The sequence below is a fragment of the Microbacterium sp. LWH12-1.2 genome, assembly GCF_040675825.1.
Taxonomy (GTDB): Bacteria; Actinomycetota; Actinomycetes; order Actinomycetales; family Microbacteriaceae; genus Microbacterium.
In genome coordinates this window covers 1,691,249-1,915,858 of the sequence record NZ_JBEGIJ010000001.1, presented here as the reverse complement: position 1 = coordinate 1,915,858, position 224,610 = coordinate 1,691,249, and the positions used below count along the sequence as shown (strand labels likewise).

At 67.5% G+C, this 224,610-nt stretch carries 215 protein-coding genes, 6 tRNA genes, 3 rRNA genes, 1 other RNA gene, 1 pseudogene and 1 riboswitch (2 of these 227 only partly in view); of the genes and pseudogenes, 130 read left to right on the top strand and 96 right to left on the bottom strand.

Annotation, left to right across the window (positions count from 1 at the left end; genetic code table 11):
• The 3 genes in view from MRBLWH12_RS09285 to MRBLWH12_RS09275 are tightly spaced (at most 31 nt apart) and all read left to right on the top strand, a layout consistent with a single transcriptional unit that may run on beyond the window.
• Positions 1-146: the final stretch of a multidrug effflux MFS transporter gene (locus tag MRBLWH12_RS09285; protein WP_407357861.1), read on the top strand. Its footprint begins 1,207 nt before the window's first position; the window shows 146 of its 1,353 coding nt (coding positions 1,208-1,353); its start codon lies beyond the left edge, outside the window; its stop codon occupies positions 144-146.
• A 31-nt stretch (positions 147-177) separates the two neighbouring features.
• Positions 178-825, top strand: coding sequence for a phosphatase PAP2 family protein (locus tag MRBLWH12_RS09280; RefSeq protein WP_363548404.1), 648 nt, complete (start codon positions 178-180; stop codon positions 823-825).
• Between the two features lie 9 nt (positions 826-834).
• Positions 835-1,437, top strand: coding sequence for a GNAT family N-acetyltransferase (locus MRBLWH12_RS09275; protein WP_363548402.1), 603 nt, complete (start codon positions 835-837; stop codon positions 1,435-1,437).
• A gap of 14 nt (positions 1,438-1,451) precedes the next feature.
• Here MRBLWH12_RS09275 and MRBLWH12_RS09270 read toward each other — a convergent pair whose 3' ends face one another.
• The 3 genes from MRBLWH12_RS09270 to MRBLWH12_RS09260 form a co-directional block, all read right to left on the bottom strand.
• Positions 1,452-1,913: a DUF1772 domain-containing protein gene (locus tag MRBLWH12_RS09270; RefSeq protein WP_363548400.1), complete on the bottom strand. Its 462-nt coding sequence runs from the start codon at positions 1,911-1,913 to the stop codon at positions 1,452-1,454.
• Positions 1,914-1,997: 84 nt separating this feature from the next.
• A tRNA-Ser gene (locus MRBLWH12_RS09265) sits at positions 1,998-2,085 on the bottom strand.
• A gap of 51 nt (positions 2,086-2,136) precedes the next feature.
• Positions 2,137-2,493 (bottom strand): DUF4406 domain-containing protein, encoded by a 357-nt coding sequence (locus MRBLWH12_RS09260; protein WP_363548398.1) that lies wholly within the window; start codon positions 2,491-2,493, stop codon positions 2,137-2,139.
• Positions 2,494-2,549: 56 nt separating this feature from the next.
• Here MRBLWH12_RS09260 and MRBLWH12_RS09255 point away from each other — a divergent pair, with 56 nt between their 5' ends.
• Together MRBLWH12_RS09255 and MRBLWH12_RS09250 are read left to right on the top strand one after the other, a co-directional pair.
• Positions 2,550-3,278: a DeoR/GlpR family DNA-binding transcription regulator gene (locus MRBLWH12_RS09255; protein WP_363548396.1), complete on the top strand. Its 729-nt coding sequence runs from the start codon at positions 2,550-2,552 to the stop codon at positions 3,276-3,278.
• 9 nt (positions 3,279-3,287) lie between these two features.
• A complete protein-coding gene (locus tag MRBLWH12_RS09250; protein ID WP_363548394.1) occupies positions 3,288-4,181 on the top strand; it encodes a rhodanese-related sulfurtransferase in 894 nt (297 codons plus the stop codon).
• A gap of 3 nt (positions 4,182-4,184) precedes the next feature.
• On the opposite strand, the gene MRBLWH12_RS09245 is transcribed toward MRBLWH12_RS09250, so the two are convergent.
• Genes MRBLWH12_RS09245 through MRBLWH12_RS09235 form a run of 3 tightly spaced genes read right to left on the bottom strand, consistent with a single transcriptional unit; the run spans position 4,185 to position 8,612 of the window.
• A complete protein-coding gene (locus MRBLWH12_RS09245) occupies positions 4,185-6,434 on the bottom strand; it encodes a DUF3488 and transglutaminase-like domain-containing protein (protein WP_363548392.1) in 2,250 nt (749 codons plus the stop codon).
• A complete protein-coding gene (locus tag MRBLWH12_RS09240; RefSeq protein WP_363548390.1) occupies positions 6,421-7,611 on the bottom strand; it encodes a DUF58 domain-containing protein in 1,191 nt (396 codons plus the stop codon). The genes MRBLWH12_RS09245 and MRBLWH12_RS09240 overlap by 14 nt, the downstream gene beginning before the upstream one ends.
• An 11-nt stretch (positions 7,612-7,622) precedes the next feature.
• On the bottom strand, positions 7,623-8,612 hold the full coding sequence (locus MRBLWH12_RS09235) for an AAA family ATPase (protein ID WP_341973848.1): 990 nt from the start codon (positions 8,610-8,612) through the stop codon (positions 7,623-7,625).
• A 113-nt stretch (positions 8,613-8,725) separates the two neighbouring features.
• On the opposite strand from MRBLWH12_RS09235, the gene ffs reads away from it, so the two are divergent.
• The 17 genes from ffs to MRBLWH12_RS09150 all read left to right on the top strand — a co-directional run bounded on the left by ffs (position 8,726) and on the right by MRBLWH12_RS09150 (position 28,065).
• An RNA gene (gene ffs / locus MRBLWH12_RS09230) (signal recognition particle sRNA small type) lies at positions 8,726-8,822 on the top strand.
• A 41-nt stretch (positions 8,823-8,863) separates the two neighbouring features.
• A complete protein-coding gene (locus tag MRBLWH12_RS09225) occupies positions 8,864-9,460 on the top strand; it encodes a rhomboid family intramembrane serine protease (RefSeq protein ID WP_341973849.1) in 597 nt (198 codons plus the stop codon).
• Positions 9,457-10,113 (top strand): hypothetical protein, encoded by a 657-nt coding sequence (locus MRBLWH12_RS09220; protein WP_363548387.1) that lies wholly within the window; start codon positions 9,457-9,459, stop codon positions 10,111-10,113. The genes MRBLWH12_RS09225 and MRBLWH12_RS09220 overlap by 4 nt, the downstream gene beginning before the upstream one ends.
• A gap of 9 nt (positions 10,114-10,122) precedes the next feature.
• Positions 10,123-12,243: a phosphate acetyltransferase gene (gene pta / locus MRBLWH12_RS09215; protein ID WP_363548385.1), complete on the top strand. Its 2,121-nt coding sequence runs from the start codon at positions 10,123-10,125 to the stop codon at positions 12,241-12,243.
• Positions 12,240-13,463 carry an acetate/propionate family kinase gene (locus tag MRBLWH12_RS09210; RefSeq protein WP_363548383.1) on the top strand — a complete coding sequence of 408 codons (1,224 nt, stop codon included), beginning with the start codon at positions 12,240-12,242 and terminating at the stop codon, positions 13,461-13,463. The genes pta and MRBLWH12_RS09210 overlap by 4 nt, the downstream gene beginning before the upstream one ends.
• 98 nt (positions 13,464-13,561) lie before the next feature.
• Positions 13,562-14,308 carry an HAD family hydrolase gene (locus tag MRBLWH12_RS09205; RefSeq protein WP_414684958.1) on the top strand — a complete coding sequence of 249 codons (747 nt, stop codon included), beginning with the start codon at positions 13,562-13,564 and terminating at the stop codon, positions 14,306-14,308.
• Positions 14,305-16,785 carry a glycoside hydrolase family 65 protein gene (locus MRBLWH12_RS09200; protein ID WP_363548381.1) on the top strand — a complete coding sequence of 827 codons (2,481 nt, stop codon included), beginning with the start codon at positions 14,305-14,307 and terminating at the stop codon, positions 16,783-16,785. Before MRBLWH12_RS09205 ends, MRBLWH12_RS09200 begins: the two co-directional genes overlap by 4 nt.
• Before the next feature lie 69 nt (positions 16,786-16,854).
• Positions 16,855-19,134 (top strand): DNA polymerase III subunit gamma and tau, encoded by a 2,280-nt coding sequence (locus MRBLWH12_RS09195; RefSeq protein WP_363548379.1) that lies wholly within the window; start codon positions 16,855-16,857, stop codon positions 19,132-19,134.
• Positions 19,134-19,727 carry a recombination mediator RecR gene (recR, locus tag MRBLWH12_RS09190; protein WP_102191756.1) on the top strand — a complete coding sequence of 198 codons (594 nt, stop codon included), beginning with the start codon at positions 19,134-19,136 and terminating at the stop codon, positions 19,725-19,727. The genes MRBLWH12_RS09195 and recR overlap by 1 nt, the downstream gene beginning before the upstream one ends.
• 46 nt (positions 19,728-19,773) lie before the next feature.
• Complete coding sequence (locus MRBLWH12_RS09185; protein ID WP_363548377.1) at positions 19,774-20,703, top strand: DMT family transporter; 930 nt, start codon at positions 19,774-19,776, stop codon at positions 20,701-20,703.
• A gap of 116 nt (positions 20,704-20,819) precedes the next feature.
• Positions 20,820-22,109: an aspartate kinase gene (locus MRBLWH12_RS09180; RefSeq protein ID WP_341973857.1), complete on the top strand. Its 1,290-nt coding sequence runs from the start codon at positions 20,820-20,822 to the stop codon at positions 22,107-22,109.
• A gap of 157 nt (positions 22,110-22,266) precedes the next feature.
• Positions 22,267-23,343 carry an aspartate-semialdehyde dehydrogenase gene (locus MRBLWH12_RS09175; RefSeq protein ID WP_363548374.1) on the top strand — a complete coding sequence of 359 codons (1,077 nt, stop codon included), beginning with the start codon at positions 22,267-22,269 and terminating at the stop codon, positions 23,341-23,343.
• Positions 23,344-23,405: 62 nt separating this feature from the next.
• On the top strand, positions 23,406-24,878 hold the full coding sequence (locus MRBLWH12_RS09170) for a malate:quinone oxidoreductase (RefSeq protein WP_363548372.1): 1,473 nt from the start codon (positions 23,406-23,408) through the stop codon (positions 24,876-24,878).
• Between the two features lie 7 nt (positions 24,879-24,885).
• Positions 24,886-25,527 carry a thymidine kinase gene (locus MRBLWH12_RS09165; protein ID WP_363548370.1) on the top strand — a complete coding sequence of 214 codons (642 nt, stop codon included), beginning with the start codon at positions 24,886-24,888 and terminating at the stop codon, positions 25,525-25,527.
• A gap of 186 nt (positions 25,528-25,713) precedes the next feature.
• Positions 25,714-26,466, top strand: a complete 753-nt coding sequence (locus MRBLWH12_RS09160; protein ID WP_363548368.1) for a FadR/GntR family transcriptional regulator — start codon at positions 25,714-25,716, stop codon at positions 26,464-26,466.
• 10 nt (positions 26,467-26,476) lie between these two features.
• A complete protein-coding gene (locus MRBLWH12_RS09155) occupies positions 26,477-27,751 on the top strand; it encodes an alpha-hydroxy acid oxidase (RefSeq protein ID WP_363548366.1) in 1,275 nt (424 codons plus the stop codon).
• On the top strand, positions 27,748-28,065 hold the full coding sequence (locus tag MRBLWH12_RS09150; protein WP_363548364.1) for a hypothetical protein: 318 nt from the start codon (positions 27,748-27,750) through the stop codon (positions 28,063-28,065). The genes MRBLWH12_RS09155 and MRBLWH12_RS09150 overlap by 4 nt, the downstream gene beginning before the upstream one ends.
• Positions 28,066-28,071: 6 nt before the next feature.
• Here the strand turns inward: MRBLWH12_RS09150 and MRBLWH12_RS09145 are convergent, their stop codons facing one another.
• From MRBLWH12_RS09145 to MRBLWH12_RS09125, 5 genes are all read right to left on the bottom strand, one after another.
• Complete coding sequence (locus MRBLWH12_RS09145; protein ID WP_363548362.1) at positions 28,072-28,848, bottom strand: HAD-IIB family hydrolase; 777 nt, start codon at positions 28,846-28,848, stop codon at positions 28,072-28,074.
• Positions 28,845-29,321 (bottom strand): VanZ family protein, encoded by a 477-nt coding sequence (locus MRBLWH12_RS09140; RefSeq protein WP_363548360.1) that lies wholly within the window; start codon positions 29,319-29,321, stop codon positions 28,845-28,847. The genes MRBLWH12_RS09145 and MRBLWH12_RS09140 overlap by 4 nt, the downstream gene beginning before the upstream one ends.
• Before the next feature lie 64 nt (positions 29,322-29,385).
• A tRNA-Pro gene (locus MRBLWH12_RS09135) sits at positions 29,386-29,462 on the bottom strand.
• A gap of 18 nt (positions 29,463-29,480) precedes the next feature.
• Positions 29,481-30,440, bottom strand: coding sequence for a metallophosphoesterase (locus tag MRBLWH12_RS09130; RefSeq protein WP_363548358.1), 960 nt, complete (start codon positions 30,438-30,440; stop codon positions 29,481-29,483).
• Positions 30,431-32,977, bottom strand: coding sequence for a transglycosylase domain-containing protein (locus MRBLWH12_RS09125; RefSeq protein ID WP_363548356.1), 2,547 nt, complete (start codon positions 32,975-32,977; stop codon positions 30,431-30,433). Before MRBLWH12_RS09125 ends, MRBLWH12_RS09130 begins: the two co-directional genes overlap by 10 nt.
• A 111-nt stretch (positions 32,978-33,088) precedes the next feature.
• Here MRBLWH12_RS09125 and MRBLWH12_RS09120 point away from each other — a divergent pair, with 111 nt between their 5' ends.
• Together MRBLWH12_RS09120 and MRBLWH12_RS09115 are read left to right on the top strand one after the other, a co-directional pair.
• A complete protein-coding gene (locus MRBLWH12_RS09120; protein ID WP_363548354.1) occupies positions 33,089-33,313 on the top strand; it encodes a hypothetical protein in 225 nt (74 codons plus the stop codon).
• On the top strand, positions 33,310-33,768 hold the full coding sequence (locus tag MRBLWH12_RS09115) for a RidA family protein (RefSeq protein ID WP_363548352.1): 459 nt from the start codon (positions 33,310-33,312) through the stop codon (positions 33,766-33,768). The genes MRBLWH12_RS09120 and MRBLWH12_RS09115 overlap by 4 nt, the downstream gene beginning before the upstream one ends.
• An 86-nt stretch (positions 33,769-33,854) precedes the next feature.
• On the opposite strand, the gene acs is transcribed toward MRBLWH12_RS09115, so the two are convergent.
• On the bottom strand, positions 33,855-35,822 hold the full coding sequence (gene acs / locus MRBLWH12_RS09110) for an acetate--CoA ligase (protein ID WP_363548350.1): 1,968 nt from the start codon (positions 35,820-35,822) through the stop codon (positions 33,855-33,857).
• A 401-nt stretch (positions 35,823-36,223) separates the two neighbouring features.
• Between acs and MRBLWH12_RS09105 the strand changes: the two genes are divergently transcribed.
• The 12 genes from MRBLWH12_RS09105 to MRBLWH12_RS09050 all read left to right on the top strand — a co-directional run bounded on the left by MRBLWH12_RS09105 (position 36,224) and on the right by MRBLWH12_RS09050 (position 46,718).
• Positions 36,224-37,240, top strand: a complete 1,017-nt coding sequence (locus MRBLWH12_RS09105) for a TadA family conjugal transfer-associated ATPase (RefSeq protein ID WP_363548348.1) — start codon at positions 36,224-36,226, stop codon at positions 37,238-37,240.
• Positions 37,234-38,127: a type II secretion system F family protein gene (locus tag MRBLWH12_RS09100; RefSeq protein WP_363548346.1), complete on the top strand. Its 894-nt coding sequence runs from the start codon at positions 37,234-37,236 to the stop codon at positions 38,125-38,127. The genes MRBLWH12_RS09105 and MRBLWH12_RS09100 overlap by 7 nt, the downstream gene beginning before the upstream one ends.
• Before the next feature lie 54 nt (positions 38,128-38,181).
• Positions 38,182-38,379, top strand: a complete 198-nt coding sequence (locus MRBLWH12_RS09095) for a DUF4244 domain-containing protein (protein WP_341973873.1) — start codon at positions 38,182-38,184, stop codon at positions 38,377-38,379.
• Positions 38,376-38,756, top strand: coding sequence for a TadE family type IV pilus minor pilin (locus tag MRBLWH12_RS09090; protein ID WP_363548344.1), 381 nt, complete (start codon positions 38,376-38,378; stop codon positions 38,754-38,756). The genes MRBLWH12_RS09095 and MRBLWH12_RS09090 overlap by 4 nt, the downstream gene beginning before the upstream one ends.
• Entirely contained in the window at positions 38,756-39,085 is a 330-nt protein-coding gene (locus MRBLWH12_RS09085; protein ID WP_363548342.1) for an Rv3654c family TadE-like protein, read from the top strand. The genes MRBLWH12_RS09090 and MRBLWH12_RS09085 overlap by 1 nt, the downstream gene beginning before the upstream one ends.
• Before the next feature lie 78 nt (positions 39,086-39,163).
• Complete coding sequence (gene topA / locus MRBLWH12_RS09080) at positions 39,164-42,007, top strand: type I DNA topoisomerase (RefSeq protein ID WP_363548340.1); 2,844 nt, start codon at positions 39,164-39,166, stop codon at positions 42,005-42,007.
• Positions 42,004-42,633, top strand: coding sequence for a dTMP kinase (gene tmk, locus MRBLWH12_RS09075; protein WP_341973877.1), 630 nt, complete (start codon positions 42,004-42,006; stop codon positions 42,631-42,633). Before topA ends, tmk begins: the two co-directional genes overlap by 4 nt.
• Positions 42,634-42,687: 54 nt before the next feature.
• Entirely contained in the window at positions 42,688-43,845 is a 1,158-nt protein-coding gene (locus tag MRBLWH12_RS09070) for a DNA polymerase III subunit delta' (RefSeq protein WP_363548337.1), read from the top strand.
• Positions 43,842-45,398 carry an alpha/beta hydrolase gene (locus tag MRBLWH12_RS09065; protein ID WP_363548335.1) on the top strand — a complete coding sequence of 519 codons (1,557 nt, stop codon included), beginning with the start codon at positions 43,842-43,844 and terminating at the stop codon, positions 45,396-45,398. Before MRBLWH12_RS09070 ends, MRBLWH12_RS09065 begins: the two co-directional genes overlap by 4 nt.
• 69 nt (positions 45,399-45,467) lie before the next feature.
• Positions 45,468-45,540: transfer RNA gene (locus MRBLWH12_RS09060), tRNA-Thr, on the top strand.
• Between the two features lie 66 nt (positions 45,541-45,606).
• Positions 45,607-46,188, top strand: a complete 582-nt coding sequence (locus tag MRBLWH12_RS09055) for an isochorismatase family protein (protein ID WP_363548333.1) — start codon at positions 45,607-45,609, stop codon at positions 46,186-46,188.
• Positions 46,185-46,718, top strand: coding sequence for a DUF1697 domain-containing protein (locus tag MRBLWH12_RS09050; protein WP_363548331.1), 534 nt, complete (start codon positions 46,185-46,187; stop codon positions 46,716-46,718). The genes MRBLWH12_RS09055 and MRBLWH12_RS09050 overlap by 4 nt, the downstream gene beginning before the upstream one ends.
• Here MRBLWH12_RS09050 and MRBLWH12_RS09045 read toward each other — a convergent pair.
• Positions 46,715-46,924, bottom strand: coding sequence for a hypothetical protein (locus MRBLWH12_RS09045; RefSeq protein WP_363548329.1), 210 nt, complete (start codon positions 46,922-46,924; stop codon positions 46,715-46,717). The two genes, MRBLWH12_RS09050 and MRBLWH12_RS09045, sit on opposite strands and share 4 nt — an antisense overlap.
• A gap of 25 nt (positions 46,925-46,949) precedes the next feature.
• Here MRBLWH12_RS09045 and MRBLWH12_RS09040 point away from each other — a divergent pair, with 25 nt between their 5' ends.
• Positions 46,950-47,465, top strand: coding sequence for a CGNR zinc finger domain-containing protein (locus tag MRBLWH12_RS09040; protein ID WP_341973883.1), 516 nt, complete (start codon positions 46,950-46,952; stop codon positions 47,463-47,465).
• A 63-nt stretch (positions 47,466-47,528) separates the two neighbouring features.
• Here the strand turns inward: MRBLWH12_RS09040 and MRBLWH12_RS09035 are convergent, their stop codons facing one another.
• Positions 47,529-48,029 (bottom strand): hypothetical protein, encoded by a 501-nt coding sequence (locus MRBLWH12_RS09035; protein ID WP_363548327.1) that lies wholly within the window; start codon positions 48,027-48,029, stop codon positions 47,529-47,531.
• Between the two features lie 596 nt (positions 48,030-48,625).
• Complete coding sequence (locus MRBLWH12_RS09030; RefSeq protein ID WP_341973885.1) at positions 48,626-49,288, bottom strand: fasciclin domain-containing protein; 663 nt, start codon at positions 49,286-49,288, stop codon at positions 48,626-48,628.
• A 251-nt stretch (positions 49,289-49,539) separates the two neighbouring features.
• Here MRBLWH12_RS09030 and sigK point away from each other — a divergent pair, with 251 nt between their 5' ends.
• The 4 genes from sigK (at position 49,540) to MRBLWH12_RS09010 (ending at position 52,608) form a co-directional block, all read left to right on the top strand.
• Positions 49,540-50,139: an ECF RNA polymerase sigma factor SigK gene (sigK, locus tag MRBLWH12_RS09025; protein WP_363548324.1), complete on the top strand. Its 600-nt coding sequence runs from the start codon at positions 49,540-49,542 to the stop codon at positions 50,137-50,139.
• Positions 50,136-50,909 carry an anti-sigma factor gene (locus MRBLWH12_RS09020; protein WP_363548322.1) on the top strand — a complete coding sequence of 258 codons (774 nt, stop codon included), beginning with the start codon at positions 50,136-50,138 and terminating at the stop codon, positions 50,907-50,909. The genes sigK and MRBLWH12_RS09020 overlap by 4 nt, the downstream gene beginning before the upstream one ends.
• 27 nt (positions 50,910-50,936) lie before the next feature.
• Positions 50,937-51,566, top strand: coding sequence for a DNA-directed RNA polymerase subunit beta (locus MRBLWH12_RS09015; protein WP_363548320.1), 630 nt, complete (start codon positions 50,937-50,939; stop codon positions 51,564-51,566).
• A gap of 157 nt (positions 51,567-51,723) precedes the next feature.
• Positions 51,724-52,608: an aminodeoxychorismate lyase gene (locus tag MRBLWH12_RS09010; protein ID WP_363548318.1), complete on the top strand. Its 885-nt coding sequence runs from the start codon at positions 51,724-51,726 to the stop codon at positions 52,606-52,608.
• 81 nt (positions 52,609-52,689) lie between these two features.
• Here the strand turns inward: MRBLWH12_RS09010 and pstB are convergent, their stop codons facing one another.
• The 7 genes from pstB to MRBLWH12_RS08975 all read right to left on the bottom strand — a co-directional run bounded on the left by pstB (position 52,690) and on the right by MRBLWH12_RS08975 (position 60,830).
• Positions 52,690-53,469: a phosphate ABC transporter ATP-binding protein PstB gene (gene pstB / locus MRBLWH12_RS09005; protein ID WP_363548317.1), complete on the bottom strand. Its 780-nt coding sequence runs from the start codon at positions 53,467-53,469 to the stop codon at positions 52,690-52,692.
• Between the two features lie 31 nt (positions 53,470-53,500).
• Entirely contained in the window at positions 53,501-54,589 is a 1,089-nt protein-coding gene (pstA, locus tag MRBLWH12_RS09000; protein ID WP_363548315.1) for a phosphate ABC transporter permease PstA, read from the bottom strand.
• 1 nt (position 54,590) lies between these two features.
• On the bottom strand, positions 54,591-55,568 hold the full coding sequence (pstC, locus tag MRBLWH12_RS08995) for a phosphate ABC transporter permease subunit PstC (RefSeq protein ID WP_363548314.1): 978 nt from the start codon (positions 55,566-55,568) through the stop codon (positions 54,591-54,593).
• 112 nt (positions 55,569-55,680) lie between these two features.
• Positions 55,681-56,781: a phosphate ABC transporter substrate-binding protein PstS gene (locus MRBLWH12_RS08990; protein ID WP_363548312.1), complete on the bottom strand. Its 1,101-nt coding sequence runs from the start codon at positions 56,779-56,781 to the stop codon at positions 55,681-55,683.
• 155 nt (positions 56,782-56,936) lie between these two features.
• Positions 56,937-57,932 carry an NUDIX hydrolase gene (locus MRBLWH12_RS08985; protein WP_363548310.1) on the bottom strand — a complete coding sequence of 332 codons (996 nt, stop codon included), beginning with the start codon at positions 57,930-57,932 and terminating at the stop codon, positions 56,937-56,939.
• Complete coding sequence (locus tag MRBLWH12_RS08980) at positions 57,929-60,094, bottom strand: RNA degradosome polyphosphate kinase (RefSeq protein ID WP_363548308.1); 2,166 nt, start codon at positions 60,092-60,094, stop codon at positions 57,929-57,931. The genes MRBLWH12_RS08985 and MRBLWH12_RS08980 overlap by 4 nt, the downstream gene beginning before the upstream one ends.
• A 52-nt stretch (positions 60,095-60,146) precedes the next feature.
• Complete coding sequence (locus tag MRBLWH12_RS08975) at positions 60,147-60,830, bottom strand: response regulator transcription factor (protein WP_341973896.1); 684 nt, start codon at positions 60,828-60,830, stop codon at positions 60,147-60,149.
• 73 nt (positions 60,831-60,903) lie between these two features.
• Between MRBLWH12_RS08975 and MRBLWH12_RS08970 the strand changes: the two genes are divergently transcribed.
• The 3 genes from MRBLWH12_RS08970 to MRBLWH12_RS08960 all read left to right on the top strand — a co-directional run bounded on the left by MRBLWH12_RS08970 (position 60,904) and on the right by MRBLWH12_RS08960 (position 63,062).
• A complete protein-coding gene (locus MRBLWH12_RS08970) occupies positions 60,904-61,194 on the top strand; it encodes a hypothetical protein (protein WP_341973897.1) in 291 nt (96 codons plus the stop codon).
• Between the two features lie 145 nt (positions 61,195-61,339).
• On the top strand, positions 61,340-61,942 hold the full coding sequence (locus tag MRBLWH12_RS08965; RefSeq protein ID WP_363548305.1) for an FABP family protein: 603 nt from the start codon (positions 61,340-61,342) through the stop codon (positions 61,940-61,942).
• Positions 61,914-63,062: a YgfZ/GcvT domain-containing protein gene (locus MRBLWH12_RS08960; protein WP_414684954.1), complete on the top strand. Its 1,149-nt coding sequence runs from the start codon at positions 61,914-61,916 to the stop codon at positions 63,060-63,062. Before MRBLWH12_RS08965 ends, MRBLWH12_RS08960 begins: the two co-directional genes overlap by 29 nt.
• 5 nt (positions 63,063-63,067) lie before the next feature.
• Here MRBLWH12_RS08960 and MRBLWH12_RS08955 read toward each other — a convergent pair whose 3' ends face one another.
• The gene (locus tag MRBLWH12_RS08955) at positions 63,068-63,889 is read right to left on the bottom strand and encodes a class I SAM-dependent methyltransferase (protein ID WP_363548301.1); all 822 of its coding nucleotides are present in this window, start codon (positions 63,887-63,889) and stop codon (positions 63,068-63,070) included.
• Between the two features lie 57 nt (positions 63,890-63,946).
• On the opposite strand from MRBLWH12_RS08955, the gene MRBLWH12_RS08950 reads away from it, so the two are divergent.
• On the top strand, positions 63,947-64,696 hold the full coding sequence (locus MRBLWH12_RS08950) for a phosphoglyceromutase (protein ID WP_341973901.1): 750 nt from the start codon (positions 63,947-63,949) through the stop codon (positions 64,694-64,696).
• A 3-nt stretch (positions 64,697-64,699) separates the two neighbouring features.
• Here the strand turns inward: MRBLWH12_RS08950 and MRBLWH12_RS08945 are convergent, their stop codons facing one another.
• A complete protein-coding gene (locus MRBLWH12_RS08945) occupies positions 64,700-65,569 on the bottom strand; it encodes an NAD(P)H-binding protein (protein ID WP_363548299.1) in 870 nt (289 codons plus the stop codon).
• Positions 65,570-65,653: 84 nt separating this feature from the next.
• Between MRBLWH12_RS08945 and MRBLWH12_RS08940 the strand changes: the two genes are divergently transcribed.
• A complete protein-coding gene (locus MRBLWH12_RS08940) occupies positions 65,654-66,124 on the top strand; it encodes a helix-turn-helix transcriptional regulator (protein WP_363548297.1) in 471 nt (156 codons plus the stop codon).
• Positions 66,125-66,145: 21 nt separating this feature from the next.
• A pseudogene (locus MRBLWH12_RS08935) lies at positions 66,146-66,412 on the top strand (WYL domain-containing protein); the annotation flags it as partial.
• Between the two features lie 28 nt (positions 66,413-66,440).
• On the opposite strand, the gene phoU reads toward MRBLWH12_RS08935, so the two are convergent.
• Entirely contained in the window at positions 66,441-67,136 is a 696-nt protein-coding gene (phoU, locus tag MRBLWH12_RS08930) for a phosphate signaling complex protein PhoU (RefSeq protein WP_363548295.1), read from the bottom strand.
• A gap of 198 nt (positions 67,137-67,334) precedes the next feature.
• Here phoU and MRBLWH12_RS08925 point away from each other — a divergent pair, with 198 nt between their 5' ends.
• Together MRBLWH12_RS08925 and MRBLWH12_RS08920 are read left to right on the top strand one after the other, a co-directional pair.
• Entirely contained in the window at positions 67,335-68,576 is a 1,242-nt protein-coding gene (locus tag MRBLWH12_RS08925) for a sensor histidine kinase (RefSeq protein WP_363548293.1), read from the top strand.
• Positions 68,573-69,256 (top strand): response regulator transcription factor, encoded by a 684-nt coding sequence (locus MRBLWH12_RS08920; protein ID WP_341973906.1) that lies wholly within the window; start codon positions 68,573-68,575, stop codon positions 69,254-69,256. Before MRBLWH12_RS08925 ends, MRBLWH12_RS08920 begins: the two co-directional genes overlap by 4 nt.
• Before the next feature lie 93 nt (positions 69,257-69,349).
• Here MRBLWH12_RS08920 and MRBLWH12_RS08915 read toward each other — a convergent pair whose 3' ends face one another.
• Positions 69,350-69,895: a DNA modification methylase gene (locus MRBLWH12_RS08915; protein ID WP_363548291.1), complete on the bottom strand. Its 546-nt coding sequence runs from the start codon at positions 69,893-69,895 to the stop codon at positions 69,350-69,352.
• 136 nt (positions 69,896-70,031) lie between these two features.
• Here MRBLWH12_RS08915 and MRBLWH12_RS08910 point away from each other — a divergent pair, with 136 nt between their 5' ends.
• The 6 genes from MRBLWH12_RS08910 (at position 70,032) to MRBLWH12_RS08885 (ending at position 75,448) form a co-directional block, all read left to right on the top strand.
• Positions 70,032-70,514 (top strand): CarD family transcriptional regulator, encoded by a 483-nt coding sequence (locus MRBLWH12_RS08910; RefSeq protein ID WP_341973908.1) that lies wholly within the window; start codon positions 70,032-70,034, stop codon positions 70,512-70,514.
• Positions 70,515-70,598: 84 nt separating this feature from the next.
• Entirely contained in the window at positions 70,599-71,798 is a 1,200-nt protein-coding gene (gene ispD, locus MRBLWH12_RS08905) for a 2-C-methyl-D-erythritol 4-phosphate cytidylyltransferase (RefSeq protein WP_341973909.1), read from the top strand.
• Positions 71,795-72,319 carry a hypothetical protein gene (locus MRBLWH12_RS08900; RefSeq protein ID WP_341973910.1) on the top strand — a complete coding sequence of 175 codons (525 nt, stop codon included), beginning with the start codon at positions 71,795-71,797 and terminating at the stop codon, positions 72,317-72,319. Before ispD ends, MRBLWH12_RS08900 begins: the two co-directional genes overlap by 4 nt.
• A 53-nt stretch (positions 72,320-72,372) precedes the next feature.
• On the top strand, positions 72,373-73,782 hold the full coding sequence (cysS, locus tag MRBLWH12_RS08895; RefSeq protein WP_363548288.1) for a cysteine--tRNA ligase: 1,410 nt from the start codon (positions 72,373-72,375) through the stop codon (positions 73,780-73,782).
• Positions 73,775-74,779: a 23S rRNA (guanosine(2251)-2'-O)-methyltransferase RlmB gene (rlmB, locus tag MRBLWH12_RS08890; RefSeq protein ID WP_341973912.1), complete on the top strand. Its 1,005-nt coding sequence runs from the start codon at positions 73,775-73,777 to the stop codon at positions 74,777-74,779. The genes cysS and rlmB overlap by 8 nt, the downstream gene beginning before the upstream one ends.
• A gap of 27 nt (positions 74,780-74,806) precedes the next feature.
• Positions 74,807-75,448 carry an NAD(P)-dependent oxidoreductase gene (locus tag MRBLWH12_RS08885; RefSeq protein WP_363548286.1) on the top strand — a complete coding sequence of 214 codons (642 nt, stop codon included), beginning with the start codon at positions 74,807-74,809 and terminating at the stop codon, positions 75,446-75,448.
• Here the strand turns inward: MRBLWH12_RS08885 and MRBLWH12_RS08880 are convergent.
• Positions 75,445-76,752: a DUF4032 domain-containing protein gene (locus tag MRBLWH12_RS08880; RefSeq protein WP_363548284.1), complete on the bottom strand. Its 1,308-nt coding sequence runs from the start codon at positions 76,750-76,752 to the stop codon at positions 75,445-75,447. The genes MRBLWH12_RS08885 and MRBLWH12_RS08880 overlap by 4 nt on opposite strands.
• Positions 76,753-76,822: 70 nt before the next feature.
• Positions 76,823-77,938 (bottom strand): ABC transporter ATP-binding protein, encoded by a 1,116-nt coding sequence (locus MRBLWH12_RS08875; protein WP_341973915.1) that lies wholly within the window; start codon positions 77,936-77,938, stop codon positions 76,823-76,825.
• A 228-nt stretch (positions 77,939-78,166) separates the two neighbouring features.
• Between MRBLWH12_RS08875 and MRBLWH12_RS08870 the strand changes: the two genes are divergently transcribed.
• The 3 genes from MRBLWH12_RS08870 (at position 78,167) to MRBLWH12_RS08860 (ending at position 80,151) form a co-directional block, all read left to right on the top strand.
• Positions 78,167-79,126, top strand: coding sequence for a DsbA family protein (locus MRBLWH12_RS08870; protein ID WP_363548282.1), 960 nt, complete (start codon positions 78,167-78,169; stop codon positions 79,124-79,126).
• 73 nt (positions 79,127-79,199) lie between these two features.
• Positions 79,200-79,272 (top strand) — tRNA-Thr (locus tag MRBLWH12_RS08865).
• A 27-nt stretch (positions 79,273-79,299) separates the two neighbouring features.
• On the top strand, positions 79,300-80,151 hold the full coding sequence (locus MRBLWH12_RS08860; protein ID WP_363548280.1) for a transposase: 852 nt from the start codon (positions 79,300-79,302) through the stop codon (positions 80,149-80,151).
• 23 nt (positions 80,152-80,174) lie between these two features.
• Here the strand turns inward: MRBLWH12_RS08860 and MRBLWH12_RS08855 are convergent, their stop codons facing one another.
• The 6 genes from MRBLWH12_RS08855 to MRBLWH12_RS08830 form a co-directional block, all read right to left on the bottom strand.
• Positions 80,175-80,870, bottom strand: a complete 696-nt coding sequence (locus MRBLWH12_RS08855; RefSeq protein ID WP_363548278.1) for a response regulator transcription factor — start codon at positions 80,868-80,870, stop codon at positions 80,175-80,177.
• Complete coding sequence (locus MRBLWH12_RS08850) at positions 80,863-82,143, bottom strand: sensor histidine kinase (protein ID WP_363548276.1); 1,281 nt, start codon at positions 82,141-82,143, stop codon at positions 80,863-80,865. Before MRBLWH12_RS08850 ends, MRBLWH12_RS08855 begins: the two co-directional genes overlap by 8 nt.
• 9 nt (positions 82,144-82,152) lie before the next feature.
• Positions 82,153-82,968: an ABC transporter permease gene (locus MRBLWH12_RS08845; protein WP_363548274.1), complete on the bottom strand. Its 816-nt coding sequence runs from the start codon at positions 82,966-82,968 to the stop codon at positions 82,153-82,155.
• Positions 82,965-83,909, bottom strand: coding sequence for an ABC transporter ATP-binding protein (locus tag MRBLWH12_RS08840; protein ID WP_341973922.1), 945 nt, complete (start codon positions 83,907-83,909; stop codon positions 82,965-82,967). Before MRBLWH12_RS08840 ends, MRBLWH12_RS08845 begins: the two co-directional genes overlap by 4 nt.
• 88 nt (positions 83,910-83,997) lie before the next feature.
• Positions 83,998-84,381 (bottom strand): MmcQ/YjbR family DNA-binding protein, encoded by a 384-nt coding sequence (locus MRBLWH12_RS08835; RefSeq protein WP_363548272.1) that lies wholly within the window; start codon positions 84,379-84,381, stop codon positions 83,998-84,000.
• A 5-nt stretch (positions 84,382-84,386) separates the two neighbouring features.
• Entirely contained in the window at positions 84,387-85,040 is a 654-nt protein-coding gene (locus tag MRBLWH12_RS08830; protein WP_363548270.1) for an SOS response-associated peptidase family protein, read from the bottom strand.
• 80 nt (positions 85,041-85,120) lie between these two features.
• Between MRBLWH12_RS08830 and MRBLWH12_RS08825 the strand changes: the two genes are divergently transcribed.
• Positions 85,121-86,035, top strand: a complete 915-nt coding sequence (locus MRBLWH12_RS08825; protein ID WP_363551333.1) for a DMT family transporter — start codon at positions 85,121-85,123, stop codon at positions 86,033-86,035.
• Positions 86,036-86,060: 25 nt separating this feature from the next.
• Here MRBLWH12_RS08825 and MRBLWH12_RS08820 read toward each other — a convergent pair whose 3' ends face one another.
• Together MRBLWH12_RS08820 and msrB are read right to left on the bottom strand one after the other, a co-directional pair.
• Positions 86,061-86,612, bottom strand: coding sequence for a nitroreductase family protein (locus MRBLWH12_RS08820; RefSeq protein ID WP_363548268.1), 552 nt, complete (start codon positions 86,610-86,612; stop codon positions 86,061-86,063).
• Positions 86,609-87,013, bottom strand: a complete 405-nt coding sequence (gene msrB / locus MRBLWH12_RS08815) for a peptide-methionine (R)-S-oxide reductase MsrB (RefSeq protein WP_341973927.1) — start codon at positions 87,011-87,013, stop codon at positions 86,609-86,611. Before msrB ends, MRBLWH12_RS08820 begins: the two co-directional genes overlap by 4 nt.
• A gap of 71 nt (positions 87,014-87,084) precedes the next feature.
• On the opposite strand from msrB, the gene MRBLWH12_RS08810 reads away from it, so the two are divergent.
• The 4 genes from MRBLWH12_RS08810 (at position 87,085) to groL (ending at position 90,716) form a co-directional block, all read left to right on the top strand.
• Entirely contained in the window at positions 87,085-88,077 is a 993-nt protein-coding gene (locus tag MRBLWH12_RS08810) for a DUF2332 domain-containing protein (RefSeq protein ID WP_363548266.1), read from the top strand.
• Between the two features lie 9 nt (positions 88,078-88,086).
• Positions 88,087-88,344, top strand: a complete 258-nt coding sequence (locus MRBLWH12_RS08805) for a DUF3263 domain-containing protein (RefSeq protein ID WP_341973929.1) — start codon at positions 88,087-88,089, stop codon at positions 88,342-88,344.
• Positions 88,345-88,418: 74 nt separating this feature from the next.
• Complete coding sequence (locus MRBLWH12_RS08800; RefSeq protein WP_363548263.1) at positions 88,419-88,985, top strand: LytR C-terminal domain-containing protein; 567 nt, start codon at positions 88,419-88,421, stop codon at positions 88,983-88,985.
• Positions 88,986-89,096: 111 nt separating this feature from the next.
• Positions 89,097-90,716: a chaperonin GroEL gene (gene groL, locus MRBLWH12_RS08795; RefSeq protein ID WP_341973932.1), complete on the top strand. Its 1,620-nt coding sequence runs from the start codon at positions 89,097-89,099 to the stop codon at positions 90,714-90,716.
• Between the two features lie 69 nt (positions 90,717-90,785).
• Here groL and MRBLWH12_RS08790 read toward each other — a convergent pair whose 3' ends face one another.
• The 4 genes from MRBLWH12_RS08790 to MRBLWH12_RS08775 all read right to left on the bottom strand — a co-directional run bounded on the left by MRBLWH12_RS08790 (position 90,786) and on the right by MRBLWH12_RS08775 (position 94,250).
• Positions 90,786-91,073, bottom strand: coding sequence for a WXG100 family type VII secretion target (locus tag MRBLWH12_RS08790; protein WP_341973933.1), 288 nt, complete (start codon positions 91,071-91,073; stop codon positions 90,786-90,788).
• Between the two features lie 125 nt (positions 91,074-91,198).
• Positions 91,199-92,881 (bottom strand): sensor histidine kinase, encoded by a 1,683-nt coding sequence (locus MRBLWH12_RS08785; protein WP_341973934.1) that lies wholly within the window; start codon positions 92,879-92,881, stop codon positions 91,199-91,201.
• An 82-nt stretch (positions 92,882-92,963) separates the two neighbouring features.
• On the bottom strand, positions 92,964-93,656 hold the full coding sequence (locus MRBLWH12_RS08780; RefSeq protein WP_341973935.1) for a response regulator transcription factor: 693 nt from the start codon (positions 93,654-93,656) through the stop codon (positions 92,964-92,966).
• A 57-nt stretch (positions 93,657-93,713) separates the two neighbouring features.
• On the bottom strand, positions 93,714-94,250 hold the full coding sequence (locus tag MRBLWH12_RS08775; RefSeq protein ID WP_363548260.1) for a TetR/AcrR family transcriptional regulator: 537 nt from the start codon (positions 94,248-94,250) through the stop codon (positions 93,714-93,716).
• A 107-nt stretch (positions 94,251-94,357) separates the two neighbouring features.
• Between MRBLWH12_RS08775 and MRBLWH12_RS08770 the strand changes: the two genes are divergently transcribed.
• Positions 94,358-95,269: an alpha/beta fold hydrolase gene (locus tag MRBLWH12_RS08770; RefSeq protein ID WP_363548258.1), complete on the top strand. Its 912-nt coding sequence runs from the start codon at positions 94,358-94,360 to the stop codon at positions 95,267-95,269.
• On the opposite strand, the gene MRBLWH12_RS08765 is transcribed toward MRBLWH12_RS08770, so the two are convergent.
• Genes MRBLWH12_RS08765 through MRBLWH12_RS08755 form a run of 3 tightly spaced genes read right to left on the bottom strand, consistent with a single transcriptional unit; the run spans position 95,270 to position 98,959 of the window.
• The gene (locus tag MRBLWH12_RS08765; RefSeq protein WP_341973938.1) at positions 95,270-96,910 is read right to left on the bottom strand and encodes a DNA repair helicase XPB; all 1,641 of its coding nucleotides are present in this window, start codon (positions 96,908-96,910) and stop codon (positions 95,270-95,272) included.
• A gap of 59 nt (positions 96,911-96,969) precedes the next feature.
• Complete coding sequence (locus MRBLWH12_RS08760) at positions 96,970-98,673, bottom strand: helicase-associated domain-containing protein (protein ID WP_363548256.1); 1,704 nt, start codon at positions 98,671-98,673, stop codon at positions 96,970-96,972.
• A 10-nt stretch (positions 98,674-98,683) separates the two neighbouring features.
• Positions 98,684-98,959, bottom strand: a complete 276-nt coding sequence (locus MRBLWH12_RS08755) for a multidrug ABC transporter ATPase (protein WP_341973941.1) — start codon at positions 98,957-98,959, stop codon at positions 98,684-98,686.
• A gap of 109 nt (positions 98,960-99,068) precedes the next feature.
• Here MRBLWH12_RS08755 and MRBLWH12_RS08750 point away from each other — a divergent pair, with 109 nt between their 5' ends.
• Positions 99,069-99,449: a cold-shock protein gene (locus MRBLWH12_RS08750; protein WP_341973942.1), complete on the top strand. Its 381-nt coding sequence runs from the start codon at positions 99,069-99,071 to the stop codon at positions 99,447-99,449.
• A complete protein-coding gene (locus MRBLWH12_RS08745; protein ID WP_363548254.1) occupies positions 99,433-100,014 on the top strand; it encodes a DUF3027 domain-containing protein in 582 nt (193 codons plus the stop codon). Before MRBLWH12_RS08750 ends, MRBLWH12_RS08745 begins: the two co-directional genes overlap by 17 nt.
• 67 nt (positions 100,015-100,081) lie before the next feature.
• Here the strand turns inward: MRBLWH12_RS08745 and serC are convergent, their stop codons facing one another.
• The gene (gene serC / locus MRBLWH12_RS08740; protein ID WP_341973944.1) at positions 100,082-101,194 is read right to left on the bottom strand and encodes a phosphoserine transaminase; all 1,113 of its coding nucleotides are present in this window, start codon (positions 101,192-101,194) and stop codon (positions 100,082-100,084) included.
• A gap of 101 nt (positions 101,195-101,295) precedes the next feature.
• Here serC and MRBLWH12_RS08735 point away from each other — a divergent pair, with 101 nt between their 5' ends.
• From MRBLWH12_RS08735 to MRBLWH12_RS08725, 3 genes are all read left to right on the top strand, one after another.
• The gene (locus MRBLWH12_RS08735; protein WP_341973946.1) at positions 101,296-101,997 is read left to right on the top strand and encodes a metal-dependent transcriptional regulator; all 702 of its coding nucleotides are present in this window, start codon (positions 101,296-101,298) and stop codon (positions 101,995-101,997) included.
• Positions 101,998-102,263: 266 nt separating this feature from the next.
• Positions 102,264-103,082 carry a M23 family metallopeptidase gene (locus tag MRBLWH12_RS08730; RefSeq protein ID WP_363548251.1) on the top strand — a complete coding sequence of 273 codons (819 nt, stop codon included), beginning with the start codon at positions 102,264-102,266 and terminating at the stop codon, positions 103,080-103,082.
• 334 nt (positions 103,083-103,416) lie between these two features.
• A complete protein-coding gene (locus MRBLWH12_RS08725) occupies positions 103,417-103,914 on the top strand; it encodes an HNH endonuclease (protein ID WP_341973949.1) in 498 nt (165 codons plus the stop codon).
• A gap of 18 nt (positions 103,915-103,932) precedes the next feature.
• Here the strand turns inward: MRBLWH12_RS08725 and MRBLWH12_RS08720 are convergent.
• The 9 genes from MRBLWH12_RS08720 to idi all read right to left on the bottom strand — a co-directional run bounded on the left by MRBLWH12_RS08720 (position 103,933) and on the right by idi (position 111,943).
• A tRNA-Arg gene (locus MRBLWH12_RS08720) sits at positions 103,933-104,005 on the bottom strand.
• Positions 104,006-104,016: 11 nt separating this feature from the next.
• Positions 104,017-106,200, bottom strand: a complete 2,184-nt coding sequence (locus tag MRBLWH12_RS08715; protein WP_363548249.1) for an MMPL family transporter — start codon at positions 106,198-106,200, stop codon at positions 104,017-104,019.
• Positions 106,201-106,234: 34 nt separating this feature from the next.
• A complete protein-coding gene (locus MRBLWH12_RS08710; protein ID WP_363548247.1) occupies positions 106,235-107,113 on the bottom strand; it encodes a prenyltransferase in 879 nt (292 codons plus the stop codon).
• A gap of 14 nt (positions 107,114-107,127) precedes the next feature.
• Entirely contained in the window at positions 107,128-107,454 is a 327-nt protein-coding gene (locus tag MRBLWH12_RS08705; protein ID WP_363548245.1) for a lycopene cyclase domain-containing protein, read from the bottom strand.
• Positions 107,451-107,810, bottom strand: a complete 360-nt coding sequence (locus MRBLWH12_RS08700; protein WP_363548243.1) for a lycopene cyclase domain-containing protein — start codon at positions 107,808-107,810, stop codon at positions 107,451-107,453. The genes MRBLWH12_RS08705 and MRBLWH12_RS08700 overlap by 4 nt, the downstream gene beginning before the upstream one ends.
• Positions 107,801-109,420, bottom strand: a complete 1,620-nt coding sequence (gene crtI / locus MRBLWH12_RS08695; RefSeq protein WP_363548241.1) for a phytoene desaturase family protein — start codon at positions 109,418-109,420, stop codon at positions 107,801-107,803. Before crtI ends, MRBLWH12_RS08700 begins: the two co-directional genes overlap by 10 nt.
• On the bottom strand, positions 109,417-110,340 hold the full coding sequence (locus MRBLWH12_RS08690; RefSeq protein WP_363548239.1) for a phytoene/squalene synthase family protein: 924 nt from the start codon (positions 110,338-110,340) through the stop codon (positions 109,417-109,419). Before MRBLWH12_RS08690 ends, crtI begins: the two co-directional genes overlap by 4 nt.
• Positions 110,337-111,425: a polyprenyl synthetase family protein gene (locus MRBLWH12_RS08685; RefSeq protein WP_363548237.1), complete on the bottom strand. Its 1,089-nt coding sequence runs from the start codon at positions 111,423-111,425 to the stop codon at positions 110,337-110,339. Before MRBLWH12_RS08685 ends, MRBLWH12_RS08690 begins: the two co-directional genes overlap by 4 nt.
• Positions 111,422-111,943 carry an isopentenyl-diphosphate Delta-isomerase gene (idi, locus tag MRBLWH12_RS08680; RefSeq protein WP_363548235.1) on the bottom strand — a complete coding sequence of 174 codons (522 nt, stop codon included), beginning with the start codon at positions 111,941-111,943 and terminating at the stop codon, positions 111,422-111,424. The genes MRBLWH12_RS08685 and idi overlap by 4 nt, the downstream gene beginning before the upstream one ends.
• Before the next feature lie 82 nt (positions 111,944-112,025).
• On the opposite strand from idi, the gene MRBLWH12_RS08675 reads away from it, so the two are divergent.
• Positions 112,026-112,664: a MarR family winged helix-turn-helix transcriptional regulator gene (locus MRBLWH12_RS08675; RefSeq protein WP_363548233.1), complete on the top strand. Its 639-nt coding sequence runs from the start codon at positions 112,026-112,028 to the stop codon at positions 112,662-112,664.
• A gap of 81 nt (positions 112,665-112,745) precedes the next feature.
• On the opposite strand, the gene MRBLWH12_RS08670 is transcribed toward MRBLWH12_RS08675, so the two are convergent.
• The 3 genes from MRBLWH12_RS08670 to MRBLWH12_RS08660 form a co-directional block, all read right to left on the bottom strand.
• Positions 112,746-113,090 carry a histone-like nucleoid-structuring protein Lsr2 gene (locus MRBLWH12_RS08670; RefSeq protein ID WP_341973961.1) on the bottom strand — a complete coding sequence of 115 codons (345 nt, stop codon included), beginning with the start codon at positions 113,088-113,090 and terminating at the stop codon, positions 112,746-112,748.
• Between the two features lie 41 nt (positions 113,091-113,131).
• Positions 113,132-113,458: a DMT family transporter gene (locus MRBLWH12_RS08665; protein ID WP_341973962.1), complete on the bottom strand. Its 327-nt coding sequence runs from the start codon at positions 113,456-113,458 to the stop codon at positions 113,132-113,134.
• Between the two features lie 9 nt (positions 113,459-113,467).
• A riboswitch (guanidine-III (ykkC-III) riboswitch) is annotated at positions 113,468-113,534 on the bottom strand.
• A gap of 61 nt (positions 113,535-113,595) precedes the next feature.
• Positions 113,596-114,450: a LuxR C-terminal-related transcriptional regulator gene (locus tag MRBLWH12_RS08660; RefSeq protein WP_341973963.1), complete on the bottom strand. Its 855-nt coding sequence runs from the start codon at positions 114,448-114,450 to the stop codon at positions 113,596-113,598.
• Positions 114,451-114,560: 110 nt separating this feature from the next.
• Here MRBLWH12_RS08660 and MRBLWH12_RS08655 point away from each other — a divergent pair, with 110 nt between their 5' ends.
• Positions 114,561-114,908 carry a DUF485 domain-containing protein gene (locus tag MRBLWH12_RS08655; RefSeq protein WP_363548230.1) on the top strand — a complete coding sequence of 116 codons (348 nt, stop codon included), beginning with the start codon at positions 114,561-114,563 and terminating at the stop codon, positions 114,906-114,908.
• Entirely contained in the window at positions 114,905-116,539 is a 1,635-nt protein-coding gene (locus tag MRBLWH12_RS08650) for a solute symporter family protein (RefSeq protein WP_363548228.1), read from the top strand. Before MRBLWH12_RS08655 ends, MRBLWH12_RS08650 begins: the two co-directional genes overlap by 4 nt.
• A gap of 72 nt (positions 116,540-116,611) precedes the next feature.
• Here the strand turns inward: MRBLWH12_RS08650 and MRBLWH12_RS08645 are convergent, their stop codons facing one another.
• The gene (locus MRBLWH12_RS08645; protein WP_363548225.1) at positions 116,612-117,139 is read right to left on the bottom strand and encodes a methylated-DNA--[protein]-cysteine S-methyltransferase; all 528 of its coding nucleotides are present in this window, start codon (positions 117,137-117,139) and stop codon (positions 116,612-116,614) included.
• 231 nt (positions 117,140-117,370) lie between these two features.
• Here MRBLWH12_RS08645 and MRBLWH12_RS08640 point away from each other — a divergent pair, with 231 nt between their 5' ends.
• Positions 117,371-121,036, top strand: a complete 3,666-nt coding sequence (locus MRBLWH12_RS08640; protein WP_363548222.1) for an AAA family ATPase — start codon at positions 117,371-117,373, stop codon at positions 121,034-121,036.
• Positions 121,029-121,226 carry a hypothetical protein gene (locus MRBLWH12_RS08635; RefSeq protein WP_363548220.1) on the top strand — a complete coding sequence of 66 codons (198 nt, stop codon included), beginning with the start codon at positions 121,029-121,031 and terminating at the stop codon, positions 121,224-121,226. The genes MRBLWH12_RS08640 and MRBLWH12_RS08635 overlap by 8 nt, the downstream gene beginning before the upstream one ends.
• Positions 121,227-121,292: 66 nt before the next feature.
• On the opposite strand, the gene mscL is transcribed toward MRBLWH12_RS08635, so the two are convergent.
• From mscL to MRBLWH12_RS08620, 3 genes are read right to left on the bottom strand one after another with little or no spacing between them, the layout of a single operon-like run.
• Positions 121,293-121,703 (bottom strand): large conductance mechanosensitive channel protein MscL, encoded by a 411-nt coding sequence (gene mscL / locus MRBLWH12_RS08630; protein ID WP_363551331.1) that lies wholly within the window; start codon positions 121,701-121,703, stop codon positions 121,293-121,295.
• A gap of 25 nt (positions 121,704-121,728) precedes the next feature.
• Complete coding sequence (locus tag MRBLWH12_RS08625) at positions 121,729-122,001, bottom strand: FmdB family zinc ribbon protein (protein WP_341973969.1); 273 nt, start codon at positions 121,999-122,001, stop codon at positions 121,729-121,731.
• A 14-nt stretch (positions 122,002-122,015) separates the two neighbouring features.
• Positions 122,016-122,612 (bottom strand): 5-formyltetrahydrofolate cyclo-ligase, encoded by a 597-nt coding sequence (locus tag MRBLWH12_RS08620; protein ID WP_363548217.1) that lies wholly within the window; start codon positions 122,610-122,612, stop codon positions 122,016-122,018.
• Between the two features lie 39 nt (positions 122,613-122,651).
• Between MRBLWH12_RS08620 and galU the strand changes: the two genes are divergently transcribed.
• The 7 genes from galU to rrf all read left to right on the top strand — a co-directional run bounded on the left by galU (position 122,652) and on the right by rrf (position 131,422).
• Positions 122,652-123,539 (top strand): UTP--glucose-1-phosphate uridylyltransferase GalU, encoded by an 888-nt coding sequence (gene galU / locus MRBLWH12_RS08615; RefSeq protein ID WP_341973971.1) that lies wholly within the window; start codon positions 122,652-122,654, stop codon positions 123,537-123,539.
• 40 nt (positions 123,540-123,579) lie between these two features.
• Positions 123,580-124,191, top strand: coding sequence for a GNAT family N-acetyltransferase (locus MRBLWH12_RS08610; RefSeq protein ID WP_407359273.1), 612 nt, complete (start codon positions 123,580-123,582; stop codon positions 124,189-124,191).
• A 113-nt stretch (positions 124,192-124,304) separates the two neighbouring features.
• Positions 124,305-125,150, top strand: coding sequence for a hypothetical protein (locus tag MRBLWH12_RS08605; RefSeq protein WP_363548215.1), 846 nt, complete (start codon positions 124,305-124,307; stop codon positions 125,148-125,150).
• A 49-nt stretch (positions 125,151-125,199) separates the two neighbouring features.
• Positions 125,200-125,272, top strand: a tRNA-Ala gene (locus MRBLWH12_RS08600).
• An 869-nt stretch (positions 125,273-126,141) separates the two neighbouring features.
• Positions 126,142-127,664: ribosomal RNA gene (locus tag MRBLWH12_RS08595) — 16S ribosomal RNA — on the top strand.
• 430 nt (positions 127,665-128,094) lie between these two features.
• Positions 128,095-131,198: ribosomal RNA gene (locus MRBLWH12_RS08590) — 23S ribosomal RNA — on the top strand.
• A 107-nt stretch (positions 131,199-131,305) separates the two neighbouring features.
• Positions 131,306-131,422, top strand: a 5S ribosomal RNA gene (gene rrf / locus MRBLWH12_RS08585).
• The 16S, 23S and 5S rRNA genes sit together here, the layout of an rRNA operon.
• A gap of 113 nt (positions 131,423-131,535) precedes the next feature.
• Here the strand turns inward: rrf and MRBLWH12_RS08580 are convergent.
• Positions 131,536-132,309: an IclR family transcriptional regulator gene (locus MRBLWH12_RS08580; RefSeq protein WP_414684952.1), complete on the bottom strand. Its 774-nt coding sequence runs from the start codon at positions 132,307-132,309 to the stop codon at positions 131,536-131,538.
• A gap of 52 nt (positions 132,310-132,361) precedes the next feature.
• Here MRBLWH12_RS08580 and hutH point away from each other — a divergent pair, with 52 nt between their 5' ends.
• The 3 genes from hutH to hutI are packed head-to-tail and all read left to right on the top strand — an operon-like array spanning position 132,362 to position 136,708.
• Positions 132,362-133,903, top strand: coding sequence for a histidine ammonia-lyase (gene hutH / locus MRBLWH12_RS08575; protein WP_363548210.1), 1,542 nt, complete (start codon positions 132,362-132,364; stop codon positions 133,901-133,903).
• Positions 133,896-135,545 carry a urocanate hydratase gene (gene hutU, locus MRBLWH12_RS08570; protein WP_363548208.1) on the top strand — a complete coding sequence of 550 codons (1,650 nt, stop codon included), beginning with the start codon at positions 133,896-133,898 and terminating at the stop codon, positions 135,543-135,545. Before hutH ends, hutU begins: the two co-directional genes overlap by 8 nt.
• On the top strand, positions 135,545-136,708 hold the full coding sequence (gene hutI / locus MRBLWH12_RS08565) for an imidazolonepropionase (protein WP_363548206.1): 1,164 nt from the start codon (positions 135,545-135,547) through the stop codon (positions 136,706-136,708). Before hutU ends, hutI begins: the two co-directional genes overlap by 1 nt.
• Here hutI and MRBLWH12_RS08560 read toward each other — a convergent pair.
• Entirely contained in the window at positions 136,705-137,094 is a 390-nt protein-coding gene (locus tag MRBLWH12_RS08560; protein ID WP_363548203.1) for a YrdB family protein, read from the bottom strand. The genes hutI and MRBLWH12_RS08560 overlap by 4 nt on opposite strands.
• A gap of 1 nt (position 137,095) precedes the next feature.
• A complete protein-coding gene (locus MRBLWH12_RS08555; protein WP_363548200.1) occupies positions 137,096-138,373 on the bottom strand; it encodes a DUF445 domain-containing protein in 1,278 nt (425 codons plus the stop codon).
• Positions 138,374-138,407: 34 nt separating this feature from the next.
• Here MRBLWH12_RS08555 and MRBLWH12_RS08550 point away from each other — a divergent pair, with 34 nt between their 5' ends.
• Positions 138,408-138,680: a metal-sensitive transcriptional regulator gene (locus tag MRBLWH12_RS08550; protein WP_102191548.1), complete on the top strand. Its 273-nt coding sequence runs from the start codon at positions 138,408-138,410 to the stop codon at positions 138,678-138,680.
• A gap of 45 nt (positions 138,681-138,725) precedes the next feature.
• Here the strand turns inward: MRBLWH12_RS08550 and MRBLWH12_RS08545 are convergent, their stop codons facing one another.
• Positions 138,726-140,270: an amino acid permease gene (locus MRBLWH12_RS08545; RefSeq protein WP_363548197.1), complete on the bottom strand. Its 1,545-nt coding sequence runs from the start codon at positions 140,268-140,270 to the stop codon at positions 138,726-138,728.
• 159 nt (positions 140,271-140,429) lie between these two features.
• Between MRBLWH12_RS08545 and MRBLWH12_RS08540 the strand changes: the two genes are divergently transcribed.
• The 10 genes from MRBLWH12_RS08540 to MRBLWH12_RS08495 all read left to right on the top strand — a co-directional run bounded on the left by MRBLWH12_RS08540 (position 140,430) and on the right by MRBLWH12_RS08495 (position 151,387).
• Positions 140,430-141,785, top strand: coding sequence for a glutamine synthetase family protein (locus MRBLWH12_RS08540; RefSeq protein WP_363548194.1), 1,356 nt, complete (start codon positions 140,430-140,432; stop codon positions 141,783-141,785).
• Positions 141,766-142,524, top strand: a complete 759-nt coding sequence (locus MRBLWH12_RS08535; RefSeq protein ID WP_407357911.1) for a gamma-glutamyl-gamma-aminobutyrate hydrolase family protein — start codon at positions 141,766-141,768, stop codon at positions 142,522-142,524. The genes MRBLWH12_RS08540 and MRBLWH12_RS08535 overlap by 20 nt, the downstream gene beginning before the upstream one ends.
• Positions 142,521-143,882 (top strand): aldehyde dehydrogenase family protein, encoded by a 1,362-nt coding sequence (locus MRBLWH12_RS08530; RefSeq protein WP_363548188.1) that lies wholly within the window; start codon positions 142,521-142,523, stop codon positions 143,880-143,882. Before MRBLWH12_RS08535 ends, MRBLWH12_RS08530 begins: the two co-directional genes overlap by 4 nt.
• A gap of 60 nt (positions 143,883-143,942) precedes the next feature.
• The gene (locus MRBLWH12_RS08525) at positions 143,943-144,722 is read left to right on the top strand and encodes a 3-oxoacyl-ACP reductase (protein ID WP_363548185.1); all 780 of its coding nucleotides are present in this window, start codon (positions 143,943-143,945) and stop codon (positions 144,720-144,722) included.
• A complete protein-coding gene (locus MRBLWH12_RS08520; protein ID WP_363548182.1) occupies positions 144,719-145,456 on the top strand; it encodes a FadR/GntR family transcriptional regulator in 738 nt (245 codons plus the stop codon). Before MRBLWH12_RS08525 ends, MRBLWH12_RS08520 begins: the two co-directional genes overlap by 4 nt.
• A 164-nt stretch (positions 145,457-145,620) precedes the next feature.
• Positions 145,621-146,781, top strand: a complete 1,161-nt coding sequence (locus MRBLWH12_RS08515; protein ID WP_363548179.1) for an ABC transporter ATP-binding protein — start codon at positions 145,621-145,623, stop codon at positions 146,779-146,781.
• Positions 146,782-146,831: 50 nt separating this feature from the next.
• Complete coding sequence (locus MRBLWH12_RS08510) at positions 146,832-148,013, top strand: polyamine ABC transporter substrate-binding protein (protein ID WP_341973993.1); 1,182 nt, start codon at positions 146,832-146,834, stop codon at positions 148,011-148,013.
• Entirely contained in the window at positions 148,006-148,890 is an 885-nt protein-coding gene (locus MRBLWH12_RS08505; protein ID WP_363548176.1) for an ABC transporter permease, read from the top strand. Before MRBLWH12_RS08510 ends, MRBLWH12_RS08505 begins: the two co-directional genes overlap by 8 nt.
• Complete coding sequence (locus MRBLWH12_RS08500) at positions 148,887-149,741, top strand: ABC transporter permease (protein ID WP_363548174.1); 855 nt, start codon at positions 148,887-148,889, stop codon at positions 149,739-149,741. The genes MRBLWH12_RS08505 and MRBLWH12_RS08500 overlap by 4 nt, the downstream gene beginning before the upstream one ends.
• A gap of 2 nt (positions 149,742-149,743) precedes the next feature.
• Entirely contained in the window at positions 149,744-151,387 is a 1,644-nt protein-coding gene (locus tag MRBLWH12_RS08495) for an amidohydrolase (protein WP_363548172.1), read from the top strand.
• A gap of 39 nt (positions 151,388-151,426) precedes the next feature.
• On the opposite strand, the gene MRBLWH12_RS08490 is transcribed toward MRBLWH12_RS08495, so the two are convergent.
• The 6 genes from MRBLWH12_RS08490 to MRBLWH12_RS08465 all read right to left on the bottom strand — a co-directional run bounded on the left by MRBLWH12_RS08490 (position 151,427) and on the right by MRBLWH12_RS08465 (position 157,409).
• Positions 151,427-152,821 carry an aspartate aminotransferase family protein gene (locus MRBLWH12_RS08490; protein ID WP_363548169.1) on the bottom strand — a complete coding sequence of 465 codons (1,395 nt, stop codon included), beginning with the start codon at positions 152,819-152,821 and terminating at the stop codon, positions 151,427-151,429.
• The gene (locus MRBLWH12_RS08485) at positions 152,818-153,285 is read right to left on the bottom strand and encodes an Lrp/AsnC family transcriptional regulator (protein ID WP_341974000.1); all 468 of its coding nucleotides are present in this window, start codon (positions 153,283-153,285) and stop codon (positions 152,818-152,820) included. Before MRBLWH12_RS08485 ends, MRBLWH12_RS08490 begins: the two co-directional genes overlap by 4 nt.
• Before the next feature lie 86 nt (positions 153,286-153,371).
• Positions 153,372-154,532 (bottom strand): acyl-CoA dehydrogenase family protein, encoded by a 1,161-nt coding sequence (locus tag MRBLWH12_RS08480; protein ID WP_363548166.1) that lies wholly within the window; start codon positions 154,530-154,532, stop codon positions 153,372-153,374.
• A complete protein-coding gene (locus MRBLWH12_RS08475; protein ID WP_363548164.1) occupies positions 154,529-155,287 on the bottom strand; it encodes an alpha/beta fold hydrolase in 759 nt (252 codons plus the stop codon). Before MRBLWH12_RS08475 ends, MRBLWH12_RS08480 begins: the two co-directional genes overlap by 4 nt.
• A gap of 50 nt (positions 155,288-155,337) precedes the next feature.
• The gene (locus tag MRBLWH12_RS08470) at positions 155,338-156,246 is read right to left on the bottom strand and encodes a sugar kinase (RefSeq protein ID WP_363548161.1); all 909 of its coding nucleotides are present in this window, start codon (positions 156,244-156,246) and stop codon (positions 155,338-155,340) included.
• Positions 156,243-157,409 (bottom strand): MFS transporter, encoded by a 1,167-nt coding sequence (locus MRBLWH12_RS08465; RefSeq protein ID WP_407357923.1) that lies wholly within the window; start codon positions 157,407-157,409, stop codon positions 156,243-156,245. Before MRBLWH12_RS08465 ends, MRBLWH12_RS08470 begins: the two co-directional genes overlap by 4 nt.
• 412 nt (positions 157,410-157,821) lie before the next feature.
• On the opposite strand from MRBLWH12_RS08465, the gene nrdH reads away from it, so the two are divergent.
• The 5 genes from nrdH to MRBLWH12_RS08440 all read left to right on the top strand — a co-directional run bounded on the left by nrdH (position 157,822) and on the right by MRBLWH12_RS08440 (position 162,599).
• Positions 157,822-158,055, top strand: a complete 234-nt coding sequence (gene nrdH / locus MRBLWH12_RS08460) for a glutaredoxin-like protein NrdH (protein WP_102191535.1) — start codon at positions 157,822-157,824, stop codon at positions 158,053-158,055.
• 6 nt (positions 158,056-158,061) lie between these two features.
• Entirely contained in the window at positions 158,062-158,502 is a 441-nt protein-coding gene (nrdI, locus tag MRBLWH12_RS08455) for a class Ib ribonucleoside-diphosphate reductase assembly flavoprotein NrdI (RefSeq protein WP_363548157.1), read from the top strand.
• Between the two features lie 41 nt (positions 158,503-158,543).
• The gene (nrdE, locus tag MRBLWH12_RS08450) at positions 158,544-160,643 is read left to right on the top strand and encodes a class 1b ribonucleoside-diphosphate reductase subunit alpha (protein WP_341978354.1); all 2,100 of its coding nucleotides are present in this window, start codon (positions 158,544-158,546) and stop codon (positions 160,641-160,643) included.
• Positions 160,644-160,678: 35 nt separating this feature from the next.
• Positions 160,679-161,659: a class 1b ribonucleoside-diphosphate reductase subunit beta gene (nrdF, locus tag MRBLWH12_RS08445; RefSeq protein WP_363548154.1), complete on the top strand. Its 981-nt coding sequence runs from the start codon at positions 160,679-160,681 to the stop codon at positions 161,657-161,659.
• A gap of 145 nt (positions 161,660-161,804) precedes the next feature.
• Positions 161,805-162,599, top strand: coding sequence for a Pr6Pr family membrane protein (locus tag MRBLWH12_RS08440; protein WP_363548151.1), 795 nt, complete (start codon positions 161,805-161,807; stop codon positions 162,597-162,599).
• A 59-nt stretch (positions 162,600-162,658) separates the two neighbouring features.
• Here MRBLWH12_RS08440 and MRBLWH12_RS08435 read toward each other — a convergent pair whose 3' ends face one another.
• The 3 genes from MRBLWH12_RS08435 to MRBLWH12_RS08425 form a co-directional block, all read right to left on the bottom strand.
• Positions 162,659-163,306: a LysE family translocator gene (locus MRBLWH12_RS08435; RefSeq protein WP_363548148.1), complete on the bottom strand. Its 648-nt coding sequence runs from the start codon at positions 163,304-163,306 to the stop codon at positions 162,659-162,661.
• A gap of 30 nt (positions 163,307-163,336) precedes the next feature.
• Positions 163,337-165,016: a glucose-6-phosphate isomerase gene (gene pgi / locus MRBLWH12_RS08430; protein WP_363548145.1), complete on the bottom strand. Its 1,680-nt coding sequence runs from the start codon at positions 165,014-165,016 to the stop codon at positions 163,337-163,339.
• A gap of 130 nt (positions 165,017-165,146) precedes the next feature.
• Positions 165,147-166,970 (bottom strand): S8 family serine peptidase, encoded by a 1,824-nt coding sequence (locus MRBLWH12_RS08425; RefSeq protein ID WP_363548142.1) that lies wholly within the window; start codon positions 166,968-166,970, stop codon positions 165,147-165,149.
• Between the two features lie 422 nt (positions 166,971-167,392).
• On the opposite strand from MRBLWH12_RS08425, the gene MRBLWH12_RS08420 reads away from it, so the two are divergent.
• Together MRBLWH12_RS08420 and MRBLWH12_RS08415 are read left to right on the top strand one after the other, a co-directional pair.
• A complete protein-coding gene (locus MRBLWH12_RS08420) occupies positions 167,393-168,454 on the top strand; it encodes a hypothetical protein (RefSeq protein ID WP_363548139.1) in 1,062 nt (353 codons plus the stop codon).
• On the top strand, positions 168,451-168,654 hold the full coding sequence (locus tag MRBLWH12_RS08415; protein WP_363548136.1) for a hypothetical protein: 204 nt from the start codon (positions 168,451-168,453) through the stop codon (positions 168,652-168,654). Before MRBLWH12_RS08420 ends, MRBLWH12_RS08415 begins: the two co-directional genes overlap by 4 nt.
• A 13-nt stretch (positions 168,655-168,667) precedes the next feature.
• Here the strand turns inward: MRBLWH12_RS08415 and MRBLWH12_RS08410 are convergent, their stop codons facing one another.
• Positions 168,668-169,270, bottom strand: a complete 603-nt coding sequence (locus MRBLWH12_RS08410; protein ID WP_363548133.1) for a GNAT family N-acetyltransferase — start codon at positions 169,268-169,270, stop codon at positions 168,668-168,670.
• A gap of 52 nt (positions 169,271-169,322) precedes the next feature.
• Here MRBLWH12_RS08410 and MRBLWH12_RS08405 point away from each other — a divergent pair, with 52 nt between their 5' ends.
• Positions 169,323-170,252, top strand: a complete 930-nt coding sequence (locus MRBLWH12_RS08405) for an aldo/keto reductase (protein ID WP_363548130.1) — start codon at positions 169,323-169,325, stop codon at positions 170,250-170,252.
• 52 nt (positions 170,253-170,304) lie between these two features.
• Entirely contained in the window at positions 170,305-170,700 is a 396-nt protein-coding gene (locus tag MRBLWH12_RS08400; protein ID WP_363548127.1) for a PLDc N-terminal domain-containing protein, read from the top strand.
• On the opposite strand, the gene MRBLWH12_RS08395 is transcribed toward MRBLWH12_RS08400, so the two are convergent.
• From MRBLWH12_RS08395 to MRBLWH12_RS08385, 3 genes are read right to left on the bottom strand one after another with little or no spacing between them, the layout of a single operon-like run.
• The gene (locus tag MRBLWH12_RS08395; protein ID WP_363548124.1) at positions 170,697-171,665 is read right to left on the bottom strand and encodes an epimerase; all 969 of its coding nucleotides are present in this window, start codon (positions 171,663-171,665) and stop codon (positions 170,697-170,699) included. The two genes, MRBLWH12_RS08400 and MRBLWH12_RS08395, sit on opposite strands and share 4 nt — an antisense overlap.
• Positions 171,662-172,279, bottom strand: coding sequence for a DUF4166 domain-containing protein (locus tag MRBLWH12_RS08390; protein ID WP_363548121.1), 618 nt, complete (start codon positions 172,277-172,279; stop codon positions 171,662-171,664). Before MRBLWH12_RS08390 ends, MRBLWH12_RS08395 begins: the two co-directional genes overlap by 4 nt.
• Before the next feature lie 9 nt (positions 172,280-172,288).
• Entirely contained in the window at positions 172,289-172,897 is a 609-nt protein-coding gene (locus tag MRBLWH12_RS08385; RefSeq protein ID WP_363548119.1) for a TetR/AcrR family transcriptional regulator, read from the bottom strand.
• 119 nt (positions 172,898-173,016) lie between these two features.
• Between MRBLWH12_RS08385 and MRBLWH12_RS08380 the strand changes: the two genes are divergently transcribed.
• Together MRBLWH12_RS08380 and MRBLWH12_RS08375 are read left to right on the top strand one after the other, a co-directional pair.
• Positions 173,017-173,823 (top strand): sugar phosphate isomerase/epimerase family protein, encoded by an 807-nt coding sequence (locus tag MRBLWH12_RS08380; RefSeq protein ID WP_363548116.1) that lies wholly within the window; start codon positions 173,017-173,019, stop codon positions 173,821-173,823.
• A complete protein-coding gene (locus tag MRBLWH12_RS08375; RefSeq protein WP_363548114.1) occupies positions 173,823-174,929 on the top strand; it encodes a Gfo/Idh/MocA family protein in 1,107 nt (368 codons plus the stop codon). Before MRBLWH12_RS08380 ends, MRBLWH12_RS08375 begins: the two co-directional genes overlap by 1 nt.
• A gap of 38 nt (positions 174,930-174,967) precedes the next feature.
• On the opposite strand, the gene MRBLWH12_RS08370 is transcribed toward MRBLWH12_RS08375, so the two are convergent.
• From MRBLWH12_RS08370 to MRBLWH12_RS08355, 4 genes are read right to left on the bottom strand one after another with little or no spacing between them, the layout of a single operon-like run.
• Positions 174,968-175,444, bottom strand: coding sequence for a heme-degrading domain-containing protein (locus tag MRBLWH12_RS08370; protein WP_341974032.1), 477 nt, complete (start codon positions 175,442-175,444; stop codon positions 174,968-174,970).
• Positions 175,441-176,433, bottom strand: a complete 993-nt coding sequence (locus MRBLWH12_RS08365; protein ID WP_363548111.1) for an NYN domain-containing protein — start codon at positions 176,431-176,433, stop codon at positions 175,441-175,443. The genes MRBLWH12_RS08370 and MRBLWH12_RS08365 overlap by 4 nt, the downstream gene beginning before the upstream one ends.
• Positions 176,426-177,421, bottom strand: a complete 996-nt coding sequence (locus MRBLWH12_RS08360; protein ID WP_363548108.1) for a Gfo/Idh/MocA family protein — start codon at positions 177,419-177,421, stop codon at positions 176,426-176,428. The genes MRBLWH12_RS08365 and MRBLWH12_RS08360 overlap by 8 nt, the downstream gene beginning before the upstream one ends.
• A gap of 37 nt (positions 177,422-177,458) precedes the next feature.
• A complete protein-coding gene (locus MRBLWH12_RS08355; RefSeq protein ID WP_363548105.1) occupies positions 177,459-178,751 on the bottom strand; it encodes an O-acetylhomoserine aminocarboxypropyltransferase/cysteine synthase family protein in 1,293 nt (430 codons plus the stop codon).
• An 85-nt stretch (positions 178,752-178,836) separates the two neighbouring features.
• Here MRBLWH12_RS08355 and MRBLWH12_RS08350 point away from each other — a divergent pair, with 85 nt between their 5' ends.
• The gene (locus MRBLWH12_RS08350; RefSeq protein ID WP_363548102.1) at positions 178,837-179,304 is read left to right on the top strand and encodes a hypothetical protein; all 468 of its coding nucleotides are present in this window, start codon (positions 178,837-178,839) and stop codon (positions 179,302-179,304) included.
• A 3-nt stretch (positions 179,305-179,307) separates the two neighbouring features.
• Here the strand turns inward: MRBLWH12_RS08350 and MRBLWH12_RS08345 are convergent, their stop codons facing one another.
• Genes MRBLWH12_RS08345 through hrpA form a run of 3 tightly spaced genes read right to left on the bottom strand, consistent with a single transcriptional unit; the run spans position 179,308 to position 185,088 of the window.
• Complete coding sequence (locus MRBLWH12_RS08345; protein WP_363548099.1) at positions 179,308-180,135, bottom strand: alpha/beta fold hydrolase; 828 nt, start codon at positions 180,133-180,135, stop codon at positions 179,308-179,310.
• On the bottom strand, positions 180,132-181,076 hold the full coding sequence (locus MRBLWH12_RS08340; RefSeq protein WP_363548096.1) for a quinone oxidoreductase family protein: 945 nt from the start codon (positions 181,074-181,076) through the stop codon (positions 180,132-180,134). The genes MRBLWH12_RS08345 and MRBLWH12_RS08340 overlap by 4 nt, the downstream gene beginning before the upstream one ends.
• Positions 181,077-181,098: 22 nt before the next feature.
• On the bottom strand, positions 181,099-185,088 hold the full coding sequence (gene hrpA, locus MRBLWH12_RS08335) for an ATP-dependent RNA helicase HrpA (RefSeq protein WP_363548093.1): 3,990 nt from the start codon (positions 185,086-185,088) through the stop codon (positions 181,099-181,101).
• A 51-nt stretch (positions 185,089-185,139) separates the two neighbouring features.
• Between hrpA and MRBLWH12_RS08330 the strand changes: the two genes are divergently transcribed.
• Genes MRBLWH12_RS08330 through MRBLWH12_RS08320 form a run of 3 tightly spaced genes read left to right on the top strand, consistent with a single transcriptional unit; the run spans position 185,140 to position 189,003 of the window.
• Positions 185,140-186,315 (top strand): heparan-alpha-glucosaminide N-acetyltransferase domain-containing protein, encoded by a 1,176-nt coding sequence (locus tag MRBLWH12_RS08330; protein WP_363548090.1) that lies wholly within the window; start codon positions 185,140-185,142, stop codon positions 186,313-186,315.
• Positions 186,316-186,325: 10 nt separating this feature from the next.
• Positions 186,326-187,162 carry an aldo/keto reductase gene (locus MRBLWH12_RS08325; RefSeq protein WP_363548087.1) on the top strand — a complete coding sequence of 279 codons (837 nt, stop codon included), beginning with the start codon at positions 186,326-186,328 and terminating at the stop codon, positions 187,160-187,162.
• 38 nt (positions 187,163-187,200) lie between these two features.
• Complete coding sequence (locus tag MRBLWH12_RS08320; RefSeq protein WP_363548084.1) at positions 187,201-189,003, top strand: thioredoxin domain-containing protein; 1,803 nt, start codon at positions 187,201-187,203, stop codon at positions 189,001-189,003.
• A 9-nt stretch (positions 189,004-189,012) separates the two neighbouring features.
• Here the strand turns inward: MRBLWH12_RS08320 and MRBLWH12_RS08315 are convergent, their stop codons facing one another.
• On the bottom strand, positions 189,013-189,231 hold the full coding sequence (locus MRBLWH12_RS08315; protein ID WP_363548081.1) for a hypothetical protein: 219 nt from the start codon (positions 189,229-189,231) through the stop codon (positions 189,013-189,015).
• A gap of 204 nt (positions 189,232-189,435) precedes the next feature.
• Between MRBLWH12_RS08315 and hisC the strand changes: the two genes are divergently transcribed.
• The 3 genes from hisC to MRBLWH12_RS08300 are packed head-to-tail and all read left to right on the top strand — an operon-like array spanning position 189,436 to position 192,440.
• Positions 189,436-190,560: a histidinol-phosphate transaminase gene (gene hisC, locus MRBLWH12_RS08310; protein WP_363548078.1), complete on the top strand. Its 1,125-nt coding sequence runs from the start codon at positions 189,436-189,438 to the stop codon at positions 190,558-190,560.
• Positions 190,557-191,945: an amino acid permease gene (locus tag MRBLWH12_RS08305; protein ID WP_341974054.1), complete on the top strand. Its 1,389-nt coding sequence runs from the start codon at positions 190,557-190,559 to the stop codon at positions 191,943-191,945. Before hisC ends, MRBLWH12_RS08305 begins: the two co-directional genes overlap by 4 nt.
• 9 nt (positions 191,946-191,954) lie before the next feature.
• The gene (locus tag MRBLWH12_RS08300) at positions 191,955-192,440 is read left to right on the top strand and encodes an Lrp/AsnC family transcriptional regulator (RefSeq protein ID WP_341974055.1); all 486 of its coding nucleotides are present in this window, start codon (positions 191,955-191,957) and stop codon (positions 192,438-192,440) included.
• A 7-nt stretch (positions 192,441-192,447) separates the two neighbouring features.
• Here the strand turns inward: MRBLWH12_RS08300 and MRBLWH12_RS08295 are convergent, their stop codons facing one another.
• Complete coding sequence (locus MRBLWH12_RS08295; protein WP_363548073.1) at positions 192,448-194,001, bottom strand: dolichyl-phosphate-mannose--protein mannosyltransferase; 1,554 nt, start codon at positions 193,999-194,001, stop codon at positions 192,448-192,450.
• A 35-nt stretch (positions 194,002-194,036) separates the two neighbouring features.
• Between MRBLWH12_RS08295 and rsmI the strand changes: the two genes are divergently transcribed.
• The 13 genes from rsmI to MRBLWH12_RS08230 all read left to right on the top strand — a co-directional run bounded on the left by rsmI (position 194,037) and on the right by MRBLWH12_RS08230 (position 208,917).
• Positions 194,037-194,858, top strand: a complete 822-nt coding sequence (gene rsmI / locus MRBLWH12_RS08290; protein ID WP_363548070.1) for a 16S rRNA (cytidine(1402)-2'-O)-methyltransferase — start codon at positions 194,037-194,039, stop codon at positions 194,856-194,858.
• Positions 194,855-195,484, top strand: a complete 630-nt coding sequence (locus tag MRBLWH12_RS08285) for a class I SAM-dependent methyltransferase (protein ID WP_363548067.1) — start codon at positions 194,855-194,857, stop codon at positions 195,482-195,484. Before rsmI ends, MRBLWH12_RS08285 begins: the two co-directional genes overlap by 4 nt.
• Before the next feature lie 68 nt (positions 195,485-195,552).
• Positions 195,553-196,659 (top strand): LacI family DNA-binding transcriptional regulator, encoded by a 1,107-nt coding sequence (locus MRBLWH12_RS08280; protein ID WP_363548064.1) that lies wholly within the window; start codon positions 195,553-195,555, stop codon positions 196,657-196,659.
• Positions 196,660-196,802: 143 nt separating this feature from the next.
• Complete coding sequence (locus tag MRBLWH12_RS08275) at positions 196,803-198,467, top strand: ABC transporter substrate-binding protein (RefSeq protein ID WP_363548062.1); 1,665 nt, start codon at positions 196,803-196,805, stop codon at positions 198,465-198,467.
• The gene (locus tag MRBLWH12_RS08270) at positions 198,464-199,444 is read left to right on the top strand and encodes an ABC transporter permease (RefSeq protein ID WP_341974062.1); all 981 of its coding nucleotides are present in this window, start codon (positions 198,464-198,466) and stop codon (positions 199,442-199,444) included. Before MRBLWH12_RS08275 ends, MRBLWH12_RS08270 begins: the two co-directional genes overlap by 4 nt.
• Positions 199,441-200,355 (top strand): ABC transporter permease, encoded by a 915-nt coding sequence (locus MRBLWH12_RS08265; RefSeq protein ID WP_363548060.1) that lies wholly within the window; start codon positions 199,441-199,443, stop codon positions 200,353-200,355. Before MRBLWH12_RS08270 ends, MRBLWH12_RS08265 begins: the two co-directional genes overlap by 4 nt.
• A complete protein-coding gene (locus tag MRBLWH12_RS08260; protein WP_363548057.1) occupies positions 200,352-202,100 on the top strand; it encodes an ABC transporter ATP-binding protein in 1,749 nt (582 codons plus the stop codon). Before MRBLWH12_RS08265 ends, MRBLWH12_RS08260 begins: the two co-directional genes overlap by 4 nt.
• 45 nt (positions 202,101-202,145) lie before the next feature.
• The gene (locus MRBLWH12_RS08255) at positions 202,146-203,315 is read left to right on the top strand and encodes a glycoside hydrolase family 1 protein (RefSeq protein WP_363548054.1); all 1,170 of its coding nucleotides are present in this window, start codon (positions 202,146-202,148) and stop codon (positions 203,313-203,315) included.
• Positions 203,316-203,378: 63 nt separating this feature from the next.
• Entirely contained in the window at positions 203,379-204,932 is a 1,554-nt protein-coding gene (locus tag MRBLWH12_RS08250) for a molybdopterin-dependent oxidoreductase (protein ID WP_363548051.1), read from the top strand.
• Positions 204,933-204,999: 67 nt separating this feature from the next.
• Positions 205,000-206,577, top strand: coding sequence for a methionine--tRNA ligase (gene metG, locus MRBLWH12_RS08245; protein ID WP_341974067.1), 1,578 nt, complete (start codon positions 205,000-205,002; stop codon positions 206,575-206,577).
• A gap of 3 nt (positions 206,578-206,580) precedes the next feature.
• Entirely contained in the window at positions 206,581-207,453 is an 873-nt protein-coding gene (locus MRBLWH12_RS08240) for a TatD family hydrolase (RefSeq protein ID WP_363548047.1), read from the top strand.
• Between the two features lie 146 nt (positions 207,454-207,599).
• Positions 207,600-207,941, top strand: a complete 342-nt coding sequence (locus MRBLWH12_RS08235) for a PadR family transcriptional regulator (RefSeq protein WP_363548044.1) — start codon at positions 207,600-207,602, stop codon at positions 207,939-207,941.
• A 1-nt stretch (position 207,942) separates the two neighbouring features.
• Entirely contained in the window at positions 207,943-208,917 is a 975-nt protein-coding gene (locus MRBLWH12_RS08230; protein WP_363548041.1) for an HAAS signaling domain-containing protein, read from the top strand.
• Positions 208,918-208,990: 73 nt separating this feature from the next.
• Here the strand turns inward: MRBLWH12_RS08230 and MRBLWH12_RS08225 are convergent, their stop codons facing one another.
• From MRBLWH12_RS08225 to MRBLWH12_RS08215, 3 genes are read right to left on the bottom strand one after another with little or no spacing between them, the layout of a single operon-like run.
• On the bottom strand, positions 208,991-209,713 hold the full coding sequence (locus tag MRBLWH12_RS08225; RefSeq protein ID WP_363548038.1) for an SRPBCC family protein: 723 nt from the start codon (positions 209,711-209,713) through the stop codon (positions 208,991-208,993).
• Positions 209,706-210,302 carry a helix-turn-helix domain-containing protein gene (locus tag MRBLWH12_RS08220; RefSeq protein ID WP_341974070.1) on the bottom strand — a complete coding sequence of 199 codons (597 nt, stop codon included), beginning with the start codon at positions 210,300-210,302 and terminating at the stop codon, positions 209,706-209,708. The genes MRBLWH12_RS08225 and MRBLWH12_RS08220 overlap by 8 nt, the downstream gene beginning before the upstream one ends.
• Positions 210,303-210,344: 42 nt before the next feature.
• On the bottom strand, positions 210,345-210,728 hold the full coding sequence (locus MRBLWH12_RS08215; RefSeq protein WP_363548035.1) for a DUF4267 domain-containing protein: 384 nt from the start codon (positions 210,726-210,728) through the stop codon (positions 210,345-210,347).
• A 65-nt stretch (positions 210,729-210,793) separates the two neighbouring features.
• Here MRBLWH12_RS08215 and MRBLWH12_RS08210 point away from each other — a divergent pair, with 65 nt between their 5' ends.
• A complete protein-coding gene (locus tag MRBLWH12_RS08210) occupies positions 210,794-211,360 on the top strand; it encodes a TetR/AcrR family transcriptional regulator (protein WP_341974072.1) in 567 nt (188 codons plus the stop codon).
• Between the two features lie 31 nt (positions 211,361-211,391).
• Here the strand turns inward: MRBLWH12_RS08210 and MRBLWH12_RS08205 are convergent, their stop codons facing one another.
• Positions 211,392-212,645, bottom strand: a complete 1,254-nt coding sequence (locus tag MRBLWH12_RS08205; protein ID WP_363548032.1) for an MFS transporter — start codon at positions 212,643-212,645, stop codon at positions 211,392-211,394.
• A gap of 36 nt (positions 212,646-212,681) precedes the next feature.
• Between MRBLWH12_RS08205 and rsmA the strand changes: the two genes are divergently transcribed.
• The 3 genes from rsmA to MRBLWH12_RS08190 are packed head-to-tail and all read left to right on the top strand — an operon-like array spanning position 212,682 to position 215,591.
• Positions 212,682-213,557 (top strand): 16S rRNA (adenine(1518)-N(6)/adenine(1519)-N(6))-dimethyltransferase RsmA, encoded by an 876-nt coding sequence (gene rsmA / locus MRBLWH12_RS08200; RefSeq protein WP_363548029.1) that lies wholly within the window; start codon positions 212,682-212,684, stop codon positions 213,555-213,557.
• Between the two features lie 23 nt (positions 213,558-213,580).
• The gene (gene mgrA / locus MRBLWH12_RS08195) at positions 213,581-214,648 is read left to right on the top strand and encodes an L-glyceraldehyde 3-phosphate reductase (RefSeq protein ID WP_341974076.1); all 1,068 of its coding nucleotides are present in this window, start codon (positions 213,581-213,583) and stop codon (positions 214,646-214,648) included.
• A 10-nt stretch (positions 214,649-214,658) separates the two neighbouring features.
• Positions 214,659-215,591: a 4-(cytidine 5'-diphospho)-2-C-methyl-D-erythritol kinase gene (locus tag MRBLWH12_RS08190; RefSeq protein WP_341974077.1), complete on the top strand. Its 933-nt coding sequence runs from the start codon at positions 214,659-214,661 to the stop codon at positions 215,589-215,591.
• Here the strand turns inward: MRBLWH12_RS08190 and MRBLWH12_RS08185 are convergent.
• The 6 genes from MRBLWH12_RS08185 to MRBLWH12_RS08160 all read right to left on the bottom strand — a co-directional run.
• Positions 215,581-217,194 carry a PucR family transcriptional regulator gene (locus MRBLWH12_RS08185; protein WP_363548025.1) on the bottom strand — a complete coding sequence of 538 codons (1,614 nt, stop codon included), beginning with the start codon at positions 217,192-217,194 and terminating at the stop codon, positions 215,581-215,583. The genes MRBLWH12_RS08190 and MRBLWH12_RS08185 overlap by 11 nt on opposite strands.
• A 163-nt stretch (positions 217,195-217,357) precedes the next feature.
• Positions 217,358-218,464, bottom strand: a complete 1,107-nt coding sequence (gene menC, locus MRBLWH12_RS08180) for an o-succinylbenzoate synthase (protein WP_341974079.1) — start codon at positions 218,462-218,464, stop codon at positions 217,358-217,360.
• Complete coding sequence (locus MRBLWH12_RS08175; protein ID WP_341974080.1) at positions 218,461-219,327, bottom strand: GNAT family N-acetyltransferase; 867 nt, start codon at positions 219,325-219,327, stop codon at positions 218,461-218,463. The genes menC and MRBLWH12_RS08175 overlap by 4 nt, the downstream gene beginning before the upstream one ends.
• Positions 219,324-220,439, bottom strand: coding sequence for a M20 family metallopeptidase (locus MRBLWH12_RS08170; protein ID WP_363548020.1), 1,116 nt, complete (start codon positions 220,437-220,439; stop codon positions 219,324-219,326). Before MRBLWH12_RS08170 ends, MRBLWH12_RS08175 begins: the two co-directional genes overlap by 4 nt.
• Positions 220,439-223,774 carry a serine hydrolase gene (locus tag MRBLWH12_RS08165; protein WP_363548017.1) on the bottom strand — a complete coding sequence of 1,112 codons (3,336 nt, stop codon included), beginning with the start codon at positions 223,772-223,774 and terminating at the stop codon, positions 220,439-220,441. The genes MRBLWH12_RS08170 and MRBLWH12_RS08165 overlap by 1 nt, the downstream gene beginning before the upstream one ends.
• Positions 223,775-223,793: 19 nt before the next feature.
• Positions 223,794-224,610 carry the 3' portion of an ABC transporter ATP-binding protein gene (locus tag MRBLWH12_RS08160; protein WP_363548015.1) on the bottom strand. Its footprint extends 227 nt past the window's final position, so only the last 817 of its 1,044 coding nucleotides appear in the window; the start codon falls outside the window, past its right edge; it ends in the stop codon at positions 223,794-223,796.

The following is a 224,610-nucleotide window of genomic DNA, read 5'->3' as shown; positions in this document are numbered from 1 at the left end:
TCTCACCGGTCGTCGGCTGGATCTCGCACGATGCCGGCATCACCGCGACCACCATGGCCTCGGTGATGGTCGGGTGCGCAGTGATCGCGATCCTCGCGCTGTGGCTGATCGTGCGTCCGCGCACGGTGGGGATGCTCACGCCCTGACCTTCCAGGTGACGTCGGCCAGAATGGGACGATGAACAGGCGAATGCTGTGGTGGGGGGTCGGTTGTCTCGTAGCGGCGACGGTGCTGGGGGCGATCGTCGTACTGGGTTTCGCGGATACTCCGGCGATCGATCGCTGGTGGAACTCCGTGGTCGCCGATCAGAGAGCGCCCTGGCTGCTGGGTTTCGCCCACCTGACGAACCGGATCGGCGGCGGTTGGATCGCGATCCTGCTGGTGCCGCTGCTGGTGATCGCGGTGCTTCTGCTGACGCGTCGCTGGCGATCGGCGGTTTTCGCGGCTCTCGCCTTCCTGCTCAGTGCTGGGGCGGTGCAGGGGCTCAAGCAGTTGTTCGGGCGGGCCCGACCCGATGACATGCTCGTGGCCTCCGATTACGGTTCATTCCCTTCGGGGCACGTCGCGAACGCGGCGACCATCGCTGTCGTGATCTGCGTGATCTTCCCTCGGGTCTGGACGATCGTCCTCGGCGCACTCTGGGTCCTCGGGATGGCGTACTCGCGCACCCTGCTCTCCGTGCACTGGGCGACGGACACGCTCGGCGGGGCGCTGGCCGGGGCCGGGGTCGTGCTGATGCTCGCCGCCCTGCTCGGCGACTGGGTGCAGGGCCGGAGGCCGCAGTCCGATCCGCCGATAGGCTGGAAGGCCGCCCGCTCTTCCTGAGGAGTCCTCTTGTCTCGCATCCGTCCGTATCGACCCGCAGATCGCGCCGCGATGTACGACATCTGCGTGCGGACGGCGGACGCCGGCGCGGATGCGACGGGCATCCTCTCGAACGATGAGCTGTGGGGCGACGTCTACGCTGTTCCCTACGTCGAGCGTCACCCTGATCTCGCCTGGGTCGTCGAGGCCGAAGACGGGCGCGCGATCGGCTACATCGTCGCGACGGACGACACGGATGCTTTCGCGCGATGGTTCCGCGATGAGTGGTGGCCGCAGCGGGCGCAGCGGTATCCGCGCCCCGGGGAGGTCATCACCCGCGAGGACCGGATGGTCGAGTCCGCCTACAGTCGTGCTCCGGGCGACGACGTGCATGCCGGGGACTACCCGGCGCATCTGCATATCGACCTGCTTCCCGAGACCCAGGGTCAGGGACTGGGGCGCCTGCTCGTCGAAACACTCTTCGCCGAGCTGCGACGTCGGGGAGTGACGGGCCTGCACCTCGGCATGGATCCGAACAACACCGGCGCTGCCGCGTTCTACGAGCGCCTCGGGATGGAGCGTCTGCCCGAGGGCCCGGGCGCGCAGAGTTACGGCGTGCGTTTCGGCGGCTGAGTCATTCGGAGGGCTCAGCCCCGCCAGAGGAATAGCGCCACTCCCAGGAGGGCGACCACCGCCAGCGAAGCGAGGGTCCGGAACGTGTTCCACGCTGTCCAGCGCGGCGCGTAGTCGGACCACGAGAGCGTGCCCGCCTCGAGCGCGTTGTTCATGGGGACGTTGACCGCCGCGGTGACGAGGAACGAGCCGACGAAGCTGACACCGGCAGCGAGGTAGAGCCAGAAGCCGTCCCTGCCCGCGATGGTCGTCATGATCCCGGCCGCGAGTGCGCTCAGAGGGGTGCCGAGGAACGTCAGGAACAGCCAGGGGTTCAGGATGCGGCGGTTGATGCTGCGCATCGCTGCGGATGCGGCATCCGCCCCCAACTCGTTCAAGCCGCCGATCACCGACATGGAGAACGCGAAGAAGAGGCCGGCGAGCGATGCGGCGAGCGCGAGCGAGACGAACGTCAGGACGAGGGCGATGCTGATCACGGGAATCAGCATAGGGGGAGCACCGGGATGCGGCCATGCATGAGAAAACCCCCGGAAGCTCTCGCTTACCGGGGGTTCAGTCATTGGCGGTGACGGCGGGATTCGAACCCGCGGTTGCTTGCACAACACACGCTTTCCAAGCGTGCTCCTTCGGCCGCTCGGACACGTCACCAGGAACAACCTGTCCATCCTATCCGATCGGCCGGGTGCCGCGTGACAGGTGCTATCCGGCCGGAACCTCGTCGATCGAGAAGTAGACGGGCAGGCCGCGCTCGCGGGCGATGGCGACGTCGTTGTCGGCGCCCGTCGAATCGCCGGGGAGGCGCAGCACCGCGTCGCAGTGCTGCAGCAGGCGCGCGGCCACGTCGTACATGACATCGCTGTCCGCGGCTTCGGCGGAGTCCAGCCCGCGGAGCACCGGGAGGGCGACCCATTCGCCGATCATCGGGACATGTCCGAGCCGGTGGAGGGGGGCTGCGGCGGCCTCGAGGCGCTCGAGGTTGCGGGCGATCGCTTCGGGATCGCCATCGGTGCCGGAGCGGTAGGGCCCGGCGATGAGGATGAGGAGTGGTTTCGTCATAGCGAAGACTGTAACGTTAACCGTGCAGAAACGTAAATAAACGTGAAGGAGTCGGAATGCTGAGTGTGCAGCGCAAGGAACATCTGCTCGGTCTGCTCGCTCGCGACGGTCGGGTCGTCGCGAAGGATGCGGCGCACGAGCTCGGCGTCTCGGAAGACTCCATCCGTCGCGACCTTCGCGAACTCGCGGCGATCGGGGCGTGCGTCCGCGTCTACGGCGGTGCCGTCCCGATTGCGGAGCGCCCAGTGGCGCAGCGCCAGGACATCGCGACGGAGAGCAAGGAGCGGGTGGCGAGGGCGGCGGTCGCCCATATCCGCCCCGCTTCCACGATCATCCTCGACGCCGGCACGACGACCCTCGCCATGGCGCGGATGCTCCCGAACGACGCGGCGCTGACGGTGATCACGCCGAGTCCCGCCGTGGCACTCGCAGTGGCGGAGTATTCGGACGCCAGGATCATCCTGGTCGGTGGGGAGCTCACCCGCCACTCGATGGCGTCGGGCGGAGCCCTCGCGCTCGAGGCGATTGCGCGCCTCGGCGCCGACATCTTCTTCATGGGGGTGTCCGGGATCGACCCCCTGCACGGATTGACGACCGGCAGCATCGACGATGCAGCGACGAAGCGAGCTCTCGCCGCACGGAGCACAGAGGTGTTCGTCCTGGCCAGCGAGGAGAAGATCGGTGCGGCATCGCGGTTCCCGGTTCTCGGTTTCGGCGAGATCGCCGGGATCATCGTCGACCCGGAGGATGACGATCCGCTCATCGCGCAGTTGATCCCCGCGTAAAATCTCAGGGTGGCCACCCCGAAGATCGTGCTTTTCTATGCCTTCACGCCGCTCGCCGACCCCGAGGCGATCCGTCTCTGGCAGCGCGATCTCGGCGAGGCGCTCGGGCTGCGCGGTCGCCTCATCATCTCGAAGGACGGCGTCAACGGCACCCTCGGCGGTGACCTGCTCGCGTTGAAGAAGTGGGTGCGGTCGTTCCGTGCCTATGCGCCGTTCAAGGACGCCGACATCAAATGGAGCGAGGGCACGGGACTCGACGCGGCCGGTCTCAGCCTCGACTTCCCGAAGCTCAGCGTGAAGGTCCGCGACGAGATCGTCTCCTTCGGGGCGCCCGGTGAGCTGCTGGTGGACGCACACGGCGTCGTCGGCGGCGGAACGCGGCTGACCCCCGACTCACTCCACGACCTCGTGGCGGAGCGCGGCGACGACGTCGTGTTCTTCGACGGCCGCAACGCGCTCGAGGCGCAGATCGGGCGCTTCAAGAACGCGATCGTCCCGGACACCGACACGACCCGCGACTTCGTCAGCCTGCTCGATTCCGGGGCGTACGACGATCTCAAGGGCAAGCCGGTCGTCACGTACTGCACCGGCGGCATCCGCTGCGAGGTGCTGTCCAGCTTGATGGCGTCCCGCGGCTTCGGCGAGATCTACCAGCTTGAGGGCGGCATCGTCCGCTACGGGGAGCGATTCGGAGACGACGGGCTGTGGGAGGGCTCGCTCTACGTGTTCGACAAGCGCGGTTCCGTCGATTTCTCGGACCACGCCGCGGTCATCGGGGAGTGCGTCGGCTGCTCGACGCCCACCAAACGCACGGCGAACTGCCCTGATCTCTCGTGCCGCGTGCAGTTCGTCGTGTGCGAGACGTGCGCAGCGGTGCCCTGCCACGAGCACGCCGCGGCGTGAGGGCTACGCGAGCAGGGGAGCATCCGCACTGCGCCCCGCGAACAATGACCGCGGGATCATCACGGCGGTCAGCCGGGTTCGATGATCCACGCTCCGCTGCAGGTCGCCGAGGATCGTGGTGAGCGGCACCGAGAGGTCACCGACCTCCGCTCCGCCGCGGGCATAGCTCGTCTGCTCGACGGCATCCGTGAGCCGCTTCACGGCGTCGGGGTCCGCGCCGCGCTCGCGCACGAGGGCCGCTCCGCGCACCCGTGGAGTGTCGGCATCCGACACCGCGACCCGCAGGTCCAGCAAGGTGTCTCGCAGTTCGGACCAGGCCGCCATCGCGTCGCCGTCGCGCGCGCGGCGTCGGCGGATGGCGCGACGTGTGCGCCGGATCAGCGCCGGAAGCAGCAGGATCAGCACGATCGCGACGACGCCGAGCACGATCGGCGTCGGGTCGAGCTGTCGCAGAGGGCCGGTCGCCCCCGCGTTGTCGCCGGCATCGTTGCGCTCGAGCTCCGGGCCGTTCGTCGCCGTCGCGCCGGGGGAGGTGGTCGGCGCCGGCGAGGCGGGCCCCCCGGTCCCCGTTCCCGTGGTCGTCGCCGGTTCGAACCGGGTCGGCACGCCCAGGGATGCGGTCGGCTCGAACGGCACCCAGCCGATGCCCTCGAAGTACACCTCCGGCCAGGAGTGCAACTGGTCGCTCGTCACGGAGAACACCGACTCCTCGCCGCGCTCCTGATCCGTGAGCAGCCCGGGAAGGTAGCCGACGACGATGCGCACCTGCATCCCCAGCTCTTCAGCCATCAGGGCGAAGGCGCCCGCGAAGTGGATGCAGTACCCGGAACGCACCTCCAGGAACCGCGCGACGGCGTCGGCGCCGGTTCCGTCGAACTCCTCCTCGACGGGCGTCTCCAGGGAGTAGCTGAAGGTGCTGCGGAACCACGTCTGCAGGGCGATGAGTCGGTCGTAGTCGGAGCCGGCGCCGGCCGTCACCTCTGCCGCCAGGTCGCCGATCGACGCGGGCAGCTCCACCGGCGTCTCCTCCGTCTCAAGGGGCGGTGCCGCGGACGCCGCCTGGATCTGCTCGAGGGTCGGGGTGACGGAAACCGAGGTCACGGTGTAGTCGTTGCCGACGGCGTCGCCTCGATCGGAGACGACGGTGCGATTCCCCGGCATCACCATCCACGATGAGGGCGCGCCCTGGATTCTGGTCGCGGCGTACGGAACCGGAAGCCACGCACTCGACATCCGCAGAATCCGGATCGACGTGCGCCGGCTCTCGCTCTCGATCTCCTCGGTCCAGTCGGGCTCCCCGAAGCCGTCCGACTGCTCCTGCAGCTCGGATTCATCAGGGTTCCAGACGCGGCCGTCGAATTGCGAGAGGGTGGCGAGCCGCAGGTAGGGGGCGACCTCGCCCTCGGCTGCGACGGTCAGCACCTCGACCGGCGTCGGGCGGCGCAGATCGTCGCCGAGATTCAATGATGCGTTGACGGTGATGCCGACGCCCGACCCGGCCCAGCTCGCCGATACGGGCAGCCCCGGCGCGATCATGATGGTCGCAGTCAACGCGATGACGCCGATCCCGGCGGTGATCGCGGGTGCGGACCGGGCGGGCGCGTCCGGATCCTGCCGCGCGGTGTAGCCGAAAAGGACGAGCATCAGCACGCCGAGCATCACGAACCAGACGACGTTGGCGCCGCTGACGGTGACGATCATCGGCAGCGCGCCGACGACGGCCGCGAGGAGGCCGGCGAGCAGGGCGTTCTGATGCGCGACGAGCTGGTCGAGCAGGATCGCGAGCACCGCGAAGCCGCCGGCCAGCACCAGCTCCAACCCGGGCGTGGCGTTCAGCGGCGCCGATCCGTAGGCGATCTCCTCCCACGCGCCGGCCGCGAGTGAGCCGAACACGGACCAGGTGCTCGGGGTCGGTACGACGCCGAAGACTGCGGTGTCCCCGGCGACCAGCAGAGTCACGGTGCCGATCGCGGCGACGATCTGGGCGAAGAGCGGCACGAGCTCCCGCACCCATTCGGGTCGGCGCTGCAGCAGTGTCCGCATGCCGATTCCGGTGAGCGCCGTCACGAAGACCACCGCTGTGACGGCGAAAGACCACGCGCCCGGTTCGATCACCGAGGTGAACGGCCACAGCGCGACGAATCCGGCCGCAGCGGCGAGTGCACCGGGCGCCAGTCGCCGCGGCGGGGTCTCCTCGTCCCGACGCCACGTCGCCGCGCCGACGGCCGGGTCCACCCGCTCAGACCGGCGCATCGCCGACTCCGGGTCGCTGGGGCAGTGCGTCCTCCCAGGCGTCGGCGATGTCCTCGCCGAGTTCTGCCGTCGACCAGCCGTGTGCGGTGGCGGCCGCCATCGCACCGGGCTGCGCTTCGGTGGCGAACAGCATGGCCGCCGCCGCCCCTGAGGGCCGCAGCAGCGCGGCGTCCTCTTCATCGATCCGCCCGGTGATGTACACGAGCGGGCCGGGAGGGGTGCCGCCGATGAGCGTCGGGAGGTCGCGGGAATCCCCGCGCGGCGTGACCATCGCGAGCGCCACGAGGAGCCCATCGCGATCGTCCTCGTGCCTGCGCAGCTCGCCCAGCACGTTCCCCGCGCTGTCGATCACGTCGACGCTGTAGCCCTCCTGAACCAGGTGGATCGCCGCGGAGGCGCAGAGCGAGACCGCGGTCTCGAATCGGGCGTCGGCGCTGTGTCCTGGCCGATCCCAGCGGGCGGCGCTGCGATCGAGCACGACGAGCGCGTCCGGACTGGACTCCTCCTCTTCCTGACGCACCATCAACTGGCCTCGGTGCGCGGTGGCACGCCAGTGGATGCGGCGCATCGAGTCGCCGGAGATGTAATGGCGCGGCGAGAGATTGTCGCTGCCCTGTCCGAGCCTGCTCGACGAGGTGTGCGCGGTGCCGCCGGCGGCGCCGACGCGGACTGTGAGCGGTGCCAGCGTGAAGACCTCCGGCACCACGGTGACCGTCCGGGTCTCGCCGAACTCCTGCTCCCGCTGAGCGAGGCCGAAGGGGTCGACGGTGCGCAGCATGAGGGGCCCGATCTGCCAGATGCCGCGCCGCACTCCGGTGATGACGTAGCTCAGCTGGCCGCTGCGCGGCGGGTACTCGCCGCCGGACTCACCGGCGACGGCATCCGGTAGCACGTCACGCCAGAGCCCGTGCGGAATGCGGATGGCGCGCAGGTTGAAACGCACGGTCACCCGGGAAAGCTCGGAGACGGTGATCAGGTCGGTGGAGATCTGCCGTGCCACGGTGCCGGTGCGCCGGGGAATCCGCACCACGAGGAAAGAGAGTGCGGGGAGCAGGAAGAGCAGGAGCCCGACGTAGAGGAGGATCGGAGCCGCGACGGCGTTCGCGAGGACCACGCAGGCGACGCCGGCGAGGAGAGCTCCCGCTCCTCGCCCGGTGAGAGTTCGCCGTCGTCGCATCTCTCCGTTCCTCAGGAGCGGGCCGCGATCGGGACTCGCACCCGATCGACGATCTGCGCGAGCGCCGCCTCGACCGGCTGGGCGCCGGCGCGGTGCGCGCCGCGGGCCGGCAGCAGGCGGTGCGCGAACACCGGGACGAGGAGTGCGGTGAGGTCGTCGGGGATCACGTATTCGCGTCCGTCCAGAGCAGCCCAGACCTTGGCAGCCCGCACGAGCTGCAGCGTCGCACGCGGGCTCGCCCCCAGATGCAGGCTCGGGTCGACCCTGGTGGCCTGGGCGAGAGCGACCGCGTACTCCTCGAGCGCCGGGGCGATGTGCACGGATCGTGCCCACGCGACGAGCAGGCTGATGGATGCCGCATCCGCCACCGGGGTCACGGCGGCGAGCGGGTTCACGACGTCGCGCTGGCGCAGCATCAGCGCCTCGGCAGCGGCATCCGGATACCCCATCGAGATCCGCATCATGAAGCGGTCCCGCTGCGCTTCCGGCAGGGCGTACGTTCCCTCCATCTCGAGCGGGTTCTGCGTGGCGACGACGAGGAACGGCCGCGGCAGCGGATGGGTATCGCCATCGACCGTGACCTGGCCCTCCTCCATCGCCTCGAGCAGGGCCGACTGGGTCTTGGGGGAGGAACGGTTGATCTCGTCGGCGATGACGATGTGCGCGAAGATCGCACCGCGCTTGAACTCGAACTCGCGGTCGACCGGGTTGTAGACGGAGACACCGGTGACATCGCCGGGCAGCAGGTCGGGGGTGAACTGGATGCGGCGCACCGTCGCATCCACGCTGGCGGCCAGCGCCCGCGCGAGCATGGTCTTGCCGACCCCCGGGACGTCCTCGATGAGGAGGTGCCCCTCGGCCAGCAGGCAGATGAGGGCGCTGCGCACGGCATCCGGTTTTCCATCGATCACCGCTCCGACGGAGCCGAGGATCGCGGAGGTCTGCGCGGCGAACTGCTCGGCGCTGATTTCAGCCGGGATCTGGGGGGCGGTGTCTGGCATGCGTTCCCTCTCGCGTGAGCGCTGCGATGCGCGTGAATCGATCGTAACCCGCGCGAGCGGTCGTCGTCCGGTCTCCTGGGCGCTCGCAGCGCAGAGGTTCCGGTAAGATGATTGACGGCTCTCCGCGTGGCGGCATCCAGGCCAATTCCCCCAGGGCGGAAACGCAGCAAGGGTAACCGGGCTCTGCTGGGTGCGCGGAGGGTCACTTTCTTTTTCAGCGTCCTCCGGGGCGGCACTGCCAGGATCGTGACGTGACCAGCCCCGCCGTCTCCCCGCGCTCGAACCCGATCGGTCGGTTCGCATCGCCGGTCGTGCTCCTCGCCGCCATGTGGCTCATCCAGTTCGCTGATGCTGTGCTGCCCGGTTCGTTCACCGGGTTCGGCGTGCGCTCATGGGATGTCTCCGGTCTCGCCGGTATCGCGCTGGGTCCGCTGCTCCACGTCGATTGGGCGCACCTGATCGCCAACTCCGTGCCGCTGCTCGTGCTCGGCTGTCTGGTCGCGGTGGACGGCGCTGGGCGCTTCTGGGCGGTGACCGCGACCGTGGCGATCGTCGGCGGTATCGGCACCTGGCTGCTCAACGCGCCCGGCGCGCTGACGGTCGGTGCGTCCGGACTCGTCTTCGGCTACTTCGGCTACGTCGTGATGAGGGTGTTCGCCCCCGGTCGCATTCCGCACCGGTTGCTGTACGCCGTGATCGCGTTGATCGTGATCGCGCTCTACGGCGGTTCGATGCTGGCCGGCGTCGTCGGCGTGCGCGATGGCGTCTCCTGGCAGGCGCACCTGTTCGGGGCGATCGGTGGCGGGCTGGCTGCGCTCGCTCGCAGACGCGGAGACCGATCCGGATGAGCACACGGCGTCCGAGATCGCGCAGCAGCGCGCGCACGCGCAAGCCCGGCGCCCGGCGGCGGGCCGCTCTTCGGATCCGGCGACGGCGGATGCTGCGGCGCATCCTCATCTCCGCGGCGATCGTCGTGGCGGTCGTCGGGTTCGCGGTGCTCGTGCCGTTCGGCCTCGCGCGGGATCCGGCACCCGTCTGCGCGGCGGATTCGGGGACGTTCCCCGACGCCGGCGTCGAGGGATGGCGGGGTGAGCAGCTCGAGAACGCCGCCACGATCATGCAGACGGCGTCGGGTCTCGGATTCGGCCGCGACGGGCAGATCATCGGGGTGATGACCGCCATGGGTGAGAGCGGTCTGCGCAACATCGACTACGGCGACTGGGAGACCATCGGCTTCCGCAACCCGGACGGAACGCGAACCTCGAGCATCGGGCTCTTCCAGCAGCAGGACTGGTGGGGCAGCGTCGAGACCCGGATGGACCCGGCCGCATCCGCCACCCTCTTCTACACGCGCCTCGGCGGGTTGGAAGGGTGGCAGCAGATGGCGCCGTCGCACGCGATCCACCGTGTGCAGATCAACACCGACCCCGACTACTACGCCCAGTACGCGGCGGATGCGACGGCCGTCGTCGTCGCGTTGTCCGGCCCGTGCGCGGCATAAGCTGAAGTCGTGGCTCGGAGCATCTACATCACCTCGGCCGAAGGACACAGCGGCAAGTCGACCGTCGCGCTCGGCGTGCTCGACGCGGTGATGCGCGTGACCCCCAGAGTGGGGGTGTTCCGCCCGATCGCCCGGTCCGCCGAGGAACGCGACTATGTGCTGGAACTCCTGCTCGCACACGACGGCGTGCAGCTCGACTATGAGGAATGCGTCGGCGTCACCTACGACGATGTGCGCGAGGACCCGGATCGCGCCCTGTCCACGATCGTGTCGCGGTTCAAGGCGGTCGAGGCGCAGTGCGACGCCGTCGTCATCGTCGGCAGCGATTACACCGATGTCGCCAGTCCCGCGGAGCTCGGATACAACGCCCGGATCGCTGCGAACCTCGGTGCCCCGGTACTGCTCGTGCTCAGCGGTCGCGATCAGCAGCGCCAGGGAGAACAGCTCGGCACCACCACCGCGCGCACCCCGGAGGCGATCGGTCAGATCGCGGGGCTCGCGATCGCCGAACTCGGCGAGGAGCGTGCCGAACTGTTCGCACTCGTCGTCAACCGCGCCGACCCCGACGCGATGGACCGGACGATCGAGACCGTGCGATCCGCATCGACCGCAGCGACTCCCGTCTGGGCGATCCCGGAGGATCGCACCCTCATCGCTCCGTCGATGAGCGGCATCCTCACGGCCGTCGACGGCCGGCTTCTCAAGGGCGACCCCGAGCTGCTCGGTCGCGAGGTGCTCAGTGTCGTCGTCGCCGGGATGTCGATGGTCAACGTGCTCCCTCGTCTCACCGAGGATGCCGTCGTGGTGATCCCGGCCGACCGCACCGAGGTGCTCCTCGCGACGCTGCTGGCGCACGCATCCGGCACCTTCCCGCGCGTGTCCGGAATCATCCTGAACGGGCCGTTCCCGCTTCCGGAGCCCATCGATCGGCTCATCGACGGCTTCGCCTCCGCGGTCGCGATCATCGCGACCGATCTCGGCACGTACGAGACGACCCTGCGGGTCATGGGCACGAGAGGGCGCGTCAGCGTCGACTCCCGCCGCCGCTACGACACCGCGCTGGGGCTCTTCCAGACGCACGTCGACATCACCGAGCTCACAACCCAGCTCGGCCTCGCGGAATCCCGCGTCGTCACTCCGCTGATGTTCGAGTACGGCCTCATCGAGCGCGCCCGCGCAGAGCGCAAGCGCATCGTCCTGCCCGAGGGCGACGACGATCGCATCCTCAAGGCGGCAGCCACCCTGCTGGCCAGGGAGGTCGCCGATCTCACGATCCTGGGCGACGAGTCCGAGATCCGCGCACGCGCCACCGCGCTGGGCCTCGACCTCACCGCCGCCCAGATCCTCAGCCCGTTCGACGTCGAACTCGTCGAGCGCTTCGCCACGGAGTATGCGCGGCTGCGGGCTCACAAGGGCATCACGCTCGCGCAGGCGGCGGACACGGTCACCGACGTCTCGTACTTCGGAACGATGATGGTGCATCTCGGCCTCGCCGACGGCATGGTCTCCGGAGCCGCGCACACCACGGCCCACACGATCCGCCCGTCGTTCGAGATCATCAAGACGAAGCCGGGGGTGAACGTCGTCTCCAGCGTGTTCCTGATGGCCCTCGCCGACCGGGTGCTCGTCTACGGCGACTGCGCCGTGATCCCGGACCCGACCAGCGCGCAACTCGCGGACATCGCGATCTCCTCGGCGGCGACCGCCCGCCAGTTCGGCATCGAGCCGCGCGTCGCCATGCTGTCCTACTCGACGGGGGAGTCGGGCTCCGGCGCGGACGTCGACAAGGTTCGCGAAGCGACGGCCCTGGTGCGGGAGCGGGATCCGGAGCTCCCGGTCGAAGGGCCGATCCAGTACGACGCGGCGGCGGATGCGGCGGTGGCCGCGGCCAAGCTGCCGGGGTCGGCCGTGGCCGGACGAGCGACCGTGTTCGTGTTCCCCGATCTCAACACCGGCAACAACACCTACAAGGCGGTGCAGCGCTCCGCCGGCGCGGTGGCGATCGGTCCGGTCCTGCAGGGGCTGAACAAGCCGATCAACGACCTCTCACGCGGTGCCTTGGTCGACGACATCGTGAACACGGTCGCGATCACCGCGATCCAGGCTCAGGGAGTGGATGCCGGCGCATGAGTGCGATCCTCGTCATCAACAGCGGGTCCTCGTCGCTGAAATACAGTCTCATCGACGTCGCGCGCGAGCGTGAACTGGCCGGCGGTCTCATCGAGCGGATCGGCCAGGACATCAGCGCGGTGACGCACACGGCGCGGCAGTTCGCAGCACCCGGCGAGCCCGCTCCCACGATGCTCGACGCCACGTACAAGAGCGAGCTGCCGATCGGCGATCACGATCGCGCGTTCGCGGTGATGCTGGAGCAGTTCGCCGCGCATGGACCGTCTCTCACCGAGCATCCGCCCGTCGCCGTCGGCCACCGCGTCGTGCACGGAGGATCGCGCTTCGTCGCGCCGACACTGATCACGCAGGACGTCGAGAACGAGATCGAGGCGCTGTCGGTCCTCGCGCCGCTGCACAACCCGGCCAACCTCGCCGGGATCGTCGCCGCACGAGCAGTGTTCGACACCGTGCCGCACGTGGCCGTGTTCGACACCGCGTTCCATCAGACGCTGGCGCCGGCGGCCTACACCTACGCGATCGATGCCGCGCTCGCCGCAGACCACCAGGTGCGCCGCTACGGGTTCCACGGCACGAGTCATCAGTACGTGAGCGAGGCGGCCGCGGCGTTCCTCGGTCGCGATCTCGGATCGTTGAGGCAGATCGTGTTCCACCTCGGCAACGGCGCCTCGGTCACCGCGATCGATCGCGGGCGGTCGGTGGAGACATCGATGGGACTGACGCCGCTGGAGGGTCTGGTCATGGGGACCCGCTCCGGCGACATCGATGCGGCTGCACTGATGCACATCGCCAGGACGGCCGGCTACACGATCGACGATCTCGACACCCTGCTCAACAAGCGCAGCGGCCTGCTCGGGCTCGCCGGACGCAGCGACATGCGGGACATCCTCGCCGGGGTCGACGCAGGCGAGGCGGCATCGACCCTCGCGTTCGATGTCTACATCCACCGACTGCGCGCCTACGCCGGGGCGTACATCGCGCAACTCGGCGGCGTGGATGTCATCTCCTTCACGGCAGGGGTCGGCGAGAACGCCGCGCGTGTGCGCGCGGAATCGATATCGACGCTGGGCTTCGCCGGCATCGAGATCGATACCGCCCGGAACGAGGCGCGCGAGCGGGGCATCCGGCGCATCTCCACCGACGCCTCCTCCGTCGTCGTCCTCGTCGTACCGACGAACGAAGAGCTGCAGATCGCCCGCCAGACCGCTGAACTGCTCTGAGCCCCGGCGCGGGGGTTACCTGGATGCCGAGCCCGCACTACGCTGGCACGGAGGCACGCCGAGGTGCCGTACCCCTCGCCCTTCTCCCGGAGGTTCTCGTGCCCGAAACCCTGCCTGACTTGCTGACCGCGTCCGGCGTGCTCTTCGATCTCGACGGCGTGCTGACGCCCACCGCCGAGGTCCACATGAGCGCGTGGAAGACCGTCTTCGACGATGTCTTCGCGCGTTGGAACATCGAGCCGCCCTACACCGACGCCGACTACTTCGACTTCGTCGACGGCAAGAAGCGCTATGACGGCGTCGCGAGCCTGCTGCACAGTCGCAACATCGAGGTGCCCTGGGGCGAGATCGAGGATCCGCCTGAGGCCGAGACCGTCTGCGGTATCGGCAATCGCAAGAACGCCGCCTTCGCGGCATCCCTCCGCAGCACCGGTATCGCACCGTTCCCCGGCTCTCTCGCCCTGATCGAGTCTCTGCGCGCCGCCGGGCTGCCCCTCGGCGTCGTGTCGAGCTCGAAGAACGCCGAAGAGGTGCTCGCCGCCGCCGGCATCCGCGACTTCTTCACCGTCGTGGTCGACGGAGTCGTCGCCGAGCGGGACGGCCTGGCATCCAAGCCCGCCCCTGACATGTTCCGCGAGGGCGCGCGTGCTCTCGGTGTCGACCCGGCAACGAGCGTCGCCGTCGAGGACGCTACCTCGGGGGCGGCATCCGCTGCCGCCGCCGGATTCGCCACCGTCGTCGGCGTCGACAGGGGAGCAGGCGCTGACGCCCTGCGCGCCGCCGGCGCCACCTGTATCGTCGACGACCTCGCCCAGCTCATCACCGAACCCACGGAGACCGCATGATCGACCGCGACCACTTCCCCGTCGACCCGTGGCGCCTCATCGAGACGCGCTATTCGGAGGAGGGCGTCGGCGAGACGTTGTTCTCCGTCGGCAACGGCTATCTGGGCCTGCGCGGCAACCACATCGAGGGCCGCGGGGCGCACGAGCACGGCACATTCATCAATGGGCTGCACGAGACCTGGCCGATCCGGCACGCCGAGCAGGCCTACGGTTTCGCCGAGGTCGGTCAGACGATCGTCAACGCGCCGGACGCCAAGATCATGCGGGTGTACGTCGATGACGAACCCATCTCGTTCGACGAGGCGGATGTGCGCGAGTACCGGCGCACCCTCGACATGCGCACCGGCGTGCTGGAGCGGCTCGTGGTCTGGGAGACGCCGTCAGGCAAGCGCGTGCGCATCAGGGATGAGCGCCTCGTCAGCTTCGAGGAGCGGCATCTGGCGATCCTGCGGCTCGAGGTCGTCGTGGAGAACTCCGACGCGCCGGTCACGATCAGCTGCCAGCTGCTGAACCGTCAGGACGGCGCCGGTGTCTACTCCGGCACTCCGGCTGCAGCTCAGAAGACCGGATTCGATCCGCGCAAGGCGGAGCGGATCGCCAACCGCGTGCTGGAGCCGGAGGAGTACTGGCAGGACGGACTGCGCTCCGTCCTCTCCTACGAGGTGGCCGACTCGGGGATGACCGTCGCGGTCGTCGCCGACCACGTGATCGAGACGGACAACGAGTACAGCGCCCGCCAGCTCAGCGAGGCGGACACCGCCAAGAACGTGTTCCGGGTGCAGGCCAAGGCAGGCATCCCGATCCGGCTTACGAAGCTCGTCAGCTATCACACATCCCGCGGCGTGCCGGCTCGTGAGCTCGTCGACCGTTGCCGTCGCACGCTCGACCGGGCGGCGGTGGAGGGCGTCGAGGCGCAGTTCCGCAAGCAGGCCGACTGGCTGGCGGCGTTCTGGGAGCGCAGCGATGTGCAGATCGGCGGTCACGACGACCTGCAGCAGGCCACCCGCTGGTGCCTCCTGCAGCTCGCCCAGGCGTCGGCGCGCGCCGATGGCAACGGCGTGCCGGCCAAGGGCCTGTCCGGCTCCGGCTACAGCGGCCACTACTTCTGGGACACCGAGATCTATGTGCTCCCGTTCCTCACCTACACCTCGCCGCAGTGGGCCAGGAACGCCCTGCGTGCCCGTGTCCTGATGCTTCCAGCCGCGCGCCGTCGCGCCGCGCAGCTGAACGAGGCCGGCGCGCTCTTCCCCTGGCGGACCATCAACGGCGAGGAGGCCTCCGCGTACTACGCGGCCGGTACCGCGCAGTACCACATCAACGCCGACGTGAGCTTCGCGCTGGGCAAGTACGTCCGTGCGACCGGTGATGAGGAGTTCCTCCGGCGGGAGGGCGCCGACATCGCGGTGGAGACGGCGCGGCTGTGGGCGACGCTCGGATTCTGGCGCACCAACGAAGGCATCGAGACCTTCCACATCCACGGCGTCACCGGTCCTGACGAGTACACGACGGTCGTCAATGACAACCTCTTCACGAACGTCATGGCGCGGTACAACCTCCGCTATGCCGCACGGGTGGTGCGGGAGATCGCCGAGAACGACCCGGCCGCGTACGCCGCGCTGGTGGATCGCACCGATGTGGCGCCGGAGGAGCCGGATGCCTGGGACCGCGCCGCCGAGGCCATGTTCATCCCGTTCAGCGAGAGCCTCGGCATCCATCCGCAGGACTCGCTGTTCCTGGAACGCGAGCTCTGGGATCTCGAGCACACTCCGAAGGAGCAGCATCCGCTGCTGCTGCACTTCCACCCGCTGGTGATCTACCGGTTCCAGGTGCTCAAGCAGGCCGACGTGGTGCTCGCGCTGTTCCTGCAGGGCAACCACTTCACGCCCGACGAGAAACTCGCCGACTTCGAGTACTACGATCCGCTGACCACCGGCGATTCCACGCTGTCCGCGGTGGTGCAGTCGATCCTGGCGGCGGAGGTCGGCTACCAGGATCTCGCCAAGGAGTACTTCGCGCAGTCGATCTTCGTCGACCTCGGAGATCTGCACCACAACGCGGCCGACGGCGTGCACGTGGCGTCGGCCGGCGGTGTGTGGACGGCGCTGGTGTCCGGCTTCGGCGGGATGCGGGATCACGCGGGCGAGCTCAGCTTCGATCCGCGTCTTCCGGCGGACTGGCCATCGCTGTCGTTCCCGATGCAATGGCAGGGGGCGGTGCTGCAGATCACGGTGACACGCGACGAATTGCGTGTCGAGGTGCGAGCGGGAGAACCGGTCGAGTTCACGGTGCGCGGTGCTGCGTACACGGCATCGGTCGGAGCCGATGCCCTCGTCGCTCTCGCGGATCAGGGACCGCTGATCCCCGGACGGCCGACTCTGCGCCGTTTCGCCGGCGCGCGACGGGACGACGGGACGCAGCTCTCGGCATCCGTTCCGGTGATCACGACGGCGATCCCGATCATCCAACAGATCGACTGACGGGCCGGACACTGCGGTGCGACGAACGGAGCCCACCGCAGTGTCCCCGGCACGCCGTAGGCTGTTGTGGTGACCACAGCCCTCTACCGCCGCTACCGGCCCGAATCCTTCGGCGAGATGATCGGGCAGTCGCAGGTGACCGAGCCGCTGATGACCGCACTCCGCGGCGACCGGGTCGGGCACGCCTACCTCTTCTCCGGTCCACGCGGATGCGGAAAGACGACGTCTGCGCGTATTCTCGCCCGCTGTCTGAACTGCGCCGAGGGCCCGACCGACGTGCCATGCGGAACCTGCCCGAGCTGTGTGGAGCTTTCCCGTGCCGGTGGGGGATCGCTCGACGTGGTCGAGATCGACGCCGCCAGCCACAATGGCGTCGACGACGCGAGAGACCTCCGCGAGCGTGCGACGTTCGCCCCCAGTCGCGACCGCTTCAAGATCTTCATCCTCGACGAGGCGCACATGGTGACCCCGCAGGGGTTCAATGCGCTCCTCAAGCTGGTGGAAGAGCCGCCGGAGCACGTGAAGTTCATCTTCGCGACGACCGAGCCCGAGAAGGTGCTCGGCACCATCCGTTCGCGCACCCACCACTATCCGTTCCGGCTGGTGCCTCCGGCGGCCATGCTCGAGTACGTCGCGAAGCTCTGCGGCGAAGAGGGCGTGATCGTCGAACAGGGCGTGCTGCCGCTCGTCGTCCGCGCCGGTGGCGGATCGCCGCGAGACACGTTGTCGCTGCTCGATCAGCTCATCGCCGGCTCGGACGCGCCGGCCGGGTCGGCGACCGTCACGGTCGGCTACGAGCGCGCGGTGGCGCTGCTCGGCTATACGCACGCGGCACTGCTCGACGAGATCGTCGACGCTCTCGCGGCCGCGGACGCGGCTGCTGCCTTCCCGGCGATCGACCGAGTGGTGCAGACCGGGCAGGACCCGCGGCGCTTCGTCGACGACCTGCTCGAGCGGCTGCGCGACCTCATCGTCATTGCGGCCGTGGGCCCCGGCGCATCGGCGGTGCTCCGCGGCATCACCGAGGACGTGCTGGAGCGGATGCGGGCGCAGGCGTCCGCGTTCGGTGCGGCACGGCTGTCTCGAACCGCCGACCTCGTCAGCGCCGCCCTCGACGACATGTCCGGGGCGACCTCGCCGCGCCTCCACCTCGAACTCATGGTCGCTCGCGTGCTCGCCAGCGCAGGAACGGCGGATGCCGGCGGCACCGGCGATGCGGCGGCACCCGCATCCCCGGTCTCCTCGGCGCCGTCAGCGCCCGCGGTCAGCACGCCGACGAGTGCAGCGAGCGAGACAGAACACAGCGATCCGGCGGATGCGCCGGCCGAGGCCCCCGCTGCGGCGACCTCCGTCCCGACCGGGCCGGTCACATACGAGCGGGTCACCGCCGTCTGGCCCGCGGTGCTCACCCGGCTGGAGAGCATCAGTCGCACATCCTGGCTGCTCGCCACCGCCGTGCAGCCGTTGGCGTACGGCACCGACTCCGAAGTGCTTACGCTGGGGTTCACCAGTCAGCATGACGTCGCGAAGTTCAAGGGTTCGGTCCCCGGATCCGGTCCGTCCGATCACCTGCGCACGGCGATCGAGCAGGAACTGGGCGTGCGCGTGAAGTATCTGCCGGCGCCGCTTCCGACCGGTGCCGCGGCTCGTCAGGGCTCCGCCGACGCGCCGACGGCACGCCCTCAGGGCGATGCGGGTTCCGCTGATGCTTCGGAGCCTGCGAGAGTCGGTTCCACCAGGGCAGCCGGATCCACCGGTTCAACCGCTGCAGCGAATGCCGAGGCGGGGAATGCTCCCGAAGCGAGGGACTCCGACTCCGCGGGACGGTCGTCTGCGGCATCCACGTCCTCATCCCGACCGCAGTCCCGCGGCGCGTCGGCGCCGTCGGTGACGGAATGGGCGGTCGCCCCGATCCCGACCACCGTCGAAGCTCCGGTCACCGCGGCACCCCCGGCGCCGCAGCTGCCCGTCGACGAGGAGCCGGCCGAGGTCGAGGCCGCCGCATCCGCTGTCCCCTCGCCCGTCGACGGCGCGATCGACTCCGATGAGCCGCCGCTTCCGGGCGACGATGACGTGCCGTACTTCGACGACGAGCCGCCATACGACCCCTCCTACGAGCCGCCGGCGTCGACACAGACCGCGCCTGCCCGGCCAGCGGCAGCACAGGCACCCACTCAGGACGCACCGCCCGCTCGGCAGGTGCAGCCGGCCAGGCCGGCGCCGGTCATCTCCGACCGCAGCCCGGTCGCCGGTGGCGTGCAGCGCTACGGCGAGGCCGTGATCCGCCAGGTGCTCGGCGCCACGTTCGTGCGCGAAGAGCCCTACGAGCCGCCGACGAGGTTCGCCTGATGTACGACGGCATCGTTCAGGAACTCATCGACGAGTTCGGGCGCCTTCCCGGCATCGGCCCGAAGTCCGCGCAGCGCATCGCGTTCCACATCCTGCAGACTCCGACGTTCGACGTCGCCCGGTTGTCCGAACTGCTCACCGAGGTGCGCATCCGGGTGCGCTTCTGCGAGATCTGCGGGAACGTCGCCGAGCAGGAGCGCTGCGCGATCTGCCGCGATCCGCGACGCAACCCGGCTCTGATCTGCGTGGTCGAGGACGCGAAAGACGTCGCGGCGATCGAACGCACCCGTGAGTTCCGGGGGCTGTACCACGTGCTCGGCGGCGTGATCAGCCCGATCGCCGGAATCGGCCCCGATGATCTGCGCATCGCCCAGCTGATGACGCGCCTCGCCGACGGCACGGTGCAGGAAGTCATCCTCGCCACCAACCCGAACCTCGAAGGCGAGGCGACGGCGAGCTATCTCAGCCGTCTGCTCACCACGATGCAGATCACCGTTTCTCGGTTGGCCTCCGGCCTCCCGGTCGGCGGCGATCTCGAGTACGCCGACGAAGTCACTCTCGGGCGTGCCTTCGAAGGGCGGCGCGTGCTGTGAACGTGGCTCTATTGCTGAGCCCGACGGGGCCCGCCGTGGGGGAGCAGTGACCGCGCACTCCGGTTTCACACGCCGCGGCTGGCTCCTCTTCGGGGCGATGGCCCTGCTCTGGGGTGTGCCCTACCTGTTCATCAGCATCGCCGTGGAGTCGATCTCGCCACCGGCGATCGTCGCCGGCCGAACCCTCATCGCCGCGCTGCTGCTGCTGCCGTTCGCGATCCGCAACGGCGCGCTGCGCGCCGCTCTGAAGCACTGGCCATGGGTGCTCGCCTTCGGGTTGATCGAGATGGCCGGTCCCTTCGTGCTGCTCGGCCATGCCGAGATGACGCTGCCGTCCGGCCTGACCGGGCTGCTCGTCGCCACCGTTCCGCTCTTCGCCGCCCTCATCGCCCTCGGTGGCGGTGATCGCGGCGTGCTCCGCCCCGCACGCGCGATCGGACTCGTCATCGGATTCGTCGGCGTCGCGATCGTGGTCGCCGGTCCGGGGCTGTTCGGCGGCGAGATGAGCCTGCTGGCCGCGGGCGAGGTGCTGCTGGTCGCGGTGCTCTACGCGATCGCGCCGTTCATCGTCGCGCGCAAACTCGCCGATGTGCCCTCTCTCGGCACGATCACCCTCTCACTGCTGATGATCGGCATCCTCTATCTGCCGCTCGGCCTCCTCACGCAGCACCGCCTGCCGACCGTCCCCTCCGCTCTGGCGCTGCTGGCACTGGCCGTCATCTGCACGGCCGTCGCGTTCCTCGCATTCTTCGCGCTCATCCGTGAGGTCGGCCCGGTGCGCGCGCCGCTGTTCACCTACGTCAACCCGGTGGTCGCGATCATCCTCGGCGCGATCGTCCTCGCCGAGCCCCTGACGCTCGGCCTGCTCATCGGCTTCCCCCTGATCATCATCGGGTGCTGGTTCGCGGGCACCGGCGGGCGTCTCCGCCCCGCAACCGCCGAGGTCGCCCCGCTTCCGCCCGCCGCAGCGCCTTGACCCTGCTCCTCGGAGGCCGCGGCCCCGAGTTCCCGCCCGTCACATGCGCAGCACGGCATATGCGTCGAACGTAGAATGTGCGTGGGCGGATCCGCCCGACACCCCCGGGAGTGAACGTGGCCCTCATCGTACAGAAGTACGGCGGCTCCTCTGTCGCCGACGCAGAGAGCATCAAGCGCGTCGCCAAGCGCATCGTCGACACCCGCCGCGCCGGCCATGATGTCGTCGTCGCGGTCAGTGCGATGGGCGACACCACAGACGAGCTGCTCGACCTCGCGAACGAGGTGGCCCCGATTCCGGCGCCGCGCGAGCTCGACATGCTGCTCTCCAGTGGTGAGCGCATCTCGATGGCGCTGCTGGCCATGGCCATCCACTCGATGGGCTTCGAAGCGCGCTCGTTCACCGGCAGCCAGGCCGGCATGATCACGGACTCGAAGCACGGATCGGCCCGGATCGTCGATGTGACCCCGGTCCGTCTCCGCGAGGCGCTCGACGAGGGCGCGATCGTCATCGTCGCCGGGTTCCAGGGATTCAACCGCGACACCCGAGACATCACCACGCTCGGCCGGGGCGGCTCCGACACGACCGCCGTCGCGCTGGCCGCGGCGCTCGACGCCGACGTCTGCGAGATCTACAGCGACGTCGACGGCATCTTCACCGCCGATCCGCGCGTGATCCCGCGAGCGCAGAAGCTCGACCACGTCAGCAGCGAGGAGATGCTCGAGCTCGCCGCCAACGGAGCCAAGGTGCTCTACATCCGCGCCGTCGAGTACGCGCGCCGTCACGGCGTGCTCATCCACGCCCGGTCGACGTTCTCGTCGGCCGAGGGTACTTACGTTCTGGGCGAGGGTATGAAGAACCCTCGCGAAGCCGAGGGAGCAGCAGCCATGGAAGAACCGATCGTCGCCGGCGTCGCCACCGATTTCAGCCACGCGAAGATCACGGTCGCGGGCGTGCCGGATGTTCCGGGCAAGGCCGCAGAGATCTTCAAGATCGTCGCGAAGTCCGGCGCGAACGTCGACATGATCGTGCAGAACGTGTCGGCGGCGTCCACGCGTCGCACCGACATCTCCTTCACGGTCCCGAAGGCAGACGCCGCAGCCGCGCTCAAGGCGCTGGCCGCCGAGCAGACCGAGGTCGGCTTCCAGAACCTCGTGCACGACGACCAGATCGGCAAGCTCTCCGTCGTCGGTGCCGGCATGCGCACGCATTCCGGCGTCTCGGCGACGCTGTTCGAGGCGCTGTCCGCCGGCGGGATCAACATCGAGATGATCTCGACCTCCGAGATCCGCATCTCGGTGGTGCTCCGTGCCGACGACCTCGCCGAGGCCGCGCGTACCGTGCACACCGCCTACGGCCTCGACGGAGACGACGAGGCGAAGGTGCACGCCGGCTCCGGTCGCTGATACAGACCTCGGATCGTGATGTCGGGGACCGACCCGGAGCATCCGGTCGACGCGGTAGACTCACCGCAACCCTGACATCGGCGCCAGGCGCGGCATCCGCATCCCGACGCCGTGCCTTCCGCCTCGTACGCATCACTGCACGACGCCAAGGAACCTCATGACCCGCATCTCCGACTCAGGACTCTCCGTCGCCATCGTGGGCGCCACCGGCCAGGTGGGCACCGTGATGCGCGAGATTCTCGCCGAGCGGTCGTTCCCGATCCGCGAACTGCGGCTCTTCTCCTCCTCGCGTTCTGCGGGCACCGCGATCGACTTCGGCGGCGTCTCGGTGATCGTCGAAGATGTCGAGACGGCGGATGCCGCAGGCATCGACGTGGCTCTGTTCTCGGCCGGCGCGACCGCCAGCCGCGCCTACGCGCCGCGCTTCGCCGAGGCCGGAGCCGTCGTCATCGACAACTCCAGCGCCTGGCGCAACGACCCCGAGGTCCCGCTCGTGGTGAGCGAGGTCAACCCGCACGCCATCGATGAGCGTCCCAAGGGCATCATCGCCAACCCGAACTGCACGACGATGGCCGCGATGCCGGTGCTGAAGGCGCTGCACGCCGAGGCCGGTCTCGAACGGCTCATCGTCTCGACGTACCAGGCCGTCTCCGGCTCCGGCCTCGCCGGCGCGCAGGAGCTGCTCGGCCAGGTCGAGGGCGTCCTCGCCCAGGGCGACACGCTGCGCCTCGTGCACGACGGCTCGGCCATCGACTTCCCGCAGCCGGAGAAGTACGTCGCGCCCATCGCCTTCGACGTCATCCCGCTCGCCGGCTCCATCGTCGACGACGGACAGAACGAGACCGACGAGGAGAAGAAGCTCCGTAACGAGAGCCGCAAGATCCTCGAACTCCCCGGCCTCCGCGTCGCGGGCACGTGCGTGCGCGTGCCGGTCTTCACCGGCCACTCCCTGTCGATCAACGTCGAGTTCGCGCGCGACATCACCCCGGAGCGGGCGCGCGAAGTTCTGTCCGCAGCGCCCGGCGTCGTGCTCGAAGAAGTGCCGACGCCGCTGTACGCCGCCGGCAAGGACCCGAGTTTCGTCGGCCGCATCCGCGCCGACCAGTCGGCTGCCGAGAACAAGGGTCTGGTGCTGTTCATCAGCAACGACAACCTGCGCAAGGGTGCAGCACTGAACGCCGTGCAGATCGCGGAGCTCGTCGCCGCGCGCATCGGCGCAGCATCCGCCGTCTGACAACCCATGGTGGGTCCCTGGGCTGGCTCAGGGACCCATTCCCGGGGAACTAGACTGGTCTGGTGACTGAAACCGTCGATGTCGTCCTGATCGGTGGTGGCATCATGAGCGCCACCCTGGGTACTCTGCTGCACGAGCTGCAGCCGGAGTGGAAGATCGTCGCCTTCGAGCGACTCTCCGATCTCGCTCAAGAGAGCTCCAACCCGTGGAACAATGCCGGGACCGGACACGCCGCCCTCTGCGAGCTGAACTACATGCCGCAGAACGCGAACGGTCCGCTCGATCCCGCCAAGGCGGTGAACATCAACGAGCAGTTCCAGCAGAGCCGCCAGTTCTGGTCGTCGTTGGTCGAGAAGGGTGTGCTCGACGAGCCTTCGACGTTCATCAACGCCACCCCGCACATGACCTTCGTGCGCGGTGAGAAGGACGTCGCCTACCTCAAGGAACGCTACGAGGTGCTCAAGGAGCAGCCGCTGTTCGCCGGTATCGAGTACAGCGAGGACTCCCGCGTCATCAACAAGTGGGCGCCGCTGCTCATGCAGCAGCGCCGCAAGGGCGAACCGTTCGCGGCGACTCGCGTGCCCGCCGGAACCGACGTCGACTTCGGAGCGCTCACGCACCAGCTCTTCGATCACCTCACCACCGACGGTGTCGACCTGCGGGTCAACCACGAGGTGCGCAGTCTGAAGAAGCAGAAGGACGGCACCTGGCTCGTCAAGTACCGCAACACCATCGGGCATGCCCCGAACGAGGTGAAGGCTCGTTTCGTCTTCGTCGGCGCCGGCGGCTGGGCTCTCAAGCTGCTGCAGAACTCCGGCATCCCGGAGATCAAGGGCTACGGCGTCTTCCCGATCGGCGGGCAGTTCCTGAAGACGACGAACCCGAAGGTCGTCGCCCAGCACAAGGCGAAGGTGTACTCGCAGGCATCCGTCGGCGCACCCCCCATGTCGGTGCCACACCTCGACACCCGGGTGGTCGACGGAGAGTCCTCGCTGATGTTCGGCCCGTTCGCGACGTTCAGCCCGAAGTTCCTCAAGAAGGGTTCGATGCTCGACATCGTGACCCAGGTGCGTCCGCATAACCTCGTGCCGATGCTCCAGGTCGCCGTCAAGAACCCCGACCTCATCACGTACCTCGTCGGCGAGCTCATGAAGAACCACCGCAAGAAGGTCGACAGCCTGCGCATCTTCATGCCCACGGCGAAAGACGAGGACTGGACCCTCATCGACGCGGGCCAGCGTGCCCAGGTGATGAAGAAGGACCCTGAGAAGGGCGGAATCCTGCAGTTCGGCACCGAGGTGATCTCCTCGGCAGACGGCACCATCGCCGGCCTCCTCGGTGCGTCTCCTGGCGCGTCGACCGCCGTGCCGATCATGCTCGGCCTGCTGAAGTCGTGCTTCCCTGAGCAGTACCCGAGCTGGGAGCCGGCACTGCGCGAGTTGATCCCGACGTTCGGCGAACAGCTGAACAAGGACGCGGCTCTGACGGAGCGGTCCACCGCGGCGACCGCCGCGACGCTCGGCATCAACGTCTGAGCTCCCGGTGGGCAAGCTCTACTTCCGCTACGGCGCGATGAATTCGGGCAAGTCCACGTCTCTCCTCCAGGCCGCCTACAACTACGAGGAGCGTGGTCAGCACGTCCTCCTCGCCAAGCCGGCGATCGACACCAAAGGTGCAACGCAGATCGAGAGCCGACTCGGGATGACCCGCGAGGTCGACTTCCTGATCGCGCCAGAGGATGACGCACGGGCACTGTTCTCGGTGCACCGCGAGCGGATGCGGCGTTCCTCCGACGATGAGCTGCTCCCCGGCGGCCCAGTCGATGTCGCGTGCCTCCTGGTCGACGAGGCGCAGTTCCTCACCGCTGCGCAGATCGACGACCTCTTCCGGATCGCGGTCGACGACGGCATCCCGGTGATGGCCTACGGCATTCGCAACGACTTCCGCACGCAAGCCTTTCCGGGCTCGGCGCGACTGCTCGCGATCGCGCACTCGCTGGAGGAACTGAAGACCATCTGCCGCTGCGGTCGCAAGGCGGTGTTCAACGGTCGGGTGATCGACGGGCGTTTCGTCTTCGACGGCGATCAGGTCGCGATCGACGGGGGCGGCGACAAACTCGTCACGACGTACGAATCGCTGTGCGGCGCCTGCTACCTCGACGAGTCCGGCGGTCGTCTGAGCTGAGCGCGCCCGCGTGAACTTTGTCGTTGAGCGAGCGAAGCGAGACGAAACGCCTTGATCCGGCGTACGACGTCGGACGACGCGTTTCGTCTCGGTCGCTGGCGCTCCCGTGCTCAACGACCGGAGCAGGCGCGTGCTTGCGTGGTCTGACCACACAGGCTACTCTGTGGTCAGACCACAGGAGGACGGATGTCGGAGCACAACGAGACCGAGTCGGCGCCCCGCGCCTGGCGACTCGTGCTGGAGAGCATCGAACGCGACCTCCTCGACGGGCGCCTCGGTCCTGGCGACCGCATCGCGTCGGAGCGCGACCTCGCCGCCGATCTGGGCGTCGGACGCTCCAGCGTCCGTGAGGCGCTGCGGGTGCTCGAGGTGATGGGGTTGATCCGCACCGCGACCGGCTCAGGCCCGCAGTCCGGCGCGATCGTCATCGCCACGCCCACCGGCGGCCTGTCGACGCTGCTGCGTCTTCAGGTGGCAGCGCACGGCTTTCCGCTCGAGGATGTCGTCCGTACCCGTCTCGTGCTCGAGGATGCCGTCGTCACCGCCCTCGCCGGCGCGCAAAACCGAGACCTGTCTGCCGCGCACCAGACCCTGGACGCGATGGATGCGGCGGACCTCAGCCCTTCCGAGTTCCTGGCGCTCGACGCGCAGCTGCATCTCGCGCTGGCGGAGTCCAGCGGCAACACCGTCATCGCCGCGATGATGACGGGCCTGCGCACGTCCATCGAGTCGTACGTGCAGGAGGGTGCCGTCGCAATCGCCGACTGGGATGCGATGTCGGCCCTGCTGCGTTCCGAGCACCGCGCCCTCGTCGCCGCGATCGATGCGGGCGAGGTGGATGCCGCCCGCAGCCTCGTCCACGCCCACATCACCGGCTACTACACGGCGACGGGCCTCACGCGCCGCGCCGATGCACGAAACCCCCCATCCACCGACTGAGAGGAACACCATGGTCACGCGCCAGGTTCCCAACCCTGTTGAGCTCTTCGAGCTGATGAAGTTCAAGAAGCCCGAACTGAACGGCCGGAAGCGCCGTCTGGACGCGGCGCTCACGATCGACGATCTGCGCCTCATCGCCAAGCGCCGCACGCCGAAGGCGGCCTTCGACTACACAGACGGTGCCGCCGAGGGCGAACTCTCGTTGACCCGCGCGCGCCAGGCGTTCCAGGACATCGAGTTCCACCCCGGCATCCTGCGTCCTGCCCCCGAGGTCGACACCTCTGTCGACATCCTCGGCGGTCCGAGCGCTCTCCCGTTCGGCATCGCTCCGACGGGGTTCACGCGTCTCATGCAGACCGAGGGGGAGGAGGCCGGGGCCGGAGCCGCGGCGGCCGCCGGCATCCCGTTCACGCTCTCCACCCTCGGCACCACGTCGATCGAAGGCGTGAAGGCCGTGAATCCGCACGGGCGCAACTGGTTCCAGCTCTACGTCATGCGCGATCGGGAGATCTCCTACGAGCTCACCCGCCGTGCCGCCGATGCCGGGTTCGACACCCTGCACTTCACGGTGGACACCCCGGTCGCCGGAGCGCGCCTGCGCGACAAGCGCAACGGTTTCTCGATCCCGCCGCAGCTGACGCTCGGAACCATCATCAACGCGATCCCTCGGCCGTGGTGGTGGTACGACTTCCTCACCACGCCGAAGCTCGAGTTCGCTTCGCTGAGCACCACCGGCGGCACCGTCGGTGAGCTTCTGGATGCCGCGATGGATCCCACCATCAGCTATGACGATCTCGCGGTGATCCGCGACATCTGGCCGGGGAAGATCGTCATCAAGGGCGTGCAGACGGTCGAGGACGCGCTGACGCTGCGCGACGCAGGTGTCGATGGCATCGTGCTGTCCAACCACGGCGGCCGTCAGCTCGATCGCGCACCGATTCCGTTCCACCTGCTGCCATCGGTGCGATCGGCGGTGGGAGACGACTTCACGGTGATGATCGACACGGGCATCATGAACGGTGCCGACATCGTGGCCTCGGTCGCACTCGGTGCCGATTTCACCCTGATCGGCCGCGCCTATCTGTACGGGCTGATGGCCGGCGGTCGTGCCGGCGTCGACCGCACGATCGACATCCTGCGCAGCGAGATCGTGCGCACGATGCGCCTGCTCGGTGTGTCTTCGCTGGCCGAGTTGGAGCCGGGCCACGTCACGCAGCTGCAGAGGCTGGTTCCGGTGTCGCGCCGCGAGGTACCTCGTGTTCGTGCGGCGGATGTCCCGGCATGACGCGGCTGAAGATCGAGATATCCGTTCCCGAGAGTCACGCCGAAGCGGTGATCCACGCCCTGCACGCCGCCGGTGCGGGGCGGATCGGGGCGTACGAGCGGTGCACCAGCTCCTGGAAGGTGACGGGCAGCTGGCAGGCGCTTCCCGGTTCGCAGCCGTATGAGGGCGACGTCGGCGCGGTGCAGAGCAGCGAGGAGATCCGGATCGAGTCCGTCTGCGACGTGGAGCAGGCCGGGGCCGTCCAGGAAGCGATCCGCCAGGCTCACCCCTACGAGGAGGCGGTCATCCACTTCCTGCCGATCTACGAGCCGTAGCGCGGCTCAGCGGACCCGGGCCGCCGGGTTCAGCTGCTTCAGCAGCTCATCGAGCTTGTCTGCGGTGTCCTCCCAGCCGTCCACGGCCACGGAGGGCACGCCGATGGCGAGTACGGGGTAGTCGTTTCCGCCTTCGTCGAGGCGGTCGCCGTAGAACAGCATGCTCGACAGCGGGATGCCGGTGTGCTCGGTGAGCTGCTGCATCCCGTAGGCCTTGTCGATGCCGGCGCGAGTGATGTCGATCGATGTCGATCCACCGGAGCGCACCTCGAGACCTGGCAGGCGCGCGGCGACGGCGTCGCGCAGTGCTGCGCGCTTGGCCTCTGTCGGATCCCATGCGTGTTTCGCGTCGCGCGGGGCCTGCTGGCCGAGGGCGGAGAAGGTGATCTGCGAGCCGCGGTCCTCGAGGATGTCGCCCCAGGGTTCGGGCTCCCAGAGGCCGAGCCGCTCGGCCTCCTCGCGCAGTGCGGTGAGAGCCGCGGACTTCTCGTCATCGGAGAGATCATGCGCGTAGACGAGGTCGAAGCCGGATCCGTCGTGGCGGAGATAGCGGGTGCCGCACGTCGGCAGCAGGTGCAGGCGCGCCAGTGTCGCGGCATCCGCCTCGCCGAGCTGGGCGACCACCTGCGTGCGGAACTGCTCCTCGTTGCCGCCGGAGATGATGGCGACGTCGACCGAACGCAACAGGGCGCGAAGCAGGTTCGCGATGCGCGGGCTGATCGCCCCCTTGGACGGAGCGAGGGTGTCGTCGAGGTCGAAGGCGACAAGGGTGGGCGCAGTCATGATGCTTCCAGATTAGGCGAGCGATCCTGCGAGGGGCGTGGAGCGAACAGCAGAGTGCAGGCGATGGCGAGGAGGACTCCGGCGGTGGCGCCGACGGAGTTCGCGACGATGTCGTTCACGGTCGCCGCGCGATGGGGGAGGGCTACGCGCTGAACGCCTTCGATCAGAACCGAGATCGCAGGTCCGGTGAGGAGCGAGAGCACCCAGATGCGCCGCGGCAGGAGCACGAAGGCCAGAGCGCCGACAGGCACGAAGACGAGAATGTTGGCGAAGATCTCGAGTTCTGTGAAGCCCCATCGGTTCCAGCCCAGCTGGTGGACGATGTCGACGACCCGGTCGAGGAGATTCGGCATCCGCTCCTCGATACGAGGAGGAGTGAGAGTGAGCATGGCGAGAGCTGTCAGGAGGAGGATTCCGATGACGGTGGCCGCACCACGGGTGATCCGGCGCGGCGGCGGAAGCAGGCCTCTCATGCGGTCCCTTCTCACTGGTGCGGATACGAGGAAGGCCGCCTCGAGGGCGGCCTTCCGGTGTTACTGGTCGGGGTGACAGGATTTGAACCTGCGACCTCTTCGTCCCGAACGAAGCGCGCTACCAAGCTGCGCCACACCCCGTTTTGCAACCCTCCGAGTCTACAGTGAAATCCCCGTGGCACCGAATCGGTGGTCCCGCGCGGTCAATGTGAGCAGCGTCGCTTCGGGACGGCACGCGAAGCGCACGGGGGCATAGATCGAGTGCCCGCATCCGGCGCTGACGTTCAGGGGGACGCTCCGTCCCTCGTGCGTCCAGGTGCTGAGTCCCTTCGCCTGCTTCAGGGGGATGTCGCAGTTCGCCACCAGGGCACCGTACCCGGGCAGGCAGACCTGACCGCCATGGGTGTGTCCGCCGAAGATCGCATCGGCGCCCAGATCGATGAAGCCATTCAGCACCCTCTGGTACGGGGCGTGCGTGACGCCGACGACCGAGGTGTCGGTATCCCGTGGCCCCAGATCCTTGATCGCTGAAGGCAGATCCTCGAGGCGGTCCCAGTCGCGGTGCGCATCGCTGACGCCGAAGAAGTCGACGGTGTCGCCCGCGACCGTGAGACGCGCCGCCGTGTTGTTGAGATCGGTCCAGCCGAGGTCATCGGTGAAGTACGCGTCCATGGCATCGGTGTCGAGCATCTCCGGTGCACGGTGGCGCTGCGAGGGCCCGGAGAAGTACCGCAGCGGGTTGCGCGCGGACGGTCCATTGACGTCGTTCGAGCCGTGCACGAACACTCCGGGGATGCCGGCGAAGGGCGCGAAGGCGCGTCTGATGCCGTTCAACCCGTCCCGATGCCCCAGGTTGTCGCCGGTGTTGACGATGAGGTCGGGGTTCAGCTGGGCGAGCGAGGCCAGCCAGTCCTGCTTGCGGTGCTGCCATGGCGCCATATGGGCGTCGGAGATGTGCAGCACCCGGATCGGGCTCGAGCCGGGCGCGAGCGCCGGCGAGGTCACCTCGCGCACGGTGAAGAGGTAGCGCTCGATGCCGATGCCCCACACGGCGGCGGCCGCACCCGCAGCCCCCACCGCGCCGAGCGCGATGAGGGCTGGGCGCGCGCTTACTCGCATGCGACCGAGACCGGCGTGCTCTTCTTCGTCGCTGTACCCGCCGCCGGACTGGTGGCCTTGACGACCGCTTCCGGTGGGTTGCAGGTCTTGTTGAACGAGATCGTCGTGAACCCGGCGCCGATGAGTGCGGACTGCGCCGCCCCCTTCGGCTGGCCGGTCACGTCCGGCATCGTCACGCCCTGGGCGTTGCTCGGTGAGAGCGTCACGACGCCGCCGCTCGGTGCCTGCCCAGCGGGATCCTGCGCGGCGACGACGTTGGTCGGGTGTCCGCTGTCGACAGGAGCGCCGAAGGACACCGAGAATCCCTGGTCTTCGAGGATCGCCGTCGCCTCGTCGATCGTCTTTCCGACGACGTTGGGGACATTCGTGAGCACCTGGCGGAGCAGATTCTCGTCCGGGCCGGGGAACTCGAGACCCCCGTAGACGGCATTCGCGGCGCGCTGCATGTCGCGGGCGAGCGTATAACGCATATTGCTCAGCCGATAGTCGTCGGTCGACTGGTTGTCGATGCGGGCCTGCCCCTCGGAGCGGCCGACCCAGACCGCGCTGGTGACCTGCGTGGTCGATTCGATCATCATGGTCGACCACGTCTCGTGCGTGCCGGTTTTACCCAGAACCGGGATGCCGTCGTCGGGATTCGCGCCGGTACCGGTACCGCTCGTCATCACGTTCTGCAGCGCGTACGCCGCTGTCGCCGCGACCTCAGGAGAGATCACCTGGGTACAGGACGATGCGGGGAGCGGTAGCTCTGTTCCGTTCTGTACGACACGGTCGATCGCCTTCGGGGTGCAGTAGATGCCGCCGTTGGCCACGGTCGCATAGGCTCCCGCCATCGCCAGCGGGGCGATGTTTTTCGAACCGAGGATGTCGAACGGGGCGGCCGGGTCATCGGTTGTCTTCTTCCCGTTCGCGAGCGTCACACCCATCCGGTCAGCAGCCTTGTTGATCTCGCACAGGTCCAGCTTCTCGGCCATCGCCAGGAAGCCGCTGTTCAACGATGACGCCGTGAATGACATCGGCGTTCCGTTGCCACCGTTGCCGCCCCCGTAGTTCCCGATCTTTGACGTCATCGGGACGGGCGTATCCCCGCACTTCATCTTGGTGAACATGCGGTTGCTGCCGTTGATCGACTCCCGCAGAGAGTGACCCTTCTCGAGCCAATCGATGAGGGTGAACAGCTTGTACGTCGAGCCCACCTGCACGCCGTTGGCGCCGCCGTGAGCCTTATCGGTCGCGTAGACGAGCGCCGAGTACGCCTGGTCACCAGTGATCGTCTCGCTGAACACCGTGTTCTGAGTGATCGCGAGCACGCGGCCGGTGGTCGCCTCGATCGATACCCCGGCCGCACCGAAGAACTGGTTGTCGAAGTTCGCGGGAGCGATGTTCGCCATCGACTCCGCGGCCGGATCCTGAATACGCAGATCCAGCGTGGTGTAGATCTCCAGACCGCCGCGACGCAGCTTTTCACTGCGTTCCTGCGGAGTGGCGCCGAACGCCGGATCATCGAGGACGATCGACTTCACGTACTCGCAGAAGTAGGCGTTTCGTCCGGCCGCGATGCACCCCTGCTGGGGCTCTAGGATCGCAGGCACGATCGGTGACGCGTCCGCCTCTTCGTACTGCGCCTGGGTGATCTTGCCGTCGACGAGCATGCGGTGGAGCACATAGTCGCGACGCTCTTTCGTCTTCGCGTAGCCGTCCTCGGCGCTGTTGACTGCGACGTCGTTCTCGGTCGCGGTGCCGCCAGGGAGGTCGATGCGGTAGTAGTTGGGGTTCTGCACCATGCCAGCCAGAGTGGCAGCCTGGGCGAGAGTGAGATTCGCGGCCGTCGTGGAGAAGTAATAGCTCGCTGCGGCCTCGATGCCGTAGACGGTGCCGCCGAAGTTCGCGATGTTCAGGTAGCCGAGCAGGATGTCGTTCTTCGAATAGTCCTTCTCGATCTGGATCGCGAAGCGCATCTCCTGCAGCTTGCGCTCGATGCCCTTGCTGCCGGTCGCGTTGGTCGCGTCGTTCCAGCACTGCTGCAGCTTCTCGGAGTACTCCTCGTCCTCCGTATCGACATCCTGCTCGCAGTCCTGGATCAGCACGTTCTTCACGAACTGCTGGCTGATCGTGGAAGCACCGCGAGAGGAGGTGCCCTTGATGTTGTCGACGATGGCCTTCACCGTGGCGCCGAGGTTGACGCCGCCGTGGCTGTAGAAGCTCTTGTCCTCACTGGAGAGAACGGCCTCGAACATCACCGGAGCCACCTGCTCGTACGTGACAGGCACGCGGTTCTGCTCGAAGACCGAAGCCAGCTTGAAAGGAGCGCCGTCGAGACCCGTCGCATAGAACGTCGACTGCTCCATCGGCGCAGAAGGCTCCAAGTTCGAGGGGAGTTCGTCGAAGAGCGTCAGGGCCTGGCTGCCGGCGAGGCCGGTCATCGCGAGGACCGGGGTGACAGTGGCGGTGACCAGAAGGCCAGCGACGGCGCTGAGCCCGACGAGCCCGAGAAGGCCGCCGAGCACGCCTTTCACCGTGCGATTCTTTTGAGGCATACGCTTGATCGTAGGGGAGTTCCCTGAAAACAGCCTTTGACGGGCGCGCACCTCTTCGGCAGGGTCTCTGAGCCCGCCGGAGGGCGGCACGCCCGAATCGATAGGAGTGCCATGACCACGTGGGAGTACCTCACCACGCCACTGCTCATCCACAACACCGCCGCGATCCTGAACAACTGGGGCAAGCAGGGCTGGGAGCTCGTGCAGGTCGTCCAGGGGCCCGAGGGCGGGCTGGTCGCCTACCTCAAGCGCCCGGTGACGACGGATGCTGCCGCCAACGCCGGCCTTGCCGCGGCGGCCGAGGCCTCGCGACAGTTCGACGGCGGTGCCGCATGAGCATCGCCGCTCGTCTGACCGAGCTCGGAATCGAGCTTCCCGCGGTCGCCGCGCCGGTCGCCGCCTACGTACCCGCCGTCGTGCACGGCGACCTCGTCTACACCTCGGGCCAGCTGCCCTTCACAGACGGAGCGCTGCCGGCGATCGGGAAGGTCGGCACGCAGGTCACCGCCGAGGATGCGAAGGCCTACGCGCGCACCTGCGCTCTGAACGCACTCGCTGCCGCCGCGGACGCCGCCGGGGGAGTCGACCGCATCGGTGGCGTGCTGCGTGTCGGCGGGTTCGTCGCATCCGCCGCCGCCTTCACCGGTCAGCCCGGTGTGATCAACGGCGCGAGTGAAGTGCTCGGCGAGATCTTCGGCGACGCCGGAAAGCATGCACGCGCGGCCGTCGGCGTCGCCGAGCTCCCGCTCGGCGCTCCGGTCGAGGTCGAGGTCACCTTCATCCTCGCCTGACGCATTCGATCCCGGCATCCGGGATGGAAAAGGCTGGTTCCCGACATCCGGAACCAGCCTTTTCCATCTCTGGAGCGTCGAACGACCTACTTGACCTGCGCCGAGATGATGCTCATCACCGCGGTGTCGGCGAGGGTCGTCGTGTCGCCGACCTCGCGTCCTTCCGCGACGTCGCGCAGCAGACGGCGCATGATCTTGCCCGAGCGGGTCTTCGGCAGCTCGCCGACGATGTACACGTCGCGCGGACGGGCGATCGCCCCGATCTGCTCGCCGACCCAGAGCCTCAGCTGCTGGGCGAGACCGGCCGGGTCGTGCTCCGACAGGTAGCTCTCCTTGATGATCACGAACGCGACGACGGCCTGCCCGGTCGTCTCGTCGGATGCGCCGACGACCGCGGCCTCTGCCGTGGCCTCGTGCGCCACGAGCGAGGATTCGATCTCGGCGGTCGACAGGCGGTGGCCGGAGACGTTCATGACGTCGTCGACGCGCCCCAGCAGCCACAGGTCGCCGTCTTCATCGAGGCGGGCGCCGTCGCCGGCGAAGTAGTAACCCTGATGCTCGAACTTCTCCCAGTACGTCTCCTTGTACCGCTCCGGGTCACCCCAGATGCCGCGCAGCATGCTCGGCCACGGCTCGGTGATGACGAGCAGTCCGCCGTTGCCGTTGCCGACATGCGCTCCCTGCTCATCGACGACGTCGAGGGTGATGCCGGGCAGCGGCACCTGCGCAGAGCCCGGCTTGGTGGCGATGACGCCGGGCAGCGCGGACACCATGATCGCGCCGGTCTCGGTCTGCCACCAGGTGTCGACGATCGGGGTCTTCCCGCCGCCGATCACGTCGCGGTACCACATCCATGCTTCGGGGTTGATCGGCTCACCCACGGAGCCGAGCAGTCGCAGCGACGACAGGTCGAACTTCTTCGGGACGCTGCGTCCGATCTTCATGAACGAGCGGATCGCGGTCGGGGCCGTGTAGAAGATCGAGACCTTGTACTTCTCGATGATCTCCCACCAGCGGCCGGGGTGCGGAGCATCCGGTGTGCCCTCGTAGAGCACCTGGGTTGCGCCGTTGGCGAGCGGACCGTACGCGACGTAGGAATGTCCGGTGACCCATCCGATGTCGGCGGTGCACCAGAACACGTCGGTTTCGGGATGCAGGTCGAAGACGTACTTGTGCGAGTACGCGGCCTGAGTGAGGTAGCCGCCGGACGTGTGCAGGATGCCCTTCGGCTTGCCGGTGGTGCCGGACGTGTAAAGGATGAACAGCGGGTTCTCGGCGGGGAACGCCTGCGCTTCGTGGTCGGCCGATGCCGCGGGCACGGCCTCGTGCCACCAGACATCGCGGCCTTCCACCCAGTCGACGTCGTTGCCGCCGCGCCGGACGACGAGCACATGCTCGACGGTCTGCTGCTCGCCCTCGCCGCGGTCGCTCAGCGCCTGGTCGACGGCGGGCTTGAGCGCCGACACCTTGCCCTTGCGGAAGCCGCCGTCGGCGGTGATGACGACCTTGGCGCCGGCATCGTCGATGCGCGAGCGGAGGCTGTCGGCGCTGAAGCCGCCGAACACGACGGAGTGGATCGCGCCGAGTCTGGCCACGGCGAGCATCGAGGCGATGGCCTCGGGGATCATCGGCAGGTAGATGGCGACGCGGTCGCCGTGGCCGACTCCGAGCCCCTCGAGCACGTTGGCCGTGCGCTTGACCTCGTCGGTCAGTTCGGCGTACGTGATGCGGCGCTCGTCGCCGGGCTCGCCCTCCCAATGCAGGGCGACGCGGTCGCCGTTGCCGGCTTCGACGTGCCGGTCGAGACAGTTGTAGGCGACGTTCAGCTCACCGTCGTCGAACCACTTGGCGAACGGCGGGTTCGACCAGTCCAGGACGCGGGTGAACGGCGTGTGCCAGTGCAGCAGCTCAGCGGCCTGCTCTCCCCAGAATCCCTCCCGGTCGGCGGCGGCGCGCTCGTAGAGCGCGGGGGACGAGATGGACTGTGCGACGAATTCCTCCGACGGCGGGAACCGGCGGGTCTCGTCGAGAAGGTGATCGATCTGGCTGCTCATCGGCAGGCGCTCCTTTGCGGCATTGCTGGTCCTGCTGGGCGCGGTCATGTGGGGTCGCATGACCGGGTCATCGTGAATCTAATCGCGGGGCCCGACATCGCCTACCGCCGAAAGTCGGTATCGGGATGGGTTTTGTCAGGAGTGCCGCCTTGCGTACACTCGACGTCAGCCGAAATCTCATTCCGGCCTTGGCGTGCCCGTTTCCCCCGAACGGGCCCTGCCGTGGGCGGCATCTCATTCCCCCCGTGAGGTGCCGCCCTTCTCCGTTTGGGAGCGGTCCCGAAGCCGGTCGTGCGCTGCCGCGCGCAATCCTTCTGCACGGATCCAACTGCGCGAGAAGTTCTGCACAGGACGCGCGAATCGCGCACCGCGGTCGGGAAGCGGGTGCCTAGCGTCGGGGGATGACCGATTCCTTCGTCATCCAGCCACGCGGTGTTGGCGTATCGGCACCGTCGACGGCGGTGCCGGCCGAGGCCGCCGCGCTGCAGGTCGATCCGGCGTTCGGCGCCCTCGCCGCGCACTGCGCCGATGAAGCGGTGACGGACATCTTCGTCAACGGGGCGGCCGGGCTCTTCGTCGATCGCGGAAACGGCGCTGAGCGCGTGACGGAGTGGAGCGCGTCGGAGCGGGAGGTGCGCGATCTCGCCGTCGCTCTCGTCGGTCTGGGTGGCAGGCATCTCGACGACCAGGCACCATGCGTCGACGTGCGGCTGGCTTCCGGCATCCGTGTGCATGCCGTGCTCGCCCCGGTCTCGACGTCCGGAACAGCCCTCTCGATCAGGGTGCCGCGGGTGCGCGCCGCCGATCTCGACGCCCTGGCAGCGCTCGGCGCCTTCGATGCACGTCAGCAGGGCTGGCTGACGGCACTCGTCGCCGAGCGCGCGAACATCCTCCTCACCGGCGGCACCGGCACCGGGAAGACGACATTGCTGTCAGCCCTTCTCAGCGCCGTGCCGCCCGGGGAGCGCATCGTCACGATCGAGGACGTGGCAGAGCTGCAGCCGCAGCACCCCCATCACGTCGCGCTGGAGGCGCGGCAGGCCAACCTCGAGGGAGCCGGCGGGATCAGCCTGGCCCGTCTCGTACGTGAGTCCCTGCGGATGAGGCCCGACCGGCTGGTGGTCGGGGAGTGCCGTGGCGAGGAGGTGCGCGAGCTGCTGACCGCACTGAACACCGGTCACGACGGTGGTGCCGGCACACTGCATGCCAGCGGTCTGCGGGACGTGCCCGCTCGGCTGGAAGCACTGGGTGCGCTGGCAGGGATGGATGCCACGGCCCTCGCCCGGCAGGCGGTGAGCGCGTTCACGGTCGTGCTGCACCTGGCTCGCACGCCGGACGGCACCCGGCGCATCGCACAGGCCGGCGTCTTCACGGTGAACGGCGATCGTCTCGGTATCGAGGAGGTGCAGCCGTGGTGAGAGTCTCTCGTGCCGGCAGCGCCGCGGACGAGGATGCGGCGACGGCCGTGCGCACGCTGGCGGTGCTGCTCCAGGCGGGCGCGGTACCGCTGGTCGCCTGGCGGCACCTCGCCGAGAGCGGCGACCCGCACGCGGCCAGGATCGTCGATCGGGTCGAGAGGGGCTTGCCACTGCTCGGCGCGGTCGAGGCCGAGGGCGGCGCATGGGTCGATCTCGCAGCGGCATGGGACGTCGCGACGACGGTGGGGGCACCGCTCGCCGAGGTGCTGCGGATGCTCGCCGACACCTTGCAGGACGCGGCGTCCGCCGCCGACGATGTGCGGGTCGCGCTCGCCGAACCGGCCGGCACTGCGCGGCTGCTGCTGTGGATGCCGTTGGCTGGACTCCTTCTGGGCTTCGCGCTCGGCTTCGACACGCTCACGGTCGTCGTCTCGAACCCGATCGGCGGTGCCTGCGTTGTCGCCGGGCTCGGCCTCGTGCTGGTGGCGCGTGCGTGGACCCGACGCCTGCTGCGCAAGGCGCAGCCCGAACCGGGAACGCCGGGTATGCAGGCCGAGCTGGTCGCGGTCGCCCTTTCAGGAGGCGCCTCGATCGATCGCGCACTGCGACTGGTCAGCGAGAGCTCAGCGAGCGACCAGGGCGGGGAGGAACGCACCCGATCGGTGCTGGACCTCTCCCGGGCGGCCGGAGTCCCCGCCGGCGAGCTCCTGCGCGCCTCCGCCGCGCAGGACCGCCATACCGCCCGCGTGCGGGGCAGGCTCGCGGCAGCGCGGCTCTCGACCCGGCTGCTCATTCCGCTCGGCGTGTGCACACTCCCGGCCTTCCTCCTCCTCGGTGTCGCACCATTGCTGCTCAGCGTGCTCGCCTCGACCCCTCTACCGCTGTGACCGAACCCACGACCACGGACGCCGGACGGCGTCCAGATAGAAAGAAGGAACACCATGAACACCATCCCCACACTCGACCGCCGTCGTGCGGCGGCGCTGTTCCTTGATGACAGCGGTGCCGCCACGGCCGAGTACGCCATCACCACGATGGCCGCTGTCGCCTTCGCCGGCCTGCTGGTCGTCATCATGCGCTCGGAGGAGGTCCGCGGCATCCTCACCGATCTCGTGCGGCGGGCGCTCACGGTGTCGTGAAGCACCCATCGGCTCGTGCCAGACGGAGCAGACTCGGACGAGACCCGGCGGGTGAACGCGGCTCGGTCGCTGCTGAGCTCGCGCTCGCGCTGCCCGCGGTCGTCCTGACGCTCCTGCTGGGTGCCGGAGCGCTCGGCGCGGCGTCGCGGCAGGTCGCGCTGCAGGACGCCGTGGCCGATGCGGCTCGCCTTCTCGGCCGGGGCGAGAGCGTCGGCGCCGCCGAGGCAACCGTCGTGGCATCCGTCGCCGGAGCAGGCATCTCGACCGCATCACGGGGTGATCTCGTGTGCGTGACAGCGCGCCTCGAGGTGGCGGTCGGTGCTGTCATCCGGGTGCCGCTGCAGGCGTCCAGCTGCGCACTCGACGGTGGTCGCTGATGGCCGGGTCGGCGTTCGGAGCAGGGCTCCTGGCCGTCACGGCCGTCCTGTCCCTGGGGCTTGCGGCCGTCGGTGGGGCCGCGGTCACCGCCCAGCGTGCGGCGGGTGCGGCGGATGCGGCCGCGCTCGCCGCGGCCGATGCGGCGAGCGGTGCGATCGCCTCTCCGGAGCCGCCATGCGACCTCGCCGGAAGGGTCGCGGCGGCTGCCGGAGCGACCCTCACCGCGTGCTCCGTGGAGGGCTTCGTTGCGACCGTACAGGTGGAGGCGGCGTACGCTGGACTCGCTGCCGTCTCCCGAGCCCGTGCCGGGCCACCCGAGGGAAACTGACGGCGGCGCATACTTCCGTCACTGTGAACGACCCCACGCAGTGGTGTGTATGGTGTGCTTCGAAGAAAGGACGCACCCTTGGCTGAAGGCAAGAAGCTCGTCATCGTCGAGTCCCCGACGAAGATGCGGTCTATTCAGGGATACCTCGGCGACGGTTACGAGGTGCTCAGCTCCGTCGGCCATATCCGTGATCTCGCCGACAAGAAGGACATCCCGGCCGAGGACAAGCAGGCCTACGGCAAGTACTCGATCGACATCGAGAACGGCTTCGACCCCTACTACGTCGTGTCCGACCGCAAGACCAAGACGGTCGCCGAACTCAAGCGTGCGCTGAAGACCGCCGACGAGCTCCTGCTCGCAACCGATGAGGACCGCGAGGGCGAGGCGATCGCCTGGCACCTGCTCGAGACCCTCAAGCCGAAGGTCCCCGTCAAGCGCATGGTCTTCCACGAGATCACCAAGGACGCGATCCAGGCAGCCGTCGGCAACACCCGCGAACTCGACCACGACCTCGTCGACGCGCAGGAGACCCGCCGCATCCTCGACCGCCTCTACGGCTGGGACGTCTCGCCCGTGCTCTGGTACAAGGTGAAGACCGGCATCTCGGCGGGCCGCGTGCAGTCAGCGGCCACCCGCCTGGTCGTCGACCGGGAGCGCGAGCGGATGGCGTTCTCGTCCGCCGAGTACTGGGACGTCGACGCCGCAGCGGCAGCGACCGGCACCAGCTTCAAGATCCGCCTCGTCCGCGTCGACGGCGGTCAACTGGCTCGAGGCACCGACTTCGATGACAACGGCAAGCTCAAGAAGGCCGTCATCATCCTCGATGAGGCCGCGGCCACAGCCCTCGCCCAGGCGGTCGAAGCCGTAGGCACCGGAACCGTCACCAAGGTCGAGGCGAAGCCCGGCACCCGCAGCCCCTATGCCCCCTTCACGACCTCGACCATGCAGCAGGAGGCAGGGCGCAAGCTCTCGATGGGTGCGAAGCAGGCGATGAGCGTCGCCCAGCGCCTGTACGAGAAGGGGTACATCACTTATATGCGTACCGACTCCGTCGCGCTGAGCACCCAAGCGGTGCAGGCTGCGCGGAGCCAAGCCGTCGCCCTGTACGGCGACGCCGCCGTGCCGCTGAAGCCGCGGGTCTACAAGTCGAAGAGCAAGAACGCCCAGGAGGCGCACGAGGCGATCCGCCCATCGGGTGAGAACTTCCGCACTCCGGCTTCCCTCTCCGGGGAGCTCGATCGCGAGGAGCAGCGTCTCTACGACCTCATCTGGAAGCGCACCGTCGCCAGCCAGATGGCCGATGCCAAGTACGAGACCACCACGGTCACCATCGCTGTGGATGCCGCAGGGCAGACCGTCGAGTTCACGGCATCCGGCACCGTCTACACCTTCAAGGGCTTCCTGGAGGCGTACGAGGAGGGCCGCGACGAGAAGCGCGGCGATGCCGATGCGGCCGAGAACCAGTCGCTGCCGGCGGTCGCCGTCGGCGACGCGCTCGCCGTGTCGGATGCCGAGGCGAAGGGCCACCGCACCACCCCCAAGCCCCGTTACACCGAGGCATCCCTCGTGAAGGTGCTCGAGGAGAAGGGCATCGGTCGTCCTTCGACGTTCGCGTCGATCCCCGAGACGATCCTCGACCGCGGCTACGCGGTCAAGCGCGGCCAGGCTCTGGTGCCCACGTGGCTCGCATTCAGTGTCGTGCGTCTGCTCGAGGAGCACTTCGCCGAGCTTGTCGACTACGACTTCACCGCAGCACTCGAGGATGACCTCGACACGATCGCGCGCGGCGAGCAGAACCGTGTCGAATGGCTCAAGTCGTTCTATTTCGGCTCCGATTCGCATGTCGGTCTCCGTCAGGTCGTCGACAACCTCGGCGAGATCGATGCGCGGGCGCTGAACTCCACGCGCATCACCGATACGGCGACACTGCGCTTCGGCAAGTACGGTCCGTATCTCGAGGTCGTGGACCCTGCGAACCCCGAGGCCAAGCCGCGCATCGTGAACGTGCCGGAAGACCTGGCACCCGACGAACTCACCGAGGCCAAGGCGCAGGAGCTCATCGACGCACCCGTCGCCGGAGATCGCGTACTCGGTGAGAATCCCGAGAACGGCAAGATCATCGTCGTCAAGGACGGGCGCTTCGGTCCCTACGTGCAGGAGAACGATCCGGTCGATCCGGACGCCGTCGACGAGGCCACCGGCGAGGTCGTCGAAGCACCGAAGCCGAAGCGCGGAGCCAAGAAGGAAACGGCGCCCAAGCCGCGGACCGGCTCGCTGTTCCGGTCGATGTCCGTCGAGACGATCGACCTGGACACCGCTCTGCAGCTGCTCAGCCTGCCGCGTGTCGTCGGCACCGATCCCGAGACGGGCGACGAGATCACCGCGCAGAACGGCCGATTCGGGCCGTATCTGAAGAAGGGCGCCGACTCGCGCTCGCTGGAGAGCGAAGCGCAGATCTTCGACGTGACGCTGGAGCAGGCTCTCGAGATCTATGCTCAGCCGAAGTACGGCGCCGGCTCCCGCCGCGCATCCAGCGCACTCGCCGAGTTCGATGCCGACCCGGTCAGCGGCAAGCCGATCCGCATCCGGGACGGACGGTTCGGCGCGTACGTCACCGACAGCGTGACGAACGTCACGATCCCGCGTGGTGAGAAGCCCGAGGACATCACCTTCGAGCGAGCTGTGGAGATGCTCGCCGACAAGCGTGCGAAGGGACCCGCTCCCAAGCGCGGTGCCAAGACGGCCGCGGCGAAGAAGGCTCCCGCGAAGAAGGCTCCGGCCAAGAAGGCTCCCGCCAAGACCGCTGCGAAGAAGGCTCCGGCGAAGACGGATGCGGCGAAGGCCGCTGCCCGCTCGGCGGCGGCCAAGAAGGCCGCGGCGACGCGGGCTGCCAACGCGGCCAAGAAGAAGGCGGACGCGTGACCGAAGGGTCCGGCATCTGGATCACTCTCGAGGGCGGCGACGGCTCCGGCAAGACCACGCAGGCGAATCTCCTCGAGTCGTGGCTGACCGGTGCGGGGCACGCCGTGCTGCGCACTCGCGAGCCGGGCGGTTCCGAGGTGGGGCACCTCATTCGCGACATCGTCCTGCATCATCGCGGTGACATCGCTCCGCGGGCCGAGGCGTTGCTGTACGCGGCCGATCGTGCGCACCATGTCGCGACCGTCGTGCGACCGGCGCTGCAGCGCGGAGACGTGGTTCTGCAGGATCGCTACCTCGACTCCTCCGTCGCGTACCAAGGAGCGGGGCGCGTGCTCGACGCCACCGAGATCCGTGAGCTGTCGCTGTGGGCGGCCGAGGGGGCGCTGCCCGATCTCACGGTGCTTCTCGACCTGGATCCCGCGACCGCTCGGACGCGGCTGGACTCGGCCGACAAGCCCTTCGATCGCCTGGAGGCGGAGAAGGCCGAGTTCCACGGACGGGTCAGGGACGCATACCTGGCGCTCGCTGCCGCCGAGCCCGATCGTTTCCTCGTGGTCGACGCCGCTGGTGATCCGGATGCCATCGCCGCCGGCATCCGCACTCGCGTCGCCGCGCTCTTCGCCTGAGTCCTGCTGGTCGTGGACCGATGGGCTGTCCCTGCTCCCGGTTAGGCTGAGTCCATGCCCCAGACTGTCGCCGCTCCGTTTCCCTGGGCCGACGTATGGGGGCAGGATGCTGCTGTCGAGACGCTGCGCGCCGCAGCATCCGATCCCGCAGCCCTCTCGCACGCCTGGCTGATCACCGGCCCACCCGGGTCCGGGCGGTCGACACTCGCCTATGCGTTCGCGGCTGCACTGGTCGCCGATGAGCCAGATGACGAGGCGGCGATGCGCCAAGTGCTCGCCGGTACCCATCCCGACGTCACGGCGCTGCGCACCGACAAGGTCATCATCACGATCGCCGAGGCTCGTGCTCTCGTCGAACGCTCGTACTTCGCGCCATCAGCGGGTCGCTATCGCGTGATCGTCGTCGAAGACGCCGATCGCATGGTCGAGCGCACCTCCAACGTGCTGCTGAAGGCGCTCGAAGAGCCGCCGGAGCAGACGGTGTGGATCCTGTGCGCGCCCAGCGAAGCCGATCTGCTGCCGACGATCCGCTCCCGCGTCCGCTCGCTGCGCCTGCGCGAGCCCGACGTCGCCGATGTCGCCCGGCTGATCGTGCTGCGCACCGGCGTCGATGAGGCCGTCGCCGAGCAGGCCGCTCGTCATGCGCAGCGTCACATCGGCATGGCTCAGCGGCTGGCCGTCGACGAGAACGCGCGCCGTCGACGGGATGACACCCTCCGCTCCGTGCTCGCGGTGCGCGGCGTCGGCGATGCCGTGGAGGTCGCCGGGCGCATCATCCAGGCCGCGACCGAGGACGCGAAGGCGCTGACCGCCGAGCGCGACGCGACCGAGCGCGCGTCACTGCTGCGCACCGTCGGCATCGCCGAGGGGCAGGCGGTGCCACCCGCGCTGCGCGCACAGTTGTCTGCGCTGGAGGACGATCAGAAGAAGCGCGCGACGCGAAGTCTGCGCGACGGCATCGACCGCGTGCTCACCGATATGCAATCGCTGTTCCGCGACGTCGTGATGCTCCAGTTCGGCCGGAACGACGAGCTCATCAACAGCGAATTGCGTGCCGAGCTGAGCGGGCTCGCGGACGCATGGCCTGAGACACGTACGCTTGTCGTACTTGACCACCTTGCCGAGACGCGTCAGTCGCTGGAGCGCAACGTCGCACCGCTGCTCGCCCTGGAGAGCTTGCTCGTGACTGTCACGAGCGGGAGGACACCGTGACCCACCGTACGACTTCCCGCATCCGGCGCGCTTCCGCGCTCATCGCCGGCCTTGCCGCCGCATCCGTCGCACTCTCCGGATGCCTCTATGCGATGATCCCCGAGCAGGCGGCACCGCGTCCGTCCCGCACGAATGCGCCGGACACCGAGGGGGTTGCCGAGAACCTGCTCCGGTACTACGGGCAGACGCTGGACTGGAGCGGGTGCGGCAACGGTTTCGACTGCACCGAGGTCACCGCGCCACTGGACTGGGAGAATCCGGGCGACGGCGAGATCCAGCTCTCCGTGGTGCGCCACCAGGCGGAGGGAACGCCGCTCGGCTCGCTGCTGACCAATCCCGGCGGGCCAGGCGCGAGCGGCGTCGATCTCATCCAGGGGAGCCTCGACTTCGCTGTCGGTTCTGCTCTCATCGAAAGCTACGACGTGATCGGCTTCGATCCGCGTGGCGTCGGCCAGTCCACAGCCGTGACCTGCCTCGACGCGGCAGGGATGGACGACTACCTCTACGGCATCCCGGTGGCCCCGCGTGGCACCCCGGAGTGGGAGGCCGAACTGCTCGAGACGCATAAGACGTTCGCCGACGCGTGCGAAGCGAACAGCGGCGGCATCCTCGAGCACATCACCACCATCAACTCGGCGCGCGACATGGATCTGATCCGCGCGGTCCTCGGCGACAAGCAGCTGAACTACCTCGGTTTCTCGTACGGCACGTTCCTCGGCGCGACCTACGCGAAGCTCTACCCGGAGAAGGCCGGTCGCCTTGTCCTCGATGGCGCGATCGATCCTTCCGTGCCTGGGCTCGAGGTGGGCGCCACACAGGCACTCGGTTTCGAGTCCGCACTGCGGGCGTACATGCAGGACTGCCTCGATTCCGGCGAGTGCCCGTTCAATGGCACGGTCGACGACGCCATGGCCGATCTCGGTGCGCTGCTCGCGAGTGCCGATCGTCTGCCGCTCGAGAACGGCGACGGACGCATGATGGGCGCCGACGCGATGATGACTGCGATCATCGCCGCGCTGTACTCGCAGGAGAGCTGGAGCTACCTCACCCAGGCGTTGACCGAGGCGCTGCAGGGTGACCCGGCCACAGCCTTCTATCTCGCCGACTTCTACAACGGTCGTGAGGACGGCACCTATATCGACAACTCGAGCGAAGCCTTCCGTGCCTACAACTGCATGGACTACCCGGTCGAGAACGACCCCGCTGCGGAGGAGGCCACGATGGCCAAGATCCGTGAGGGCGCACCCACGATCGCACCGTACTGGAGTGGTCCGGACTCCTGTGAGGTGTGGCCGTACCCGCCGACCGGCACACGGGGCGAGATCACTGCCGCCGGTGCGGGGCCGATCCTCGTGATCGGCACGACGAACGACCCGGCGACCCCCTACGCGTGGTCGGAGGCGCTCGCGGGCCAGCTCGAAGAGGGCGTTCTGATCACCCGTGTCGGCGAGGGGCACACCGGTTACAACAAGGGCAATCTGTGCGTGGACGACGCGGTCGAGGCGTTCTTCCTCGACGACGTCGTGCCGGAAGACGGTCTGCGCTGCGAGTGAACCCGCGTCGGTTCGCGGCGCGCTCTCGGACAGGGTAATATCGTTGATCGTGCCGCTTATGCGGCACACGCCGCCCTAGCTCAGTCGGCAGAGCATCTCACTCGTAATGAGAAGGTCAAGGGTTCGATTCCCTTGGGCGGCTCCGAAGGCCCCGTGATGTGAAGAACATCACGGGGCCTTTCCCGTCCCGGCGGCGTACCCTCGAAGTATGAGCAGAGCACTTCTCATCGTCGATGTGCAGAACGATTTCACCGAGGGCGGCGCGCTCGCCGTCGCCGGTGGAGATGCCGTGGCATCCGGGATCACCGCGTTCCTCGCCGACCGCGCGGGCGACTACGACGCCATCATCGCCTCGCGCGACTGGCACGATGTCGATGGCGATAACGGCGGCCATTTCTCGGACGCTCCGGACTTCGTGGACACCTGGCCGATGCACTGCGTCGCCGGCACCGACGGGGCCGAGTACGATCCGTTGTTCGTGACGGATGCGGTGACCCATCACATCCGCAAGGGGCAGGGCAAGCCCGCCTATTCGATGTTCGAGGGCGTCACCGAAGACGGTCTGACCGTCGGGGCGGTGCTGACGGCCGGTGGTGTGCTGAGCGTCGATGTGGTCGGGATCGCGACGGACCATTGCGTGCGGGCATCCGCTCTGGATGCGATCGAGCACGGGGTGCGCGTGCGCATCCTCACCGATCTCATCGCGGGGGTCGCAGCGGAGCCGAGCGAGGCGGCGCTCGCGGAACTCGCGCACGCCGGTGCGGAGCTGGTCGAGAGCACCGAGGCGTGAGTCGCAGTGTTCTCCTGCTGCGGGCGGTGAACGTCAGCGGCAGGAACTCCGTTCCGATGGCGCGCCTGCGCGAGCTGCTGACGACGTCGGGGATCGTCGAGGACGTGTCGACGTACATCGCGAGCGGGAACATCGTCTGCGCGCATCCGCAGGACTCTGCGGCGGCCTGCGCCCAGGTGCGGCGGCTGATCGCCGATGAGTTCGGCGTCGACACCCCGGTGATCCTGCGTACGCATGATGCTCTGGTCGCCTCGCTCGCCGCACAGCCGTTCGCGAATCCGGTGGAGAAGCTGCTGCACGCGATGTTCCTTGAAGGGCCTCCGGCAGCGGGCGCGGTGGAGGCACTGCGGGAGCGGCTGGTGCCGGGGGAGGAGCTCGCCCTGGTCGGCGACGACCTCTGGATCAACTACGCCGCGGGCGGGGTTCACTCGAGCAGGCTGACGAAGGCGGTGCTCGATCGGGCATTGGGCGTCGCCGGCACCGCGCGCAATCTGCGCACGACCAGGAAGCTGGCCGAGTTGACCGCCTAGGTCGCGTCGATCTCACGGCTGAGGGCGGTCGGCGGATGCTGAGGGCGCGCCTGCACATCGACACGGCGAGTCCCGCATTCCGCGCATTTCACATAGAGCAGCACGCCCTCGGACGTCGGATGCCGGGATTCGGTGACCCAGGCGTGTTCGTGCAGTGCTTTCCGGGGGAGTGTGACCGGTACCGGTCGGGTGTCGAGATCAGCCATGGTTCCAGCGTGATGTAATGGCCTTATGCATCTCAACCCTTACGGCGAATATGCGGTCCTGATGGCGGCGTCGCTCGCGAACGAGTGGCCCGCCGACCGCGACGGGATAGAGGAACGCACCCGGGAATTCGGCATGACGATGGCGTTCCCCGAGGCTTCGGATGACCACGCCCGCACGCGAGAGGTGATCGACGAATGGCTGAGCGTTGTCGATGCCGGCTCCGGCTCGATGCGCGCCGACGCGCTCAACGCCGTGATGGCGGCGACGGCGGCGTATCCGCGACTCACCGACCACGATGGCGAGGGTTGGCACCTGCACTATCGCGACGACATCCAGAGGCTACCCGCCGTGCTGCGTGCGGTGATCTCCGTCGGCACGGCGCTGCATTTGTCCACGCGGGGGATGAGCCGGCTCGGTCGCTGTGCGGCCGAGCCGTGCACTCATGTGGTCGTCGATGTGACCCGCAACGGTCGGCAGCGGTACTGCTCGGTGCGCTGCGCCAACCGCGCCGCTGTGCGTAGGCACCGGGCGCGTTACTGACCGGGGACGCCGGCCGGGTTGCCGAGGGATGTGACGGATCTACTCGGGGCCATCGGGACGCTTCTACTCTGCATCTCGTTCGGTCATCGCGAGGGAACGCCAATTGCTTCCCATGCGCTCGTACGTCACGATCGCATGGCAATTGCGGCAGCGGACATCACATTTCGCGATCTCCTCTGCGATGCAAGGGATGCTGAATCCGTTGCGTATGAGTTGCATGACGCCGTCTCGCTTGTCGGTGCCTGGTCTGTGGTCGAAATCCAGAACTCTGAGGTCGGACGCTCCGCAATCAACGCATGGGTGATCGATCAGGTACTGGGTGACGTAGGCGAGACTCATCGCCTTCTGTGCAACGGTTCGCGCACGGATCACGGCGATGTGATGCTCGCGATTGCGCTGGTAGTAGCGCCGTGAGGATGCCCGATTGCAGTGGCGGCAGACCTCTTGGCGCCCGTCTGCCCGCGACGACTTTCGGTTGAAGCTTGTCAGGGCCTTGAACTGCCGGCATGTCGCGCACTGCTTCAGTGCGCCGTCCGAAGGCGTTATCGCATCGTCATCGTGCATGTCTCTTCCCGACGTCGTTGCTGTGACGATATCGCCACGCTCTGACATCAAGAGGGCAGGACCCGACGCGAGTGCACGGTGCGAAAATCGCAGCTGCACTCGATCCGAGTAACAACACGGTGGGCCCCGAGGGGCTCGAACCCTCGACCCGCGGATTAACTTGCCACTTCGGCTTTCGCCGCCGCCCGTGGGGCGTTCGTGGTCTGGACTGTCCCTTCACCATAGCTTTCGCCGTAGGTGCCACCCGTCCAGTCTCTACACCTTCCGAACTCGCGTCCGGCTTGGCTCGGGATTGCCAACTGGTTGCCCAGTAAGGGTTCCCCGACTTTGAGTGGTGTCATCCCCGGAGTTTCCCCCGAGGCGCTCCTATTTTGTTGAAGTCCGATGCTCTGCCAACTGAGCTAGAGGCCCGTGTCCTCCCAGTCTAGTGCGCCCGATTGATGGTCTCTGCTCGGCAGCCCGTGCGCACTCGTCCCGGGCGCACAGAAGCGGCCGCCGACGACAAATGTCATCGGCGGCCGCTTCTGATCCTCGTGCGAGTCCCCCGACCCGCACGAGGATCAGATACCGAGAATCCCCACTCGGCGAGCCCGCTGCTACTGAGCGGGCGGCATCAGCACCGTGTCGATCAGGTACACGGTGGCGTTCGCGGTCTGCACTCCGCCGCAGATCACCATCGCGTCGTTGACCATCCACTCGTCACCGCTTCCGGTGACTTCGAGGTCTGCGCCCTGCACCGTGGTGTGCGTGCCGGCGATGTCAGCGGGCGCGATCTGTCCGGGAACGACGTGGTAGGTGAGGATCGACGACAGCGTGGCGCTGTCGGTCTTGAGTGCCTCGATGGTCGCCGGGTCGATCTTCGCGAAGGCCTCGTCGACCGGCGCGAAGACGGTGAACTCGTCGCCGTTGAGGGTGTCGACCAGGTTCACATCCGGGTTGAGCTGTCCGCTCACCGCGGCAACCAGGGTCTTCAACAGCGGGTTGTTGGATGCCGCGACAGCGACAGGGTCCTGAGACATGCCCTGCACGGAGCCGGCGCCGTCCGGGACGGCCTCGGCGTATGCCGCGCAGCCAGGACCGACGAGGTTCGCTGCCGGATCCATCGTCTCGGGGGCTTCGGACTCCTCCGAGGTCTCGGGAGCCTTGGGCTCGGTCGATTCCTCAGCGGGGCCACTGCCCATGGCACAACCCGAGAGCACGAGAACGCTGGCGAAGCCGAGCGACAATGCTGCGGTGATCTTCTTCTTGGTGCTGAACATCTCTACCTCCGGAGATCAAGACCACGGCATCTCCGTGGCGTCGACATCTGTTCGGAGCCCGTCGCAGATCGGATGGGAAGAATCTCGGATCTCGCAGAATCCAATCCGACAAGCCCATCCGGAGCGAACAATCACTGACGGAGGCGAGGACACGATGCCATCGCCGAGGGTCACGGTCGATGTGACGCCGAGGTCGAGGCTCCTTCCTCACATTCAGGTGACGCTCGCACGCAATCGAGGGGAGATGCGGCATGCTGGTGGAGATGGTCATCGACGGAATGGACGTGCCCGAGGACGGGACGGCGAGCGACGCCGTCGCCGAGCTCCTCATCCGCACTGCCGACGGCGACCAGCGGGCTTTCGCGGAGCTGTACGACACCCTCTCCCCGCGCGTCTTCGGACTGATACTCCGAGTGCTCGTGAACCGCGCACAGAGCGAGGAAGTGCTGCAGGAGGTCTTCCTCGAGATCTGGCAATCCGCATCCCGGTTCGCTCCGAACAAGGGGCAGGGAAGAGCATGGGTGATGACGATCGCACATCGTCGGGCCATCGATCGGGTACGCGCATCACAGTCCAGTTCGGACCGCGATGTGCGAGCAGGGTTGCGTGATATCGGGGTCGCCCACGACAGCGTCGCCGAGCAGGTGGAGCTGGGCATCGACGGCGAGAAGGTCGTCGAAGCGCTGGGCGGCCTGCCCGAAGCGCAGCGTGAAGCGCTCGTCCTCGCTTATTACGGTGGCTACAGTCAGAACGAGATATCGGTGCTCATCGGAGCACCACTGGGAACGATCAAGACTCGGATGCGAGACGGACTCACACGTCTCCGTGCGGCGATGGGGGTGACGGCATGAACGAGAAGGAGTTCGCGGAGCTCGCGGCCGGCGCCGCCCTGCACGCTCTGTCACCCGAGGATGATGCGCGCTTCCGCGGCGCTCTCGCCGCGCACCCCGAATGGCGGGGGATCGTCGAGGAGGATGCCGAGACGGCCGCGTCGCTTGCCTTCGCGTTGCCGGTGGCTCCGCCGGACGGCATCCGCGCCTCTCTCCTCGCACAGATCGCGCAGACTCCGCAGACCCCGCACGGAGAGAACTCCCCGACATCGAGTGTCCCGCTGGCCGAGTCTCCGCTCGCGGCACCTGAGATCCTGGAGCGACGGCCCCAGCGCCGCTGGAGCCGGGCGGTTCTGGCGCTCGCCGCATGCCTCGCCGTCCTGGTCGGATTGGGAATCGGTGCGGTCGCGCTCAATCAACAGCTGAATCGTCCGGCGGACGTCATCGCGCTCGACGAGATCCGGTCGGCGGATGATGCCGCGCAGGCCAGCATCGAACTGGAGTCGGGAGGCACCGCCACGGCGTACTGGTCGGATTCTCTCGGGGCAGCCGTGCTCGTCACGGACGGTATCGCGGCGCCGAGCGACGGCGAGACGTACGAACTGTGGTTCGTTCGAGGGGAGACACCCGTCTCCGCCGGTGTCTTCACGGTCGACGGCGGCGATGCGACGGCGGCTCTGCAGGGCGACATGCATACCGGCGACGTCATCGCGGTGACCGTCGAGCAGGCCGGCGGTTCGCCGAGCGGACAGCCCACCAGCGACCCGGTGATCGTGATTCCGACGGCCTGAGCCACCCGGCACGGGTAGCCTTGTTCGATGCCCGAGCAGCACTCCCGACCCGTGCGTCGTCCGACCAGCGCCTTCGACAACCTGGTCGGCGCCCACGACCCCGCCGAGGAGACGCGAACGGCTCATGCCACCGCATCCGCTCTGCTGACCCGGGTGCGCGCCGACGAAAGCGGCGTGAGTGCCGAGCGCCTGGTGGCGTTCACCGCCGAGCACGGCATCGACGAGATCGCCGAGCTCTGGTCGAAGGCTCCGGCGCGCACGCTCCCCGGTGCTCTCTGGCGGCTGTACCTCCTGCAGCTCGCGATCCACGGCGACCCGCAGACCGCGGCGCTGCTCTACGAGCGCGGGCGCGTCGAGCTGCTGTCGGCGGATGCTGTCGTCGCGGGAGCCCCGGTACCGGCGAACCCCGACGAACTCGTCGAACTCATCGACACGATCCTGCGGGGCGCGTTCCGGGGCGACTTCGCCGTGGCGCTCGAGCGGGCGGCCGCGTTCTGCCGTGTCCAGGCCTCGGGTGCGACGCACACGGCGGATGATTACGAGCCGACAGAGCCGGTCAGAGCGAGCGAGTTCACGACACGGGCGCTGAGACTGAGCAGCTATGCGCAGGATCTGGCGGCATCAGCAGTGCTGTGGCGGGCGAGCGCCCTGGCCTGAAGGAGCGGCCCGGGTATGAAAAGACCGGGCCGCAAGAACGCCTCTCGGCGGAAGGCCGCTCAAAGCGGCAAAAATTGGAGCCCGGGGTTATGCGGCCCGGCCGATCAATAATAACGCGATACGGCGAGTGCTATTCCCGACCTCTAGGCTCATTCTCATGAACTGGCGCTTCGCATTGATGATCGACCCCGTCGTCGCTGGTGAGGAACGCGCCGATTTCGGCGACACGTTCACGGCAGTGGATGCTGCCGCTCCGGCCCTCAGCGTCGGCGAACTCAGCACGCAGCGCGGAGACGGCGTCTTCGAGTCGATCGGTGTGATCGACGCCCACGCGCAGGAGGTGGTGCCGCATCTGGAGCGGCTCGCCCATTCAGCGAAACTGTGCGATCTGCCCGTTCCGAATCTCGTGCAGTGGCGTCAGGCGGTTGATCTGGCGGCGGCGCAGTGTCCGGCGGGGGAGTCCGTCATCAAGCTCATCCTCAGCCGGGGTGTCGAGCACGGGCCGACGCCCACCGCGTGGGTGACGGCGGCGCCGGCATCCGACTTCACCGCGCCGCGCGAACGCGGGATCAGAGTCGTCACGCTCGATCGCGGCTATGACCTGAGCGCGGCGGAGCGGGCCCCGTGGCTGCTGCTCGGGGCGAAGACGCTCTCGTACGCCGTGAACATGGCGGCACTGCGTGAGGCGCATCGTCGTGGCGCCGACGACGCGATCTTCCTCTCCAGCGACGGCTTCGTACTGGAGGCGCCGACGGCCTCGCTCATCCTCCGTTTCGGCGACCGATTCGTGACGCCGGCGCCGAACGGCGGCATCCTGCACGGCACCACGCAGCTGAGCGTCTACGAGCACCTCGCAGCGCGTGGTTTCGACGTCGGGTACGCCCAGGTGCCGGCATCCGACCTCTCCCGAGCGGATGCCGCCTGGCTGGTGTCGAGCGTCCGCCTCGCTGCCCCGATCACCGCCGTCGACGAGATGGCGCTGCCGGTGGACCATGCCCTCACCGCGGGGCTGAACCGGTACCTGCTGTCGCCCCGCGACTAGCGCCTTGAGACGAAACGCCCAGAAACGCAGAAGTGCCCGGGGACCGAAGTCCCCGGGCACTCAGGCCAGACGAGCCGGGACTTATCCGAATCGACCAGACACGTAGTCCTCGGTAGCCTGCACGGACGGGGTGGTGAAGATCGACTTGGTGTCGTCGAACTCGATGAGCTTGCCCGGCTTTCCGGTGCCGGCGATGTTGAAAAAGGCGGTCTTGTCGGATACGCGCGACGCCTGCTGCATGTTGTGCGTGACGATCACGATCGTGAACTCGTTCTTCAGCTCGCCGATCAACTCTTCGATCGCGTACGTCGAGATGGGGTCCAGCGCGGAGCACGGCTCGTCCATCAGGAGAACCTCGGGCGAGACGGCGATCGCACGGGCAATGCACAGGCGCTGCTGCTGGCCGCCGGACAGGCCGGAGCCGGGCTTGTCGAGCCGGTCCTTGACCTCGTTCCACAGGTTCGCGCCGATCAGCGACTTCTCCACGAGTGCGTCCTGATCGCTCTTGGACATGCGGACGTTGTTCAGCTTGACCCCCGCGAGCACGTTCTCCTTGATTGACATCGTCGGGAACGGGTTCGGACGCTGGAAGACCATGCCGACCTGACGCCGCACGAGCACCGGGTCGACGCCGGGGCCGTAGAGGTCCTTGCCGTCGAGCAGTACCTCACCCTTGACGCGCGCGCCCGGGATGACCTCGTGCATGCGGTTCAGGGTGCGCAGGAAGGTGGACTTGCCACATCCGGACGGACCGATGAAGGCGGTCACGCTGCGGGGCTGGATCTCGAGGGAGACGCCCTCGACGGCGAGGAAGTCGCTGTAGTAGACGTTGAGGTCGTTGACTTCGATGCTCTTGGACACTTCTGTTTCCTTACGGATGGAGTCGGGAGGCTCAGCGGCCGTTGGTCTTCGGGGAGAACCACTTCGCGATGAGGCGCGCGAGCAGGTTCAGCACCATGACGATGAGGATCAGGGTGAGGGCGGCGGCCCATGCCCGATCGAGGGAGGCCTCGGGATTCGTGCCCTGGTTCATGTACTGGTTGTACGCGAACACCGGCAGGGTCATCATCTGGCCGTTGAAGATGTTCGTGTTCAGGCTCTGCGTGAAGCCGGCCGTCAGCAGCAGAGGTGCGGTCTCGCCGATAACACGCGAGATGGCGAGCATGACCGAGGTGGTGATGCCGGCGATCGACGTAGGCAAGACGACCTTGAGAATCGTCAGCCACTTCGGAACGCCCAGTGCATACGACGCCTCGCGAAGTTCGTTCGGGACGATCTTGAGAAGCTCCTCGCTTCCGCGGACGACGACCGGCGTCATCAGCACGGCAAGGGCGAGCGCCCCCATCATGCCCATCGAGATGCCCGGGCGGACGAGCAGGGCGAACATGGCGTAGATGAACAGGCCCGCGACGATCGACGGAATGCCGGTCATCACGTCGACGAGGAAGGTGATCGCCTTCGCGATCTTGCCGCGACCATATTCGACCAGGTAGATCGACGTCATCAAGCCGACCGGCACCGAGATGACGGTCGCCGTGAGAGTGATCAGGAGGGTGCCCCAGATCGCGTGCACGATTCCGCCGCCGTCGCCGACGACGTTCCGCATCGAGAAACTGAAGAACTCGGCGTCGAAGCGCTGGATCCCGTTCGCGACGACCGTCCACAGCAGTGACACCAGCGGCAGCAGCGCGATGAGGAACGCCGTGGCGACGAGTGCCGTCATCAGTCGGTCGACGGCCTTGCGGCGGCTCTCGGCGATCGAGGAGATCACCGTGATCAGGACCATGTAGAGAAGGATGCCGACGACGCTGGCCCCGGTGATGTTGAAGTCAGCGAGATCCGCTCCGATCGCCGCCACACCGAACACGGCGAAGGCGATCACGAATGATGCGGCGAGCAGGGCCCACGGAGCCCACTTCGGCAACTTGCCGGAAGTGAGAGTCGCCGCGGGGGCGGGGGCGGGGGCGGTGAGGACGGTCATATCAGTTCGCTCCCGAGAACTCGGCGCGGCGGGCGACGATCCAGCGCGCCAACGCGTTGACCACGAAGGTCACAACGAAGAGGATGAGGCCGGTCGCGATCAGCGTGTTGACGCCGGTGCCATGCGCCTCGGGGAAGGCCAAGGCGATGTTCGCCGGGATGGGAGTCGGATTCGTGGCGGTCAGCACCAGGAAACTAACGACCGCGGAGGGCGAGAGCACCATGGTCACGGCCATCGTCTCTCCGAGTGCCCGGCCGAGCGCCAGCATTGCGGCCGAGACCATGCCGCCTCGAGCGAACGGGAGAACGGCCATCCGCACCATCTCCCAGCGAGTCGCCCCCAGAGCCAGTGCGGCCTCCTCATGGAGCTTCGGAGTCTGCAGGAACACCTCGCGGCAGATCGCCGTCATGATCGGGATGCACATGACCGCGAGCACGAGGGCCGCGGTGAGGATCGTCTTCCCGGTGGAGGAGACCTGGCCGCCGAAGAACGGGACCCAGGAGGCGTGGGTGCTCAGCCAGGCGTAAATCGGCTGGAGCAGGGGAGCGAGCACGAGGCCGCCCCAGAGGCCGAAGACCACGGACGGAACCGCCGCGAGCAGGTCGATGATGTAGCCGAGGATCGCGGCGAGACGGCGGTGGGCGTAGTGCGAGATGAACAGGGCGATGCCGATGGCGATCGGGGCCGCGATCAGCAGAGCGATGAACGAGGCCCAGAGAGTGCCGAAGACGAGCGGCCAGACGTAGACCCAGAACGACTCGCCCTTGAGGATGTGGTTGTCGCTCGTGTCCAGCTGGAACGCTGGGAGGCTCTGGATGAGAAGGAAGGCGGCCACCGCGGCGAGGACGACGAGGATGATGGTCCCCGCTCCGAGCGCGGTGCCGGAGAAGACCCGGTCGCCGAGTCGCTGCTTGGCCTTGATCGGGGCGGGCGGCGCCTGTGTCGGCGCCGGAGTCGGTGCCTGCGCGATCGTGCTCATGGTCTCCCTGTTTCGGGCGGAATCGGGTGGATCGGGTGCTGACTCATCGAGGCCCCCGCGCCCGGTTCGGACGCGGGGGCAACGAGATCAGCGCTCAGCCGTCAAGGCCGGATCAGCTGACCTTGATGAGATCGATCGCGGTCAGGACCTGCTCGCGCAGACCATCGGAGATCGGTGCGCTGCCGGCGTTCTCCGAGGCGGCGTCCTGTCCTTCGGCGCTCGCGATGTACTGGAAGTACGCCTTCACGAGCGCTGCGACGTTGGTGTCCTCGTACTCCTCGCACCCGATCAGGTAGCTGACCAGAGCGATGGGGTAGGCGCCGTCGCTGGCCGAGGCCGGGTCGACATCGAAGACGAGGTCGCCATCGCCGCGGCCTTCCACCAGGGGCGAGTTCTCGACGAGCTTCGATGCGGCCTCAGCGGAGTACGCGACGAACTCCTCACCGACGCCGACATGGACCTGGCCGAGGTCGCCGACCTGTGAGGCGTCGGCGAAGCCGATTGCGCCGTTGCCGGCGGTGATGGCCTGGACGACACCCGAGGTGCCCTGAGCGGCTTCGCCGCCTTCGATCGGCCATACGTCAGCCGGCTCGTGCGTCCACACGTCGGGGGCCGTTGCCTGGAGGTACTTGGTGAAGGTCTCCTGCGTGCCGGAGGGGTCGGAGCGGTGGACCGGCGAGATCGCCAGGTCGGGGAGCTTCGCGTCCGGGTTCAGTGTTGCGATGGCGCCGTCGTTCCACTTGGTGATGGTGCCGGCGAAGATGCCCGCGATCGTCTTGGCGTCGAGGTTCAGAGTGTCGATGCCTTCGAGGTTGAACGCGACGGCGACCGGCGAGATGTAGAGCGGGACCTCGACGATGGCGTCGCTGGTGCAGGCGCCGAAGCCGCCGGCGGCGACCTCGTCGTCGTTGAACGCGCGGTCGGAGCCGATGAAGTTGCTGCCGCCCTCGAGGAAGTTCTCACGTCCCGTGCCCGATCCGGTGGGCTCGTAGTTGACCGTGACGTCGGGGTTTGCGGTCTGGAACGCGGCGACCCACGCTTCCTGGGCGGAAGCCTGCGAGGAGGCGCCCGTGGCGTCGACGGTGCCGGAGAGTGTGGACTCTGTGGGCTCCTCGGCGGAGCCGGTGCCGCCTTCGTTCGCGGCGCAGCCGGCGAGCGCGAGGGCGGCGACGGCGCCGATGGCGCCGATTCGTGCGATTCGGGAGATCTTCACTGTGGATCCGTTCGATCGTGGATGGGGTAGAGGCCCGGTGCAGGGCACACAGTGACGCTAGACGCGGCGGTTAACGAGACTCTCCCGCGCAGGTGAACGGGAGGTGAACGACCGGCAACCCTCTGGGGCGGCTCTCCCGCACCCGAAAGCGACATTCAGACCTTCGGAACGTGCGTTTCGATGGCGATGATGCCCGAGCCCGGATTCGTGGCGGAGAGATGCACGACAGAGAAAGCGGCGGGCTCGAGGTCGGCGGCGCTGGAGAGGTAGGAGCCGCGAATGGTCCCGGTGGCCAGCGAGATCTCGGCGAGCAGTCCTGGCAGCACGGGCCCGTGGCTGCACAGGACGGCCGGCTTTCCGGATCGCACGCGTCGGCCGACGATCGATCGGAGGTCGGCGGTGCCGTCTTCCCAGGCGTCCTGACTGATCTGTTCGGTCCGCACGGCCTTGCGCTCCAGGGACTTCGCGAGCGGCTTCACGGTGTCGACGCACCGCACGGCATCGCTGGTCACGATCTTGCGTATTCCGAAGGCGCGCAGCGGCCCCACGATCGACTTGGCCTGGTGGCGGCCGCGTTCGCTGAGCGGACGCGCGGCATCCGCTCCGTCCCATTCCGAGCGGGAGAGCGCCTTCGCATGCCGCAACGCCACGATCGGGAACGTGTGCAGGACGCCGTCGTCGACGAGATTGTCGAAGAAGTCCAGGATCTCCAGATCGACCGGGTAGCTCAGCCGCGCGCGCGCCTTCTTCACGCTGACCCATTCGATCGCGGCGATCTCCCGGTTCGGCACGAACGTCGATGCGCGAATGGCGTCTTCCGTCGCTTCCGCCGCCCAGTAGTGCACGACCTTCTGCTTCGTCGACGCGAGGTGATAGCGGCTGACACCGACGGGGACGCCCAGCGACACGCGGATGCCTGTCTCCTCGTGCACCTCGCGCACCGCCGTCTCGGCGAGCATCTCGCCCGGATCGACCTTGCCCTTCGGCAGCGTGACGTCGCGATACTTGGTCCGGTGGATGAGCAGAATGCGCAGCTTGCCGTCGACGATGCGCCAGACGACGGCGCCGGCCGCGTACACGGCCTTCTCGACCGTCTTCGGGCGCGCCAGGCTCTGCGCCGACGTGGATCCCTCAGCCTGGCGGACAGTCATCGCACCGACCGTGAGCGACGACGCTTCTGGATCAACCCCATGGTCTGATCCTGCAGGTCGACCAGCGGATTGCCGTTCGCGTCCACGGCGTGGCGCTCCCACGCGCCTTCCGCACCCAGGTGCCAGGAGATCGTGCCGGGATCGAGAGCGAGGTCGAAGAACATCAGCAGATCCTTGAGGTGCGCAGGATCGGTGACACGCACCAGGGCCTCGACGCGGCGGTCGAGGTTGCGGTGCATCATGTCGGCGCTGCCGATGTAGACCTGAGGGTCGACGTTGTTCTCGAAGGCGAAGATGCGCGAGTGCTCCAGATAGCGGCCCAGGATGCTGCGCACCGTGATGTTGTCGCTGATGCCGTCGAGGTCGACCCGGAGGCTGCAGATGCCGCGCACCCACACATCGACTTTCACGCCGGCAGCGCTCGCGCGGTAGAGCGCGTCGATGATCTCCTCGTCGACCATCGAGTTCACCTTGATGCGGATGTGCGCCGGTTTGCCGGCCTCGGCGTTCTTGCGCTCGTTGTCGATCTGCCGGATGAGCCCCTTGCGCAGGTGCAGCGGAGCGACCAGCAGCCTCTTGAACTTCTTCTCGATGGCATAGCCGCTGAGCTCGTTGAACAGGCGGGTGAGATCCTTCCCGACCTGCGCGTCGGCGGTGAACAGGCCGAAGTCCTCGTAGATGCGGCTCGTCTTCGGGTTGTAGTTGCCGGTTCCGACGTGCGAGTAGTGCCGCAGCATCCCGTCTTCCTCGCGGATGACGAGAGCGAGCTTGCAGTGCGTCTTCAGCCCGACCAGACCGTAGACGACGTGCACGCCCGCCTTCTCGAGCTTTCGGGCCCAGACGATGTTGTTCGCCTCGTCGAATCGAGCCTTGACCTCGACCAGTGCGAGCACCTGCTTGCCGGATTCTGCCGCGTCGATGAGCGCCTGCACGATCGGGCTGTCACCCGAGGTGCGGTAGAGGGTCTGCTTGATGGCGAGCACGTGCGGGTCGCGGGCCGCCTGCTCGAGGAACGCCACGACGCTGGTGGTGAAGGACTCGTACGGGTGGTGGACCAGCACATCGGATTTGCGGATCGCCTTGAAGATGTCGGCGCGGGTGCTCGAGCCGGTCGGCTGGAAGGCCACGGCCGTCGTCGGCAGGTGCGGCGGGAAGCGCAGGTCGGGGCGCTTGATGCGCCCGAGATCGAAGAGACCGCGCAGATCGAGAAGGCCGGGGAGGCGGTAGACCTCCTGGTCGGTGATGTCGAGCTCTTTCACCAGCAGGCCCATGGTGACGTCGTCCATGTCGTCGGTGATCTCAAGGCGGATGGGCGGACCGAAACGTCGCCGGAGCAACTCCGCCTCGAGCGCTTGGATGAGGTTCTCGCTCTCGTCCTCCTCGATCTCCATGTCCTCGTTGCGGGTGAGGCGGAAGGCGTGGTGATCGAGCACCTCCATGCCGGGGAACAGGTCGCCGAGATGGTTGGCGATGAGCTCCTCCAAGCGCAGGAATCGCTGGATCTCGCCGGAGCCCGGCACCTCGACGAAACGGGGGAGCATCGGCGGCACCTTGAGGCGCGCGAACTCCTGACGTCCGGTTCGGGCGTTGCGGATGCGGATCGCGAGGTTCAGCGACAGCCCGGAGATGTACGGGAACGGGTGGGCGGGGTCGACGGCCAGGGGCATGAGGACGGGGAACACCTGCAGCTGGAAGTACTCCGACAGCGCAGCACGTTCGTCATCGGTGAGCTCGGACCATTCGGTGATCTCGACGCCGGCGTCTGCGAGGGCGGGGCGGACCTGCGAGGTCCAGGCGTCCGCGTGGCGGAGCTGCAGGGCATGCGCCTCGCGGGAGATGTCGGCGAGCGCGTCTGCGGGAGAGCGGCCGATGTTGGTCGGTACCGCGAGGCCGGTCATGATGCGGCGCTTGAGCCCGGCGACGCGCACCATGAAGAACTCGTCGAGGTTGCTTGCGAAGATCGCGAGGAAGTTCGCCCGTTCCAGCTCGGGAAGCGAGGCGTCCTCTGCGAGCTCCAGCACGCGCTTGTTGAACGCGAGCCAGCTGATCTCGCGATCCAGGTAGCGGTGGTCGGGAAGCAGGGCATCCGGGGACTCGACAGCGTCGAAGTCGTCGTCTTCTGCGTCGCCGAGGCCGGCATCGGCGAGTGCGGGATCGATCATGGGGTACATCTAAGCACCGTGAGGTGACGCGCGTGTGAACGCGGATGCTTCGTCACCGTGCTGCGGCGATGGACTCGTCGTCGTACACATTGAACCGGTAGCCGACATTGCGGACGGTGCCGATGATCTGCTCCTGGTCGCCGAGTTTCGCGCGCAGGCGCCGCACATGCACATCGACGGTGCGGGTGCCTCCGAAGTAGTCGTATCCCCAGACCTCGCTGAGCAACTGCTCCCGGGTGAACACCCGTGACGGATGGGTGGCCAGGAAGTGCAGCAGCTGGAACTCCTTGTAGGTGAGGTCCAGGGGTTTGCCGTGCAGCTTCGCCGAGTACGACTGCTCGTCGATGGTGATGCCGGACGCCTGCACGCGGGTGGGAGCGGCGGCATCGTCGCGTCGCGCCAGAGCCAGGCGGATGCGGGCATCGGCCTCTGCAGGACCGGCAGTCGAGAGCAGCACGTCGTCGATGCCCCATTCGCCGGAGACGGCGCTCATGCCGCCCTCGGTCACGACGAGCAGCAGCGGCGAGTCCTGCCCGGTGGCGCGCAGCAGACGGCACAGCGACTTCGCCGCGGCGAGGTCCTGCCTGCCGTCGACGATGACGATGTCATATTCGGGCGCATTGATCAGCCGTGCGGGCTCCGCAGGGATCTGGCGCACTCGATGGCTGAGCAGTTCGAGCGCGGGAAGGACCTCCTCCGAAACCGGAGCGTTGGTCAGAACCAGCAGCAGGGCCACGCACTATCCTTCCGAGACGACGGTCGACGCCGTGGGGCCATGATACCGGCACCGGATGCGCAACAATGGAGCCATGTCCGAACCGGCACTCGCCCCCCGTAACCCGTTCATCGCGGTCTTCGGCGTGTGGGCTGCAGCTTTCCTCGCGAGCATCGCCATCGGCATCTTCGTGCCGGAGGAGTGGCGGGTGCCGTGGATGCTCGTGGCCTTCGGCGGTGTCGTACTGCTCTCCTTCGCCGTGCAGCTCTGGTACGGCCGCACGCAAGGGTTCATCTTCCGGGTTGCGGGCAGCGCTACCGGGGCACTGCTGATCATGGGGCTGATCTCGGTCGGCTTCGGTCTCGCTGCGCTCATCCCCTCCTGACCAGGTGGGGGTAATGTGGGAGACATGGATCTCCTGGCGCTCGAACTCTTCTTCATCGGCCTGCTGGGCCTGGCGAGCCTCGCGATCGCCTTCGTCTCTGGCGTCGTGCTGCTGAACCTCTTCCGCGGCCAGCGCTGAGCTGATCGTGCTCGAACTGCCCACGGACCTTCCGGCCGACATCGTGCCTCTTTCCTGGCTGATCGGCGTCTGGGAGGGCACTGGCGTCATCGACTACACGATCGGCGAGCGTCGCCTGCAGGGCGAATTCGCGCACCGCGTGAGCTTCAGCCATGACGGCGGCCCGTTTCTGAACTACTCCGGTACGGCCACCTTCACCGCTGACGATGATTCCGATCCGGTCCAGCTGATTGCCGAGGTCGGGTTCTGGCGGCTGTCGCGCGCAGCGACGGATGCCGACGCGGGACCGGCGTTGCTGCCTCCGCTCGAGCCTGCCGTCGTCCGCACTGTCGACGACGTGGAAGAGCTGCGTGGCGCTGGGGGCGGCTTCCCGATCGAAGTGTCGCTCGCGCATGCCGACGGGACGCTGGAGCTGTACCTCGGCGAGATCAGCGGGCCGCGCATCGATATCGCATCCGACGCGATCGTCCGCGGCGCCGGAGCCAAGGAGTACGGTGCGGCGACGCGCATGTACGGGCTCGTCGACGGGCACCTGCTGTGGGCATGGGACATCGCCGCGCTCGGCACGGCTCTCAGCTCGCATGCGTCCGCCCGACTGGCCAAGGTCTGACGTGGCCGGCTTCGCAGAGGTCGAGGGAGCCGTCGCCGGCGACCGAGGTTTCGCGCACTTCGGCGATCCGATCCGGGAGCAGCGCCGGCTCATCGCCGGCACGGCGATCGCACCGCTCGGTGACCGCATGATCGTCGAGGTCACCGGTCCGGAACGCCTGAGCTGGCTGGATTCGATCACCTCCCAATCGGTCGCGCGCTTGGCGCCGGGCGAGAGCACGGAACTGCTCGTCCTCGACCCGCAGGGCCGAGTGGAGCACGCCGCCGGTGTGCTCGACGACGGGACCACGGCCTGGCTGATCGCCGACGCCGCTGATGCGGAACCGCTCGGCGCCTGGCTGTCCCGCATGGTCTTCCGCACGCAGGTCACCGTGGCGGTCCGGCCGGATCTCGCGCTTCTCGGTTTCGTCGACGGCGGCACGGCGGCCGCGACGGCGACGGCCGCGGCCTTCGCGCCGAACGGCACCGCCCTGGTGTGGGCCGACCCCTGGCAGCAGGTGCGCGCCGGCGGGCACCAGTACGCCGAGATCGCAGATCACCCCGGAGCCGGCCTGGCCTGGCGAGTGGCGATCCTCGAGGCGGCACCGGCTGAGGCCCTCGCCGCTGCGCTCGCTCACGATGAGGTCGCCGGCCTTCTCGCTGCGGAGGCCTTGCGGGTAGCGGCCTGGCGACCGCGCTGGGCGGCTGAAGTCGATGAGCGCTCCCTGCCGCACGAGTCGGACTGGATCCGCAGTGCGGTGCATCTCAGCAAGGGCTGCTACCGCGGCCAGGAGACGGTCGCCAAGGTGCACAACCTCGGTCACCCGCCGCGCCGGCTGGCGGCTCTGCATCTCGATGGCAGCGACGACGTGCTTCCGGAATCCGGAGCGCCGGTGTTCGCGGGCGAAGACGAGGTCGGTCAAATCACCTCCGCCGTTCGTCACCATGAGGAAGGACCGATCGCGCTCGCCATCCTCTCTCGGCGCACTCCGATCGGCGACCTCGTCGTCCGCGCGGACGGGGTCGACATCGCGGCGGCGCAGCAGGTGATCGTTCCGGCGGATGCTGGTGCGACGGCCGATATCCCGCGACTCACGCGCCTCTCCCGCCGGCCGACGGCACCGGATCCCCGGGACGGCTGAGCCGCCTACAGCGGAGCCACCGCGTCCCACGGCAGCGTGAGCTCGCCCAGGCGCCAGCGGGTGCGGCCGCCGCGTACCGGCCAGCCCAGATCGCGCAGTGCCGCCACCGTGGCGAGGAAGCGCTGGGTCGCGCCGAATGTCGACAGCGAAGCGGCTCTGGCCCACTCGCGGTCGAGGTCGGTGAGCAGAGCGTGGATGCGTTCACCGGGGACGTTGTGATGGATCAGGGCCTTCGGCAGACGCTCGGCCACGATGCTCGGCTGTTCCAGCTCTGCCAGGCGCAGGGAGATCGTGAAGCGCGCCGGCTGCCCGTCCGGGGTCACGTCGACCCAACTGGAGACCCGGCCGATCTCGTCGCATGTGCCCTCCACGAGCAGCCCGTCGGGGGCCAGTCTCGCGGCCATCGCGCGCCAGGCCGCAGCGACATCCGCCTCGTCGTACTGGCGGAGCACGTTCATCGCGCGGATGACGGCGGCGCGTCTGCCGTCGGGGAGCGGCACCTCGAACCCGCCCCTGGCGAAGGAGACGCGGATATCCGGCGGGAACGGCGTGCGGCCGGCGCGCACCTCCTCGAGCTGCTCGCGAGCCGTGGCGACGCGCACAGGATCGATCTCCAGGCCGATCACTTCGGCGTCGGGTCGCACCTGCCGCAGTCGCGCGGCGAGTTCGAACGCCGTCACGCCGCTCGCCCCGTAGCCGAGATCGACGATGAGCGGATCGGGAGAGGAGCGGAACGCGCTGCTCACGGCGATCCAGCGATCGCTCCGGCGGAGACGGTTCGTCCCGGTGGTGCCCCGAGTCGGCCGGCCGAGTGGAGATGACGCCATGAGTCAATCCTTCCAGCCCGCGGGCGTGGTCGACGACCTCCCCGATAAACTGGCCGCATGACTGCGACGCGCACCCTGATCCTGCTCCGCCACGGCCGGAGCGAGTGGAACGAACTGAATCTCTTCACCGGTTGGGTGGATGTCCGCCTGAACGAGCAGGGCAAGGCAGAGGCTCAGCGCGGCGGCGAGCTGCTCGCCGAAGCCGGCATCCTCCCCGACGTCCTGCACACCTCACTGCTCAGCCGCGCGATCCAGACCGCGAACATCGCGCTCGATGCCGCCGATCGCCTGTGGATCCCGGTCACCCGCTCCTGGCGTCTCAACGAGCGCCACTACGGCGCACTGCAGGGCAAGGACAAAGCCCAGACGCTCGCGGAATTCGGCCCGGAGCAGTTCCAGCTGTGGCGTCGTTCCTTCGATGTGCCGCCGCCCCTGCTCGACGACGACAGCGAGTTCAGCCAGGTGAACGACCCGCGTTACGACGGCATCGACGGCGAGGTGCCGCGCACCGAGTCGCTCAAGCTGGTCATCGATCGGATGCTGCCCTATTGGGAGAGCGCCATCGTTCCCGATCTCGAGGCGGGCAAGACCGTGCTCGTCACGGCGCACGGCAACTCGCTGCGCGGTCTCGTCAAGCACCTCGAGGGCATCAGCGATGACGACATCGCCGAGCTCAACATCCCCACGGGCATCCCGCTGGTGTACGAGCTCGACGAGAACAACGTCCCCACCGGACCCGGCCGCTACCTCGACCCCGAGGCCGCCGCAGCCGGCGCCGCAGCGGTCGCTGCGCAGGGCAAGAAGTAGCCATCAGAGATCGTGGGTCAGTTCTTCGCTGACCCACGATCTCAGAGTGGTGGGCGTGGTCGACACGACCGTGCGAGCCTGTTCCGGTGTGAAACCGTCGCGCAGTCCCGTTGACATGCCGAGCAGCGCTTCCGCCGCGGACGATGAGAAACCCGCAGACAGGTAGACGCGTCGCATCTCATCGTCCGCGATCTGCTCGGCCTTCACGGGAGTTCCTCGTTCCGTCGCCAAGATCGCGGCGACATCGTTCCAACTGAGATCCGCAGGTCCGTGGACGGCCTGCACGCGGCGTCCGGACCATGACGTGCTCAGGAGCAGGCCGGCGGCCACGTCCGAGATGTCTCGCGGGGCCACCCAGCTCATCCGGGAGTCGGGCGGCAGCAGCACCGGAATCGTTCCAGACCGGATCGCGTCGAGCTGCATGACCAGGTTTGTGAAGAAGTATCCGCAGCGCAGGTGCGTGACGTCGATGTCGAGCTCATCCAGGGCCATCTCCGTCGCGGCGAGCCCGTCGATCTCGCCGGCGCCGTGGCGCTTCTCGGCTCCGACGCTGCTCTGGAAGACGACCCGGCCTATGCCGTTGGCGGTGACTGCGGCCGTCACAGCCTCGGTCGCCCTTGCGTAGTCCGCGAGCGGGTCGTCGGTCATCGACGGCGGGTCGACCCAGTACAGGGCGTCAACGCCGCGAGTCGCGTCAACGATCTCCCCGGCGTTCAGGGAGTCGGCCTCGGCGACGTCAGCGACTTCCCGCAGCTCGTCGTCCATTCGACTCCCGTCGCGCATGACGAGGAGGGGCCGCACTCCCGCCCTGACGAGGGCGCGTGCGAGGTGGTGTCCGACGTGGCCGTTGGGTGTGGTGATTGCGATGCGCATGATCGCTCCTTTCGTCCGTGGTTCCCTCACGATACGAGCAGTTAAGGTCTGATCCTGTCCGTATCTGTATGCGAGGCTGGACGGATGGCGACGCCGACAGAACGCGCACTGCAGTTGCTCTCGCTCTTGCAAGGAGGAGGCGAGCTGCTCGCCGACATGCTCGCTCGACGACTCGAGGTGAGCGAACGCACGGTACGGCGTGATGCCAGGCGATTGCGCGATCTCGGATATGACGTGAGCGCCCGGACAGGTCCTGGCGCGAGTTATCGGCTGCGCCCGAGCGTGAAGATCCCGCCGCTGCTGCTCAGCGAGGATGAGATCGCCGCAGTCGCGGTCGGACTCGGGATGCTCGCCGCGTGGGAGCCCGCCGATGAAGCCGCCGCATCCGCGGCCGCCAAGCTGACGTCGTTGCTGCCGCCGCGGCTGGCGCGGCGGGCGCGCGCCGTGTCCCTGTCGACCCAGGTGCTGCACGCGGATCGTCCGGCGATCGACATGGCCACGATGGGGGTGCTCGCCGATGCTGTCGCGAACGCGACGCGGGTGCGGTTCGCCTAAAGGGACAGCCGCGAGCGTGCGTCGCTGAGGCAGGTGGAGCCGTACCGGCACGTCCTGCGGGGCAATCGCTGGTACCTCGTCGGTTTCGACGTGGATCGGGATGCCTGGCGATTGTTCCGACTCGATCGCATCCGTGACGCCGAGAGCGGGTCTGAGCGTGCGGCGGAGCGGACCTTTCCCGAGGAGTCAGTGGAGCAGTGGTTGGCGACCGACTTCGGTCGTGAGCCGAAATCCCCCGTCGGGGACGACGTGAGGTCGTCCCCGACGGGGGATCGGCGAGGGCGGTGACGAGCGCGTAGGCGCCCGCAACGGGTGGCTAAGCGTGTCCCTGCACCTGCTGCTCGACGGCGAGGGGAATGTCCTGCTCGTCGACCTGCCAGTCGCCGGTCGCGAGGTAGACCACCTTCTTCGCGACGGCGACCGCGTGATCGGCGAAGCGCTCGTGGTAGCGGCTGGCGAGCGTCGCGTCGACCGTCGCCGTCGCCTCGCCCTTCCAGTTGTCGCTGAGGACCTTCTCGAAGACGGTCGCGTGCAACTCGTCGACATCGTCGTCCGCGTTGCGGATGATGTCGGCGTAGCGGAGGTCCTGCGTGCGCAGCAGTTCGGACAGGGTGCGGGAGATCTCGACGTCCAGCTCGCCCATCTTCACGAAAGTGCCCTTGAGGCCCTTCGGGATGGCGCGCTCGGGGAAGCGCAGTCGGGCGAGCTGCGCGATGTGCTCGGACATGTCGCCCATGCGCTCCAGCGAGGCGCTCACCCGGAGTGCCGTCACCACGATGCGCAGATCGCGCGCGACCGGCTGCTGACGGGCGAGGATCTCGATGGCCTGCTCGTCGAGGGTGATGGCGAGGGCGTCGATGTTGGCGTCGTCGGCGATGACCTCTTCGGCCAACGCCACATCGCTCGTCGCGAACGCCCGCGTCGCCTTGTCGATCGAGATCGTGACGAGGTCCGCGATCTCGACGAGCTTGGACTGCAGATCCTCGAGGGACTGGTGGAAGACTTCGCGCATGGCGGCGCAACCTTTCATTCATGTCTCGACGGGCGTCATCCGGCCGAGAGGTTGGGCTGAGCTGCCGCACAGGCCCGAAGCGATTCTGTGCCTCGAAGGTTAACGAACGGTGCCCAGCATATGAACAGTACTTCGCTGACCGCGTGGATGGCCAGGAAACCCGTCAGCGGCCCGGTGAACACACTCTACGCTTGAGCCATGAGCACGCCGCAGATCGCCCTGATCGCACTGGCCATCGGCCTGGTCATCGGTGTCGGCCTGTCGATGATCGTGGTGTGGGCGTACCGCGCCAGAGCTCGCGCCGAGGAAGAGACCTCGGTCGTCATCCCCGACGGTGTCGCGGACGTGCTGCGCAGCATGGATGACGCCGCCTGCGTCGTCGACACGTCGGGGCTCGTGCTCGCGCGGTCGCATGCCGCGACCCGCTTCGGAATCGACGTCGGTGCGAATCTGGAGAATCAGGAGCTGCGTCAACTGGTGCGCAGTGTGCGGTCGACGGGGGGAACCGATACCGAGACGATGCGGATCACCCGCGGCGGACTCAGTCTCGATCCCCGCCTCGTCTCAGCCAGGGCGAGCGTGCTCGGCTCACGATTGATGCTGCTGATCATCCGCGACGTCACGGAGCAGGAGCGCCTCGATCAGATGCGTACCGACTTCGTGGCCAACACCAGTCACGAGCTGAAGACGCCGGTCGGTGCTGTCAGTCTCCTCGCCGAGGCGATCGAGTCCGCGGCAGACGATCCCGCCCAGGTGCGGATCTTCGCTGCGCGGATCCTCGCCGAGGCGACCAGGCTCGGACAGCTCACCGGCCGCATCATGAGCCTCTCCCGCCTGCAGGCGGCAGACGGCCTCGCAGAGGTGAATCCGGTCGCGATCGACGAGGTGATCACCGCCTCGATCGAAGCGAACGGCGTGCAGGCGGATTCCGCGGGCGTCGAGCTCACCCGTGGCGGCGACCGCGGCGTGTGGGTGCGCGGTGATGCGCAGATCCTCATCGAAGCGGTCGGCAACCTCATCGCGAACGCCATCGTCTACTCGCCTCGCGGTTCGCGCGTCGGCGTCGGGGTCAAGGCCGACGGCGACATCGTGGAGATCGCCGTCGCGGATCAGGGCATCGGCATCTCGGAGACCGATCGCGAGCGCATCTTCGAGCGCTTCTACCGCGCCGACGAGGCCCGCTCCCGGCGCACCGGCGGCACCGGCCTCGGCCTGTCGATCGTCAAGCACGCGACGCAGCGCCACGGCGGCGAGGTGCTCCTGTGGTCGCGGCCGGGACGCGGCTCCACCTTCACCATCCGGCTGCCGCGCATCGATGCGCCGGAGTTCGTCGACCTGGACCAGAAGCGCAAGAAGCGCGAGAAGAAGCAGGCACGCAAAGCGGCGAAGGCCGCCAAAGCTGCCGTATCCGCGCGCACCCGAAACGGAGAACTCATATGACCCGCATCCTTCTCGTCGAGGACGAGCCCGATCTCGCCGACCCGCTCGCCTATCTGCTGCGCCGCGAGGGGTACGAGGTCGAGATCTCGGAGGACGGTCCCGGAGCCCTCACCGCCTTCCGCGAGCGCGGCGCGGATATCGTGCTTCTCGATCTGATGCTCCCGGGGATGCCGGGAACCGAGGTGTGCCGTCAGATCCGCTCGACCTCGGCCGTGCCGATCATCATGCTCACGGCCAAGGACTCCGAGGTGGACATCGTGGTCGGGCTCGAACTCGGCGCCGACGACTACATCACGAAGCCGTACTCTTCACGGGAGTTGCTCGCGCGAATGCGCGCGGTGCTGCGCAGAGTCGTGCAGGCCGAGAGCGAGCTCGACGAGCGTGTGCTGGACGGCGGGCGCGTGTCTCTCGACATCGACCGCCACACGGTCACGGTTGCGGGCGACCTGATCAACATGCCGCTCAAGGAATTCGAACTGCTCGAGGTCCTGATGCGCAATTCCGGGCGGGTGCTCACGCGCGGTCAGCTCATCGATCGCGTGTGGGGGAGCGACTACTTCGGCGATACGAAGACGCTCGACGTGCACATCAAGCGCATCCGTTCGCGCATCGAGGTCAACCCTGGCGAGCCGGTGATGCTGGTCACGGTTCGCGGGCTCGGATACCGCTTCGAGGGCTGAGGGCCAGCCCTCGCGGGCGCGCTCCGCGCCCGATCAGACGAGAAGAGGCCGGTCACCCCGTGGGGTGCCGGCCTCTTCTTTCGTTCTGGAAGGTCAGTTCGAAGGAGCGGACGTCGCGGTGTCGGTCGGCACCGGTACGGGGGTGCTCTCCGGCACGGACACCGGCTTCGCCTCGGAAGGCACCAGGTCTGCGTAGTAGGGGAGGGATCCGTCCAGCACGGGAATCTCGGCCTTCGTGCCGGTGGAATCTCCGGACTGGAAGTGGATCTCGACCGTGGAGCCGGGCATGCTGTCGAGGTCGATGATGCGTAGCGGCTCCGCGTCGGCGCCGAGGCTGATCGTCTCGCCGGCCGAGACGGTGACCACGAACGGGGCGATGCCCGCGAGCGTGATCGTCATCGTGGCGCGCTCTTCGGTGGGGTTCACGATCGCACCGACGAGGTTGCCGATGGAGCCGTCCTCGGTGGCGACGATGAAGGCGTTGCGGACGACGAGAGGGCCGTCGGCGTCGGAGACGTTCACGCCGTCGGACGAGGGATACTCGATCGTCGTCGCCTGAGGCGTGAGGAAGGTGCACCCCGTTGCGCCGAGAAGAACGAGGGCGCTGACAGCAGCAGAGGCGACAAGGCGCGATTTCACGGGTCCTCCTGAGGTCCGGCGGGGTGTCCGTGATCCATTCTATGGGTATGCGCGCGGGGGATCGGAGACGATGAGGCGCGAACCTTAGCGCATATCCCCTGTGGTATCCTTGAGGTTGCCGAAAGGACACGTTTTTATGCTTTTTGAGGTTGGCGAAACAGTCGTCTATCCGCACCATGGGGCCGCGACCATCATCGAGGTCAAAGATCGCATCATCAAGGGCGAGACGAAGAAGTATCTGAAGCTCAACGTCACGCAGGGCGACCTGATCATCGAGGTACCGGCGGAGAACGTCGACCTCGTCGGCGTCCGCGATGTGATCGGCAAGGAGGGCCTCGACCATGTGTTCGAGGTGCTGCGTGCCCCGTTCACCGAGGAGCCGACGAACTGGTCGCGCCGTTACAAGGCGAATCTTGAGAAACTCGCCTCCGGCGACGTGATCAAGGTCAGCGAGGTCGTGCGCGACCTGTGGCGTCGCGATCAGGACCGCGGCCTGTCCGCGGGTGAGAAGCGGATGCTGGCGAAGGCTCGCCAGATCCTCATCTCCGAGCTCGCACTCGCCGAGAAGGTCGACGAAGACAGGGCCGGTGCCGTGCTCGACGAGGTTCTCGCCTCGTAACGACCGGGACTTTTCTTGAAGAGGGCGGATGCTTCGGCATCCGCCCTCTTCGTCGTTTCCGGTCGCCGCCGGTAACGTGTGCGTGTGACTCTGCTTCCCGTGCCCCACGTGGCCATCATCGTCGTCGCGGCCGGCTCCGGCACCCGCCTCGATGCGGGTGCACCCAAGGCTTTCGTCGGCATCGACAGCCGCCCGATCCTCCGGCACGCGCTCGACGGCGTCTTCGCGGCCGCACCCGCACAGGTGATCGTCGTCGCCCCCGCCGGATTCGAGGGGGATGCCGAGACCGAACTGCTCGCAGCTGCGGGCGGGAGGAGCGATCTCGGCCGTGTCGTCACGGGCGGTGGCACGCGTCAGGAGTCGGTAGCGGCGGGGCTCGCCGCGCTCTGGGGCGACGTGACGACCGTGCTCGTGCATGATGCGGCGCGAGCGTTGACGCCGTCGTCGCTCATCGACGCCGTCGCCGCCGCCGTGACGGACGACACGGGAGTCATTCCCACGCTGCCGGTGGTGGACACCCTCAAGAAGGTCGACGGCGGCGCGGTCGTCGGTGCCGTGGACAGGTCGGAGCTCGCTGCGGCGCAGACGCCGCAGGGGTTCCCGCGCGGACACCTCGAATCCGCCTACGCGGCGGCTCTCGCCTCGGGCGCGGAGTACACCGATGATGCAGCGCTGTTCGCCGCAGCGGGCCACGCTGTTCGGCACATCGACGGGGCGGCGCGCGCGTTCAAGATCACCACCCCTGCCGATCTGGTGCGCGCTCGGCAGCTGCTGTCCGCGGCTCCGGCCCCCGCCGCCGCGATCCCGCGCGTCGGCATCGGCACCGACGTGCACGCATTCGGAGGCGAGGGGAATCTCTGGCTCGCCGGTCTCGAGTGGCCGGGGGAGCAGCCGCTGTCCGGACACTCCGACGGAGATGCGGTCGCCCACGCGATTGTCGACGCCCTGTTGGGGGCGGCGGGACTCGGCGACATCGGAGAGCATTTCGGCACGGCCCACCCCGAGTACGCGGGCGCGCACGCGGAGGTCTTCCTAGCCCGCACCCGGGACCTGCTGGCGGACGCGGGGTTCACGATCGGGAACGTCTCCGCGCAGTTCCAGGGCAACCGCCCGCGATTCAGTGCTCGTCGATCGGAAGCGGAACAGGTGCTCTCTGCCGCGCTCGGCGGAGTGCCGGTGTCGGTGACCGCGACGACGACCGACGGGCTGGGATTCCCTGGGCGAGGCGAGGGCATCTCCGTGACAGCCATCGCGATGGTGTACCCGGCCGAGGAGTCCCGATGAACGAGCTCTCCTTCCGACAGCCGCGCCGCACCCTCATCCTGGTGCTCGGCCTGGCGTACCTGGTCGTGGTGCTCACGCTGATGATCATCAACTTCGATGCGCTCGCCGAGATCGTCAACGACATGGCCGCAGGTGGTGCGAAGGGCACCGGGATGCTCGTCGGAGCGGTCGTCTTCATCCCGCTCATCGCGCTCGCCGCGGTGTCGATGCAGCGCGTGCACCTGCGTCGCGATGCCGACACTCTCACGGTGCGGATCGGGAGTGCGGAGAGGCATCTGCGCAACGGCGACATCGCGCGGTACACGGTGAACACCCCGCGGGTGGGCACCATCCGGCTGCTGGCGCTCGACGGTTCGCTGATTCAGGAGTTCAACCCGCGAATGCAGGATTACCAGCGAGTGCTGGAACTGGTCGATCAGGGCGGTCGGTACGCCGAAGTCGAACGACGCACCGCCTTCCGCGGCAGGGTGAACGTCGTCACCTACGAGCGGTCACCGCGGCCGGTATCACCGCCGCGCTGAAGGGCGCGGGACACACTCAGGGGACGAGCGAGCGGGCCGAGTAGGCTTGAGCGGTGACTCTCCGCCTCTACGACACCCGCGCACAGCAGCTGCGCGACTTCGTGCCGCTCGACGCCGGAAACGTCACGATGTACGTCTGCGGTCCGACGGTGCAGTCCGGCCCGCACATCGGGCACGTCCGCGCCGCGCTGAGTTTCGATCTGCTGCGCCGCTGGCTCGAGCGCCGTCATGGCCGTGTGACCTTCGTGCGCAACGTCACCGACATCGACGACAAGGTACTGGCGAACCATACGGACGCCGAACCGTGGTGGGCGCTCGCCTTCCGGTTCGAGCAGGAATTCACCGCCGCATATGCCGCCGTCGGCATCCTCGCGCCCACCTATGAGCCGAGGGCGACAGCATCCGTCCCGCAGATGCAGGACATTATCGCGGCGCTCATCGAGCGCGGTCACGCGTACCCTGCATCCGATGGTTCGGGGGACGTCTACTTCGACGTGCGTTCCTGGGCCGACTACGGCTCGCTCACCAACCAGTCGGTCGACGCGATGGAAGCCGCGCAGGACGCGGACCCGCGCGGAAAACGCAACCCGCAGGACTTCGCCCTCTGGAAGGGTGCGAAATCGGACGAGCCGGCAGATGCGACCTGGGCATCGCCCTGGGGCGCTGGGCGGCCCGGCTGGCACATCGAGTGCTCGGCCATGGCGAAGCGCTATCTCGGCGCGGAGTTCGACATCCACGGCGGTGGTCTCGATCTGCGCTTCCCGCACCACGAGAACGAGCTGGCCCAGTCGACGGCTGCCGGCGACGGATTCGCTCGATACTGGGTGCACAACGGCCTGGTCAACGTCAACGGTCAGAAGATGTCGAAATCGCTCGGCAACTTCACGCTTGCCGCCGACGTGCTGACCGCGCACGACCCGCTCGTCGTGCGTTACGCGCTGGCCGCTGCGCACTACCGGTCGAACATCGACCTGTCGGATTCGTCGTGGGCAGAGGCGGAGGCGGCGATCGGGCGCATCCGCGCGTTCCTCGAGCGGGGAACGCGAATGGCGAAGCCGGGCTGGGGTGAGGCCAAGGAAGGTCTTCCGAACGAGTTCGTCGAGGCGATGGATGACGATCTCTCCGTTCCTCGCGCTCTGGCGGCGATCCACAACAGCATCCGCTCCGGCAATGCTCTCCTCGACGCGGGGGAGCACGCCGCAGCGAGACAGGATGTGATGGACGTCACTCAGATGACGAACATCCTCGGAATCAATCCGCTGTCGCGAGAGTGGCGAACGACGGACGGCGGACCATCCGCCTCCGCGCTCGACACCCTCGTGCAGACGATGATCACCCAGCGTGCACAGGCACGCGCAGACAAGGACTGGGCTGCGGCTGACCGCATCCGCGACGCGATCGCGGCTGCGGGCATCACGCTCGAAGACGGCCCGGACGGAACACATTGGAGTATCGATGGTTAAGCCTCAGCGCCCCGGCGCAAGCAACGGCAAGAAGAAGGGCCCGCTGAAGGGCACCGGTGGCCTCGGCCGCAAGGCGCTCGAAGGGCGCGGACCGACTCCGAAGGCGGAGGACCGCGCCTGGCACCCCGCGGGGAAGCGCAAGGCGGCGGCCGAGCGTTTCGCGGCCTCGGGTGGCAAGGGCAAGCCGGGCGCACGTTCGTCATCCGGCGGCAGCCCGAACCGCTCCGCTCGTGCGAAGGACAACACCTCCGACACCGAGACGGTCACCGGGCGCAATTCCGTGCTCGAGGCGCTCCGTGCGAAGATCCCGGCGACGGCGTTCTACATCGCGCAGCGCGTGGAGATGGACGACCGCGTCAAGGAGATGCTGTCGATCGCCACGAACCGCAACATCCCGGTGCTCGAAGTCACCCGACAGGAACTCGACCGGATGGCCGGCTTCGACGGTGTGCACCAGGGGGTCGCCCTGAAGGTTCCGCCGTATGAGTACGCGCACCCGCAGGACCTGCTCGAGAAGGTCATCAGCCGCGGCCAGGTGCCGCTGTTCGTCGCACTGGACGGGGTCACCGACCCGCGCAACCTGGGCGCGATCATCCGTTCGGCCGCCGCTTTCGGCAGCCAGGGGATCATCCTCCCGCAGCGTCGCTCGGCCGGCGTCAACTCGGCAGCCTGGAAGACGAGCGCCGGAGCGGCAGCCCGCATTCCGGTCGCGCTCGCGACGAACCTGACGACCCAGCTCAAGGAGTTCAAGAAGCAGGGCGTCTTCGTGCTCGGCCTCGACGGCGACGGCGACGTCTCGCTCCCGGATCTTGAGCTCGCCGACCGGCCCGTCGTGATCGTCGTCGGTTCCGAGGGCAAGGGCCTCTCGCGCCTGGTCACCGAGACCTGCGACCAGATCGTCTCGATCCCGATCAACGCGGCGACCGAATCGCTGAACGCCGGTATCGCGACCTCTGTCGCGCTCTACCAGGTCGCCACGATCCGCGCCGCCCGCTAGAAGCACACCCTCCCGAAAGGAAACCGCATGGCTCGCATCGTCGTCCTCGGAGGAACCGGCTACGCCGGCCGCCACATCGTCTCCGAGGCGGTGAGTCGAGGGCATGAGGTGATCTCGGTCTCCCGGTCGACGCCGTCGGACCCGGTCGACGGCGCCCTGAGCGTTCAGGGATCCGTACTCGATCTCGCCTCGCTCGGCGACGTCTTCGACGGGGCGGATGCGGTCGTCTCGTCTCTCTCGCCGCGCGGTGACATGGAGCACGAGATGCTCGGTGTGGTCTCCAGCCTGATCACGAGGTTCACCGGCACAGCCACCCGGCTCGGTGTGGTCGGCGGCGCCGGTGGCAGCCTTGTCGCGCCTGGTGGCCCTCGGCTCTTCGACCAGGGTTTCCCCGAGGAGTACAAGCACGAGGCTCAGGTAGGTATCGACTCGCTCGCACTGCTGGAAGGGGCGGATGCCGGGCTGGACTGGTTCTTCATCCATCCGGCCGAGGTGTTCGGACCGTGGGCCGAGGGTGAGCGAACCGGGCGCTACCGCGACGGTGGCGACGTGATCGTCCGCGACGCCGAGGGCCAGTCGTTCATCTCGGGAGCGGACTTCGCGATCGCAGTCGTCGATGAGATCGAGCAGCCGAAGCACCGCCGCGGGCGGTTCACCGTCGGCTACTAGACGAGATCGCGCCAGTCGACGTCGTCCTCGTCGTCGCCGGACACCGGCGTCGCACCGGTGATGACCGGGAGGCTCATGGTCTCGGTCGGCGGCCCCATGATCGTGGCCTCGTCGCGACGGTGCCGCAGCACATCGTTGATGTAGCTCGTCAGCACTTCGGCCAGGGGCACGGCGCGGCCCTGCGCCTGGGAGAGGTACCACCGGTGCTCCAGCACCTGGTGAAACACCTCGGCCGGCTCCAGCTTCGCCCGTAGCTCGTACGGGATCGCGCGCACGACCGGCTCGAACACGCGCGTCAGCCACTCGTGCGCGTACATCTCCTCGTCCACCCACTGCTTGGTCGAGCGGGCACGGAACTCGTCCAGATCGTTCAGCAGTCGACGGGCCTGGTTCTCCTCGACGTCGAGTCCGGTGAGCCGGATCAAGCGGCGCTGGTGGTGCCCGGCATCCACCACCTTCGGCTGGATCTCGACGAGAGTGCCATCCGCAGTCGTCGACATCGACATCTCGTCGATGTCGAAACCGAGAGCGTTGAGGCGCTCCACCCGCTCGGTGATCCGCCACGTCTCGGCGGCGGCGAACGACTCACCGGCGGTGAGTGCCGCCCAGAGCGAGCGGTACGACGACACGAGGCCATCGGCGATCGCGACGGCATCGACGCCGTGCTCGAGACGGCCGCCGGCAGCCAGGTCCATGATCTCGCCGGCGATGTTCGTCCTGGCGATGTCCAGATCGTACGCGCGCTGCCCGTCGGTGAGACCTTCCTCGTGCAGCTCTCCGGTCTCGGCATCGACCAGGTAGGCGGCGAATGCGCCCGCGTCGCGTCGGAATAGGGTGTTCGACAGCGAGACGTCTCCCCAGTAGAAGCCGACGTTGTGCAGCCGGACCAGGAGCAGCGCGAGGGCATCGACGAGGCGGGTGGCGGTGTCTGGGCGGAGCACGCGGGTGAACAGCGCACGGTACGGCATCGAGAAACGGAGATGCGAGGTGACCAGGGCCGCGGGGAGAGGTTCGCCCGCCGTATCCGTCCGCCCGGCGATCACCGCGACGCGACTCACGCACGGCACGTCGAGGCGTCCGAGATTGCCGAGCATGTCGTACTCGCGCTGCGCCATCTCCGCCGTCGTCTCCTTGACGGCGATGACCCGCCCGGACAGATCCGCGAAGCGCACCAGATGACGCGAGAGACCCTTCGGGAGAGAAACGATGTGCTCCGAGGGCCATTTCGCCAAGGTGATCGACCAGGGCAGCGATAGCAGTCCGGGGTCGACGGTGCTGGCGGTGATCCTCAGTGCATCCTGCATGTGCTCTCCGGGGTGAAACGACGCGGCGCGGACGACCCGAGGGTCGCCCGCGCCGCGAGGGGTGTGGAATTCAGGAAGCCGAAGACGACGAGATGACCGGCTTGTCGTTCAGGCGCTCGCCCGACTCGATGTCGAACGCGTGCACGTGACCAGCGGACGCCGCGAGCGTGACCGTCTCGCCGGCGTTCGGGTGGCTGCGGCCGTCGACGCGTGCGACGAGGTCGGCGCGCTTGCCGTTGATCTCGGTGTGTCCGTAGAGGTAGCCGTCTGCGCCGAGCTCCTCGACGAGATCGACGACGACGGACAGGCCCTTGCCGTCTGCTGGTCCGACGACGATGTCCTCGGGACGCACGCCGACGGTGACCTGGCTGCCGTGTGCACGGCCGACGGTGTCGCGCTCGAGCGGAACGACCTCGGTTCCGAACCGGACGCCGCCTTCGGCGAGGTCGGCGCTGAACAGGTTCATCGCGGGCGAGCCGATGAAGCCGGCGACGAAGACGTTGTTCGGCTTCTCGTACAGGTCACGGGGCGTGCCGACCTGCTGGAGGAGACCGTCCTTGAGGACCGCGATGCGGTCACCCATCGTGAGCGCCTCGGTCTGGTCGTGCGTGACGTAGACGGTGGTGACGCCGAGGCGGCGCTGCAGCGACGCGATCTGCGTGCGGGTCTGCACGCGGAGCTTGGCGTCGAGGTTCGACAGCGGCTCATCCATGAGGAAGACCTGCGGCTGGCGGACGATGGCACGGCCCATGGCGACGCGCTGACGCTGACCACCGGAGAGCGCCTTCGGCTTGCGCGTCAGGTAGTCCTCGAGGTCGAGGAGCTTCGCAGCCTCGAGAACGCGGGTGGCCCGCTCGTCCTTGTTGACGCCGGCGATCTTGAGCGCGAAGCCCATGTTTTCGGCGACCGTCATGTGCGGGTACAGCGCGTAGTTCTGGAAGACCATCGCGATGTCGCGGTCCTTCGGCGGCACGTCGGTGACGTCGCGGTCGCCGATGAGGATGCGACCCGCGTTGACCTCTTCAAGGCCCGCGAGCATGCGGAGCGACGTGGACTTACCGCAACCGGAGGGGCCGACCAGGACGAGGAACTCGCCGTCTCCGACCTCGAGGTTCAGCTTGTCGACTGCGGGACGGGTGCCGCCGGGGTACAGGCGGGTCGCGTCGTCGAATGTTACAGATGCCATTATTGTTTCTCCTCACCGGCAGGTACGTGCCGGACGATCCGTTGTGATGGAAGCGGTGGAGTGACCCACCGGGACCCTTCTTTGGGTCGCGATCAGTATTGCATGAAACGGCGCACCTGGGTATTTCCCAGCCAGCCTGGTTAACATCGAAACCGGCCGCCTACGCGCGGCGATCGCCGCCCCGTACGGCGATCGGGGTCCCGCCCCCACGAGACTTCAAGAGGAACGATGTCGAGCGACGAAACGCCGAACGTCCCCACGCCGCGCAACTCGCGCGAGGCCGTGCGGGAGAAGGCACAGCAAGTGCACGCGCAGCAGAGCAGGGCGCGCATGATGCGACGGATCATCATCGGTGCCGTCGCGCTCGTCGCCGTCGGTGCGATCGGAACCGCCGTCGCGATGGCCGTGAACTCCACGGTGAGCAAGCCGCAGCTGACGCCGACCGGCATGGACGGCGACGGCGTAGCCGTCACCGAGATCAACGCCGCCGGAGCATCCGACGCGGCAGCCTCGCCAACACCCGCGCCGGACGAGGCAGGGCAGACCGAGACCCCGACGCCCGAGCCGTCCACCTCCGGACAGGTCGACATCCACATCTACGTCGACTACCTGTCGCCCGGTGCGGGCGAGTTCGAGCGCGCCAACGCCCGCCAGCTGGCGAGCTGGATCTCGGAGGGCGCCGTGACGGTGACCTATCACCCGGTGTCGCTGCTCACCGCGAGCTCGAACGGCACGAAGTACTCCCTGCGTGCTGCGGCCGCCGCGGCGTGCGTGGCCACGCATTCCCCGGAGCAGTTCTACGCGTTCAATCACGACCTGCTCAACGACCAGCCCGAAGTGGACAGCGACGGGCTCTCCGACGTCGAGCTCGCCGACCTCGCGGGCGCTGTCGGAGTCGACAACGCCAAGGCTGTGCGCTCCTGCATCGAACAGCAGGACTTCCTGACCTGGGCGAAGGACGCGACGGCTCGGGCGCTCGAAGGCCCCCTCGCCGGGTCGGACGATCTCGTGCTCACCTCGGCGCCGATGGTCGTCGCGAACGGTGAGGCCTATGTCGGCGCCCTCAAGGATCCGGCCGAGTTCTCGCAGTTCATCCTCACCGTCGCCAGCGATGCCTACTACGCGACGCCGACACCGGCGCCGAACGCCACGGGAAGCCCGGCCCCGACGGAAACCCCCGCGCCGTAGAGCGTGGGCCCTGGCGGCTCGGTCCGCGTCGCTTGTCGTAGACTCGGTGACGCAACGGCCCAGCGCGCCGCTCGCCGACTTAGCTCAGCTGGTAGAGCACCTGTCTTGTAAACAGGATGTCACGGGTTCGAATCCCGTAGTCGGCTCTGACGTCTCGTGGCAGGAGCGGAGCGATGGAGATCGAGACCGGAGCAGCACTCGCGGAGATCGCGGCCGAGCTCTACTCCGCTCCGCCCGCCGACTTCACCACGGCGCGGAACTCTCGTGCCGCAGAGATCGGCGATCACGATCTCGCCACCCAGGTGCGCGCACTCCGGAAGCCGTCGATCGCCGCCTGGGCGGTCAACGTCTTCGCACGGGAGCGTGCGAGTGAACTCGGCGAAGCCCTCCAGCTCGCAGAGGAGCTGCGAGAGGCGCAGGCGGACCTCGATGCGCCCACCCTGGCGGCGCTGGGGCGCCAACGGCGCGCACTCACCGGGCGGCTCGCAGAGCGGGCGGCGGAACTGGCCACGACGCGCGGAGCGCAGATCTCCGCCAGCACTCTGGACGCCATCCGCCAGACGATCACCGCCGCCTTCTTCGACCCGGATGCGGCGCGTGCCGCCGCATCCGGTCGGCTCATCCGCGAACTGGAGCCGTCCAGTCCCATCGATCTGGCCGCTTCGGTCGCCGGGGGACTCCCGGACTCGCCTCCCGCTCCGCCGGTGCCGGTGGATGAGGTTCGAGCGCGTCGGGAACGCAGGCAGGCCGAGCAGGCGGTTCATACGGCCGAGCGGGAACTGGCCAGCGCCGAACGCGACCAGGGGAAGGCCGACCGCGATGTCCGCGACACCGCACGGCGCGCCGCGCAACTTTCGGCACGGGCGGCCGAGCTCGAGGCCGAACTCGCACGCGTGCGCGCCCAGATCGAGAACGCGGGAGCAGAGATGGCCCGCGCCGAAGAGCAACAGGGGATCGTGCAGGAGCGCCTCGCATCAGCCGAGCGCGCGATCGAGGACGCCCGCAAGGCCCTCGAGCACCTGTAGGGCGCGGCGAACACCGTCGAGGTCTACTCGGACGGCGGCATCGCCTCGTCGCCGACGTAGCCCAGACGGTGGGCGAGGATGACGGCGTGGATGCGATCGCGCGCGCCGAGCTTGGTCAGCACCCGCCCGACATGCGTCTTCACGGTGGATTCGCTGACGTAGAGGGTCTCGCCGATCTCGGCGTTGGTCATCCCGCGTGCGATCGCCAGGAACACCTCCCGCTCCCTTTCGGTGAGCGATTCGGTGACGGGATCGTCGCCGACGTCTGCTGTCGCCGTTGCCGTCCCCAGCCTCGGCGATACGTGTTCCAGCAACATGCGTGTGATCCGCGGCGACAGGGCTGCGTCGCCGCGGTGCACCGCCCGCACAGCGGAGGTCAGTTCGTGACGCTGGGCATCCTTCAGGAGGAATCCGCTGGCTCCGGCGTGGATCGCCCCGAAGGCGTACTCGTCGAGGTCGAACGTGGTCAGCACCAGCACGCGGCTGGCCGGATGCTCTCGCACGATCGCCTCGGTCGCAGCGATTCCGTCCAGCCCCGGCATCCGGATGTCCATCAGCACGACATCCGGCTGCAGCAGCGCGGCCTCCGCGATGGCCGCGTTGCCGTCACCGGCCTCCCCGACCACGACGATGTCAGGCTCGGCTTCCAGCACCATACGGAATCCCACTCGGATGAGTTCCTGGTCGTCGACGAGCAGAACTCGGATCGGCTCAGACATCGGCGCTCCTGCTCTGCGCGGGTTTGCCCTGCGCGGGTTTCTGTACGGGGTTCCGGGCAGGCAGGGTGGCCCGCAGTCGCCATCCTCCACCATCGGTCGGTCCGAACTCGATTCGACCCCCCGCATGCGCGACGCGTTCGGATAGTCCGTGCAGCCCGAAGCCCGCTTCGCCCTCAGCGGGGGAGACGCCGTCGTTGGTGACCTCGATCGACACCTCTTCCTCGGTGTGCACGACGCGCACGTCGATCCTGGTCGCGTGGCGCGCATGGCGCATCGCGTTCGTGACGCCTTCCTGCACGATCCGGGAGATGGCGTGAGAAAGAGTGGACTCATCGGACGCCGCCCCGGACACGCTGAGCGTCACCGGGTATCCGGCGCGCTGCGCTGCCGACACGGTCTCGAGGGGCGACGGCGCCTGCATCGGAGCGAGGGGCAGCGAAGAGGCTCCGGTGGAGTCGTCGCGGAGCACACCCAGCATCGCGCGCATCTCGGCGAGTGCAGTTCGTGCGGTCGCTGCCGTCGCGGCGGCGGCACCCCTGGCGCGTTCGACATCCGGCGTCGCGGCCGCGCCCTCCGAGAGCGCCACGATCACCGTGAGCGAGTGCGAAACGATGTCGTGCATCTCGCGTGCGATACGGGCGCGTTCGGCAGCCGCGGCGAGCAGTGCCTGCTGGTCACGCTCCACCAGGAGTTGGCGAGAGCGCTCGATGAGCGCGGCGAGGTATCGCTTGCGTTCGCCGACATTGGCGCCGAACAGCGTGCCGATCAGGCCGAGGACGATCGTCGCCAGCAGGCTGTTGATGGCGCTCTGGAACGCGAGGCCGCCGGTGAGCACAAGGACCGCCGCGTACACGGAGAGCAACCCGAGACCGATGCCGAGCGACGTCCACGCGGCCCGGTTCGACACGTACACGGCCATCGAATAGCAGGCGGCGATGATCAGGGGCGATCCGCCGGCCAATTCGAGCGGGAGCAGGATCGCTTCTGCCACGAATGCCGCGATGAGAGGAATCAGCGGTCGCGAGCGTCGCAGCAGCAGCGTCGCATTCGCCGCGACCAGCACTGCCGCCATCACGAAGGGCGCCGGGATGGGTGTCTCACGCACCAGGAAACCGACCGGTCCGATATGCCCGATCAGGCAGAACAGGGCGATGAGGATGTCAGCGAGGCGCGGATGCCGCGCCCAGAATCGGCGGAACACTCCGGGCGTACGCGGCAGCCGCAGCTCCTCGTCCTCACGGATCGAGTCGCTGCGGCTGCGCGGGGAGGTCACGACGAGACTCTACGCGTCGCGGGTGCGCAGCGACGCCCAGGCGCCGATCATGCTGGCGGCGACCCAGCCGGCGAGAGTCAGGTAGGCCACCGGAGTTTCGAGCGCCGCACCCTCACCGGGGAGGATGGCGCTCTGCGCGGCGACCATCGGGAGGTAGTTCGCGAGGTCGAGGATCCACGCCCAGCTCTCCCCGCCGAAGGAGAACATGCTGGCGACGATGGGGAGCACGAACAGCACGCCGACGGTCGCGGCGATCGCACCGGCTCCGGAGCGCAGCATGTACCCGAATCCGACGCCGATGAGAGCGAACACGGCCATCGCCAGCGAAGCGACGATGATCGGAAGGATCGTCGCCTCCGGGGAGGACCAATCGAGCACGACGTCGTTCGGGGCGCCGACAGCGGTCACGACGAACGCGGCGATCGTGAAGATGACGAGCGACGCGATGAACAGGAACGCGGCGATCACGACGGCCTTGGCCGCGAGGGCGGCTCCGCGCACCGGATTGGCGGTGAGCGTGGAGCGGATCATGCCGGTCGAGTACTCGCCGGTGACGGAGATCGCGCCGAGGATCCCGGCGAGCAGCATCGTGAACTGGATGGGGCTGACGACGGCTTGGATCGCGTCGAACCCGGGCACATCGGCTGAAGCCGCGATGAGGGCGGCGATGCCGACCGTGAGGACACCGGTGATCGCGATCGACCACCAGGTGGAGCGGAGCGTGGCGATCTTGATCCACTCCGACCGCACCAGGCGGACGAAGGTCACGCTGTGACGGTCGGCCGCGACGTGGCTGGAACGGGTGAGCTGGACTGCGGCGGTCATGCCACGACCTCCTCGAGCGGGGCGCCGGCTTCCGACGCGGTGCGGGTGCGGTATTCGACGGCATCCCCGGTGAGCGCGAGATACGCGTCCTCCAGGGAGCCGCTGGTCGGTGTCAGCTCATGCAGCGGGATGCCGCGATCCGCGGCGAGATCGCCGATGCGCGCGGCGGTGAGGCCCACGATCTCGAGCAGATCGGGCTCGACGCTGACGACCTCGACGTCGGCGCCGTTCACCGCTGCGGCGAGGTCGCCGGTACGGGGGGTGCGCACGCGCACGGTGCTGCGGGTCCAATCGCGCACCAGTTGGTCAAGCGGTGCGTCCGCGAGCACTCGGCCGCGACCCATCACGATCACGTGATCGGCTGTCTGCGCCATCTCGCTCATCAGGTGGCTGGAGAGCAGGACAGTGCGTCCCTCGGAGGCGGCGTGCCGCACGAAATGGCGCACCCACAGCACACCTTCGGGATCGAGGCCGTTCACCGGCTCGTCGAGGATCAGCGTGTGCGGATCGCCGAGGAGGGCAGCGGCGATGCCGAGGCGCTGACCCATGCCGAGCGAGAATTTGCCCGCGCGCTTGTTGCCCACCGATGTGATGCCGGCGAGGTCGATGACCTCGTCGACGCGGGATGCGGAGATGCCGTGGGTCGCCGCCATCGCACGAAGGTGGTTCCGCGCGGTGCGGCCGGTGTGCACGGCTTTCGCGTCGAGGAGCACACCGACCTCGGTGAGGGGGGCGCGCAGCTTGCGGTACTCCCGGCCGCCGATCGTGGCGCGTCCGGCGGTCGGCCGGTCGAGGCCGACGATCAGGCGCATGGTGGTGGACTTCCCCGCACCGTTCGGGCCGAGGAAGCCGGTGACGCTCCCCGGTCGGACGGTGAACGACACGTCCTGGACGGCGGTCTTGTCTCCGAACCGCTTCGTGAGGCCTTCTGCTGTGATCATGCTTCCACGCTAGGAGGCCTCATCCGTCCACCGCATCCTCCGCAGGTACCGTCTCTCTGCGCCGTGCGGGTTTTCGTGGCGGGGACTGTCAGGCCGGCGGGCGCCCGAAGAGGGCAGGATCCACCGGACGCAGCCTGCGCGGGAGATTCTCCACCACGAGAAGGTACGACTCGGTCACGAGTTCGGCGATCAGGTCGGCCTCGAGTGTGGTCCCCGGCGTCAGCGTGATCCAGTGCTTCTTGTTCATGTGGTACCCGGGGACGATGTCGGCGAATGTCTCACGCAGTGCCACGGCATCGTCGGGGTGGGATTTGAGAGTCACTCGGCCGGTGCCGTCCAGCGGTGCCAGCAGGAAGACCCGGCCTCGCACCTTGTAGACGTCCCATTCGGGCCCGAAGGGGTTCTCCCGCTCGGATCCGGGGAGTTCTTCGGCGCGCGCCGAGGCGAGGGCGATCAGCTCTGCAGCATCCAAGGCGCTCAGAAGAGCCGCTCCGTTCCCTTGTCGTCGGTGCGCGGCACCGCGGTCACGCGCTCATCGAGGGATGCCGCGGCCAGCAGCGCCTCGTCGATGAGCTCGCGATCACCCTGCGCCGACAGCCAGTCGCGCGCGAACGGCGTCGGGATCAGCACGGGCATCCGGTCGTGGATGCTCGCCAGGTGTTCGGGCGCCGGGCGCATGACGACCGAATAGCAGGTGAACCATTCGCCGTCGGCGGTGCGTCCGCGCTGCGTGACGGCGGCCATGCCGAAGAGGGCGCCGCCCCCGAGGCCGAACTCGTGCCACACCCGCTCGGGCTTCTTCATCTCGTACCAGCCGGTCGCCGGAACGATCGCACGCGACCGCAGGCTCCCCGGGCGTTCCTGAAGTCGTTCGGAGCGGGTGTTGATCGAGGGGAACCGCGAGGGGGCTCCGTCGATCAAGAAGCCCCACCATGCGGGCGCCACCGTGATCTCGCCGTCGGCATCGACGAGGATCGGATTGAGGTTCCGGAGGTTCTTGCCCGTCGGTCTCAACGTCTCGCCGGCATTCTCCGCGGCCCAGGTGCGAAGCCCTTCGAGGATATCCTCGTCAGCTTCAGCAATGAGTTCCGCATCGGTGAACCGGGGATCCAGGCCGTAGCTCGCGCACATGCACATAGGGTAGCGCCGACCTCCGACACGCGCTCGGGTAGGGTCGATGCGTGACCGAGAAGCGCGTGCTGGCCGCCCCGGTGGCTCTCGGCGGAGCCGTCGCGATCGGTGCGATGACGGCCATTCAGGCGCGCATCAACGGCGTTCTCGGCGTCCGGGTCGATGACGGAATCGTCGCAGGGCTCGTCTCCTTCACCGTCGGTCTCATCGTGTTGATCGCCGTCATTCCGTTCATCCCTTCGGCGAGGGCCGGCGTGGCACGGCTGTGGAGTGGTGTACGCGAGCGGAGGATCCCGTTCTGGATGCTGCTCGGCGGCGCCTGCGGCGCTCTCACCGTCTCCACCCAGGGCCTCACCGCAGGAGTTCTCGGGGTGTCGCTGTTCACGGTCGGCGTGGTCGCCGGGCAGACCCTGCACGGATTGATCCTCGATCGGATCGGCTTCGGGCCGGCCGGCGTCGTCGCCGTCACTCCCGGACGGGTTCTCGGCGGGGCGCTCGCGCTCGCCGCGGTCGGGATCTCGCTCAGCGGCGACGTGCTCGCGACCGCTCCGCTGTGGATGCTGCTGCTGCCCTTCGCCGCGGGCGTCGGGATCGCCTGGCAGGCAGCGACCAACGGGCGCCTCGCCCAGCGTGTGCAGTCTCCGATGGCCGCGACCCTGACGAGTTTCATCGCGGGGACAGTCGCGCTCGCCCTGGCGGCGTCGGTCAGCGTGTCCATCCGCGGACTGCCGGATGCTCTTCCGGCGGAGCCCTGGCTGTATCTCGGCGGTTTCCTCGGGTTCGCCTACATCCTGCTCGGCGCGTTCATCGTCGGCCAGACCGGCGTGCTCTTGATGGGGCTCGGCTCGGTGCTCGGGCAGCTCACGACGTCGGTGGTGATCGACCTGCTCTGGCCCGCCGTCTCCGGGCCAGAGCCGTGGCAGCTCATCGCCATGGTGGTCGTCGCCGTGGCATCCGTGGTCGTCGCCGTTCCGTGGCGCCGTCGCCGCCGTTGATCGAGGTTCCGCGAGGAGCCCGAACCTACTTCTTCTTGGACTTCTTCGGCATCCGGGAGACGAGTCGCCGCGCGTCGACGGGCTTGCGTCGTCCTGCCTTCTTGCCCGCAGGCTTGCCGCCGACGTAGAGCCAGCCGAGCAGTTCCTCATCCTTCGACAGGCCGTGCGCCTTCGCGACCGCCTTCGATCGTGTGGAGTGACCGGTGCGCCAGAAGACGCCCCAACCTGCATCGTCCAGCAGCAGGCTCAGCATGTGCGCGACACCGGAGGCGACGGCCTCCTGCTCCCAGCGGGGCACCTTGCTGCTCTTGCGGTAACTGGCGACGACGGCGATCAGCAGCGGCGCACGCAGCGGCTTCGACGACGGCGACTTGTCGCCTTCGGCCTTCGCGATCGCCGCGGCCAGCACCTCGCGATCGGCACCACGCAGTTCGATCAGGCGCCACGGGCGCAGCGACGAGTGGTCGGCGACGCGTCCGGCAGCAGCGACGAACGTCAGCAGCTCCTCGCGCGACGGCGCATCGCCGGTGACCTTCGACCAGGACTGTCTTGTCCGAACGGCATCGAGAACACTCACGACTCGTCCGGAGTGAAGTTCATCGCGATCGAGTTCATGCAGTAGCGGTCGCCGGTCGGTGTGCCGAACCCATCGGGGAACACGTGCCCGAGGTGCGACCCGCAGTTCGCGCAGCGCACCTCGGTGCGCACCATGCCGAGCGTCGCGTCCTCGATGAGCTCGACCGCCTCCGGCCTGATCGACTCGTAGAAACTCGGCCAGCCGCATCCGGAGTCGAACTTGGTGCCGCTCTTGAACAGCTCCGCACCGCACGCGCCGCAGGTGTAGAGGCCTGAGCGCTTCTCGTCGAGCAGCTCGCCCGTCCAGGCGCGTTCCGTCGCGGCCTGACGCAGCACCGCGTACTGCTGGTCGCCGAGCTCTCGGCGCCACTCGTCTTCGGTCTTGTCCACGCTGTACGGCATGAGTCCTCCTGTGTCCCCTCTATTCTCTCGCGTCTGCGATCGTGGCGGGCCACGCGCGGGAGAATGGAACCATGACGGATGCGGTGCGACTTCGCTACCTGCGGTTCGCGCAGGAGGAGGCGCCGGGCCGGAGCGAGTTGTACGCGGAGTGGGCGTCCGGTGTCGCCGACGATGCGGAGCTGCAGACCCTCCTCGCGCGGATCCCCGAGACGCGACGCCAGCCTCCCCTGGTCTTCGCGGTCACGCGGATGCTCGGCGCCGCACTCACCGGCTATCCGGCCTGGCGCGCCTTCGCCCTCGACCACGCCGAGGAGATCGTCGCGGAATGCGGGCGCAGGCAGCTCCAAACCAATGAGCCGCTGCGTCTCGCGGCATTGCTGCCGGTGCTGTCGGAGATCCCCGGCCCCATCGCGCTGCTCGAGTTGGGTGCGGCGGCCGGGCTCTGCCTGTATCCGGACCGGTACTCCTACCGCTTTACCGCCGAGGACGGATCGCTCCGCGCGGCGCTCAACCCGGAGGACGGTCCGTCTTCCGTGGTGCTGGAGAGTACGGTGACCGGCGCGCTTCCGACACTGCGGATGCCGGAGATCGTCTGGCGTGCCGGCATCGATCTTGCGCCGCTGGACGCCCGCGACGATCGTGATCGACGGTGGCTCCGAGGGCTGGTCTGGCCGGGGGAGGAGGGGCGTGAAGAGCGGATCGCGGCCGCCCTCGACATCGCTGCGTCCGATCCGCCGCTCCTGGTCGCCGGCGACGCCGGGGAGCGGCTGCGTGCGCTCGCCGATGAAGCCCCGGCGGGGGCGACGCTGGTGATCAGCACGCCCGGCGTGCTCGTGCACATCCCGCGTGCCGACCGGCTCGCGCTCGTCCAGGACATCCGTCGGCTGCCTGCGAGATGGGTAACGATCGATCCTCCCGGCCTGCTCGACGTCTGGGAGCCTCCCGTCGACGCCGACACCTGGCCCGGCTTCGTCGTCGCCCTCGACGCCGCGGTCCGGGCGTCCGCCGACCCGTTGGGCCGCTGGTGGGAGTGGCGCGCGGGCCACGCCGCGGATTCGTCCTAGCCTGGAGCCATGCTCGGAGACCTGACGGAGCGCGACCGCGCGATCCTCGCGCTCGAGGCCGCGTGGCCGCGACACGGTGGTGCGAAGGAAGAGGTCATCCGCACGCAGCTCGGGATGAGCGCTGCACGGTACTACCAGCTGCTCACGCGACTGATCGATTCCGATGTCGCGCTGGAATACGATCCGATGCTGGTCCGGCGGCTGCGCCGCATCCGCGACTCGCGCGCCTCCCGTCGTGCGGCCCGGATTCCGGGTTTCGTGAGCTGAACGCGGAGGCTTCGCCCGATCGGACGAGCCCTGCCCGATGCGGATTCGCAGACGGGTGCCGCTAACATCGAGGGGTGCCCCAGCCCACTCGAGATCGCTTCGACGACGTTCCCCGTACCTCCGGACGCGTCGGAGCACACCGTGCCGAAGCCCCGGGCATGAACGGATGGGTCGTGCTGCTGTGGTCGTTCGTCGCCGCACTGGTGCTCATCATCGGCGGCATCTTCGTCGCCCTGGTCATGATGGGCCGCATCACCCTCTTCCCCGAGGCTGAGCCGAGCGTCGCACCGACCCCGGTGGAGACCGGGATCGTCGACACGACCTATTCGGTGATGATTCTCAACGCGACCCCGGAGGAGGGTCTGGCCACGCAGATGCGGGAGACGCTGCTGAACAGCGGGTGGGCCGCGGACGTCGTCTACGCGACTGACAGCGACAGCCAGGATTTCCCCACGACCACGGTCTACTACGTCGCAGACGACGACGAGCTCGCGGCGATCGGACTAGCCGGTCTGCTCGGCGGCGCCGAGGTGCAGCAGAGCGATGTCTACGCAGGGCTCAATGAGACGGACCAGAAGCAGCTGGCCGTCGTGATCGGGCTGGACCGTTCGACGACGCCGCCCGAGACTCCTGCGGAGTAGCACCCTCCACGCAGCTTGCACTCGAAGGGGTCGAGTGCCAGAATGGCGTTAGCACTCTCTCAGTCTGAGTGCTAAACCCAACGTCTACGTCCAGGAGGGACGACAAAACTCATGGCAAAGATCATCGCTTTCGATGAGGAGGCCCGCCGCGGCCTCGAGCGTGGCCTGAACATCCTCGCCGACGCTGTCAAGGTGACCCTCGGCCCGCGCGGCCGCAACGTCGTGCTTGAGAAGAAGTGGGGCGCCCCCACGATCACGAACGACGGCGTGTCCATCGCCAAGGAGATCGAGCTGGACGACCCGTTCGAGAAGATCGGTGCGGAGCTCGTCAAGGAGGTCGCCAAGAAGACCGACGACGTCGCAGGTGACGGAACCACCACCGCGACCGTTCTCGCTCAGGCGCTCGTCCGCGAGGGCCTGCGCAACGTCGCAGCCGGCGCTGACCCGATCTCGCTCAAGCGCGGCATCGAGAAGGCCGTCGCCGCGATCACCGCGGAACTGCTCTCCAGCGCCAAGGAGATCGAGTCGAAGGAGCAGATCGCCGCCACGGCGTCCATCTCCGCCGCTGACCCCGCGATCGGCGAGCTCATCGCCGAGGCGATCGACAAGGTCGGCAAGGAGGGTGTCGTCACCGTCGAGGAGTCGCAGACCTTCGGCACCGAGCTCGAGCTCACCGAGGGCATGCGCTTCGACAAGGGCTACCTGAACCCGTACTTCGTCACCGACCCGGAGCGCCAGGAGGCGGTCTTCGAGGACGCGTACATCCTGATCGCGAACCAGAAGATCTCCAGCATCAAGGACCTTCTGCCCATCGTCGACAAGGTGATCCAGGACGGCAAGGAGCTCGTCATCATCGCCGAGGACGTCGAGGGTGAGGCTCTCGCGACTCTGGTGCTGAACAAGCTCAAGGGCATCTTCAAGTCGGTCGCCGTCAAGGCTCCCGGCTTCGGCGACCGCCGCAAGGCGCAGCTGCAGGACATCGCGATCCTCACCGGCGCCCAGGTCATCACCGAAGAGGTCGGCCTCAAGCTGGAGAGCGCCACGCTCGACCTGCTGGGTCGCGCTCGCAAGGTCATCGTCACCAAGGACGAGACGACCATCATCGAGGGTGCCGGCGAAGCTGACCAGATCGAGGGTCGGGTCACGCAGATCCGTCGCGAGATCGAGAACACCGACAGCGACTACGACCGCGAGAAGCTCCAGGAGCGTCTCGCCAAGCTCGCAGGTGGCGTCGCCGTCATCAAGGCGGGAGCGGCAACCGAGGTCGAGCTCAAGGAGCGCAAGCACCGCATCGAGGACGCCGTTCGCAACGCGAAGGCTGCCGTCGAAGAGGGCATCGTCCCCGGTGGTGGCGTCGCGCTGATCCAGGCCGGCACCAAGGCTCTGGCCACGCTCGAGCTCACGGGTGACGAGGCGACCGGTGCCAACATCGTCCGCGTCGCCATCGAGGCTCCGCTCAAGCAGATCGCGCTGAACGCCGGGCTCGAGCCGGGCGTCGTCGCGAACAAGGTCGCCGGCCTGCCTGCAGGTCACGGCCTCAACGCTGCGACCGGCGAGTACGGTGACCTGTTCGCACAGGGCATCATCGACCCCGCCAAGGTGACCCGCTCGGCGCTGCAGAACGCAGCCTCGATCGCGGCTCTCTTCCTCACCACCGAGGTCGTCGTCGCCGACAAGCCTGAGAAGGCCGGCGCTCCGATGGGTGACCCGTCGGGCGGCATGGACTTCTGAGTCCCGCTTCCTCGCACAGAAACGCCCCGGCCTCTCGGCCGGGGCGTTTCTGCGTTCCGCGGCGGGGGATCAGCGGAACAGGCTGGCCGAGTACTGGTCGGCGTCGGCGTACTGCATCGCGGCAGCGCCGAGGGCCGTGCCGATCGACTCCAGAACCTGCTCGACGTGCAGCTGCGCGCCGCGCCACTGCTCGCTGCAGGTCTGGAAAGCGGCCGATGCGCTGCCGGTCCACGATGACTGCAGCTGCCCGAGCTGAGCCATCAGGGTGGTGGACTCGCCCTGCAGGCGCGCCATGGTGGCGTGGGCCGCGCTGTTCGCGGCCTGCACGGCTTCGGTGTCGACGGTGAAGACGGACATGGGAACTCCTCTCGATGGAGTTCTGAACCTATTCGTCGATCGCCCGCCGTCCCCACGGGTAATGGGGCGATCTCCACGGTCTGTGTGCAACCCGCGGGTTCGAGAAACGGTGCAGGAGGAGTGCGCTACAGGTCGAGCCGGTCCAGCGGCTGCGTGTCCTCCATCAGGTGCGCGGGCGTCGCTCTGGCCGGCGCCAGAGGCAGGGTGACCGTGAAGGTGGCGCCGCCGCCTGCCGTCTCGGAGACGGCGACCGAACCATGCAGCGCCTTGACGATCGATGCGACGATCGCCAGGCCCAGGCCGGCGCCACCGGTCTCTCTGGCACGCGAGGTGTCAGCCCGCCAGAACCGCTCGAAGATCTGCTCGCGAATCTGCGGGGGAATGCCTTCGCCGTGATCGACGACCGCGATGCTGCCGGTCCCGCGCACGCGATCCGTGTCGACGACGATCTCGATCGGGCCGTCCTCGGGGGAGAACCGGCGAGCGTTGCCGAGCAGGTTGGTCACCACCTGGCGCACCTTGTTCTCCTCGCCGAGCACGATCGGCGGCGTGCGCACGGGAAGGTCGGCCGACTCGGTGAAATCGATCGCCGGCACCGCATCGGCGGAGCCGCGCGGTTTCCTGCGGAGCCGGGCGAGGGTGGCGCCGGCGAGCCCGCGAGGTGCTGCCGAGTGCGCGTCCGGGCGCACCGTGACGGTGTACGTCGGTGGTGCGGATGCCGCCTTCCCCGTGAGGTCGACCACCGTGACCGTCCGCCCTGGGGCGGCTGCACGCAGATCCAGGGCGGCGTCGCGGGCGATCGGCCGGAGATCGAGGGCTTCGATCTCCGGTTCGCGCTCCTCGTCCAGTCGGGCGAGTGCGAGGAGATCCTCGACGAGCACGCCCATCCGGATGGCCTCCTTCTCGATGCGCTCCATGGCGCGCGCGGTGTCCTCGTCGCCGCGGATCGCGCCCATCCGGTACAGCTCGGCATAGCCGCGGACGCTGACGAGCGGTGTGCGCAGCTCGTGGCTGGCGTCTCCGATGAAGCGGCGCATGTGCCGCACCGTGCGATCCCGTTGGGCGAGCGAGCCGTCGACGCGGTCGAGCATGGTGTTGATCGCGGCGTTGAGCCGGCCGACTTCCGTCGTCGGCTCGAGATCGGTGAGACGCTGGCTGAAATCACCGGCGGCGATCGACATCGCCGTCGATTCCACCTGGCCGAGTCGGCGGAACGTGAGGGTCACCAGCCCTCGCGTGAGCAGCGCTGCGAGGAAGATGGTGATCAGTGCGACGGTCGTGTAGATGCCGAAGTACTGTCCGATGATCCGGTCCACTTCGTCCAGCGGCATCGCGACGAGCTGTACGCGAAGGGGGCCGTCGTCACCCTGCACCACGGCGACCGCGGCGCGGAACGAGCTGCCCCCGTCTCCCGTGAGCGTGAACTTGCGGTCCAGGTCTGCCGTGGCGCGCTGCAGGGAGTACTTCGTGGGGAAGTTCGGCGAGGGGCCGTTCCCCGCCGTTGCCGCCAGACGTCCTTCGTGGTCGTAGACGGCGAAGGAGAAGTCGCGTGGTGTCTCCAGCTGCGTGTAGCTGGTCTGGCCGTCGGTGGTGACGACGTCGAAGTAGCGGCCGGTGATATCGCTGGAGACCAGGGAAGGCAGCTGGGCGTCGATGTTCTCGATGAGGGAGTTGCGCAGCATCGGCACCGTTCCGATTCCCGCAAGGAGCAGGCCGAGGGCGAGCACTGCGACGGTGACTCCGGTGACTTTCGCCCGCAGGCTGATGCGGCGCCACCAGTGGGTGACCGCGTCCGGCTGGTGTGCCATGCGGTCCTCCCGTATGCGACGTCGGCGGCCACCAGAGGCGGCGATGGGGCCACTGACAGAGCGGCGATGGGTGCGGGTCGAGTCAGCCCGACTTGCCGACCTTCAGCATGTAGCCGAAGCCGCGCTTGGTCTGGATGAGCGACTCCTCGGTGTGCGGGTCGATCTTGCGGCGAAGGTAGGAGATGTAGCTCTCCACGATGCCGGCGTCGCCGTTGAAGTCGTACTCCCAGACGTGATCGAGGATCTGGGCCTTGGAGAGCACCCTGTTCGGGTTGAGCATCAGGTAGCGCAGCAGCTTGAACTCGGTCGGACTCAGCTCGATCGGTTCCTTGCCGACGTGGACATCATGCGTGTCCTGGTCCATCGAAAGCTCGCCGGCGCGGATGATCGACTCCTCATCGGCCTGCATGGTGCGCCGCAGGATCGCCTGCGCCCTCGCCACGATCTCGTCGAGGCTGAACGGCTTCGTGACGTAGTCGTCGCCGCCGGCATTCAGACCTTCGATCTTGTCGTCGGTGCCGTCCTTGGCGGTGAGGAAGAGGATCGGCGCGGTGAAACCGGCGCCGCGAAGGCGCTTGGTGACGCTGAAGCCGTTCATGTCCGGCAGCATCACGTCGAGGATGATGAGGTCGGGTTCCTCCTCCAGCACCGCCGAGATGGTGGCGGCGCCGTTGGCGACCGTCTTCACCGAGAATCCGGCGAAGCTCAGTCCGGTCGAGAGGAGGTCGCGGATGTTGGGTTCGTCATCGACGACCAGGATGCGCGCTGCTGTCATGTCCCCATTATGGTGACTTCCGTGATGAGCGGGCTGATTATCTGCCGGAGCGGCGGTTCATGCACGTAGCGCGGCGGTGACGGCCTGCGTGATCGCCGCCTCGATCGGCGCCTCCGGATCCACGGTGATGCGGTGCAGCAGGAGCCCGTCGCCGGTCGCCATCAGGAAGGCGGTATGCGCCGCTGCGGCCTCGCCTCCGAGTTCGTGGAGGATGCCGCGCACCCACTGCTCCATGCCCGCACGCTGCGCCCTCAATGGGCCGGCGGCGTCTTCATCGGCTTCGAGGAACAGGGCGTAACGCGCACGCGTCCTGGCCGCGAGCGGCCCGGATTGGGCTTCGATCATCCGCGTCAGTGCGCCGATGAGCTGCTCCCGACTGTGGATCTCCGGGATGCCGGCGTCCGCTCGCTCCTGTACGGCCATCCACTCGATCACGCCGGCGAGCAGTGCCGCGCGGGTGCGGAAGTGATTCGAGGTCGATCCGGGTGGGAGGGACGCGGCGGCATCCACGCGTCCATGGGTGAGCGCGCGCACTCCTTCGGTTCCGACGAGGGTCACCGCGGCATCCAGTGCGCGCTCTCGAGTGCTGCTCACGGTCCGAGACTATGCGCACTATGAAACTAGTGGCAAATCTACTATGAACGTAGTATTCTGTGCTCAGGGCCGATCCGACCCGGACGTGCAGACGCGGAGGTCTCGTCATGGACACACCGGCATTCCCGCAGGGATCCCTCCGAGGGACGTGGTCGCCCCCGTTGCCCGACGCGGACGGGTTCACGCATACGGTGGTCGCGACGCCGGGGCTGCGCACGCACGTCGCCGCCATCGGCGGAGGAGACGCCGTCGTGCTGCTGCACGGTTTCCCGCAGCACTGGTGGCAATGGCGGCTGATCGCCCCGACGATCGCCGCTCGGGGGTACCGCGTGATCTGTCCCGATCTGCGTGGTTCCGGGTGGTCCGAGGCCGACGACCCCGGTTTCGAGCGCGACTCTATCCGGCACGACCTGGAGTCGCTGCTCGACGCCCTGGGGATCGAAAGGGCCCACCTGATCAGCCACGACCTGGGCGCGGTCGTCGCAGGTCAGTTCGCCTACGCGCACCCCGAGCGGGTGCGCACAGCCGTGCAGATCGCGGTGCCACCGGGGTTTATGGCGTTCACACCCCGGCTCCTGCCCGCGTTCGCGCACATGCCGCGGATGCTCATGCACCGCGAGGGCCAGTCGCTGGGCTGGCTGTTCGGTCCCCGATACGTCGCGCACCCGATGAGCGGCGCCACCGTCGACGCCTACCTGCGCGTGCAGCAGCGGCCTGAGGTGAGCCGCGCCGTGCGGGCGCTGTACCGCGGAATGATCATTCCCGAGGTGCTCCGCCTCGCGCGGGGCACGTACAAGAGAATGCGGTTGCAGCCGCCGACGCTCGCCGTGTTCGGGCGGCACGACGGTCCGTTCACCGAGACGCTCGTCCGCAGGATCTGCCGTGACCACGAACGGCGCGCCGAGCACTTCGAACTCGCCTTCGTCGAAGACGCGGCCCACTTCGTCACCGACGACGCTCCGGCCGAGATCTCCGAACTCGCGTTGGACTGGTTCGAGCGCGGGGACAGAGCGGCCTGATCAGGCCGCCAGCGCGTCCGCATCCATGATCGTGTAGCTGTAGCCCTGCTCGGCGAGGAACCTCTGACGGTTCTGCGCGTAGTCCTGATCGATCGTGTCCCTGGCCACCAGCGTGTAGAAGCTCGCGGTGTGTCCCGACTGCTTCGGGCGCAGCAGGCGACCGAGGCGCTGGGCCTCCTCCTGGCGGGATCCGAACGAACCGGACACCTGGATGGCGACGGACGCCTCCGGCAGATCGATCGAGAAGTTCGCGACCTTCGACACCACGAGCAGCGAGATCTCGCCCTCGCGGAACTGACGGTACAGTTCCTCGCGCTCGTCGATCGGGGTCGCGCCAGTGATCGATGGGGCGTTCAGCGATTCGGAGAGCGTCTCCAGCTGATCCAGGTACTGCCCGATCACGAGGATGCGCTCGCCAGGATGCTTCGCGATCAGTTCCTTCACGGCATCGATCTTCGCCGGGGCCGATGCCGCGAGCCGATAGCGCTCGTCGTCGGTTGCTGCCGCGTACTCCAGGCGGTCGCTCGGCGGCAGGTCGACTCGCACCTCGTAGCAGGCCGCGGGGGAGATGAACCCCTGGGCCTCGATCTGCTTCCATGGGGCATCGAATCGCTTCGGCCCGATCAGGCTGAAGACATCGCCCTCGCGGCCGTCCTCGCGCACCAGGGTCGCCGTGAGGCCGACCCGGCGGCGGGCCTGCAGGTCGGCGGTGAGCTTGAAGACCGGGGCCGGCAGCAGATGCACCTCGTCGTACACGATGAGACCCCAGTCCAGGGCATCCAGAAGTGCGAGGTGGGCGTACTCGCCCTTCCGCTTCGCCGTGAGGATCTGGTACGTCGCGATCGTGACCGGCTTGACCTCTTTGGCCTGGCCGGAATACTCACCGATCTCTTCAGGGGTGAGGCTCGTGCGCTTGAGCAGCTCGTCGCGCCACTGACGCGCTGAGACGGTGTTGGTCACCAGGATGAGCGTGGTGGTCTTCGTCGCGGCCATCGCACCGGCGCCGACGATCGTCTTGCCGGCGCCGCAGGGGAGCACCACGACCCCCGAGCCGTCCTTGCTGAACGCATCGACCGCATCCTGCTGGTATGGGCGGATCTGCCAACCGTCTTCGGTGAGCTCGATCGGATGCGGTGTCCCCGGCGTGTATCCCGCAAGGTCCTCGGCCGGCCAGCCGATCTTCAGAAGCTCTTGCTTGATCTGGCCGCGCGCCCACGCGTCGACGACGAAGGTGTCCGGGGTCGGATGTCCGATCAGCAGCGGCTGGATGCGCCTGTTGTTCGCGATCTGGGTGAGCACGGCCGGGTCGGAGGAGCGCAGGATGAGCGTGCCCTCCTCGTCGCGCTCGATGACGAGCCGCCCGTATCGGTTGACGGTCTCGCGGAGGTCGACGGCCACCGACGGCGGCACGGGGAAGCGGGACCAGCGGTCGAGCGTCTCCAGCATGTCCTCGGCGGTGTGACCGGCAGCGCGGGCATTCCACAGGCCGAGGCGGGTGATGCGATATGTGTGGATGTGCTCGGGGGCACGCTCGAGCTCGGCGAAGATCGCCAGTTCGTGGCGGGCGCTCTCGGCCTCGGCGTGGGCGACTTCGAGAAGCACGGTGCGATCGCTCTGGACGATCAGGGGGCCATCAGACATAGCTGACCAGTCTATCGCGGCTTCGAGTCACGGGGTCGGCCCTGCACTCGACGGGTGGTTCACTGCTCGACGACGAAAGCCGCGCGGATGCTGGAGACCGGCAACGTCCGCTCGACATCGGCGGCACGGTCGCGTCCGCGCAGGCGTCCGCCGCCCAGTCCGGTGGCTTCCAACAGCAGGTCCCGTGTCGACCCGTCGGGCATGCCGACGGTCACCTGCAGGACGGCCTTGGCGCGGACGGCCGCCTCCAGCTCTCGGTCGAGCCAGGCGGCGTCGGCATCCGGTCCCTGCTGCGCGCGCAATCGAGCAAGCAGCGGCGAATAATCCGCGATGACGGCGACGGGTCCCGTCGTCGCCGGATGCCTGTCGGCCGTCAGGACGGTCCCGTCCGCGCCGACGAGCGTCGCGGGGTAACGGGCGTCCGTGAGTGCCCAGTAGACGGTGTCGCGCCCGACGCGAGAGGCCAGAGATGCGCCGACCCTGCTGAGAGCCAGGGGTCGCAGGGTCTGGTCGACGGCCATCGCGTCGATCAGATGACCGTCGACGCTGTCGATGCGCGTGCGCCCGGTTGCGACATCGGCCGATACTCGCACCAGGCCGTGGCGCTGAGCGGTCTGCACGATGAGATAGCTCAGAGGCTGCGGGATACCGGTGAGCGAGAGCGATCCGAGGAACTCGAGGATCGAATCCTCGGTCTCGCCGGAGGCCAGCGCATGAGCGATCGATTCGACGGTGAAACGGTACGACGACGCCTGTGCCGCCGATTCTCTGGCGGCGATCGTGCGCAGGCGCACGTCGAGTGCGGGCGCGAGCGGGCCGGGGGCGATCGCGCTGAGATCGTTCTGCAGGAAGATGCGGTCGACCTCGGCGGGGAGCACGCCGGTCAACGCCTCGGCGTCGACCTCTCCGCGTTCGCGCAGCGGTACGGTCCATTCGGGTTCGCTGCCGTCGTCGGCGATCAGGCCGAGGAGCCGGGCGCGCTCGAGCAGTACCGCGCAGCGATCGGGCCAGGTCGGATCCCACGGATGCGCGTTCGGCCAGACGGAGAGATCGGGCCAACCGGCGGCATCCCGGCGGAGCCCCCGTGGCAGCGCGCGGAGGAACCCCATCGCCAGGCGTCCCCAGCGGTCGCCGACGCCGGCGTGCAGCCAATGCTCGGTATCCGCGGAGACGCGGAGCTTTCGCCCGTCGGCGCGGACCAGATCTGCGTCGACGGCGATCCCCAGCAGGGCGTCGATGGACTCCGCAGGCACCCCGGCTTCCGCCAGCAGACGCTTCTCGCCGGCGCTGATCCCGCCGGTGGCGAGCAATGCCAGAGGGGTCTCTCGCGCGTGGAGCAGCAGATCGGCCAGCGAGGTGACCGTTGTGAACGCGCGCTCGGCCGCATGCGCGGCATTCTCGGCCGAAGCCAGTGTCGGCGGATCTCCGCCGGCGTCCGTGGGGATCTGCAGGCCCGCGACGACCGCGAGAACAGGCGGGTACGGAGTCCCGTCCGGACGGAGCAGCGCCAGTGCCGTCAACCCTGCGCGCTCCGCGCCGGCGTCGACACCGTCAGCCGCACTCCGCAGCCCGGTGGCCTCGCGCAGGGTCAGCTGAGGCAGCATCCGTGCCAGTGACGTGGGCTCGAGCAGCGCCTCGGCGGCGTCGAAGAAGTCATGCCATGGGGCATCCGCTCGGATGCCGCGCGCGGCGAAGAGATCAGCAAGCTCCGCATCGCTCGCCGCGGCCAGCCAATCAGCAAGCGGGCGCGCGTGAGTGCTCATATGGAGTGCCTCAGGACCGCGAAGCCGCGCGTCCCTTGCGTATGAAGCTCATCACGAGCAGCGCGATGATCATCACGAAGGCGACCGGAAGACCCCAGAGCGGGATGCCGGCGACGAGCGGCCAGAGGCCTTCGCCGAACGCGGCCTGATCCATGCCGACGGCGCTGCCGATGATGATCGCGAAGAAGCAGAGCACGGATGCGGCGGCAAGCCCGAGCGCGCTGAACGCCAGGATCCGGTCGACCTGACGGACCGGAACATCCGGTCCGGAACTGTGCGTGCTCATCTTCCTCAGCCTACCCGCACTGCGGTGCTGGGTTCCGCCGTGACCGGTAGGCTGAGGGTGGATGCGTCTCGGCGCGCCTTCTGTTCGATTTCTATAGCGAGGTTCTTCCATGCCCACCGGCAAGGTCAGGTTCTACGACGACGACAAGGGTTTCGGCTTCATCGCCAGCGATGACGGCCAGGACGTGTTCCTGCACGCCTCCGCCCTTCCCGCTGGCGCTGCCGTGAAGGCGGGTGCCCGCGTGGAGTTCGGCGTGGCCGACGGCAAGCGCGGCCTGCAGGCGCTCTCGGTGCGCGTCCTCGAGGCGCCGCCGAGTCTGGCGAAGGCGCAGCGCAAGCCTGCCGACGACATGGCGATCATCGTCGAGGACCTCGTGAAGCTCCTCGACGAGATGGGCGGCGACCTGCGTCGCGGTCGTTATCCTTCCTCCGGCCACAGCCGCAAGATCGCGGCCGTTCTGCGCAAGGTAGCCGATGACCTCGAAGCCTGACGCCGACGCGCGTCTCGTCGGCGCTCACGATCTCGCGCTGGAAGCCCTGCGCGAGATCACTCCGGCGACGACGATCGGCCCCGCGGCCGGCTACCTCCTGGAAGACGACGGTTCGGTCTCGTTGCGCTTCGAGAACCGGCTCCCCGGGTATCCGGGTTGGCACTGGACGGTCACGGTCGCTCGCGTCGACGACGAGGAGCCGACCGTCCTCGAGATCGAACTCCTTCCCGGTGACGGCGCGCTCCTCGCACCGGAATGGGTGCCCTGGGTCGAGCGACTCGCCGAGTACCGCGCCCATCAGGTCGAACTCGCCGAGCAGGCGGCTGCCGCAGCGGTCGATGCGCCCGATCTTGACGACGACGCCGATGTCTTCGACGACGACGCCGATGATCTCGACGACGATGAGCTCGATGAAGACGATGAGCTCGACGATGAGGATCAGGAAGCAGACATCCTGCATGCCGGAGACCTCGACGGCGTCGACATCGACGAACTGGATGAGTCGGCAGTCGATTTCGATGACGACTCCGACGACGATGACGACTCCGACGACGAAGAGGAATAGCGCGTCCGCTCGGCGATGACGCCGATCCTCGCCTGACGGCGAGAAGACGTTCCGGCGAACCGGGGGTTCAGGATCCGGAGTTCGCCAGCACGTAGTCGAGCGCGCGGGTCAGCTGACGCACGTCTTCGGGCTCGATCGAGACGAAGGTCGCGACGCGCAGCTGGTTGCGTCCGAGCTTGCGGTACGGCTCGGTGTCGACGATGCCGTTCGCACGCAGCGTCTTCGCGACGGCCGCAGCATCCACGCTCTCGTCGAAGTCGATCGTGACGACGACGGGGGAGCGGTGCTCGGGGTCGGTGACGAAGGGGGTCGCGACGGCGGATGCCTCGGCCCAGTCGTACAGCACTCCCGACGATTCCGCGGTGCGGGCGGCCGCCCACGCCAACCCGCCGTTCTCGAGGATCCAGCCGAGCTGGCTGTCCAGCAGGTGCAGGGTCGTCAGTGCCGGCGTGTTCAGCGTCTGGTTGAGCCGGGAGTTGTCGACGGCGTTCTTCAGGCTCAGGAACTCCGGGATGTAGCGATCGGATGCAGCGATCCGCTCGATCCGCTCGATCGCTGCGGGCGAGACCGCGGCGAACCACAGCCCGCCGTCCGAGCCGAGGTTCTTCTGCGGGGCGAAATAGTAGACATCGGCCTGGGTGACGTCGAAGTCGATGCCTCCGGCCGCGCTCGTCGCGTCGATGACCGTCAGGGCGCCGTCTGCGAGCACACGTTCGATGGGTGCTGCGACACCGGTGGAGGTCTCATTGTGCGGCCACGCGTAGACGTCGATGCCGGAGACGATCTCGGCAGCAGCGCGCGAACCGGGCTCGGCCTTGCGCACGTCCGGAGCTTCGAGCCACGGCGCTCCGGCGGCGGCGGCGAACTTGCCGCCGAATTCGCCGAAGACGAGGTTCTGGCTGCGGCGCTCGACGAGACCGAAGGCGGCGGCATCCCAGAAGGCCGTCGAGCCGCCGTTGCCGACGAGGATCTCGTAGCCCTCGGGGAGGCGGAAGAGGGTGGACAGCCGCTCGCGCACACTGCCGACGAGGTTCTTCACCGGGGCCTGGCGGTGCGAAGTGCCCAGCAGGCTCGGACCGGCCGCGAGGAGCGCCTCGAGCTGCGCGGGGCGCACCTTCGAGGGCCCGCAGCCGAATCGGCCGTCAGCGGGCAGGAGTTCTCGGGGGATCTCGATCGCCATAGCTCGATTCTATGGCTTCGGAGTGACGTCGTTTCACGAGCCCCGGATCCGATGTCGGCGCAGGAATGTAGGCTTACCTAAGAACTCTCGGAGGGCCAGACATGACCGACCTGATCGACACCACGGAGATGTACCTCCGCACCATCCTCGAACTCGAGGAGGAGAACATCGTGCCCCTGCGTGCGCGCATCTCCGAGCGCCTCGGGCACTCCGGCCCCACGGTCTCGCAGACCGTCGGCCGGATGGAGCGCGATGGCCTCGTCGTCGTCTCCGAGGATCGGACCCTCGAACTCACAGACGCCGGCCGGTCGAAGGCGGTCAACGTGATGCGCAAGCACCGCCTGGCCGAGCGACTGCTCTCCGATGTGATCGGACTGGATTGGGCGTTCGTGCACGAAGAGGCCTGCCGCTGGGAACACGTCATGAGCGAGCAGGTCGAGCGTCGCCTGGTCGAGCTCCTCGGTCACCCCACCGAGTCGCCCTACGGCAACCCGATCCCCGGACTCGATCAGCTCGGCGACCTCCCCGCGCGCACGTTCGATGAGGGCGTCATCGGTCTTGTGCAGAAGCTGAACACCGCCGGAGCGCCGATCGACGGCACCGTCCGGCGCCTTGCCGAGCCTGCGCAGGTCGACCCGGAGTTGCTGCAGCAACTCCGTGACGCCGGAGTCGTTCCCGGTGCGCATGGCGACTACCGCTATAACGAGGGCTACGTCCTGATCCAGATGGACGGCAACGGCGAAGGGCTCGAGCTTCCGGTCGAGCTGGCCTCTCATATCTTCCTGGTGGCTGAGCCGGTCTGACCCGCGCGGCCGGTGCTTCGCGCGGCGAATCCGGAGCCCTCTCCGAGGATTGCCAGGTTCGCAGGGTGACACGATCGTTATCTTCCGGTAACCTCGGACAGGTCGTCAGCGAGAAGCCCGCAGACGATGACCGTGAAGATTGCCTTCCAGGCTCGTCGTCTTTCCGGTTAAGTCGCACAAAGTACCCGAGCTACATCCGTGCACGAGAAGCAGAGTGCCGACGAGCCAGCGCTACCCGAAGCGCGCAGGCGCAGGAGGACCCACTTTTGGCCGCAGACATCGATTCGCCCACGAACACAACCGAAGACCGAACACTCGCTCGACGCACACCCGCTCGAGCGCGTACCCACAAGGCTGCAGGTCCTCTGCGGTCGATCGCCATCTTCGGTGCCGTAGGCGCCCTTGTCGCCGTCATCGCGCTGCCCGCCTATGCGGCGAGCAAGCCCGCCGAGGCCGGCACGACGATCCAGCAGCTCGCCGAGGCCGATGCGCAGTCGCTCGTCGTCGCTTCGCAGGCGACCGCAGCCCCGCTCAGCCGCGGCACCTTCACGGCTACCACACCCGATGAGATCGAGAAGAAGAAGGCGGAAGAGGCTGCCGCAGCCCGCGCCGCCGCTGCCGCCTCGACCGCCGGAACTGCCTTCAACACCGCGGGCTATGCGCTCGTCTCTCCCGGCTCCGGTGAGGTCCGCTATCCGCTGCCCCAGGGTTCGTACACCCAGGGACGCACGACGGTCGGCCCCGACAGTGGCGGCCACGACGGTGCAGACATGCTGGCTCCTGCGGGCACCCCGATCTACGCGGCTGCGGCCGGTGTCGTGCGGGTCTCGTCCGAGAGCTACTACGGCTACGGTGTCGCCATCGTGATCGACCACGTCATCGCCGGACAGCGTGTCTCGACGACCTACGCGCACATGACGTACGGCACTCGCCAGGTGCAGGCCGGACAGACCGTCGAGGCGGGTCAGCTCATCGGAGCGGTCGGCAGCACCGGCAGCTCGACGGCGAACCACCTCCACTTCGAGGTGCGCATCGGCGGCAGCATCCTCGAGCCGTACTCCTGGCTGGCCGCCAACGCCGGCTGATCCTTCTCGTCGGTGGAACGGACCCGAGGCGGACACACCTTCGGCCGTTCACCTGCTGTTTCGCCCGCTGTGCGCGTGAATGAGTTAGCCTGAACCCGTTGTCGTACAGACGGGAGAAGCTGATGGAGCGAATACCGAGCATCCGAACCATGGATGCCCTCGGCCGTTACGTTCTTCGGCATCGTCCGCAGGGATGCCACGGCGTTGCCGTGCGCGAAAGGCGCTGTCTCTGAGACGGCGCCTTTTTTCGTCTCTGCAAACCCTCTGCCGCCTGTTCGACCTCATGTGAGTCGAGAGTGCCGGGAAGCCGTCCCGGCGGATCGAGAGGATGACGATGCGCACACTTGTCTTGAACGCCGGATACGAACCGCTCGCGATCGTGTCATTCAAACGAGCATTGGTTCTCGTGATGAATGACAAGGCGACGGTGATCGAGCGCGTCGAGGACGATCCGGTCTGGGCCGCCCGCGGAAGATACGAACGTCCTGCGGTGATCATCCTCTCCCGCTACGTGCGTGTTCCGAAGAGTCGCCGCGTTCCGGTGACACGCCGCGGGGTGCTGCGGCGCGACAACAATCGCTGCGGTTACTGCGGCAAGGCGGCGTCCACCATCGACCACGTGCTGCCCCGCTCGCGCGGGGGCGCGGACTCCTGGGAGAACCTCGTCGCCTGCTGCCTGCGCTGCAACAACGTCAAGAGCGACCGGACGCCGCAGGAGATGCGCTGGGAGCTTCGGATCACTCCGCGCCCGCCGCACGGCACGGGCTGGACCGTGCGCGGTACGGAGCGAAGCGACCCACGCTGGGAGCCGTACCTCGCACTCGCTGCGTGACGTGTAAGTGCCTTTGGGTGCCCTCGACAGGATTCGAACCTGCGACCTGCCCTTTAGGAGAGGGCTGCTCTATCCCCTGAGCTACGAGGGCGCAGAATCATTCTAAAAGATCCCGCGACCGAGTTTTGACGGCCACCAGATGGCCCTCCCGATGTCATAGGCGAGTGCCGGCACCAGGAGAGACCGGACGATGAAGGTGTCCAGCAGCACACCGAACGCGACGATGAACGCGAGCTGCACCAGGAACAGGATCGGTATCACCGACAGGGCGGCGAACGTCGCGGCGAGCACCAGTCCTGCCGAAGTGATCACCCCGCCGGTGATCGCGAGCCCGCGCAGCACGCCTTCCCTCGTGCCATGGCGACGGGATTCCTCACGCACGCGTGTCATCAGGAAGATGTTGTAGTCGATCCCCAGCGCGACGAGGAAGACGAATCCGAAGAGGGGGACGGCCGGGTCAGCTCCGGGGAAGTCGAACACCCCGTTGAAGACGAGCGCCGACACGCCCATCGCCGTACCGAAAGAGAGCACCGTCGTGACGATGAGCAGCACCGGGGCGAGGATCGACCGCAGCAGCGCCATCAGGATCAGCAGAATGACGACGAGGATGACGGGAATGATGAGATTCCGATCGTGTATCGACGCGTCGTCGGTGTCGACCGCGGTGGCGGTCACCCCGCCGACGAGAGCATCGAGGCCCTCGAGTTCTGCGCGCATCTCGCGCACCGTGGCCGCCGCGGCATCGGAGTCCGCGGCGTCTGCCAGCGTCGCCTGAAGCAGCACCCGGCCGTCGACCACGGTCGGATCCGGCGTCGGGCTCCCTGGCGGGCCGAACGCGGTGATCCCCTCGTCCGTGACCGCCGCCGAACCGCTCGGCGCATCGGACGCGGTCACGGAGACCGCATCGACCCCGTCGAGCGCGAGGAGGATCTCGGCCGCATCCTGCAGGTCGGCCTCATCGGCGACCACGTACGCGGGACTTCCCGAGCCACCGGGGAAGTGCTCCCCGAGCGCCACCTGACCGTCTCGGGCCTCCGATGAGCCGAGCACGAGGTCCGATTGCGGCACACCGGAGGCATTGAGCTGCGTCACTCCGAGCGCCCCGACCAGGAGCACGAGCGTCGTCACGACCCAGATCGTTCGCGGACGGCGGCTGATCGCAGTGGCCAGTCGAGCCCAGAGGCCCGTGGACGGCATCCCACCCTCGGCAGCAACGACGTCAGGCTCGAAGGACGGCCGACGCGGCCAGAAGGCTGCGCGTCCGAAGAACAGCAGCAGCGAGGGCAGCAGCGTCAGTGCGGACAGCATCGCGAAGACGATCCCGATCGCGGCGACGGGGCCGAGGGTGCTGTTGGATTTGAGGTCGCTGAGCAGCAGGCACAGCAGACCGGCGATCACCGTTCCGCCCGACGCGACGATCGGCTCGAACGAGCCCTTCCAGGCCGCGGCGACCGCGGCACCCTTGTCGGACGTGCTGCGGAGTTCCTCACGGAAGCGCGAGACGAACAGCAGCGAGTAGTCGGTGGCTGCGCCGATCACCAGGATGAACAGGATGCCCTGTGTCTGTCCGCTGAGCAGCAGCACCTCCGCCTTCGCCAGCCACCAGACGACCAGCAGCGCCACGCAGAGCGCGAACAGGCTCGTGGAGAGCACGACGACGGGCAGGAGCAGAGAGCGGTAGACGAGCACGAGGATCAGAAGCACGGCGAGGAGGGCGACCCCGAGGAGCAGGCCGTCGATCCCCGCGAAGCCGGCGACGAGATCCGCCGTGAAGCCGGCGGGGCCGGTGATGAAGACGTCGACTCCTGCCGGTGCGGATTCGCGTAGCGTCGTCCCGAGCACGGCGACGACATCACCGACGTCCGACCCCGAAGAGATCGGTACGAAGGCCTGCACCGCTTCGCCGTCCTCAGAGGGGAGCGCGGGAGAGACATCGTCGCCGACACCTTCGAGGCCGTCGACCGTGGCGAGAAGATCCGTGATGGCTTCGAGCTGGCTCGCGCTGAGAGCCGTCTCGCCGGTGAACACCACGATCGCGGGTATCGCATCCGAATCCGTGAAGTCGCCCAGCAGCTCCTGCACCTGGGTGGCGTCGGCGGACTCGGGCAGGTAGGTGGTCCGATCGTTGGAGGAGACCTCATCGATCTTTCCGAAGAGCGGACCGCCGAACGACGCGCCGGCGAGCCACGCGAGGATCAGCACCGCCGGAACGAGCACACGCAGCCAGGAACGGCTGCGGACCCGCTCTCGACGGGTGATCGGCGGGGCGGATTCGGGGGACGTCATCTCGGTCCTTTCGGGAGCGGGTGAAGGGATCGGGTCACGAGGAGACCCAGGCGAGGATCAGCAGCATCGTCGCGAGGAAGCCGACCACATAGTTGAGTGCGATGAACCGTCGCCACGCGACATTCGTAGCGGCGGAGGTATCGTCGGTGACGTTCCACCAGCCTGCGGTGTTCAGCAGGTACGGCAGCGCCAGTGCTGCGGCGAGCGGTCCCGGCCAGGTCGTTGTCAGCATCAGGATGCCGGCGAGCAGCCACAGGGCAAGTGCCAGGCGAACGGTGGCGCGGGCGCCGATCACGGTGGCGACGGAGCGGATCCCCGCTTCGCGATCGGGGCCGATGTCCTGCACGGCGCCGAAGGCGTGAGCGGCCATGCCCCAGAGGAAGAACGCGAGAAGCGTGGTCACCATGGCCACGGTCGGCTTCGCTTCGGCGAGCGCGAGTCCGAAAACGGCCGGGCTGACGAAGTGGATGCTCGAGGTCACCGAGTCCAGGAAGGGGCGCTCCTTGAAGCGCAGCCGCGGCGCGGAGTAGGCGATGACCGCGAAGATGCTGACCGCGAGCCATGCGGTGGACGCGAGATTCCCGACAGCGACGAGGAAGACCAGAAACGGAAGGTTCGACAGCGCGGCGGCCCAGAGGGTCGTGCGGTGCAGCCGCGGCGCGAGAAGAGCCCCTTCGATGCCGCCCTTGCGCGGGTTCGCCACATCGGATGCGTAGTCGAATACGTCGTTGATTCCGTACATGGCGAGGTTGTACGGCACGAGGAAGTAGAGGAAACCGATGACGAGGGTCGCGTCCAGTTCGCGGGTGGTCAGGAGATACGCCGCACCGAAAGGGAACGCGGTGTTGATCCAGCTCACCGGTCGTGAGGACAGCACGATCTGGGCGATGGTCCGACCGCTCCCGGTCTTCATCGGTTCTTCGCGATTCATCGTTCCCGCCCCGATCTCCGTGATCTCCGCCCGAGGAGCACGACCCAGATGCTCGGAAGCAGCAGGACGGCAGCCAGCGGATAGGCGAAGTCCTCGATCGGGGCGAGACCGACATGCAGTCCGAGTAGCCGTGTCGGCGCGTAGTGGAACAGTTCGGCGGCGATCATCGCACTGTCGAAGACGGCGGTGAGCAGAACGAGCCCTGCAGCGCTGATGACGAGGGCGGCCATCGACGGTCCCCGCGTGCGCGCCAGGAGCGGCAGCGCGGCGCTGGCCGTCGCGGCGACGGCCAGGAAGCAGAGGGCGAGAGTCGAGTAGCTCACCGGGTGTCCCCGCGGCCGAGCGTCGTCTTCCGCGTCGCTGTCCGTCGACGGGCGAGCACCTTCACGAATCCGGTGTAGAGCACCATGGCGCACAGGACGAGGAAGAACAGGAACACCGGTTCCTCGAGAGGAAGGTGCGGAGCGAGGAGGACGCCGCTGGCGATGGCACCCTCGCCCCGGAAGAAGATGCCGAGACTGATTCCTGCGACGTCCCAGGCGAGGAAGAAGGCGACGCCGATCGCAGAGACGATGCCGGCGGCCACCGGATCGCGCCAGAAGAAGAGACGGAATCGCCAGTCGAGCAGGAGCAGGCAGCCGGAAGCCCCTACGAGGAAGGCGAGGTAGATCAGGCCCATGGCTGCGCCTCGCTTCGTTCCCCGACCGGCACCGGCTCGGGAAGAGGGCCGCCGCTGTGATCCCCGCGCACGCGTTTGAGGACGAGTTCGGCGCTGATCAAGCACATCGGAACCCCGACGCCCGGCGCCGTCGTGGCGCCGGCGTAGAACAGGCCGCTCACCCGCTTGGACGCATTCTGCGCTCGGAACATGGCGCTCTGGCGCAAGGTATGCGCGGGGCCGAGCATCCCGCCGCGCCAGGAGTGGTGGTCGCGCGCGAAGTCGGCGGGCCCCTTGGTCTGGCGGACGACGATGCGCTCTCGGAGGTCGGGGATGTCCGCCCAGCGGGCGACCTGATCGATGGCGGCGTCGGCGATCGCCTCGACCGCCCGATCACCGGCGCCCTCGGCCCCGCCGCCGCCGAGGGAGACATCCGGCGGGACGGGGACGAGCACGAAGAGGTTCTCGTGGTCCGCCGGTGCGACCGTGGCATCCGTCGCACTCGGTCGACAGACGTAGATGGACGCAGGAGACGGCACGTGCGGCGATCTGCCGAAGATGGCGTCGAAATTGGCGGTCCAGTCGCGGGTGAAGAACAGTGAGTGATGCGGCAGCTGAGGCAGCCCGCCACGCACACCCAGTATCACGAGGACGGCGCCGGGACCACTGGTCCGCCGGCGCCACCAGCGTTCCGGATAGGTGCGCTGGGGTGCGGTCAGCAACCGGGTCTCGGTGTGATGAAGATCCGCGCAGGAGACGACGATGTCGGCCGATTCCACATGCTCGTCGCCATGCGCATCCTGCCAGTGCACCCCGGTCGCGCGATGGCGTCTGCGGTGGCGACCCACCGGTTCGGTGTCGATGAGCTGCACTTCGGCCTGGGTCCGCACTGTCGCCCCCGCTTCGATGGCGAGCGATTCCAGTCGCTGGATCACCGTCCAGAATCCGCCCTGGGGGTACTGCACGCCATCATCGAGATCGAGCGCGCTCATCAGGTGGTACATGGCGGGGGCCTGGCCGGGATGGGTTCCGAGGAAGACCGCCGGGTATCCGAGGATCTGCCTGAGCACAGGATGGGAGAACCGTCGCGCCGCCCAGGTATCCAGGCGCGTCAGGAGGAGTCGCGCGAGCTCAGGTACTGCGCGGAGGATCTCCGCTGTGGCGAGGGAGGACGCCCGGGTGAACGGATTGTAGAGAAAATGCTTCTCGGCCATCTCGCTCGTGTGGCGGGCAGAGGAGAGATACCTGCGCAGTGACACGCCGGCGCCCGCCTCCATGTCCTCGAACAGGCGCGAGACCGCCTCGGCGCCGCGCGGGATCGTCACCGCGCCGGCGCTCGCCGCGTCGTCGGACGGCTCGCTGAAGACCCGATAGCCGGGATCCAGCATGGTCATGTCGAGTTCGCGCTCGGTACGCGTTCCCATCATGGCGAAGAAGTGGTCGAAGACGCGGGGCATCAGGTACCAGGACGGGCCTGTGTCGAATCGGAATCCGTCACGCTCGATCGACCCGGCCCGCCCGCCCACCTGGGCACTCTTCTCGAGCACCACGACCTCGTGTCCGTCGCGGGCGAGGAGACCCGCGGTGGCGAGTCCGGCGACGCCGGCTCCGATCACGACGACACGGCTCATCGACGGGGCTCCGTCCAGGTGCGAAGAACAGCCGCTGCGACCAGAAGGCCCTTCTGCGCGGCAGGCACACGGATGCGGCGGTGGTACAGCTCAGCGGCCGGCGTGCGTTCGATGCGATCGGTGAGGGCGGCGAACAACGCGAGCGCACTGCGCACCCCGGCGCGCGCATCCCGAGGCAGTAGGGGGATGGCGAGGCGCGCTCGATCGAGCTGCTCTCGGATGGTGGCCACCCACGTGTCGCGATCCTCGTCGGTGAGGCGACGGACGCCGGTGAGGTAACCGCGGCGGAGTCGCTCCGTGTCATCGGCGAGATCGCGGAGGAAATTGATGTTCTGGAACGCGGCGCCGAGCTGGCGTGCACCGGAGCGCAACGTCTCGAGCGCAGCGGCATCGCGAACCTCCTCGCGCAGGAAGACTCGCAGGCACATCAGGCCGATGACCTCGGCAGATCCGTAGACGTATCGCTGATGGGCGGAGGCGTCGTAGGCCGCGAAGGTCGAGCCGACGTCTGCTGAGGGCAGGTCGCTCTGCATCGAGTCGAAGAACGGACCGGTGAGATCCTCGTCGATTCCTGCATCGCGCGCGGTACGAGCGAACGCGTGCAGCACGAGGTCGCTGCTGTAGCCGTCGCGGATGGCGCGGTGGGTCTCTGCCCGGTAATCGCGCAGAGCGGCTTCGAGTGCCGGGGGAGTCAGCCCCGCCTCAGCGGCGACGCCGTCGACGATCTCGTCCGCGATCCGCACCATCGCGTAGATGTTGCGGACGTGACGTCGGTGCCGGGAACCGAGGAGCCTGGTGGCGAGTCCGAACGAGGTCGAGTACGTGTGAATCACGTCTCGTGCCGCGGTCTCCGCGGCATGGGTGAAGCGCTCCAGAGCATCACCGGTCGTGTCGGCTCCGGGAGAGTCATCATGTCTCATCGGCGTCGGTCCTTGATGCTCGCTGCGACGCGCCGGATCGCCTCGCGCGCAGGTCCGGGGATCTCCGCGCGCCCTGCAGCGTTCTCCAGAACGGAGTGCGCGGCGGCGAGCTGATCCTCGATGAGGCCGCGAGTGAAGGCCTCGGCGCCGCACTCGATCAGATGCTCACGAATGCGAGCGGCATCCCCTGGTGGCAGCTGCGGATGCCCGAACCCGTGCTCGATGCGCGACCACGCCCCCGTCTCCCTCGCGAAGGCGATGATCGCGGTCTCCTTGCCGGCGCGAAGATCGGCATACGGGTCCTTGCCGTGGTCGGCTTGGTCTCCGAACATCGAGAGATGGTCGTCCTGGAGCTGGTAGGCGAGGCCGAGGTGGCGACCGATCGTGACCATGCTCATCTCTACCGATGGATCTGTTTCGGCCAGGATGGCGGCCGCGCGGAGCGGGAGAGCGAACGAGTATGTCGCCGTCTTATAGGCGGTCATCGAGAGGATCGTCGTCAGATCCGGCGTGATCACGCCGTCGCTCAAACCGACATCTGTGTGCTCTCCCGCGACCGTTTCGACGATGGCGTGCTCGAGAAGATCGAGAAGCCTCCGACGCGTGCTCTCGGCGACCTTCGCGCGCGCGAATCCCAGGATCGCGGACGACAGCAGCAGGTCACCCATCAATATGGCGCCGCTGCGCGCCCAATGCAGGACGACGTCCTCCGCGGAGGCGGTCTCTGTGTGGAAGCCGGCCAGAGTGCCGATCAGATTGGGCCGGTGCCGCCGGGTCAGGTCGCCGTCGATCACGTCGTCGTGCAGAAGGAACGCGTAATGCAGGAGCTCGACGTTCGCGGCGATCTCGATCGCGACATCGTTCTGCCGGGGGGACTCGGCGGGGCTCAGCGCTCCGTGCACGTCGAGGAGCAGCCGCGGACGGATCAGCTTGCCGCCGAGGACGTGGTCCGCGGCGAGGCGCCAGAGCAACGCGAACTGTTCTCCGTACTCCTCGGCTGCGCTGCTGCGTTCCGCGAAACGTCGCCGCAGTGCATCCTCGACCGCGGAGTGCTGGTTCTGCGTCTTCGTGGCCGTCGCGCTCATGTCTGGTCCGTGCCCGACAATTGGGGCAACTGCTCCCTGAGCCAGGGAGTGAAGGCGAATGGTGCGCGCACGAGGGCCTCGGCCAGATCCTCTGCCTGCACCCATGCCCATTCGGCGACCTCGTCCGGGTTCGGCGAGAGCTCGCCGTCGATGACCGCCACGTGTACGGGACAGATCTCGTTCTCGACGATGCCGCTCGCATCGACCGCACGGTAGCGGTAGTCGGGGAGGACCAGCCGGATCGATGACAGGCCGATACCGAGCTCGTCCTGGGCGCGCCGCCGGACAGCGTCCAGCATCTCCTCGCCGGGGCGAGGGTGTCCGCAGAAGCTGTTGGTCCATACTCCCGGCCAGGTGCGCTTGCCCAGCGCTCGCCGGGTCACCAGCAGCCGTCCGTCTGCGTCCTTGACGTGGCACGAGAAGGCGAGGTGCAGCGGCGTCTCGGCGGAATGGACCTCGCTCTTCGGAAGGATGCCGACAGCGGAGCCATCGTCGGCAAGGAGGACCACATCATCCATCGCTATCCTCTCCTTCGGAATATTTAGCTAGCTTAGCAAGTAGTCACCTTAGCATGTAGCAATTCATGTGTAGCATGATGCCATGGAGAACGAGTCCGGCGCCATCCCCGATGCCGAGTCGCCGGCGCCCCGCGGCTCATCGGCCGGAGAGCGGGACACCGTCGACGGGCTGAGCCACTCGAGCATCTACGACGTGGACGCCAGCGATCCTCGCAGCACCCTGATCGACAGGACCGGCGTTTCGCCGGAGGCGCTGCGGCAGATCGCGGCGCTCATGGGTGCTCTCGGCGAGCTGCGCGAAGCGGAGCAGCGATTGTCACGTGTGTCGAGGCGGTACATGCAGCTCAACGAGACGGACATGCGCGCGCTGCACTATCTGATCGTGTGTTCGAATCGCGCGGTCATCGCGACGCCAGGAGGTATCGCCCAGCACCTCGCCATCTCGACGGCTTCGACGACGAAGCTGCTCGACCGGCTGGAGAAGGGAGGGCACATCGCGCGGGCTCCGCATCCGACGGACAGGAGGGCGCTCGCCATCACGATCACGCCCGAGACCCGCCTCGCCGCGATGGAGACGGTCGGTCGTCAGCAGGCCAAGCGGTTCTATGCGGCGGCCCGGCTCACGGGGGAGGAGCGGGACGTGGTCATCCGGTTCCTCAGAGATATGACGGACGAGATCACGATCCGTGACGAGCCCTGGGCTCAGGACGTCACACCATAGGGCGACGAACACCGGTTGTGTTCAGCACCTCGGCGGGCGACGGAGGTGCTCAACGCGCGGATGCCTCCATGTGCGCGCGTCTCAGTGTGCGGCGTTGTACGCCTCGACGATGGGCGCCGGAATACGACCGCGCTCGGAGAGCGTGTGACCGTTCGCCTTCGCCCACGCCCGAATGGCGCTGACCTCAGGATTGCGTCCGGCGCGCTTTCGCGGACTCGAGGACCTGGCAGAGCTGGAACCCCCGGCCCGACGACCCGCCGAGATGTACGGCTCCAAGGCGCTGCGCAATTCCTCACTGTGCGTCGCATTCAAGTCGATCTCGTAAGAGGCGCCATTGAGTGAGAAATGCACAGTCTCGCCCTCGCCGACCTCCAGGACCGTTCCGTCGATATCGTCGACCAGCTGGTGCACAATTCTTCTTGCCATGGAATTGACCATACCCGGCAGTCGGAATTACGACAAGAAACCTATTCGTGGCCGGGGTCGATCAGCTTCAGTCCGACGATGCACCCGACGAGTCCGAGCAAAAGCAGGATTCGCATCCAGGAGATTTCGGTGTCGCCGGTGATCATCGCCCAGATCACGGTGAGAGATGCGCCGATTCCGACCCAGACGGCGTATGCGGTTCCGGTGGCGATCTCGCGCATTGCGAAGGCGAGTCCGAACATCGATGCGGCGAGGCCGACGAAGAAGATGACGCTCGGCCAGAGTTTCGTCAGGCCTTCGGATTTGCCGAGGGCGGTCGCCCAGACGGCTTCGATGACACCGGATGCAATAAGAATGATCCACGACATGGTGATCCTCCGGACCAGTCTTGTCGCTTTCCGGGTACTGGCCTGCCTCGTCCGGGATCGGGAGGACCGATCTGCTTCCACCATAGCGAACGCGCCTGATCAGGGACTGTGCAGTCGGCCCGACCCGTGAGAGGTGATCAGGGCAGAAGTCCCGCTCGCCGGGCTTTGGCGACGGCGGCGTGCCTCGTCGAGGCGTCGAGTTTCGACATCGCCGTTCCCAGATACGCCTTCACCGTGCCCTCACGGAGACCGAGCTGGCCGGCGATCTCCGCGTTCGTGGCGCCGAGCGCCGCGCACGCGAGCACGTCGGTCTCACGGGGGGAGAGCCGCACCGTCGGCAGCGGACCCGTGCGCGGGGTCGGGCTGTCACCGGCCAGGGTCACCAACCGGTTCTGCACGTCTGCGATCCGCGCGCGCAGCGAGGAGTCATCCACGGCGGCCGCGATGCTGCGCAGCTCGGCGAAGCTCTCACGGAGCTCTTCCCGTTGGGAGGGAGCGACCAGCTGCGCGCCGGTGGTGAGACGAAGGCGCCGATCCACCTCATCGCGGATGCGCAGCTCGTCGGCGACGGACTGGGCGACCTGCATGGCCGGTGCGGTCGTCACCCCGCCGGGGGGAGCCTGCTCCCAGGTGCCCGCGTAGAGCACTCCACGAGGACGACCCGCGACGATGATCGGAACAGCCAGCAGCGTGCTCAGCCCCTCGCCGAGGACGAAGACGTCATAGTCATGGGTGATCTGCTGCGAGGAGCGGTAGTCGCTCGTCATCCGTGGGCGCAGCTCCATCATCGCCCGACCGCCGAGGCCGCGTTCCGGCCTCACACGCAATCCGTCCAGGCTATGGGTGCGGTTTCCGACGATGCTCGTGATGCTCACCACGCCCTCGTCGATGAGGCCGCCGAAGGTCACGGGAAAGCGCGTGCGCCGGGAGAGTTCCCGCACCGCACGGTCGACGAGGTCGGTCTCTGATTCCCCAGCGCTGGTCGTGCTCACGGCTACCTACTTTCGGGGGTGACGGCATTGCCCCCCGTTTCGTAGCGTCGACCCTACCACTCGTGCGGAACTGTGCCGTACGAGCTCCGAACATGTGGCAAGGAGGCCCCATGAGCGACCGAAGCATCGCCGAATCGGCAGGCGAGATCGATTACATCGCCGTCGAAGAATCATCGAGATTCAAGTCCCTCAAACGCACGCAGCGTTCATTCATCTTTCCGCTGGCCGCATTCTTCCTGATCTGGTATTTCGCATATGTCCTTCTGGCGGCATTCGCGCCGGAATTCATGGGGCAGCGAGTGTGGGGCGATATCACCATCGGGTTGCTGCTCGGTCTGGGGCAGTTCGTGACGACCTTCGCCATCACGATGGGATATGTGGCTTTCGCGAACAGGAAGCTCGATCCCCTGGCGCAGGAGATCCGTGAAGACCTCGAGAAGGCGCAGGCCGGAGCATGAACATCATCCACACCGCCACGACCGTCGTCGCCGAGAGCAACCCCGTTCTGAACATCTCGATCTTCCTCGCGTTCGTCGCCGTGACGCTGTTCATCGTCATTCGCGCCAGCCGTAACAACAAGACGGCGGCCGACTACTACGCGGCGGGCCGTTCATTCACCGGCCCGCAGAACGGCTTCGCGATCGCGGGCGACTATCTGTCTGCCGCATCCTTCCTCGGGATCTGCGGCGCGATCGCGATCAACGGCTACGACGGGTTCCTCTACTCGATCGGCTTCCTCGTCGCCTGGCTCGTCGCGCTGCTGCTCGTCGCCGAGCTGATGCGCAACACCGGCAAGTTCACGATGGCCGACGTGCTGTCGTTCCGACTCAAGCAGCGCCCGGTACGCGTGGCGGCCGCGATCACCACTCTCGCCGTGTGCTTCTTCTACCTGCTGGCTCAGATGGCGGGCGCAGGAGGGCTGGTCTCGCTTCTCCTCGGAATCGACGGTCGCGTGGGGCAGTCCATCGTGATCGCCGTCGTGGGCGTCCTGATGATCGTCTACGTGCTCATCGGCGGCATGAAGGGCACGACCTGGGTGCAGATCGTGAAGGCCTTCCTGCTCATCGGCGGCGCGATCGTGATGACGATCTGGGTCCTGGCCATCAACGGGTTCAGCCTGAACACGCTCCTCGAGGCCGCTGTCGCGAATTCCGACAAGGGCGATGCGATCCTCGCGCCCGGGTTGCAGTACGGTGCGAACCCCTGGGACTTCCTTTCGCTCGGCATGGCGCTCGTGCTTGGAACGGCGGGGCTCCCGCATGTGCTGATGCGCTTCTATACGGTGCCGACGGCGAAGGAAGCGCGTCGGTCGGTGGTCTGGGCGATCTGGCTGATCGGCGGGTTCTACCTGCTCACCCTCGTGCTCGGGTACGGCGCTGGAGCACTTGTCGGCGCAGAGGTCATCGCGAATGCGCCGGGCGGGGTGAACTCGGCCGCTCCGTTGCTGGCACTGCACCTGGGTGGTCCGCTGCTGCTCGGATTCATCTCGGCCGTCGCGTTCGCCACGATCCTGGCGGTCGTCGCGGGACTGACGATCACGGCCGCGGCGTCGTTCGCGCACGACATCTATGCGAACGTCATCCAGAAGGGCAGGAAGGATGCCGCAGGCAACCCCGTCGAGGCAGACCCGAACGGAGAAGTGAAGGTCGCCCGCCGCACGGTCATCGTGATCGGCATTCTCGCGATCCTCGGCGGTATCGGCGCGCAGGGGCAGAACATCGCGTTCCTCGTGGCGCTGGCATTCGCGGTGGCGGCATCGTCGAACCTGCCGACCATCCTGTACTCGCTGTTCTGGCGGCGCTTCACGACCCGCGGTGCGGTGTGGAGCATGTACGGCGGCCTGGGCTCGGCGATTCTGCTGATCGTCCTCTCGCCGGTGTTCTCCGGGACGCCCACCTCGATGATCCCCGGGGTCGACTTCGCGATCTGGCCGTTGAACAATCCGGGCATCGTGTCGATCCCGCTCGGGTTCTTCCTGGGCTGGCTGGGGACGGTCACCAGCACGGTGAAGGAGTCTCCACAGCTCGCTGCCGAGATGGAGGTGCGCTCGCTCACCGGCTTCGGCGCGGAGAAGGCGGTGGATCGCTGACCCGCGCCGCGGCTTGAGAACGAGCACGCGGACTCCGGCGGCCTACCCGCCGGGGTCCGCGTCGTCTCGGGATCAGCGTCTGGGGGTGGTGGCCGCCTCCAGATCGAGGAGGTACTTCTTGCGCTCCGGGTGCGCGCCGTAGTGTCCGGGGGTGCCGTCGGAGCGCACGACCCGGTGCACCGGCACGATGATCGAGAACGGGGTGAGCCGGCATGCGGTACCGACGGCGCGGGCGGCGCCGGGATGGCCCGCCACGATCGCCACCTCGCCGTAGCTCATGGTCTCGCCCCACGGAATCTCGGAGATGACCCGCAGCGCGGCCAGCGGGAATCCCTCAACGAGCCGCCAATCCAGGCGGAGATGCTCGTCGAAGCGGACGGGCACTCCCTCGAAGTAGTCGTCGAGCAGATGCGCGAGCTCATCGGCGGCACCGGGGTCTGCCTGTGGCACCGCGTGCAACTGGCGGGAGACGTCCTCCAGCAGCCACGGCACCGATGGGTCCTCCGACTCGGAGAGATCGAAGCGCACGATCCCCTCGTCCGAGAACACCGCAAGGGCATCACCGAACGGGGTCGGTGCGAAGTCGTAGCGGAATGTCATGCCCCCATACTGACCGCCTGCACCGACTCCTCGGAGCGGCGAAGGCGGGAACCGGGGACAACCTCGCTTCGGGCGTTGTCGTGCAGGAAGAGTGCGGAGAGGCTGTTCAGCGGCATGAATCCGGGAGAAACCCGCCAGGGATACAGCTTCACCCTGGCTTGCGCGCCTAGGGTGTGTGGTGTGTGGCGACGTGAAGAAAAGTCTGCGGATGGTGCAGCGACGGAGGCCGCGGTGACTCTCGGCGAGCTGCACGGGTCGCCGACAGGCGTCGGTGTCGCGCACGCAGCCGAGGCCGAGCGTACCCGCCTGCGCGCGGAGGCCGCTGATCTGGGCGGCCCTTCTCCACTGGTCACCTACCGCGACAGCCCGGAGTCCGGGATCGACATCTCCAAGGCGCACCCCGGAAGCCTGCCGCAATTCATCACGGGCAAGTCGACTCTGCTGTCGAACCTCTTCCGGGATGAGGTCGGTCTGCGCACGGCGCGCCTCGCGGCAGAGCGGATCACGGCCAAGAACACCGAGCTGCGCACCGTGCGCGGGATCGAGGCCGTGCACCTCGCGGTCGGCGTGGCGCGGTGGCGCATCGGCGGCGCGGATTTCGCCGCACCGGTGCTGCTGCGACCGCTGGCGATCCGCCGTCATCATTCCGACTTCGAGCTCAAGCTGCAAGGAGCCTTCGAGGTCAACCCCGAGCTCATCCGGATCGCCCGCGAGCACTTCGGGATCACGATCGATGCCGCATCTCTTGCGGCGCTCGCCTACGACGGCGGAATCTTCAAGCCGCAGCCGGTGATCGACAGCCTGCGTGGGACCACGCGCTCGATCGACACCTTCTCCGTGCAGCCGCGTCTGGTCGTCTCGACGTTCGCCGACGTGGGCGGCGCGATGGCGCGAGACAGCGGGAGCCTGGATTCCACCGTTCTCAATGCCCTCGCCGGCCACGTCGACGACCGCGAACAGGTGTCGGCGCCCCGCGCCGAACCGCACTACACCGGGCCGGATGACCGCGCTCCGGCATCCGACAATCTGCTGCTCGATGCCGATGCCGAGCAGGAGGCGGTGCTGTCGCGGATCGCGGCCGGCCACTCGCTGACCGTGGCGACGCTGCCGGGCACCGGCGGCACGCAGACCGTGATCAACGCACTCGGTGAACTCGTGCGCGGGGGCAAGCGAGTGCTCGTGGTCTCCGCGCGGCGCTCGACGCTCGACGGCGTGCGGCACCGCCTGGCCGGCATCGGGCTGGACAGCCTGGCGGTCTCGCCGGCGAGCGTTCGCCGTGATCTGGTCCGGGCGATCGTCCGGAACGAGAAGGCCACCGCCCCGAAGGTCGGCGAGGTCGATGATGCGCTGGTGCGCCTGCGCACGGTGCTCCGCGACTATCGGAGCGCTCTCACGGCTCCCGTGCCGGGTCTGAACGCCTCGGTCCTGGAGGCGACCAGGCAGCTCACCAGGCTCGCCTCGTTGCCGACCCCGCCGTCCACGACCGCTCGGCTGGGAACGCAGGCGCTGCAGCGTCTCGCCGGTGATCGGAGCGCCGCAGCCGGGATGCTCGCCCAGGCCGCACGCCTCGGGGAGTTCCGGTTCGGGCCCGACGATTCCCCCTGGTACGGGGTGTCGTTCGCCAGCACGGAGGCGGCGCGTGCGGCACACGATCTGGCCGCACGTCTGCACTCGGACAGCGTTCCCGCCCTCCTCGAGCGCGGCTACGAGCTCATCGCGCAGACGCGCATGCGCCCTTTCGCCACCGTTGACGAACTGGGGGAGTACCTGCGGTTGCTGCAGGGAATCCGGGATTCGCTCGACCGGTTCAGCCCGACGGTGTTCGAACGTCCACTCGGCGAACTCATCCAGGCTCATGGCTCGCGCCGGGATGCCCCTGGCATGTCCGGAGCGAACCGGCGCAGGCTGCGCCGTCTCGCCAAGGAGTATGTCCGCCCGGGCGTGCACATCACCGAGATGCACGAGGCGCTGCTGCGCATCCAGACCCAGCGCACGCAGTGGCAGCGCTGTGTCGACGCGGGCGTCGCGCCGGAGGTGCCGCTGGGCCTCGCCGATGTGTACGTGGCCTGGCAGCGTGTCGAGGCGGAACTCGCTGAGCTGGACGCGGCGCTCGGACGGCGGGAGCCGCTCGCCTCGCTGCCGGTCGCTCGCCTGGTACGGACGCTCGCGGGGCTCGCCGCCAAGTCGGATGTCTTCGACAACCTCGTCGAGCGCTCGGAGCTGCGCGAACAGCTGGCCCTGCTCGGTCTGGAGCCGTTGCTCGCCGAACTCTCGATCCGTCACGTCTCCGAGACGCGGGTCGGGGATGAGCTGGAGTTCGCGTGGTGGCAGTCGCTCCTCGAGCGGGCGCTGCAGGACAATCGAGCTCTTCTCGGCGCCAACACGGCCGTGGTCGATCGACTCGAGCGCGACTACCGCCTCGTCGATGAAGCCCATGCGGCGATGTCGGGTCCGCTGCTCGCCTGGCAGCTGGCGAGCCAGTGGAAGATCGCGATCGTCGACGAGCCGCAGGAGTCCCAGCATCTTCGTCGGGCGCTCACGCAGCCCGACGCCAGCACCGCGCAGATCGTCGCGTCGGCGCCGACGCTGGTGGACGTGCTCGCTCCCGTCTGGATCTCTTCGCCGTATCTCCTGCCGGAGATCCCGGACTCCGTCGAATTCGATACGGTCCTGCTCGTGGATGCCGCCGCGATCAACCTCGCCGAGGCTGCTCCGGCGATCCGGCGTGCACGCCAGGTCGTCGCTTTCGGCGATCCGGTGACCCAGCGGCCGTCCCGGTTCGACGTCGCGGTCGATCCGGGGGAGGACTGGGAGCACGAAGTCCCCTTCGACGAGGTCTCGGTGTTCGAGCGGCTCTCCGAGTTGCTGCCGGTGATGACGCTCACGCGCAGCTATCGCGCCGGCGGCGAAGATCTCGCCGAGCTCATCAACGACGCCTTCTACGGCGGCGAGATCGTCTCGCTCCCGTGGGCGGGCTCTTATCTCGGGCGAGGCAGCCTGACCGTCGACTACGTGGAGCGCGGCGTCGGAGCACCCGATCCGATCTCAGGCGCGGTGGAGAGCCCGGATGCCGAGGTCGCGCGTGTCGTCACGCTCGTCGTCGAGCACGCCGTGCACCGGCCTGCCGAATCGCTGATGGTGGTCACGGCCAGCATCCGCCATGCCGAGCGGGTGCGTGCCGCTGTCACCTCCGCGTTCGCCGGTCGTTCGGATGTCGCCGAGTTCGTCTCCCGCGACACCGCTGAACCGTTCGCGGTGCTCACGCTGGAGGAGTCCGTCGCAGAGAGCCGCGATCGAGTGATCTTCTCGCTCGGCTACGGTCTGACGAAGCACGGCCGAGTGCTCAGCGACTTCGGGGATCTGTCCACTCCAGACGGCGAGCGACTCCTCACCGTCGGGATGACACGCGCGCGCCGCTCCATGGTGCTGGTGTCGTCGATCCGCCCCTCGTCGTTCGACGATGGACGCCTCGAGCACGGCGCCGCGACGCTGATGTCGATCCTCGGCGGCCTGGCCACGCGCGGGCGGGAGGCGCGCCTGGAGGATCTCGCCGATCCCCTCACGCTCGCACTCGCGCGGGAACTGCGCCGCCTGGGCGCCTCGGTCGATGTGGACTACCGCGGTCTGCTTCCCCTGGTCGCCCAGCACAAGGGCAAGGCCGTGGTGATCGAGTCCGATCCGGAATCGCGCGGCGAATCCCTGCGCGAGACGCTGCGGCTGCGCCCGCAGGTTCTGCGTCGACTCGGCTGGCATTACGTCCGGGTGCACGCCTTCGACCTGTACAGCGATCCGGCCACGGCGGCGACGCGGATCGCCGGGATCCTCGGCATCTCGGCCCAGGCGCAGCGTGCCGACACGGACACGCAGCCGATCGATCTCGATCCGCGCGATGGGTGAGGAGTCCCGTCAGCGGATCGTGCGGGTGCCTGGTTCGCGACGTGCTCGCCTCACACCGGCGCCGGGGACGGACCCCGCCCCGGATGTCGCGACCGATTCGACCGCAAAGGATGCGGCGGCATCCGCGTCCCGTGCGGCAAAGGGCCCGAACGACGATCGCCTGATCCAGGACATCCCCCCGCACTACTGAGCGGGGAACGGAAAGGCCCCCGACTCCCGAAGGAGCCGAGGGCCTCGAGGCCAGATTCCGTACGCGTCAGCTCGACGCGGTGTTCTTGCGCAGCGCGTCGCGGATCTCGATGAGCAGCTCCTGCTCGGTCGGCAGGGTCTCCTCCTCGACGGCGGGGTTCTTCGCGGCCTGACGCTCCTTGTACTTGTTCATCGGGATGACGAAGACGAAGTACACGACGAGTGCGACGGCGAGGAAGCTGATGATCGCCGTGATCAAGTCGCCGAGCGGAAAGGTGACTTTGTCGCCGTAGATGCTAGTGAGTTGCGGCCCGAAGTTGCCCGCAGCGTCGGCCTTGAAGAATAGCGAGACGAGCGGATTGATGATGCTGGCGACCACGGCGTTCACGATCGCGGTGAAAGCGCCGCCGATGACCACGGCGACGGCCAGGTCGATGACGTTGCCCTTGGTGATGAACTCTTTGAATCCCTGGAACACGGAAACCCCCATGAAGATCGTGACCTCAGGAAGAGGCCGGAGCCGATGCGGGCGCCGGTTTGGCGCTCGTCGACGATTCCGACTTCGATGATGCCGAAGCATCCTTCGATCCGCCGGTATTGCTGCGCGAGTCCGTGCGATAGAAGCCGGAGCCGTTGAAGGTCACTCCGATCGACCCGTACTGCTTGCGCAGCGCACCGCCGCACTCGGGGCAGATGGTCAGCGCGTTCTCCGCGAAGCTCTGCACGGCGTCGAACTTGTGTCCGCACGACGTGCAGGCATAGGCATAGGTGGGCATGGTGTCCTCGCGGTTCAGTGTCGCGACGGCGACAGGATCAGGGTCTGCGACGGGGTGACGACGCCGGTCACCGGCTGGTCGTGCACCTCCCGCGGCAGCGAGTCGAGTATCTCGGAATCATAGATGACGGCGTACACCGGTGGGCACTTCTCCATCGAGCCGATGGTCTTGTCGAAGTATCCGCGCCCCCAGCCGAGTCGCATGCCGCTGCGATCCACGGCCGCCGCGGGGATGATCATGAGGTCCACATCGTTCACGGCGATCGGGCCGAGAACCTCGCCGGCCGGCTCCGGCAGACCGAACATGCCCTCTGCGATCTCGCCGTCGTCCGTCGCGATCGCCCAGTCCAGCAGGCCGTCGGCCCGGGTCACCGGAAGCAGCACGCGGATGCCGCGTCGCACCGTTCGCGCGACGAACTCCCGGGTGCCCGGCTCGTTCGTCGTCGACAGGAAGCAGGAGATAGAGCGGGCATCGGCGTCGTCCACGAGCGCGTCGAGCCGTTCGCCGATCGCGGCTGCCGCGGCATCGCGCTGGGCGGCGGAGAGGAGCTGGCGTCGTTCGCGGAGTTCAGCACGCAGCGCGCGCTTGGCATTCTCGACGTCGTTCGACATGCCCCCGAGTCTACGCGGCGGTCCCGGTAGGCTGAGTGGATGCGAGTCCAGAAGATGAAGGCAGTCATTCCCGCGGCCGGCCTCGGAACACGATTCCTCCCGGCGACGAAGGCGATGCCGAAGGAGATGCTGCCCGTCGTCGACAAGCCGGCGATCCAGTACGTCGTCGAGGAAGCGGCGGATGCCGGCATCAACGACATCCTCATCATCATCGGGCGCAACAAGAACGCGATCTCGAACCACTTCGACGCGGTCCCCGAGCTCGAGGTGAAGCTCTTGGAGAAGGGCGACACCGGCAGGCTCGAGCGCGTGATGAAGTCGAGCGACCTCGCTGACATCCACTTCGTCCGTCAGGGCGAGCCCAAGGGCCTCGGCCACGCCGTGCTCCGTGCGCGCAGTCACGTCGGCGACAATCCCTTCGCGGTCCTCCTCGGCGACGACCTCATCGACGAGCGCGACCCGCTGCTCACCACGATGATCGAGGAGCATGAGCGCACCGGCGCTGCGGTCATCGCGCTGATGGAGGTCGACCCCGCCAACATCCAGATGTACGGCGCTGCAGCGGTCGAGCCGATCGAGGGCAGTGATGCGGTGCGCGTCACGGGGCTCGTCGAGAAGCCGGCTCCCGAGGACGCGCCTTCGAACCTCGCCATCATCGGCCGCTACGTGCTGCCTGCTTCGGTGTTCGACATCCTGGAGCGCACCGAGCCGGGCAAGGGCGGCGAGATCCAGCTCACCGACGCGCTGCAGGAGCTCGCGGCGGACCCGAACGGCCCCGGCGTCGTCGGCGTCATCTTCGGGGGGCGGCGCTACGACACGGGTGACCGAGTCGACTACATCAAGGCGATCGTGCAGCTCGCGTCCGACCGGGAAGACCTCGGGCCGGAGCTGCGGCCGTGGCTCAAGGAATTCGCGGAACGCCTCTAGGCGGCCCAACGGCGTCATGCTGATGGATCTGGCGGTGGGAATGCGGCACGGTCCGGTAGAGCTGCGTCTCGTGCGCACCCGTGACGCACGCGCGCTCCAGCATGAGCTGCTGAGCAACCGTTCCTGGCTGCAGCCTTGGGAGGCGACGATTCCCTACGGGTCCGTGTCCTTCGACATGCGACTCAGCATCCGTCGTCTGCTCCAGCAGTACCGGGACGGCGCCGGGTATCCCTTCGTGATGGAGTACGAAGGAGAGATCGCCGGGCAGTTGAACGTCTGGGGCATCGCCCGCGGTTCACTGGCGTCGGCGACGATCGGCTACTGGGTGAGCGAGAGGTTCGCGGGCAAGGGGATCACTCCGACCGCGGTCGCCCTGGCGACGGATGCGTGCTTCGTCGAGTACGGCCTGCACCGGATGGAGATCTGCATCCGCCCGGAGAACGTCGCCAGTCTGCGCATCGTCCAGAAGCTCGGCTTCCGTTACGAGGGTCTTCGTCGCCGCTTCATCCACATCGACGGTGACTGGCGCGATCACTATGCGTTCGCGCTGACTCGCGAGGACGTTCCGCAGGGAGTCCTCGCCCGATGGCTGAACGGGCAGGTGCCGGCCGACGCGGCGACCATCCCGCCCACCGATCGCCTGGCTCGCTGAGCGGGATCGACCGACGCGTTCGCTCACCCGCATCGGCACGAATACGGGTTCTGGCCGCGACACGCGCCGGGACTGACCAGGCAGGCGGGGTCCGGTCGCTTACCGTTGAGCGTATGGATGGGCCGGTGCTGAGCGGGGGAGTGATCGTGCTCGTCGCTGTGCTCCTCTGGATGCTGTACCTGCTGCCTTCGTGGCGTGGACGCTTTCAATACAACGCGGCGGAGCGCAACGCCGTACGCCTGAACCAGGCGCTGCGCGTGCTCGCCGAGACGAGCGAGACTCCCGGCGAGGTGCGGCTCGAACTCAACGCGCGCACGGCGCTCGCCCAGCAAAAGCTCGCCAAGCGCGTGCAGGCGGAGAAGGAATCAGCCGAGCTCGAGGAATTGCGCCGCGAACTCGCTGCGACGCGAGCCGATCCTGCGGTGCGACAGGCGCGAGCCAGACGGCGCGTTCGGGTGGCAGCGACCACCACGCTGCTCGTCGGAGCGTCACTGGTGGGGCTCGGCGTCTGGCAGGTCGTCGCAACCGGAGCGCAGATGCTGCTCTGGATCGGCGGTTGCACCGTGGTGCTGGCCGGCGTCGCACTCCAGCAGATGGCGGCGGTCGCGTCACGTGCAGCCCGTCGGTCGGTGCCCAGGCCCATCGCGGCCGCTCCCCGCGTCGCGCCGCCGTTGCACGACCAGGGACGGGCGAGCTGGACGCCGCGGCCCTTGCCGGAGCCGCTGGTATCGGTTGCAGGTTCTCGAGCTCAGGCAGCCCGCGCTGAGATGGATGCGCAGGACGAGCGTCGCAAGGCGGCGCGGCTGGCGGAACTCCGCGAGCGGGCGGAACGCATGGCGCGACCTGCACCGCCCCAGATCCCGGCGGCGACGTCTCCTTATGCGCGGATGGGCTTCGTAGATGACGCGGAGATCGAAACGCATGTCCGCGAGATGCTCGCTCGTCGGGCCGCAGGCTGAACGGATCTTCGGTCCGGTCGTGGCGTGATAACGTAGTTGACGATCACACGGGCCTATGGCGCAGTTGGTAGCGCGCCTCGTTCGCATCGAGGAGGTCAGGGGTTCGAATCCCCTTAGGTCCACACTGTGTTGAGACAGTGAAGAAGAGGCTCCGCTCCGGCGGGGCCTTTTCTGTGTCTTCGGGCACTGGTCATGGTGTGAGCGTCATGGACGACGGCACGAATCCGTAAGCGTCCGAGGCGCTGTTCGCACGTGCGCAGGATGCACTGCGTGAAGGCGGCCCCGGTGCTGCTGTCGACTTCCTCGAGAGCGCCGCCGCCGGGGGGAGTGCGGAGGCGATGCACCTGCGTACGCCCTGGGGGACGAGGAGGCCGCCGCACGGCTGAGAGATCCGCGAAGTCGGGGCGACACGCCCGGCGGTCCGTCCTGATTTGCCCAAACCCCGGGATCCGCGTAACTTATTACTTGTTCGCCCCACAGGGAAGCGGAGAGGCCGAGAGCCTTACCCCCCTCAAGCGGAGAACCACCTCCACCAAGATCCTCTCCTCGGAGCGGATCGGGACAGACTTCTGTCCAAGCTGGAGAATCCACCCCGGCGGTCGTCGAATTGACAAGCTCGCCGGAACGGATAAGCTAGTGAAGTTGCCTCGGCGCCTTGAGCGCCGGACAGCAGATCTGGTTCTAAGCCACTCGGCGCGTCGATTTGACAGGCCGAATGGCGAAGATAAGATAGAGAAGTTGCCCTTCGGGCCTGGTCGTGGTGGCTGGGTCGTGGGAGCATCCGATCCTTGAGAACTCAACAGCGTGCACTTGTCAAATGCCAAATTATCCTCGTCCAAGCCTTTTGGTTTGGTTGAGAATTCCTTTGGATCAAAGACCAATCCCCTTTGTTGGGGGTTGGCATTCGGATGAAGTCAGCAATGAATTTGTCTCTTTGGTCGGTATCAAACTCGCTGCGTCACCGTTTTCCCGGTGGGGTATGCAATTTCTTTTTATGGAGAGTTTGATCCTGGCTCAGGATGAACGCTGGCGGCGTGCTTAACACATGCAAGTCGAACGGTGAAGCCCAGCTTGCTGGGTGGATCAGTGGCGAACGGGTGAGTAACACGTGAGCAACCTGCCCCTGACTCTGGGATAAGCGCTGGAAACGGCGTCTAATACTGGATACGAGACGTGACCGCATGGTCAACGTTTGGAAAGATTTTTCGGTTGGGGATGGGCTCGCGGCCTATCAGCTTGTTGGTGAGGTAATGGCTCACCAAGGCGTCGACGGGTAGCCGGCCTGAGAGGGTGACCGGCCACACTGGGACTGAGACACGGCCCAGACTCCTACGGGAGGCAGCAGTGGGGAATATTGCACAATGGGCGGAAGCCTGATGCAGCAACGCCGCGTGAGGGATGACGGCCTTCGGGTTGTAAACCTCTTTTAGCAGGGAAGAAGCGAAAGTGACGGTACCTGCAGAAAAAGCGCCGGCTAACTACGTGCCAGCAGCCGCGGTAATACGTAGGGCGCAAGCGTTATCCGGAATTATTGGGCGTAAAGAGCTCGTAGGCGGTTTGTCGCGTCTGCTGTGAAATCTGGGGGCTCAACCCCCAGCCTGCAGTGGGTACGGGCAGACTAGAGTGCGGTAGGGGAGATTGGAATTCCTGGTGTAGCGGTGGAATGCGCAGATATCAGGAGGAACACCGATGGCGAAGGCAGATCTCTGGGCCGTAACTGACGCTGAGGAGCGAAAGGGTGGGGAGCAAACAGGCTTAGATACCCTGGTAGTCCACCCCGTAAACGTTGGGAACTAGTTGTGGGGTCCATTCCACGGATTCCGTGACGCAGCTAACGCATTAAGTTCCCCGCCTGGGGAGTACGGCCGCAAGGCTAAAACTCAAAGGAATTGACGGGGACCCGCACAAGCGGCGGAGCATGCGGATTAATTCGATGCAACGCGAAGAACCTTACCAAGGCTTGACATATACGAGAACGGGCCAGAAATGGTCAACTCTTTGGACACTCGTAAACAGGTGGTGCATGGTTGTCGTCAGCTCGTGTCGTGAGATGTTGGGTTAAGTCCCGCAACGAGCGCAACCCTCGTTCTATGTTGCCAGCACGTAATGGTGGGAACTCATGGGATACTGCCGGGGTCAACTCGGAGGAAGGTGGGGATGACGTCAAATCATCATGCCCCTTATGTCTTGGGCTTCACGCATGCTACAATGGCCGGTACAAAGGGCTGCAATACCGCGAGGTGGAGCGAATCCCAAAAAGCCGGTCCCAGTTCGGATTGAGGTCTGCAACTCGACCTCATGAAGTCGGAGTCGCTAGTAATCGCAGATCAGCAACGCTGCGGTGAATACGTTCCCGGGTCTTGTACACACCGCCCGTCAAGTCATGAAAGTCGGTAACACCTGAAGCCGGTGGCCTAACCCTTGTGGAGGGAGCCGTCGAAGGTGGGATCGGTAATTAGGACTAAGTCGTAACAAGGTAGCCGTACCGGAAGGTGCGGCTGGATCACCTCCTTTCTAAGGAGCAACTGGCAGCTTTGCTGTCCAGACCCCAGATCGAAGGCGTCTGTTCTTCGCTGGGAGCTCATGGGTGGAACATTTGACATGGTGCGATCGATGAGAGTTTCTTCTAGTACACCGCTTGCGGTTGGAACGGGGAGGGTTTCGGATGTTGCATCTGCACGCTGTTGGGTCCTGAGGGACCGGATGAGCTTTGACCTTTCGGGGTTGTGAGCGCAGTCGGTTACTCTGGGCCTCTTTCTGTTTCCCCCGGTTTTGTGGGGTTGTGGATTGGGGCACCGCCCGTACTTTGAGAACTACACAGTGGACGCGAGCATCTTGCAATGCACTCTTTGAGTGTGTTGCACAAGATGATCTTAAAGATCATTAGTCAATTTCAGATCCAGTTTTAGTGACTGGGTCGAGTTTTTGATTCAAACTCATGTGATTTCAAGTCTTTAAGAGCAAACGGTGGATGCCTTGGCATCTGGAGCCGAAGAAGGACGTAGCAATCTGCGATAAGCCTCGGGGAACTGATAAGCAAGTTTTGATCCGAGGGTGTCCGAATGGGGAAACCCCGCTGGGCGGCGTGCCGACCTAGTGACTCCCGCCTGAATATATAGGGCGGGTAGAGGGAACGTGGGGAAGTGAAACATCTCAGTACCCACAGGAAGAGAAAGCAACCGCGATTCCGTTAGTAGTGGCGAGCGAAACCGGAACAGGCTAAACCTAGCGTGTGTGATAGCCGGCAGGTGTTGCACGTTGGGGGTTGTGGGACTTTTCAGTCATTTCTGCCGAGATGGCGGCGTTACAAGAAGGTATAGACGAACGGTCTTGAAAGGCCGGTCATAGAGGGTGCCAACCCCGTAGTCGAAATGCCTCTCTTGGCGCGAAGAGTATCCCAAGTAGCACGGGGCCCGAGAAATCCCGTGTGAATCTGTCAGGACCACCTGATAAGCCTAAATACTCCCAGATGACCGATAGCGGACAAGTACCGTGAGGGAAAGGTGAAAAGTACCCCGGGAGGGGAGTGAAATAGTACCTGAAACCGTTTGCTTACAAACCGTTGGAGCCTCCTTAGTAGGGGTGACAGCGTGCCTTTTGAAGAATGAGCCTGCGAGTTAGCGATATGTGGCGAGGTTAACCCGTGTGGGGTAGCCGTAGCGAAAGCGAGTCTGAATAGGGCGATTCAGTCGCATGTCCTAGACCCGAAGCGAAGTGATCTATCCATGGCCAGGTTGAAGCGACGGTAAGACGTCGTGGAGGACCGAACCCACTTAGGTTGAAAACTGAGGGGATGAGCTGTGGATAGGGGTGAAAGGCCAATCAAACTTCGTGATAGCTGGTTCTCTCCGAAATGCATTTAGGTGCAGCGTTGCGTGTTTCTTGCCGGAGGTAGAGCTACTGGATGGCCGATGGGCCCTACAAGGTTACTGACGTCAGCCAAACTCCGAATGCCGGTAAGTGAGAGCGCAGCAGTGAGACTGTGGGGGATAAGCTTCATAGTCGAGAGGGAAACAACCCAGACCACCAACTAAGGTCCCAAAGCGCGTGCTAAGTGGGAAAGGATGTGGAGTTGCTGTGACAACCAGGAGGTTGGCTTAGAAGCAGCCACCCTTGAAAGAGTGCGTAATAGCTCACTGGTCAAGTGATTCCGCGCCGACAATGTAACGGGGCTCAAGCACGCCACCGAAGTTGTGGCATTGACATTATTGGTAGGCCTTCGTGGTCCAGCCGTGTTGATGGGTAGGAGAGCGTCGTGTGGCCAGCGAAGCGGCGGTGTGAACCAGCCGTGGAGGCTACACGAGTGAGAATGCAGGCATGAGTAGCGAATGACGTGTGAGAAACACGTCCTCCGAAAGACCAAGGGTTCCAGGGTCAAGCTAATCTTCCCTGGGTAAGTCGGGACCTAAGGCGAGGCCGACAGGCGTAGTCGATGGACAACGGGTTGATATTCCCGTACCGGCGAAGAACCGCCCAAGCTAATCCAGTAGTGCTAAGTGTCTGAATCCCAGTGACTGATCCCTTCGGGGTGACGCTCTGGGCCTAGCGCACGACCCCATTCTGGTGCGGTTAGCGTATTAACAGGTGTGACGCAGGAAGGTAGTCCAGCCGGGCGATGGTAGTCCTGGTGCAAGTGCGTAGGCCGAGTCGTAGGCAAATCCGCGACTCACATAGGCTGAGACACGATGCGGATAAAAAGTGGATGATCCTATGCTGCCAAGAAAAGCATCGACGCGAGGTTCAAGCCGCCCGTACCCCAAACCGACTCAGGTGGTCAGGTAGAGAATACCAAGGAGATCGAGAGAATCGTGGTTAAGGAACTCGGCAAAATGCCCCCGTAACTTCGGGAGAAGGGGGGCCTTCGGCGTATAGGGATTTACTCCCAAAAGCGTTTGGAGGCCGCAGAGACTAGTGGGTAGCGACTGTTTACTAAAAACACAGGTCCGTGCTAAGTCGCAAGACGATGTATACGGACTGACGCCTGCCCGGTGCTGGAAGGTTAAGAGGACCGGTTAGCCGCAAGGCGAAGCTGAGAATTTAAGCCCCAGTAAACGGCGGTGGTAACTATAACCATCCTAAGGTAGCGAAATTCCTTGTCGGGTAAGTTCCGACCTGCACGAATGGCGTAACGACTTCCCAACTGTCTCAACCGCGAACTCGGCGAAATTGCATTACGAGTAAAGATGCTCGTTACGCGCAGCAGGACGGAAAGACCCCGTGACCTTTACTACAGCTTGGTATTGGTGTTCGGTGTGGCTTGTGTAGGATAGGTGGGAGACTTTGAAGCGTGGACGCTAGTTCATGTGGAGTCATTGTTGAAATACCACTCTGGTCACTCTGGATATCTAACTTCGAACCGTAATCCGGTTCAGGGACAGTGCCTGGTGGGTAGTTTAACTGGGGCGGTTGCCTCCCAAAAAGTAACGGAGGCGCCCAAAGGTTCCCTCAACCTGGTTGGTAATCAGGTGTCGAGTGTAAGTGCACAAGGGAGCTTGACTGTGAGACTGACAGGTCGAGCAGGGACGAAAGTCGGGACTAGTGATCCGGCAGTGGCTTGTGGAAGCGCTGTCGCTCAACGGATAAAAGGTACCTCGGGGATAACAGGCTGATCTTGCCCAAGAGTCCATATCGACGGCATGGTTTGGCACCTCGATGTCGGCTCGTCGCATCCTGGGGCTGGAGTAGGTCCCAAGGGTTGGGCTGTTCGCCCATTAAAGCGGTACGCGAGCTGGGTTTAGAACGTCGTGAGACAGTTCGGTCCCTATCCGCTGCGCGCGTAGGAAATTTGAGAGGATCTGACCCTAGTACGAGAGGACCGGGTTGGACGAACCTCTGGTGTGTCAGTTGTTCCGCCAGGAGCACCGCTGATTAGCTACGTTCGGGATGGATAACCGCTGAAAGCATCTAAGCGGGAAGCCGGCCTCAAGATGAGATTTCCATACCTTCGGGTGAGAGGCTCCCAGCCAGACTACTGGGTTGATAGGCCAGATGTGGAAGCACGGTAACGTGTGCAGCTGACTGGTACTAATAAGCCGATGACTTGATAACACACCCGTTTGTTGGTGCTACGCGTCCACTGAGTGGTTCTCGATGTACGGTCGAGAACCACATAACAATGACTTTGTTATGTGTTTTGATTGAAACATCAATAGTGTTTCGGCGGCCATAGCGTGAGGGAAACGCCCGGTTACATTCCGAACCCGGAAGCTAAGCCTCACAGCGCCGATGGTACTGCAGGGGGGACCCTGTGGGAGAGTAGGACACCGCCGGACTTCTTTTAAGCAAATGGCCACCCATCGTTGGGTGGCCATTTCGCGTTAACAACACAACCAGGAGAGCGACCCGAGAGGGTGGCTTTTCTGCGTTAACGTCGCAGCACGCGCGCTCACCTCTTCAATCGGGACTCCAGAAGCGCGGCTGTCTCTTTGACGGACTCAGCCAGTTGCTGTTCGTCTACGTCGTCTCCGCCCCAGGTGACGGCCACCGCGGCCACCGGCCAGCCGGAGTGGTCGCGCACGGCGGCGCCGACCGATCGAAGTCCGTCGGCGATTTCGCTGTCCTCGACGGCGAAGCCGCGGGCTCGTACTTCACGGAGCAGCTCGCGCAGCTCACCAGGTGTGCGAGGTCCACGGCCAGTGCGATCCGGAAACGCAGAGGCATTCGGATAGAGCGCTCTGACCTGCTCCCTCGGAAGCACGGCGAGCATCGCCCGTCCGCTGGCCGTGAGGTGCGCCGGCAGACGGACGCCCACCTCCGTCACCAGCGCCGGTCGTCGGGGCGCGCGTTCCTCGACGATGTACAGCACGTCACCGCCGCTCATGACGGCGAGGTGTGCGCTTTCTCCGAGTCGATCCGAGAGGGCCCCGACCAGCGTGCGGCCGAGTCGCGCCAGAGGTTGCTGGCGTGCGTATCCGCCGGCGAGTTCGAACGCTGAGGTACCGAGGCCCCATCGACGCTCCTCGCTCAGGTGCAGCACGAACCCGTGCGCCGACAGTGTCGACAGGAGGTGGTAGACGGTCGAGCGGGGCAGTCCGAGCTCACGGGCGATCGCCGATGCGGCCACCGGTGCGGGGCGGCCGGCCAGGTATCGGAGAATGCGAAGCGTGCCGTCGGCCGCGGGGACCTGAGCGGTCTCGGCTTTGTCTGGGATCACAGACACAGGATGTCATGAACCGCTGTCGGCGTCGAGCTGTCGGGTGTGGAATCGAAGCATGAGTGATCTGCCTTCCGTTCTCGTCGGCCACCAGCCGCTGGCCCCCGCCGATGTCGTCGCGGTGGCCCGCGACGGCGCACCCGTGGTCATCGCCGCCGAGGCGCTCGACCGCGTCGCGCACACGCGCAACGTCATCGACGGCCTTGCCGCTGATCCGCACCCGCACTACGGCGTCTCCACCGGCTTCGGCGCGCTGGCGACCACGTTCATCGCCCCCGATCGCCGGCTGCAGCTGCAGGCCAGCCTGATCCGGTCGCACGCCGCCGGCACGGGTGCTGAAGTCGAGCGCGAGGTCATCCGCGGGCTGCAACTGCTCCGCCTGCAGACTCTTGCCTCAGGGCGCACCGGTGTGCGTCCGATCGTCGTGGAGACCTACGCCGCGATGCTCAACGCCGGAGTGACCCCGGTGGTGCGTGAGTACGGTTCACTCGGGTGCTCAGGTGACCTTGCGCCTCTCGCGCACATCGCCCTCGCCGCGATGGGGGAGGGTGAGGTCAGGGACGCCGCCGGTGCACTGCGTCCGGCATCCGAGGCACTGACCGCCGCCGGTATCGAGCCGGTCACGCTGGTCGAGAAGGAGGGGCTCGCGCTCATCAACGGCACCGACGGCATGCTCGGAATGCTCGTGCTCGCGCTGCACGACCTGGAGGCGCTGCTCGTCACGGCCGATATCGCCGCCGCGATGTCGGTCGAATCGCAGCTCGGCACCGATGCGGTGTTCGCCGCCGACCTGATGGCTCTGCGTCCACAGGAAGGGCAGGCGACGTCGGCCGCGAACCTGCGCGCGTTCCTCTCGAATTCGCCCATGGTCGCCAGCCACAAGGGCCCGGATGACGGACGTGTTCAGGATGCGTACTCGCTGCGCTGCTCGCCGCAGGTGCACGGCACCGCCCGCGACACCATGGGCTACGCCGCGATGATCGCCGGCCGCGAACTCGCCAGCGTCATCGACAACCCGGTGATCACCGTGGATGGGCGGATCGAGTCGAACGGGAACTTCCATGGTGCACCGGTCGCCGCCGTCCTTGACTTCCTGGCCATCTCGGTCGCCGATGTCGCCTCGGTCTCCGAGCGACGGACCGACCGTGCGCTCGACCCCGCGCGCAGCCACGGACTTCCGCCGTTCCTCGCCGACGAGGTGGGTGTCGACTCCGGTCTCATGATCGCTCAGTACGCCGCGGCCGGCATCGTCTCGGAGCTGAAGCGCCTCGCCGTTCCGGCATCCGTCGACTCGATTCCCTCCTCCGCGATGCAGGAGGACCACGTGTCGATGGGGTGGGCAGCTGCTCGCAAGCTCCGTCGCGCGATCGACGGGCTCGGCCGGGTGCTCGCCATCGAGATCCTCACTGCGGCCCGCGCACTCGACCTGCGCGCACCGCTCGAGGCAGGGCCGGCCACCGGCGCGGTCCGCGACCTCGTCCGCACCGTCGCCGCCGGTCCTGGCCCCGATCGCTTCCTGTCCCCGGAGATGGAAGCCGTCACCGAACTCGTCCAGTCGGGCGCTGTCGCCCGCACCGCAAAGGAGTACGTGAATGTCTGAACCACGCAACATCCGCGCAGCGCGCGGCAACGTGCGCACCGCGAAGAGCTGGGGCGCAGAGGCTGCCAAGCGCATGCTGATGAACAACCTCGATGCCGAGGTCGCCGAGCACCCCGAGGACCTCGTGGTCTACGGCGGCACGGGGAAGGCCGCGCGCAGCTGGGAGGCGTACGACGCGATCATCCGCACCCTCGACGAGCTGGAACCCGACGAGACGCTGCTCGTGCAGTCCGGCAAACCCGTCGGTGTCTTCCGTACGCATGAGTGGGCACCGCGCGTCCTCATCGCCAATTCCAACCTCGTCGGCGACTGGGCGACCTGGCCTGAGTTCCGCAAGCTCGAAGAGCTGGGTCTGATCATGTACGGGCAGATGACCGCCGGATCATGGATCTACATCGGCACCCAGGGCATCCTGCAGGGTACCTACGAGACCTTCGCGGCCGTCGCCCGTTCGCTCGGGCGTGACTCCCTCAAGGGCACGCTCACCCTCACCGGTGGAGCCGGTGGCATGGGCGGCGCCCAGCCGCTGGCCGTGACGTTGAACGACGGCGTCGTGCTGATCGTCGACGTCGACGAGTCGCGTCTCTCGCGCCGCGTCGAGCACGGCTACCTCGACGAGTACACCACCGACCTCGACGCCGCGGTGGCCCGCGTCATCGCCGCCAAGGACGCGGGCGAAGCGCTCTCGGTGGGTGTCGTCGGCAACGCGGCAGAGCTGTTCCCCGAACTGCTCCGCCGCGGTGTGCCGATCGACATCGTGACCGATCAGACCAGCGCGCACGACCCGCTCGCGTACCTGCCCATCGGGATCTCGGTCGCCGACTGGAAGGCCGAGGCCGAGCGGGACGCCGAGGAGTTCACCCGCCGTTCGCGGGAGTCCATGGCCGCGCAGGTCGCCGCGATGGTGGCCTTCAAGGATGCCGGTGCTGCTGTCTTCGACTACGGCAACTCGATCCGCGCCGAAGCGGTTCTGGGCGGCTTCGACCGCGCCTTCGAATTCCCCGGGTTCGTGCCGGCCTACATCCGGCCGCAGTTCGAGGAGGGCCGTGGGCCGTTCCGGTGGGCGGCGCTCTCCGGCGACCCGGAAGACATCTACAAGACCGATCGCGCGATCGCCGAACTGTTCCCCGAGGACAAGGCGCTGCACCGGTGGCTGGAGAAGGCAGGCGAGAAGGTGCACTTCGAGGGCCTGCCCGCCCGCATCTGCTGGCTCGGCTACAAGGAACGGCACCTCGCCGGCCTCAAGTTCAACGAGATGGTGGCATCCGGTGAACTGAAGGCGCCGATCGTGATCGGCCGTGACCACCTCGACTCCGGGTCCGTCGCCTCGCCGTACCGCGAGACCGAGTCCATGAAGGACGGCTCCGACGCGATCGCCGACTGGCCGCTGCTGAACGCGCTGCTGAACACCGCCTCCGGAGCCTCCTGGGTGTCCCTGCACCACGGCGGAGGTGTGGGCATCGGCCGCAGCATCCACGCCGGTCAGGTATCGGTCGCCGACGGCTCCGCGCTTGCCGCGGAGAAGCTCGAGCGGGTGCTCACGAACGATCCGGGTACCGGGGTCATGCGTCACGTCGATGCCGGCTACGAGCACGCCAAGGATGTCGCCCGCGAGCGCGGCCTCAAGGTGCCGATGTTGTGATGAGCACGCTGATCACGAACATCGGGGAGCTGACGACCAACGTCGCAGCCGACGGCGACCTCTGCGGCACGCTGCGTGATGCGGCGGTGCTCATCGAGGACGGGCGGATCGCCTGGGTGGGCCCATCCGCACAGGCGCCGGCGGTCGCAGAAGTCGTCGACGCCGACGGGCGGGCGATGATCCCGGGCTTCGTCGACAGCCACAGCCACCTCGTCTTCGCCGGGGACCGCGCTGTCGAGTTCGAGTCGCGGATGGCGGGGCAGAAGTATGCTGCCGGCGGCATCCGCTCGACCGTCGCGGCGACGCGTGCCGCCTCGGAGGAGGAACTGCGGGGCCGGTTGCGCGGCTTCCTCGACGAGATGCTCGCCCAGGGCACCACGACGGTGGAGATCAAGAGCGGCTACGGGCTGGACGTCGAGACGGAGGAGCGCCTGGTGCGCCTCGCCGCCGAGGTGACGCCCGAGGTGACATTCCTCGGCGCGCATGTGGTTCCGGCCGAGTATGCCGATCGTGCGGACGAATACGTCGATCTCGTGACGGGGCGGATGCTGGATGCCTGCGCCCCGCATGCGAAGTGGATCGACGTCTTCTGCGAGACCGGGGCTTTCACCGTCGAGCAGTCGCGTCGGGTGCTGGAGGCGGGCATCGCTCGCGGACTGGCGCCGCGCGTGCATGCGAGCCAGCTGGGCCCGGGGGAGGGCGTGCAGCTCGCCGTCGACCTGGGTGCCGCATCCATCGATCACGGCACGTACCTGACGGACGCCGATGTGGCGGCTCTCGCCGCGTCCGACACCGTGCTCACACTGCTGCCCGGTGTCGAATTCTCGACCCGCCAGCCGTATCCCGATGCCCGTCGCCTCATCGATGCCGGCGTGACGGTCGCGCTCGCCTGCGACACGAATCCGGGATCGAGCTTCACCTCGTCGATGCCGTTCTGCATCGCCGTCGCGGTGCGCGACATGGGCATGACGCCCGCCGAAGCCGTATGGGCCTCGACGGCCGGTGGAGCACGAGCCCTGCGACGCGACGACATCGGCGTCATCGTCCCTGGTGCGCGCGCCGATCTGGTGCTGCTGGACGCGCCGACGCGCATCCACCTCGCCTACCGGCCCGGTGTGCCGCTGGTGTCCCACGTGTGGAAGGACGGCGTCGCGATCCGCTAGGTGACGCGTTGCGCCCCTCTGCGCGGTGTGAGCACAGCGATGGCGATGCGGTCGACGGCCCAGACCACGAAACCGATGATCGCCGAGACACCGAGTCCCGTCAGGGACAGCGCCAGGGCGACGCCGACGAAGAGCACGGCTTCGAGTGCGAGCTTCATCGGCTCCGGAAGGACGAACCGAGCCCGCGGCGAGAGCAAGAGGCCCCAGACGACGGCGACGGCGACCGGGGCCACGACGGCCGCGACCCATCCCCACGGACCGGGAACCAGTCGCCACGCTGCGACCGCTGCGCCGGCGAGAAGGGCGAGTTCGATGAGGAACCTCGCGACGAGGGCCGTCGCGAGGAGCGGCGACGCGTTGTCGAGGGGGTTCGCCGGCGGGGTCACGTCAGACGCCGGGGATCAGTGCGTGGGCGATCGCGAAGATGGCGAGGCCGGCGAGGGCGCCGACGAAGGTGCCGTTGAGTCGGATGTACTGCAGGTCACGCCCGACCATGAGCTCGATCTTCTCCGTCGTCTCGGCCGGATCCCAGCGTTCCACGGTGTCGGTGATGATCGAGGCGATGTCGTGCCGGTACCGGTCGACGAGGAACACGGCCGCATCGGCGACCCAGGTATCGACACGTCGCTGCAGGCCGTCATCCGTCGTGAGGCGTGCGCCGATCTCCTGCAGCGCCTGCGTTGCGCGGCGTCGCAACCCGCTCTCGGGATCGGCGAGAGCGGTGAGCAGCCCGGCCTTCGCGGTGTTCCATGCTTCGGCGGCCAGAGCGCCGACCCGAGGGCTGTCGAACAATGTGGACTTGGCATTCTCGAGCTTCGCCCGGGTCACGGGGTCGTGCTGCAGGTTGTCGGCGAGGCGGGCGAGGTATCCGTCGACGGCGAGCCGGGCCGGATGCTGCGGGTCGGCCTGCACCGCATGCACGAAGCGCAGCGCCTCGTTGTAGGCGGTCTCGTCGACGAAGCGGTGTGCGAGCTTGGGGACCCACGAGGGGAGTCGCCGGGAGATGAGGCCGTGGAAGGCCACGGCATTGGCGTCGAGCCAGGTCGCGATACTGTCCACCGCGAGGTCGACGGCGCCGTGGTGCGCATCGGCCTCGACGATCTTGCCGAGCCAGACCCCGGCCGGCGGCCCCCATTCCGGGGAGACCAGGTGCTCGCGGGCGAGGTCGGTGATCAGATCGCGGACGTCGTCGTCGCTGAGCGCGTTCAGTACCGCGGTGGCGACGGCTGCGCCCTCGGTGGCCACGCGTTCGGCGTGGGGTGCTTGGCGGAGCCATTCGCCGGCGCGCAGCGCGATGGCGGTGCTGGAGAGCTTCGTGCGCACGACGGATGCTTCGAGGAAGTTCGTCTCGACGAACTCCCCGAGGCTGCGGCCGATCTCATCCTTGCGACTCGGAATGATCGCGGTGTGGGGGATCGGCAGGCCCAGCGGCCTGCGGAACAGGGCGGTGACGGCGAACCAGTCCGCGAGCGCGCCGACCATGCCGCCCTCGGCAGCAGCGCGCACGTAACTCAGCCACGGCTGTCGCTCCTGCAGCCAGAACGCCACGACGAAGACGACCGCCATGAACACGAGCGCGCCGAGCGCGACCGCTTTCATGCGGCGCAGGGCGCGGAGGCGCACCTGGTCAGCGGGGGAGAGCTGCGTCATCGGGGTTCGCGGCATGACGTCATCCTTTCATGGCGACTAACCTCGAACCGTGATCGAAGACATCAAGAAGCGTGCATTGCACCGCACCAGCATCCTCGAAGGCCAGATGCGCGGAGTCGCGCGGATGATCGAGAACGAGGAGTACTGCATGGACATCATCACGCAGTCGCGTGCGATCCAGCGGTCTCTGGAATCGTTGAACCGTCTGCTCCTGGAGAACCACCTCCGCACCCATGTCACGCACATGTTCGAGCATGGCGGCGAGGAGCGCGACAAGGCGGTGCTCGAGTTGTTGAAGGCGTTCGACTTCGATTCGAAGTAGGCCGCGCCCCCGCGTGGGGCCCATTTCGAATCGAAGACGGTCGGCCTACTTCGTACCGAAGACCTCGCCCTCCATCGCGTCGTAGCCCTCGGCCTGCGGGTCGCCGTGCGTTCCACCGGAGAGGGCGTACTCCTCTTCGGGGGAGAGCACCAGACGGTGACGGAAGAACAGTCCGAACCCGACCAGGATGATGACGTAGACGATCGCGATGGCGATGATCGCGGGCCCGAACGTCGGGTTCAGCAGGAAGCCGACGAAGATGAGCGCGGCGATCACCAGGGCGATGACGGCTCCGGGGATGCCCCACGGGCTGCGATACGGGCGGTCGGCGTTCGGGTACTTCTTGCGCAGCACCATGAACGACACCAGCTGAAGCGCATAGGCGAGCACCGCTCCCCACACCGCGATGTTCAGAACGATCGCACCTGCCACGGATCCGGCGCCTTCGGCGTCGACGGCGGCGAGGACATCCAGCACGATCAGGGCGACGAACCCGATCGCCGCGCCGACGACCAGAGCGACCCACGGTGTCTGGCGCTTACCGGTGAGCGAGAGGAACCGAGGGTAGTAGCCGGCCCGGGACAGCGAGTACATGTTGCGGCCGTAGGCGAACATGATCCCCTGGAGCGAGGCGAGCAGACCGATCAGGGCGAACAGGGCGAGGACGGCGGCCATCTGATCGCCGACGATCGCGCGGAAGCCGTCGAGGAGAGGTTCGCCGGCCACGCCGGTCGCCTCGGCACCGAGGATGCCGGTGTTCAGGAACAGGACGAGGAGGCCGGTCACGATGAGCGTGCCGCGGGCCCAGAACCCGGCCTTGGGAATGTCGCGGGTGGGGTTGTGCGACTCTTCGGCGGCGAGGGGCAGCTCCTCGATTCCGAGGAAGAACCACATCGCGAACGGGAGCGCGAACAGGATCGGGAGTACGCCGTGCGGGAGGAACGCCGTCTGTCCGGGATCGGGCGCGATGTTCCAGAGCGAATCCCAGGAGAAGGCGCCGGAGAAGGCGGCCATCACCGAGAAGACGAGGATGATGCCGATCGAGATGATGGAGACGATGATCGCGAAGCGGAACGAGATCGCGGCTCCGGCCGAGTTCAGGGCGATGAAGACGACGTAGAGGATGATGTACCACGCCCATCCCGGCAAGGTGAAGTCGAGCAGTTCGCTGGTGATGCCGTTGGCGTAGGAGGCGGAGAAGTAGACGATCACCGCCGTCGTGGCGACGTACTCGATCGTCTCGGCGGCGCCGGTGACGAGGCCGCCCCACGGGCCCATGGCCGAGCGCGCGAACGAATAGGCGCCGCCGGTGTGCGGCATCGCGGCGGCCATCTCTCCGATCGAGAAGATCATGCCGTAGTACATGAGCACCAGGATCGCGAAGGCGATGAGCATTCCGCCGAAGCCGGCGAAGTCGATGCCGAAGTTCCATCCGGAAAAGTCTCCGGAAATGACTGCGGCGACTGCGAGACCCCACAGCCCCCACACTCCGGCGGATCGCTTCAGCGTCCGCTTCTCGAAGTAATCGCTGCCGGCGCGGGTATAGGTCGCGCCACCGACCTTGCGCGACCCAGTTTTCTGCTCAGACATCCGGTCTCCATTCGCATGCAGTCAGGCGCCGACTGCACCTAGCGCCCGATTGTGGCATCCAATGGTGGATTCGTCTACCTTTAAACCCGGAAGGTGTTCTACTCTGAGGGCGGAGCCGGTCGGCTGATCGCTCCACCGCACACAGGACAGGAGCGTCAGATGTCGGGAAACCTGAGCATCGAGCAGCTGGATGCCGGCATCGGAGCCGGCGAGATCGATACCGTGATCGTGGCCTTCGCCGACGCCCAGGGGCGGCTGGTGGGCAAGCGGGTCTCCGCTCGACTGTTCCAGGAGGACATCCTTCACCACGGCGCCGAGGCGTGCGACTACCTGCTCTCGGTCGACGTCGACATGAACACGGTCGACGGCTACGCGATGTCGGGCTGGGATCGCGGATACGGGGACATGGTGCTGCGCCCGGATGCCGAGACTCTCCGCCGCATGCCCTGGCTGCCCGGTACCGCGCTCGTGATGGCAGACCTCGTCTGGCAGAACGGCGAACCGGTCGGCCCATCGCCGCGCGCGATCCTCGATCGGCAGCGCGACCGCCTGGCCGAGCGCGGCTGGACCGCCTTCTCCGGTACCGAGCTCGAGTTCATCGTGTTCGAGAACACCTACCGCGATGCCTGGGCGCGCAAGTACGAGGGGCTGACGCCCGCGACGGACTACAACGTCGACTACAACCTCCTCGCCTCGACCCGCATGGAGCCGCTGCTGCGCGACATCCGCAACGGCATGGACGGTGCGGGGATGTATTGCGAGGGCGTCAAGGGGGAGTGCAATTTCGGTCAGCAAGAGATCGCGTTCCGCTACGCGGAGGTGCGGGAGACCGCCGATCAGCACGCGATCTACAAGAACGGCGCGAAGGAGATCGCCGAGCAGCACGGACAGGCGCTGACGTTCATGGCCAAGTTCAACGAGCGCGAAGGCAACAGCTGCCACATCCACCTCTCCCTCCGCGACCAGGACGGAACGCCGGTGATGGCGGGCGATGGCGAGCACGGGTTCAGCCCGATCATGGAGCACTGGATCGCCGGCATCCTGGCGACCCTGCGCGAATTCACGCTGCTGTACGCGCCGAACATCAACTCGTACAAGCGATTCGCGAAGGGCAGCTTCGCCCCGACCGGGGTGGCCTGGGGGATCGACAACCGCACCTGTGCGCTGCGGGTGATCGGCAGCGGTTCCGCGCTCCGCGTCGAGAACCGGGTGCCGGGTGGCGATGTGAACCCGTACCTGGGAATCTCGGCGATCATCGCAGGCGGACTGCACGGCATCGAGAACGAACTGGCGCTGCCCGAGCGCTTCACCGGCAACGCCTACGAGGCGGGCGTCGATCACCTGCCGACGACGCTGCGCGAGGCCGCGCAGCTGTTCAGCGAATCGCGGATCGCACGCGATGCGTTCGGCGACGACATGGTGGAGCACTATCTGAACCAGGCGCGTATCGAGGTCGAAGCCTATGATGCCGCCGTCACCGACTGGGAGCGCGTCCGTGGCTTCGAGCGACTCTGACGTGCGATCCGCGCCTCGCATCGGCGTCAGCACGTATCTGGAACGCGCCCAGCAGGGTGTCTGGGATGTGCGCGCGGCGTTCCTGCCCGATGTGTATCTCAACGCGGTCACCGCATCCGGTGGCGTCGCCCTGCTGCTGCCTCCACAGGCCGAGCAGGTCGCCGACATCGCGGTGGCGGGTCTGGATGGTCTGATCCTCACCGGCGGTGCCGACGTGCAGCCGGAGCTCTACGGGGCCGAGCGTCATCCGCAGACGGATGCGGCGCGAGTCGACCGTGACGCCTGGGAACTGGCGCTGTTCCGCGCCGCTGAGCGCCGGCGGCTCCCCGTGCTCGCGATCTGCCGCGGCCTGCAGCTGGTGAATGTGGCCAGAGGTGGAACGCTGCAGCAGCATCTGCCGGAGTCCCTCGGCACCGATCGCTATCGGATCGGCGGCGGCGTGTTCGCCGAGAACGAGGTGGCCATCGAGGCGGAGTCGACGCTCTCGCAGATCCTCGGAGACGAAACCTACCCGGTGCACAGCTACCACCATCAGGGCATCGGGCGACTCGGCGACGGCCTTGCCGTCAGCGCACGATCCGACGACGGTCTCGTGCAGGCGTTCGAGGGCGTCGGCGACGGATACCTCGTCGGCGTCCAGTGGCATCCGGAGGAGAACACCGACGACCGGCGGCTCTTCGAAGATCTCGTCTCACAGGCTCGCGCGTTCGCTGCGCGGCAGAAGGAGGAAACGCGATGAGCGCGTTCACTGTCATCAACCCGTCCACCGGCGCGCCGATCCGCGACATCACGCGCGCGGGCGTCGACGAGACGGATGCCGCGATCGCACGCGCCGTCGCCGCGCAGCGTCGCTGGGCGGCCCTCGCGCCGCTCGCGCGCGCTGATGCCCTGCGTGCGTTCGCCCGCGCCGTCGAAGGTGCGGTGGAGGAGCTGGCGCAGCTGGAAGTGCTGAACTCGGGGCATCCGATCTCCTCGGCGCGGTGGGAGGCTGCGCATGTCGCCCAGGTCCTCAACTACTACTCCGCCGATCCCGAGCGGCTGTCCGGACGACAGATCCCTGTCGCGGGCGGCCTCGATGTGACCTTCCATGATCCATACGGCGTCGTCGGTGTCATCGTGCCGTGGAACTTCCCGATGACGATCGCCTCCTGGGCGTTCGCGCCGGCGCTCGCCGCGGGCAACGCCGTCGTGCTGAAGCCGGCCGAGCTCACACCGCTGACGGCCATCCGCCTGGGCGAACTGGCCATCGAAGCGGGGCTGCCCGCGGGGCTGCTCGAGGTCGTCACGGGATCCGGATCGGTCGTCGGGCAGCGGCTGGTCGAGCATCCGGATGTGCGCAAGGTGGTCTTCACCGGCTCGACCGAGGTCGGGATCGAAGTGGCTGCCGGATGCGCCAGGGCGCTGAAGCCCGTGACGCTCGAGCTCGGTGGCAAGAGCGCCAACATCGTCTTCGCCGACGCCGACCTCGAGCGCGCTGTGGCCGCTGTTCCCGGGTCGGTGTTCGACAACGCGGGGCAGGACTGCTGCGCCCGCAGCCGTCTGCTCGTGCAGCGATCGGTGTACGACCGCTTCCTGGAGATGCTCGAACCCGCGGTGGCATCGTGGCGGGTCGGCGACCCCGGCAGCGCGGACACCGACATGGGGCCCCTCATCTCGGCGAATCACCGCGACACTGTGTCGTCGTTCCTCGACGACGCGAACATCGCCTTCCGAGGGTCAGCACCCGCAGGCGACGGCTTCTGGTTCGCGCCGACCGTGGTGCTGGCAGACCCCACCGACCGGATCGCGCAGCAGGAGGTGTTCGGACCCGTCGTCGCGGTGATGCCGTTCGAAGACGAGGCCGACGCGATCCGTCTCGCCAACGACACCGTCTACGGGCTCGCCGGATCCGTGTGGACCGAGAACCTCGGCCGCGCGGTGCGGGTCGCGCGCGGCGTGCAGAGCGGCGTGCTGTCGGTGAACTCCCACTCCTCGGTGCGCTACGCGACACCGTTCGGCGGCATGAAGGCGTCGGGTCTCGGGCGCGAACTGGGACCGGATGCCGCCGAGCATTTCACCGAGACCAAGAACGTCTTCTTCGCGACCGATGCCCTCTGATCGCGTCGCCTGCCCTCTCACCAGAACCTCTCACCCGAACCTCTCAACCGGAGAACACACATGAGCATTGATCTGACCCAGCGACTCAAGGATCGCGTCGCCATCATCACCGGCGGGGCGAGCGGTATCGGCTTCGCGACCGCCAAGCGGTTCGCCGCCGAAGGGGCGTTCGTCGTCATCGCCGACGTCGATCCGACCACCGGAGAGGCGGCCGCGGCCGAGATCGGCGGAGCGTTCCGTTCCGTCGACGTCGCCGACGAAGCCAAGGTGAACGCGCTGTTCGACGGCGTCGCCGCCGAGTTCGGCCGGATCGACATCGCCTTCAACAACGCCGGCATCTCGCCGGCCGACGACGACTCGATCGAGACGACGGAGCTGCCGGCGTGGGACCGCGTCCAGGATGTGAACCTGAAGAGCGTGTACCTGTGCAGCCGGGCCGCGCTCCGGCACATGGTTCCGGCCGGTCGAGGGTCGATCATCAACACCGCCTCATTCGTCGCGCTGCTGGGATCCGCGACCTCGCAGATCAGCTACACGGCCTCGAAGGGCGGCGTGCTGGCGATGTCGCGTGAGCTCGGTGTGCAGTTCGCTCGCCAGGGCATCCGGGTGAACGCACTCTGCCCTGGGCCGGTCAACACGCCGTTGCTCCAGGAGCTCTTCGCCAAGGATCCGGAGCGCGCGCAGCGTCGTCTCGTGCACGTGCCGATGGGCCGTTTCGCCGAGCCCGAGGAGATGGCGGCTGCCGTGGCGTTCCTCGCCTCCGATGACTCGTCCTTCATCACCGCCAGCGCCTTCGTCGTGGACGGCGGAATCAGCAACGCCTACGTGACCCCGCTATGAGCATCGATCTTCCGGGTGCAGACGGCGGCGACCTCGCCGAGGTGCGTCGGGCGGTGTATCGACCGCTTCGCCGTGGGAACGCCCTGGAGGACACGGTGGCCCGCCTCGTGCAGACCATCCGCCTCGGCGTCGTCGCTCCGGGGGACTCGTTGCCGCCCGAGCGGGAACTCGCGGCGTCGTTCGGGGTGAGCCGCGACACCGTGCGCGACGCGATCCGTGAACTGGCCGACACCGGTTATCTGCTGCCGAAGCGAGGTCGCTACGGCGGCACATTCGTCGCGGATCCGCTCCCGCAGCCGTCGGTTGCGGGAGCGGTGACGTCCGTCGAGCTCGATGACGTCCTCGGGCTCCGTCTCGTGCTGGAGGCCGGGTCGGCGCACGCGGCTGCGAGCAGGACTCTGGATGCCGCGACCAGGGCGGAGCTGTGGGCACGGCACGAAGCCGCACTGCCTGCGGGGCCGGAGGAGTATCGGCGCCTGGACACGCTGTTCCATCTGGCGATCGCCGAGGCCGCCGGGGTGCCGTCGCTGGTCGCGCTCGTCGCTGAGAACCGGGCCGGCGTCAACGCCTGGCTCGACACCTTTCCGCTGATGCCCCGCAACATCCAGCATTCCGGAGAGCAGCACGAGCGCATCGTCACGGCGATCCTCGCCGGTCGCCCCGACGCCGCGGAGTCGGCGATGCGCGATCATCTCGCCGGTTCCGAAGCGCTGCTGAGAGGCTTCCTGATCTGAAGTCCAACGGGTGCGAGATCGAGCAAACTCGGTCCTAATCGGAGGTGCACTGCCGATTAGGCGACGAAAACCGTTGCGATCATGTTAACTCTCTTCTGTTTTCGCTATGCGCCGCACGGATCCTGTGTCAGACTGCGGCCAACGATTCCGACGGCGGAGGTTCCATGACCGGCACAGTGCCAGCGTCGACCATGACGCGCGATGCGGCGACAGACGCGGGTGGCGTCAGCATCGAAGGCGTCACCAAGCTCTACGGCAGCGCCAAGGCGGTCGACGACCTCACGCTCGACGTCCGACCGGGTGAGTTCCTCTCTCTCCTGGGGCCATCCGGCTGCGGGAAGACGACGACGCTGCGGATGATCGCCGGTTTCGAGTATCCGGACGCCGGTGACATCCGCATCTCCGGACGCAGTGTGCTGAATCTGCCGCCCCACCGTCGCGAGGTGAACACGGTCTTCCAGGCATACGCTCTGTTCCCACACCTGACCGTCGCCGAGAACGTCGCCTACGGTCTCCAGCAGCGCCGCGTGCCGAAGGCCGAGCAGCGCATCAGGGTCGGCGAGGCGCTCGACATGGTGCAACTGCGCTCGTTCGCCGACCGCAAGCCGACCCAGCTCTCGGGCGGCCAGCAACAGCGCATCGCCCTCTCCCGTGCGCTCATCAACCGGCCGAGCGTCCTCCTGCTGGATGAGCCGCTCGCCGCTCTCGACCGTCAGCTGCGCGAGGAGATGCAGCTCGAGCTCAAGCTGCTGCAGGCGCGATTGGGTACGACCTTCGTCTTCGTCACGCACGATCAGGCGGAGGCACTGTCGATGAGTGACCGGATCGCCGTGATGCGGGCGGGACGCATCGAACAACTCGACGCTCCGGCCGCGATCTACGCTGAGCCGGCTTCCGCGTACGTCGCCTCGTTCATCGGACAGCAGAACTTCATCCCCGGCACCGTGCATTCGGACGGCGCCGCCGTCGATACGGCGCTCGGCGTGCTTCCCGGGAGATGGGGCGGTGAGGTGGTGGCCGCCGGCCGGGCGGCGGTGGCGGCGATCCGCCCCGAGTTCATCCGCCTCGAGGATCCGCTGAGACAGGGTGACGGCGTCCGGGGAACCGTCCTCGGCGTCTCCCACCTCGGGGAGACCCTTCAGGTGCTCGTCGACGTCGGCCTGGAGCAGAAGATGCTCGTGCGCACGCCGGCACCCGCCGCCCCGGTCCTTCAGCCCGGTGACGACATCCGCTGCGTCTGGGATGCCGCCGACGTGCGCCTGTTCGCCGCCGAAGGCGCACCGAGTACGGCGACGCACGTGATCAATCTGCCCGCGCCCGCCTGACCGCATCCGACTCCTTGACCCGACACAACCGACCCACACAGGGGAGTGCCATGAACGACTTCAACAGCATCCGCATCCTCGCCGACAGCAACGCGGCGCCGCTTCTTCGCCGCGAGCTCTCGCGCCGAGGTTTCATGGGAACGATGATGGCGCTCGGTGCCGCGGGCCTTCTGACCGCCTGCGCGCCCGGCGGACAGGGCAAGCCGGCCGCGCAGGCGACGGGCGGCACCCTGGAGGATTCGCTCTCGATCTACAGTTGGGGCGAGTACGACGCCCCCGAGGTCGTCGAGGCGTTCACGAATGAGCACGGCGCCAAGGTCGTCATGGACACGTTCGCCTCCAACGAAGAGATGATCGCGAAGCTGGTCGCCGCGAAGGGCACCAGCGGCTACGACCTCGTCGTGCCCACGGGGGTGTTCATTCCGCAGATGATCGAGAACGGTCTGCTGGCGAAGCTGAACCTCGATCTCATCCCGAACATCGAGCACATGGATCCTGCGTTCCTCGGGCGGGAATGGGACCCGAAGAACGAGTACTCGATCTGCAAGGCCTGGGGTACGACCGGCTTCGTCTACGACAAGACCGTCATCACCCGCCCGCTCACGACCTGGAGCGACTTCATCGACGCGGCCCAGAACGAAGCGTCGGGCAAGACCTCCGTCCTCGATGACCCTTCTCCGCTGTGCGGCATCTACTACTGGGCGAACGGGATCGATTGGACCACCACGGACCCGGCCGACCTCGACGCCTGCGAGGCGTTCCTGGTCGGCGAGCTCGCCCCGCATATCTCCGCCTTCGACTCCTACCCCGGTGGGGCTGCGATCCCGCAGGCGTCTCATGTGCTGATGCAGGCGTGGAACGGCGATGCGCGCATCGGCATCATGGAGTCACCGGACCCCGACCGTTGGCAGTGGGTCCTGGGCGCGCCGGACACCGAACTGTGGATGGACAACTGGGCGCTGGTCACGGGGGCGCCGCATCCGGAGGCCGCGCACGCCTTCCTCGATTTCATCCTCACCCCGGAATCGCAACTCGCCCAGGTCGACTACATCGGCTATGACACCGGAGCGGCCGGGATCAGAGCCGCGGCAGAGGCAGCCGGGTTCGAGCGACTCGACATGGTCTTCTTCGACGAGGCGCAGATCGAGACCATGCACGAGGGCAAGGTCGGAGAGGCGCAGGCACGGGTCGTCGAGATCTGGAATGCCACAAAGGCCGCCGCGGGTGCGTAGCCCCCGGTTCGCGCTCGCCGTTCCCGCATGGGCGTGGCTGCTGGCGTTCTTCGTCGCGCCCATCGGAATGGTCGTCTGGTTCAGCTTCGGCTACAAACCGGGCATCTTCGGCACCCACGCCAATGACGTCCTCTCCTTCGACCGCTACGTCGAAGCGCTCTCTCCGACGTTCTTCACCACGTTCCAGAACACGCTCTGGGTCGGTGTGCTCGGCACACTGCTGTGCCTGATCATCGGGATGCCGGTGGCGTACTGGATGGCGGTGAAGGCGCCGCCCGAGCGACGGGGGCTGCTGCTCGCGCTGGTCATGGTGCCCTTCTGGACGAACTTCCTGGTGCGCACGCTCGGCTGGCAGGTCATCCTCGCCCCGGAAGGCTGGCTGTCGACCCTGCTGCAGGGCATCGGCGTCACCGATGGTCCCCTCGAAGTGCTCTACACCCGCGCCGCCGTGCTCATCGGCGTCGTGTACAACTACCTGCCGCTGATGATCCTGCCGCTGTTCGTCGCCTTCGACCGGGTGAGCACGCCGCTGCGCGAGGCGAGCAAGGACCTCGGAGCGAATGCGGTGAGCACCTTCCTCCGGGTCACCGTGCCGCTCGCCCGCCCCGGCATCATCGCCGGCGTGCTGCTGGTGTACATCCCGCTGATGGGCGACTACATCACCGCGACCGTTCTCGGCGGCGCGCAGGGCAACATGATCGGGCAGCTCGTCGCGAGCCAGTTCGGCACCGCGCAGAACTGGGCGCTCGGATCCGCGATGGCGGTGCTGCTGATCATCGTCATCATGCTGTCGATCGGCATCGCGGCCGTGCTGATCTGGGTAGCGACGCTGCCGTTCCGATCGCGCAGTCGCCTCATCCTGGGGGAGGGATCATGACTCGCAATGCCCGGCGAGGGCAACTCGGCAATCGCCTGCTCGCGGTGTGGTCGGTGATCGTCTTCGCGTTCCTGTTCCTGCCGATCATCGTGATCATCGCCTACTCGTTCAACTCCGGGCGTCTCCTCGTCGCCTGGGAGGGGTTCAGCATGGCCCCGTTCGCCGCGATCTTCGAGAAGCCGGTGATCCGTGACGCGGTGATGGTGTCGATCCGCACCGGACTCATCGCCGCGGTCCTCGCGTCGCTGCTGGGCACGCTGGCCGGTATCGCCATGGCGCGGCGGCCCGGGCGCTGGGTGTGGTGGTTCCTCGGGCTGCTCCTGCTGGTGTCCGTGACTCCGGAGATCGTGGATGCCGTGGCGCTGCTGCCATGGCTCGTCTTCCTCGGACAGGACCTCGGGATCAGCCTGTTCAGCGACGGCACGGCCCGCCTCGTCGTCGGCCATTCGCTGTTCTCGGTCGCGATCGTCTCCTACATCGTGCGGGCGCGTCTGGTCGGGCAGGATGCTCGTCTCGAAGAGGCATCCGCAGACCTGTACGCCACACCGCTGCGGACCTTCATGAAGATCACGCTGCCGCTGGCGATGCCTGCGGTGCTGGCCGGCGTCCTGCTCTCGTTCACCCTGAGCCTGGACAACACCGTGGCCTCGGCGTTCGTGCAGGTCTCCGGCACGACGCCGTGGCCGGTCTACGTCCTCTCCGCGCTGCGCAGCGGATTGCGACCAGAGATCGCCGCGGTGTCGACGATCATGCTCGTGCTCACGCTGATCTCGCTCGCCCTGGTGGCACTCGTCCTCAAGCGTGCGGGCGACTCCGCGACGCAGATCGCCCGCACGATGGCCGGAGGCTGACCATGACCCACGCAGACCTCGTCTTCCACGGCGGTAGGGCGTTCCTGTCGGACGCCGCGCGCTCGACCGCTCGAGCTGTGGCCGTCACCGGTGGACGCATCAGCGCCGTCGGTCACGACCTGTCCGCGCTGATCGGCCCGCGCACCGAGGTGATCGATCTCGCCGGCCGTCTGCTGGTCCCCGGGTTCCAGGATGCCCATGTGCACCCGGTCTGGGGCGGCCTCGACATGCTCCGCTGCGATCTCGCCCCGCTCGCGACCCGAGACGAGTACCTCGCTCGTATCGCCGAGTACGCGGGTGCGCATCCGGATGACGACTGGATCCTGGGCGGCGGTTGGCAGATGTCCGCCTTCCCCGGCGGCACGCCGACCGCGGCCGACCTCGATACGGTCGTGCAGAATCGTCCCGCGTTCCTCCCGAACCGCGACGGGCACGGGGCCTGGGTGAATTCCCGCGCCCTGGAGCTGGCGGGGATCACGCGGGAGACCCCGGACCCCGCCGACGGGCGGATCGAGCGGGATGCCGCAGGCAACCCCAGCGGGACCCTGCATGAGGGAGCCATGGGGCTCGTCAACCGGCTGCTTCCGCCTGAGCCTCTTTCGCGGCTGCAGGAGGCGCTCCTCAAGGGGCAGCAGTACCTGCACTCCTACGGTGTCACCGCCTGGCAGGACGCGATCGTCGGGACCGAGTACGGTGATGCCGGCGACCCCCTGCCCGCCTACGTCGCAGCCGGGTCATCCGGTGCCCTGACCGGGCGCGTCCTCGGCGCGCTCTGGTGGGACCGCTCGCGCGGTCTCGAGCAGATCGACGACATCGTGGCGCGGCGTGCCGCCAGCACCGCGGGGCGATTCTCCGCGCGCAGCGTCAAGATCATGCAGGACGGCGTCGCCGAGAACTTCACCGCGGCGATGCTCGAGCCGTACTGCGACGGTCATGGGCATCCGCGCGAAGACTCCGGCATCTCCTTCGTCGAGCCGGAACTGCTGAAGGAGGCTGCCAGCCGCCTGGACGCACTCGGCTTCGCTCTGCATTTCCACGCGATCGGCGACCGTGCCGTGCGCGAGTGCCTGGATGCCGTCGAGGCGGCGCTGGGTCGGAACGGCCCGCGCGGCAACCGTCATCACATCTCGCACATCCAGGTCGTGCATCCTGACGACATCCCGCGTTTCCGTGCCCTCGACGTGACGGCCAACATGCAGATGCTGTGGGCGACGCTCGAGCCGCAGATGGTCGACCTCACGATCCCGTTCCTCGGCGACACGCGATCGGCCTGGCAGTACCCCTTCGGGGACCTCCTCCGCTCCGGGGCCGCGCTCGCCGCGGGGAGCGATTGGTCGGTCAGCACGCCGAATCCGCTTGCGGCGATCCACGTCGCCGTCAATCGCCGGTCGGCGCCGACCGAGTGGGAGGGCGACTACGACCCTTTCCTGCCCGAGCAGGCGATCGACCTCGGCACCGCGCTCGCCGCCTATACGGCAGGCTCCGCGCGGGTGAACCACCTGGACGAGACCGGCACGATCGCCGTCGGCATGCTCGCCGATCTCGCGCTGCTCGATCGCGATCCCTTCGAGCATCCCGCCGAGGAGATCGGCCTGACCGAGGTGCTGGGCACCTGGGTCGAAGGGGAGCGCGTCTACGAGGCGTGACTCGGTCGCTGTGCTCCCTCGCTCAACGATCGAGGGCGGTCAGAGCACGTCTTCCGCGCGGGTGAGGACTCCGCGGAGGATCTGCTCGATCTCCGCGAACTCGGCGGGGCCGACGGTCAGCGGCGGGGCGAGCTGGATCACGGGGTCGCCCCGGTCGTCGGCGCGGCAGTAGAGGCCCGCTTCGAAGAGGGCGGGGGAGAGGAAGCCGCGCAGCAGCCGCTCTGACTCGGCGTCGTCGAATGTCTCCCTGGTCGCCTTGTCCTTCACCAGTTCGATGCCGAAGAAGTAGCCGTCGCCGCGCACATCGCCCACGATCGGGAGATCGAGCAGTTTCTCCAGTTCCGCGCGGAACAGCGGGGAGTTCTCGCGGACGCGCTCGTTGAGCTTCTCCTCGTCGAAGATAGCGAGGTTCTCCAGCGCGACCGCCGCCGAGACGGGATGGCCGCCGAAGGTGTAGCCGTGCGGGAACGACATCTGCCCGTGCGAGAACGGCTCGTAGATCCGGTCGCTGATGATGGTCGCGCCGATCGGGGAGTAGCCGCTGGTCATCCCCTTCGCGCACGTGATCATGTCGGGGACATAGCCGTACCCGGTGCAGGCGAAGGTGTGGCCGAGACGGCCGAATGCGCAGATGACCTCGTCGGAGACGAGCAGCACGTCGTGCCGGTCGCAGATCTCGCGTACTCGGGCGAAATAGCCAGGGGGAGGAGGGAAGCATCCGCCGGAGTTCTGCACCGGCTCCAGGAAGACGGCGGCGACGGTGTCCGCGCCCTCGAACAGGATCATCTCCTCGATGCGGTCCGCGGCCCAGCGGCCGAATGCCTCCTCATCGTCCGCGGGCGCGCCCATCTCCGCCGCGCGGTAGAAGTTCGTGTTCGGCACCCGGAAGCCGCCGGGGGCGACCGGCTCGAACATCGACTTCATCGCCGGGATGCCGGTGATCGCCAGGGCACCGTGCGGGGTGCCGTGGTACGCGACCGAGCGCGAGATGACTTTGTGCTTGGTGGGCTTGCCCATCAGTTTCCAGTAGTGCTTCGCGAGCTTCAGTGCTGTCTCGACCGCTTCACCGCCGCCGGTGGAGAAGAACACGCGGTTGAGATCGCCCGGCGCCTCGTCGGCGAGCCGATCGGCCAACTCGATCGCCGCAGGATGCGCGTACGACCACAGCGGGAAGAAGGACAACTCGGATGCCTGCTGGGCGGCCGCGTGAGCCAGGCGACGCCGGCCATGGCCGGCATTCACGACGAAGAGGCCGGCGAGTCCGTCGAAGTAGCGCTTGCCCTTCGCATCCCAGATGTGGTGCCCATCGCCCTTGACGATGATCGGGACCCCGTTCTCGGCCATCGTGGACTGGCGGGTGAAATGCATCCAGAGATGATCCTTCGCCATCTGCTGGAGCTCGGGTTCGGATGCGCGCGGGCGTGACGTGGTCATCTGGTCCCCCAGTTGTAGAGCTGCTTCTGCAGCTTGGCGTAGATGAAGGTCTCAGTGGAGAGCACGCCGTCGATGGGGCGGATGCTGTCGTTCAGCAGCGCGAGCAGGTCCTCATCGTCCTCGCATACGACCTCGGCGAGGACGTCGAAGGATCCGACGGTGATCACGACGTAGTCGATCGCCGGGATCGCGGCCACCGCTTCGGCGACGAGGCGCGCGTCACCCGACACCCGGATCCCGATCATCGCCTGACGGCGAAAACCCAGCTGCATCGGATCGGTGACGGCGACGATCTGCATGACCCCGGATTCCGTCAGCTTCTGCACGCGCTGGCGCACCGCGGCCTCGCTGAGTCCGACGACCCGCCCGATGTCGGAATACGAACGCCGCCCGTCCTCCTGCAGCAGTTCGATGATGGTCTTCGACACATCGTCGAGCGGGGAGTGCTTCTTCTTCGTGCCCATGGTGCGATCCTCGCACTCTTCGGGGCTTGATTCAATGGAAATCGTTGGTCGAATCTGGATCTACTTCCGAATTCGACCGAATTCGGTCACGGTTCCAAAGGTCCCAGCCACGCGGTCGCCACTGTCGCATGAGCAGACTCCGGGTCGGAGGGATGGAACGCACCCGCGAGGACATCACGGTAGAGCCGGGAGAGTTCGTTCGAGGTGAAGTAGGAGCCGCCGCCGGCGACCAGCATCGCCTGGTCGACGACCTTCTTCGCCATCATGACGGCGCGATGCTTAACGCCGGCCAGCAGCGGGAACCACCGGGCGCCGTTGTCGACGAGTCCGTCGACATCGCGGGCGAGGGTGGCGATCTGCGGCGGTAGTGCGTCATAGGCGAGACCCATCTCGGCGATCCGCCAGCGGATGTCGGGGTCTTGGCTGTAGGCCGCGCCGGTCTTCTTCGAGCGGCGCTTCTGCGCCGTCTCCGCAGCGAGCTCCAGCGCCCGCCGTGCGATCCCGGTGTACACGGAGGCGAGCAGGATCTCGAAGACCGCGAAGATGCCGAAGACGATCGGGTCGGGGTTCGGACCGGGGTCGATACGGCGCACGACATGCTCGGGTCGGGCGACGGCTCCGTTCAGGCGCGTCGTCCGGCTCTGCGTGCCCCGCATGCCGAGCGTGTCCCAATCGTCACCGGTGATGACCTCATCGGTGCGTTCGATGAAGGCGAAGACGAGTTTCGGCGCATCCTCGCTCGTGGTGTCCAGGCCGTGCAGGCCGAGCTTCGTCCACACCGGGGCGAGCGAGGTGAAGATCTTCGTGCCCGTGAACGCATAACCGCCGTCGGGGAGTGGCGCGGCATCCGTATCGCTGCCGAACAGCACGAGATCGTTGCCGCCCTCGCTGATGCCGAAGGCGAACACCTCGCCTTCGGCCGCGCCGTCCTGCACGAACTCCAAGCCGGGCACGCCCCGATCGGAGAAGACCTTGGCGACACCGGTCCAGACGAGGTGCATGTTGATCGCCAGTGCGGTGGCCGGTGCGGCCGTCGCCAGCCGCTGCTGCAGGATGGCGGCCTCGGCGAGGCCGAGACCGGCGCCGCCGCGCGAGGTCGGCACCAGGATCGACAGGTAACCGGCGTCACGCAGTTCGTCGAGATCCTGCTGCGGGAAGGTGTTCTCCCTGTCGTGCTTCGGTGCGCGCTCGCGGATCCTTTCCAGCAGGTCGTCCGGGAGGAACGCGGTGGGATCGAACGTACTCATGCCAGAGCCTCCAGCAATTGGCGGATGGATTCGTCCGGCTTGTCGCGATGCAGGGAATGCCCGGCTCCCGAGACGACGGACATCGTGATGTGCGGGTTGCTCGCGATGACCTCTTCGGCCAGCGTGCCGGTGAAGAGGCTGTAGACGGCGGGGTCGGCGCCGATCACGTGGGTCGGCACGCTCAGCCGGGCGGCATCCGCTCGCACATCCCACGGCTTGTTCTGCGCGCTGGTCTGCTCGACCGCCCAGCGGCTCGTGCGCAGCACGGCATCCACCTTCAGCTCCTGGTCCTGCGGATGCCAGTGCGGATGCTCTGCCTGCACGACGTCGAGCCGGGGATCGGTGAAAGCGCGCTCCTGGCTCTTGCGGATGACGTTCGCGTCGCGCCCGTCGACATGGATCGCCGGGTCGATGAGCACGAGCCGTCGTGTCCACCCCGGATCGGATGCCGCCGCGACGATGCTCGCCGCGCCGCCGAGGGAATGGCCGATGACGGCGTCCCAGGACGAGCTGCCGTCTGATCTGGTCTGCGCGAGGTCGGCGCCATAGGCGGCGACCGTGTAGTCCAGCGCCCGTGGGGCATCGCCGTGGCCGCGCAGGTCTACCGCCGTCGCGTGCCACCCGGCGTCGGCCAGCGCGCTGCCCAGGCGCCACATGAGAGCCCCGGACGAGCCCAGCCCATGGACGAGCAGGGCACGGCGCGAAGCGGCGGGATCGCCCCAGGCGATGCGGGGGAGGGTGAGCGGCGCAGACATGTGTTCAGCCTAGGACGACGTGCGGTGTCCGCGGCGTGGGGTGAGCGGCTTCAGCGGATCGGCGGCATGTCCGCGGCGATCGTGAGCACTCTCGCCGCCGCGGCGTGCCCGGCGGCAAGGCGCTCGGAGAGCGGGCGATCCTCGAGGGTCGCCGCGAGGAAGCCGGACGCGAAGGCGTCGCCGGCGCCGACCGGCTCGACGACATCGACCTGCGGAGCGGGGACGAAGACCGGATCCGCATCGCCGTGGAACGCGGTGGCGCCGATCTCGCCGTCCTTCACCACGAGCAGATCGCATCCGGGCAGGTGCGCGCGGATCTCCGTCGCCGTGCGCGTGCCCCAGATCCGCTCGGCCTCATCGCGTCCGACGAAGCAGATGTCCGAGGCGTCGGCCAGGCGAGCGAGGGTGGCGGCGGCATCCGCCATGCTCCACAGCGGCCGACGGTCGTTGACGTCGAAGGAGACCAGTGCGCCCGCGGCGCGTGCCTCGGTGAAGAGCTCGTCCACCATCGCACGGCAGGATGCGGACAGTGCGGGCGTGATCCCGGTGGTGTGCACGATGCGGACACCGGCGAGCTGGTCGGCGGTCAGGAATCCCGGCGCCATCGACGCCGCGGCGGATCCTGCCCGGTAGTAGTAGACCGTGGAGCCCTCGGCTCCTGGGTCCTTGAACATCACGCCGGTGGGAGCACCCGCATCGCGCTGCACCCAGAGCTCGATCCCGCGGTCCGAGAGCTCCGACGCGATCCGCGAACCGAGCGGGTCATCGCCCAGCCGGGAGGCCCACGCGGAACGGTGCCCAGCGGAGACGATTCCCGCGGCGACGTTGGACTCCGCGCCGGCGAGTCCGAGCGTCGCGGCATCGGCGTCTGCCAGCGCGGCTCCGGTCGGAGTGATCAGCGCCATCGTCTCGCCGACGCAGACGATCGCGGGCGGGCTGACAGGGGGATGGATGCTCATGAAGGGGTGACCGCCACAGGTTCGGTGTCTGGATAGGGACTGGGATCGCGGTGCCGCAGATCGGGGAAGGAACGGACGAAGACGACGGAGACGATCAGGCCCACGGCGGCGAACAGTGCGGCGGCGAGGTACGCACCGCGCGCTCCGCCGGTGGCGTCGACGAGGAAGCCGCCGATGGCGGATCCGGCTGCGGCGCCGATGAGCTGCCCGGTGCCTGCCCAGCCGAACGCCTCGGCCGTCTCGCTGAACTTCACGCTCGCCGTCGTGATCGCGAAGAGCACGGCGAGGGCCGGGGCGATGCCGATGCCGGCGAGGATCAGCGTGCCGCCGAGCCAGAAGGCGTCGAGCGAGACCATGGTCAACGAGAGGCCGATGGTGACGATGACGAACCGGCGGGCCATCGCCCATGGTCCGATCGGAATGTGGCCGAACGCGAGGCCGCCGGCGAGGCTGCCGACGGAGAACACCGCGAGGACGAGGCCGGCGGCGAGGCTGCCGTGCTCGAACGTCGCCACGACACCGACCTCGACGGCCGCGCACGCCCCGATGAGGAGGAAGCCGATGACGGTCGCGAGCATCACGGGAGGCTTCAGCACGACCTTGCCGAACGCATTCCGACTGCGCGGGATGCGCACTCGTCCGACCTCGGGGGAGAGGATGAACCAGGCACCGCCGCCGACGAGGATGATCGCGACCAGGAGCAGCCCCTGCACCGTGCCGACCTGGGTGGAGACGAGGGTGATGACCACCGGCGCGATGATCCAGATGATCTCCTGCAGCGACGCATCCAGCGAGAACAGCGGGGTCAGCTGCGACGAATTGACCAGCTTCGGGTAGATGGTGCGCGCCGCCGACTGGATCGGCGGGGTCGAAAGGCCGGCGATCATGCCGAGCGCCATGTACCCCGGCACGTTCAGCGGGAGCAGGGCCAGGGCGAGCACAGCGACGACGCAGACGCTGAGGGTGAGGGTGATGACGCGCCGCATCCCCCAGACGCCCATCCACCGGCTCGTGATCGGGCCGGCGACGGCCTGCCCGACCGAGGTGGCGGCGAGCACGAGACCGGCCGCGCCGTAGGAGCCGGTCTGCTGCTCCACGTGCAGCAGGATCGCCAGCGATGCCATCCCGTTGGGGAAGCGTGCGGTCAGCTGAGCTGCGATCATGCGCGCCACACCGGGCGTGCGAAGAAGATCCCGATATCCCGCCACCAGACAACGGTACCGGTGACCGGCGTCGGCGGTGGATGTTCGAGCGGATGCGACACGCCGATGACACGCCGGAGGGTGCTTTCCACAGGAAATCGAATGTCGGATGTCCCCCGTATCGTGCCCCCTGTGGATGGATCTGGATGAGGGGATGCGAAGCCGCATGATTCCGCGCTTCGCGACCCTTCAGAGGGTGCCTGCGCCTGTGGAAGAAACGGTGGAGAACCTGTGTTGTAGCAGTGGAGAGCGGTGGAAAACTACAGGGATGTAACTACTACCCCTTGTGGTCGCCCCCAATGTCCGTACCCATATGTAGTATTGAAGTCCCGGCGGGGGGTCTGCCGGAAATCAAAGAATTTGAGGGGATGAGATGTCGATCACGGTCTACACCAAGCCGTCCTGTGTTCAGTGCAACGCGACGTACCGCGCGCTGGATGCCAAGGGCATCGAGTATGAGATCCACGACCTGTCGGAAGACCCGACGGCTCTGGAGCAGGTCAAGGCGCTCGGCTACATGCAGGCGCCGGTCGTCGTCACCGACGAGGACCACTGGTCGGGCTTCCGTCCCGACAAGATCGACGCCCTCGCCTCCCGCCTGGCGTGACGCACCATGAGCGCCGTCGCGACAGCCGCGCCGCTCCTGGTGTACTTCTCGAGCGTGTCCGGCAACACGGCGCGCTTCGTCGAGAAGCTCGGGCTTCCGGCGTCGCGCATCCCGCTCCGCCGGCAGGAGGGTGATCTCGTCATCGACGAGCCCTTCGTGCTGGTCACTCCCACCTACGGCGGGGGTGAGGGGCGCGGCGTCGAACGAGGAGCCGTGCCCAAACAGGTGATCCGGTTCCTCAACGACGAGCGCAACCGGCGCCACATCCGCGGAGTGATCTCCGCGGGCAACACCAACTTCGGCGAGTCCTTCTGTCTCGCCGGTGACATCATCAGCCGCAAGTGTCAGGTGCCGCACTTGTACCGGCTCGAAATCTTCGGCACGCAAGACGACGTGGATCGCGTGAGCGACGGATTGGAGCGACGGTGGAAGCTGGAACAGCAGTGACCGAGCAGGTGGCATTCAAGGGCAACCCGGCATTCGAGGGCATGGACTATCACGCCCTCAACGCGATGCTGAATCTGTACGACGCCGACGGCAAGATCCAGTTCGACGCCGACAAGCGCGCCGCACGGGAGTACTTCCTGCAGCACGTGAACCAGAACACCGTGTTCTTCCACTCGCTCAAGGAGCGGCTGGACTACCTCGTGGAGAAGGAGTACTACGAGGGTGCGGTCATCGAGAAGTACTCCTTCGACTTCATCCAGAAGCTCAACGACCTCGCCTACTCGAAGAAGTTCCGCTTCGCGACCTTCCTCGGCGCCTTCAAGTACTACACCAGCTACACGCTGAAGACCTTCGACGGCAAGCGCTACCTCGAGCGGTTCGAGGACCGTGTCGTGATGACGGCTCTCGGCCTCGCCGACGGCGACGAGGAGCTCGCGATCAACCTGGTCGAGGAGATCATCTCCGGCCGTTTCCAGCCGGCCACCCCGACCTTCCTCAATTCCGGCAAGGCACAGCGCGGCGAGCTCGTCAGCTGTTTCCTGCTGCGCATCGAGGACAACATGGAGTCGATCGCCCGCGGCATCAACTCCGCGCTGCAGCTGAGCAAGCGCGGTGGCGGCGTGGCGCTCCTGCTGTCGAACATCCGCGAGTCGGGTGCGCCGATCAAGCAGATCGAGAACCAGTCCTCTGGCATCATCCCCGTGATGAAGCTCCTCGAAGACAGCTTCAGCTACGCCAACCAGCTCGGTGCCCGCCAGGGTGCGGGTGCGGTGTACCTCAACGCGCACCACCCCGACATCATGCGCTTCCTCGACACCAAGCGCGAGAACGCCGACGAGAAGATCCGCATCAAGACGCTTTCGCTGGGTGTCGTCGTGCCCGACATCACCTTCGAGCTCGCGAAGAACGACGAGGACATGTACCTGTTCTCGCCGTACGACGTCGAGAAGGTCTACGGCGTTCCCTTCGGTGACATCTCGGTCACCGAGAAGTACCGCGAGATGGTCGACGATGCTCGCATCAAGAAGACCAAGATCAACGCCCGCGAGTTCTTCCAGACCGTCGCTGAGATCCAGTTCGAGTCGGGCTACCCGTACATCATGTTCGAGGACACGGTGAACAAGGCCAACCCGATCAAGGGCCGGATCAACATGTCGAACCTCTGCAGCGAGATCCTGCAGGTGAACACGCCGACCACCTACAACGAGGACCTCTCGTACAAGGAGATCGGCAAGGACATCTCCTGCAACCTCGGCTCGATGAACATCGCGCTGTCGATGGATGCGGATGACCTCGGCCAGACCGTCGAGACGGCGATCCGTGCTCTCTCCGCGGTGAGCGACCAGAGTCACATCGGCTCGGTGCGTTCGATCGAGGACGGCAACGACCGTTCGCACGCGATCGGCCTCGGGCAGATGAACCTGCACGGCTACCTGGCCCGCGAGCACGTGTTCTACGGGTCCGAAGAGGGCATCGACTTCACGAACATCTACTTCTACACGGTGCTGTTCCACGCGCTGCGCGCGTCGAACAACCTCGCGATCGAGCGCAAGCAGGCCTTTGACGGCTTCGCGGACTCCACCTACGCGTCGGGGGAGTTCTTCGACAAGTACATCGAGCGTGCCTGGGTGCCCGAGACCGACAAGGTCAAGGAACTCTTCGCCGGCAAGCACATCCCCACGCAGGAGGACTGGACCGAGCTGAAGGCGTCCATCCAGAAGCACGGCATCTACAACCAGAACCTGCAGGCGGTGCCGCCGACCGGCTCGATCTCGTACATCAACAACTCGACGTCGTCGATCCACCCGATCGCGTCGAAGATCGAGATCCGCAAGGAAGGCAAGCTCGGTCGCGTGTACTACCCGGCCGCGTTCATGACGAACGACAACCTGGAGTACTACCAGGACGCGTACGAGATCGGCTACGAGAAGGTAATCGACACGTACGCCGCCGCGACGCAGCACGTCGACCAGGGCCTGTCGCTGACGCTGTTCTTCAAGGACACGGCGTCGACGCGCGACATCAACAAGGCGCAGATCTACGCATGGCGCAAGGGCATCAAGACGATCTACTACATTCGCCTTCGTCAGATGGCGCTCGAGGGCACCGACATGTCCGAGTGCGTCAGCTGCATGCTCTGATTGTCTGACCAGGGATTTTTGAACAGGAAATGATGATGACCCCTCCCGAACGGCTCAAGCTCGTCGATCACGTGCAGGCGATCAACTGGAACAGGATCGAGGACGACAAGGACCTCGAGGTCTGGAACCGCCTCGTCAACAACTTCTGGCTGCCCGAGAAGGTGCCGCTGTCGAACGACATCCAGTCGTGGAACACGCTGACTCCCGATGAGCAGTTGCTGACGATGCGCGTGTTCACGGGACTCACCCTCCTCGACACGATCCAGGGCACGGTGGGCGCCGTGTCGCTCATCCCTGACGCGATCACCCCGCACGAGGAAGCCGTCTACACGAACATCGCGTTCATGGAGTCGGTGCACGCCAAGAGCTACTCCTCGATCTTCTCGACGCTCGCGTCGACGAAGGAGATCGACGAGGCGTTCCGGTGGTCGGTGGAGAACCCGAACCTTCAGAAGAAGGCTCAGATCGTCATGGACTACTACCAGGGCGATGACCCGCTCAAGCGCAAGGTCGCCTCGACCCTGCTGGAGAGCTTCCTGTTCTACTCGGGCTTCTACCTGCCGATGCACTGGTCGAGCCGCGCCAAGCTCACCAACACTGCCGACCTCATCCGTCTCATCATCCGCGACGAGGCCGTGCACGGTTACTACATCGGCTACAAGTTCCAGAAGGGACTCGAGAAGGAGACCCAGGAGCGTCGCGACGAGTTGAAGGAGTACACCTTCAACCTGCTGTACGAGCTGTACGACAACGAGGTGCAGTACACGCAGGACCTCTACGACGGCGTCGGCCTGACCGAAGACGTGAAGAAGTTCCTGCACTACAACGCCAACAAGGCGCTGATGAACCTCGGCTACGAGGCGATGTTCCCGTCTTCCGTGACGAACGTGAACCCGGCGATCCTGTCGGCGCTCTCCCCGAATGCCGACGAGAACCACGACTTCTTCAGCGGTTCGGGTTCGAGCTACGTGATCGGCAAGGCCGAGGCCACCGAAGACGACGACTGGGACTTCTGAGTCGCTGAGCGCCGGTCAACTAAGGCCCGGAATTGCGGAGATCCGCAGTTCCGGGCCTTCCTCGTACCACGCATGCCGGTCGCCGGTCGATCGCGGCCACCTGTCCCGCTACCATCGGGCAACGTCGCGCTCATATGATCGACTCATGCTGGAAGAGACCGAGCACGAGCTTCAGCACACGGCTTCCCTTTCGGAATCGCCGAACCCCGGAGCGCGCCCCTTCGCTAATGGGGCGATCAGCGTCCGGCCGCTCGCGCTCGCCTACCGCGTGGTGGCGGTCGCGCTCATCGCGACCGGCCTCATCCGGATCACGGGGATGTTCTCCGGCAGCCCGGAATGGGGCAGCTTGCTGTTCTACACCGTCCTGAGCAATCTGCTCTGCCTGGTCTGGATGCTGCTGCTCATCATCCGGACCGTGCGGGATCTTCGCCAGGAGGGGCATCGGGGCGCTTCGACGCCGTCAGCCAGGTGGAGCGGCGCCGTGATGATGGCCATCACCGTGACGATGCTGATCTACCTCGTCGTGCTGGTGCCCGCGGCCTTCCAGCAGCCCGGGGACTACGAGCTGTTCTCGTTCACCGACAACCTCATCCACATCATCACCCCGTGCCTTCTCATCGGCGACTGGTTGCTCTTCGTGCGGAAGGGAGCATTCCGATGGATCGACCCGCTGCTGTGGGCGCTCATCCCGTACGCCTATCTGGTGTTCGGTTTCGCCGCCGGCGCGGCCGGCGTCGAGTTCTATCCGGGGCAGACGTATCCGTACCCGTTCATGAACGTCGGTGCTCTGGGGATCGGCGGCACTGCGCTCTGGATCGCGGGCCTCACCGTCGCACTCGTGGGAGTCGGCTATCTCTATGTCGCGGTCGACAGGGCGCTCGCGCTGATCCGTACGGGTTCTCCAGGCGAACCGCCGTTCGGTCCCCGACGAGTGCCGTAGTACGCGCTCGGGCGCATGCCCCACTCCTCAGAGAGGTGCTGCACGTCGCAACCGGCCGCTCAGGCGCTGGAAGGCTTCTCGCTCCACACCAGCAGGAACGCACCGAGTGCGATCATCAGGGCGCCTCCCGTCGCGCCCATCGCCTCCAGCCGCCGCGGTGAACGGCCGAACCATTCTCGTGCGGCGCTCGCGAGCAGTACCCACACAGCATCGCAGGCCACGCCGATCGTCACGACGATCGCACCGAGGACGAACAACTGCAGCGGGACCGACCCGGTCCGCAGGTCGGCGAACTGCGGAAGGATCGCGAGGAAGAACGCGATCGACTTCGGATTCGTGACACCGACGACGAATCCCTCCACGAGGAGCCGGTGGCCCGAGCGTTTCGGCTGCGCCCCGGTGATCGCGTTCGCGGCATCCCTTCGGTGCCGAATCGCCTGGATGCCGAGGAAGATCAGATATCCCGCGCCGAGGACTTTGACGACCGTGAACAGCACGGCCGACTGGGCGATCACGGTGCCGATGCCGAGCGCGACTCCGATCACGAGGATGATCGAGCCGATCGCGGTGCCGAGGATGCTGAGGAAACCGCCGAGGCGGCCCAGCGCCATGGCGCGGCCGATCGTGAAGAGCACGGTCGGACCGGGGATCGCGACCATGATGAACGCCGCGACGATGAACGTCGTGAGGGTCGTGGTGCTGAACATGGTGATGCGAGCCTATTCCCCTATGAAGGGCTACTTGCGGTTCGCGTGGTAGTACGCGAGCAGCGCCTTCGTGGACGCATCCTGGGCCTCGACCGCCGCCGCATCGCCCTCGATCGCCGGAGCGATCTGCGTGGCCAGCTGCTTGCCGAGCTCGACGCCCCACTGGTCGAACGAGTTGATCCCCCAGATCGTGCCCTGCGTGAAAGTGATGTGCTCGTACAGCGCGATGAGCTGACCGAGCACCTGCGGGGTGAGCGCCGGCGCGAAGATCGACGTCGTCGGGCGGTTGCCGGCGAAGGTCCGGGCGGCGACGAGGGCACCGGTGGTGCCTTCGGCCTCGACCTCCTCGGCGGTCTTGCCGAAGGCGAGCGCCTTGGTCTGAGCCAGGAAGTTCGCCAGGAACAGCCCGTGCACGTCGCGGCCGTCGTCCTGCAGCGGGTACGCGGGGTTGGCGAACGCGATGAAGTCCGCCGGGATCAGGCGGGTTCCCTGATGGATCAGCTGGTAGAAAGCGTGCTGTCCGTTGGTGCCCGGCTCGCCCCAGAACACCTCGCCGGTGTCGGTGGTCACCGGGCTGCCGTCCCAGCGCACGGACTTGCCGTTGGACTCCATCGTCAGCTGCTGCAGGTAGGCCGGGAATCGGCTGAGCTGCTGAGCGTAGGGGAGCACGGCGTGCGATTGCGCGTCGAAGAAATTCACGTACCAGACGTTCAGCAGCCCCATCAGCACCGGCACGTTGCGCTCCAGCGGCGTCGTCCGCACGTGCTCATCGACCGCGTGGAAACCGGCCAGCAGGTCGCGGAACGCGTCGGGGCCGAGAGTGATCGCCAAGGAGAGCCCGATCGCGGAGTCGACGGAGTAGCGGCCGCCCACCCAGTCCCAGAACCCGAAGGCGTTCACGGGGTCGATGCCGAAGGCGGCCACCTTGTCGAGGGCGGTCGACACGGCGACGAAGTGGTGCGCTACGGCGTCGACGCGCGATGCGTCATCGCCCGAGATCGCTCCGGACGCCGTCAACCCGGCCCACAGCCAGTCGCGGGCGAGCCGTGCGTTGGTGAGGGTCTCCAGCGTCGTGAAGGTCTTGGATGCGACGATGAACAGCGTGGTCTCGGGATCGAGGCCGGCGGTCTTCTGCGCGAGGTCGGTCGGGTCGATGTTAGAGACGAAGAGCGCCTGGATGCCGGCATCCGCATACGGCTTGAGCGCCTCGTAGACCATGACGGGCCCGAGGTCCGAGCCGCCGATGCCGATGTTCACGACATGCGTGACCTTTTTTCCGGTCACGCCGAGCCAGTCTCCGGAGCGGACGCGATCGGCGAAGGCGGAGAGCGCATCGAGCACGGAGTGCACGTCGGCATCCACGTCCTGGCCGTCGACGACCAGCGCGGGCGCGGCACCGGCCGGGCGCCGCAGCGCGGTGTGCAGTACTGCGCGATCCTCCGTGGTGTTGATGTGCTCGCCTGCGAGCATCGCGGCGAAGCGGTCGGCCACTCCGGTCTGCTCCGCGAGGCGGAGGAGCGCGGCGATCACGTCGTCGGTGACGAGATTCTTCGAGAGATCGACGTGCAGATCGCCGAGGGGCAAGGACAGCCGCTCGGCGCGGGACGGATCTGCGGCGAACCAGGCGCGGAGGTCGGGTTCGAAGGACGTGTGCAGAGCGCTGAGCTCGGCCCAGGCGGGGGTGCGGGTGGGATCGATCGGGGCGGTCATGCGTCCAAGGTACCCCCACGGCGGGAGGTCTTCCGGCCGGATGACGACGGCACTCACCCGGAGTGAGCGACGGATGCCGCGGGGGTTCGTTCGCCCCCGCGGCATCCGCTCTTTCACACCGGTTCTGTCGTCACTTCACGGTCGCGGTGTACGCTCCCGATCCCGCGTACGACTTCACGACGAGGCGATAGGTGCCAGACGAGGCGTTGTACGTGAACTTCTCGTCGGCGTCAGCCGAGGTGCCCTGGGCGACGGTGTACCACCCGAAGGAGTACCGCTTCTGCAGGTAGACATCGAAGTCCGCGCCGGTCGGCCCGTCGAGGCAGACCTCAAGCGCGCCGGAGGCGCGAGAGAAGGTCGGCGACGTCACCTGCTGCCCGTTGCTCAGTGAGCCCGACGACACGGGCGTGCCAGAGCAGACGCCAGGGTCGACAGCCGTGACCGTGAACGCGAACGCCGCTGAATCCGTCGAGACGGGAGCAGACGCATCCGTCACCGTCACCGTCACGTTCGACGAGCCCGCCGCAGTCGGCGTCCCTGAGATCGTGCCCGTGGAGGCGTCGATCGCGAGACCCGCGGGAAGACCCGTCGCGGAGAACGCATACGGAGCGGTGCCGCCGGTGACGGAAACAGCGAGGCCGACGGCCTGGCCGACCTTGCCGGTCTGATCGCCGATGGCGGCGAGGTCGACCGCGACCGGCTCCGGGTCGCCGGAGTTCAGGAAGCCGGTGTACAGCAGGCGGTTCGGCGACGCGGAGGTGAGGCCGGAGAGCTTGCCGGTCGACGCGTTGTCGACGATGGCTGCCTGCACCTGCGCCGGCGTAGCGCCAGGGTTCTCGCCGAGGTACAGGGCGGTGGCACCCGTCGTGTGCGGCGAAGCCATCGACGTGCCGGAGATCGTGTTCGTCGCGTCATCGCTGGTCGGCCAGGCCGACAGGATCTCGGTGCCTGGCGCCCAGACGTCGAGGCATGAGCCCCAGCTGCTCGTTCCAGCCTTGGCGTCATTTCGCGTCGAGTTGCCGACGGTGATGCCTTCCGGCACGAGCTGCGGGCTGTAGCGGCACGCGTCGTCGTTGCTGTTGCCAGCTGCCTGAACCCAGGTGACGCCGGAGGCGACGAGGTTCTTGACGGCCTGATCGGTTGCCGGGCTGGAGCACGCGGTGCGGCAGCCGATGCTGTAGTTCGCCGTCGCGGGCTTCACTGCGTTCTCGGTGAGCCACTCGATCGCCTCGATGATGTCGGCGCTGGAGCCGGATCCCTGGCAGTCGAGCACGCGCACCGGGTGGACGGTGGCCTTCTTGGCCACGCCGTATGTGCTGCCCGCAGCAGTGCCGGCGACGTGCGTGCCGTGACCGTTGCAGTCCTGGGCGGTTCCACCCGGGGTGACCGCGTCGAAGCCGGGCTTCATGCGCCCGGTGAACTCCGAGTGGGAGCTGCGGATGCCGGTGTCGACGATGTAGACGTTCACTCCCGCACCTGCCGACGCGGGGTAGGTGTAGCTCTGATCGAGGGGCAGGTCGCGTTGATCGATGCGGTCATCGCCCCAGTTCGGCGGGCTGACCTGCTCGTCGAGAGCGTAGAAGGTCTGCGCCTGTTCGACGTACTCGACGCGGTCGTCCGACGCGATCGTCAGCGCCTCCGCTTCGCTGAGGACGGCCGAGTACCCGGTGAGTGCAGCGTTGAAAGTGCTCAGCACTTCGCCGCCGATTTCGTTGGTGATAGCGGATGAGACGTCGTCGGCGGTGCCGATCTCACCGGGGGACTTCAGTACGACGATGTACTCGCCCGGAATGGCGTTCGTGGAGCTTGCGCCGACGATCTCGGGATCACCGGTCGAATCGGTGCTCGCTCCAGCGAACGATGGTGTCAGGATGATGGCCGTGCAGGCGAGGAGTGCTGCCGCGGTGGCGGCTCCTCGTGACGCGGCGTTGCGCCACGGGGTCTTCTTGAACAATGGATTCCCTCTCGTTGTGGTGATGAAGGCGTCTTGTGGACGCCCCGCGCTGACGGGGAGGTCAACGCGCGGTCCGGGGCTGTGCCCGAACGCGATCGGTGGGCGCCGCCCCGCGCTGCATGCGCGTCGACGCGATGGGAACCAGTCGAATGGGAGAGGCCGTCGGCAGTCGCAGTGCGCAGTGCTGTCATCACGTGCTCCAACGGGAGGCCTCGGAATTGATCGGCTCGTGACTGAAAATTATTGGTTCGTCAGAGGAGCGTCAATTTGCCTTTTGGCACACGAATGGATTCATGCAGCAGACCTTCGGCCAGTTTTTGCATCGGATCCAATATTTAGTCCCGGACTCGGGCATACTTCCTTTCCGCGGTATCCGCAGGCCCGCAGCGAGGCAGATGCGGACGCATCCTAGGATTGCCATGATGAGCGAGATGACGGCACCCGCGGCGGCGACCGCCCCGTGGTGGCACCGGTTCGTGTTCAACTCCCTCGTCTGGGGATTCGTCCTTCTGCTGGCCGCGACGGCGCTGACTCTGGGGGCCGGCGACCTCGACATCGCGCAGCTCGTGCTGATGCTCGTCGCTGGTTGGTGCTTCGGTTTCGCCTTCGTGAACGCCACGGATCGGATGCCGCGCAACGGCGCGGTGCTCCACATCGCGGTGGCCGTGGTCCTGGGCGCGCTGATGATCTTCGTCACCGAGTACGGAGGGCGGCTGATCGAGCCGCTTCCTGAACCGGTGCGCGGTGTCTTCGTCGTGTTCTGGATGGCGGCGATCCCCGCGACAGGGTGGATCTGGCTGGGTCTCCTCGGCCGGATCACCGACGCGTTCACCCGCCGCCAGCGCAAGAACGCTCCGGTGCGCGTCACCCCGGAATGGGAGCGCGACGAGCGAGGGGACGGCTCGTTCGTGACGTTCCCCGCCATACCGATGCGGCTGCGGCAGCTCACCGTCGCCATCGTCGCGATCGTGGTCGTCGTCGGCGCGCTGGCCGTGGTGATCCTCATCGCCCTCGGCGACGTCGTGCTGAACCTCGGCCCGCGGATGCTGATCGTCTTCCTCGGCCTGGTCCTCGGCCTTCCGGCCTATCTGGTTCTGACCGCGGTGCTCCGGCGGCGGACAGAGCAGTGCGCCGTCGCGTTCGGCAACGACGAGGTCCGGATCAGGGTCGGGCCCGTGGCATCCGTCATCCGGCACTCCGACCTCGAGTACCTGCGCTGGCGCGGCCGCAGCGACTACGCCAGGGTCGAGATCCGCGGGGCCGGCGTCGATCTGTCGCTCTTCACGGGCATCGCCAAAGCGCCTGCGGGTCGGACGGCCGAGCTGCCTCCGCTGCCGAGGCGAGTCTTCCGTCGGCTGGAGCTGGCGGGCTTCATCATGGAGAAGTCGCGTCGCGGTGAGGTCATCACTTTCCGGCGGGCGGTCGGAACGCCGGCGGACGAGAAGTATCCTGGTAGGCGGCCGCTACGACAGGAGACCCCGTGATCCTCAGCTTCATCTTCTTCTTGATCCTCTTCCTCGGAGGCATCTGGCTCATGGGTCTTGCGCAGTCGCTCGAAGACTTCCAGGCGATCGTCTTCGTCGCGGGCCTGCTCATCATGTGCCTCTCGCTCGCCTTCATGATGCGCCAGCGCGGATCGGCGACGCGCCGCTCTAACAACTGGTCGGGCAACGCCGCCGAGTAACGACCTCCCGACGTCAGCGCCTCCTGGCGAGGCGCGCGTCGAGGTTCGCCTTCACAGCCGGCCATTCCGGCTCGATGATCGAGAACTCGACGCTGTCGCGCAGTGCGCCGTTCCGGTAGCGGCTCATGGCACGCATCACCCCGTCCTGCTTCGCGCCGAGACGTTCGATCGCTGCGCGCGACTGGAAGTTCACCCACTGCGTGGTGAGTCCGACCCGGAATACGCCCAGCGTCTCGAACGCATGCTGCAGCAGCAGCAGCTTCGACTCGGCGTTCGTGCCGGTTCCGTGCGCCGATGGACGATTCCAGGTGTAGCCGATGTGCAGCCGGGGCACGTCGGGGTCGAGGTCGTAGAACGTCGTCATCCCGATCACCCGTCCCGCGGTGTCGAATGCCGTGAACGGCACCATCTCGTGCTTCTCGCTCAGAGCGAGGCGACGCTCGATCTCGGCGGCGACCCCGTCCGGTGACGGGACCGAGGTGTACCACGCGGTCTGCCAGAGATCGCCCTCCTCGACGGCTTCGATCAGGTCGTCGCGATGTGCGCGCTCGAGCGGGCGGAGTTCGACCAAACGGCCGGTGAGGGTGACGGGGGACGGATCGACGAGGAAGGCCATGGATTCATTCAACCAGCGCCGAGCCGTCCGACCCGCGCGGTAGCGTTGCCCCATGAAGACAGTGCCGTTCGGATCGACCACCGCCCCCGCCGTCATCGCCGGAATGATGCGCATCACCGACAAGACCGACGCGCAGATCCGGGAACTCTACGACACCGCCCGTGCTGCCGGCATCGACTTCTTCGATCACGCCGACATCTACGGCGGCAGCATGCACGCCTGCGAGGCGCGGTTCGGGGATGCCTTGCAGCTGAGCGCTGCCGAGCGCGCCGAGATCGTCCTGCAGACGAAGTGCGGGATCGTGCCGGCGCAAGGCATGTTCGACTTCTCCTACGAACACATCGTCACTCAGGTCGAGGGATCGCTGCGGGCGTTGCGCACAGACTTCATCGACGTGCTTCTGCTGCACCGACCCGACGCGCTCGTCGAGCCGGACGAGGTCGCCCGAGCCTTCGACGAACTCGAGGCCGCCGGCAAGGTGCGCGCCTTCGGCGTCTCCAACCACACCCCGCGACAGATCGATCTGCTGCGCACGGCCGTGCGGCAGCCGCTCGTCGCCAACCAGCTGCAGCTGTCGATCACGCATGCGCCGATCATCGCGCAGCCGGTCGCTGCGAACATGGCCGCCGAGGAGCAGAGCGTCGGACGCGACGGCGGCGGCATCGTCGACTACTGCCGCATCAACGGCATCACGATCCAGGCATGGTCACCGTTCCAGGGCGGGTTCTTCACCGGTGTGTTCCTCGGAAACCCGGAGTACGCCGAACTCAACGCCGTCATCGACCGGCTCGCGGCGTCGTACGGCGTGACTCCGATCGCGATCGCCACAGCATGGATCACTCGGCACCCCGCGAACATGCAGGTCGTGCTCGGGACGACCACGCCCGAACGGGTGCGCGATGCCGCGGCCGGCGCAGACATCACCCTGACCCGCCCGGAATGGTACGAGTTGTTCCGGGCCGCCGGTCACCTGCTGCCATGACCGACGCCGTTCGGCCGGTTCGGGGACCCGAACTGTCGTCTACCCTGTAGCCATGCCGTTCCTGTTCTCGATGCTCGTCGTCGCGCTGATGATCGGCGCGCTGATCGACATCATCACCCGCGACGATTCGCAGGTGAAGTATCTGCCGAAGATGGTGTGGATCATCATCGTGATCCTGCTGCCGCTGATCGGGAGCATCCTCTGGTTCGCGATCGGACGGGAGTACGGCGAATCGGGAATCGCCATTCCGCGGATGCGCAGGGCCGCGCGCCCCGCACAGACGGAGGTGCGACCGACGCCTGCCGCCCCCGTCGACACGCGCACGACAGAGCAGCAGATCGCCGACCTCGACCGCGAGATCGAGGAGTGGCGCCTGCGCCAGGAGGTCGAGAAGAGAAAGCGCGAGGACGGCGGCTCTCCGGCCGGCACGGAGACCCAGCCGGGCTAGGCAGCGCCTTCGATTCCGAAGGACTCGCGGATCGCGGGCTCCAGCGTCGGGTAGCGGAACTCGAATCCCGCGTGGGTGAGCTTCTCCGGCAGCGCCCAACGGCTCTTCAGGATCAGCTCGGTCTCGGTGCGGATGCCGATGGCGCCGAGCTCCAGCATCCAGCGCGGCATCGGCGGTCCGAAGCTGATTCCGAGAACTCGGCGCACCGTCGCCATGAACTCGTTGTTGTTGACGGGATGCGGTGCAGCCGCGTTGACCGGGCCGTCGAGCGATGGCGTCTGTTCGAGGAAGTCGATGATGCGCGCCACATCTTCCACGTGCACCCAGCTGAAGCGCTGCGTTCCTCGGCGGGCGCCGGGGAAGTGGCCGGTACCGGCCACACGGCGTCGCCTGCTCACCGGCCATCTGCCGTCGTACTGCGCACCGCCGAGGCCGCGCCTTGCCAGGTTCTGCACCGGGCCGAGCACGCCGCCGTGGCCGAGTACGATCGTGCTCCGCAGTGCGACCCGGCGCGTGTGCGGCAGTGCGTCGGCGAACAGCGCGCGCTCCCAGGCCTTCGCGACCTCGACCGAGAATCCCGAGCCGATCTCGCCGGTCGACTCGGTCATCGGGCGGTCCTCCGCGTGACGGTAGATCGTCGCGGTGGAGGAATTCACCCAGAGTGGTGGCGGCGTCTCGGACGCGGCGATCGCCTGGCTGAGCGATGAGGTGGTGTCGAGTCGGGAGCGGAAGATCTCGGCCCGGTTATCGGGGGTGTAGCGGCAGTTGACGCTCTTGCCGGCGAGTCCGATCACCAGTGCCGCGCCGTCGACGGCGCTGTTGATCCCGGCCTGGTCGCCCCAGCGCAGATCGGCGCCGGTGCGGGAGATCGTGACGACCTCCCGACCCGCTGCGCGCAGGCGCGGGAGCAGGTACTGCCCCATGAACCCGGTCGATCCGCCGATCACCACTCTGCCTGCGCTCACGCGGTTGCCTCCTCGATCGAATAGGTGAAATCGCCGCTGTACTCGTACACCCGGCCGAGGACGGGGGCGGTGACGGTGAGCTCGACGATCTGACGTGCGAGAACGTCATCGAAGCACTCGGTGAGGCGAATGACGGGGGACAGCAATCGCGGCAGGCGGATCCGCAGTCGACGGAGCCGGATGCCGACCGCACGGCTGGTGAGGATGAGGGACCCGTCATGGACGTCGACGTCGAAGCACGCCGCGATCAGACCCGGTTCGCCGAGCTCATCGACGACGCGCCCGTGACGCGTGAGCGCGACGGCATCCCTCATCGTCCACGAACCGCGGGCGAGGTGGAACGCGCGCTCGCCGATCGCCCGGGAGGCGATGGTGCGATTCTCGACCCGGAACGGCACATCGTTCTCCCAGCAGGCGACGATGACGCCGCGCCGCTCCAGCGGGCGCAGGAACGGCCACAGCCATCGGCGTGGAGTGCCGATGCGGTGGAGCACGCCTTCTCCGACGCCGACGCTGCCGTCCGGGATCGCCTGGAAGTACGTGCGCAGCGCCGGGTGCAGCTCGTGGATGCGGTCGCCGAGCGCCCTGGCGTAGGGGGACTGCGAAGGCGGCACCCTTCGAGACTAGCTTTCCGGCGGACGCAGCAGCCGTTCGAGAAGCTCGAGGGCGTCCTGCTGCGGGACGGTGTCATCCAGGAGCCACTGCGTCTGCAGGCCGTCGGATGCAGCGACCACGAGTGCAGCCACGGCCGCCGGGTCGACGTCCGTGCGGATGCGCCCGGTGCGCTGCTGCGCGATGACCCGCTTGACGAGGTCGGCCCGCACTTCGGTGAAGCGCTCGGTGGCGAACTCGCGAGCGGCGGGGTGGCCCTCCTCCAACGCCGCGGCGACGAGGGACGAGTACAGCTGCACGAGACCGGGGACGGCGCGGTTCGCCTTCGCCGAGTGGATCATGATCTCGACGGGGGTCGGCGCGATCTTCGGCCGCGGGCCGGGGGAGGGGCGCTCGGAGGCTGCGCGGTACACGGCGACGAGGAGCTCCTCGAGAGAGCCGAAGTAGTGGGTGAGGGCGGCGTGCGTGACGCCGACCTCCTTGGCGATCGATCGGAGGCTGGTGCGATCCGCACCGCGGGCCGCGAACACCTCGATGGCACGGTCGAGGATCTCCTGCCGTCGGGCGACACCCTTGGCGTAGGTGCCGCGCGGACGCGGCGATTCGGAGTCGTCGGACATGGGTGAAGCCTAGCCGAAGGAAAACCTCCAGCCGGAGGTATTTGTGATAGCGTGCCTCGTATCGCGGGCGCACACATGCGCTTCCACGCGTCGCCGACGACACAGAAGGAGCCCCACCGATGACGGTTCAGACATCCATCCAGTTGTTCACGATCAGGGATCACCTGGAATCCGACCTCGAGGGCGCCCTCGCCGAGATCGCGAAGCGCGGCTTCACCACGGTCGAGCCCTACGACTTCGTGCGCCGGGCCGAGCCGCTCGCGGCAGCCCTCGCGACGGCGGGCCTCACCGCCCCGAGCGGCCACGCATTCCTCGCTTCCCCGTCGTTCGTCAACCCGGACGGCACCGGGACCGACAATGCAGTGCCGACTCCCGCTGTGGTGTTCGCGGCAGCGCAGGTCCTGGGGATGACCACGGTCATCGAGCCCTACGTCGAGCCTGCACGCTGGACGTCCGTCGAGCAGATCGAAGAGACTGCTCGCCTGCTCAATGAGGCCGCTGAGATCGGCGCACCGCTCGGCATCCGCGTCGGCTACCACAACCACGCTCACGAGCTCGAAGCCGTGTTCGACGGAGTGACCGGGCTCGAGGTGCTGGCCGGTTTCCTCGACGAGCGCGTCGTTCTCGAAGTCGACCTGTACTGGGTGGCGCGTTCCGGCCAGGACCCGGTGGCGCTGGTGCAGCGCCTCGGCAACCGCGTCATCGCGGTGCACGCGAAGGACGGCACGCTCGCCCCTGAGGCGGTCCAGGCGTACCCGCCCGCCGATCAGGTTGCCGCCGGTGACGGCGTCGTTCCGCTCGTCGAGGCGATCAAGGCCGCGCCCGCGCTCGAGCTCGCGATCGTCGAGTTCGACCACTACGAGGGAGACCTGTTCGACGCCGTCGAGCGCAGCCGCGTCTACCTCGAAGAGAAGGTGGCCGGCTGATGGCGTCGAGCAACGGACCCGTCGGCGTCGGCATCATCGGCGCGGGCAACATCAGTGACCAGTACCTGAGCAACCTCACCACGTTCCCGGACGTGCGCGTACTCGCCGTCGCGGACGTCGTCGAAGAGCGCGCACGAGCACAGGCCGAGAAGTACGGCGTGCCCCGTGCCGGCGGCGTCGACGTGGTGCTCGGCGATCCCGAGATCGAGATCGTCGTGAACCTGACCATTCCGGCGACCCACGTCGAGGTATCCCTCGCGATCCTGGCGGCCGGCAAGCACGTGTGGACCGAGAAGCCGATCGGCGTGAGCCGCGAGGAGTCGCGTCGACTGCTGGAGGCGGCGGATGCTGCCGGCCTCCGCGTAGGAGTGGCGCCGGATACCGTGCTCGGACCCGGCGTGCAGACCGCGAAGCGTGTGATCGCCCGTGGAGACATCGGTCGGCCGCTGTTCGCCCAGACCACGTTCCAGTGGGGCGGCCCTGAGGTCTTCCACCCGAACCCGGCGTTCCTGTACGCGAAGGGCGCTGGACCGCTGCTCGACATGGGGCCGTACTACGTCTCCACGCTCGTGCACGTCTTCGGCCCGGTCGCGACGGTCGCGGCTCTCGGCCTGCAGGGAACTCCGACCCGCCGCGTGCAGGTCGGCGATCTCGCCGGCCAGGAGTTCCCCGTCGAGATCCCGTCGACGCTGAGCGTGCTGATGGGCTTCGAAGGCGGCGGTCAGGGGCAGAGCATGTACAGCACCGACTCTCCGCTGGCGCGACAGGGCATCGTCGAGATCACCGGCACCGAGGGGACGCTGGTCATTCCCGATCCGAACATGTTCGGCGGCGCGATCTCGATCATCCGCGGCGATCAGGTGGTCGTCGATGTCGCACAGGAGGGTGTGCTGTCCGGTCGTGGCGTCGGCCTGCTCGACATGGTGCGCTCGATCGCCGCCGATCGTCCTCACGTCGCGACGGGAGAGTTCGGCTACCACGTGCTCGACACGCTGCTCTCGATCGAGGAAGCAGCGGAATCCCGTAGCTTCGTGGCCGTCGAGAGCACGCTCGGCGAGGTGGGCGCGATCGCCGCCGACTTCGACCCGTTCGCCGCAACGCTCTGATCGAACGAGTACACGGCGCCTCGGAGTCTGGGTCTGCCTCAGGCTCCGAGGTGCTGCTCGATCGCCTCGACGACGAGCGCGTGGTCGTCGGCCTGGGGCAGCCCTGACACCGTGATGCTGCCGACGACGCCGACACCGCCGACCGTCGCCGGGAATGAGCCGCCGTGCGCGGCGTACTTCATGCCGTCGTTCCACGGGTGCTCGCTGAAGTCCGTGCCGTCCCGCTGATGCGTCAGACCGACCAGGTACGAACTCTGCCCGAACCGCTGCACGACGTTCGCCTTGCGCGCTGCCCACATGTCGTTGTCCGCGGACGTGCCGGGCAACGCGGCGTGGAAGAGCACCTGCTCGCCGCGCACGATACGGATGGTGATCGGCAGGCGGCGTTCGCGGCCCAGGTCGACCAAACGCGTGCCGATGGCCCAGGCATCCTCGAACGCGAAGCCCGGGAGTACGAGGCGTGCCTCCTGCGCGCGGATGTCGGCGATCAGCGCGTCGAGCTTCTCCGCCGTCATGCGGTCGTCGCCTCGTGCAGGCGCACGAGACGTTCGTGCCCGGTCTCCTCGAGCTCGGCGATCGCATCACGTGACTTGAGGAAGTCGGAGAACGAGCGATACCCGAGAGCCTTCTCGCTGAACGATGGATCCATCCGGCGCATGTGTGTCTTCACCGCCGAGCTGTGCAGCCACTCATCGGCGCCCGCCTTGTCGTGCCCGAGGCGCAGCGCGCGCTCGAGCAGCTGGGTCGCCTCCTCCTGCTCGGTCATCGGGGCGGATTCGATCTCCGCCTCCACGACCTCCGCCGGCTTCGCGGCCTTCTTGGTGCGTGTCCGGGTACCCGATTTCGCCTTCGGTGGCGCTTCTGTCGTCACCTCGGCGACCGCATCCGGCACGACCTCGGCGACCGCCTGCTGCACGATGGCGGGAGCCTTCGCCGGACGCACCACACCGGGCAGCGAGTCGTAGGATTCGAACTCATCGCACGCCGCAGCAAGCGACTTCGCGGTGGAGCCGGCGACGCCCACGCCGATGACGTAGCGTCCGAGTCGCTTGCAGCGCTGTGCGAGCGGCACGTAGTCGCTGTCTCCGGCGACGATCACCACGTGGGTGAGGTCGGGAAGGCGGAACATGTCCTCGACGGCATCCACGGCCAGACGGATGTCCGCGCCGTTCTTGGCGTACGCGGCCGCGGGGAAGAGCTGCACGAGGTCGACGGCGCGCGCCACGAGCTGTGAACGGTAAACGGCGTTCACCGGCGACGACCAGTCGGCGTAGGCGCGGGTGAGCACCAGCGTGCCGAAGGACGCGGCATAGTCGATGATCGCGCCGACCTCGATCATCGCGCGGCTCAGCCGCTCGGTGACCTCGGGATCATTCGGCTGCTCGGTGATCCGCTGGCGATCCTTGCCGTAGGCGTTGCGGCCGTGCACACGGTCGTACCAGGAGATGACGATGTTGTCGAAGTCGAGGTAGACCGCGACACGTGCGTCGGGCGTCTCAGCCACGGTCGGCACCTTCGCTCGGGTAGCGCACCCCGATCTGCGCGCGGATCTCGTCGAGGGTGCCCATGATGGCCACGCTCTCCGCGATCGGCAGGATGTCTCCCTCGAGGATTCCGTCGCGCACCAGCCGCTCGGCGGCGAGCGCCTGGAACTGCATGCCGCGTCCCTCGATCTCGGAGGAGTACTCCTCGTGCACCGTGCCGTCCGGTCCGACCGCCCGGAACGTGGTGGGGGAGTACCAGACCCGGTCGATCTCGATCCGTGCCTCGGTTCCGATGACGGTCGCGGCGTTCGATCCGGCGGCTCGCGATGACGAGAGGCTGGTGGAGACCGCGCCGCCCTCGTGGGTCATCACCGTGGCGACCTCGGCGTCGGCGCCGGTCTCGATCAGGCGACCGACGCTGTGGATGCTGGTGGGGGCGCCGAGGATGTCCCAGATGAACGAGATCGGGTAGATGCCGAGGTCGAGCAGCGCGCCGCCGCCCAGTTCCAGGGCATTCAGGCGATGCGCGGGGTCGGAAGGGAGCAGCTGCGTGTGGTCGGCGGTCACGGCGCGGATCTCGCCCAGCGTTCCGGCGGCGATGATCTCGCGGATGCGGATCATGTGCGGCAGGTAGCGCGTCCACATGGCCTCCATGACCAGCAGCCCACGCTCGGCTCCCAGACGCTGCAGGTCTTCGGCCTCGGCCCGGTTCAGCGTGAACGCCTTCTCGACGAGCACGTGCTTGCCGTTCTCGAGCGCGAGACGCGCGTTCTCGTGGTGCATCGGATGCGGGGTGGAGACGTAGATGATGTCGACGTCCGGGTCGGTGACGAGCGCTTCATACGAGGGATGCGCGTGCGCGATGTCGAAGCGGGCGGCGAACGCGTCTGCCGACTCCTGCGACCGGGATCCGACCGCCACGAGATCGATTCCTGCCGTCCGCAGATCGGATGCGAAGGAACCGGCGATGCCGCCGGTTGCGAGGATTCCCCAACGAAGACCAGTCATGGTCTCAGCGTACGGGGTGCGGGTGGCGTGCCGGCACTCAGGCCAGGGCCAGCGCCTGATCCAGGTCGGCGATGATGTCGGCGGGGTCCTCGAGCCCGGCCGACAGTCGGATGGTGTTGAGCGAGATGCCGGCGGCGGCACGCTGCTCGGCGTTCAGATGCGAATGCGTCATCGAGGCGGGGTGCGCGACCATGCTGCGCGCGTCGCCGATGTTCGCGATCAGGCGCACCACCGTGAGGCTGTCGACGACGCGTGCGACGCGCTCGTGCGTGCTGTCGTCCTCCGGCCCGGCGAGTTCGAAGGAGAACACGGAGGGCACGCCGCGCGGCAGGTAGCGCAGCGCCAGGTCGTGCCAGGGGTTGTCCTCGAGCCCGGGGTGGTTCACCTTCTCCACGGCCGGGTGCTGCTGCAGGTGCTTCGCGACGGCCAGCGCCGTCGCGCTCTGCCTGGACACCCGCAGGTCGAGCGTCTCGATGCCCAGCAGGATCTGCCAGGCGTTGAAGGGCGAGAGCGAGGGGCCGAGGTCGTGCACGTACTTCGACTTCACCAGGGGTGCGAACGATTGGCCGATGCCGAACCGCTCCCACAGCACCAGCTCGCCGAATCGCTTGTACGGGGCGGTGAACTGCGGCCAGCGATCAGGGTCCGCACCGAAGTCGAAGGTGCCCTGGTCGACGACGACGCCGCCGAGCGAGGTGCCGTGACCGGAGAGGAACTTCGTCGCCGAATGCACCACGAAGTCGGCACCGTGCTCGCCGGGTCGCACGAGGAAGGGTGTGCCGACGGTGTTGTCGATGACGAGGGGGACGCCAGCCTCGTGCGCGATGTCGGCGACGAGTCGGATGTCGAGCACCTGCGCCACCGGGTTCGCGACCGATTCGGCGAACAGGGCGCGCGTCTGCGGGGTGATCGCAGCGCGCCAGGCCGCCGGGTCGTCCTGGTCGACGAATGTCGTGCGGATGCCGAAGTCCTCGAAAGTGTCCTGCAGCAGGTCGACCGTGCCGCCGTAGAGCTGGTTCGCGGCCACGATGTGCCCGTTCCGGCCGACGAGCGCCAGCAGCGTCACCGCGACGGCGGCCTGGCCGGAGGCCACGGCCACGGCGGACGCGCCGCCTTCGAGAGCCGCGACCCGCTCTTCGAGCACCTGCTGGGTCGGACTCGCGTTGCGGCTGTACAGGTTGCCGGTCTTGCGCAGCGCGAACAGATCGGCGGCATCGGCGAGCGAGGCGAACTGGAACGCGGCCGTCTGATAGATCGGCGGGATCGCGCTGTTCTGAGGGGTCCCCGGAACATAGCCTGCCTGGATCTGCTGGGTCGCGAACTCGCTCATCCGTCCATCATCCGGGGAGCGCCGATCCGGCACGGGGATATGTCGAACTGTTGCGACGTGAGATTCGGGAGAGGAGCATGGTGGAATGGGCGGCGTCATCGAGTTCGAACTGGTGCGGACAGTCGACGCGCAGATCGGCGAGGTGTTCGAGCGGCTCGCAGAGATCGACGGCTACAGGGACTGGATGCCGAAGCGCGGGAGCCTCTTGCGGCATACGAAGCAGACGTCGCCGGGTCCCGTCGGAGTCGGGACGACCTACGTCGACCAGATGTCCGTCGGGACTTCGCCTGGAGAGGTCATCGAGTTCGACAGCCCCACGACGCTGGTATTCCACTGGTGGGACGCATCATCCGGCGGGAAGGTCAAAGTGGAGGGCTGGCCGGGATACCGGCTCGAGGCTTCCGGGCCGCGCACGACCATCGTGCACCACCACGCGAGGATGGCCGCCTACGGAATCCATCGCCTCATGACGCCTCTGTATCGCCGGATGGCGCTGCGCGAACGCACCGTTGTCATCGAGGCGCTGCAGCGGTCCTTCGCGCGTCCGGCCTGACCTCTACGGGAGTTCACGCTGTGACACCGCAGCGACGAACCGTGCGATCGCCGTCAGTGTCTCTGGGTGCTCCTCCAGATGCGGAAGGTGCGCGACGTCGCGGAGCTCGACCAATTCGGCATCGGGCAGGGAGGTGGCGATGTGATGGGCATTCCGCCGCACGTGCGCCAGGTCGAGGTCGCCGATCAGCACGAGCGCGGGCACCGTGATCTCGGCGAGGCGGGGCCAGGCCTCGCCGATCGAGGCCTCCGCGCCGGGGTCGGCGGCGGCGAGAGCGCGGCCGTTCATATCCAGGAAGAGTGCACGGGCCCCGGGCGCGGCACGATCGGCGTGCCCGGGGCCGTCGAGCCACACTTCGGCCTCGAGACGGTTGACCTCGTCGAGGTCGCCGCTGGCGTCGGCGGCGTCGATGCGGCGGTCCAGCTCCGCGACGATGGGTTCGAGTTCGGCTGCGGGCGCGCCGCCGATCGCCGGGGCGATCAGGACGAGGGCGCGGACGCGGTCCGGGTGCGCAAGGGCGAGGTTGATCGCCGCGCGGCCGCCCATCGAGCAGCCGATGACGATCGCCCTGTCGACGGCCAGGGCGTCGAGCACGGCGACGGCGTCGGAAACGGGCGACCAGCCGTCCTCCGCGTCGTATTCCGTCTCGCCGTAGCCTCGAGTGTCGTAGCGGATGCTGTGCACCGCGGTGCCGAGGCGGTACACCAGGGGCGCCCAGGACCGTCGATCCGTCACACCGGCGTGGATCATCAGTACGGGCGCGCCGGAAGCAGATCCGCTGTGCTCGACCGCGAGCCGAGCCCGGCCGGAGGCGACGTTCTCGCGCGTCACGGGATCAGGATGATCTTGCCGGCAGTTGCGCCCGATTCCACGAGTTCGTGCGCGCGTGCAGCCTCGGCGAGGGGGAGCTCCGGCCCGAGCTCGATCGTGAAGTCGCCGCTGGCGAGCAGCTCGATCGTCTTCGGCAGCGCCTCTGCGCGCCAGGCGAGTTCCTCCTCGGTGAGCGGGATCGGAGAGCCGCCTTGGAAGCCGCGGATGCCGAACCCCGCGGCGTCCGCCCCGCGGACGATCGTGGCGATACGGTCGCGGTCGGACACGAGTTCCAGCGAAGCCTCGATGGCCTCGTCGCTTCCGGCGCAGTCAAGTGCGACGGTGATGCCGCCGGGGGCCGCCTCTCGCACCCGCTCGAGCAGGCCGGGGCTGTAGGAGACGGGGATCGCGCCGAGTTCGCGCAGCTGATCGTGTCGCGCGGGACTCGCTGTTGCGATGACGGTGGCGCCCCAGGCCACGGCGAACTGCACTGCTGCCTGGCCGACCGCGCCGGAACCGGCGTGCACGAGCAGTGCGTCTCCGGCGCCCACTCCGAGTGAGCGGAGCGCCTGGTACGCCGTGCCGGCCGGGATGCCGATGCCGGCGCCTTCGGCGGTGGTCACCGAGTCGGGGAGCACCGCGAGGTTCCGCACCGGCACGACCAGCGACGATGCGTACGTGCCGACGGTGTCGCGGATCGCCACGCGGTCGCCGAGAGCGAAGCCTTCGACGTCGTCGCCCAGCGCTTCGATCACGCCGGCGCCGTCGTAGCCGACCGGCCGAGGTTCGGTGATCGGCTTGGATGCACGCTTGCCGCTGCGCAACTTCGCGTCGATCGGGTTCACCCCTGCCGCTTCGATCCGCACGACGACCTCGCCGGAGGTCGCGAGCGGATCGGGGGTCTCGATGAGGTGCAGGACGTCGGGGGAACCGATTTCGGTGTAGACGATCGCGCGGGTCATACGATCAGGCTACCCGTCGGATTCAGCGCCCGGACAACGCCTTCATGATGCGCTGCGGGGATACCGGCTGGGCCGTGCCGAGCCGCTGCGCGAAGAGGCTCACCCGGTACTCCTCCAGCAGCCAGCGCGTCTCCAGGAGCGCAGGCGACGCCGTGGCGGGGAGGGGGATCGTGCCGCCCGCATCCGCGTACGCCGTGGACATCCGCTCATACTCGGTCATCCGCGTGCGGTCCTTGCCAGGGGCCTCTGCGAGGGTCTTCAGCCGGTCCAGCATCCCCTCGAGATACCGCGGATAGTTCGCAAGGCGTGCGATGCCGGTTGCGGAGATGAAACCGGGATGCAGCAGACCCGTCAACTGCGTGCGGACGTCGTTCAGCGGGCCGAGCAGGGCGAGTGAGTTCTGCGACTTGATGCCGCGCTCGACCTCGCGGGACTTCGTCAGGATGCGCGCGACCAGCGAGACGCAGGCGAAGAGCTCGTCGACGATCACTTCGGACACGGCGTTGCGCACCCGGGAGAACTCGGCCTCGGTCCGGAGCAGGCCTCCCGGAGCTGTCCGCTCGATGATCCCGCGCACCACGGCAGCTCTCGAGTCCTCGATTAAGGCCGCGGCAGACGAGTACGGCGACGCAGCGAGCGCCAGCTTCTCGTGGCTGGTCAGGTGCTGCTGCACGTACGACGACGGCGAGGGCACCGCGAGGAGGATGAGGCGCAGAACGCCGTCGCGGGTGGCCGCGGTCGCGGCATCCGCCGTCGCCTCGACACGCACGGCGACGCTCTTGCCCTGATCGATGATGGCCGGGTAGCCGCGCACGACCCCGCCGGCGACTCTCGTGTCGAGTACGTCGGGCAGATCGCCGAAGGTCCAGGAAGTGAGGCCCTCGCGCTCGATCGAGCCGCGGTGCGACGCCGCAGCGACGGAGGCCGCGGCATCGGCAGACCCTTCCCGTGTGCGGACGGGGGCGGCGATCGAGCGGGCCACGCTGCTTCTCGCTCGGTCCGAGAGCTGGTCCTGCAGGGCGCGCAGGTCACGCCCGGAGCCGGCGACCCGGCCCCGCTCGTCGACTGCACGGAAGTTCATCCGCAGGTGCGCCGGCACGCGTTCCTCATCGAAGTCCGCCGCCGAGACCAGCTGATTGGCCAGCGGCTGGATCATCCGGGCCAGCGCTTCCTTCAGCGATCGCCCCTGCGATCCCGTGTGCGCCTCCGGCCCCTCCTCGGCGAGAGCGGCTCCGAACTTCTCGGCCCAGTCCGCAGCGGGCACGACGTGCCGGCGGATCGCCTTCGGAAGGGCGCGCAGCAGCGCCGTGACGAGTTCGGCGCGGAGGCCGGGGACCTGCCAGTCGAAGCCGCGATCCTCGATCTGCGCCAGCAGCGCCAGCGGGATGACCACGCTCACGCCGTCGTCGGGGGCGCCCGGTTCGAATCGATAGGCGAGGCCGAGCACCTGGTCGCCCTGGGTCCAGCGCGTCGGGAACTCGTTCTGATCCGCGCGGCCGTCATCGTCGAGCAGATCGGCCTCGCGCATGACCAGCAGCTTCGGGGTCGATTGCAGAGCTTCGCGCCACCACGCCTCGAAGGAGCGCACGTCGAACGCCTCGGCGGGGATCCGCTCGTCGTAGAAGCGGTAGACGGCTTCATCGCCGGCCAGGATGTCACGGCGGCGCTCACGCTCTTCGAGTTTCTCGAGGCGTTTGCGCAGTTCGGCGTTGCTGCGCCAGAACGCCGAGACACGCTTGTCGATGCGGCTCGGATCCCACTCGCCCTCGACGAGCGCATGCCGGAGGAAGAACTCTCGGGACGCCGGCCGGTCGATCCGCGCGAACTGCACACGGCGCCGGGGAATGATCTCCACCCCGAAGAGCGTCACCTTCTCGAAGGCGACCGCGGCGCCGGCGTCCTTCGACCAGTGCGGCTCGGTGATCTGCCGCTTCGCCAGGTCGCCGGCGAGAGGCTCTGCCCATGCCGGGTCGATCGCGGCCGCAGTCCGCGCGAAGGTGCGCGACGTCTCCACGATCTCCGCCGCCATCACCGCACGCGGACTCTTCTTGCGAAGCGCCGAGCCGGGGAAGATCGAGAAGCGGATGCCGCGGGCGCCCCGATACTCGGCGACGCGGCGACCCTTCTCTTTACCGGGGGAGTGCGCTTTCGCGGCCGGAGCGTTGCGCTCGTCGAGCAGCCCGATCTGGGAGAGGAGCCCGGCGAGCAGCGCGCGATGCACGGCATCCGGATCCGCGGTGCCCGCGGAATCGGGCGCCTTCACGAGCGTGCGCAGCTGTCGGTGCACGTCGAACCATTCCCGCACCCGCACGTAGTTCAGGTGCTCGGCTCTGCAGAGGCGGCGGAAGGCGCTGGAGCCGAGTTCGTTCTGCTGCTCACGGAGGTGATTCCACAGGTTCAGCATCGTGAGGAAGTCGCTCGTCGGGTCCGCGAACCGGGCGTGCAGGCGGTCGGCCTCCTCGCGGCGTTCTTCCGGTCGCTCCCGGACGTCCTGGATCGAGAGGCCGGCGACGATCGGGAGCACAGATGCGGTGACGCCATGATGAGCCGATTCGACGAGCATGCGCGCGAACCGCGGGTCGATCGGCATGCGCGAGATGTCGCGCCCGACGCGGGTGAGTCGCGGTGCCTCAGAGCCTCGCGCAGCAGCGACCGCGCCGAGCTCGGTGAGGAGCTCGAAGGCCGCCTTCACTCCGCGGGAATCCGGCGGGGTGAGGAAGGGGAAGGCGGTGATGTCGCCGAAGCCCAGCGCCAGCATCTGCAGGATCACCGAGGCGAGCGATGTGCGCAGGATCTCGGGTTCGGTGAACTCCGGCCGCTTGTCGTAGTCCTCGTCGCTGTACAGGCGGATCGCGATGCCGTCGCTGGTGCGGCCGGCGCGGCCGGCGCGCTGGTTCGCCGAGGCCTGGGAGATCGGTTCGATCGGCAGCTGCTGCACCTTGGAGCGGTTGCTGTAGCGCGAGATGCGAGCGGTGCCGGTGTCGATGACGTAACGGATTCCGGGAACGGTGAGGCTCGTCTCCGCGACGTTGGTGGCCAGGATCACTCGACGGCGAACGCCGGCCACGCGGCTGCGCTCGAAGACCCGATGCTGTTCCGCGGCGGACAGCCGGCCGTAGAGGGGGAGCACTTCGGTGGGCGATCGGTCCTTCGCGTAGGCGCCGCGCACGGCATCGGCCGCATCCCGGATCTCCGCCTCGCCGGGGAGGAAGACCAGCACATCGCCGGGTTCCTCGCGATCGAGTTCGCGGAGCGCTGTGACGATGGCGGAGACCTCATCGGCCGGATCGTCACCGGGACGTTCATGACTCCTCGACTTCGTGCCGGATCGACCCGATCCGGCACCCTTTGCCCCCGCGGACGGAGATTCTTGAGGAGTCGTGGGCGAGTCCTCCGATTCGTCGATCTGCGGACGGTACCGGATCTCGACCGGATAGGTGCGCCCGGAGACCTCGATGATCGGCGCGGGATTGCCCGCAGCGTCGGCGAAGTGCTTGGCGAAGCTCTCCGGATCGATCGTCGCCGAGGTGATGATCACCTTCAGATCGCGGCGCTCGGGCAGGATGCGGACGAGGTAGCCGAGCAGGAAGTCGACGTTGAGCGAGCGCTCGTGCGCCTCGTCGATGATGATCGTGTCGTAGCGGGTGAGCAGCCGGTCGCGGTGGATCTCGTTCAGCAGGATGCCGTCGGTCATCAGGGCGACGCGCGTGGCCTCCGACACCTTGTCCGTGAAGCGCACCTTGTAGCCGACGAGCGTGCCGAGCTCGACGTGCAGCTCCTCGGCGACGCGCTCGGCGATCGTGCGGGCGGCGAGGCGGCGCGGCTGGGTGTGCGCGATGCGCTCCCGCCCGAGCTCGAGGCAGATCTTCGGCAGCTGCGTGGTCTTTCCCGAACCGGTCGCACCGGCGACGATCACGACCTGATGGTCGCGGATGGCGTCGGCGATCTCCTCCCTGGCGGCGCTGACGGGCAGCTCCGGGGGATAGGAGATCACAAGGGGGGACGCAGACATAGCTCTCTATCGTATGACGCCCTTGGCACGCGGCATCCCTATGATCGATCCGTGACGACCGGCGCAGCATCACTCGCGAGCATCCCGCCCTGGCTGAACGTGTCGACGTGGTGGCGCACGTTCGGGCGTCCCCCGCGGATCATGGGCCTCGACATCGCACGTGCGATCGCGATCATCGGCATGATCGGTGCGCACCTGGGGCAGACCGCCGAGACGATCGAGCTCTCCGATCCCTCCACCTGGTCGGCGATCGTGCACGGCAACCCCTCACTGCTGTTCGCCCTTCTCGCGGGCTTCTCGATCTCGTTGATGACACGCCGCGGTGCGATCGCGCCGGCTGACGTCCCGGCGATGCGCCTGCGGATGCTCGGTCGCGGTGCCACGATCTTCGTGATCGGGCTGTTCCTTGAGCTGCTGAACACCCCGATCGCGGTGATCCTCACGCTGTACGGCGTGCTCTATGTCGCGATCATCCCGCTGCTGCGCTGGCGCACTTCGCGGCTGATCCTGACAGCCGCGCTGCTCGGGCTCTGCGGGCCGCCGCTGCTGGCGTTGCTGACGACCCTCTCGGCCGGCGCAAACGGCGGAGGCATATCCCTGGTCCTGTTCGGCAGCTATCCGATCACGGTGTGGCTGTGCTTCGGTGTCACAGGAATGGTGCTCGGGCGCTTGCGCCTGGACCGGACGCGCACAGCCGTGTGGTTCGTCGTCGTCGGTGTCGTGCTCCTCACGATCGGCTACGGCCTCGGAGACACCGGAACTTCGGCCGATCCCGGCCTGGCATGGGTCGAATCCCCACGGGCGTGGGCGGGCTGGCTGCAGTTGTTGGGGAGCGCGGAGCCGTTCGAGCGGATGCTCGATGCCGTGCTGGCCGCCGCCCCGCACTCGGGCGGTGTGATGGAGATCCTCGGCGCAGGAGGCCTCGGCGTCGCCGTGATCGGAGTGTGCATTCTGCTCAGTGCTCCGCTGCGCTGGGTGCTGCTGCCCTTCGCCGCACTCGGCTCCATGCCGCTCAGCGCATACAGCGCCCACGTGGTGTCCTATGTGCTGATGGCGGGGCCCGGCGGATTCATCTCGTCGAACGAGACCTGGGTCTGGTCGGTGGTCGTGCTGCTGATCGCGACCACCGCGTGGTCGATCTTCTCCGGACGAGGTCCGCTGGAGCGCCTGACTGCGCGAGTGGCCGATGCGGCGGCATCCGTGCCACCCGGTGCGCAGCGCCCATAGGCTGGATCGCATGACGATTCCCACACTCGAACTCAACGACGGCAACTCCATCCCGCAGCTCGGTTACGGCGTCTTCAAAGTTCCGGCGGATGAGACCGAACGGGCCGTGAGCGATGCGCTCGAGATCGGCTACCGCCACATCGACACGGCCGCGATCTACGGCAACGAAGAAGGCGTCGGCGCCGCGATCGCGAAGAGCGGCATCCCTCGTGACGAGCTCTTCATCACGACGAAGCTCTGGAACGACCGTCATGACGGCGATGTACCGAACGCGGCGATCGCCGAGAGCCTGGAGAAGCTCGGCCTCGAGCAGGTCGACCTGTACCTCGTGCACTGGCCGACCCCCGCGAAGGACAACTTCGTTCATGCCTTCGCGAAGATCGTCGAGCTCCGCGAAGCGGGCCTCACCCGCAGCGTCGGCGTGTCCAACTTCCTCGTCGAGCACCTCGAGCGCGTCGTCGACGAGACCGGCGTCGTGCCGGCCGTGAACCAGATCGAACTGCATCCGGCGTACCAGCAGCGTGACGTCGTCGCATGGGGCGCCGAGCGTGGCATCCGCACCGAGGCCTGGGGGCCGCTCGGCCAGGGCAAGTACGACCTGTTCGGAGCGCCGGCCGTCGCCGATGCCGCGGTCGCCCACGGCGTCACGCCGGCACAGGCCGTGCTGCGCTGGCACCTGCAGAAGGACATCATCGTGTTCCCGAAGTCGGTGCGCGCCGAACGACTGAGGGAGAACCTCGACGTCTTCGGCTTCGCACTGACCGATGCCGAGGTCGCCGCGATCGACGCGCTCGACCCGCTGGACGGCTCCGGCCGGGTCGGCTCGCACCCGAACGACGTGAACTGAGGCATCCGCGCCGGAGGCTGCGGGCGTAGCGTGAAGGCATGACCAATCGGCTCGCCGACACGCTCAGCCCGTACCTCCGCGCGCACGCCGAGAACCCGGTGGACTGGTTCCCGTGGGGATCGGAGGCGTTCGCCGAGGCTCGGCGACGCGACGTGCCGCTGCTCGTCTCGATCGGTTACTCCACTTGCCACTGGTGCCATGTGATGGCACGCGAGTCCTTCGCCGATCCGGTGATCGCGGCCGTGATGAACGAGGGCTTCGTCTCGGTGAAGGTCGATCGGGAGGAGCATCCGGACGTCGACGGCGCCTTCATGGCCGCTGCATCCGCGTTCACCCAGAACCTGGGCTGGCCCCTCACCGTGTTCGCGACGCCGCAGGGGCAGGTGTTCTACGCCGGAACGTACTGGCCGCCGGTGGCGCGCGAGCCCATGCCGGCGTTCCGCGACGTGCTCGCGGCGGTGCAGGACGCATGGACGACCCGAAGGGACAAGGTGGAAGAGTCGGCCGGTGCCGTCGCGGATGCGCTCGCGCGGGCCGCCGCGACGACGCCATCCGAGCTGCCGACCCCGGCCGCGATCGTCGACGCCGCCGAGTCCATCGCCGCGCGCGAGGATCCCCGGTTCGGCGGGTACGGCGGCGCGCCGAAGTTCCCGGTCGCGACGACGCTGCGGTTCCTGCAGAACGCGCTGGTGCGACGGGATGCTCCGGATGCCGCGGCATCCGCCCAGCGCGCGCTGGCCGCGATGGTCTCGTCCGAGCTGCGCGATACCGTCGACGGCGGCTTCTTCCGCTATGCCACGCAGCAGGACTGGACGGTACCGCACTACGAGCGGATGCTCACCGACAACGCCCAGCTGCTGGATGTCGCGCTCGCCGCCGGCGATGCCGTGACGGCGCGCGGCATCGCCGGCTTCCTGCTGACCGTGCTGCAGCGCGAGGGCGGCGGTTTCGGTGCGGCGCAGGATTCGGAGTCGTGGATCGAGGGGGAGCGAAGCGAGGGCGGCTACTACGCGCGGAGCGCGACTGAGCGCGCCGCACTCGAGCCGCCGGCGGTCGACGGCAAGGTGATCACCGGCTGGAACGGTCTGGCGATCGGGGCGCTCGCCCGTGCCGGCGCCGCCCTGGGCGAAGACTCCTGGATCGTGGCTGCCATCGCAGCGGCCGACGCGGTGCAGTGGTTGAACCGCGGCGCGAACGGCGAGCTCGTGCGCGCATCCCTCGACGGTGTCGCATCCGCTGCGGTGGCCGCCCCGGCCGATCTCGGCCTTCTCGCCGACGGCCTGTTCGCGCTCGCCGTCGCGACCGGCGACGCGGCCTGGGCGGTGACGGGGCGCGACATCCTCGATCGAGCATTCGACGGCATCGCACCGGATCCGGTGCTGTCGGCGCACGGAATGGCGTTGTCGCCGGATCAGAGCGACGGAGACCTGCCGTCCGGATCCGCGGCGATCGCCGCGGCGGCGCTGACCGCCTGGCGGCTCGGGGCGGGCGAGGAGTACCGCGCAGCCGCGGAGGCCGCTGTGCGCGAGCTCTCTGTGCGAGCGCTGGCGCAACCGTTCGCGTACGGGTCCCTGCTGCGGGTCGCGTCCGAGCTCGCCGAACCGCCTCGGCAGGTGGTCGTCGTCACCGCCGCGCGCGGCAGCGCACTCGCCGATGCGGCGCGCGCCGCCGATGCCGACGTGGTCGCCGTGGTGACTCCCGCACAGGCGGAGGCCTTCGCCGATGCCGGGTTCGAGCTGTTCGCCGGCAAGGCCGAGGTCCCGGAGCGCGCATTCGACTGTCGTGCGTTCGTGTGCCGGTTGCCGGTGTCGGACCCGTCGGAGTTGGCGATGGAGCGCTGAGCGCGGATCTCAGCCGGCGTTGCGCGGATGCTGACGAGCGGTGCGCTCGTTGCCGCGGCGGTAGTTCCCCGTCACGCGAGCCATCAGCAGCTGGGAGTCTCCCCGCTCGACCTGAGCGAGGAAGTCGGCCGCGCTGGCGCCGCGCAGGGTGGTCGCGGTGGTGCCGTGATGCCGGATCACGACGTCATCGCCGCGCACGGTGAACGTGAATCCACTGGCGGTGCCCATGGGGTGATCCTAACGACGAGTCACGGTCTCCGATGCCAGCGGTGAGCAGAATGCCTATTGGTTTTGCCCAAAGCGCGCTTCGATTGCGCGGCATGCGCAGTAACTGCTGAACCGATTGCCCAGTCAGCGGCATTCGGTCTAGTCTGGCGCGACAGCCGGCGGGTTCTGCGATCCGCCACGAATCACAGCAAGGATGCTCTGACGATGACACTCCCCGTCCGCGCCGGCCTCGATGCCGTCCCCGCGTATCGCCAAGGCCGTTCCGCGCCGGTCGGCGCGTCGAAACTCTCCTCAAACGAGTCCCCGCACCCGCCGCTTCCCTCCGTGATCGACGCGGTGCAGGAGCGGCTCGGCACGATCCAGCGCTACCCCGACATGAGCGCGGCAGAGCTCCGGTCCCGTCTCGCCGCACGCTACGCGGTCGATCCGGCACAGGTGACCGTCGGAGCGGGCTCCGTCGAGCTCGCCGCTCAGCTCATCCACGCGACGGCGGGAGAGGGCGATGAGGTCATGTTCGCCTGGCGCTCCTTCGAGGCCTACCCGGCGCTCGTGCGCATCGCGGGTGCGACGCCCGTCGCCGTGCCGCTGGATGCGGATCACGGCCACGACCTCGACGCGATGCGTGCGGCGATCACGCCGCGCACACGGCTCATCTTCATCTGCAATCCGAACAACCCCACCGGTACCGTCGTCTCAGCCGAGGCGCTGGAGCAGTTCGTCGCCGCGGTGCCGCGCGACGTCCTCGTGGTGATCGACGAGGCGTACGTGCACTTCGACCGCACCGCGTACTCCGACGAGGGCAGCCAGGGTGCGGGTATCGATCTCCTCCGCCGCTTCCCGCACGTCGCCGTACTGCACACGTTCTCCAAGGCGTACGGCCTCGCCGGACTCCGTGTCGGCTACGCCATCGCGCCGGTCGAGATCGCGGAGAATCAGCGCAAGGTCGCGATCCCGTTCGGGGTCAGCGACCTCGCCCAAGCGGCCGCCATCGCCTCGCTGGATGCCGAAGACGAACTCGCCCTCCGGATCGACGAGGTCGTCGTCCAGCGCGAACGGCTGTGCGCGCTGCTGGAGGATGCCGGATGGGCTCCCGTCGCATCGCAGGCGAACTTCGTCTGGGTGCCTGCCGGCACCCGCTCCGAAGAACTCGAGACGCTGCTCCGCGAGGGCGGCGTCATCACCCGGGCGTTCCCGGGCGAAGGCGTGCGCATCTCGTCGGGGTCGGCGGATGACATCGATCGTGTCGAAGCCGCGCTCGCCGCCTCCGCCCGCACCACTCGCACTCCACACCGATCAGATCAGCGCATGAACGAGGAAGTCCACGCATGACCGAAGTAACGACGATGACAACGACCACGAAGGGCCTGCACCCCGGCCTCACCCGGCGCCAGATCTCGATGATGGGGCTTGGAGGTGCGATCGGCGCCGGCCTCTTCGTCGGGTCCGGTCAGGCCATCGGCGTCGCGGGACCCGCCGTGCTGATCTCGTTCCTCGTCGCCGGCGCCATCGTCGTGCTGGTGATGGCGATGCTCGCCGAGATGGTCGCAGCCAGGCCGAGCTCGGGGGCTTTCAGCTCCTATGCCCAGAAGGCGATGGGACGCAGTGCCGGCAGCGCCGTCGGTTGGCTGTACTGGATCCAGCTCGTCGTCGTGATCGCGGCCGAGGCGACCGGTGCCGCCGGCATCGTCGCCGGCTGGGTGCCAGGAGTGCCCGCCTGGGTATGGGTGCTCGTCTTCGTCGTCGCGCTCACCACGGTGAATCTCTTCGGCGTGCGCAACTACGGTCGCTTCGAGTTCTGGTTCGCGGCGATCAAGGTCGCCGCGATCATTCTGTTCCTCATCGTCGGGGTGTGCGCGATCATCGGTCTCGTCCCCGGCGTTCCGGCGACCGGTATCGGCAATCTCACCGCACACGGCGGCTTCGCCCCGAACGGCATCGCCGGCATCGCCGCCGCGCTCCTCATCGTCATGTTCGCGTTCGGCGGGACGGAGGTCGTCGCCATCGCCGCCGCGGAGTCGGATGACCCCGCACGCAACATCCGACGCATCGTCCGCGAGGTGATGGTGCGCATCATCGTCTTCTACTTCGGCTCGATCTTCGTCATCGTCGCCGTGCTGCCCTGGAACGACCCCGCGGTCCTCGACGGACCGTTCTCGGCCGTGCTCGCCACGATCCGGGTGCCCGGCGTCGACCTGGTCATGTCGCTCATCGTCGTGATCGCGCTGCTGTCCGCCATGAACGCGAACATCTATGGCGCCTCGCGGATGGCGTTCTCGCTGGGTGAGCGCGGTCTGGCGCCGCGAGCGATCACCCGCACCAGTGACAAGGGAGTCCCGTACGTCGCGGTTCTCGCATCCGTCGCGTTCGGCTTCGTCACGGTCGGACTGAACTGGGCCTTCCCAGACGTGGTGCTGCCGGCTCTGCTCAACGTCGTCGGTTCGACGCTGCTCGTGATCTGGACGGCGACGGCGATCGCACAGATCATCCTGCGGCGGCGGGCGGATCGCGCCGGCGAGTCGATGCCGATGCGCATGTGGGGCTTCCCGTGGCTGTCGTGGCTGTGCCTCGCGCTGCTCGCCGGGGTCATCGCCCTCGTCATGATCGATCCGGCTGCACGCACCCAGCTGCTGCTCACGCTCGCGCTGATGGCCGTGCTGCTGCTCGCCGCGCGCCTGACCCGCGGCGTCTCGCGCCCGGGTGTCCCGAGGGAGTAGGAGCAAGCCATGCGCATCGATCGGCTGGATGCTGATCTCATCCGGATGCTGACCGAGTCGCCGCAGCTTCCGGTCCTGGAGTGCGCGCGGCGACTGGGTGTCGCCAGGGGAACCGTGACCAGCCGCCTCGCCCGTCTGCAGGAGGGCGGAGTGATCGAGGCCATCGTGCCGCGGCTGGACCCGAGCGGCTTCGGGTACGGCCTGGTCGCGTTCTGCCTCGTCGAGATCGATCAGAAGGTCGGCCACGACGACGTCGCCGTCGCGCTGGCGGATGCCGTTCCCGAGATCGTCGACATGTACACCGTGACCGGTGCCAGCGACATGCAGCTGCGGCTCGTCGCCCGCGACGCGGTGCAGCTGCAGGACGTCCTCGACCGGGTCGCCGTCGTCCCCGGGGTGGCGCGCACCGCGTCATCCATCGCGATGCGCACGCACCTTTCGGGGCGGATACTGCCGCTCGTCGCTCATGTGGCACATGAGGCGGAACAGCGATGACCTGGCGTCAGATCCAGCCCGGCATCCAGTTGTGCACGAGCCAGAACTCGTACGGGACGTTCATTCCGGTCCAGACCGGGTAGAAGAACGCCGACACCAGCACGGTGACGACAAGGAAGACCAGCACCCAGCTCTCGCCGGATCGACGGCGGTACAGCGGATCCTCGCGTTCTCCCGCGATCACCCGCAGCGTCAGCGCGAGAGCGAGCACGAGGAACGGCATCATCGTCACCGTGTAGAACTGGAAGATCGTCCGCTCCGGGATCAGCAGCCACGGCACATAGGTGACCGCGAGGCCGACCAGCGGCAACGTCAGACCCGGGCCCACCGGAGCACGCCTGATCAGGCCGCGTACGAAGCGGTAGAGGAGGTAGACGGATGCGGCGACACCCCCGAACCAGATGAGCGGGTTCGGGATCGTCGAGATCACGGCGATGCAGTGATCCACGCCGCAGGCGCCTTCCTCGCCGCCGACCCACACTGCCGTCGGACGCAGCAGCAGCGGCCACTGCCAGGCCGGGCTCTCGTACTGATGACCGGTGGACAACCCGACGTGGAAGCCGAGGATCGACTGGTGGTAGTTCCAGAGGGCGACGAACGGATTCGGATCGCTCTGCCTGTCGTAGCCGCCGGCGGTCACCAGCCAGCCGGTCCAGCTGATCAGATACACCGCGAGCGCCGGGAACACGACCAGAAGGAACGACACCGGACCCTGCTTGAAGGCGGCGGCCGTCGGCCAGAACACCACACCCGCGCGGCGGCGAGCGAGGGCGTCTGTAACCACGACGTACAGGCCGAGACCGGCGAGGGCGTACAGGCCCGACCATTTCACGGCCGATGCCGCGCCCAGGGCGACTCCGGCAGCGATCAGCCACGGCCGGCGCCACAGCACCGGACCCCAGAACGGGTCAGGATCGTCGGGATCGCGCCGCTCCAGGAGAGGGATCGTCCACCTTCGATCGAGCAGTACGAACAGCGCACCGAGCACGATGAAGAATGTCAGCGACCCGTCGAGCAGAGCGACCCGGCTCATCACGATGCTGAGGCCGTCGATCGCCAGCAGCGTCCCGGCCACGGTGGCGACGACGAGCGAGCCGGACAGCTCACGCGCGATCAGGTAGACCAGCAGCACGGTGCCGGTCCCGAGCAGCGCCGTCGTCAGACGCCACCCCTCGCTGACGCCGGGGCCGCCGATCGCCATGCCCAGCGCGATGATCCACTTGCCCAGAGGCGGGTGCACGACGAAGGAGCCGGCCGCCTCGAGGGGGAGGTCCTTGCCGGTCGGGAACGCTTCGTTCGCGCCGTCTCCCCAGGTGCCCTCGTAGCCGAGGGTCCACAACGACCAGGCGTCTTTCACGTAGTAGGTCTCGTCGAACGCGAGGACATGCGGATGGCCGACATTGGTGACGCGCAGCACGAGCGCGAGCATCGTCACCGCGAGCGGCGCGAACCAGCGCAGCATCCGCCCCCAGTCGGGGTCGAAGAGGATGCGGTCGCGAAGTCCGCCGTATCGAGTCAACCGCTCCTGATGGGGAGGCAGGAGGGACGGGGGTGCGGTCACGGCTACAGCCTAGACAACGGACATAGGCTGAGCGAGTGATCATTCTCGCTGCCACCCCGATCGGCAACCTCGGCGACGCCTCGCGCCGCCTGATCGAGGTTCTCGAGAACGCCGAGATCGTCGCCGCCGAAGACACCCGCACCACCCAGCGCCTCCTGAAGGCGCTGAAGATCGAGAACCGGCCACGGCTGATCGCTCTGCACGACCACAACGAGAAGCAGAAGGCGGCGGAGCTGGCGACGCTCGCCGTCGAGACGGACATCGTCGTGCTGAGTGATGCCGGAATGCCCGCGATCAGTGACCCGGGTTACGGGCTGGTCGCCGAGGCCGTCGCCCAGGGCGTCACGGTCACCGCCATTCCCGGGCCCAGCGCCGTGCTCATGGCGCTCGCCATCTCCGGCCTGCCCACCGACCGGTTCACCTTCGAGGGTTTCCTGCCGCGCAAACCGGGGGAGCGGCGCTCGATCCTGCGCGCGCTCGCCGCCGAGCCGCGCACGATGCTCTTCTTCGAATCGCCCGCTCGCCTCGCCGGCGCGCTCGCCGATATGGGTGCCGCCTTCGGTGACACGCGCCGGATCGCCGTCTGCCGCGAGCTCACCAAGCTCTACGAAGAGGTCAGGCGAGGTACGGCGTCCGAGCTCGTGGAGTGGGCCTCGGCCGGAGTCAAGGGCGAGATCGTGGTCGTCGTCGAGGGCGCTCCGCACCGTGATGCGTCGCCGGACGATGCGCTCGCCCAGGTGCAGACGCTGGTGGCCTCCGGCATTCGCCTGAAGGATGCGGCCGCCGAGGTCGCCGGCCTCACCGGCCTGTCCTCCCGCGATCTGTATCAGGCGGCGCTCGCCGCCCGGACCCGATGAGCGACCTGCACACCTCTGCGGATTCCGGGATCGCCGCTGCCTATGACGCCCGTGCCGCCGAGTACATCGATCTCGCCGGCACCGTCGAGCAGATGGCGCCGGCCGATCGCGCGCTGATCACGCGCTGGCGGGATGCGACGCCGGGCACTCTGCTGGATGCCGGGTGCGGGCCGGGGCACTGGACCGCACTCCTGCACGACGGCGACCGCGAGGTCGTCGGGGTCGATCTCTCCGCGGAGTTCCTCGTTTCGGCGAGGGCGGCGTTCCCGCACCTGCGGTTCCTGGACGGAACATTCCGCGACCTCCCGTTCCCGGACGGCTCGATCGGCGGCATCCTCGCCTGGTACTCCCTGATCCACACGCCGCCCGCCGACATCCCCGTCGTGCTTGCCGAGTTCGCGCGGGTCCTCGCGTCGGACGGGAGCATCCTCCTCGGCTTCTTCGACGGGGTGACGGGCACGGCGTTCCCCCATGCCGTCACCACTGCCTACTTCTGGTCGGTCGATGCCCTTGCCGAGGTCCTCGCGGAGGCAGGATTCGAGATCGTGGAGCAGGAGCACCGGGATCGCGGGCCCGACGAGCCGAGCCGACGCCCGCACGGTGCCGTACTCGCCCGTCGTGTCTGACGCGGGTTCCGGCGGTTCGTGGATGCCTGCCGGGTAGCCTGGGCACAGGCGGATGGAGGGAGTGAACCGTGACGAAGGCTGCGACCGTGTACGACGTCGCCGACCGCGCGGGAGTCTCAATCGCAACCGTCTCCCGGGTGCTGCGGATGCCCGATGCGGTGCGACCTGTCACCCGCGAACGCGTGCTCGACGCGGTCTCGGCGCTCGGGTACGTGCCGAGCGGGAGCGCGAGGGGCCTCGCCGAGCGTCGGACCGGCGTGCTGGGACTCTACTTCCCCGGCTTCGACGCGGCCGAGGAAGCGCCGTTGCTCGATGTGCTCGCCGCCGACGGAGCGCCGACGCATCCCTTCACGATCGTGCACGACGAGGCGACGGACGTCGAGAGCCACCCGAGCATGCTCTTCCTGGACGAGGTGCTCCGCGGGGCCGAGCTCGAAGCGTGGAAACAGGGGTTCGTCCTCATGATCGGCGTCGGACGCGACGATCCGGAGCGTTCCACCGTGCGCGACATGGCGGGACGGGTGGACGGGCTCATGGTCCTCGCCAGCAGCGTGCCCGACGACGTGCTCGCCAGGCTCGCCAGACGCATCCCCGTCGTGGTGCTGGCCGGGCCCCCTCGGGGAGACCGATACGACCACGTGACGGTGAGCAACACCGAGGCGATGGCCGAGCTCACCCGCCTCGTGCTCGCGCAGTCCGACGGAAGGCCGCCGGTGTTCCTGGCGGGGCCAGAGGATTCTCCGGACGGCATGCAGCGCTGGGAGGGATTCTCCGCGGCGATCGTCGAGGCCGGCATCCCGATCGACGATGTGACGGTCCTGCGGGGTGATTTCACGCGAGCGTCCGGCCGACGTGCCGCCGAAGAACTGATCGCCGCCGGACTCCCGTCAGCGCTGATGTCGGCGAACGATCAGATGGCTCTCGGCGCGCTCGATGTGTTCCGGGCCGCCGGGGTCCGCGTGCCCCAGGATCTGCTCGTCACCGGTTTCGACGGCATCGAGGCCGCGGCGCTCTCGACGCCGCAGTTGACGACGGTTCGCCAACCGATGATCGAGCTCGGACGGGCGGCCGTCCAGGTTCTCGCACGCCGGCTGGAGCAGCCGGACACCGAACCCGTCTTCGTGCGTCTTCCGCTCGAGATCACCCTGCGCGAGAGCTCGCTGCGGCGCCGCTGACGCGCGTCGCGTGCTTCCCCGGCCGGAGCCAAGGGGTTGCGGTCGCAAAATGTATGCGCTTACAATTGCTCTTGCGGCTGATGCCGTGCGGGTGCTCCGATCAGTGGGCGCCCTTCATGACAGAGACGACATGAGGTGGCAGGGTGTCGAAGACGCACATGTTCCGGCGCTGGCGGCGGGCCGCGGTGGTGGGCCTTGCGGCTGCGGCCGTGGTGCTCAGCGGATGCAGCATCCAGATCAGTTCGCAGCCGGATCCATCGATCGGCGACGACACGATGCTGATCAACGCGGACAAGGGGAATCCCTTCTTCACGCGGAACTTCAACCCGTACCTCACCAATACTCGTACGGCCTCGCGCTGGATCTACGAGCCCCTCATCCTGATCAACCCGCTCGACGGCACGCAGAACCCCTGGCTGGCCTCTGAATGGTCGCAACCGGACGCCCGCACGATCGTCATGACGATCCGCGACGGTGTCGAGTGGAGCGACGGCGAGGACTTCACTGCAGAGGACGTCGCGTTCACGTTCGATCTGCTGAAGGACAACCCGGCGCTCGACATCAAGGGTGCCTGGCAGCACCTCGACGGCGTCGACGTGAAGGGCGGCGATGTCGTCTTCCGTCTGAAGGGCGAGGATGCCCCCTCGCTGTCGATTCTCGGGCAGACCATGATCGTCCCGGAGCACATCTGGTCGGACGTCGCTGATCCTGGTACCTGGCGCAACGAGGAGCCCGTCGGCACCGGGCCGTTCGTGCTCGGCAACTACAACGATCAGCAGTACTCGATGGACAAGAACCCGGAGTACTGGCAGGCGGATTCGATCGAGATCGAGCACGTCGTGCTGCCGGCCACCAACTCCCAGCTCGATACCGTCACCCGGGGGTACGACTGGGCCTACTCCTTCATCTCCGATGTCGAGGGCACCTGGGGAGCGGCCAGCCCGCACAACGACTGGTGGTTCCCGCCGGCCGGCGTGATCTCCCTGGTGCCGAACCTCGAGGTCGCACCCTTCGACGACGTCAACGTGCGCCGGGGGATCGCCCTTTCGCTCGACAGAGCGGAGATCGCCGAGACGGCTTCCGAGGGGTACATGCAGCCGGCGGGACAGACGGGTCTCGTGCTGCCGAACCAGGAGGAGTATCTGGACCCGGAGATCCCTGACGGCGGGATGATCGCCCAGGATGCGGATGCCGCGCTGGCGGCCTTCGCCGAGTCCGGTTACACGCTGCAGGGCGATCGACTGGTCGGCGCCGACGGCGAGCAGCTGGAGTTCTCCCTCACCACGGCCAACGGCTTCTCCGACTGGACACGCGCCGCGCAGGCCGTGCAGCGACAGCTCGCGGCGGTCGGCGTGAAGGTCACCTTGAAACTCCCGCAGCCCGCGGGCTACCAGAGCGCCATCAGCAACGGCGACTTCGAGATGGCCATCGGCGGGATGGGGAACGGCGACGTCTACCAGGCGTACAACGGTCTCCTGTCCAGCGAGTTCTACGTCCCCTCGGGAGAGACGACCTCGAACAACTTCCAGCGCTACCGCTCGGACGAGGCCGACGCCCTGCTGGCCGAGTACCGCGCCACGGTGGACCCTGCCAGGCAGAAGGAGATCGTGCACGAGTTGCAGGCCATCGTCTATGACGACCTGCCAGTGATCGGGCTCTACTACGGCGGAATCTGGGGCCTGTTCAACGACGCCAAATTCACCGGTTGGCCCTCAGAGGAGGACCCGTACATGATTCCGCAGAACTACGATTCGGCGCCGCTGATGATCTTTACGCGGCTCGAGCGAGTGAAGGAGGAGGGCCAGTGAAGTACCTGCTCCAGAAGCTCGGACTGTTCCTGCTCACGCTGTGGGCGGCGATCACCCTGAACTTCTTCCTGCCACGGCTGATGCCGGGCTCTCCCGCAGACGCGGCCCTCGCGAAGCTGTCTCAGAACGGCCCGGTCTCCGACGCCACGCGTGCGGCGATCGAGGCGCAGCTGGGTGTCCCCACCGGATCGATGTGGGATCAGTACATCGCCTACCTCGGCCAGGTGGCGCGTCTGGACTTCGGCGTCTCGTACACGTTCTATCCGCAGAGCGTGGCGAGCATGGTCTCGACGGCGCTGCCGTACACGCTCGTCCTCGTCGGGATCGTCACGATCCTGGCATTCGTCATCGGCACGCTCATCGGTGTCGCGGCCGCATGGCGACGCGGCACCTGGCTGGATGCGCTGCCCACGCTCACCGGATCCTTCCTCAGCACGTTCCCGTACTTCTGGACCGCTCTGCTCCTGCTGTTCTTCCTCGGATACGTGCTGCACTGGTTCCCGACGACCGGGGCGTACTCGGCGACGACGACACCCGGGTTCACCGGCGAGTTCATCGCCGACCTCGCCCGACACGCGGTGCTTCCGGCGCTCACGATCCTGCTCACCTCGTTGGGCGGCTGGATCATCGGCATGCGCAACGCGATGATCAACACGCTCGGCGAGGACTACGTCACGTTCGCGGAGGCGAACGGGCTGCACGGGCGCACCATCGCGCTTCGGTACGCGGCTCGAAACGCCATCCTTCCCAACCTCACCGGCTTCGGGCTCACGCTCGGCGGGGTGGTGGGCGGATCGATCCTCGTCGAGCAGGTGTTCGGCTATCCCGGTATCGGATATCTGCTCTTCAACGCCGTGATCGGGCAGGACTACCCGCTCATGCAGGCGCTCTTCCTGATGATCACCGTGAGCGTGCTCATCGCCAACTTCCTCGTCGACATCCTGTACGGCGTACTGGACCCAAGGACCCGCCGATGACCTCCACGATGAACGTCAAAGTGCCCGTGAACCGGATCGCCGCGCCCAGTCGATGGCGATCGATCGGACGGATGGTCGGAACCCTGTGGAGCAACGGCAAAGCTCGCCTCGGACTCTGCATCCTCGCGTTCTTCGTCCTTGTGGCGGTGTTCGCCCCGCTCATCGCGCCCTACGGTCCCAAGGAGAACGGGTTCGAGCGCAACGCCGATGCCTCGGCGGCGCATTGGCTGGGCACCACGGCCGCCGGTGAAGACGTGCTCAGCCAGCTCGTCTACGGCGCGCAGATCAGCCTGCTGGTCGGTTTCGCCGCCGGCATCCTCTCCACGATCGTCGCCGTCCTCATCGGGCTGAGCTGGGGCTATATGCGCGGCTTCGCCGGCGAGGCCGTCGGCTTCGTCGTCAACCTGTTCCTCGTGATCCCCGGGTTGCCGCTCATGATCGTCATCGCCGCATATCTGCAGAACGGCGGCATCCTGATGATCATCGCCGTGATCGTCGTGACCGGCTGGGCATGGGGCGCTCGCGTCCTCCGCAGCCAGACGCAGTCGCTGCGGGGCAACGACTTCGTGGCCTCGGCACAGTTCTCCGGTGACAGCCCGGCACGGATCGTTTTCCGAGAGATCCTGCCGAACATGACGTCGATCATCGCCGGAACGCTCTTCGGTGCGGCGACCGCGGCGATCCTCGCCGAAGCCGGCCTCGAGTTCCTCGGGCTTGGCGACTCCAGCATCGTGAGCTGGGGAACGATGCTCTACTGGGCGCAGAACTCCAACTCCCTGCTGACGGGGCAGTGGCTGCTGCTGTTCGCTCCGGGTCTGTGCATCGCCCTGCTGGCGCTGAGCCTCACACTCATCAACTTCGGCGTGGATGGCATTTCCAATCCGCGCCTGCGGGAAGGAAAGGGACGATGAGCGTGAATACGCCCACATCGGTCGCAGCGAATGCACCCGCCGCCACGGACGAGCGGGAGATCCTGCTCGACGTCCAGGATCTCTCGGTCGAGTACGCCTCGCCGGGTGCGGTGCCCGTCACCGCCGTCGAGGACGTGTCGTTCACTCTTCGCCGCGGTGAGTTCGTCGGTCTCGTCGGCGAATCCGGCTCGGGCAAGTCGACGCTCGGGTTCGCGTTGACGAGGCTGCAGAAGCCGCCTGCCAGGATCAGCGGCGGCCGGATCCTGTTCGCAGGCCGCGACGTCCGCGAGCTGGATGCGGAAGAACTGCGCCGCCAGCGGCAGGGCGGTTTCGCCATGGTGCTGCAGTCCGGGATGAACGCGCTCAACCCCGTGCGCACCGTCGGTGCCCACTTCCGCGACGTCTTCGCCGCCCACGGCTACGTGCCCCGGGAGGAAAGGGAGGAGCGTGCCCGCGACCTGGTCGGCAAGGTGGGACTCGACCCCGACGTGCTGAAGCGGTACCCGGGGGAGTTGTCCGGAGGGATGCGGCAGCGTGCGTCGATCGCGATCGCGCTGTCTCTGGAACCGCAGCTCATGGTCTTCGATGAGCCGACGACCGCGCTGGACGTTCTGGTCCAGCACGCCGTCATGGACACGATCCGCGATCTGCAGCGGGCCGAGCAGTTCACGGCCATCCTCATCAGTCACGATCTCGGGATCGTGCTGGAGGCGACGGACCGCGTCATGGTGATGCACGAGGGCAGGATCGTCGAAGACGCACCCAGCCGTGACATCCTGATGCACCCGAAGGACGAGTACACGCGGATGCTGCTGAGCCACTACGCGGACCCGCGCGCCGAGACGATCTCGATCCCCGGGTTCGTCGACCTCGGCACGCGGCGGCGTGAGGGCACATTGCGCACAGACGTCACCGAGACGCAGCCGACGGTGTCGCAGCGTCACGAGCGTCGAGCCGACGCCGCGATCGTGGTCGACGGCGTCTCCAAGGTGTATCCGCCGCCCCGGCGCGGTCAGGGGCCCGTCACCGCGGTCGACGACGTCTCGTTCCGTCTGGAACCGGGTGAGGCGCTCGCGCTCGTCGGCGCCTCGGGCTCGGGCAAGTCGACGATCGCGAAGCTGCTCACCGGTATCGAGAAGCCGACCTCCGGATCGGTGCGTTTCGGCGACGTCGATGTGGCTTCCCTGCGCCGTCGCGGTCTGCGTGATCTTCGCAAGGACCTGCAGATGGTGTTCCAGGACCCGTACTCGGCCTTGAACCCGCTGCACACCGTGGAGTACGCGCTCACTCGTCCCGTGGTCAACTACACCCCCCTGCGGGGACAGGAAGCCAGGGCCCGCGTGCTCGAACTTCTGGAGACGGTCGGGCTCACACCGGTCGAGCAGTTCGCCGCCAAGCTGCCTCACCAGTTGTCGGGAGGACAGCGACAGCGCGTCGTGATCGCGCGTGCCCTCGCCAGCGACCCGCAGGTGCTCATCGCCGATGAGCCGGTGTCGATGCTCGATGTCTCGCTGCGCGCAGGGGTGCTCGCGTTGCTGGAGGACCTGCGTGAGCGCTGGGGCATCAGCATGCTCTACATCACGCACGATCTGCTCAGCGCCCGCCTGGTCACCGAGAACATCCTGGTGCTCAACAGCGGGCGCGTGGTCGAACGAGGCGAGACCGCGCATGTGCTCCAGCATCCGGAGGATCCGTACACCGTTCAGCTTCTCGATGCCGTACCCAACCCGGCGCGCGCCCGCTGACTCGCCCGCGCCGCTGGTCTGTTCATGATGACGAAAGGAGCACCCGTGCTCGAATTCCCCGATGGCTTCCTCTGGGGAGCCGCGACAGCGGCCCACCAAGTGGAGGGGAACAATACCACCAGCAACTGGTGGGCGATGGAGCATGCCCCTGGATCGCCGATGGTCGAGCCGTCCGGTGACGCGGCCGACCATTTCCACCGGTACCCGGAAGATATGCGCCTTCTCGCGGAGGCCGGGCTGAACTCCTACCGCTTCTCGGTGGAATGGGCGCGGATCGAACCGGAGCGCGGGTTCATCTCGCGGGCGATGCTCGATCACTACCGACGCATGATCGACACGGCGCGCGAGCACGGACTCGACCCGACGGTCACCCTGATGCACTTCACGGTGCCGCAGTGGTTCCAGCGCGACGGCTTCTGGCGTGCGGACGACGCCGTCGACCTCTTCTCCCGCTACGTGGAGACGGTGTTGCCGATCCTGGAGGGCGTCGACTACGTCTGCACGATCAACGAGCCGAACATCGCTGCGATGCTCGCCGGGGGTGAGGAAGCATCGAACCTCGTCGCGTTCGGGCTCCCGCGCCCTGACCTCGCTGTCGCGGACACGCTGCTCGCCGCGCATCGAAGGGCGTCCGAGATCCTGCACACGGTCACAGGCGTCAAGGCCGGTTGGACGATCGCCACTCAGGCCTTCCACTCCACGGGCGAGCCGGGGGCCGACGAGATGCTCGCGGAGTACGGTGACCCGCGGGATCACTGGTACCTGGAGCAGTCCGCAGGCGACGACTTCGTCGGCGTACAGGCGTATACGCGCACCTTCATCGGGCCGGAAGGGCCTCGCCCGGTCGCGGATGACGTGGAGACCACGCTCACCGGCTGGGAGTTCTTCCCGCCGGCCCTCGAGATGGGTGTGCGCAGCGCCTGGGAGCTGAGCGGGGGAGTGCCGGTGCTGGTCACCGAGAACGGCATCGCGACCTCCGACGACACCCGCCGCATCGCCTACACTCAGGGGGCTCTGGAGGGGCTGCACCGCGCGATCGCCGACGGCATCGAGGTGCGCGGGTACCAGCACTGGAGCGCTCTGGACAATTACGAGTGGGCCAGCGGCTTCGCGCCGACCTTCGGGTTGATCGCGTTCGACCACGAGACGTTCGCCCGTACGCCCAAGCCCGCCCTGGCATGGTTGGGAGAGGTCGCCCGCCGCAACGGGCTGTGAGACGACGGCCGCGGATCGTTCCCCATCCGGTCTTCTGGTCGGCGTCAGGGCTACGCTCAGGTCATGGCGCAGGGCAGTGGGACACGCGATGGTTACCGGGCCGCGGCCGCTGGGCTCGCCGCCGTGACGTTCGGTGCAGGGCTCGGTGAGCTGAGCGCCGCGCTGTTCCTGCCGGCCGCGAGTCCGTTCGCCGTGATCGGCGGCGCACTGATCGACATCGCGCCGAGCTGGGCGAAGGACCTCGCCATCGCTCTCTTCGACACCTTCGACAAGGCGGCGCTGCTGATCGGCATCGCGGTGGTGCTCGCCGCGATCGCCGCCGCCGCCGGCTTGCTCGAGCGGCGTCGTGCCGGTGCCGGCGTCGTGATCGTGGGTGCGATCGGCGTCGTCGGTGCGGCGATCGCGATGACGCGCACCGGTGCCGGCGCCTTCTCGTGGGCGCCATCGGCCGTCGCAGGTGCCGCGGCGATCGTCGCCCTGCGGGTGCTCATCCGGCGCCTGCGTCCGGACCTCGCCCTTGCCGCACCTGCGGGCGGGGAGAGCCGACCGATCGACCGTCGCCAGTTCCTGATCTGGACGGCCGCGGCCGGGGCTGTCGGAGTGGTCGCTCTCGTCGCCGCGAACGTGGCGCACGGAGCATCCCGCTCGATCGAGGCGATCAGGAAGGCGTTGCGCCTGCCGACGGCCGCGGAACGAGCAGCGCCGATCCCGGCCGGCGCGGAGCTGGACATTCCCGGCTTGGCGCCGCTGGTGACACCGAACCGCGACTTCTATCGCATCGACACCGCTCTCGTCGTGCCGCAGGTCGACCCGGCGGAGTGGTCGCTGCGCATCCACGGAATGGTCGATCGCGAACTCGTGATCACCTGGGAAGAGCTGCTCGCGCTGCCGATGCAGGAAGCGGACGTCACGCTGGCGTGCGTGTCGAACGACGTGGGCGGCTCGCTGATCGGGAACGCCCGCTGGCTCGGGCATCCCATTAGAGAACTGCTCGCCCGCGCCGGAGTCGCGGACGATGCCGACATGGTTCTCTCGACGTCGGTGGATGGATTCACCGCCTCCACGCCCCTGGAGGTGCTCACCGATGACCGCGACTCGCTTCTCGCGATCGGAATGAACGGTGATCCCCTGCCCGTCGAACACGGATTTCCGGTGCGCATGGTCGTGCCGGGGCTCTACGGTTACGTGTCGGCGACGAAGTGGGTCACCCAGCTGGAAGTCACTCGTTTCGACCGGGTCGATGCGTACTGGACGACCCGCGGATGGGATGCGCGCGGTCCGATCAAATTGCAGTCGCGCATCGACGTTCCTCGCCGGGGACGGCAGATAGATCCCGGCGAGACGATGATCGCGGGCATGGCCTGGCAGCAGCACGTCGGCGTCCGCGGCGTGGAGGTGCGCGTCGACGGCGGTTCCTGGATGACGGCCGACCTCGCAACGGCGATCTCGGATGACACTTGGGTGCAGTGGAGCGTGCCGTGGACGGCCGAGAGCGGCGATCATCAGATCGAGTGCCGGGCGATCAGCGCCACCGGTGACACCCAGACCTCGAACCGCACCCCGCCGGCTCCCAACGGCGCAGAGGGGTGGCACCGCATCTCCGTGTCGGTCGCCTGATCGCAGCAGAGCGCGCTGTGCCGCCGGGCGCGTAACGACCCCCGACATCCCGCCTAGAATTGTCCGCATGCCCGCAGGCGAATCGTTCTATATCACCACGCCCATCTACTACCCCTCCGATGTGCCGCACATCGGCCACGGGTACACGACGGTGGCCGTCGACACCCTCGCACGGTGGCACCGCCAGGCCGGGGATGACACCTGGATGCTCACCGGAACGGATGAGCACGGCCAGAAGATGCTGCGCGCGGCCGCGGCGAACAACGTCACGCCGCAGGAATGGGTCGACAAGCTCGTCAGCGAGGCATGGTTCCCGCTGCTGGACACGCTCGACGTCGCCAACGACGACTTCATCCGCACCACGCAGGAGCGCCACGAGATCAACGTGCAGACGTTCTTCCAGCGCCTGTACGACCGCGGCTACATCTACGCAGGCGAGTACGAGGCGCTGTACTGCGTCGGCTGTGAGGAGTTCAAGCCCGAGTCCGAGATCGTCGACGGCACTGGTCCCTTCGAAGGGCTGAAGGTCTGTGCGATCCACTCCAAGCCCCTCGAACTGCTGCAGGAGAAGAACTACTTCTTCAAGCTCAGCGAGTTCCAGGACCGCCTGCTCGAGCTCTACAAGACCCAGCCCGACTTCGTGCGTCCCGACTCCGCGCGCAACGAGGTCGTCTCGTTCGTGAGCCAGGGTCTGAAGGACCTCTCCATCTCGCGTTCCACGTTCGACTGGGGCATCCCGCTGCCGTGGGACGAGTCGCACGTCATCTACGTGTGGGTCGACGCGCTGCTGAACTACGCCACCGCGATCGGCTACGGCTCCGATCAGGAGACCTTCGATCGTCGCTGGCCCGCGTATCACGTGGTCGGCAAGGACATCCTGCGCTTCCACGCCGTCATCTGGCCGGCGCTGCTGATGGCTGCGGGGCTCGAGGTGCCGAAGGGCGTCTTCGCCCACGGCTGGCTGCTCGTCGGCGGCGAGAAGATGTCGAAGTCGAAGCTCACCGGTATCGCGCCGACCGAGATCACCGACGTCTTCGGCTCCGACGCGTACCGCTTCTACTTCCTCTCGGCGATCGCCTTCGGGCAGGACGGTTCGTTCTCCTGGGAGGACCTGTCCGCTCGCTACCAGGCGGAGCTCGCGAACGGATTCGGCAACCTCGCATCGCGCACGACAGCGATGATCGAGAAGTACTTCGAGGGGATCGTGCCCCCGGCCGCGGAGTACACGGAGCAGGATCTCACGATTCAGAAGATCGTCGCAGATGCGGCATCGAAGGCGGATGCCGCCGTCGACCTGTTCCGTATCGACGAGGCCATCGCAGCGATCTGGACGATCGTCGATGCGCTGAACGGCTACATCACCGATAACGAGCCCTGGGCGCTGGCCCGCGATGAAGAGAAGCGCGCGCGCCTCGGCACCGTGCTCTACACCTGCGCCGAGGGTCTTCGGGCTCTCGCGGTGCTGCTGTCGCCGGTGATGCCCCAGGCCACGGAGAAGCTCTGGATCGCACTCGGCGCCGCTGAGACGCTCGGCCGACTTCAGGATCAGCCGATCCGCGAGGCTGGCAACTGGGGCACCCTGCGTCCCGGCACCAGCGTGAATGGGCTCGCCCCGCTGTTCCCGCGCGTGGAGTCCACTGCCTGAGCCATGGTCTACGTGCAGCAGAGGTCGGGCGACGGGCGCAAGGACCTGCGGTATCCGGCGGCGCCCGAACCACTGGCGGTGCCGATGTACGACAATCACGCGCACCTGGAGATCGTCGACGGCGATGAGCCGCTCTCGCTGACCGAGCAGCTCGATCGTGCCCAGGCCGTCGGCATCGTCGGCGTCGTGCAGGCGTCGGGAGACATCGAATCCTCGCGGTGGGCGGTGGATGCCGCGGCATCCGACCCTCGCGTGCTGGCCGCCGTCGCCATCCACCCGAACGATGCACCGACGTATGCCGCGAACGGCACGCTCGATGCGGCCATCGCGACGATCGACGAGCTCGCCGGGCATCCGCGTGCGCGGGCGATCGGGGAGACGGGGCTGGATTTCTTCCGTACGGGACCTGAGGGCCACGACGCGCAGTTCACCTCCTTCGAGGCGCATATCGCCCTGGCGAAGAAGCACGGCATCGCGATGCAGATCCACGACCGTGACGCGCATGACGCCGTGCTGGAGACGCTGGTCCGTGTCGGCGCCCCGGAGCGCACGGTGTTCCATTGCTTCTCCGGCGATGAGGACATGGCCCGGATCTGCGCGGACGCCGGCTATTACCTGTCTTTCGCCGGCAACGTCACATTCAAGAACGCGCAGAACCTGCGTGATGCCCTCAAGGTCACACCGGTGGAGCGGATCCTGATCGAAACCGATGCGCCGTTCCTCACGCCGGTGCCGCTGCGTGGCCGGCCGAACGCGCCGTACCTCGTGCCGATCACGCTGCGCTTCATGGCCGCGGAGCTCGGGCTCGAGGTCGACGAGTTCGCCGCCCAGGTTGCCGCGAACACGCTCGCGGTCTACGGCTCCTTCGACGACTGACCCTGCGCGGGTCGGAGATCGATCCGGTCACCTCCGTTCAACTCGATCACCCAGCCGCCGCACGTCACCAACAACGGTGCGGCTCGGTGCGGTGCGGTGCGACGTGATGCTTGCGTTACTGTGCAGCGCTATGTAGTGTACGCAGCATGGTAGATAGCCCGACACAGCTCGGTCGGCTCGAGCAGGACCTCCGAAAGGGCGTCCTGGTGCTGGCCGTGCTCTCCCAGCTACGCACCGCGCAGTACGGCTATTCCCTGCGACAGGCACTCGCCCAGCGCGGGATGCCCATCGAGGAGGGAACCCTCTACCCGCTGCTGCGCCGGCTGGAGAACCAGGGTCTGCTCGCTTCGCAATGGCAGGCGGACGACGGGCCTCCCCGCCGGTATTACGAGCTCAGCGAGCTCGGCACCGGCGTGTACCAAGACCTGACCTCCGCTTGGGGGTCGCTGGCGTCGGTGATGAACCGACTCCTGACCGAGGAGGACTGAATTGGATCCCAACGCCATCATCGACAGCTACGTCGCCGACGTCGTGCGATACCTGCCGCGACGCCAGCGCGCCGATGTCGCTCTCGAACTCCGCTCACTGCTCGACGACGAACTCGGCGGCCGGGCAGCGGATGCCGGCCGCCCCGCCGACTCGGCACTCGCCATGGAGCTGCTCACAACCTTCGGAACACCGCAGGAAGTTGCCGACCGCTATCGCCCAGCCGGCTTCACGATCATCCGCCCCTCAGACGCCCCCCGATTCACCTGGATCACACTCGGTGGCGTCGCACTGATCTGGGCGATCACTCTGCCAGCCGTCATGCTGGGCGTCATCCCCGTCATCGGCTGGGACTACGGCGCAGACGCCTGGTGGGGTCGCCTCACCGTCTGGTGGCTCGGCCCCGGCATCGGCGCCCTCTGGTGGCCCGGTGTGGTGATCACCTACACGCTTATCGGCGCGCTGGTCACGCACCGCCGCGAGTCCGAGCCGCAGGCCTGGACTCCTACCCCGCCCCGGATGATCGACCGCGACCTGATCAGTCGCCCGGGCACGGTCGTTGGAATCGCGGCCGGGGCGCTTGGCGCCACCCTCGTCATCGCCCTTCCCTGGCTTGCCTCCTGGGCGCCCTGGCTCCCAGAACCCGCCATCGAAGCCCTCGCACTCGACCCCGAGTTCCTGCAGTGGCGTGCGCCCTGGGTGCTTCTCTTGTGGGCGGCGGAGCTGGTCCTGTACGTGCTCGTGCTCTTCGCAGGACGCTGGAGCGTGCCCGCTTTGCGCGCCCGCAGCGTGCTGTCCCTCGCCGCGGTCGGGCTCCTGCTGTGGTGGTCCCTCGCTGGGCTGGTCTTCGTCTCACCAACGGCGGACAGCACGGCGAGGATCCTCTTGGGACTGCTCGCAATATACGCAGCAGTCGACGCCGTCATCGCCTTTCGCCGCAGCACGACGACATCGCGAACGAAACCCAGCCTCGTATGACATGCCCGGGTCATGCCCCGCTGGGGAAGAAGCACAGCATCGCGATCCGGAGCGCACCGTGTTCCATCGCTTTCTATGACTCGTTCGAAGACTGACCCTGCGCGGCCCCTACTCGGGCGTCGGTGGCGTGCCACCATTCGCGCCACCGGTCACGGAGCTCTGAGAAGCGATCTTCGTCGACGCCATAGAGGCTGAGGAGCGCCATCATCACGTCGCCATCTCCATCGCGATGGAGCACCAGCAGCGCGTCATTCCACTCGGACACCGTCAGACCGAGCTGGTGGTCGGACCTGAACCAGACACGGCCGCCGGCGATCCCGCCGGCGAGCGATCCCTCGTACGGGGCTCCTGCGCGCAGTCGCGGGTCGTCGGAGATCGCCGCCAGCGCGGAAGGCGCCTTTCCGCGCAGGAGGACAGTGCGACGAGCAGCGCGCGGGTGGCGTTCCACGGCGAACTGCAGCTGATGGATGAACGTGATCCACCCTTCGGTGATCTCGTCGTAGTACCGCGCCCAGTCCGGGTCGTCTTCCGGTGCCGCACGAGTCAGCGTCACGCGCGTGCCGCCTTCGACCTGTTCCAGATCGATCGTGTCGCCGCCGTTCAGATCGATCCGGTGCTCGCCGACCGTCACATCGGTGAAGTAGATCAGGTCGATCTCCTGGTCCAGGCTTCCGTCCGGTCCGCCGTCGAACTCCCAGCCGTGCCAGTGCCTGATGCGGTCCTTGTCTCGGAGGGCGCTCCAGACCTCGCTCACCGGTGCGGCGATGGTCACGCGGATCCTGGGTGTTTCAGACATCGTTCTCGCCTCTCTCTTCCTGTTTCTCGGCCTGAGGGCTTGCTGGTGCCGGGTGAGTACCGGCGACGAAGCGGTATGGCCGCCCGCCGGCGGAGTCGAAGGATTCGACGGTACGGCGTACGGCATCGGTCAGCGCATCCGCGAACCGGTGAAGATCACCGGGCTCCGCGAATCGCACCTCGGCCTCGATCGTGAAGGTCAGCAGCCGCTGTCCGGTTTCGTCGGCCTTGGCCTGCATCCGGGCGACGTCGCGTACGGTACCTGCAGCCACCTGCACAAGATGTTCGGCGGCGTACTGATCATGGATGCCATCGAAGGCGCGCCCCATGACTCCAGGATCGACGATGAGCGTCGACTGGGATGCGCGGTAGACGCGCTCGGTGAAGCCGCGGCGCTGCCGCTCCTCGACGAGTTCGATCAGGCCTGCCTTCTCCAGTTCCTTCACGTGATAGTTGATCTGCTGTCGGGGGAGGCCGAGCTCCTCGGAGAGGCGGATCGCCGAGGAGGGCTCGCGGAGCAGGCCCAGCAGTCGCCGGCGTATCGGGGACAGTGCTGTGCGCACCACATCGGGTTCGTCGAGGTACTTCACATGGACAGTCTGCGGCTAGACAAATAAATCTGTCAAGAACGTTCAGAGCACGAGCAGACCTGCGGCGATCAGCATGGCCACCGCGGTGCTGACGTGCACCGAGTACGCCGTCTTCCTGCTGCCCTTGTTCGCGAGGATGATGCAGGCGTCTCCGAACGGGATCACCGCCATCGGCAGGAGTGCCAGCGGGAGCTGTGCCGGCGCGAAGAGGGCGAAGACGATGAGGGTCAAGCCGGTGCCGATGTCGCGGATCCCCTTGACCTGCCACCAGCCGCGAGCGTCCGGCGACGGAAGGGTGGGCAGTCCGAACCCGGAAGCATTGCCTTCGTGCTTCATCAGGTAGGCGATGCCGATTCCGATGATGCCGACTGCGCCGATCCAGCTGAGGACCATTCCGATCACGTGCAACATAAGTGAGCCTTTCATCAGTAGAAGATCTAACAACGATAGATCATCGAACAAGAAAAAGCTATCAGTGATAGAATTCGGAGATGGGAGTGCAGGAGCGCAAAGCGCGAGACCGCCAGGACCGCGAGCAGCGCATCGTCACCCGCGCGCGGGAGATCGCCGAACGCGATGGGTGGTCGGCGGTGACGACACGCCGCCTCGCCGGCGAGATCGAGTACAGCCCGCCGGTTCTCTACGGCCACTTCCCTGACGGCAGGGACGGCATCGTGAACGCCGTGGCGCTGTCGGGATTCCGCGACTTCACCGCCGCGATGCGTGAGGCATCGGGAGGAGTGGAGGGCGCACAACGGGTGAGGGCGTTCGTGGAGGCCTATCTCGCCTTCGCGGCAGAGCATCCGGCCACCTACGAGGCGATGTTCTCGATGCGTCTCGCCGTCGAGTTCGCTCAGGAATCGACACCGCAGGAGCTGCGTGAGGGATTCGCGGTGCTCGTCGCTGTCGTCGGCGGCAAGAGCGATGCGGACGCGGCGACGCGAGGCGAGGTCTTCTGGAGCGGGCTGCACGGGATCGCGGTGCTGGCCCGTGAGCGCCGCCTCGCACCGGAGAACCATGGTGCTCGCGTCGACACGCTCGTCGACCTCTTCAGCTGAAGCGCCTCGGCGTTACTGAAGCGCCTCGACATCATTCGCCCTGCTCGGGCTCGTCGACCGGCTTCGCGCTGACGATCTGCGAGATCGGCTTCCACACCAGGAGCAGCGTGATCGCGGCGCCGACGAAGGCGAACCACCAGGGACCGGTCAGTCCCCAGAACTGGGCGATCACGCCGCCCAGCGCCTGGCCGATGACCATGCCGCCGAAGACGCCGACCATGTTCACCGAGGCGACCCGGCCCTGCAGCTCGGCTGGTACCAGCCGCTGGCGCACCGTCGTCGAGATCGTGCCCCAGATGAACGCATACGCGCCGAAGACGAACATGATCACCAGAGCGACCCAATCAACGGTGGTGAGCGCGAACGCGAGGTGCATCAACACCTCGAGCGTCAGCACGACGCGCATGAGGGTGGCGAACGACACGTGCCGTTCCAGCCAGCCGAAGCTCACCGTCGCGAGCAGGCCGCCGGCGGCGGACGCCGTCGTGAGCATGCCGTACCCCACGGGGCCCATCTGCAGGTGCTCCGTCGCGTACAGCACGAGGACGCCCCAGGGGGCGGCCCACGTGATGTTGAAGACGAGGATGATCAGCACCAGCATCCGCACCGGCGGGTTTCGCCACAGCCAGCGCAGCCCCTCGGCGATGTCCGTGTGCACCGGGGTGTGCGCGCCGGACTCTCTCGGCGGAACGGGTGTCTTCGCCATCCGCGAGATCAGTAGGACGGCGAACGACACGCAGATGACTTCGAGCAGGAACGGCCAGGCCGTGCCCGCGGCGAACAGGAAGGCGCCCAGCGGCGGGCCGGCGAACTGATTCGCGACGAGGTATCCGGCTTGCAGCCGCGCATTGCCGAGGCCGAGATCTGCCGGCTTCACGACCATCGGCAGCAGGGTGCTGCCCGCCGTGTCGACGAACACCTCGGCGGTCCCGTACAGGAATGCGACCGCGAAGACGATCCAGATGTTGGCCGAGCCGGTGACGAGGAAGACGCACAGCGCGGCCAGGACGACGGCGCGGGCGGCGTTCGCGAACATCACCAGTCGGCGGCGATCGAACCGGTCGGCGATGGCGCCCGCATGCAGGCCGAAGAGCAACCACGGCAGGAACTGCAGGATGGCGCCGGATGCCACCAGGATCGGCGACGACGTCATCGAGGCGATCAGCAGAGGCGCCGCCGCGAGGGCGACTCCATCGCCGATATTGCTCGTCCAGGAAGAAGCGAGCAGCCAGCGGAAGTCTCTTCCCATCCGGCGAGGCGCGACGAGGTCACCGAGGGAGGGCATCATCAAAGAGTACTGGCGGTAGGGGACAATGGACGGATGACCGTCACCCTGCTCGGCGCCACCGAGATCCGCCGCCTTGCCGCCGAGCTCGACGTCACCCCCACGAAGAAGCTCGGCCAGAACTTCGTCGTCGACGCGAACACCGTCCGCAAGATCGTGCAAGCGGCACGCGTTCAGCCGGGGGAGCGCGTCGTGGAGGTCGGACCGGGCCTGGGCTCGCTCACGCTCGCCATCCTCGAAGCCGGAGCATCCGTCACCGCCGTCGAGATCGACCACCGCCTGGCCGCGCGCCTGGCGCAGACTGCCGCTGAGCACGGCGTCCCGCCCGAGATGCTCACCGTCGTCGACGCCGACGCGCTTCGCATCACCGAGCTTCCGGGCGAACCGACCGTGCTGGTCGCCAATCTGCCGTACAACGTGTCGGTGCCCGTGCTGCTGCATTTCCTCGAGAACTTCACCTACCTGCAGCGCGGAGTCGTGATGGTGCAGGCGGAGGTCGCCGAGCGGATCGCCGCGAAACCGGGGTCGAAGATCTACGGCACGCCGAGTGTGAAGGCCGCCTGGTACGGGGAATGGAAGCTCTCGGGCACCGTCTCGCGCCAGGTGTTCTGGCCGGTTCCCAACGTCGACAGCCTTCTCGTCGGGTTCGCTCGTGCGGCGACGGCACGCGGCACTGAGGAAGAGCGGCGACGCACCTTCGCGATCGTGGACGCCGCCTTCAACCAGCGTCGCAAGATGCTCCGACAGGCGCTCTCCGGGATCTTCGGCAGCTCGGCCAGCGCATCCGAGATCCTGATCGCTGCCGGGGTCGCACCGACGGCGCGGGGCGAGGATCTCACTGTCGACGACTATCAGCGCATCGCCCAGCATGCCGAGCGCATCGAGATCGACGAGAGCGAACGCGCTCACTGACGGTCAGGGACTAACCTGGCACGGTGACAGAGTCTTCGCGCTTCAGCCCCGACGTCCCCGAACTCCACCGCCCGTACGCGGCGGCCGAGAACCGTTACGAGCAGTTCGAGTACCGCCAGGTCGGCACGACCGGCTTGTATCTGCCGCCGATCTCGCTGGGCCTGTGGTGGAACTTCGGCGATAACATCCCGCTCGACAACCAGCGAGCGCTGCTTCGCCATGCCTTCGACCGAGGCATCACGCATTTCGATCTGGCCAACAACTACGGCCCGCCCTATGGCTCTGCCGAGAAGAACTTCGGCCGGATCTTCGCCGAGGACCTCCGCCCGTATCGCGACGAGCTGATCATCTCGTCGAAAGCCGGCTGGGACATGTGGCCCGGTCCCTACGGCGACCTCGGCAGCCGCAAGTACATCCTTGCGAGCGCCGAGCAGTCGCTGACGCGGATGGGACTCGACTACGTCGATATCTTCTACTCGCACCGCGTCGACCCGGTCACGCCGATCGAGGAGACCATCGGCGCGCTGGACACCCTCGTCCGGCAGGGCAAGGCGCTCTACGTGGGCATCTCGTCGTACAGCGCTGAGCGCACCGAGGCGGCGGTGAAGGTCGCCCGCGATCTCGGCACCCCGCTGGTGATCCACCAGCCCGCGTACTCGATCCTGAACCGCTGGGTGGAGGACGGGCTCACCGCGACGCTGGAGCAGAACGGACTCGGCGCCATCGCGTTCACCCCGCTTGCGCAGGGGCTGCTCACCGACAAGTACCTCGGCGACGGCACCGCCGATCGCGCGCAACAGCGCGGATCGCTCCCGGACGGCCCGCTCACCTCCGCTGCGGTCGACACGCTGCGTGCACTGAACGACGTCGCCCGCGACCGCGGTCAGTCGCTCGCGCAGATGGCTCTGCAGTGGACGCTGCGCAACCCGGTCGTCACGTCCGCGCTCATCGGAGCGTCGCGGACATCGCAGCTGGACGAGAACATCGCCGCCGTGAACGGTCCCGCGTTCGACGCCTCGGAACTCGCCCGGATCGACGAGCTCGCCGACGCCGTCGACGTGAACCTCTGGGCGAAGTCGTCCGACCTGTGAGCCCGAGCCCATGAGCTTCGCCTCGATCTCGGATGCCGTGCACGTGCGGGCACCGGGGAAGATCAACGTCTTCCTCGGCGTCGGCGCGCGCCACGACGACGGGTATCACGCCCTGGCGACGGTGTTCCAGGCGGTGTCGCTCTATGAGGACGTGATCGCGCACCACGCGGACGATTTCTCGGTGACGGTCTCGGGCGTGGACGACCCGGACAGCGTCCCGCTCGACGACCGCAACCTGGCGATGCGCGCGGCGAAGCTGCTGGCTTCGGCGACGGACTATTCCGGTGGTGTGGCACTCCAGATCCGCAAGAGCGTTCCGGTCGCGGGGGGCATGGGCGGCGGGTCGGCGGATGCGGCTGCGGCTCTCGTCGCCTGCGATGCGCTGTGGGGCACCGGACTGTCTCCGTCGCGACTGCACGAGCTCGCTGCGCGACTCGGCGCCGATGTGCCGTTCGCGTTGCACGGCGGCACGGCCGTCGGTACGGGCCGCGGTGATCAGCTCAATCCCGCACTCGCCAGGGGACGTTTCGACTGGGTGCTGGTGACGAGCGACGAGGGACTGTCCACCCCGGTGGTGTACCAACGCCTGGACGCGCTGCGCGCGGAGGAGGGGGCGCTCGCCGACGACCCGCCGGTCTCGCTCGACGTACCGATCCCGGTGCTGCAGGCGCTGCGCTCGGGCGATCCGGCGCTGCTCGCGGAGAGCCTGCACAACGATCTGCAGGCGGCGGCCGTCCACGAACGTCCTGACCTCGCGGAGACGATCCAGATCGGCATCCGCGAGGGCGCTCTTGCCGGCATCATCTCCGGCTCAGGGCCGACCGTCGCGCTGCTCTGCGATGGCCCGGAGAGCGCACAGGACGTGCAGTCGACGCTGCGGATGGCCGGTTACGACCCGCTGCACGTGCACGGCGCCGTCGCCGGTGCGCGCATCATGTCCTGATCTCGTCGGGAACGAGCAGGCGCAGCTGAACCATCGCCGAGAAGCGGGTGTCCGGGTCGGTCAGATCCAGGTCACTGATCTCGCCGAGCCGGCGCAGGCGATAGCGGAACGTGTTCGGGTGCGCATAGACGCGCTTCGCGGCCACGCTCACGTCGCCGAAGGCATCCAGCCATGCGCGCAGGGTCTCAACGAACTGGGTGCCGCGCTCTCGATCGTGTGCGATCAGCAGGGCGACGGCTCCCGTCGGCTGATCGCCGCGGGCACGTACCAGATCGCCCAACTCGACCAAAAGCGCGTCCATCTGCACCGCTGCGAAGACGGCGACCGCGTCGTGGCGGGTGGACTGCTGGATGACCCGCAGCGCGCGATCGGCGTGGATTCGCGAGACCGGGATCGTGGAGGTGTCCTCGGCGATCGTTCCGACGCCGACGCGGATGTCGGAGGATGATCCGAGACGGCCGAGGAAGTCTGTCGCGACGCGGGCGGCGCGGAGGTCGGCGTCGCTGTGGTCGGGGCGGGCCCCGGCGACGGCGTAGATGACATTGCCGACGACGGCGACGGCCGAGCGGAGGTAGACGGCGCCGAGGTGCATGGCGAAGGCGTCGGCGATCCGCTGTCTCTCGGCGGCGCCTCTGGCGTCAGGCGACAGGTCGTCGCCGCGCCCGTCGGCGACCGACAGGGCGAGCACGACGCAGCGATGGTCGTTCAGGCGAAGTCTCGCCGAGGCATCGGCGGCGCCCGGTCCTCCTTCGAGGATCGTGGCGAGGAGGTCGGCACGGAGGCGACGCTCGACGTCCGCCCCGGCCCGCAGACGGAGCATGTGCAGCGCGACGAGCCCCGCCGAGTCCTTGAGCGCACGAACCCGATCGCCGCTCAGCGGCTCCTGCACCGCGACCCAGATCGAACCCAGAATCTCGTCGCCCGCGCGTACGGCGAGGGCGACGCGGGGGATCGACGGGGTGCCGTCGGTGGTGCCGACGGGTTCGACGTCGATCGGATTCGTACTGCGGTACAGCTCCTGAAACACCCCGCGCTCTTCGAGCTGCCGGGTGAATCGCTCTGGCACCTGTCGGCCCAGCACCGTCTCGACTCTGGCGGGGTCGGCTTCGTCCTGTCGGCCGGAGAACGCGACGACGCGGGAGTTGCGGTCTTCGATGGTCACCGGAGCGTTCAGCAGCGTGGCGATCGCGTTCGCCAGCGCGAAGAGGTCACCCGCCGGCATGCCGCCCAGCGTCTGCGGTCCGCGATCGCCGACGTCGCCCTCTCCGATCAGAGAGCGGAGCATCGCGGTGAGCTGAGCCCAGGACGCTCCGCGGGTGAGAGCGAGAACCGGGATGCCTGTCTGCTCCGATGCCTCCAGCAGGGCGTCGTCGGCTCGCACCGGCGCACGCAGCACCAGAGCAGTCGCCTCCTGCGCGGCAAGGGCGTGCAGAAGCGCTGCGATCTCCACAGGATCGCTGAGCCCGACGCCCAGCACCAGGGCGCCGCGCATCGGCATCGCGTCGTCGAGGATGTCGTGGATCACGACGGCCTCGATCTCGATGTCGCGGTCGGTACTGCCGCAGACGACGTCGAGAAGCGTCGCTCCGAGATCTTCGATCACACGGCCGAGGCTGGCGCGGGGTCGTGTCGTCACTGACATGAGCACGACGCCCACGCTACGGGGTGATTGCGGGGGTTGAATCTGTGGAGCACGACGAAATCGTATCCGAATCTCGTCGCGCTCCACAGAAATCAATCCGCGAAGGCGATGCGGTTCCTCCGGATCAGAACGTGATCCATTCTGTACGCGTCGTGACGTCGTCCAGCGCATCCTGGTGCGGAGTGATTCCGATGCCGGGACCGGTCGGCACGGTGAGCGTACCGTTCTCGATCACGAACGGCTCGGTGATGTCGCTCGAGTAGTAGCGGTTGGACCCGGAGGTGTCGCCAGGGAGGGTGAAGCCGGGGAGTGCAGCGAGGGCGACGTTGGCAGCCCTGCCGATACCCGTCTCGAGCATCCCGCCGGCCCACACGGGGATCTCGTTGGCCTGGCAGACGTCGTGGATACGCCGCGCTTCGAGATAGCCGCCGACACGACCCGGCTTGATGTTCACGATCGAGCAGGCGCCGATCGCGATCGCATCCGCCGCCGCGCGAGCGGAGACGATGGACTCGTCGAGACAGATCGGCGTCTTCACGACCTTCGCGAGCTGGGCGTGTCCCAGGAGGTCTTCCTCGTCGAGGGGCTGCTCGATGAGGAGAAGATCGAAGGGATCGAGCTTTGCCAGGTGCTGCCCGTCTCCGCGCCGATACGCCGTGTTGGCGTCGACCTGGAGCAGGATGTCGTCACCGAAGCGCTCGCGCACGGCCCGCACGGGGTCGATGTCCCAACCCGGTTCGATCTTGAGCTTGATGCGGACGTATCCCTCGTCGAGGTAGCCGTCGACGGCGTCGAGCAGCTCGGGGATCGACTCCATGATGCCCACCGAGACACCGCACTCGACCGTGTCACGGACGGCGCCCAGCTCGCGTGACAGCGGAACTCCGCTGGCGCGTAGCTCGGCGTCGAGGATCGCGAGCTCCAGGCCGGCCTTCGACATCCGGTGACCCTTGAACTTCGCGAGCGCCGGTGCGACTTTCGACGCATCGAGATCGGGAACCTGCGCCAGCGCCGGAAGCAGGAAGCGCTTGATCACGTCGAGGCTCGCCTCGACGTACTCGGAGGAGTAGAGCGGGTCGCTCATCGCGACGCACTCGCCCCAGCCCTCGGCCTCGTCGGTGACAGCCCGCACGATGATGGCCTCGCGCACGGTCTCCACTCCGAACGACGTGCGAAACGGTGCCACCAGGGGCATCTCGATGACGCGGAGTTCGATTCCGGTGAGCTTCATTGGTGTTCTCCTCTGTCTAGGGTGTAGGTGCCTGTGCGGTCGAATCCCACGACCGACGCGCCCTGATCGAGCAGCGCGCCGAGAGTGTCGCGGAGCGCGAGTCGCCACTGCGTGGCACGGTCCGGGTCGGTGTTCCGAAGTTGTTCGATGTCGCGCGGCAACGACACCCGCACGAGCTGTGCCGAGGTCTCGTGGCGCAGCGGACCGAGATGATCGTCGACGGTGAGCAGGTCCTCTCCGACCGGCACTTCGCCGGTGGCGACCTCGCCGCGGCAGGCGGCGGCGACGCGCGGATCCCGCACGTACCAGGTCACGAGCATCCGGTCGGTGTCGTCGCCGCCGTTGAGAGCGTCGCTCATCTGGCCGTAGAAGTTCTGGTGATAGGCGACGGGCGTCGCGGAGAGTTTCACGAGGTTGAAGTAGGCGTTGCGACTGATGAGCGGGTCGAAGGTCCAGGAGATCTCGTCGAGCTCGTTGTCGATCGCCCAGGACCGCTGGTGCGCTTTCAGTGCGAAACCGACGCTGCGGCCCCGCATCCGCGCGGAGACCCCGGCGATGTGGCTGTGCAGAGCACGCCGGCCCGGTGCGGCGAAGAAGCCGAAGCAGGCGCCGACCAGCTCGTCGCCGTCGTAGGCTCCGCCGACATAGCTGCCCGACTTGGAAAGTGCGCGGAGGGTCTCCACGTTCACCGGCAGCTGGCTGCCATCCGACGCCCAGATCCTCTTGAACAGATCAGCGACCTCGGTGAACTCGCCCACCGTGGACAGCAGTCGGACATCCACGCCGGCGTCGTCGGCCGCGGCCTTCGCCGCCCCGGCGGCCTCGTGCGCGGCGCTCTGCGGCACTGTCTTCATGATGCTCATTCCCTTTCCCCCGTGAGGACCTCGATGAGCAGGCCCTCCAGCAGCGCTGTCCGTTCCGGAATCATCGCCACGATCACGTGTTCGTCGTCGGCATGCGCCCCACCGCCGACCGCTCCGAGCCCGTCGAGCGTCGGGACGCCGAGCCCTGCGGTGAAGTTGCCGTCGGACGCACCACCCACGGACACGCCGTCGAACGGCGTCAGACCGCGGCGCGCAGCGATGGCACTCGCACTCGCGAACAGCTCGGCGGAGGCCGTGCGCTCCATGGGGCGGCGATTGGAACCGCCGTCGATGCGCACCTCCGCGCCGGGCACCGTCGTCGTGAGCGCACGGATGGCCTGATCGACGCGGTCCTGCTCCGCTCGCGTCTGCACTCGGACATCGACGGCGAACTCGGCGTCGGCCGGAACGGTGTTGGTGGTGCTCCCGGCGCGAAGAAGCGTCGGTGTCACCGTGGTGCCCGCGTCGGAGTTGCCGAGGCCGCTGATCGCCAGGATGAGATGAGCTGCCTCGACGGACGCATTCACCCCACGGTGCGGTTCGAGCCCGGCGTGCGCGGCGCGACCGGTGATGACGACGCGGTAGAGCGAGACGCCTTTGCGGGCGACTTTCAGCGCGCCGCCATCGGCCGCGGCCTCCAGCACGAAGACCGCTGCGCAATCCCGCGCCACATCCTCGATGAGAGCCTGCGAGCTGGGTGAGCCGAGCTCTTCGTCTCCGGTGATGAGGATGCAGATGCCGTCGCGATCCTGCATCGCAGCCGCGGCATGAAACGCCATCACCACGCCGGTCTTCATGTCGAAGCATCCGGGGCCCCGGAGGATGCCGTCCCGGACCTCGAAAGGATGGGACTGCAGGGAACCGGACGGCCATACCGTGTCGTGATGGCCGAGCAGAAGCACCCGAGGCGTGCCGAAGCGCCAGCGGAGGTGCGTTCGCCCTTCGAGTACGATCCGCTCGGGTGCGACGCCGAGCAGGCGCTCACCCAGGGCGGCGGTGACGTCGGCGCTCCGCGCCACGGCATCGAGGTCTGACGACGGGGACTCGCAGTTCACGAGGGTCTCGATGTCTGAGACCAGGGTGTCGACGAGGAACGCCTCCTGCGTCGCCATCATGAGACCTTCGGCGCTGCGCGCACGCCGTAATGCATGTACTGCTCGCCGGTGGCGAGCGTGTAGAACACGAGCGCCTGCCAGGCTTGGGTGCCTTCGGGTCGGATGACGAACTCGTTCTCCCGCACCGGGATCAACGGGTGCTCCTCGATCGGATCGGGCAGCAGCGAGGCCAGCGGGCCGGTGACGGTCGTGCGCAGTCGCAACCCGCCTTCGACTTCGAGCACTTCGGCGCTGACGCCTTGGCGGTCGTAGGACCCCACGATCTCGGAGAAGTCGGCGATGTACGGATCCTCCGGCGGGGTGAGGTCGTCCGGGAGATGGATGCCCGCCAGCTCCGAGAAGATCTCGTCGAAGAGACCGTCGTACAGATCACGCGTGTTCCCGCCGTTGGTGAGAAGCGTCACCGCCAGTCCTTCCTCGGGAAGGATGCGCAGGAACGACGACTGTCCGATCGTGTTGCCGTCGTGGCCGACCAGCTTCTTGCCGTCCCAGTCGAACAGGATCCAGCCCACGCCCCAGCCGTTGCCGATCGTGTAGGGGTTGGGGACATCGACCTCGTGCTGCTGCATCCGGGCGACGCTCTCCTCAGAGAGCACCCGGGTGCCGTCGGCCGCGAGACCACCGGTGAGGTGCATCCGCGCGAACGCCAGGACATCGGCGGTGGTCGAGTTGATGAGCCCCGCCGGTCCCATGGACCGCGGAAGAACCCACGCCGGGGCCAGCTTCGGCCCGTCCTCGCCGATCTCCGTGTGGCCGCTGGCCGCGCGGAACATGATCGCCTCTTCGGGGAGGGTCGACGAGTGGGTGAGGCCGAGCGGCGACATCAGGAGGTCGCGCATCGCCTGGTCCCAGGTGGTTCCGGTGAGCTTCTCGATGACGCGGCCCGCGAGCACGAAACCGGAGTTGCAGTACGACATCGTCGCACCCAGTGGGTGATTCTGCGCAACCCCGTCGAGGATCTCGACGTACTTCTCGAGAGTGTCGTCGCCTCGGCCGGTGTCGGTGAAGACATCGCCGTCGATACCGCTCGTGTGGGTGAGCAGGTGACGCATCGTGACGGTGCGCGTGACCTCGGCGTCGGACGCGCGGAACTCGGGGAGGTACTGCACGACGGGGGTGTCGAGGTCGAGCAGGCCGTCATCGACGAGCTTCATCGCGGCCGTCGCGGTCCACGCCTTGCTCATCGAGCCGATCTGGAAGACGGAGTCGTCGGTGGTCTCGATCCCGGTGCGGATGTTGAGGATGCCGTGGTGTGCGAACACCGGCTCCTCACCCAGCCGGAGGATGCCGAGCGTCGCGCCCGGCACGTGATGGGCCTCGGCGAGCGCGCTGAGACGCTGCTGCCAGTGGGTGGCGTTCAGGCGCGGACGGATCGGCGTACCCGCCGGCGGGGCGTACTGCTCGACCCAGTCGATGATGCGCTGCGAGAAGTCGGCTCGGTGCGACGGCGGCCCTGACAGCGGGAAGAGATGCGCTCCTCCCGGGTACAGCACGAGTCGTGTCGGAACGTCGCGCTCACGCAGCGCCGCGAACCACTGCTCGGCCTGGCCCACCGGGCAGCGGTCGTCTGCCGCGCCGTGCAGGATGAGCGTCGGGGTGGTGACGCGCTCGACCTGGGTGTAGGGCGACTGCGCCGCGAACTTCTCCTTGTCGCGCCAGGGGAGTCCGCCGTTCTCCTTGTCGGCGAGGTAGTGACCGACATCCGACGTGCCGCCGCCGCTGGAGAGATCGCTGATGACGCCACCGGCGATCGCGGCCGCGAAGCGATTGTCGCGCGAGGTCAGGTAGCAAGTCATGTAGCCGCCATAGCTGTACCCGGACACGCCGAGACGCGCGGGATCGGCGATGCCCTCCGCGACGAGCTGATCGATCGGCTCGAGGAAGTCGTTCGCGTCGCTGACACCCCAGGCGCCGGACACCGCGCTGAAGAATGCGTCGCCGTAGCCATCGCTGCCGCGGGGGTTGATCGTGAGGATCGCCCAGCCGCGATGCGCGAGCATCTGATGGTAAGGGTGGGTGAGGTCGGCGGCGCCGTTCCAGGCGTTGTGCGGCCCGCCGTGGATGTCGAGCAGCAGCGGCAGAGGTCCATGGGCCTCGGGGTCGCGGCGGAGCCAGCCGGTGACGACGGTGCCGTCTGCGATGGTGAAACGACGCTCTTCAGCAGAGACGATCGGGAAATCGACCGATCCGTATTCCGTGAGGGTGTGCACGGTGCCGTCGGTGAGGTCGACGATCGCCACGTCGCCGAAGGATGTCGGCGTGGACAGGACGACTGCCGCGGTTGCGCCGGCGACGGAGAGTCCCGAGATGTTCGTGGTCCCTGCGACGAGTGCGCGAGCATCCGTTCCGTCGGTCGCGACGGTGTACAGGTGCGAATAGCCGTTGTCGCGGATCGAGAAGACCAGCCGCCCGCTGCCGTCCTGCTGCGGCATGCCTCCGGGATATCCAGGTCCGCCCGGCATGACGTTCCGGTCGAGTCCTGCGATCACGTCGATCGGCGCACCGCCCTCCACAGGGAAGAGCAGCAGACCGGCGTTGCCGACGGCGGTGTTCGTGCGACCGGCGGCGACGACGTGAGCGCCATCTGAGGTCCACCCGGTGACGGCGGCCTGTGTGTCGGCGGAGCCGAGCCGCACCGGAGCGGCGTTCGGGTCGGTCGCGGAGGTGATGAAGACCTGGATGCGCATCGTGAGGTCGGCGTCGTCGTCGGCTGCGGACGAGAAGGCGAGGCGGGTGCCATCGGGCGACCAGAACGGATCAGTGGTGTGCGCCGTGCCACGGGTGATCACGGTGACCGCGCCCGTCTCGACGGCGACGACGTGCACCTGCTGGACGAGTGTGCCGAGATGTCCGGCGCCGTCCGCCTTGTACCCGAGGCGGTCGGCGGCCGCGGGGGCGGAGCGGCGGGCGAGGATCGTCGCGCGGTCATCGCCGGGGAGCGCGGCGCTGTCGACAGGGGCGGCGAAGGCGATCCTGGTGCTGTCAGGACTCCACTGCGGCGAACCCGCTCCCAACGGCAGCGAGGTGAGAGCGCGCGGCTCGCCGCCGTCGGTCGGGAGGACCCACACCTGCGCACCGGTCTCTCCGGCGCGCAGGAAGGCGAGTTGGCTGCCGTCGGGGCTCCACACGGGCGTCGAGTCGGCCGTGCCGTGCGTGAGGCGCTTCGGAGCCCCGCCGTCGCGGGCAACCTGCCAGAGCGCGCGGGTGTCCCGGTCGCCGTCGCGATCTGTCGTGCGCAGTGCGAAGACGACGCGCGAGCCGTCGGGGGAGAGGGCCGGCTGCTCCGGAGAGGTGATCGCGAGGAAGTCGTCGATGGTCACGCTGCGGTTCATGGGAACTCCAATCGGAAGGTCAGTTCACTGTGGCGGCCGAGGACGGCTGCCGTTTTGTGTCGGAGGCCGAAAGGAGGGCGACCGTTTGGGACTTCGGCACAGTTCCCAACGGGGCGTCCGCGCCGGTACCGGCGAAATGGCATGCCGCACCGCGTCCGCCGACGGGCTGGAGCGGTTCGGAGATGACGCAGATCTGGCGATCGGGGCGTGCGACCGGCCCGATCGGACACCGGGGGTGGAAGCGGCATCCGCTGGGCGGAGCGTGCGGATCGGCAGGTTCGACGTCGATGAGCGCAAGCGGATCGATCTCGAGCAGACTTCCGTGTCGCGTCGGCGCGGAAGCGAGCAGCTCCTTCGTGTACGGATGCTGCGGATCGGTCAGGACCTGATCGGTCGGGCCGACCTCGACGATCTTCCCCAGGTACATCACCGCGATGTAGTCGCTGAGATACCGCACCACCGCGAGGTTGTGCGAGATGAAGAGCATCGTGAGGTCGAGTTCGGCACGCAGTTCGCGGACGAGGTTCAGCACGGAGCCCTGCACGGAGACATCGAGCGCCGAGGTGATCTCATCGGCGATGATGACCTCGGGCCGGCCGGCGAGAGCCCGAGCCAGGGCGATGCGCTGGCGTTGGCCGCCGGAGAGCGCCGCGGGCAGCGACGTCGCGCGTTCCGGGTCCAGGCTCACCAGATTGAGCAGCCGTGCGACCTCCGCACGCCGTGCGGTGCGGCTGCGGACGCTGCGCGGAAGGGCTTCGGCGATCGACTCGCCGATCGTCATCCGCGGGTCGAGCGAGGAGAACGGGTCCTGGAACACCATCTGGATGGGGCGATGG

Coding starts and splice junctions, on each gene's coding strand:
- MRBLWH12_RS09085 (WP_363548342.1), top strand. CDS start 38,756: ATGGCCGGGTCGGCGTTCGGAGCAGGGCTCCTGGCCGTCACGGCCGTC.
- MRBLWH12_RS09175 (WP_363548374.1), top strand. CDS start 22,267: ATGACCCGCATCTCCGACTCAGGACTCTCCGTCGCCATCGTGGGCGCC.
- MRBLWH12_RS09130 (WP_363548358.1), bottom strand. CDS start 30,440: ATGCGAGTAAGCGCGCGCCCAGCCCTCATCGCGCTCGGCGCGGTGGGG.
- MRBLWH12_RS08315 (WP_363548081.1), bottom strand. CDS start 189,231: ATGGGCACCGCCAGTGGATTCACGTTCACCGTGCGCGGCGATGACGTC.
- MRBLWH12_RS08400 (WP_363548127.1), top strand. CDS start 170,305: ATGCCGTTCCTGTTCTCGATGCTCGTCGTCGCGCTGATGATCGGCGCG.
- MRBLWH12_RS08340 (WP_363548096.1), bottom strand. CDS start 181,076: ATGACCCGCGCGATCGTCTACACCGAAATCGGTTCCCCCGACGTCCTG.
- MRBLWH12_RS09020 (WP_363548322.1), top strand. CDS start 50,136: ATGAACGAGAAGGAGTTCGCGGAGCTCGCGGCCGGCGCCGCCCTGCAC.
- msrB (WP_341973927.1), bottom strand. CDS start 87,013: ATGCCGTACAGCGTGGACAAGACCGAAGACGAGTGGCGCCGAGAGCTC.
- MRBLWH12_RS08920 (WP_341973906.1), top strand. CDS start 68,573: ATGACCCGCATCCTTCTCGTCGAGGACGAGCCCGATCTCGCCGACCCG.
- MRBLWH12_RS09150 (WP_363548364.1), top strand. CDS start 27,748: ATGACGCGGCTGAAGATCGAGATATCCGTTCCCGAGAGTCACGCCGAA.
- MRBLWH12_RS09160 (WP_363548368.1), top strand. CDS start 25,714: ATGTCGGAGCACAACGAGACCGAGTCGGCGCCCCGCGCCTGGCGACTC.
- MRBLWH12_RS09245 (WP_363548392.1), bottom strand. CDS start 6,434: ATGCGCCGGTCTGAGCGGGTGGACCCGGCCGTCGGCGCGGCGACGTGG.
- MRBLWH12_RS08985 (WP_363548310.1), bottom strand. CDS start 57,932: ATGACTGTCCGCCAGGCTGAGGGATCCACGTCGGCGCAGAGCCTGGCG.
- MRBLWH12_RS09095 (WP_341973873.1), top strand. CDS start 38,182: ATGAACACCATCCCCACACTCGACCGCCGTCGTGCGGCGGCGCTGTTC.
- idi (WP_363548235.1), bottom strand. CDS start 111,943: ATGGATGATGTGGTCCTCCTTGCCGACGATGGCTCCGCTGTCGGCATC.
- MRBLWH12_RS08860 (WP_363548280.1), top strand. CDS start 79,300: ATGGAGATCGAGACCGGAGCAGCACTCGCGGAGATCGCGGCCGAGCTC.
- hutH (WP_363548210.1), top strand. CDS start 132,362: ATGAGTGATCTGCCTTCCGTTCTCGTCGGCCACCAGCCGCTGGCCCCC.
- MRBLWH12_RS08670 (WP_341973961.1), bottom strand. CDS start 113,090: ATGGCAAGAAGAATTGTGCACCAGCTGGTCGACGATATCGACGGAACG.
- MRBLWH12_RS08910 (WP_341973908.1), top strand. CDS start 70,032: ATGCTTTTTGAGGTTGGCGAAACAGTCGTCTATCCGCACCATGGGGCC.
- serC (WP_341973944.1), bottom strand. CDS start 101,194: ATGGCGATCGAGATCCCCCGAGAACTCCTGCCCGCTGACGGCCGATTC.
- MRBLWH12_RS08855 (WP_363548278.1), bottom strand. CDS start 80,870: ATGTCTGAGCCGATCCGAGTTCTGCTCGTCGACGACCAGGAACTCATC.
- MRBLWH12_RS08525 (WP_363548185.1), top strand. CDS start 143,943: ATGAGCATTGATCTGACCCAGCGACTCAAGGATCGCGTCGCCATCATC.
- MRBLWH12_RS08955 (WP_363548301.1), bottom strand. CDS start 63,889: ATGGCGTCATCTCCACTCGGCCGGCCGACTCGGGGCACCACCGGGACG.
- nrdE (WP_341978354.1), top strand. CDS start 158,544: ATGGACTATCACGCCCTCAACGCGATGCTGAATCTGTACGACGCCGAC.
- groL (WP_341973932.1), top strand. CDS start 89,097: ATGGCAAAGATCATCGCTTTCGATGAGGAGGCCCGCCGCGGCCTCGAG.
- MRBLWH12_RS09010 (WP_363548318.1), top strand. CDS start 51,724: ATGAACTGGCGCTTCGCATTGATGATCGACCCCGTCGTCGCTGGTGAG.
- MRBLWH12_RS08635 (WP_363548220.1), top strand. CDS start 121,029: ATGGGTGAGGAGTCCCGTCAGCGGATCGTGCGGGTGCCTGGTTCGCGA.
- MRBLWH12_RS09015 (WP_363548320.1), top strand. CDS start 50,937: ATGCCCGAGCAGCACTCCCGACCCGTGCGTCGTCCGACCAGCGCCTTC.
- MRBLWH12_RS09145 (WP_363548362.1), bottom strand. CDS start 28,848: ATGACTGCGCCCACCCTTGTCGCCTTCGACCTCGACGACACCCTCGCT.
- MRBLWH12_RS08540 (WP_363548194.1), top strand. CDS start 140,430: ATGTCGGGAAACCTGAGCATCGAGCAGCTGGATGCCGGCATCGGAGCC.
- MRBLWH12_RS08250 (WP_363548051.1), top strand. CDS start 203,379: ATGGCGCAGGGCAGTGGGACACGCGATGGTTACCGGGCCGCGGCCGCT.
- MRBLWH12_RS08980 (WP_363548308.1), bottom strand. CDS start 60,094: ATGATCGATCCCGCACTCGCCGATGCCGGCCTCGGCGACGCAGAAGAC.
- nrdI (WP_363548157.1), top strand. CDS start 158,062: ATGAGCGCCGTCGCGACAGCCGCGCCGCTCCTGGTGTACTTCTCGAGC.
- MRBLWH12_RS08235 (WP_363548044.1), top strand. CDS start 207,600: ATGGTAGATAGCCCGACACAGCTCGGTCGGCTCGAGCAGGACCTCCGA.
- MRBLWH12_RS08350 (WP_363548102.1), top strand. CDS start 178,837: ATGGGCGGCGTCATCGAGTTCGAACTGGTGCGGACAGTCGACGCGCAG.
- MRBLWH12_RS08320 (WP_363548084.1), top strand. CDS start 187,201: ATGACCAATCGGCTCGCCGACACGCTCAGCCCGTACCTCCGCGCGCAC.
- MRBLWH12_RS09140 (WP_363548360.1), bottom strand. CDS start 29,321: ATGAGAGGCCTGCTTCCGCCGCCGCGCCGGATCACCCGTGGTGCGGCC.
- MRBLWH12_RS08495 (WP_363548172.1), top strand. CDS start 149,744: ATGACCCACGCAGACCTCGTCTTCCACGGCGGTAGGGCGTTCCTGTCG.
- MRBLWH12_RS08845 (WP_363548274.1), bottom strand. CDS start 82,968: ATGACCGCCGCAGTCCAGCTCACCCGTTCCAGCCACGTCGCGGCCGAC.
- MRBLWH12_RS09125 (WP_363548356.1), bottom strand. CDS start 32,977: ATGCCTCAAAAGAATCGCACGGTGAAAGGCGTGCTCGGCGGCCTTCTC.
- MRBLWH12_RS09030 (WP_341973885.1), bottom strand. CDS start 49,288: ATGTTCAGCACCAAGAAGAAGATCACCGCAGCATTGTCGCTCGGCTTC.
- rlmB (WP_341973912.1), top strand. CDS start 73,775: ATGGTTAAGCCTCAGCGCCCCGGCGCAAGCAACGGCAAGAAGAAGGGC.
- MRBLWH12_RS08940 (WP_363548297.1), top strand. CDS start 65,654: ATGGCGACGCCGACAGAACGCGCACTGCAGTTGCTCTCGCTCTTGCAA.
- MRBLWH12_RS09055 (WP_363548333.1), top strand. CDS start 45,607: ATGAGCAGAGCACTTCTCATCGTCGATGTGCAGAACGATTTCACCGAG.
- MRBLWH12_RS08675 (WP_363548233.1), top strand. CDS start 112,026: ATGGAGAACGAGTCCGGCGCCATCCCCGATGCCGAGTCGCCGGCGCCC.
- MRBLWH12_RS08470 (WP_363548161.1), bottom strand. CDS start 156,246: ATGAGCATCCATCCCCCTGTCAGCCCGCCCGCGATCGTCTGCGTCGGC.
- MRBLWH12_RS08620 (WP_363548217.1), bottom strand. CDS start 122,612: ATGTCGAACGACGTCGAGAATGCCAAGCGCGCGCTGCGTGCTGAACTC.
- MRBLWH12_RS08650 (WP_363548228.1), top strand. CDS start 114,905: ATGAACATCATCCACACCGCCACGACCGTCGTCGCCGAGAGCAACCCC.
- metG (WP_341974067.1), top strand. CDS start 205,000: ATGCCCGCAGGCGAATCGTTCTATATCACCACGCCCATCTACTACCCC.
- MRBLWH12_RS08770 (WP_363548258.1), top strand. CDS start 94,358: ATGGACACACCGGCATTCCCGCAGGGATCCCTCCGAGGGACGTGGTCG.
- MRBLWH12_RS08205 (WP_363548032.1), bottom strand. CDS start 212,645: ATGCCCTCCCTCGGTGACCTCGTCGCGCCTCGCCGGATGGGAAGAGAC.
- sigK (WP_363548324.1), top strand. CDS start 49,540: ATGCTGGTGGAGATGGTCATCGACGGAATGGACGTGCCCGAGGACGGG.
- MRBLWH12_RS08710 (WP_363548247.1), bottom strand. CDS start 107,113: ATGAAGACCGGGAGCGGTCGGACCATCGCCCAGATCGTGCTGTCCTCA.
- MRBLWH12_RS08325 (WP_363548087.1), top strand. CDS start 186,326: ATGACGATTCCCACACTCGAACTCAACGACGGCAACTCCATCCCGCAG.
- MRBLWH12_RS08300 (WP_341974055.1), top strand. CDS start 191,955: ATGCGCATCGATCGGCTGGATGCTGATCTCATCCGGATGCTGACCGAG.
- MRBLWH12_RS08725 (WP_341973949.1), top strand. CDS start 103,417: ATGCGCACACTTGTCTTGAACGCCGGATACGAACCGCTCGCGATCGTG.
- MRBLWH12_RS08170 (WP_363548020.1), bottom strand. CDS start 220,439: ATGGCGACGCAGGAGGCGTTCCTCGTCGACACCCTGGTCTCAGACATC.
- phoU (WP_363548295.1), bottom strand. CDS start 67,136: ATGCGCGAAGTCTTCCACCAGTCCCTCGAGGATCTGCAGTCCAAGCTC.
- MRBLWH12_RS09040 (WP_341973883.1), top strand. CDS start 46,950: ATGCATCTCAACCCTTACGGCGAATATGCGGTCCTGATGGCGGCGTCG.
- nrdF (WP_363548154.1), top strand. CDS start 160,679: ATGACCCCTCCCGAACGGCTCAAGCTCGTCGATCACGTGCAGGCGATC.
- MRBLWH12_RS08410 (WP_363548133.1), bottom strand. CDS start 169,270: ATGGCCTTCCTCGTCGATCCGTCCCCCGTCACCCTCACCGGCCGTTTG.
- MRBLWH12_RS08380 (WP_363548116.1), top strand. CDS start 173,017: ATGACGGTTCAGACATCCATCCAGTTGTTCACGATCAGGGATCACCTG.
- MRBLWH12_RS08190 (WP_341974077.1), top strand. CDS start 214,659: ATGAGCTTCGCCTCGATCTCGGATGCCGTGCACGTGCGGGCACCGGGG.
- MRBLWH12_RS08780 (WP_341973935.1), bottom strand. CDS start 93,656: ATGACAGCAGCGCGCATCCTGGTCGTCGATGACGAACCCAACATCCGC.
- MRBLWH12_RS08830 (WP_363548270.1), bottom strand. CDS start 85,040: ATGTGCGCGAGCTACGGCCTGGATCCCCGGTTCACCGATGCGGAACTC.
- MRBLWH12_RS08970 (WP_341973897.1), top strand. CDS start 60,904: ATGTCCGAACCGGCACTCGCCCCCCGTAACCCGTTCATCGCGGTCTTC.
- MRBLWH12_RS08500 (WP_363548174.1), top strand. CDS start 148,887: ATGACTCGCAATGCCCGGCGAGGGCAACTCGGCAATCGCCTGCTCGCG.
- MRBLWH12_RS09120 (WP_363548354.1), top strand. CDS start 33,089: ATGACCACGTGGGAGTACCTCACCACGCCACTGCTCATCCACAACACC.
- MRBLWH12_RS09070 (WP_363548337.1), top strand. CDS start 42,688: ATGCCCCAGACTGTCGCCGCTCCGTTTCCCTGGGCCGACGTATGGGGG.
- MRBLWH12_RS08265 (WP_363548060.1), top strand. CDS start 199,441: ATGACCTCCACGATGAACGTCAAAGTGCCCGTGAACCGGATCGCCGCG.
- MRBLWH12_RS09260 (WP_363548398.1), bottom strand. CDS start 2,493: ATGACGAAACCACTCCTCATCCTCATCGCCGGGCCCTACCGCTCCGGC.
- MRBLWH12_RS08210 (WP_341974072.1), top strand. CDS start 210,794: ATGGGAGTGCAGGAGCGCAAAGCGCGAGACCGCCAGGACCGCGAGCAG.
- MRBLWH12_RS09235 (WP_341973848.1), bottom strand. CDS start 8,612: ATGCCAGACACCGCCCCCCAGATCCCGGCTGAAATCAGCGCCGAGCAG.
- MRBLWH12_RS08520 (WP_363548182.1), top strand. CDS start 144,719: ATGAGCATCGATCTTCCGGGTGCAGACGGCGGCGACCTCGCCGAGGTG.
- MRBLWH12_RS09280 (WP_363548404.1), top strand. CDS start 178: ATGAACAGGCGAATGCTGTGGTGGGGGGTCGGTTGTCTCGTAGCGGCG.
- MRBLWH12_RS08700 (WP_363548243.1), bottom strand. CDS start 107,810: ATGGGCCTGATCTACCTCGCCTTCCTCGTAGGGGCTTCCGGCTGCCTG.
- acs (WP_363548350.1), bottom strand. CDS start 35,822: ATGAGCAGCCAGATCGATCACCTTCTCGACGAGACCCGCCGGTTCCCG.
- MRBLWH12_RS08435 (WP_363548148.1), bottom strand. CDS start 163,306: ATGTTCAGCACCACGACCCTCACGACGTTCATCGTCGCGGCGTTCATC.
- MRBLWH12_RS08745 (WP_363548254.1), top strand. CDS start 99,433: ATGACCTCGAAGCCTGACGCCGACGCGCGTCTCGTCGGCGCTCACGAT.
- MRBLWH12_RS08225 (WP_363548038.1), bottom strand. CDS start 209,713: ATGTCTGAAACACCCAGGATCCGCGTGACCATCGCCGCACCGGTGAGC.
- MRBLWH12_RS09200 (WP_363548381.1), top strand. CDS start 14,305: ATGATCGACCGCGACCACTTCCCCGTCGACCCGTGGCGCCTCATCGAG.
- MRBLWH12_RS08375 (WP_363548114.1), top strand. CDS start 173,823: ATGGCGTCGAGCAACGGACCCGTCGGCGTCGGCATCATCGGCGCGGGC.
- MRBLWH12_RS09155 (WP_363548366.1), top strand. CDS start 26,477: ATGGTCACGCGCCAGGTTCCCAACCCTGTTGAGCTCTTCGAGCTGATG.
- MRBLWH12_RS08285 (WP_363548067.1), top strand. CDS start 194,855: ATGAGCGACCTGCACACCTCTGCGGATTCCGGGATCGCCGCTGCCTAT.
- MRBLWH12_RS08755 (WP_341973941.1), bottom strand. CDS start 98,959: ATGAGCACGCACAGTTCCGGACCGGATGTTCCGGTCCGTCAGGTCGAC.
- MRBLWH12_RS08810 (WP_363548266.1), top strand. CDS start 87,085: ATGACGGATGCGGTGCGACTTCGCTACCTGCGGTTCGCGCAGGAGGAG.
- MRBLWH12_RS08305 (WP_341974054.1), top strand. CDS start 190,557: ATGACCGAAGTAACGACGATGACAACGACCACGAAGGGCCTGCACCCC.
- MRBLWH12_RS08960 (WP_414684954.1), top strand. CDS start 61,914: ATGCGTCCGCCCGACTGGCCAAGGTCTGACGTGGCCGGCTTCGCAGAG.
- MRBLWH12_RS08760 (WP_363548256.1), bottom strand. CDS start 98,673: ATGAGCACTCACGCGCGCCCGCTTGCTGATTGGCTGGCCGCGGCGAGC.
- MRBLWH12_RS09115 (WP_363548352.1), top strand. CDS start 33,310: ATGAGCATCGCCGCTCGTCTGACCGAGCTCGGAATCGAGCTTCCCGCG.
- MRBLWH12_RS09210 (WP_363548383.1), top strand. CDS start 12,240: ATGAGTGCGATCCTCGTCATCAACAGCGGGTCCTCGTCGCTGAAATAC.
- MRBLWH12_RS09045 (WP_363548329.1), bottom strand. CDS start 46,924: ATGGCTGATCTCGACACCCGACCGGTACCGGTCACACTCCCCCGGAAA.
- recR (WP_102191756.1), top strand. CDS start 19,134: ATGTACGACGGCATCGTTCAGGAACTCATCGACGAGTTCGGGCGCCTT.
- MRBLWH12_RS08555 (WP_363548200.1), bottom strand. CDS start 138,373: ATGCCGCGAACCCCGATGACGCAGCTCTCCCCCGCTGACCAGGTGCGC.
- pstA (WP_363548315.1), bottom strand. CDS start 54,589: ATGACCGTCCTCACCGCCCCCGCCCCCGCCCCCGCGGCGACTCTCACT.
- crtI (WP_363548241.1), bottom strand. CDS start 109,420: ATGAGCCGTGTCGTCGTGATCGGAGCCGGCGTCGCCGGACTCGCCACC.
- MRBLWH12_RS08690 (WP_363548239.1), bottom strand. CDS start 110,340: ATGAGACATGATGACTCTCCCGGAGCCGACACGACCGGTGATGCTCTG.
- rsmA (WP_363548029.1), top strand. CDS start 212,682: ATGACCGTCACCCTGCTCGGCGCCACCGAGATCCGCCGCCTTGCCGCC.
- nrdH (WP_102191535.1), top strand. CDS start 157,822: ATGTCGATCACGGTCTACACCAAGCCGTCCTGTGTTCAGTGCAACGCG.
- MRBLWH12_RS08480 (WP_363548166.1), bottom strand. CDS start 154,532: ATGAGTACGTTCGATCCCACCGCGTTCCTCCCGGACGACCTGCTGGAA.
- MRBLWH12_RS08465 (WP_407357923.1), bottom strand. CDS start 157,409: ATGATCGCAGCTCAGCTGACCGCACGCTTCCCCAACGGGATGGCATCG.
- MRBLWH12_RS08655 (WP_363548230.1), top strand. CDS start 114,561: ATGAGCGACCGAAGCATCGCCGAATCGGCAGGCGAGATCGATTACATC.
- MRBLWH12_RS08440 (WP_363548151.1), top strand. CDS start 161,805: ATGCTGGAAGAGACCGAGCACGAGCTTCAGCACACGGCTTCCCTTTCG.
- MRBLWH12_RS08785 (WP_341973934.1), bottom strand. CDS start 92,881: ATGGCACACCAGCCGGACGCGGTCACCCACTGGTGGCGCCGCATCAGC.
- MRBLWH12_RS08735 (WP_341973946.1), top strand. CDS start 101,296: ATGACCGACCTGATCGACACCACGGAGATGTACCTCCGCACCATCCTC.
- MRBLWH12_RS08385 (WP_363548119.1), bottom strand. CDS start 172,897: ATGTCCGACGACTCCGAATCGCCGCGTCCGCGCGGCACCTACGCCAAG.
- MRBLWH12_RS08260 (WP_363548057.1), top strand. CDS start 200,352: ATGAGCGTGAATACGCCCACATCGGTCGCAGCGAATGCACCCGCCGCC.
- MRBLWH12_RS08685 (WP_363548237.1), bottom strand. CDS start 111,425: ATGAGCGCGACGGCCACGAAGACGCAGAACCAGCACTCCGCGGTCGAG.
- MRBLWH12_RS08370 (WP_341974032.1), bottom strand. CDS start 175,444: ATGACGGCGGAGAAGCTCGACGCGCTGATCGCCGACATCCGCGCGCAG.
- MRBLWH12_RS08950 (WP_341973901.1), top strand. CDS start 63,947: ATGACTGCGACGCGCACCCTGATCCTGCTCCGCCACGGCCGGAGCGAG.
- MRBLWH12_RS08900 (WP_341973910.1), top strand. CDS start 71,795: ATGAACGAGCTCTCCTTCCGACAGCCGCGCCGCACCCTCATCCTGGTG.
- MRBLWH12_RS09035 (WP_363548327.1), bottom strand. CDS start 48,029: ATGCACGATGACGATGCGATAACGCCTTCGGACGGCGCACTGAAGCAG.
- MRBLWH12_RS08945 (WP_363548299.1), bottom strand. CDS start 65,569: ATGCGCATCGCAATCACCACACCCAACGGCCACGTCGGACACCACCTC.
- MRBLWH12_RS08875 (WP_341973915.1), bottom strand. CDS start 77,938: ATGGCATCTGTAACATTCGACGACGCGACCCGCCTGTACCCCGGCGGC.
- MRBLWH12_RS08405 (WP_363548130.1), top strand. CDS start 169,323: ATGAAGACAGTGCCGTTCGGATCGACCACCGCCCCCGCCGTCATCGCC.
- pstC (WP_363548314.1), bottom strand. CDS start 55,568: ATGAGCACGATCGCGCAGGCACCGACTCCGGCGCCGACACAGGCGCCG.
- MRBLWH12_RS08355 (WP_363548105.1), bottom strand. CDS start 178,751: ATGAGCGAGTTCGCGACCCAGCAGATCCAGGCAGGCTATGTTCCGGGG.
- MRBLWH12_RS09255 (WP_363548396.1), top strand. CDS start 2,550: ATGCTGAGTGTGCAGCGCAAGGAACATCTGCTCGGTCTGCTCGCTCGC.
- hutI (WP_363548206.1), top strand. CDS start 135,545: ATGAGCACGCTGATCACGAACATCGGGGAGCTGACGACCAACGTCGCA.
- MRBLWH12_RS08605 (WP_363548215.1), top strand. CDS start 124,305: ATGGATGGGCCGGTGCTGAGCGGGGGAGTGATCGTGCTCGTCGCTGTG.
- MRBLWH12_RS08165 (WP_363548017.1), bottom strand. CDS start 223,774: ATGAACCGCAGCGTGACCATCGACGACTTCCTCGCGATCACCTCTCCG.
- MRBLWH12_RS08510 (WP_341973993.1), top strand. CDS start 146,832: ATGAACGACTTCAACAGCATCCGCATCCTCGCCGACAGCAACGCGGCG.
- hrpA (WP_363548093.1), bottom strand. CDS start 185,088: ATGTCTGCGTCCCCCCTTGTGATCTCCTATCCCCCGGAGCTGCCCGTC.
- MRBLWH12_RS08360 (WP_363548108.1), bottom strand. CDS start 177,421: ATGACTGGTCTTCGTTGGGGAATCCTCGCAACCGGCGGCATCGCCGGT.
- MRBLWH12_RS08925 (WP_363548293.1), top strand. CDS start 67,335: ATGAGCACGCCGCAGATCGCCCTGATCGCACTGGCCATCGGCCTGGTC.
- MRBLWH12_RS09240 (WP_363548390.1), bottom strand. CDS start 7,611: ATGCGACGACGGCGAACTCTCACCGGGCGAGGAGCGGGAGCTCTCCTC.
- MRBLWH12_RS08625 (WP_341973969.1), bottom strand. CDS start 122,001: ATGCCCACCTATGCCTATGCCTGCACGTCGTGCGGACACAAGTTCGAC.
- MRBLWH12_RS08645 (WP_363548225.1), bottom strand. CDS start 117,139: ATGACATTCCGCTACGACTTCGCACCGACCCCGTTCGGTGATGCCCTT.
- MRBLWH12_RS08880 (WP_363548284.1), bottom strand. CDS start 76,752: ATGCAGGATGCACTGAGGATCACCGCCAGCACCGTCGACCCCGGACTG.
- MRBLWH12_RS08420 (WP_363548139.1), top strand. CDS start 167,393: ATGAGCGAGATGACGGCACCCGCGGCGGCGACCGCCCCGTGGTGGCAC.
- galU (WP_341973971.1), top strand. CDS start 122,652: ATGCGAGTCCAGAAGATGAAGGCAGTCATTCCCGCGGCCGGCCTCGGA.
- MRBLWH12_RS08515 (WP_363548179.1), top strand. CDS start 145,621: ATGACCGGCACAGTGCCAGCGTCGACCATGACGCGCGATGCGGCGACA.
- MRBLWH12_RS08840 (WP_341973922.1), bottom strand. CDS start 83,909: ATGATCACAGCAGAAGGCCTCACGAAGCGGTTCGGAGACAAGACCGCC.
- MRBLWH12_RS08665 (WP_341973962.1), bottom strand. CDS start 113,458: ATGTCGTGGATCATTCTTATTGCATCCGGTGTCATCGAAGCCGTCTGG.
- hutU (WP_363548208.1), top strand. CDS start 133,896: ATGTCTGAACCACGCAACATCCGCGCAGCGCGCGGCAACGTGCGCACC.
- MRBLWH12_RS08765 (WP_341973938.1), bottom strand. CDS start 96,910: ATGTCTGATGGCCCCCTGATCGTCCAGAGCGATCGCACCGTGCTTCTC.
- MRBLWH12_RS08530 (WP_363548188.1), top strand. CDS start 142,521: ATGAGCGCGTTCACTGTCATCAACCCGTCCACCGGCGCGCCGATCCGC.
- MRBLWH12_RS08885 (WP_363548286.1), top strand. CDS start 74,807: ATGGCTCGCATCGTCGTCCTCGGAGGAACCGGCTACGCCGGCCGCCAC.
- MRBLWH12_RS08215 (WP_363548035.1), bottom strand. CDS start 210,728: ATGAAAGGCTCACTTATGTTGCACGTGATCGGAATGGTCCTCAGCTGG.
- menC (WP_341974079.1), bottom strand. CDS start 218,464: ATGAAGCTCACCGGAATCGAACTCCGCGTCATCGAGATGCCCCTGGTG.
- MRBLWH12_RS08475 (WP_363548164.1), bottom strand. CDS start 155,287: ATGTCTGCGCCGCTCACCCTCCCCCGCATCGCCTGGGGCGATCCCGCC.
- MRBLWH12_RS08715 (WP_363548249.1), bottom strand. CDS start 106,200: ATGACGTCCCCCGAATCCGCCCCGCCGATCACCCGTCGAGAGCGGGTC.
- pgi (WP_363548145.1), bottom strand. CDS start 165,016: ATGACCGCCCCGATCGATCCCACCCGCACCCCCGCCTGGGCCGAGCTC.
- MRBLWH12_RS08240 (WP_363548047.1), top strand. CDS start 206,581: ATGGTCTACGTGCAGCAGAGGTCGGGCGACGGGCGCAAGGACCTGCGG.
- MRBLWH12_RS08485 (WP_341974000.1), bottom strand. CDS start 153,285: ATGGGCACGAAGAAGAAGCACTCCCCGCTCGACGATGTGTCGAAGACC.
- MRBLWH12_RS08545 (WP_363548197.1), bottom strand. CDS start 140,270: ATGTCTGAGCAGAAAACTGGGTCGCGCAAGGTCGGTGGCGCGACCTAT.
- MRBLWH12_RS08805 (WP_341973929.1), top strand. CDS start 88,087: ATGCTCGGAGACCTGACGGAGCGCGACCGCGCGATCCTCGCGCTCGAG.
- MRBLWH12_RS09105 (WP_363548348.1), top strand. CDS start 36,224: ATGACCGATTCCTTCGTCATCCAGCCACGCGGTGTTGGCGTATCGGCA.
- MRBLWH12_RS08790 (WP_341973933.1), bottom strand. CDS start 91,073: ATGTCCGTCTTCACCGTCGACACCGAAGCCGTGCAGGCCGCGAACAGC.
- MRBLWH12_RS08175 (WP_341974080.1), bottom strand. CDS start 219,327: ATGAGCATCATGAAGACAGTGCCGCAGAGCGCCGCGCACGAGGCCGCC.
- MRBLWH12_RS08750 (WP_341973942.1), top strand. CDS start 99,069: ATGCCCACCGGCAAGGTCAGGTTCTACGACGACGACAAGGGTTTCGGC.
- MRBLWH12_RS08610 (WP_407359273.1), top strand. CDS start 123,580: ATGCGGCACGGTCCGGTAGAGCTGCGTCTCGTGCGCACCCGTGACGCA.
- MRBLWH12_RS09220 (WP_363548387.1), top strand. CDS start 9,457: ATGAGCACACGGCGTCCGAGATCGCGCAGCAGCGCGCGCACGCGCAAG.
- hisC (WP_363548078.1), top strand. CDS start 189,436: ATGACACTCCCCGTCCGCGCCGGCCTCGATGCCGTCCCCGCGTATCGC.
- MRBLWH12_RS08490 (WP_363548169.1), bottom strand. CDS start 152,821: ATGACCACGTCACGCCCGCGCGCATCCGAACCCGAGCTCCAGCAGATG.
- MRBLWH12_RS08870 (WP_363548282.1), top strand. CDS start 78,167: ATGTCGAGCGACGAAACGCCGAACGTCCCCACGCCGCGCAACTCGCGC.